The organism is Pseudarthrobacter sp. NPDC058362, assembly GCF_042723515.1.
Classification (GTDB): domain Bacteria; phylum Actinomycetota; class Actinomycetes; order Actinomycetales; family Micrococcaceae; genus Arthrobacter.
Genome location: NZ_JBHXIW010000003.1, coordinates 57,672 through 287,615, shown reverse-complemented (window position 1 = coordinate 287,615; position 229,944 = coordinate 57,672). Strand labels below are relative to the sequence as shown.

Annotated in this window: 207 protein-coding genes, 7 tRNA genes, 3 pseudogenes and 1 riboswitch (2 of these 218 running past the window's edge); of the genes and pseudogenes, 87 read left to right on the top strand and 130 right to left on the bottom strand. The window is 63.4% G+C overall.

Annotation, left to right across the window (positions count from 1 at the left end; all coding sequences use genetic code 11):
• From ACFWIX_RS08910 to ACFWIX_RS08895, 4 genes are all read right to left on the bottom strand, one after another.
• Positions 1-1,514 carry the 5' portion of a bifunctional polysaccharide deacetylase/glycosyltransferase family 2 protein gene (locus ACFWIX_RS08910; RefSeq protein WP_377215907.1) on the bottom strand. It extends 664 nt beyond the left edge of the window, so 1,514 of the gene's 2,178 nt are visible here — the first part of the coding sequence; the start codon lies at positions 1,512-1,514; its stop codon lies beyond the left edge, outside the window.
• Complete coding sequence (locus ACFWIX_RS08905) at positions 1,514-1,999, bottom strand: hypothetical protein (RefSeq protein WP_377215763.1); 486 nt, start codon at positions 1,997-1,999, stop codon at positions 1,514-1,516. The genes ACFWIX_RS08910 and ACFWIX_RS08905 overlap by 1 nt, the downstream gene beginning before the upstream one ends.
• A gap of 80 nt (positions 2,000-2,079) precedes the next feature.
• On the bottom strand, positions 2,080-2,865 hold the full coding sequence (locus ACFWIX_RS08900; protein ID WP_377215906.1) for a TIM barrel protein: 786 nt from the start codon (positions 2,863-2,865) through the stop codon (positions 2,080-2,082).
• 2 nt (positions 2,866-2,867) lie between these two features.
• Positions 2,868-3,989, bottom strand: a complete 1,122-nt coding sequence (locus ACFWIX_RS08895) for a Gfo/Idh/MocA family oxidoreductase (protein WP_377215762.1) — start codon at positions 3,987-3,989, stop codon at positions 2,868-2,870.
• 109 nt (positions 3,990-4,098) lie between these two features.
• Here ACFWIX_RS08895 and ACFWIX_RS08890 point away from each other — a divergent pair, with 109 nt between their 5' ends.
• Positions 4,099-5,118 carry a LacI family DNA-binding transcriptional regulator gene (locus ACFWIX_RS08890; protein WP_377215761.1) on the top strand — a complete coding sequence of 340 codons (1,020 nt, stop codon included), beginning with the start codon at positions 4,099-4,101 and terminating at the stop codon, positions 5,116-5,118.
• Here ACFWIX_RS08890 and ACFWIX_RS08885 read toward each other — a convergent pair.
• The 4 genes from ACFWIX_RS08885 to ACFWIX_RS08870 are packed head-to-tail and all read right to left on the bottom strand — an operon-like array spanning position 5,115 to position 8,515.
• On the bottom strand, positions 5,115-6,440 hold the full coding sequence (locus ACFWIX_RS08885) for an erythromycin esterase family protein (RefSeq protein ID WP_377215760.1): 1,326 nt from the start codon (positions 6,438-6,440) through the stop codon (positions 5,115-5,117). The two genes, ACFWIX_RS08890 and ACFWIX_RS08885, sit on opposite strands and share 4 nt — an antisense overlap.
• Complete coding sequence (locus ACFWIX_RS08880; RefSeq protein ID WP_377215759.1) at positions 6,437-7,792, bottom strand: phosphoribosyltransferase family protein; 1,356 nt, start codon at positions 7,790-7,792, stop codon at positions 6,437-6,439. Before ACFWIX_RS08880 ends, ACFWIX_RS08885 begins: the two co-directional genes overlap by 4 nt.
• Before the next feature lie 12 nt (positions 7,793-7,804).
• Positions 7,805-8,143 carry a CU044_2847 family protein gene (locus ACFWIX_RS08875; protein WP_377215758.1) on the bottom strand — a complete coding sequence of 113 codons (339 nt, stop codon included), beginning with the start codon at positions 8,141-8,143 and terminating at the stop codon, positions 7,805-7,807.
• A 15-nt stretch (positions 8,144-8,158) separates the two neighbouring features.
• Positions 8,159-8,515, bottom strand: coding sequence for an SPW repeat protein (locus ACFWIX_RS08870; RefSeq protein WP_377215757.1), 357 nt, complete (start codon positions 8,513-8,515; stop codon positions 8,159-8,161).
• 234 nt (positions 8,516-8,749) lie between these two features.
• Between ACFWIX_RS08870 and ACFWIX_RS08865 the strand changes: the two genes are divergently transcribed.
• The 10 genes from ACFWIX_RS08865 (at position 8,750) to ACFWIX_RS08820 (ending at position 19,853) form a co-directional block, all read left to right on the top strand.
• Positions 8,750-9,172, top strand: a complete 423-nt coding sequence (locus ACFWIX_RS08865; RefSeq protein ID WP_377215756.1) for an Hsp20/alpha crystallin family protein — start codon at positions 8,750-8,752, stop codon at positions 9,170-9,172.
• A 114-nt stretch (positions 9,173-9,286) separates the two neighbouring features.
• Positions 9,287-10,033 (top strand): glucose 1-dehydrogenase, encoded by a 747-nt coding sequence (locus tag ACFWIX_RS08860; RefSeq protein ID WP_377215755.1) that lies wholly within the window; start codon positions 9,287-9,289, stop codon positions 10,031-10,033.
• Between the two features lie 12 nt (positions 10,034-10,045).
• The gene (gene acsA, locus ACFWIX_RS08855) at positions 10,046-11,845 is read left to right on the top strand and encodes an acetate--CoA ligase (protein WP_377215754.1); all 1,800 of its coding nucleotides are present in this window, start codon (positions 10,046-10,048) and stop codon (positions 11,843-11,845) included.
• A complete protein-coding gene (pdhA, locus tag ACFWIX_RS08850; protein ID WP_377215753.1) occupies positions 11,842-12,852 on the top strand; it encodes a pyruvate dehydrogenase (acetyl-transferring) E1 component subunit alpha in 1,011 nt (336 codons plus the stop codon). The genes acsA and pdhA overlap by 4 nt, the downstream gene beginning before the upstream one ends.
• Positions 12,853-12,854: 2 nt before the next feature.
• The gene (locus tag ACFWIX_RS08845; RefSeq protein WP_377215752.1) at positions 12,855-13,835 is read left to right on the top strand and encodes an alpha-ketoacid dehydrogenase subunit beta; all 981 of its coding nucleotides are present in this window, start codon (positions 12,855-12,857) and stop codon (positions 13,833-13,835) included.
• Positions 13,828-15,159, top strand: coding sequence for a 2-oxo acid dehydrogenase subunit E2 (locus tag ACFWIX_RS08840; protein ID WP_377215751.1), 1,332 nt, complete (start codon positions 13,828-13,830; stop codon positions 15,157-15,159). The genes ACFWIX_RS08845 and ACFWIX_RS08840 overlap by 8 nt, the downstream gene beginning before the upstream one ends.
• Positions 15,156-15,398 carry an acyl carrier protein gene (locus ACFWIX_RS08835; protein WP_377215750.1) on the top strand — a complete coding sequence of 81 codons (243 nt, stop codon included), beginning with the start codon at positions 15,156-15,158 and terminating at the stop codon, positions 15,396-15,398. The genes ACFWIX_RS08840 and ACFWIX_RS08835 overlap by 4 nt, the downstream gene beginning before the upstream one ends.
• A 122-nt stretch (positions 15,399-15,520) precedes the next feature.
• A complete protein-coding gene (locus ACFWIX_RS08830; protein ID WP_377215749.1) occupies positions 15,521-17,056 on the top strand; it encodes an alkaline phosphatase D family protein in 1,536 nt (511 codons plus the stop codon).
• A 2-nt stretch (positions 17,057-17,058) separates the two neighbouring features.
• Positions 17,059-18,726 (top strand): phosphodiester glycosidase family protein, encoded by a 1,668-nt coding sequence (locus ACFWIX_RS08825; protein ID WP_377215748.1) that lies wholly within the window; start codon positions 17,059-17,061, stop codon positions 18,724-18,726.
• Between the two features lie 41 nt (positions 18,727-18,767).
• Complete coding sequence (locus tag ACFWIX_RS08820) at positions 18,768-19,853, top strand: glycerophosphodiester phosphodiesterase (protein ID WP_377215747.1); 1,086 nt, start codon at positions 18,768-18,770, stop codon at positions 19,851-19,853.
• A gap of 48 nt (positions 19,854-19,901) precedes the next feature.
• Here the strand turns inward: ACFWIX_RS08820 and ACFWIX_RS08815 are convergent, their stop codons facing one another.
• Complete coding sequence (locus tag ACFWIX_RS08815; protein WP_377215746.1) at positions 19,902-21,866, bottom strand: heavy metal translocating P-type ATPase; 1,965 nt, start codon at positions 21,864-21,866, stop codon at positions 19,902-19,904.
• A 461-nt stretch (positions 21,867-22,327) separates the two neighbouring features.
• On the opposite strand from ACFWIX_RS08815, the gene ACFWIX_RS08810 reads away from it, so the two are divergent.
• The 8 genes from ACFWIX_RS08810 to ACFWIX_RS08775 all read left to right on the top strand — a co-directional run bounded on the left by ACFWIX_RS08810 (position 22,328) and on the right by ACFWIX_RS08775 (position 28,328).
• Positions 22,328-22,636 carry a DUF2933 domain-containing protein gene (locus ACFWIX_RS08810; protein WP_377215745.1) on the top strand — a complete coding sequence of 103 codons (309 nt, stop codon included), beginning with the start codon at positions 22,328-22,330 and terminating at the stop codon, positions 22,634-22,636.
• Positions 22,626-23,300 (top strand): methyltransferase family protein, encoded by a 675-nt coding sequence (locus ACFWIX_RS08805; RefSeq protein WP_377215744.1) that lies wholly within the window; start codon positions 22,626-22,628, stop codon positions 23,298-23,300. Before ACFWIX_RS08810 ends, ACFWIX_RS08805 begins: the two co-directional genes overlap by 11 nt.
• 37 nt (positions 23,301-23,337) lie before the next feature.
• Positions 23,338-24,444, top strand: coding sequence for an ABC transporter permease (locus ACFWIX_RS08800; protein WP_377215743.1), 1,107 nt, complete (start codon positions 23,338-23,340; stop codon positions 24,442-24,444).
• Positions 24,441-25,169 (top strand): ABC transporter ATP-binding protein, encoded by a 729-nt coding sequence (locus tag ACFWIX_RS08795; RefSeq protein WP_377215742.1) that lies wholly within the window; start codon positions 24,441-24,443, stop codon positions 25,167-25,169. Before ACFWIX_RS08800 ends, ACFWIX_RS08795 begins: the two co-directional genes overlap by 4 nt.
• The gene (locus ACFWIX_RS08790; protein WP_377215741.1) at positions 25,166-25,843 is read left to right on the top strand and encodes a TIGR00730 family Rossman fold protein; all 678 of its coding nucleotides are present in this window, start codon (positions 25,166-25,168) and stop codon (positions 25,841-25,843) included. Before ACFWIX_RS08795 ends, ACFWIX_RS08790 begins: the two co-directional genes overlap by 4 nt.
• Before the next feature lie 280 nt (positions 25,844-26,123).
• On the top strand, positions 26,124-26,435 hold the full coding sequence (locus tag ACFWIX_RS08785; protein ID WP_377215740.1) for a 4a-hydroxytetrahydrobiopterin dehydratase: 312 nt from the start codon (positions 26,124-26,126) through the stop codon (positions 26,433-26,435).
• A gap of 299 nt (positions 26,436-26,734) precedes the next feature.
• Entirely contained in the window at positions 26,735-26,989 is a 255-nt protein-coding gene (locus ACFWIX_RS08780) for a hypothetical protein (protein ID WP_377215739.1), read from the top strand.
• 7 nt (positions 26,990-26,996) lie between these two features.
• Complete coding sequence (locus tag ACFWIX_RS08775) at positions 26,997-28,328, top strand: NAD(P)/FAD-dependent oxidoreductase (protein WP_377215738.1); 1,332 nt, start codon at positions 26,997-26,999, stop codon at positions 28,326-28,328.
• A gap of 194 nt (positions 28,329-28,522) precedes the next feature.
• Here the strand turns inward: ACFWIX_RS08775 and ACFWIX_RS08770 are convergent, their stop codons facing one another.
• The gene (locus tag ACFWIX_RS08770) at positions 28,523-29,893 is read right to left on the bottom strand and encodes a glycosyltransferase (RefSeq protein WP_377215737.1); all 1,371 of its coding nucleotides are present in this window, start codon (positions 29,891-29,893) and stop codon (positions 28,523-28,525) included.
• An 877-nt stretch (positions 29,894-30,770) separates the two neighbouring features.
• Between ACFWIX_RS08770 and ACFWIX_RS08765 the strand changes: the two genes are divergently transcribed.
• On the top strand, positions 30,771-31,055 hold the full coding sequence (locus ACFWIX_RS08765) for a DUF427 domain-containing protein (RefSeq protein WP_377215736.1): 285 nt from the start codon (positions 30,771-30,773) through the stop codon (positions 31,053-31,055).
• 12 nt (positions 31,056-31,067) lie between these two features.
• Here the strand turns inward: ACFWIX_RS08765 and ACFWIX_RS08760 are convergent, their stop codons facing one another.
• On the bottom strand, positions 31,068-31,457 hold the full coding sequence (locus ACFWIX_RS08760; protein ID WP_377215735.1) for a heavy metal-responsive transcriptional regulator: 390 nt from the start codon (positions 31,455-31,457) through the stop codon (positions 31,068-31,070).
• 208 nt (positions 31,458-31,665) lie between these two features.
• Between ACFWIX_RS08760 and merA the strand changes: the two genes are divergently transcribed.
• The 3 genes and pseudogenes from merA to ACFWIX_RS08745 all read left to right on the top strand — a co-directional run.
• Positions 31,666-33,111 carry a mercury(II) reductase gene (merA, locus tag ACFWIX_RS08755; protein ID WP_377215734.1) on the top strand — a complete coding sequence of 482 codons (1,446 nt, stop codon included), beginning with the start codon at positions 31,666-31,668 and terminating at the stop codon, positions 33,109-33,111.
• Positions 33,112-33,181: 70 nt separating this feature from the next.
• Positions 33,182-33,448: a hypothetical protein gene (locus ACFWIX_RS08750; RefSeq protein WP_377215733.1), complete on the top strand. Its 267-nt coding sequence runs from the start codon at positions 33,182-33,184 to the stop codon at positions 33,446-33,448.
• Positions 33,445-33,582: pseudogene (locus tag ACFWIX_RS08745) on the top strand (pyridine nucleotide-disulfide oxidoreductase); the annotation flags it as partial. The gene ACFWIX_RS08750 and the pseudogene ACFWIX_RS08745, both read left to right, overlap by 4 nt.
• A gap of 396 nt (positions 33,583-33,978) precedes the next feature.
• On the opposite strand, the gene ACFWIX_RS08740 reads toward ACFWIX_RS08745, so the two are convergent.
• The 10 genes from ACFWIX_RS08740 to ACFWIX_RS08695 form a co-directional block, all read right to left on the bottom strand.
• Positions 33,979-34,767: a Crp/Fnr family transcriptional regulator gene (locus ACFWIX_RS08740; protein WP_377215732.1), complete on the bottom strand. Its 789-nt coding sequence runs from the start codon at positions 34,765-34,767 to the stop codon at positions 33,979-33,981.
• The gene (locus ACFWIX_RS08735; RefSeq protein WP_377215731.1) at positions 34,757-35,200 is read right to left on the bottom strand and encodes a hypothetical protein; all 444 of its coding nucleotides are present in this window, start codon (positions 35,198-35,200) and stop codon (positions 34,757-34,759) included. The genes ACFWIX_RS08740 and ACFWIX_RS08735 overlap by 11 nt, the downstream gene beginning before the upstream one ends.
• A gap of 175 nt (positions 35,201-35,375) precedes the next feature.
• The gene (locus ACFWIX_RS08730; protein WP_377215730.1) at positions 35,376-35,522 is read right to left on the bottom strand and encodes a hypothetical protein; all 147 of its coding nucleotides are present in this window, start codon (positions 35,520-35,522) and stop codon (positions 35,376-35,378) included.
• A gap of 36 nt (positions 35,523-35,558) precedes the next feature.
• On the bottom strand, positions 35,559-36,008 hold the full coding sequence (locus tag ACFWIX_RS08725; RefSeq protein ID WP_377215729.1) for a hypothetical protein: 450 nt from the start codon (positions 36,006-36,008) through the stop codon (positions 35,559-35,561).
• Positions 36,009-36,839: 831 nt separating this feature from the next.
• Positions 36,840-38,693 (bottom strand): glycoside hydrolase family 15 protein, encoded by a 1,854-nt coding sequence (locus tag ACFWIX_RS08720; protein ID WP_377215905.1) that lies wholly within the window; start codon positions 38,691-38,693, stop codon positions 36,840-36,842.
• A gap of 75 nt (positions 38,694-38,768) precedes the next feature.
• The gene (locus tag ACFWIX_RS08715; protein ID WP_377215728.1) at positions 38,769-39,299 is read right to left on the bottom strand and encodes an isochorismatase family protein; all 531 of its coding nucleotides are present in this window, start codon (positions 39,297-39,299) and stop codon (positions 38,769-38,771) included.
• 316 nt (positions 39,300-39,615) lie between these two features.
• Positions 39,616-40,659: a zinc-binding dehydrogenase gene (locus ACFWIX_RS08710; protein WP_377215727.1), complete on the bottom strand. Its 1,044-nt coding sequence runs from the start codon at positions 40,657-40,659 to the stop codon at positions 39,616-39,618.
• A 53-nt stretch (positions 40,660-40,712) separates the two neighbouring features.
• Entirely contained in the window at positions 40,713-42,011 is a 1,299-nt protein-coding gene (locus ACFWIX_RS08705; RefSeq protein WP_377215726.1) for a four-carbon acid sugar kinase family protein, read from the bottom strand.
• Between the two features lies 1 nt (position 42,012).
• Complete coding sequence (locus ACFWIX_RS08700) at positions 42,013-43,278, bottom strand: RuBisCO large subunit C-terminal-like domain-containing protein (protein WP_377215725.1); 1,266 nt, start codon at positions 43,276-43,278, stop codon at positions 42,013-42,015.
• 41 nt (positions 43,279-43,319) lie between these two features.
• Positions 43,320-44,288 (bottom strand): 2-keto-3-deoxygluconate permease, encoded by a 969-nt coding sequence (locus ACFWIX_RS08695; protein WP_377215724.1) that lies wholly within the window; start codon positions 44,286-44,288, stop codon positions 43,320-43,322.
• Positions 44,289-44,480: 192 nt separating this feature from the next.
• Between ACFWIX_RS08695 and ACFWIX_RS08690 the strand changes: the two genes are divergently transcribed.
• Entirely contained in the window at positions 44,481-45,341 is an 861-nt protein-coding gene (locus ACFWIX_RS08690) for a GntR family transcriptional regulator (protein ID WP_377215723.1), read from the top strand.
• Positions 45,342-45,475: 134 nt separating this feature from the next.
• Here the strand turns inward: ACFWIX_RS08690 and ACFWIX_RS08685 are convergent, their stop codons facing one another.
• From ACFWIX_RS08685 to ACFWIX_RS08660, 6 genes are all read right to left on the bottom strand, one after another.
• Entirely contained in the window at positions 45,476-45,658 is a 183-nt protein-coding gene (locus tag ACFWIX_RS08685) for a Fic family protein (protein WP_377215722.1), read from the bottom strand.
• Between the two features lie 137 nt (positions 45,659-45,795).
• Positions 45,796-46,545: a DUF4386 family protein gene (locus ACFWIX_RS08680; RefSeq protein ID WP_377215721.1), complete on the bottom strand. Its 750-nt coding sequence runs from the start codon at positions 46,543-46,545 to the stop codon at positions 45,796-45,798.
• A gap of 175 nt (positions 46,546-46,720) precedes the next feature.
• Positions 46,721-48,307, bottom strand: coding sequence for a DUF4389 domain-containing protein (locus tag ACFWIX_RS08675; RefSeq protein WP_377215720.1), 1,587 nt, complete (start codon positions 48,305-48,307; stop codon positions 46,721-46,723).
• A 101-nt stretch (positions 48,308-48,408) separates the two neighbouring features.
• The gene (locus ACFWIX_RS08670; RefSeq protein WP_377215719.1) at positions 48,409-48,951 is read right to left on the bottom strand and encodes a flavodoxin family protein; all 543 of its coding nucleotides are present in this window, start codon (positions 48,949-48,951) and stop codon (positions 48,409-48,411) included.
• Between the two features lie 457 nt (positions 48,952-49,408).
• The gene (locus tag ACFWIX_RS08665) at positions 49,409-49,735 is read right to left on the bottom strand and encodes a Fic family protein (RefSeq protein ID WP_377215718.1); all 327 of its coding nucleotides are present in this window, start codon (positions 49,733-49,735) and stop codon (positions 49,409-49,411) included.
• A gap of 141 nt (positions 49,736-49,876) precedes the next feature.
• Positions 49,877-50,083 carry a ribbon-helix-helix protein, CopG family gene (locus ACFWIX_RS08660; RefSeq protein WP_377215717.1) on the bottom strand — a complete coding sequence of 69 codons (207 nt, stop codon included), beginning with the start codon at positions 50,081-50,083 and terminating at the stop codon, positions 49,877-49,879.
• Positions 50,084-50,211: 128 nt separating this feature from the next.
• Between ACFWIX_RS08660 and ACFWIX_RS08655 the strand changes: the two genes are divergently transcribed.
• From ACFWIX_RS08655 to ACFWIX_RS08645, 3 genes are all read left to right on the top strand, one after another.
• Positions 50,212-52,227 (top strand): hypothetical protein, encoded by a 2,016-nt coding sequence (locus ACFWIX_RS08655; protein WP_377215716.1) that lies wholly within the window; start codon positions 50,212-50,214, stop codon positions 52,225-52,227.
• Positions 52,228-52,826: 599 nt separating this feature from the next.
• Complete coding sequence (locus ACFWIX_RS08650; RefSeq protein WP_377215715.1) at positions 52,827-52,973, top strand: DUF4192 family protein; 147 nt, start codon at positions 52,827-52,829, stop codon at positions 52,971-52,973.
• A 928-nt stretch (positions 52,974-53,901) separates the two neighbouring features.
• Positions 53,902-54,327 carry a CHY zinc finger protein gene (locus ACFWIX_RS08645; RefSeq protein WP_377215714.1) on the top strand — a complete coding sequence of 142 codons (426 nt, stop codon included), beginning with the start codon at positions 53,902-53,904 and terminating at the stop codon, positions 54,325-54,327.
• On the opposite strand, the gene ACFWIX_RS08640 is transcribed toward ACFWIX_RS08645, so the two are convergent.
• The 7 genes from ACFWIX_RS08640 to ACFWIX_RS08610 all read right to left on the bottom strand — a co-directional run bounded on the left by ACFWIX_RS08640 (position 54,222) and on the right by ACFWIX_RS08610 (position 61,698).
• Positions 54,222-54,833, bottom strand: coding sequence for an energy-coupling factor transporter transmembrane component T family protein (locus ACFWIX_RS08640; protein WP_377215713.1), 612 nt, complete (start codon positions 54,831-54,833; stop codon positions 54,222-54,224). The genes ACFWIX_RS08645 and ACFWIX_RS08640 overlap by 106 nt on opposite strands.
• On the bottom strand, positions 54,830-55,531 hold the full coding sequence (locus ACFWIX_RS08635) for an energy-coupling factor ABC transporter ATP-binding protein (RefSeq protein WP_377215712.1): 702 nt from the start codon (positions 55,529-55,531) through the stop codon (positions 54,830-54,832). Before ACFWIX_RS08635 ends, ACFWIX_RS08640 begins: the two co-directional genes overlap by 4 nt.
• A 33-nt stretch (positions 55,532-55,564) precedes the next feature.
• The gene (locus tag ACFWIX_RS08630; protein ID WP_377215711.1) at positions 55,565-56,197 is read right to left on the bottom strand and encodes a biotin transporter BioY; all 633 of its coding nucleotides are present in this window, start codon (positions 56,195-56,197) and stop codon (positions 55,565-55,567) included.
• Positions 56,198-56,510: 313 nt separating this feature from the next.
• Complete coding sequence (locus ACFWIX_RS08625) at positions 56,511-57,818, bottom strand: MFS transporter (RefSeq protein ID WP_377215710.1); 1,308 nt, start codon at positions 57,816-57,818, stop codon at positions 56,511-56,513.
• 437 nt (positions 57,819-58,255) lie between these two features.
• A complete protein-coding gene (gene accC, locus ACFWIX_RS08620) occupies positions 58,256-59,644 on the bottom strand; it encodes an acetyl-CoA carboxylase biotin carboxylase subunit (RefSeq protein WP_377215709.1) in 1,389 nt (462 codons plus the stop codon).
• Positions 59,637-60,167, bottom strand: coding sequence for an acetyl-CoA carboxylase biotin carboxyl carrier protein (gene accB, locus ACFWIX_RS08615; protein WP_377215708.1), 531 nt, complete (start codon positions 60,165-60,167; stop codon positions 59,637-59,639). Before accB ends, accC begins: the two co-directional genes overlap by 8 nt.
• Entirely contained in the window at positions 60,157-61,698 is a 1,542-nt protein-coding gene (locus ACFWIX_RS08610; RefSeq protein ID WP_377215707.1) for a pyruvate carboxylase subunit B, read from the bottom strand. Before ACFWIX_RS08610 ends, accB begins: the two co-directional genes overlap by 11 nt.
• 111 nt (positions 61,699-61,809) lie before the next feature.
• Between ACFWIX_RS08610 and ACFWIX_RS08605 the strand changes: the two genes are divergently transcribed.
• The 5 genes and pseudogenes from ACFWIX_RS08605 to ACFWIX_RS08585 all read left to right on the top strand — a co-directional run bounded on the left by ACFWIX_RS08605 (position 61,810) and on the right by ACFWIX_RS08585 (position 67,200).
• The gene (locus ACFWIX_RS08605) at positions 61,810-62,586 is read left to right on the top strand and encodes an IclR family transcriptional regulator (protein ID WP_377215706.1); all 777 of its coding nucleotides are present in this window, start codon (positions 61,810-61,812) and stop codon (positions 62,584-62,586) included.
• A 436-nt stretch (positions 62,587-63,022) separates the two neighbouring features.
• The gene (locus tag ACFWIX_RS08600) at positions 63,023-64,267 is read left to right on the top strand and encodes an amidohydrolase (protein ID WP_377215705.1); all 1,245 of its coding nucleotides are present in this window, start codon (positions 63,023-63,025) and stop codon (positions 64,265-64,267) included.
• A 60-nt stretch (positions 64,268-64,327) separates the two neighbouring features.
• Positions 64,328-65,014 (top strand): annotated as a pseudogene (locus ACFWIX_RS08595) (amidase family protein).
• A 943-nt stretch (positions 65,015-65,957) separates the two neighbouring features.
• Positions 65,958-66,662, top strand: coding sequence for a hypothetical protein (locus ACFWIX_RS08590; RefSeq protein WP_377215704.1), 705 nt, complete (start codon positions 65,958-65,960; stop codon positions 66,660-66,662).
• A gap of 103 nt (positions 66,663-66,765) precedes the next feature.
• The gene (locus ACFWIX_RS08585; protein WP_377215703.1) at positions 66,766-67,200 is read left to right on the top strand and encodes a hypothetical protein; all 435 of its coding nucleotides are present in this window, start codon (positions 66,766-66,768) and stop codon (positions 67,198-67,200) included.
• A gap of 562 nt (positions 67,201-67,762) precedes the next feature.
• Here the strand turns inward: ACFWIX_RS08585 and ACFWIX_RS08580 are convergent.
• The 3 genes from ACFWIX_RS08580 to ACFWIX_RS08570 all read right to left on the bottom strand — a co-directional run bounded on the left by ACFWIX_RS08580 (position 67,763) and on the right by ACFWIX_RS08570 (position 73,845).
• Complete coding sequence (locus tag ACFWIX_RS08580) at positions 67,763-71,476, bottom strand: hypothetical protein (protein WP_377215702.1); 3,714 nt, start codon at positions 71,474-71,476, stop codon at positions 67,763-67,765.
• Between the two features lie 601 nt (positions 71,477-72,077).
• Positions 72,078-72,752, bottom strand: coding sequence for a GIY-YIG nuclease family protein (locus ACFWIX_RS08575; RefSeq protein ID WP_377215701.1), 675 nt, complete (start codon positions 72,750-72,752; stop codon positions 72,078-72,080).
• 316 nt (positions 72,753-73,068) lie between these two features.
• Positions 73,069-73,845 carry a hypothetical protein gene (locus ACFWIX_RS08570; RefSeq protein ID WP_377215700.1) on the bottom strand — a complete coding sequence of 259 codons (777 nt, stop codon included), beginning with the start codon at positions 73,843-73,845 and terminating at the stop codon, positions 73,069-73,071.
• A 441-nt stretch (positions 73,846-74,286) separates the two neighbouring features.
• On the opposite strand from ACFWIX_RS08570, the gene ACFWIX_RS08565 reads away from it, so the two are divergent.
• The gene (locus ACFWIX_RS08565) at positions 74,287-74,733 is read left to right on the top strand and encodes a hypothetical protein (RefSeq protein WP_377215699.1); all 447 of its coding nucleotides are present in this window, start codon (positions 74,287-74,289) and stop codon (positions 74,731-74,733) included.
• 52 nt (positions 74,734-74,785) lie between these two features.
• Here the strand turns inward: ACFWIX_RS08565 and ACFWIX_RS08560 are convergent, their stop codons facing one another.
• Positions 74,786-75,073 carry a hypothetical protein gene (locus ACFWIX_RS08560; RefSeq protein ID WP_377215698.1) on the bottom strand — a complete coding sequence of 96 codons (288 nt, stop codon included), beginning with the start codon at positions 75,071-75,073 and terminating at the stop codon, positions 74,786-74,788.
• Between the two features lie 402 nt (positions 75,074-75,475).
• On the opposite strand from ACFWIX_RS08560, the gene ACFWIX_RS08555 reads away from it, so the two are divergent.
• Positions 75,476-76,504 (top strand): DUF4192 domain-containing protein, encoded by a 1,029-nt coding sequence (locus tag ACFWIX_RS08555; RefSeq protein ID WP_377215697.1) that lies wholly within the window; start codon positions 75,476-75,478, stop codon positions 76,502-76,504.
• A gap of 730 nt (positions 76,505-77,234) precedes the next feature.
• On the opposite strand, the gene ACFWIX_RS08550 is transcribed toward ACFWIX_RS08555, so the two are convergent.
• The 10 genes from ACFWIX_RS08550 to ACFWIX_RS08505 form a co-directional block, all read right to left on the bottom strand.
• Positions 77,235-78,785: an MFS transporter gene (locus ACFWIX_RS08550; protein ID WP_377215696.1), complete on the bottom strand. Its 1,551-nt coding sequence runs from the start codon at positions 78,783-78,785 to the stop codon at positions 77,235-77,237.
• 174 nt (positions 78,786-78,959) lie between these two features.
• Complete coding sequence (locus tag ACFWIX_RS08545; protein WP_377215695.1) at positions 78,960-80,066, bottom strand: ABC transporter permease; 1,107 nt, start codon at positions 80,064-80,066, stop codon at positions 78,960-78,962.
• Positions 80,047-81,615 carry a sugar ABC transporter ATP-binding protein gene (locus ACFWIX_RS08540; RefSeq protein WP_377215694.1) on the bottom strand — a complete coding sequence of 523 codons (1,569 nt, stop codon included), beginning with the start codon at positions 81,613-81,615 and terminating at the stop codon, positions 80,047-80,049. The genes ACFWIX_RS08545 and ACFWIX_RS08540 overlap by 20 nt, the downstream gene beginning before the upstream one ends.
• Positions 81,612-82,811, bottom strand: a complete 1,200-nt coding sequence (locus ACFWIX_RS08535; protein WP_377215693.1) for a sugar ABC transporter substrate-binding protein — start codon at positions 82,809-82,811, stop codon at positions 81,612-81,614. The genes ACFWIX_RS08540 and ACFWIX_RS08535 overlap by 4 nt, the downstream gene beginning before the upstream one ends.
• Before the next feature lie 76 nt (positions 82,812-82,887).
• Positions 82,888-83,277 carry a hypothetical protein gene (locus ACFWIX_RS08530; RefSeq protein WP_377215692.1) on the bottom strand — a complete coding sequence of 130 codons (390 nt, stop codon included), beginning with the start codon at positions 83,275-83,277 and terminating at the stop codon, positions 82,888-82,890.
• A complete protein-coding gene (locus ACFWIX_RS08525) occupies positions 83,258-84,886 on the bottom strand; it encodes a GMC family oxidoreductase (RefSeq protein WP_377215691.1) in 1,629 nt (542 codons plus the stop codon). Before ACFWIX_RS08525 ends, ACFWIX_RS08530 begins: the two co-directional genes overlap by 20 nt.
• A gap of 25 nt (positions 84,887-84,911) precedes the next feature.
• The gene (locus ACFWIX_RS08520; protein ID WP_377215690.1) at positions 84,912-86,474 is read right to left on the bottom strand and encodes an aldehyde dehydrogenase family protein; all 1,563 of its coding nucleotides are present in this window, start codon (positions 86,472-86,474) and stop codon (positions 84,912-84,914) included.
• A gap of 32 nt (positions 86,475-86,506) precedes the next feature.
• On the bottom strand, positions 86,507-88,030 hold the full coding sequence (locus ACFWIX_RS08515; RefSeq protein WP_377215689.1) for a carboxyl transferase domain-containing protein: 1,524 nt from the start codon (positions 88,028-88,030) through the stop codon (positions 86,507-86,509).
• Positions 88,027-89,220: a CaiB/BaiF CoA transferase family protein gene (locus tag ACFWIX_RS08510; protein WP_377215688.1), complete on the bottom strand. Its 1,194-nt coding sequence runs from the start codon at positions 89,218-89,220 to the stop codon at positions 88,027-88,029. Before ACFWIX_RS08510 ends, ACFWIX_RS08515 begins: the two co-directional genes overlap by 4 nt.
• 86 nt (positions 89,221-89,306) lie before the next feature.
• Positions 89,307-90,083 carry an IclR family transcriptional regulator gene (locus ACFWIX_RS08505; RefSeq protein ID WP_377215687.1) on the bottom strand — a complete coding sequence of 259 codons (777 nt, stop codon included), beginning with the start codon at positions 90,081-90,083 and terminating at the stop codon, positions 89,307-89,309.
• 164 nt (positions 90,084-90,247) lie between these two features.
• Between ACFWIX_RS08505 and ACFWIX_RS08500 the strand changes: the two genes are divergently transcribed.
• From ACFWIX_RS08500 to ACFWIX_RS08485, 4 genes are all read left to right on the top strand, one after another.
• A complete protein-coding gene (locus ACFWIX_RS08500) occupies positions 90,248-91,144 on the top strand; it encodes a DUF6282 family protein (RefSeq protein WP_377215904.1) in 897 nt (298 codons plus the stop codon).
• Between the two features lie 36 nt (positions 91,145-91,180).
• Positions 91,181-92,131, top strand: a complete 951-nt coding sequence (locus tag ACFWIX_RS08495; protein ID WP_377215686.1) for a fumarylacetoacetate hydrolase family protein — start codon at positions 91,181-91,183, stop codon at positions 92,129-92,131.
• Between the two features lie 4 nt (positions 92,132-92,135).
• A complete protein-coding gene (locus ACFWIX_RS08490) occupies positions 92,136-93,170 on the top strand; it encodes an alpha/beta fold hydrolase (RefSeq protein ID WP_377215685.1) in 1,035 nt (344 codons plus the stop codon).
• Positions 93,171-94,012: 842 nt separating this feature from the next.
• Complete coding sequence (locus tag ACFWIX_RS08485) at positions 94,013-94,762, top strand: HutD family protein (RefSeq protein ID WP_377215684.1); 750 nt, start codon at positions 94,013-94,015, stop codon at positions 94,760-94,762.
• A gap of 26 nt (positions 94,763-94,788) precedes the next feature.
• Here ACFWIX_RS08485 and ACFWIX_RS08480 read toward each other — a convergent pair whose 3' ends face one another.
• Complete coding sequence (locus ACFWIX_RS08480; RefSeq protein WP_377215683.1) at positions 94,789-95,502, bottom strand: HAD family hydrolase; 714 nt, start codon at positions 95,500-95,502, stop codon at positions 94,789-94,791.
• A gap of 366 nt (positions 95,503-95,868) precedes the next feature.
• On the opposite strand from ACFWIX_RS08480, the gene ACFWIX_RS08475 reads away from it, so the two are divergent.
• Positions 95,869-96,063: a hypothetical protein gene (locus tag ACFWIX_RS08475; protein ID WP_377215682.1), complete on the top strand. Its 195-nt coding sequence runs from the start codon at positions 95,869-95,871 to the stop codon at positions 96,061-96,063.
• 647 nt (positions 96,064-96,710) lie between these two features.
• Positions 96,711-97,595 carry an SDR family NAD(P)-dependent oxidoreductase gene (locus tag ACFWIX_RS08470; protein WP_377215681.1) on the top strand — a complete coding sequence of 295 codons (885 nt, stop codon included), beginning with the start codon at positions 96,711-96,713 and terminating at the stop codon, positions 97,593-97,595.
• A 327-nt stretch (positions 97,596-97,922) separates the two neighbouring features.
• Here ACFWIX_RS08470 and ACFWIX_RS08465 read toward each other — a convergent pair whose 3' ends face one another.
• The 4 genes from ACFWIX_RS08465 to ACFWIX_RS08450 are packed head-to-tail and all read right to left on the bottom strand — an operon-like array spanning position 97,923 to position 103,274.
• Positions 97,923-99,416, bottom strand: coding sequence for an aldehyde dehydrogenase family protein (locus ACFWIX_RS08465; RefSeq protein WP_377215680.1), 1,494 nt, complete (start codon positions 99,414-99,416; stop codon positions 97,923-97,925).
• Entirely contained in the window at positions 99,413-100,942 is a 1,530-nt protein-coding gene (locus tag ACFWIX_RS08460) for an alanine/glycine:cation symporter family protein (protein WP_377215679.1), read from the bottom strand. The genes ACFWIX_RS08465 and ACFWIX_RS08460 overlap by 4 nt, the downstream gene beginning before the upstream one ends.
• Before the next feature lie 3 nt (positions 100,943-100,945).
• Positions 100,946-101,839 carry a 4-hydroxy-tetrahydrodipicolinate synthase gene (dapA, locus tag ACFWIX_RS08455; RefSeq protein ID WP_377215678.1) on the bottom strand — a complete coding sequence of 298 codons (894 nt, stop codon included), beginning with the start codon at positions 101,837-101,839 and terminating at the stop codon, positions 100,946-100,948.
• 49 nt (positions 101,840-101,888) lie between these two features.
• The gene (locus tag ACFWIX_RS08450; RefSeq protein ID WP_377215677.1) at positions 101,889-103,274 is read right to left on the bottom strand and encodes a protoporphyrinogen/coproporphyrinogen oxidase; all 1,386 of its coding nucleotides are present in this window, start codon (positions 103,272-103,274) and stop codon (positions 101,889-101,891) included.
• Between the two features lie 296 nt (positions 103,275-103,570).
• Here ACFWIX_RS08450 and ACFWIX_RS08445 point away from each other — a divergent pair, with 296 nt between their 5' ends.
• Together ACFWIX_RS08445 and ACFWIX_RS08440 are read left to right on the top strand one after the other, a co-directional pair.
• Positions 103,571-104,347: a FadR/GntR family transcriptional regulator gene (locus ACFWIX_RS08445; protein ID WP_377215676.1), complete on the top strand. Its 777-nt coding sequence runs from the start codon at positions 103,571-103,573 to the stop codon at positions 104,345-104,347.
• A 1-nt stretch (position 104,348) separates the two neighbouring features.
• Positions 104,349-105,068, top strand: coding sequence for a cache domain-containing protein (locus tag ACFWIX_RS08440; protein WP_377215675.1), 720 nt, complete (start codon positions 104,349-104,351; stop codon positions 105,066-105,068).
• Between the two features lie 181 nt (positions 105,069-105,249).
• Here the strand turns inward: ACFWIX_RS08440 and ACFWIX_RS08435 are convergent, their stop codons facing one another.
• The 4 genes from ACFWIX_RS08435 to ACFWIX_RS08420 all read right to left on the bottom strand — a co-directional run bounded on the left by ACFWIX_RS08435 (position 105,250) and on the right by ACFWIX_RS08420 (position 110,999).
• Positions 105,250-105,678, bottom strand: a complete 429-nt coding sequence (locus ACFWIX_RS08435) for a universal stress protein (RefSeq protein ID WP_377215674.1) — start codon at positions 105,676-105,678, stop codon at positions 105,250-105,252.
• 173 nt (positions 105,679-105,851) lie between these two features.
• On the bottom strand, positions 105,852-108,374 hold the full coding sequence (locus ACFWIX_RS08430; RefSeq protein ID WP_377215673.1) for an FAD-dependent oxidoreductase: 2,523 nt from the start codon (positions 108,372-108,374) through the stop codon (positions 105,852-105,854).
• Positions 108,375-108,658: 284 nt separating this feature from the next.
• A complete protein-coding gene (locus ACFWIX_RS08425; protein ID WP_377215672.1) occupies positions 108,659-110,017 on the bottom strand; it encodes a flavin monoamine oxidase family protein in 1,359 nt (452 codons plus the stop codon).
• A gap of 91 nt (positions 110,018-110,108) precedes the next feature.
• A complete protein-coding gene (locus tag ACFWIX_RS08420) occupies positions 110,109-110,999 on the bottom strand; it encodes a LysR family transcriptional regulator (RefSeq protein ID WP_377215671.1) in 891 nt (296 codons plus the stop codon).
• A 120-nt stretch (positions 111,000-111,119) separates the two neighbouring features.
• Between ACFWIX_RS08420 and ACFWIX_RS08415 the strand changes: the two genes are divergently transcribed.
• From ACFWIX_RS08415 to ACFWIX_RS08405, 3 genes are all read left to right on the top strand, one after another.
• On the top strand, positions 111,120-112,271 hold the full coding sequence (locus ACFWIX_RS08415) for an FAD-dependent oxidoreductase (RefSeq protein ID WP_377215670.1): 1,152 nt from the start codon (positions 111,120-111,122) through the stop codon (positions 112,269-112,271).
• Positions 112,271-113,515, top strand: coding sequence for an allantoate amidohydrolase (locus ACFWIX_RS08410; protein ID WP_377215669.1), 1,245 nt, complete (start codon positions 112,271-112,273; stop codon positions 113,513-113,515). The genes ACFWIX_RS08415 and ACFWIX_RS08410 overlap by 1 nt, the downstream gene beginning before the upstream one ends.
• A 181-nt stretch (positions 113,516-113,696) precedes the next feature.
• Positions 113,697-116,414 (top strand): aminotransferase class I/II-fold pyridoxal phosphate-dependent enzyme, encoded by a 2,718-nt coding sequence (locus tag ACFWIX_RS08405; RefSeq protein WP_377215668.1) that lies wholly within the window; start codon positions 113,697-113,699, stop codon positions 116,412-116,414.
• Between the two features lie 78 nt (positions 116,415-116,492).
• Here ACFWIX_RS08405 and ACFWIX_RS08400 read toward each other — a convergent pair whose 3' ends face one another.
• The 4 genes from ACFWIX_RS08400 to ACFWIX_RS08385 all read right to left on the bottom strand — a co-directional run bounded on the left by ACFWIX_RS08400 (position 116,493) and on the right by ACFWIX_RS08385 (position 119,553).
• Entirely contained in the window at positions 116,493-117,359 is an 867-nt protein-coding gene (locus tag ACFWIX_RS08400; protein WP_377215667.1) for a substrate-binding periplasmic protein, read from the bottom strand.
• 85 nt (positions 117,360-117,444) lie between these two features.
• On the bottom strand, positions 117,445-118,077 hold the full coding sequence (locus ACFWIX_RS08395) for an amino acid ABC transporter permease (RefSeq protein WP_377215666.1): 633 nt from the start codon (positions 118,075-118,077) through the stop codon (positions 117,445-117,447).
• A 29-nt stretch (positions 118,078-118,106) separates the two neighbouring features.
• Complete coding sequence (locus ACFWIX_RS08390) at positions 118,107-118,754, bottom strand: amino acid ABC transporter permease (RefSeq protein WP_377215665.1); 648 nt, start codon at positions 118,752-118,754, stop codon at positions 118,107-118,109.
• A gap of 7 nt (positions 118,755-118,761) precedes the next feature.
• Entirely contained in the window at positions 118,762-119,553 is a 792-nt protein-coding gene (locus ACFWIX_RS08385) for an amino acid ABC transporter ATP-binding protein (RefSeq protein WP_377215664.1), read from the bottom strand.
• A gap of 537 nt (positions 119,554-120,090) precedes the next feature.
• On the opposite strand from ACFWIX_RS08385, the gene ACFWIX_RS08380 reads away from it, so the two are divergent.
• The 5 genes from ACFWIX_RS08380 to ACFWIX_RS08360 all read left to right on the top strand — a co-directional run bounded on the left by ACFWIX_RS08380 (position 120,091) and on the right by ACFWIX_RS08360 (position 125,309).
• The gene (locus ACFWIX_RS08380; RefSeq protein WP_377215663.1) at positions 120,091-121,002 is read left to right on the top strand and encodes a proline dehydrogenase family protein; all 912 of its coding nucleotides are present in this window, start codon (positions 120,091-120,093) and stop codon (positions 121,000-121,002) included.
• Positions 121,003-121,074: 72 nt separating this feature from the next.
• Positions 121,075-121,749: a GntR family transcriptional regulator gene (locus tag ACFWIX_RS08375; protein ID WP_377215662.1), complete on the top strand. Its 675-nt coding sequence runs from the start codon at positions 121,075-121,077 to the stop codon at positions 121,747-121,749.
• A gap of 53 nt (positions 121,750-121,802) precedes the next feature.
• Complete coding sequence (gene pruA, locus ACFWIX_RS08370) at positions 121,803-123,449, top strand: L-glutamate gamma-semialdehyde dehydrogenase (RefSeq protein ID WP_377215661.1); 1,647 nt, start codon at positions 121,803-121,805, stop codon at positions 123,447-123,449.
• A 261-nt stretch (positions 123,450-123,710) separates the two neighbouring features.
• Positions 123,711-124,415 carry an IclR family transcriptional regulator gene (locus ACFWIX_RS08365; protein ID WP_377215660.1) on the top strand — a complete coding sequence of 235 codons (705 nt, stop codon included), beginning with the start codon at positions 123,711-123,713 and terminating at the stop codon, positions 124,413-124,415.
• 150 nt (positions 124,416-124,565) lie between these two features.
• Entirely contained in the window at positions 124,566-125,309 is a 744-nt protein-coding gene (locus tag ACFWIX_RS08360; protein WP_377215659.1) for a GntR family transcriptional regulator, read from the top strand.
• An 86-nt stretch (positions 125,310-125,395) separates the two neighbouring features.
• Here the strand turns inward: ACFWIX_RS08360 and ACFWIX_RS08355 are convergent, their stop codons facing one another.
• Positions 125,396-126,742: an MFS transporter gene (locus ACFWIX_RS08355; protein WP_377215658.1), complete on the bottom strand. Its 1,347-nt coding sequence runs from the start codon at positions 126,740-126,742 to the stop codon at positions 125,396-125,398.
• 291 nt (positions 126,743-127,033) lie between these two features.
• Here ACFWIX_RS08355 and ACFWIX_RS08350 point away from each other — a divergent pair, with 291 nt between their 5' ends.
• From ACFWIX_RS08350 to ACFWIX_RS08320, 7 genes are all read left to right on the top strand, one after another.
• Positions 127,034-128,179 (top strand): hypothetical protein, encoded by a 1,146-nt coding sequence (locus ACFWIX_RS08350; RefSeq protein WP_377215657.1) that lies wholly within the window; start codon positions 127,034-127,036, stop codon positions 128,177-128,179.
• A gap of 152 nt (positions 128,180-128,331) precedes the next feature.
• Positions 128,332-129,309, top strand: a complete 978-nt coding sequence (locus ACFWIX_RS08345; RefSeq protein ID WP_377215656.1) for an Ldh family oxidoreductase — start codon at positions 128,332-128,334, stop codon at positions 129,307-129,309.
• Between the two features lie 78 nt (positions 129,310-129,387).
• Positions 129,388-130,527, top strand: a complete 1,140-nt coding sequence (locus tag ACFWIX_RS08340; protein WP_377215655.1) for a proline racemase family protein — start codon at positions 129,388-129,390, stop codon at positions 130,525-130,527.
• Positions 130,528-131,104: 577 nt separating this feature from the next.
• Positions 131,105-131,611 (top strand): hypothetical protein, encoded by a 507-nt coding sequence (locus tag ACFWIX_RS08335; protein ID WP_377215654.1) that lies wholly within the window; start codon positions 131,105-131,107, stop codon positions 131,609-131,611.
• Entirely contained in the window at positions 131,569-135,174 is a 3,606-nt protein-coding gene (gene mobF, locus ACFWIX_RS08330) for a MobF family relaxase (protein ID WP_377215653.1), read from the top strand. Before ACFWIX_RS08335 ends, mobF begins: the two co-directional genes overlap by 43 nt.
• Positions 135,175-135,195: 21 nt before the next feature.
• On the top strand, positions 135,196-135,726 hold the full coding sequence (locus tag ACFWIX_RS08325) for a hypothetical protein (protein WP_377215652.1): 531 nt from the start codon (positions 135,196-135,198) through the stop codon (positions 135,724-135,726).
• Between the two features lie 64 nt (positions 135,727-135,790).
• Entirely contained in the window at positions 135,791-136,075 is a 285-nt protein-coding gene (locus ACFWIX_RS08320) for a hypothetical protein (protein WP_377215651.1), read from the top strand.
• Positions 136,076-136,459: 384 nt separating this feature from the next.
• Here the strand turns inward: ACFWIX_RS08320 and ACFWIX_RS08315 are convergent, their stop codons facing one another.
• The 9 genes from ACFWIX_RS08315 to ACFWIX_RS08275 all read right to left on the bottom strand — a co-directional run bounded on the left by ACFWIX_RS08315 (position 136,460) and on the right by ACFWIX_RS08275 (position 146,121).
• Positions 136,460-136,963: a single-stranded DNA-binding protein gene (locus ACFWIX_RS08315; RefSeq protein WP_377215650.1), complete on the bottom strand. Its 504-nt coding sequence runs from the start codon at positions 136,961-136,963 to the stop codon at positions 136,460-136,462.
• A 57-nt stretch (positions 136,964-137,020) separates the two neighbouring features.
• Positions 137,021-138,103, bottom strand: a complete 1,083-nt coding sequence (locus tag ACFWIX_RS08310; RefSeq protein ID WP_377215649.1) for an ArdC-like ssDNA-binding domain-containing protein — start codon at positions 138,101-138,103, stop codon at positions 137,021-137,023.
• 162 nt (positions 138,104-138,265) lie between these two features.
• Positions 138,266-138,778: a hypothetical protein gene (locus ACFWIX_RS08305; RefSeq protein WP_377215648.1), complete on the bottom strand. Its 513-nt coding sequence runs from the start codon at positions 138,776-138,778 to the stop codon at positions 138,266-138,268.
• A complete protein-coding gene (locus tag ACFWIX_RS08300; protein ID WP_377215903.1) occupies positions 138,765-140,393 on the bottom strand; it encodes a type IV secretory system conjugative DNA transfer family protein in 1,629 nt (542 codons plus the stop codon). The genes ACFWIX_RS08305 and ACFWIX_RS08300 overlap by 14 nt, the downstream gene beginning before the upstream one ends.
• A 191-nt stretch (positions 140,394-140,584) precedes the next feature.
• Positions 140,585-142,030, bottom strand: coding sequence for an ATP-binding protein (locus tag ACFWIX_RS08295; protein WP_377215647.1), 1,446 nt, complete (start codon positions 142,028-142,030; stop codon positions 140,585-140,587).
• On the bottom strand, positions 142,027-143,520 hold the full coding sequence (locus tag ACFWIX_RS08290; protein ID WP_377215646.1) for an SCO6880 family protein: 1,494 nt from the start codon (positions 143,518-143,520) through the stop codon (positions 142,027-142,029). Before ACFWIX_RS08290 ends, ACFWIX_RS08295 begins: the two co-directional genes overlap by 4 nt.
• Entirely contained in the window at positions 143,513-144,877 is a 1,365-nt protein-coding gene (locus ACFWIX_RS08285) for a type IV secretion system protein (protein ID WP_377215645.1), read from the bottom strand. The genes ACFWIX_RS08290 and ACFWIX_RS08285 overlap by 8 nt, the downstream gene beginning before the upstream one ends.
• 3 nt (positions 144,878-144,880) lie before the next feature.
• A complete protein-coding gene (locus tag ACFWIX_RS08280) occupies positions 144,881-145,192 on the bottom strand; it encodes a hypothetical protein (RefSeq protein WP_377215644.1) in 312 nt (103 codons plus the stop codon).
• A gap of 557 nt (positions 145,193-145,749) precedes the next feature.
• Complete coding sequence (locus tag ACFWIX_RS08275) at positions 145,750-146,121, bottom strand: hypothetical protein (RefSeq protein WP_377215643.1); 372 nt, start codon at positions 146,119-146,121, stop codon at positions 145,750-145,752.
• A gap of 202 nt (positions 146,122-146,323) precedes the next feature.
• On the opposite strand from ACFWIX_RS08275, the gene ACFWIX_RS08270 reads away from it, so the two are divergent.
• Complete coding sequence (locus ACFWIX_RS08270) at positions 146,324-147,199, top strand: abortive infection family protein (RefSeq protein ID WP_377215642.1); 876 nt, start codon at positions 146,324-146,326, stop codon at positions 147,197-147,199.
• 765 nt (positions 147,200-147,964) lie between these two features.
• On the opposite strand, the gene ACFWIX_RS08265 is transcribed toward ACFWIX_RS08270, so the two are convergent.
• From ACFWIX_RS08265 to ACFWIX_RS08255, 3 genes are all read right to left on the bottom strand, one after another.
• Positions 147,965-148,435, bottom strand: coding sequence for a hypothetical protein (locus tag ACFWIX_RS08265; protein WP_377215641.1), 471 nt, complete (start codon positions 148,433-148,435; stop codon positions 147,965-147,967).
• 76 nt (positions 148,436-148,511) lie between these two features.
• Positions 148,512-148,799, bottom strand: a complete 288-nt coding sequence (locus ACFWIX_RS08260) for a hypothetical protein (RefSeq protein WP_377215640.1) — start codon at positions 148,797-148,799, stop codon at positions 148,512-148,514.
• A 905-nt stretch (positions 148,800-149,704) separates the two neighbouring features.
• The gene (locus tag ACFWIX_RS08255) at positions 149,705-150,055 is read right to left on the bottom strand and encodes a helix-turn-helix domain-containing protein (RefSeq protein WP_377215639.1); all 351 of its coding nucleotides are present in this window, start codon (positions 150,053-150,055) and stop codon (positions 149,705-149,707) included.
• 28 nt (positions 150,056-150,083) lie between these two features.
• On the opposite strand from ACFWIX_RS08255, the pseudogene ACFWIX_RS08250 reads away from it, so the two are divergent.
• Positions 150,084-150,317, top strand: a pseudogene (locus tag ACFWIX_RS08250) (Lsr2 family protein); the annotation flags it as partial.
• Between the two features lie 229 nt (positions 150,318-150,546).
• Here the strand turns inward: ACFWIX_RS08250 and ACFWIX_RS08245 are convergent.
• Entirely contained in the window at positions 150,547-150,828 is a 282-nt protein-coding gene (locus ACFWIX_RS08245) for a hypothetical protein (RefSeq protein ID WP_377215638.1), read from the bottom strand.
• A gap of 47 nt (positions 150,829-150,875) precedes the next feature.
• On the opposite strand from ACFWIX_RS08245, the gene ACFWIX_RS08240 reads away from it, so the two are divergent.
• On the top strand, positions 150,876-151,070 hold the full coding sequence (locus ACFWIX_RS08240; RefSeq protein WP_377215637.1) for a recombinase family protein: 195 nt from the start codon (positions 150,876-150,878) through the stop codon (positions 151,068-151,070).
• 80 nt (positions 151,071-151,150) lie between these two features.
• Here the strand turns inward: ACFWIX_RS08240 and ACFWIX_RS08235 are convergent, their stop codons facing one another.
• The 4 genes from ACFWIX_RS08235 to ACFWIX_RS08220 all read right to left on the bottom strand — a co-directional run bounded on the left by ACFWIX_RS08235 (position 151,151) and on the right by ACFWIX_RS08220 (position 154,730).
• The gene (locus ACFWIX_RS08235) at positions 151,151-151,681 is read right to left on the bottom strand and encodes a hypothetical protein (protein ID WP_377215636.1); all 531 of its coding nucleotides are present in this window, start codon (positions 151,679-151,681) and stop codon (positions 151,151-151,153) included.
• A 191-nt stretch (positions 151,682-151,872) separates the two neighbouring features.
• The gene (locus tag ACFWIX_RS08230) at positions 151,873-152,388 is read right to left on the bottom strand and encodes a DUF1643 domain-containing protein (RefSeq protein WP_377215635.1); all 516 of its coding nucleotides are present in this window, start codon (positions 152,386-152,388) and stop codon (positions 151,873-151,875) included.
• Positions 152,389-153,145: 757 nt separating this feature from the next.
• On the bottom strand, positions 153,146-153,847 hold the full coding sequence (locus ACFWIX_RS08225) for a DUF6308 family protein (RefSeq protein WP_377215634.1): 702 nt from the start codon (positions 153,845-153,847) through the stop codon (positions 153,146-153,148).
• Between the two features lie 55 nt (positions 153,848-153,902).
• Positions 153,903-154,730: a DUF6994 family protein gene (locus ACFWIX_RS08220; RefSeq protein ID WP_377215633.1), complete on the bottom strand. Its 828-nt coding sequence runs from the start codon at positions 154,728-154,730 to the stop codon at positions 153,903-153,905.
• A 264-nt stretch (positions 154,731-154,994) separates the two neighbouring features.
• On the opposite strand from ACFWIX_RS08220, the gene ACFWIX_RS08215 reads away from it, so the two are divergent.
• Positions 154,995-156,887 carry a DUF262 domain-containing protein gene (locus tag ACFWIX_RS08215; RefSeq protein ID WP_377215632.1) on the top strand — a complete coding sequence of 631 codons (1,893 nt, stop codon included), beginning with the start codon at positions 154,995-154,997 and terminating at the stop codon, positions 156,885-156,887.
• A gap of 362 nt (positions 156,888-157,249) precedes the next feature.
• On the opposite strand, the gene ACFWIX_RS08210 is transcribed toward ACFWIX_RS08215, so the two are convergent.
• On the bottom strand, positions 157,250-158,098 hold the full coding sequence (locus tag ACFWIX_RS08210; RefSeq protein ID WP_377215631.1) for a GIY-YIG nuclease family protein: 849 nt from the start codon (positions 158,096-158,098) through the stop codon (positions 157,250-157,252).
• A 264-nt stretch (positions 158,099-158,362) separates the two neighbouring features.
• Between ACFWIX_RS08210 and ACFWIX_RS08205 the strand changes: the two genes are divergently transcribed.
• Positions 158,363-158,809: a hypothetical protein gene (locus ACFWIX_RS08205; RefSeq protein ID WP_377215630.1), complete on the top strand. Its 447-nt coding sequence runs from the start codon at positions 158,363-158,365 to the stop codon at positions 158,807-158,809.
• Positions 158,810-159,059: 250 nt separating this feature from the next.
• Here ACFWIX_RS08205 and ACFWIX_RS08200 read toward each other — a convergent pair whose 3' ends face one another.
• The 8 genes from ACFWIX_RS08200 to ACFWIX_RS08165 form a co-directional block, all read right to left on the bottom strand.
• Entirely contained in the window at positions 159,060-159,560 is a 501-nt protein-coding gene (locus ACFWIX_RS08200) for a DUF6998 domain-containing protein (RefSeq protein WP_377215629.1), read from the bottom strand.
• A gap of 721 nt (positions 159,561-160,281) precedes the next feature.
• Positions 160,282-161,208: a hypothetical protein gene (locus ACFWIX_RS08195; protein WP_377215628.1), complete on the bottom strand. Its 927-nt coding sequence runs from the start codon at positions 161,206-161,208 to the stop codon at positions 160,282-160,284.
• Positions 161,196-161,855 (bottom strand): hypothetical protein, encoded by a 660-nt coding sequence (locus ACFWIX_RS08190; protein WP_377215627.1) that lies wholly within the window; start codon positions 161,853-161,855, stop codon positions 161,196-161,198. Before ACFWIX_RS08190 ends, ACFWIX_RS08195 begins: the two co-directional genes overlap by 13 nt.
• A 506-nt stretch (positions 161,856-162,361) precedes the next feature.
• Positions 162,362-163,648, bottom strand: a complete 1,287-nt coding sequence (locus ACFWIX_RS08185) for an N-6 DNA methylase (RefSeq protein ID WP_377215626.1) — start codon at positions 163,646-163,648, stop codon at positions 162,362-162,364.
• Between the two features lie 120 nt (positions 163,649-163,768).
• Positions 163,769-163,984, bottom strand: a complete 216-nt coding sequence (locus ACFWIX_RS08180) for a helix-turn-helix domain-containing protein (RefSeq protein ID WP_377215625.1) — start codon at positions 163,982-163,984, stop codon at positions 163,769-163,771.
• Positions 163,981-167,094 carry a type I restriction endonuclease subunit R gene (locus ACFWIX_RS08175; RefSeq protein WP_377215624.1) on the bottom strand — a complete coding sequence of 1,038 codons (3,114 nt, stop codon included), beginning with the start codon at positions 167,092-167,094 and terminating at the stop codon, positions 163,981-163,983. The genes ACFWIX_RS08180 and ACFWIX_RS08175 overlap by 4 nt, the downstream gene beginning before the upstream one ends.
• Entirely contained in the window at positions 167,091-168,260 is a 1,170-nt protein-coding gene (locus ACFWIX_RS08170; RefSeq protein ID WP_377215623.1) for a restriction endonuclease subunit S, read from the bottom strand. Before ACFWIX_RS08170 ends, ACFWIX_RS08175 begins: the two co-directional genes overlap by 4 nt.
• Positions 168,261-168,283: 23 nt before the next feature.
• On the bottom strand, positions 168,284-170,230 hold the full coding sequence (locus ACFWIX_RS08165; protein WP_377215622.1) for an N-6 DNA methylase: 1,947 nt from the start codon (positions 170,228-170,230) through the stop codon (positions 168,284-168,286).
• A 376-nt stretch (positions 170,231-170,606) separates the two neighbouring features.
• On the opposite strand from ACFWIX_RS08165, the gene ACFWIX_RS08160 reads away from it, so the two are divergent.
• Together ACFWIX_RS08160 and ACFWIX_RS08155 are read left to right on the top strand one after the other, a co-directional pair.
• Positions 170,607-170,837 (top strand): helix-turn-helix transcriptional regulator, encoded by a 231-nt coding sequence (locus tag ACFWIX_RS08160; RefSeq protein WP_377215621.1) that lies wholly within the window; start codon positions 170,607-170,609, stop codon positions 170,835-170,837.
• A complete protein-coding gene (locus tag ACFWIX_RS08155; protein WP_377215620.1) occupies positions 170,837-171,976 on the top strand; it encodes a tyrosine-type recombinase/integrase in 1,140 nt (379 codons plus the stop codon). The genes ACFWIX_RS08160 and ACFWIX_RS08155 overlap by 1 nt, the downstream gene beginning before the upstream one ends.
• A 295-nt stretch (positions 171,977-172,271) precedes the next feature.
• Here ACFWIX_RS08155 and ACFWIX_RS08150 read toward each other — a convergent pair whose 3' ends face one another.
• Positions 172,272-172,439, bottom strand: coding sequence for a hypothetical protein (locus ACFWIX_RS08150; protein ID WP_377215619.1), 168 nt, complete (start codon positions 172,437-172,439; stop codon positions 172,272-172,274).
• Positions 172,436-172,705 carry a helix-turn-helix domain-containing protein gene (locus ACFWIX_RS08145; RefSeq protein WP_377215618.1) on the bottom strand — a complete coding sequence of 90 codons (270 nt, stop codon included), beginning with the start codon at positions 172,703-172,705 and terminating at the stop codon, positions 172,436-172,438. Before ACFWIX_RS08145 ends, ACFWIX_RS08150 begins: the two co-directional genes overlap by 4 nt.
• 532 nt (positions 172,706-173,237) lie before the next feature.
• Between ACFWIX_RS08145 and ACFWIX_RS08140 the strand changes: the two genes are divergently transcribed.
• On the top strand, positions 173,238-173,897 hold the full coding sequence (locus ACFWIX_RS08140; protein ID WP_377215617.1) for a helicase associated domain-containing protein: 660 nt from the start codon (positions 173,238-173,240) through the stop codon (positions 173,895-173,897).
• Positions 173,898-174,206: 309 nt separating this feature from the next.
• Here ACFWIX_RS08140 and ACFWIX_RS08135 read toward each other — a convergent pair whose 3' ends face one another.
• A complete protein-coding gene (locus ACFWIX_RS08135; RefSeq protein ID WP_377215616.1) occupies positions 174,207-175,328 on the bottom strand; it encodes a C40 family peptidase in 1,122 nt (373 codons plus the stop codon).
• Between the two features lie 745 nt (positions 175,329-176,073).
• A complete protein-coding gene (locus ACFWIX_RS08130) occupies positions 176,074-177,183 on the bottom strand; it encodes a hypothetical protein (RefSeq protein WP_377215615.1) in 1,110 nt (369 codons plus the stop codon).
• Here ACFWIX_RS08130 and ACFWIX_RS08125 point away from each other — a divergent pair.
• The gene (locus ACFWIX_RS08125; RefSeq protein WP_377215614.1) at positions 177,160-177,507 is read left to right on the top strand and encodes an ArsR/SmtB family transcription factor; all 348 of its coding nucleotides are present in this window, start codon (positions 177,160-177,162) and stop codon (positions 177,505-177,507) included. The two genes, ACFWIX_RS08130 and ACFWIX_RS08125, sit on opposite strands and share 24 nt — an antisense overlap.
• Here ACFWIX_RS08125 and ACFWIX_RS08120 read toward each other — a convergent pair.
• A complete protein-coding gene (locus ACFWIX_RS08120; protein ID WP_377215613.1) occupies positions 177,504-177,989 on the bottom strand; it encodes a hypothetical protein in 486 nt (161 codons plus the stop codon). The two genes, ACFWIX_RS08125 and ACFWIX_RS08120, sit on opposite strands and share 4 nt — an antisense overlap.
• Before the next feature lie 214 nt (positions 177,990-178,203).
• Between ACFWIX_RS08120 and ACFWIX_RS08115 the strand changes: the two genes are divergently transcribed.
• Positions 178,204-178,515, top strand: coding sequence for a winged helix-turn-helix domain-containing protein (locus ACFWIX_RS08115; RefSeq protein WP_377215612.1), 312 nt, complete (start codon positions 178,204-178,206; stop codon positions 178,513-178,515).
• Here the strand turns inward: ACFWIX_RS08115 and ACFWIX_RS08110 are convergent.
• The 9 genes from ACFWIX_RS08110 to ACFWIX_RS08070 all read right to left on the bottom strand — a co-directional run bounded on the left by ACFWIX_RS08110 (position 178,434) and on the right by ACFWIX_RS08070 (position 184,870).
• Positions 178,434-179,609: an alpha/beta hydrolase family protein gene (locus tag ACFWIX_RS08110; protein ID WP_377215611.1), complete on the bottom strand. Its 1,176-nt coding sequence runs from the start codon at positions 179,607-179,609 to the stop codon at positions 178,434-178,436. The genes ACFWIX_RS08115 and ACFWIX_RS08110 overlap by 82 nt on opposite strands.
• Positions 179,596-179,865: a hypothetical protein gene (locus ACFWIX_RS08105; protein WP_377215610.1), complete on the bottom strand. Its 270-nt coding sequence runs from the start codon at positions 179,863-179,865 to the stop codon at positions 179,596-179,598. The genes ACFWIX_RS08110 and ACFWIX_RS08105 overlap by 14 nt, the downstream gene beginning before the upstream one ends.
• Positions 179,866-180,028: 163 nt before the next feature.
• On the bottom strand, positions 180,029-181,066 hold the full coding sequence (locus ACFWIX_RS08100) for a hypothetical protein (protein WP_377215609.1): 1,038 nt from the start codon (positions 181,064-181,066) through the stop codon (positions 180,029-180,031).
• Positions 181,063-181,551: a hypothetical protein gene (locus tag ACFWIX_RS08095; RefSeq protein ID WP_377215608.1), complete on the bottom strand. Its 489-nt coding sequence runs from the start codon at positions 181,549-181,551 to the stop codon at positions 181,063-181,065. The genes ACFWIX_RS08100 and ACFWIX_RS08095 overlap by 4 nt, the downstream gene beginning before the upstream one ends.
• 518 nt (positions 181,552-182,069) lie before the next feature.
• A complete protein-coding gene (locus ACFWIX_RS08090) occupies positions 182,070-182,354 on the bottom strand; it encodes a hypothetical protein (protein ID WP_377215607.1) in 285 nt (94 codons plus the stop codon).
• Between the two features lie 3 nt (positions 182,355-182,357).
• Positions 182,358-183,119 (bottom strand): HNH endonuclease family protein, encoded by a 762-nt coding sequence (locus ACFWIX_RS08085; protein ID WP_377215606.1) that lies wholly within the window; start codon positions 183,117-183,119, stop codon positions 182,358-182,360.
• Positions 183,120-183,220: 101 nt separating this feature from the next.
• Positions 183,221-183,496: a hypothetical protein gene (locus ACFWIX_RS08080; protein ID WP_377215605.1), complete on the bottom strand. Its 276-nt coding sequence runs from the start codon at positions 183,494-183,496 to the stop codon at positions 183,221-183,223.
• Positions 183,497-183,571: 75 nt separating this feature from the next.
• Positions 183,572-184,702: a tyrosine-type recombinase/integrase gene (locus ACFWIX_RS08075; protein ID WP_377215604.1), complete on the bottom strand. Its 1,131-nt coding sequence runs from the start codon at positions 184,700-184,702 to the stop codon at positions 183,572-183,574.
• Between the two features lie 86 nt (positions 184,703-184,788).
• A tRNA-Leu gene (locus ACFWIX_RS08070) sits at positions 184,789-184,870 on the bottom strand.
• Positions 184,871-185,074: 204 nt separating this feature from the next.
• On the opposite strand from ACFWIX_RS08070, the gene ACFWIX_RS08065 reads away from it, so the two are divergent.
• On the top strand, positions 185,075-185,680 hold the full coding sequence (locus tag ACFWIX_RS08065) for an ANTAR domain-containing response regulator (RefSeq protein WP_377215603.1): 606 nt from the start codon (positions 185,075-185,077) through the stop codon (positions 185,678-185,680).
• A gap of 68 nt (positions 185,681-185,748) precedes the next feature.
• Here ACFWIX_RS08065 and pyk read toward each other — a convergent pair whose 3' ends face one another.
• The 11 genes from pyk to hisI all read right to left on the bottom strand — a co-directional run bounded on the left by pyk (position 185,749) and on the right by hisI (position 200,822).
• Positions 185,749-187,239 carry a pyruvate kinase gene (pyk, locus tag ACFWIX_RS08060; protein ID WP_377215602.1) on the bottom strand — a complete coding sequence of 497 codons (1,491 nt, stop codon included), beginning with the start codon at positions 187,237-187,239 and terminating at the stop codon, positions 185,749-185,751.
• Positions 187,240-187,303: 64 nt separating this feature from the next.
• The gene (locus tag ACFWIX_RS08055) at positions 187,304-188,761 is read right to left on the bottom strand and encodes a glutamate synthase subunit beta (RefSeq protein ID WP_377215601.1); all 1,458 of its coding nucleotides are present in this window, start codon (positions 188,759-188,761) and stop codon (positions 187,304-187,306) included.
• Positions 188,754-193,367 carry a glutamate synthase large subunit gene (gltB, locus tag ACFWIX_RS08050; protein WP_377215600.1) on the bottom strand — a complete coding sequence of 1,538 codons (4,614 nt, stop codon included), beginning with the start codon at positions 193,365-193,367 and terminating at the stop codon, positions 188,754-188,756. Before gltB ends, ACFWIX_RS08055 begins: the two co-directional genes overlap by 8 nt.
• A 257-nt stretch (positions 193,368-193,624) precedes the next feature.
• Positions 193,625-194,779 carry a prolipoprotein diacylglyceryl transferase gene (gene lgt / locus ACFWIX_RS08045; RefSeq protein ID WP_377215599.1) on the bottom strand — a complete coding sequence of 385 codons (1,155 nt, stop codon included), beginning with the start codon at positions 194,777-194,779 and terminating at the stop codon, positions 193,625-193,627.
• Between the two features lie 3 nt (positions 194,780-194,782).
• Entirely contained in the window at positions 194,783-195,580 is a 798-nt protein-coding gene (gene trpA / locus ACFWIX_RS08040) for a tryptophan synthase subunit alpha (protein WP_377215902.1), read from the bottom strand.
• 29 nt (positions 195,581-195,609) lie between these two features.
• A complete protein-coding gene (trpB, locus tag ACFWIX_RS08035; protein WP_377215598.1) occupies positions 195,610-196,941 on the bottom strand; it encodes a tryptophan synthase subunit beta in 1,332 nt (443 codons plus the stop codon).
• A 104-nt stretch (positions 196,942-197,045) separates the two neighbouring features.
• On the bottom strand, positions 197,046-197,867 hold the full coding sequence (trpC, locus tag ACFWIX_RS08030) for an indole-3-glycerol phosphate synthase TrpC (protein ID WP_377215597.1): 822 nt from the start codon (positions 197,865-197,867) through the stop codon (positions 197,046-197,048).
• On the bottom strand, positions 197,867-198,154 hold the full coding sequence (locus ACFWIX_RS08025) for an HGxxPAAW family protein (RefSeq protein ID WP_377215596.1): 288 nt from the start codon (positions 198,152-198,154) through the stop codon (positions 197,867-197,869). The genes trpC and ACFWIX_RS08025 overlap by 1 nt, the downstream gene beginning before the upstream one ends.
• Positions 198,155-198,259: 105 nt before the next feature.
• Positions 198,260-198,838: a Trp biosynthesis-associated membrane protein gene (locus tag ACFWIX_RS08020; RefSeq protein WP_377215595.1), complete on the bottom strand. Its 579-nt coding sequence runs from the start codon at positions 198,836-198,838 to the stop codon at positions 198,260-198,262.
• Positions 198,838-200,400: an anthranilate synthase component I gene (locus tag ACFWIX_RS08015; protein WP_377215594.1), complete on the bottom strand. Its 1,563-nt coding sequence runs from the start codon at positions 200,398-200,400 to the stop codon at positions 198,838-198,840. The genes ACFWIX_RS08020 and ACFWIX_RS08015 overlap by 1 nt, the downstream gene beginning before the upstream one ends.
• A 2-nt stretch (positions 200,401-200,402) precedes the next feature.
• A complete protein-coding gene (gene hisI / locus ACFWIX_RS08010) occupies positions 200,403-200,822 on the bottom strand; it encodes a phosphoribosyl-AMP cyclohydrolase (protein ID WP_377215593.1) in 420 nt (139 codons plus the stop codon).
• Positions 200,823-200,933: 111 nt separating this feature from the next.
• On the opposite strand from hisI, the gene ACFWIX_RS08005 reads away from it, so the two are divergent.
• Entirely contained in the window at positions 200,934-201,578 is a 645-nt protein-coding gene (locus tag ACFWIX_RS08005; protein WP_377215592.1) for a TIGR03085 family metal-binding protein, read from the top strand.
• A gap of 3 nt (positions 201,579-201,581) precedes the next feature.
• Here the strand turns inward: ACFWIX_RS08005 and hisF are convergent, their stop codons facing one another.
• From hisF to ACFWIX_RS07935, 14 genes are all read right to left on the bottom strand, one after another.
• Positions 201,582-202,358: an imidazole glycerol phosphate synthase subunit HisF gene (hisF, locus tag ACFWIX_RS08000; protein ID WP_377215591.1), complete on the bottom strand. Its 777-nt coding sequence runs from the start codon at positions 202,356-202,358 to the stop codon at positions 201,582-201,584.
• 40 nt (positions 202,359-202,398) lie between these two features.
• The gene (hisG, locus tag ACFWIX_RS07995) at positions 202,399-203,256 is read right to left on the bottom strand and encodes an ATP phosphoribosyltransferase (RefSeq protein ID WP_377215590.1); all 858 of its coding nucleotides are present in this window, start codon (positions 203,254-203,256) and stop codon (positions 202,399-202,401) included.
• Between the two features lie 88 nt (positions 203,257-203,344).
• On the bottom strand, positions 203,345-203,608 hold the full coding sequence (locus ACFWIX_RS07990) for a phosphoribosyl-ATP diphosphatase (RefSeq protein ID WP_015936881.1): 264 nt from the start codon (positions 203,606-203,608) through the stop codon (positions 203,345-203,347).
• Between the two features lie 122 nt (positions 203,609-203,730).
• Positions 203,731-204,213 (bottom strand): 6,7-dimethyl-8-ribityllumazine synthase, encoded by a 483-nt coding sequence (gene ribH, locus ACFWIX_RS07985; protein WP_377215589.1) that lies wholly within the window; start codon positions 204,211-204,213, stop codon positions 203,731-203,733.
• A gap of 15 nt (positions 204,214-204,228) precedes the next feature.
• On the bottom strand, positions 204,229-204,927 hold the full coding sequence (gene ribA / locus ACFWIX_RS07980) for a GTP cyclohydrolase II (protein WP_377215588.1): 699 nt from the start codon (positions 204,925-204,927) through the stop codon (positions 204,229-204,231).
• A complete protein-coding gene (ribB, locus tag ACFWIX_RS07975; protein WP_377215587.1) occupies positions 204,924-205,664 on the bottom strand; it encodes a 3,4-dihydroxy-2-butanone-4-phosphate synthase in 741 nt (246 codons plus the stop codon). Before ribB ends, ribA begins: the two co-directional genes overlap by 4 nt.
• Positions 205,661-206,290, bottom strand: coding sequence for a riboflavin synthase (locus ACFWIX_RS07970; RefSeq protein ID WP_377215586.1), 630 nt, complete (start codon positions 206,288-206,290; stop codon positions 205,661-205,663). Before ACFWIX_RS07970 ends, ribB begins: the two co-directional genes overlap by 4 nt.
• Entirely contained in the window at positions 206,290-207,441 is a 1,152-nt protein-coding gene (ribD, locus tag ACFWIX_RS07965) for a bifunctional diaminohydroxyphosphoribosylaminopyrimidine deaminase/5-amino-6-(5-phosphoribosylamino)uracil reductase RibD (protein WP_377215585.1), read from the bottom strand. Before ribD ends, ACFWIX_RS07970 begins: the two co-directional genes overlap by 1 nt.
• Positions 207,442-207,534: 93 nt before the next feature.
• Positions 207,535-207,684: riboswitch (FMN riboswitch) on the bottom strand.
• A 39-nt stretch (positions 207,685-207,723) separates the two neighbouring features.
• Complete coding sequence (rpe, locus tag ACFWIX_RS07960; RefSeq protein WP_377215584.1) at positions 207,724-208,404, bottom strand: ribulose-phosphate 3-epimerase; 681 nt, start codon at positions 208,402-208,404, stop codon at positions 207,724-207,726.
• Between the two features lie 41 nt (positions 208,405-208,445).
• Entirely contained in the window at positions 208,446-209,960 is a 1,515-nt protein-coding gene (locus ACFWIX_RS07955) for an RsmB/NOP family class I SAM-dependent RNA methyltransferase (protein WP_377215583.1), read from the bottom strand.
• Positions 209,957-210,877, bottom strand: coding sequence for a methionyl-tRNA formyltransferase (gene fmt, locus ACFWIX_RS07950; RefSeq protein ID WP_377215582.1), 921 nt, complete (start codon positions 210,875-210,877; stop codon positions 209,957-209,959). The genes ACFWIX_RS07955 and fmt overlap by 4 nt, the downstream gene beginning before the upstream one ends.
• Positions 210,874-211,458 (bottom strand): peptide deformylase, encoded by a 585-nt coding sequence (gene def / locus ACFWIX_RS07945; protein ID WP_377215581.1) that lies wholly within the window; start codon positions 211,456-211,458, stop codon positions 210,874-210,876. Before def ends, fmt begins: the two co-directional genes overlap by 4 nt.
• A 46-nt stretch (positions 211,459-211,504) precedes the next feature.
• On the bottom strand, positions 211,505-212,365 hold the full coding sequence (locus ACFWIX_RS07940) for a cytochrome (RefSeq protein WP_377215580.1): 861 nt from the start codon (positions 212,363-212,365) through the stop codon (positions 211,505-211,507).
• A 119-nt stretch (positions 212,366-212,484) separates the two neighbouring features.
• Positions 212,485-212,556: transfer RNA gene (locus ACFWIX_RS07935), tRNA-Val, on the bottom strand.
• A gap of 307 nt (positions 212,557-212,863) precedes the next feature.
• On the opposite strand from ACFWIX_RS07935, the gene ACFWIX_RS07930 reads away from it, so the two are divergent.
• The 6 genes from ACFWIX_RS07930 (at position 212,864) to ACFWIX_RS07905 (ending at position 213,834) form a co-directional block, all read left to right on the top strand.
• Positions 212,864-212,936 (top strand) — tRNA-Gly (locus ACFWIX_RS07930).
• Positions 212,937-212,983: 47 nt separating this feature from the next.
• Positions 212,984-213,054 (top strand) — tRNA-Cys (locus ACFWIX_RS07925).
• 42 nt (positions 213,055-213,096) lie between these two features.
• Positions 213,097-213,171 (top strand) — tRNA-Val (locus ACFWIX_RS07920).
• Positions 213,172-213,229: 58 nt separating this feature from the next.
• Positions 213,230-213,302, top strand: a tRNA-Gly gene (locus ACFWIX_RS07915).
• Between the two features lie 38 nt (positions 213,303-213,340).
• Positions 213,341-213,412 (top strand) — tRNA-Val (locus tag ACFWIX_RS07910).
• A gap of 158 nt (positions 213,413-213,570) precedes the next feature.
• Positions 213,571-213,834, top strand: a complete 264-nt coding sequence (locus tag ACFWIX_RS07905) for an antitoxin (protein WP_377215579.1) — start codon at positions 213,571-213,573, stop codon at positions 213,832-213,834.
• 148 nt (positions 213,835-213,982) lie between these two features.
• Here ACFWIX_RS07905 and zapE read toward each other — a convergent pair whose 3' ends face one another.
• Entirely contained in the window at positions 213,983-215,026 is a 1,044-nt protein-coding gene (gene zapE, locus ACFWIX_RS07900) for a cell division protein ZapE (protein ID WP_377215578.1), read from the bottom strand.
• A gap of 214 nt (positions 215,027-215,240) precedes the next feature.
• On the opposite strand from zapE, the gene ACFWIX_RS07895 reads away from it, so the two are divergent.
• The 3 genes from ACFWIX_RS07895 to ybaK are packed head-to-tail and all read left to right on the top strand — an operon-like array spanning position 215,241 to position 217,187.
• A complete protein-coding gene (locus ACFWIX_RS07895; RefSeq protein ID WP_377215577.1) occupies positions 215,241-216,158 on the top strand; it encodes a sulfurtransferase in 918 nt (305 codons plus the stop codon).
• A gap of 44 nt (positions 216,159-216,202) precedes the next feature.
• Entirely contained in the window at positions 216,203-216,664 is a 462-nt protein-coding gene (locus tag ACFWIX_RS07890; protein WP_377215576.1) for a SufE family protein, read from the top strand.
• 16 nt (positions 216,665-216,680) lie between these two features.
• Positions 216,681-217,187 (top strand): Cys-tRNA(Pro) deacylase, encoded by a 507-nt coding sequence (gene ybaK / locus ACFWIX_RS07885; protein ID WP_377215575.1) that lies wholly within the window; start codon positions 216,681-216,683, stop codon positions 217,185-217,187.
• Here the strand turns inward: ybaK and ACFWIX_RS07880 are convergent.
• Positions 217,174-218,475: an alpha/beta hydrolase family protein gene (locus ACFWIX_RS07880; protein ID WP_377215574.1), complete on the bottom strand. Its 1,302-nt coding sequence runs from the start codon at positions 218,473-218,475 to the stop codon at positions 217,174-217,176. The two genes, ybaK and ACFWIX_RS07880, sit on opposite strands and share 14 nt — an antisense overlap.
• 75 nt (positions 218,476-218,550) lie before the next feature.
• Between ACFWIX_RS07880 and ACFWIX_RS07875 the strand changes: the two genes are divergently transcribed.
• From ACFWIX_RS07875 to ACFWIX_RS07835, 9 genes are all read left to right on the top strand, one after another.
• Complete coding sequence (locus ACFWIX_RS07875; protein WP_377215573.1) at positions 218,551-219,042, top strand: hypothetical protein; 492 nt, start codon at positions 218,551-218,553, stop codon at positions 219,040-219,042.
• Positions 219,043-219,056: 14 nt separating this feature from the next.
• Positions 219,057-219,455: a peptide-methionine (R)-S-oxide reductase MsrB gene (msrB, locus tag ACFWIX_RS07870; RefSeq protein WP_377215572.1), complete on the top strand. Its 399-nt coding sequence runs from the start codon at positions 219,057-219,059 to the stop codon at positions 219,453-219,455.
• Positions 219,456-219,592: 137 nt separating this feature from the next.
• Positions 219,593-220,960, top strand: a complete 1,368-nt coding sequence (locus ACFWIX_RS07865) for a DUF6421 family protein (protein ID WP_377215571.1) — start codon at positions 219,593-219,595, stop codon at positions 220,958-220,960.
• Positions 220,957-221,676 (top strand): SDR family NAD(P)-dependent oxidoreductase, encoded by a 720-nt coding sequence (locus tag ACFWIX_RS07860; RefSeq protein WP_377215570.1) that lies wholly within the window; start codon positions 220,957-220,959, stop codon positions 221,674-221,676. The genes ACFWIX_RS07865 and ACFWIX_RS07860 overlap by 4 nt, the downstream gene beginning before the upstream one ends.
• Before the next feature lie 51 nt (positions 221,677-221,727).
• A complete protein-coding gene (locus ACFWIX_RS07855; protein ID WP_377215901.1) occupies positions 221,728-222,834 on the top strand; it encodes a threonine aldolase family protein in 1,107 nt (368 codons plus the stop codon).
• Positions 222,835-222,883: 49 nt separating this feature from the next.
• The gene (locus tag ACFWIX_RS07850; protein ID WP_377215569.1) at positions 222,884-223,555 is read left to right on the top strand and encodes a DUF3000 domain-containing protein; all 672 of its coding nucleotides are present in this window, start codon (positions 222,884-222,886) and stop codon (positions 223,553-223,555) included.
• Positions 223,556-223,605: 50 nt separating this feature from the next.
• Entirely contained in the window at positions 223,606-224,949 is a 1,344-nt protein-coding gene (locus ACFWIX_RS07845) for an HRDC domain-containing protein (RefSeq protein WP_377215568.1), read from the top strand.
• Positions 224,950-225,076: 127 nt separating this feature from the next.
• Positions 225,077-226,330 (top strand): thiolase family protein, encoded by a 1,254-nt coding sequence (locus ACFWIX_RS07840; protein WP_377215567.1) that lies wholly within the window; start codon positions 225,077-225,079, stop codon positions 226,328-226,330.
• Positions 226,327-228,480 (top strand): 3-hydroxyacyl-CoA dehydrogenase NAD-binding domain-containing protein, encoded by a 2,154-nt coding sequence (locus tag ACFWIX_RS07835; RefSeq protein WP_377215566.1) that lies wholly within the window; start codon positions 226,327-226,329, stop codon positions 228,478-228,480. Before ACFWIX_RS07840 ends, ACFWIX_RS07835 begins: the two co-directional genes overlap by 4 nt.
• A 45-nt stretch (positions 228,481-228,525) precedes the next feature.
• Here the strand turns inward: ACFWIX_RS07835 and ACFWIX_RS07830 are convergent, their stop codons facing one another.
• On the bottom strand, positions 228,526-229,944 hold the 3' portion of the coding sequence (locus ACFWIX_RS07830; RefSeq protein WP_377215565.1) for an ABC transporter ATP-binding protein. Its footprint extends 102 nt past the window's final position; only the last 1,419 of its 1,521 coding nucleotides appear in the window; the start codon falls outside the window, past its right edge; its stop codon occupies positions 228,526-228,528.

The following is a 229,944-nucleotide window of genomic DNA, read 5'->3' as shown; positions in this document are numbered from 1 at the left end:
ACGTCGAACAGCCGGCGGTCCAGGTTGAACCCGACCACGTACTCGATGTGCTGCCAGGCGCCGAGGATTCCGCCCCGGTTGGCCACCTTGGTGTTGCCGGAGACGGCACCCACCCGGGATTCCGCGAACGGCTGGATGAGTGCGCGGACGGTGTCCGGTTCGAACACCGTGTCGCCGTCCACCATCACCACGATGTTATGGCTTGCCGCGGCGATTCCGGCGTTCAGGGCGGAGGGCTTGCCGCCGTTGTCCTTGCGGATCACGCTGACGCCGGGCAGCGCCATGGCGTCCACCAGGCCGGCCGTCCCGTCGGTGGAGCCGTCGTCCACCACGATGATTTCCACCGGGTGGTTTGATGCCGCAATGGAGCGCACGGCGGCCTCGATGCCGGCAGACTCGTTGTAGGCGGGCACGATGACGGTGACCGGCTCGGTGACTTCCCGCCTGACCACGACGTCCGTCCGGCGCCTGCCGCGCGCGGCGGCACGCAGGCTGCGGGCCGCCCGGTTGTGCCGCGCGGCCACGCCCACCACCAGGGCCGCCCGGATGAACGTGACCACGCCGGCCGCCACCAGGCCCCACGACACCAGGGTGATGAGAATGTCGCTGAGCCGGATGCCCCAGGACAATGCAGTGCCGCTGGTCCGGTCCGCGGTGGAGGCCTCACGCATGCTGGTGATGCCGATGGCGTCGCCCACCGAGGTGACCCGGAAGCCCTGGTCCGCGAACTGCGCCAGGGACGAATCAAGTGCAGCGACCGTCTGGCTGCGGTCGCCGCCGCCGTCGTGCATGAGCAGTACGTCGCCGCCGCGGCTGGAGGGGGCGAGGTTGCGTCCGATGACGTCTGCGCCAGGTCGCTGCCAGTCCTTGCTGTCCCTGCTGGACAGGACGGTCAGGTAGCCCTGGTCCGCGGCAGCCTGGATGGCTTCCCAGGTTGCGTCGGACACCTCCGCGTTCCCGGAGCTGAAAGGCGGCCGCAGCAGGGTTGGGGTCCGCCCGGTAAGGGCCGCGATGGCCTGATGGTCCGCCTGGATTTCGAGCTGCTGCCGCCACTCCGGTGCACTGCCCAGATCGGCGTGGGTCAGGGTGTGGACACCGATCTCGTGCCCTTCGGCGACGATCCGGCGCACGAGGTCCGGGTGTTCGATCGCAGCGGATCCCACCACGAAGAAGGTGGCGCGGACGTTGTGTTTCCGGAGGACGTCCAGGATCCGGGGCGTCCAGGCGGGGTCCGGACCGTCATCGAAGGTCAGTGCGAGGGTCCCCTCCGGCGGGCTGACCGTGCGCACTGTTCCCCCGCGGGCGTCGATGACGGGTCCGCCCTGGGTCACGTCCTTTGGCACGGAGGATGACGGACCCGCAACGGGCGCGTCCGGCCGGCCGATGCCGCCGAGGTGGTGCATGTAGCCCTGGACGGTAAGAGCAAGTGCCAGCCCGCCCAGGAGAGCAAGCAGGATAAACCAGTGGGCCCTCAGCGGGCGCGGCGCATCGCGATTGTCCTGGCGTCGGAGCATCACGGGCGGGCGGGCTGGGTGGGTTTGGTGGCCTGCCCGGGCGCCGTTCCGCTCATTCCCGGATCCACCGCATCGGTGCCCCGGGGGGTGCCAGCCGATCCCGGCAGCTCAGGGGCCGGGCCTGTTGCCACAGGTGCGGACGGAGCCGGAGCAGGAGCGGACGACGGCGGCGCCTCAGCCGCCGGGCCAGGCGCCTGGACCGCGGGGACCGGAGCGCCGGCACTGCCCGGGGCGGCCTCACCCGCGGGCCTAACGGGTACGGGCTTGGGCTTGGGCGGGGAGGCCGGAACCTCGATGGCAGCCGATCCGCCCAGCCGCGGCAGGTAGGGCGCGCCCACGTTGGGCCCACCTGCCAGCGCGACCACCAGCAGGACAACGTAACCTGCTACAAGGGTCAGCGCAGCCAGGCCGAGGAGCTTGATCCTGCGCAGCCGCCGCCCCGAGGCGTCGACGAAGATCGGTCCGCTCGGGGCGGGACCTGGCATGAGGGGCGACTCTTTAGAGGCTGGCATCGAGCATCAATCTTAGTCGATTGGCCCCTTCCGCCGTTAAAGCGCTGCCCGGCTCAGCTTTCGAAGGCGGCCCTGAACGCAGCCAGGGCGGCGTCTCCGGCCGGCACTCCCGGGCCTCCGGCGGCTCCGGCTTCGAGGCCCACCACTCCGCCGTATCCGGCCCCGCGCAGGGCCTCCGCCACCGCGCGGTAGTTGATTTCGCCGGTGCCCGGCTCGAACCGGCCCGGGACGTCCGCCACCTGGATTTCACCGATGAACGGCAGGGCAGTGCGCACCAGCTCGATCAGGTTCCCCTCGCCGATCTGGGCGTGGTAGAGGTCCAGCATCATCCTGACGTTGGGGTGGTCCACAGCAGCCACGAGGGCATGGGTGTCTTTGGCCCGCGCCAGCGGAATGCCCGGGTGGTCCACGATCGTGTTGAGGTTCTCCAGCGCGAACGTGACCCCGTATTTTGCCCCGAGCTCAGCCAGCCGCTCCAGGGTCCGCAGTCCGGTGAGCCACATCTGACCGGTGGAGCGAAGGACCGGGTTGACTGCCGTGCCGCCCTCCCCGAGCTCAGCGGGGTGGACCACCATACGCTCAACGCCCAGCTCAAGGGCTACCGGCACCAGCTTCTCCGCGGAGGCCACCACTTCATCGGCGCTGGCCGGATCGGTGAGGCTGCCGCCGAAGTACCCGCTCATCGAGGAGAATCGGGCGCCGGTGGCGGCGAGGGCCGCGATGTCGCGTCCCCGCGTATCCCAGAGCTCGATGTCGAAACCCTGCTCATGGATACGGACGACGCGCTCGATCAGGGGAAGGTCGCCGTAGACCATCTCCGCGCACACTGCCAGGCGCATGCTCACGATTCCCCTCCAGCCGGCTGCAGTTCAGGTTCGGCGGCGCGGAGCCCGGCAATGGAGCCGACGTCCACCGGCAACCCGGACTCGGCTGACCGGGCGGCGGCCAGTGCCACCGCCAGGGCGTTGCGGGCATCTGCACCGCCCGGGCGTGCAGGGGCGCCGTCTGGCCTCCCGTCGCGGCGGGTCTTCACGCCTTCGACAAAGTGCGCCAGTTCGGCGGTGTAGGCGTCATGGAAGAGATCCACGTTGAGCCGGACCGTATCTGAGCCGATACCGGCGGCGGTGTAGGTGGTGGCACTGGATGCCTGGGGACCGCCGGCCGTGACCATGCCGGCGGAACCGAACACTTCGCCGCGAACGTCGTACCCGTAGAGGGCGTTGAAGTTGGCCTCCGCCACGGCGATTGCACCGTTGCTGTAGGTGATGGTCACAACGGCGGTGTCCAGCAGCCCCGTGCCCCTGTGCTCCGGGGCCACCAGGGCGTCGGCCACAGCGTGGACCCGAACGGGGACCGCCCCGGGATTCAGCCAGTTCAGGGTGTCGAAATCATGGATCAGGGTTTCCAGGAAGATGGTGCCCGGCGGAATCCGTTCAGGATTGGCGATACCTGCGGCGGTGCCGGGGTCGCGGGTCAGCGACCGGAGCAGTTGGGGCCGGCCCACGGCACCGTCGTCGATGAGTTTCCGCGCCGCTGCGAAATCCTTGGCGTAGCGGCGGTTGAAGCCGAACTGGACCATCACGCCGGATGCCTCGGCGGCGTCAAGGGCGGCATCCAGCTCCTCGATGGTCCGGCCGCCCGGCTTCTCACAGAAAACGTGCTTGCCGGCACGTGCCGCGTCCGCGATGAGCGCTGCATGGAACCGGGCGGGGGCGGCAATCATGATGGCATCCACCTCGGGGTCGGTAAGGACGTCCGCGGGGTCTGTGCTGATCTTCGCCACGCGCAGCCGGTCCGCGAGGGCCTGCACGGCAGGCAGCGCCGGGTCCGCAATGGCTTCAAGGCGGGCGCCCGGAATACGCTCGGCGACGGACTCGGCATGGAAGGTGCCAATCCAGCCGGCCCCGACCAGTCCGATGCGGACCGGCCTGTCGGCGCTGACAGGGTGCTGAAGATAGGGCATGAATACTCCTGCTGTGGGAAGACTAGATCGTTCTAGTGAAGATACTATGGCACGGCTCACGACCCGTGTCTAGATCGTTCTATAGACTGTTTCCCAACGAGGAGGAAAGATGACGGAGCAGCATCGCCGCGCCACCCTGATGGACGTGGCCCAGGCCGCCGGAGTGTCTCGGGCCCTGGTGTCCATCGTCATGCGCGGCGCCCCCGGCGCTTCGGAGGGTACTCGGCAGAAGGTACTGGCAGCGGCCCGGGAATTGGGATACCGGCCGGACTCCCGCGCGCGGCTGCTGCGCAGCAGCCGGACACGGCTACTGGGCCTGAGCTTCTCGAGCTCCCAGCCGTTCCACGCCGAGATCGTTGACGCCGCGTATGCGGCGGCTTCCGCCAAAGGCTACGAGATCGCGCTGGGCGCCGTTGCCAGCGGACGCACCGAAAGCCGCGCCGCTGAGGCACTGCTCGACGTCGGCGCGGAGGCACTCATCCTCGTCTCCCCCACCCTCGGCGACCAGGAGCTGACCCGGCTGGCCGCCCAGGTGCCCGTGGTCAGCCTGCTGCGTGACGACGTCGTGCCTTCCGTCGATTCGGTGAGCAGCGACGACCAGGCGGGAATCCGGGCGGCCGTTGACCACTTGGCAGGGCTGGGCCACCGCAATATCGTGCATGTGGACGGCGGATCGGCGGTATCCGCGGAGAAGCGGCGGGAGGCCTTCGGCGCGGAGATGCGGCGCCGCGGCCTCGATCCCGTCACCGTTCCCGGCGGGCCTACCGAGGAGGACGGCATCAGTGCGGGGCCTTTGTTGCCCACGGAAAGGATGACGGCGGTGATCGCCTTCAACGACCGGTGCGCGCTGGGCGTCATGGAGAGCTTACGGGCCGCCGGGCTGGGCGTCCCGTCCGACGTCTCAGTGCTGGGATACGACGACAGCCAGTTCGCCAGGCTGAGCTACGTGCAGCTGTCCTCCGTCAGCCAGGACGCCCCGCTGCTGGCTGCGGCGGCCGTGGACCGCGCCGTCGACCGGGTGGAGCGCGTGGTCCCGCCGGAGCGCCTGGTCCAAACGCCGCACCTGGTGGTACGGCGAACGACGGCGGCTCCGCGACTACCGGACAGGGCAGGCTTCCGCGGGACCTAGAAACCGGTCGGTTCAGTTTCCAGCTCAGGTTCGGTCGGCCGGTGCTCGTGGTGGAGCGGACGTAGCGCCATGGTCCGTGGAAACCAGACCACAGCGTCGTACCGCTTCCCCATGACTGTGGGGACGTAGTTCCCCCGCTCCCGGTCCGGGTTGTACACGACCCCGATGGCCCGGTGGCCGCGCCAACTGGACAACCATGGCCCGGACCGGTCGGAATCGAACACGAGCGCGGCGGGCCCGGCCAGCGCCTGGTTGAGGATCTGCTCGTGGCTGCCGGGCGCCGCCCGGGGGACGTCCATGGCCTGTTCCGGTGAACCCCAGGCCGGGGCCGCGGTGACCGAGCCGGTGAACGAGGAGAAGCCGACCAGGACTGAGGTTCCCGGATGCCGCTGGCGCACCAGCTGGCCAATGTTAACCATGCCGTCGTCGGCCATGTCAGTGGCGCGCGCGTCCCCAACGTGGGTGTTGTGTGCCCAGACAAGTCCCTTGGATCCGAAGCCGTGATGGCGGGCCAACCTGCCGATGGTGTCGCTCATGTGATGGTCGCGGATGTTCCACGACTGCTGGTCGCCGCGGATCATGGTGCGGTAGTAGCGTTCAGCGTTGGCAGCGACGATGGCATTCTGCACGGCGTCGAACGCCGAGGGATCCTCATGCGTCCGCCCAAGCGTGCGGCGGTGCACCTCGGCGAGCAGGGCCACCACATCTTCCTCACAGGACTGCGGAACCAGGCGGTTGCTCCAGGCGTACCGCTGCGGGTCCTCGCGGAAAGGCACAAAGCATTGCCACGCGCGCAATGCCGCGGGCAGCGCGTCCGCCGCGTTGGCGCCAAGCCAGTTGAAGATCTCCCGGAGGGAATCCCAAAGAGAGTAGACGTCAAGCCCGTAGAACCCGGTGCGCCGGTGTCCGGGCAGACCGAGATTCCATTCACGGAGCCAGGTCAGGAACGCGGCCACCTCGTGGTTGGCCCACATCCACGTGGGCCAACGTTCAAAGCCTGCCAGCAGCTGGCGGGCGTCGAGCTCCTGGTCCGCTTCCCCGCGGACCCAGCGGTTGATGCGCCAGCAGTCCGGCCAGTCGCCCTCCACTCCGATCCATGTGAAGCCATGTTCCTCAATGAGACGCCGGCTGAGCAGTGCCCGCCAGCGGTAGTACTCATGGGTACCGTGCGACGCTTCGCCCACGCACACGAACCGGGCGGACCCGGCCAGCCTGACCAGCCCGTCAAGATCGCGGGGGGTGTTCAGTGGCTTTGCCAGGGCACGGATTTCCGCCTGTTCGGGGCCCCAACCCGCATCCTCGTCGGCGACCGGGCCGCTCATTGCCGCACCTCCGTGTTTGGATTCGCTTCAGCGGACGGGAGAAGGTAATGGCTGAACCAGCCGGCAGCGAGTTCGGCCGCCCGGGCAAGCGTTCCCGGCTCCTCAAAGAGATGGGTGGCCCCGGGAACGATCTCCAGGCGCGTGGGGGCCCGCATCAGGGACTGGGCCTGCCGGTTGAGGGTGAGCACCTGCGGATCGGCGCCTCCGACGATCAGGAGCGTGGGGGCCCGCACGGCGGCAAGCCGTGCCCCCGCAAGGTCAGGCCGGCCGCCCCGGGATACGACCGCTGCGACGTTGGCCCCCGGCTCGGCTGCTGCCCAGAGCGCGGCACCGGCTCCGGTACTCGCCCCAAAATAGCCTATGCGCCCCTGCCAGCCGTCCTGCCTTGTATCCACCCAGCCCGTGGCCGACCCCAGTCGGCGCGCCAGCAGGGCGATATCGAACACGTTGCTGCGGTCCACTTCCTCCGCCGGGGTGAGCAGGTCAAGGAGCAGCGTTCCCAGGCCGGCATCATGAAGGACCGACGCCACAAACCTGTTCCGGGGGCTGTGCCGGCTGCTGCCGCTGCCGTGGGCGAAGATCACAATTCCCTGGCAGCCCGGAGGGCGGTAGAAGTTCCCGCTCAACCGGACTGCTCCCGCCGGAATTTCGACCTCTTCCTCAGCCCCTTCAGCCTGCAAGTTGGCTTCCTGCCTGCCGTCCCGGACGAGGCGAAGCCGGCGTTCGGCGTCGTCGAGCAACCGCACCACCTCGTCGTCCTCGGTTGCCGAGAAGTCGTGGTAGTAGTAGCCCACGGCCTGGAAGTTCCGGGGGGCAGCCAGGCAGACGACGTCATCCGCCTCCGTCAGTGAGGGGATGGTACGCGCCGGAGCCACCGGGACGGCCAGGACCACCCTGGCCGCACCGAGCTGCCGGGCAATGTGGCACGCAACCCGGGCGGTGGAACCTGTGGCGATGCCGTCGTCCACCACCACGGCGGTGCTGCCGCGCAGGTCCATGGGCGGGCGCCCCTGCCGGTAGCGGGCCGTGCGGTCCTCCAGCACCTGGCGTTCATTCTTTTCAACGGCGGCCAGGTCCTCTTCCGTGACGCGGGCCAGGGAAAGGACACGTTCATCCAGAACCCGGGCACCGCCCTCGCCGATGGCGCCCATGGCCACTTCCGGCTGGAACGGAACGCCCAGTTTCCGCACCATAATCACGTCCAGCGGGGCGTCTAGGGCTTTGGCCACCTCGAACGCCACCGGAACTCCGCCGCGGGGCAGGCCCAGCACCACCACGTCCCGGCCCCGCAGGCCGGCCAGCCGCTGTCCAAGCCGCCGGCCCGCGTCGGCCCTGTCCAGGAACTCGAACATCGCGTCGTCCTCTCAGGGGGTCTCTTCCCCGTGCGGTGAAGCCGCCTCGGGAGTCCACCACATGCGAAGGACGAAATGGGCGTCGGCAGTGCTTTTGGCAATCATCGCCCCGGCGTCCCCGACCAGTTTCACGCCGAATTCGATTTCCACCTGCTCAGGGGTGAGTTCCGCCATGGCCTCCAGCGCGGCATGGGCGGCGGGGCGGACACTGGCGAGGGCATCCTCCAGCCGCCTGCCCGTGTCCAGGATCCCCTGTTCGTTGCGGGCCGGATGGTCCACGCCGTAGCTGTTGTCCTCAGCCTCGACAAGGATGGTCCCGGAGCCCACTTCGTACCGCAACACCTCAGTCATGGCGGGCTGCCTCCTCTAGTGGGACATGCGCATGTTGTGGTGGGCCGCGGTGCTTGGCCGGATGGCGGCCGCTGTAACCGCCATGGCCACAGCCCCTGCGATCCATGACGTCCAGGCTGCCCCCGTTGCGGAGGCGTAAGACCCCAGCCATGGCGAAAGGACAAGGGCGGCGGCCAGGACGGCCTGCACATATTCCATCGCCGGCGTTCCGGGCATGGCCAGGTTTACGATGCCGCTGACGGCCAAGAGCCCGCCCAGGACAAGCATGAGCGTGGCGGACATGCCTTCCTGCCGGGTGAAAAGGACCGCGGCGGCCGTGAAGAGTCCGGCGGCGACGGCCACATAGTCCTGCCACCGATACCACTTTTTCATTGATAATCCCCTTCCTTGGGGCACGGGCACGCCCTGTGCGTTCCCGTGCGCGGGCGGTCGGGCCCGCGATTCAAGTCAACGCTTCGGCCGGTACGGTCAACAGGGCAGAAAGACCTGTTCCCGTCCCGGCCCGCGAAGGGGACTTTTGGCTCTGGATCCCATGGCCTGGACGGCGGATTGTGGAAGTGCCGGACGGTTACGCGCGTCCGGTCCAATCCTGACAGGAGGCATGACATGACTGACCTGATGAAGTGGTTCGACACCCGTCACTCTCCCCTGGACGTGCTCGAGCGGCTCTTTGACAGCGAACTGGGGAGTTCGGCAATCCGGGTGGAGGAGGTCATCGACGGAAACACGGTGGTGGTGCGGGCTGAACTGCCGGGCATCGACCCTGACAAGGACGTCGATGTGGCAGTGTCCCAGGGCACCCTGGTGATCAAGGCGAAGCGGGAAGAAAAAAAGGAACACAAGGACAAGGACACGTACCGTTCGGAATTCCGGTACGGCTCTTTCGTTCGCCGGATTCCGCTGCCTGACGGCGTAGACGACAGCCAGGTGACGGCTTCGTACAAGGACGGCGTCCTTGAGGTCCGCGCCCCCCTGCCGGAACAGGAAAAGCAGCCAGCGTCATCAAAGATTCCCATCAGCAGGAGCTAAGGCCGACTGGTCCGCCGGCCGCCGGCCATTCATAACCGGGCCGGAACCGGCGGTGGCGGCGGCCACCCCAGCCCGCCGGGTCCTGGCCAGCCCACGACAAAAAAGGAGTACGCCATGGAACGCGTCATCGACAAAGTAGCACTGGTCACCGGAGGAGCCCGCGGTATCGGAGCCGCTGTGGCGACTCGGCTGCACGGAGAAGGCGCCCGTGTGGTCATCGCCGATGTGCTGGACGAAGAGGGGAAGGAAGTTGCCGGGCGGCTGGGATCCGGGGCGCTCTACGTCCATTTGGACGTTACAAGCCCTCAGGACTGGGAAAACGCGGTCAAGGCAGCGGTGGGCACCTTTGGCGGCCTGAATACCTTGGTGAACAACGCCGGAATAGTGAATTTTGCGTCGATTGAGGACTACACGATCGAGCAGTGGAACGCCGTGATCGGAATTAACCTGACCGGCGTCTTTAACGGGATCAAGGCTGCCATACCGGCACTGAAGGAAGGGAAAGGCGCCTCCATCGTGAACGTCTCCTCGATAGCCGGTCTTCGCGGATACGAGCAGATCCCCGGGTACACCGCTTCCAAATTCGGAGTGCGGGGCCTGACCAAGAGCGCAGCCCTGGATCTGGGGCACTATGGGATCAGGGTCAATTCGATTCACCCGGGGGTGATTTCCACGCCGATGACTGCCGGCTTGGCCACCGACATGAGCCACGTGGCGCTGGGCCGGGTCGGCCATCCCGGCGAGGTAGCCGCCCTGGTGCTCTACCTGGCCTCCGACGAAGCCTCCTTCATCACCGGAGCCGAGTTCGTGATCGATGGCGGTGACACGGCAGGCACCGTCACACCCCGAACGGAGGGCTAGGAAGCCGTGGAGATGACCGGCCAGCAACACGACGATCGGCGAAAGAATGCCGGCGTCTTGAAGGTTCAGCCGTATCTTGCGGACTACGAGGCAACGCGCAAGACCTTCTCATGGGACCAGGCCAGGCGCGGACTGTCCGGCTTGCCCGGAGGCCGTGGCCTCAACATCGCGTACGAAGCGGCTGACCGCCATGCCATCGGGCCCCAGGGCAGGAAGGAAGCATTGCGCTTCATCCGGGCCGACGGCAGCACCTACTCACTGACGTACTCGGAACTGGCCTTCCAAAGCAGCAGGTTTGCTTCTGTCCTCCGCGGCCTTGGCGTACAGGCGGGAGCCCGGGTCTTCACGCTTCCAACCCGGTGCCCCGGGCTTTACATTGCCATGCTGGGCACCTTTAAGAACGCGGGCGTCGTCTGTCCGCTCTTCTCGGCATTCGGGCCGGACCCCATACGCCAGCGGCTGCAACTGGGGACCGGGCAGGTCCTGGTCACCACCAAGGCCCTGTACCGGAAAAAGGTGGCGCCGGTACGGGCGGACCTGCCGGACCTCCGCTACATACTGTTGACCGACGCCGATGGGGCGCCGGAGCCCGGCACCCTGGACCTCGAGGCGCTTATGGCATCGGCGGCCCCTGCGGCCGGGATCGCGCCGACGCAGCCTGAGGACGTGGCCCTGCTGCACTTCACGAGCGGAACCACCGGAACCCCCAAAGGCGCGATCCATGTCCACGAAGCTGTGGTGGCGCACTATGCCACCGGTCGGTTCGTGCTGGACCTCCACACCGATGATGTCTACTGGTGCACCGCCGACCCGGGATGGGTGACGGGCACCTCTTACGGCGTCATCGCCCCGTTGGTGCAGGGAGTCACCGTGGTCGTGGATGAAGAGGAAATGGACGTCGACCGCTGGTACCGGATTCTCGCCGACCAGAAAGTGACCATCTGGTACACGGCCCCCACGGCACTGCGAATGCTTATGAAAGCCGGTGCGGAGCGGGCAGCGGGGTACGGCTTCCCGGCACTGCGGCTCATCGCCAGCGTCGGCGAGCCGCTGAATCCTGAAGCCATCGTTTGGGCACAGAAGGTGTTGGGACTGCCGGTTCATGACAACTGGTGGCAAACGGAAACCGGCGGCATCATGATCGCAAACTACCCCTCAATGCCGATACGGCCCGGCTCCATGGGAAGACCGATGCCAGGCATCGAAGCCGCCCTGGTGGCGCGGGATTCCGAAGGCAAACCCGTCATCGAGGAGGGCGAAGTGAAACTCATTACCAGGCCGGACACCATGGGTGAACTCGCGCTCCGTCCGGGCTGGCCGTCCATGTTCCGCGGCTACCTCAATGACGAGGAGCGCTACCGCCGCTGCTTCGCCGGCGGCTGGTATCTCACCGGGGATTTGGCCAAGCGCGATAAGGACGGCTACTTCTGGTTCGTGGGCCGTGGAGATGACCTCATTAAGTCTTCAGGCCACTTAATCGGTCCCTTTGAAGTGGAGAGCTGCCTCCTGGAGCACCCGGCGGTCGCCGAAGCCGGGGTTATCGGAATTCCTGATCCGGTGGCAGGCGAAGTTGTGAAGGCCTTTATAGAACTGAAGGCAGGCAACCAGCCGTCGGATGACCTCCGCCTCGAAATCATCGGGTTCGCCCGGAAGCGGCTCGGCGCTGCTGTCGCTCCGCGGCTGCTCGACTTCACCACGGGCCTGCCCAGGACCCGCAGCGGAAAAATACTGCGCCGGCTCCTGAAGGCACGCGAGCTGGGGCTGCCGGAAGGAGACTTATCAACGTTGGAGCAAGGGAGCCGAAGGCCATGAACTCCCTTCGTGAGCCGGGCGTCCCGGACCCGCAGCACGCGCTCCATCTGCTGCGGCAGATGCTGCGGGTACGGCGCCTTGAGGAAAAGTGCATCGAGCTCTACAGCGCCGCCAAGATCCGCGGATTCCTGCATGTCTACATCGGCGAAGAGGCAGTGGCGGCCGGCGTCCTGGAAACGCTCGCAGCCGGGGACGCAGTGGTGGCCACGTACCGGGAACACGGGCATGCGCTGCTCCGGGGCGTATCCGCCGGCGCCATCCTCGCTGAAATGTACGGGCATGCGGAAGGTTGCTGCCGAGGTCGGGGCGGCTCCATGCACCTCTTCGACGCCGCCACCCGTTTCTACGGCGGAAATGCGATTGTGGCCGGAGGACTGCCGCTCGCCGTCGGGCTGGCACTCGCCGACAAGATGTCCGGGCGGCGACGGGTAACCGCCTGCTTCTTTGGTGAGGGTGCGGTAGCCGAAGGCGAGTTCCACGAAAGCCTGAACCTTGCAGCGCTGTGGCAGCTTCCCGTGCTGTTCTGCTGCGAGAACAATCTTTACGCCATGGGCACCGCGTTGGTTCGGTCTGAATCGCAAACGGACATGGCGCTTAAGGCTGCCGGCTACGAGGTCCCGGCCTGGTCGGTGGACGGCATGGACGTGTTGGCAGTCCAGGAAGCTGCCCGCCGTGCCGTGGATGCGGTGCGGTCAGGCGGCGGCCCGCATTTCCTGGAACTTCGCACGTATCGGTTCCGGGCGCACTCCATGTTCGATCCCGAGTTGTACCGGGAGAAGGCAGAGGTGGCGCGATGGATGGAGCGGGATCCCATCCAGCTGCTCAAGACTGCGATGGAGGCCGCTGGCCAGCTCCCCGAGGAGGAGTGGACGACGCTGCAGGCCGACGTCGATGCCGAGGTTGGTACCGCCGTCGAATTCGCCGAAGCGGGCACCCTTGAACCCGTGGAGGACCTGGAACGTTTCGTCTACAGCGAGCGCAGCGCAGCCGGGGAAAGCGGGGCCTGAGGATGAAGACCACCTACAGGGAAGCGGTCCGTGCAGCCTTACGTGAGGCGCTGCAGCGTGACGACCGGGTTTTCCTCATGGGCGAGGACGTGGGCCGCTACGGCGGCAGCTTTGCTGTCAGCCTGGGCCTGCTGGAAGAGTTCGGGCCCGAACGCATACGCGACACGCCGCTGTCAGAGTCCGGGTTCGTGGGCGCCGGCATCGGCGCGGCGCTGGGCGGAATGCGTCCCGTCGTCGAAATCATGACGGTCAACTTCAGTCTGCTGGCGCTGGACCAAATCATTAACAATGCCGCCACGCTGCTGCACATGTCCGGCGGACAGTTCAACGTCCCGCTGGTCGTTCGGATGACCACCGGCGCGGGAAGGCAACTGGGGGCGCAGCATTCGCACAGCCTGGAGGGCTGGTACGCACACATTCCAGGGCTGCGCATCCTGGCTCCGGCGACCCTCGAGGACGCCCGTGGAATGCTTTGGACGGCCCTCGAGGACCCGGACCCGGTCCTGATCTTCGAGCACGGCTCGCTGTATAACGTCGCCGGCGATTTGCCCGACGGCGCAGGGCCGGTAAACATCGGCAAGGCTGCGGTCCGGCGCCCGGGAACCGCAGTTACCCTCATCACCTACGGCGGCACCCTGCCCGCCGTCCTCGATGCTGCAGACCAACTGGCCCTGGAAGGAACGGACGCCGAGGTTATTGACCTGCGGACGTTGCGTCCGCTCGACGAGGTGACGATCCTCGGCAGCGTCGAGAAGACCCACCGCGCGGTGGTCGTCGACGAAGGCTGGCGCAGCGGCAGCCTCTCCGCGGAAATCAGTGCCAGGATCGGCGAGCACGCCTTCTATGCCCTCGATGCCCCCGTGGAACGGGTGTGTACCGTGGAAGCGCCTGTCCCGTATGCGAAGCATCTCGAGGTGGCTGCGCTGCCTGCCGTGGACCGGATCGCCGCTGCCGTCCGCAAGGTGGTGGGAACCCATGGCTGATTTCCGGATGCCGTCCCTTGGTGCAGACATGGAGCACGGCAAAGTGGTGGAGTGGCTGGTGCAACCCGGCGACTACATCCACAAGGGCGATCTGGTGGCCGTGGTGGACACCGACAAGACCGTGATGGACATCGAGTCCTTCGACGAGGGCGTGGTGGCCGAGTTCCTGGTGGATATCGGCGACACCGTGGAAGTGGGCACGCCGATCGCCCGGATAACCGCCACCCCGGCTGAAGTCCCGCCACCCCCGTCAGGGTTGCCCGCTCCCGGCGCCGGGAAGCCGGCCGCCCACCCCGTCCACGGGGACCGGCGTGGCGGAACGGGTGCCACGTTACCTCCGCCCATGCGCCATTTGGCTCATACGCTGGGGGTCGACGTCGGCCGCATCAGCGGCAGCGGCGAGAACGGCGAGGTGACGAGGGCCGACGTCGAACGCGCCGCGTCCGCCCACGTCACCGGGGCGCCGCACGGCGAAGCCCCCGGGCCTCTTCCGCCGGCAAGGGTCCCTGCTGCTGCAGGAGCACATCGCGTGCGTTCCTCGCCGCTGGCACGGCGGTTGGCGGAGCAGCTTGGCGTCAACCTGCAGGCACTGACGGGCACCGGGCCGGACGGCGCCGTGAAGGAAGCTGATGTCCGGCGCGCCGCCGGTGCCGGCGGGAAAGCGCAAACACTCCGGAACGCCATTGGCGCACTGATGTCCCGCTCAAAGACCGAAATTCCGCACTACTACCTCTCAACCACACTGGATCTGGCGGCGGCCATGGCGTGGATGCAGTCGGCCAACCGGCAGCGTGCGCTTACCTCGCGGCTGGTCCCGTCCGCCCTGCTGCTGAAAGCAGCAGCGCTGGCGGCCAGGGAGGTGCCGGAGATGAACGGCTTCTATACCGACGGCGCCTTCCGCCCCAGCAGCGATGTCCATCTCGGCGTCGCTGTTGCGCTCCGGAATGGCGGACTGGTTGCCCCCGCCCTGCGGAATGCGGACACGCTGGCGCTCGATGACTTGATGGAACAGTTGCGGAACCTCGTGGAACGGGCCCGGGCCGGACGGCTCCAGCGTGCGGAAATGGCCGACCCAACCATCACAGTTACGAACCTGGGCGATCTCGGCGTGGAAAGCGTATACGGCATCATCTATCCCCCGCAGGTGGCCATGGTCGGTTTCGGCAGGGTGGTGGAGCAGCCCTGGGCGAACGGGGGCATGCTCGGCATCCGCCACGCAGCCACCGCTACCCTTTCCGCCGATCACCGCGTGAGCAACGGGCTGCGCGGCGGCCGCTTTCTTGCCCGTATTGACGAATTGCTGCAGACCCCGGAGGAGCTATGACCCAGCAGGAAGCACGAACCGCAGTCCAGTCGGCTCTCAGCCAGGTAGCGCCCGACGTCGGGCCCGGCGACCTCGCAGCCGGTGCTCGGCTGCGACAGGACCTCGAATTGGATTCGCTCGATTTTCTCCGCCTGATCGAGACGGTGGCCCGGGACACAGGAGTCGACATACCGGAACAGGATTATCCTTCGGTCGCTACCGTCGGCGGGCTGGTGGATTACATCGCAGCGCACGGCTAGCACTGCGCCCCGGGGACTAACCCACCGGTAACGTTCCCACGGCGTTAACGGCGGATTCACGTTTTGCTTCACTCCGCTTGCCTGAATGAACGGGTCCAATCCCCGGCCCCTCAGGAGACACTGTGTCCCGTTCACTCACCACGTCACGGCGAGGCTTCCTCGCATCAACGGGCGGTGCCGTCGCGGCAGCGGCCATCTACGGCTTTTCGGCAGCCCCGGCCTGGGCTGATCCGCGCTTCCCGAGCAACCCGTTTACGCTCGGAGTCGCCTCCGGCGATCCCACTCCGGACGGCGTTGTGCTGTGGACGCGGCTGGCCCCTGAACCGCAGGCAGCGGACGGGATGGGTGGCATGCCCCCGTACAAGATCCAGGTGACGTGGCAGGTGGCCACGGACCCGGATTTCCGTACCGTGGTCAAGGCGGGCAGCGAGCAGGCAACACCGGAGCTTGCCCACTCGGTGCACGCAGAGGTCGGTGGTCTGCTGCCTTCGAGGGACTACTGGTACCGCTTCCTCGTGGGCACCGAAGAAAGCCCGGTGGGACACACGCGCACGGCACCGGCAGCGGGTACGGACCCCAGCCGGCTGACGTTCGCCCTGGCTTCCTGCCAGGCCTGGGCCGGAGGCCGCTACGCAGCGTACCGCACCATGGCCGAAGAGGATCTCGACCTCGTAGTCCACGTGGGCGACTACATCTACGAGGGCCGAAACCACGAGTCCCTGGCCGACTTCCGCAACAACCATGCCAAGTACAAGAGTTCAGTGGACCTGCAGGCGGCACACGCGGCCTTTCCCTTCGTGGTCACGTTCGATGACCACGAAGTGGAGAACAACTGGGCCAACGGCATCTCCCAGCCGGACAATGAGGCGTCCAACGACCCGGAACGTTTCCGTCAGTTGCGGGCCAACGCGTTCCAGGCCTACTACGAGCACCTCCCGCTGCGCCGGCCGCAGCGGCCCACCGGCCCGGACATGGTCCTTTACCGCGGCCTGGACTACGGCAACCTGGCCCGGTTCCACGTTCTGGACACCCGGCAGTACCGCTCCGACCAGCTGACGGAAAACTTTCCCGGCGGTCCGCAGCACCCTGACGTGTACGACCCGTCCCGGACCCTGATGGGTGACGCACAGGAACAGTGGCTGTTCCAGGGCCTGGCCTCCTCACCCGCCCGCTGGAACGTCATCGCCCAGCAGACCATGATGGCGCAGTACGACTACGACCCCGGGGAAACTCTCTCGGTCAACCATGACCAGTGGGACGGCTACGTGGTCTCGCGCAACCGCCTGACCAACTTCATTGCGCAGCAGCGCCCTGCAAACCCTGTTGTCCTCACCGGGGACTGGCATTCGGCATTTGTCAATGACGTCCTGCAGGATCACGCCGATCCGGCCTCGCAAGTGGTCGCCACGGAATTTGTCGGGACATCCATCAGTTCGGGATGCGGCTGGGCCCAGGCCATCAAGAACGGTCTGCCGGCAAACCCGCACACCCGCTACATCAACCCCGACAAGCGCGGCTGGACACGCTGCACGGTGACGCCGGAGGAGTTCCGCAGCGACTACCTCGTTGTGCCGTCCGCCGCGGACACGGCCGCCCCCGCCGCCGTCGATGCCTCTTTCACAGTCCGGAACGGCGTCGCGGGCGCGGAAAGGATCTGAGCATGCCCGCCTTCAAACTCTCATTCCGCCGGACAGCCGCCGCCGCGCTGGCCCTCGGACTTCCCGCTGCCTCCCTCGCCGTGTCAGCCGGTCCGTCCACCGCCGCACAGCAGGCCCCTGCGGCTGACACGGCAGTGCCAGTGGCGTCCCGGGCCCTTGACCTTGGGGCGGCGGACCTGCCGGAGCAACGCGCTGTCAGCACACTGGCGCCCGGCCTCACGCTGACGTCCATCACCCGCGGCGCGGCCGCGGAAAACCTGTACTGGACGGCGGAAGTGGCTATCCCGTCCGCGTCCCTCGATCCGGATGCGCCGCCGTCGGCCCTTTCCTCTGAAGCGCAGGCCCGTGCGGTGGCCGCGAGGCTCCTGGCAGCCGGGATTCCCGCGCGCGTAGAACACGTCCAGTCCCCACAGCTTGCCGATGCCGGCGGTGACCTCGGCTACCGCGTGCGCGCCGGGCAGTTCGCAGCCAAAGCCGACGGCTCCCCCACTGTCGCCCGGATCAAGGACGCGGGATTCGCCTCCTCCGTGATCTACACCGGCTGGGACGGAGATGAGGGCACCAGCGAAAATACGCGCGGACCCTGGAAGCTGAAAGTCCTCACCATCGATCCGAAGATTTTCCGGGGCGAGCTCACCTCTTCCTTCGGCCCCAATCTCCAGGACCGGGAAACCACAAGCCAACTGTCCTCCGCTGCGGGTGCGCTCGCGGCCGTCAACGGCGGCTACTTCGTACTGGACCCCGGGGCGGGCGCCCCCGGCGATCCTGCCGGCACCGCGGTCCGGGACGGCAAGGTGCTCAGCGAGCCTGTTGGTGACCGCCCTTCCCTGGTCATCGGGAACAGGAACGAGAGCTCCATCCAGCGCCTGCAGTGGGACGGCTCGGTTGCTGCTGCCGGAAAAGCGGCGAAGCTGGCCCTGGACGGCATCAACCGGGTGCCCGGGCTGATCCGCAACTGCGGCGGCGCCGATGACACCCCGACATCGCTGCCCCTACACGACGTCACCTGCACCGATACCGACGAAATCACTACCTTCACGCCCGAGTTCGGTCCCGCAACCCCGTCAGGGCCCGGTGTGGAGGTTGTCCTGGACGCGAAGGGAACCGTCACCGCCGTCAACAACGTTCGCGGTACGGCAGTCCCGGCCGGTGGACGCACCATCCAGGCCATCGGAGCGGACGCCCCACGGCTTGCCGGCCTGGCCGGGACAGGTTCCCGACTGACCGTGGAAACCGGCCTCGTCGGAAGCGACGGCAAGCCCCTCGAGCAGGGCGCCTCCGATGTGGTCAACGGCGGTCCGATGCTCGTCGAAAACGGCACCGCCCGGGTGACCGCTGCCCGGGACGGCATGGTCCGTGCCGGCGACAGCAACAGCTTCTACTACGGCTGGGTGCACAAGCGGAACCCCCGCACCATCGCCGGCATTGATGCCCAGGGCCGCACCCTGCTGGTGACCGCAGACGGACGGCAAACCGCATCCCTGGGCCTGAGCATTAAGGAAGCGGCGGACGTTGCCCGCTCGCTGGGCATGGTCGACGCCATCAACCTCGACGGCGGCGGGTCCACCACCATGGTCAGCGGCGGCAAGGTAGTGAACTCAACCTCCGACGCAGCCGGCGAACGCCCCGTGGGCGATGCGCTGCTCCTTCTCCCCGGCCGCAAGCCCTGAAGTTTTTCCATCCCCAACCAACAAACTGGAGAACACCAACCATGAAGTACACCAAGCTGCTGACCGCGGCTGCCATGACCGCCGGCCTGGCCCTGGGAACATCCCTCCCGGCCCAGGCGGCGGACACCAACCCCAACGGCACTGCCAACCACTTCGACCTGCAGGCCCACCGCGGCGGGCTGGGCCTTACCGTCGAATCCACCCTGGCGTCCTTTGCCAAGGGCCTCGAGACCGGGGTGAGCACCCTCGAGCTTGACCTGCAGATCACCAAGGATGGCCGCGAAGTCGTCACCCACGACCGCAAAATCAACGGCCTGAAGTGCCAGGACACGGCGCCGGTCACCCCCGGAGATCCGATGTACCCGTACGCGGGCAAGTACATCAAGGACCTGACCTTCGAGCAGGTCCGCAGCATGGACTGCGGCTCCCAGACCCTTGCCAACTACCCCGGGCAGCAGGCTTCCCCCGGGGCCAAAATGCCGACGCTCGCCGAAGTATTCGACCTCACCAAGCGCTACCGCGCCAGCCAGGTGAAGTTCAACATCGAAACCAAGGTCGAAGCCGGAGCGCCCGAGCAGACCGCGCCGCGCGAACAGTTCGTGGACATTGTCCTGCGCGAAATCAAGGCCGCCCACATGGAGGAGCGAGTCTCCATCCAAAGCTTCGACTGGGGTGCGCTGCGGCTCGTCCAGGAACGCGATCCCGGCATCCGGACCGTCGCCCTGACCAACAAGGACTTCCTGCAGGCCGGCCAGCCGGGCTCCTCCCCTTGGCTCGGCGGCATCGACTCCGACGACTTCGGCGGGGACCTGGTGGAAGCAGCAGCATTCCTCGGATTCGACGCCATCTCGCCTGTCCACGGCACGCCGCAGAACGGCAAGGTCACGGACGAGGGATACGTCCCCTATGTAACCGCGGACATGGTGGCGCGTGCGCACGCCAAGAGAATGCAGGTGGTTCCGTGGACCATCAATGACAAGCCGACGATGCGCGCCCTGATGGACGCCGGCGTGGACGGCCTGATCACGGACTACCCGGACCGCCTTCGTGAGGTCATGGCGGAGCGCTCGCTGAAGCTGCCCATGCAGTACACGCTGCAGCCCGGCGCAGCCCCCGCGGCGAACTGACCTGATTCGCGAGGCCCCCGTTCCGGTACTTCCGGGGCGGGGGTCTCTTCAGGCTCCGCGTCCTTCCGGACCAGGCTCGGTCCGGGGGCTGCGGAGCGCCCGCAGCCCGTTCAGGATCGTGGCGAGGTCCACCAGTTCCTGCAGCAATGCTCCCGTGACCGCCGGGATGAACCCCGTCATGGCCACGGCCATCAACCCCACGCTCAGCCCGATGCCGGTCCAGATACTCACGAGCGCCACGTTAACAGTGCGTTTCCCGATGGCGACAGCAAGTGCCACCTTGGACAGGTCGTCAAGCATGATGACGACGTCGGCGGACTCGCTCGCTGCCGTGGCGCCTTTGGCTCCCATGGCGATTCCGACGTCGGCAGCGGCAAGTACGGGGGCGTCATTGACGCCGTCGCCCACCATCATGACCGGACGCGCGCTCACCGTGGCGACGGTGCGCACCTTGTCCTCGGGGAGGCAGTCCGCCTGGACGCTCGTGATTCCTGCCTCCCGCGCGATGTGGGCGGCGGTCCCCGCGGCATCTCCGGTCAGGAGCATGGTGTTGCCAAGGCCCAGCCGGCGCAGCCTGGCGAGGGTCTGTTGCGCTTCGGCGCGCAGGGGATCCCTCATGATGAGCGCGCCTGCGTAGGTGCCGTTGATGGCGACGTAGATGGCGAGCTGGCCGCTTTCCAGGACCGGTTCCCGGAAGCCGGACGACGAACTGCGGACCAGGCCGGCCTTGCCCACGACCACCATGGTGCCGTCGCACACCGCTTCGACGCCCTGGGTGGCATGCTCTTTGGCCTGCGTCACGGGAAGAAGGGGAAGACCGGACGCTGCTGCCGCCCGGATCACCGACGATGCCAGCACGTGGGAGGAATATTGCTCCGCTGAGGCGGCCAGTTGGAGAATGCTGTCGGCATCCGGGGCGTCCTGCCCGACGGTCTCGATCTTGTCCAGTACAGGGCGGCCGGTGGTGAGCGTCCCGGTCTTGTCAAAGACCGCGGTCCGGGCCTTCGCCAGCTGTTCCAGGGTGCCGGTGTTCTTGATGATGATCCCACGGTGGGCCGCCTGGCTGGTGCCAGCGAGGAACGCGACCGGCGCCGCGATGAGGAGCGGGCAGGGTGTTGCCACCACCAGTACCTGGGCAAATCGGACGGGATCGCCTGACAGCCACCAGGCGGTTGCTGCCATGGCGATCGCGAGCACAGTGAACGGCACGGCGTAGCGGTCCGCCAGCCGGACAACGGGTGCGCGGCTGGATGAGGCATCCTTGACCAGGGCAATGATGCGGCTGTACTGGGAGTCCGCAGCGGCGGCGGTGGCCCGCATCCGGAGGGCCGATTCACCGTTGACTGAGCCGCTGAGCAGGAGGTCCCCGGCAGTGTGGTCCACGGGCAGGCTCTCCCCCGTCAACGATGATTCGTCCATGCTGGCCGCAGCGGACAGGAGCTCGCCGTCCACCGGGACCAGCTCCGAGGGGCGCACGACCAGGATGTCGCCCGGCACCACAGCTGCGACGGAAATGTCCTCCAGAGCGGTGCCGTCCGACTCGCGGTGCGCCGAACGCGGTGCGCGGTCCAGCAACGACCTGAGCTCGCGGACTGCGCGGCCCTGGGCGAAGCTTTCCAATGCCTCGCCGCCGGACAACATGAGGATCACCACCAGCGATGCCAGGTACTCCCCCACCCACACCGTGCTGGCCACAGCCATCAGTGCCAGCACGTCGATGCCCCACCTGCCGCCGTGCAGCGAGCGCACCATCGATATGGCACGCAGCAAGCCGACGACGGCGGCGTAAGCGGAGGCGCCCAGCCTCGCCTGCTGCTCCAGGCCAGTCAGCAGCAGGACGCCGGTGGCCGCGAGCACCACGCAGGTGAGTACCACCAGGGGGTACCGGCGGACCGGACCGGGCAGGCTGCGCAGCCACTCCGGAGTCCGCGTTGTGGCCTCCGGGCCGTGTCGTTCGAGATTGTCCGAGGTAGCCGGATCTTTCCCGGGGAGGACAGGGTTGCCGGGCGTCATCCCGCTGCCTCCGCGGCGCTCCGGCCAGACATGCGACCAGCCGGTGTTGTTAAAGGCTTGCGTTGGCGCATATGACTGAACATATGGTCGCCGCGGCGGCGGGGCTAGGGCATTTCGGCCCGAGCCTCTTCCCGGGCAGCGAAGCGCCGCCGTCTAAAACACAACTCCTCTGACGGGGGTGGCCCCGTGCCCGACGTGGGAATCGAACTGCATCCCGGCCTTTGCAGACATGGAGAACCCGCGGAAACATGTGGAATGAGGAGCAGTTCGGCGGGCTTTACGGGGCGGTCCCAGACAGGTTGCCCTGAGAGAGTGTGCCGCGTATCGGAGACGAAGGAAAGGCGCGTCCTGCTTCAGATGGTTGGCCGGCATTTGTCTCGCGAAAGGCTCCCGTAGTGTGCAGGCGGACCGAGGTCCTTGGGCCCTATACCGGTCCGGCACCGCAGACGGACAATCAGGGCATGAGCAGCTTTCCCGGTTCACGCCGCCCTGAACCACCCGTGCCTGAACGCGGACCTTTCCAGACCTGGACTCAGACCTTGCTGACCGTCCTGATCGCGGCGGCGGCGCTCTACCTGATCTCAAACCACTGGCTCCACATCCTGGACTCGCTGCCTTATGTGGGTGTGGTGCTGGTGATGAGCCTGTGCATGTTCGGCCATGGCGGCCACAGTGGTGATGGTGGTTCCCATCAAGGAGATGCAGGGCAGGAGAGCGGGAAGAGCTCCGGTCACCCCTGGCCCGGAAGAGGTGCCGACCATGTCCAGTGATTACGGGTATGACCTATGGTGGCTGGTGATCCTGAATTCGGCGGTCTTTGTCATTTTCGCGTTCAGCTTCATCAGGCCCCGGACCAGGCTGGACTGGCGGGCCCTGGGCGGATTCTCGGCATTCATCGTGGCGCTGTTCACCGAAATGTATGGGTTCCCGCTGACGATCTACCTGCTCTCAGGCTGGCTGGGAACCCGCATACCGGGCGTTGACCTCCTGAACCACAACTCCGGTCATTTGTGGCAGGATCTCATCGGCTGGCAGGGCGACCCTCATCTGAGCCCGCTGCACCTGCTCAGCAATGTACTGATCGGGGCGGGGTTCATTCTGCTCTACAGGTCATGGCAGATCCTCTTTGCGGCCCAGCGGGGCCACCGCCTGGCGGCCACAGGCCCCTACGGCAGGGTCCGGCATCCGCAGTACCTGGGGTTCCTGATCATCATGGCCGGATTCCTGCTGCAGTGGCCCACGCTGGTGACCCTGCTGATGTTCCCTATCTTGGTGTTGGTGTATTTTCGCTTGGCCCGGAATGAAGAACGACACTTGGAGGCCGAGTTCGGCGCCGAATACGCCGCCTACCAGCACCGGGTCCCTGGGTTCGTCCCCCGCGTGCGACGGCAGCCCGCCGGCAGCGGAGGGCGGATACCGCAGGAAGGACTGTAATGCCCCGGCGGCCGGATGCAGCCCGGGAGGTAGCACCATGCTGTTCCTGGCGATAAAGAACCTGGTCCAGGAAAGAGCCCGGCTCCTGATCAGTGTCGGTGGGGTGGCGTTCAGCGTGCTGCTGATCATGAGCATCCAGGGCTTGTATCAGGGATGGAGCAACAAAATCGGCGAGTACATCCGCACCGTCCCGGCCGATTACTGGATCACCCAGACAGGCGCGACGGATATGTTCCACACGCCGTCCGTGCTACCCCTGGCCGTCAGGGATAAACTCACCGGCATCGAGGGCGTGGCCTCGGCGAAACCGTTCAGCGGCCGCCGCGTCGCGTTCGCGCACAACGGCAGGGATATCAACCTCTACATCATTGCCGACGACACGGAGAACAACGTCGGAGCCCCTGCGCGGGTGGTCGAGGGCAAGACCGTCCCGGACAAGGGCGAAATCATCATCGACCGGGTGGTCGGACGCAGCGAGAACATCCGGATCGGAGACACGATCCCCGTGGCCGGCAAAGAACTGAAAGTCGTCGGGTATTCCGAGGGCGGCTACATCCTCAGCTTCTCCTTCGCATTCACCACCAAAGACGACGCCGAAAGCATCCTCCAGCTGCCCGGAGCCACCAACTTCTTCCTCGTCACAGTCAAGGAGGACGCGGACGCGCCCGGAGTCGCGTCCCGGATCGAAGCCGATCCGGCGGTCGATGCCATCACCAAGGACAGGTTCGTGGAGAACAACACGAACATCGTCCGGGACACCTTCCTGCCCATCATTCTCGTCCTGCTGCTGATCGGAGTCGCAGTGGGCATGACCGTGATCGGCCTGACGATCTTCACCTCGACCATCGAAAAAGCACGCGAGTACGGGGTACTGAAAGCCATCGGGGTAAGCAACCGCCAGCTCTACACTGTTGTGGTGGAGCAGGCCGTCACCGCGGCAGTGCTGGGATACCTCGTCGGGGCTGTCCTGGCCATGGCCGTCAGCGCCGCTGCGGGCAACTACGTCCCCGAATTCATCACCGAAATCCGGCCGCTCGACGCCGGATGGATCTTCGGCGTCACCCTGGTCATGGCCATAGTGTCCTCACTGCTGCCCGTACGCCGGCTGGCACGCATCGACCCTGCGGAAGTGTTCCGCGCATGAGCGTCGTCGAAGTCCAGGACGTGTCCAAAACCTTCGGGACCGGCCACACAGCGGTGACCGCCGTGGACCACGTATCCCTCACCGTCGACGCCGGAGACATCGTGCTGGTGATGGGGCCCTCCGGGTCCGGAAAGACAACCCTGTTGTCCATGATTGGCACGCTCATGACCCCCACGACCGGGCGGATCCTCATCTCCGGGCAGGATATCTCCACGCTGGGACCGGCCCAGCTCTCCCGACTGCGGCTGCAGGAGTTCGGGTTCGTCTTCCAGACCTTCAACCTGCTCTCAGCCCTGACTGCGGAGGAAAACGTCATGATGCCGTTGCTCACCGCAGGGGTGCCCCGGAGAAGGGCCCAGGCCAAAGCCCGGGCGGCATTGGAACAGCTCCAGCTCGTTCACCGGCTCCGGAACCTGCCCAAAGACCTCTCCGGCGGGGAGAAGCAACGCGTGGCCATCGCCCGGTCGCTGGCGAACGACCCCCAACTGATCCTGGCGGACGAGCCCACGGCGAACCTGGACGCCAAGGCCGGCCAGGACGTGACCCGGCTCTTGTGTGAAACGGCCTGTCGGGAAAGCCGGGCCGTCATCATTGTCAGCCATGACCACCGGCTCCGGACGGCCGCCAAACGGGTCATCACCATCGAGGACGGGCGACTCACCGCCGAACAAGCAGGCGACCACAACCTGCACTGTCGGATGCACCCGGAAGGGGCACCGGCATGAAGATGACCGATAAAGAGCTGCTCGCCGCACTGGCTGACCCGGCCGAGGACCCGGTGCGCATGCAACGGATCAGCGCCGAAATCGATGCCGGTTTCCGCCTGCTCTCGGGCCGGTTCGGTAAAGCAGTCGCGGTTTTCGGATCGGCACGGCCCGGACCGGAAGACCCCCGCTACACGGCAGCCCGGGAGCTGGGCGCACGGTTCGCCCGGGCAGGGTTCGCGGTCATCACCGGAGGAGGCCCGGGCCTGATGGAAGCGGCCAATCGCGGGGCCACGGACACCGGCGGCCTCTCAGTTGGCCTTGGCATCGAACTGCCGCGCGAGCAGACGCTGAATCCCTACCTGGATGTGTCCATGACTTTCCGGTACTTCTTCGCGAGGAAACTCATGTTCGTCCGGTACGCCTCGGCCTTCGTCGTCCTTCCCGGCGGGTTCGGCACCCTGGATGAACTCTTTGAAGCCCTGACCCTCGTCCAGACCGGAAAAATCCACGAATTCCCCGTCGTCCTGATCGGTCCCGGACACTGGGGCGGCCTCATGGTCTGGATCAGGGAGCACCTCCAGGAGGAGGGGTTTATCGCCCCAGACGACATCCACCTGCTGAGGTGCACCGACGACATTGATGAAGCCGTCGAACTGATCCAGCACTGCCACCTCCGCCAACACACGCTCTGACCCGGGACCGTGATGAACGGGAAGGCGCTGCCGGGACGGCCAGCGGAGGTGGCTCCGGAGCCTGGCTGTCACTGCAATCTTGAACCGATCTAGTGGCGAGTCAGAGGTCGGTCCGTCTCAGCTGGTTGGGCCATGCCCCTCTGGCCGCGGACAGAATCCCTATGAGCATGCCGAATGTGGCACGGCCGAGTGGTTGGAAGAAAGACGTGCCGGCCATGATCCTTGGAGGCTGGTACATCAGGGGTACCCCATGGTGACGCTCCCGAGCCATGATGGCACTATGACTGATCCCCAACGGAAGCTGTCCACCGCCGAGATCGCCGCGGCCGGGCTCACAGGCTGGCGCCTGACGGACCAGGCCCTCGCCGCCACCTTCAGGACCCGGAAGTTCTCCACCGGGCTGGAGCTCGTGAACCGCATCGGCGCCTCCGCCGAGGAGGCCAACCACCACCCCGACCTCACGCTCACCTACCCCGAGGTCGGCGTCACGATCTCGAGCCACGATGTCGGCGGGATCACCAGCCGCGACATCGACCTGGCCCGCACCATCAGCGGCCACGCCGCGGACCTCGGGATCGCAGCTGTGGAGTGATACCTCGCCGTCGGGGAGGGGCATCCGCCAGGCACTGGCTCTACCTACAAGAACCGGGGGTGCATCGAATGTACAGACGGGTCCACCTCGCCTCGTCCATCGAACTGGCGTGAAGTCCAGCCCCGACGACGGCAAACCCCGCCGAACCTTCAGTGGGCAGATCGGCCGTCTTGCTTCCGCAAGTGACGCCGCAATGCACACCCGACGGTGGCAAGCTTTCGGGAAAAAGCTCCGGGCACATGTGTCGTGGTGACCCTGGCCGACGATGGACTAAAGCCCCTAGTCCAAAGGCGCTACCCGTGACAGCCTCAGTGCTGATGGAAAAGGGGGTAGTAGTGTCGGCGGTGGAGCATGCGGCGCCCGGAGGTCCCGGTCCGGCTATGACGAGGACGCTTCCCTATGCGTGGTTTCTGCTCGTCACCAGTGTCCAAACCGGTGTGACGGCCGGTTTTGCCTTCATCGTGTGGCTGTGGACGCAGGCCCTTTACGACATCGGGATCCTCTGCCCATTCTTCTTCCGCTTCCTGCCCATGTTGATCCCGTCCACGATGTAGGAGAGCCATGCCTTCCGTAAATGATCCTGTCAACCGTCCCCGGATACTCGTCGCCGGCGGTGGTTATGTCGGCCTCTATGTCGCGCTCAGGCTGCAGAAGAAAGTCGCCGCGGCAGGCGGCATAGTCACTGTCGTCGATCCAATGCCTTACATGACCTACCGGCCGTTTCTCCCCGAGGTGGCGGGGGGAAACCTTGAAGGCCGCCACGTCACCGTCCCCTTGCACCGGACCCTGCGCAAGGCCGAGTTCATCCAAGGCTCGGTCGTTGCCGTCGATCATTCGGGCAGGAGGGCGACAGTCCAGCTGCCGGGCAACGAGGGCACCATCGAGGTCCGGTACGTTGACATCGTCATGGCGGCCGGGGCGACCACGCGCATTTTCCCGATCCCGGGCCTGGCCGAGAAGAGCGTCGGCATCAGGACACTCGAGGAGGCCGTCGCCCTACGCAGCCAGGTCCTCGAGCGCATCGAGTTCGCCTCGACCGCGGTGGACCCGGCCATGCGCGAGACGGCGCTCACATTCGTGGTTGTCGGAGGCGGAATCGGCGGGATCGAAACGCTGACAGAGATCGAGGACCTCGCCCGTTCGGCGATCGTGACAAGCGCCAGCGTAAAGCAGGAGGAAGCCCGGTTCGTCCTCGTCGAGGCCATGGCCCGGATCATGCCCGAGGTCACCGCCGAGCAGGCCAAATGGGTGGTCGAACACCTGCGCAGCCGCGGGATCGAGGTCCTCCTGAACACGTCCCTCGCGAGCGTCGAGGGCAGCACGCTCAAGCTCATCAGCCTGCCGGGCAGGACCCCCGCCCAGGAATTGGAAGCGGACACCCTCATCTGGACTGCCGGAGCCCAGCCCAACCCCGTGGTCCGTTCAACCGACCTCCCCTTTGAGCCGCGGGGCCGTGTCCGTGTCCTCCCGGACCTTCGCGTCGCCGGTGACGAGGGCATCGTGGAGAATGCCTGGGCTGCCGGCGACATCGCCGCCGTGCCGGACCTGACCGGCAACGGTCTTCCGGACGGCACCTGCGTCCCGAACGCCCAACATGCACTGCGCCAGGCCAAGCTCTTGGCCAGGAACCTGTGGGCCTCGCGGCGGGGATACCCGCTCCAGGACTACAAGCATAAGAACCTCGGGGTCGTGGCCGGTTTCGGCCGGTGGAAGGGCGTAGCGAACATCAACCTCGTGGGTCACATCGGCCTGACAGGCCCGCTCGCGTGGCTCACCCACCGCGGTTACCACGGTCTCGCGATACCCACCATGGAGAGCAAAGCCCTCGTCGGACTGAACTTGGTCTCTATCCTGCTCGCAGGCAGAGCCACCAATGCTCGAAGGCCGCGATAACCTCCCGCTTCGGCTGTCCGACCACGGGCATTCCCCGCTGGATCGATCCCGGAGGGTTCCTGACCCTGCGTCTGCGCCGCCATGGTCCAAACATAGCCCGGACGGCTGCCTATGGTGCGGTCTTGGCATTCGCCCAGGAGTAGATCAACAGGTCTACTGGCACGGCGTTCTGTTCCTCCGGCGACTGCAGCAATTCAGTCCTTAGGGGTCGTGTCCGGCCGGTCCCGCAGGAACGATGCGAGGGGGTGGCGAGGGCTCTCGACACGAACGGGCAGCTCGTCGTCCCCCCGAAGAATGGCGCGGAGCAACCTCCGCTCCTCTCCCCTGAGCGACATGAGCGCGTCGCCGCGGCGCAGTACCAGGCCCCCGCCCGGGGTGGCATACCGCTTCTGCAGATTTCCCAGCTCCTCGGCTCGCAGCAGCGCGAGCGTGCTGGCCCCAGCCAAGTCGACCACGCGGACCAGCGAGGAGGGTCCTGTCAGATCACTCGCAACGACGCGCTGCTCGCTCTCGGCGAGGATTGTCTTCTGCGCGTCGCGTGTCAGGACCAGGGGACGGGACGGCCCCACCAGCAGTCGGCTCAGCACGTCCGCCGCGGCGTTCGGGCGGCCCGTTCTCTGCGCAGCCTCCTGCATCCGCTGCAGGCGACCCGGCTCCCGCAGCAGCTCGTCGATCTTCCAGCCGATCGTCGCGGGAATATTGCAGCGGACCGCCGCCCCCTGTTCCATCAGGTAATCGCCGTTGCGGACCTCCTGCCCCGGGATGGTATTCACAAGCACCATGGGCAGCCCTGCAGCCATGCACTCCGACGCCGACAGCCCGCCCGGCTTCCCCACAAACAGGTCGGCGCGGCGCAGGAGCTGCGGCATCTCCGCCGTGAAGCCGAGCACCCGATAGCGGTCGCCAGCGGGCGCCACCAGCTGCTCGATGCGCTGCCGAAGCGCATCGTTGCGTCCGCACAGGACCGTGGCCGTAAAGGACGAGCGCATGTGCAGCGTCTGCCGCACGATCGAGAGGGCATAGTCGCCGCCGGTCGCGCCCGCCGAGATCAGCAGCATCGGGGGCTTGTTTGCATCGCGCGCAGGCGCTGGGTTGGGCGGGGTGGCGATAGGGATGCCCGTGACCGCGACGCGGTCGGGGGGCAAACCCAGCGCCATCAGTTGCACCCTCCCTTCCTCCCGGGCGAGGAAGAGCGTATGGAACGCACCCGTAAGCCACAGGCCCTGGAAGTCGTAGTCCGTTGTGACGACGGCGGTCCTCGCGTCAATCACGCCACGAAGGAGCAGCGACGCCAGCAGTTGGGCTGGCAGGAAGTGTGTGCATATGATCGCTGTCGGCCGGAATCGCTTGATCGCATCGATCACTGGAAGAGCGTTCACCCGCGTCCAGGGGTCAACTGGGCCCCGGTGCCGGAACGGACGGTCGTTGATGTTGTAGCCCCACTCGACCAGCCAGGGCAAGTCCTCGACCAGGACGAAGTAACCCTTGCCCAGCAGTGTGCGGTAGAGCAAGCTGCTCACCTGCAGCACGTCCAGCACCTGCACCTCATCGACGTCGGTGCGCACGGCACAGGCTTGCTGCAATGCCGCCGCGGCGCTGTTGTGCCCCGCTCCTACCCCTGCTGACAGGATAAGTACGCGTTCCCTTCCGGCGGCGTCGGGGCCTCGTGCCGACCTTCTGCGCATGAAGGGAGTCTAGCGGGCCGCGTCATCATCCCTGGACCCCAACTTGTACTCGATCAGCATGGCCAACGTGCAACACACGCCCCATAAGCTTCCGCGCCCATGACAATCGTCGCCGGCCTGGCCAATGCCGAAGCCAACAACCCGACATCACAAATATGGACGCCATACCGGTCAAATACCTGAAGAGCGTCCTCAATGTCCAGGTTCGCGGTCGCGCGTCGACGCTTCAACAGATCAGCATCAAGCCTTCTGGGAGACGCAGATTCACGGCTGAAGCAATTGTTTCGGGATGGTCTTCCGGTGTGAGGTGCTTGCCTTTTGGGATCCTGATGAGGTCGCAGCCCAGTTCAGCGGCAAACCTTTCCCCGTATTTGATCTTCTGGAATCGGTCGGCTTCGCCCCATACCACTTGAGCGGGAAGAGCCAAAGTGTGGAGCCGTTCGGAGACTTCCTCCGTGTCCCGCCAGAGAGCCGACCCATTCCAAAAGATATCCAGCCTGGGCTGAAAGGCTGAGATCGATGTTGGCGCCTTGAGGGATACTCGTCCCGTAGCCAGCATTTACCAGGCCAGGCAGCGGCCTTGGATCAGAGGCATGACGTGGCGCCAGAGACGTGGTGACGTCGGGATGCCGTGAACGAGGATTCAACAGCCTGCTGCGGGTGTTGTGTGTGTTTGAGATCGAAGAATCCCAGCCAGGTGCGACCTATCGTTAGCGATATTGGAACAGCCAGCAGAGAACGGGTGAGAGGTAAGAGAATGGTAAAGGCAGTCTGGAACGGGAAAATCATTGCCGAGTCGGAGGAGACCGTGGTGGTTGAGGGCAACCACTATTTTCCGCGCGAGGCGGTGAATCCGCTGTATCTGAAGGATAGTGACATGTATTCCGTCTGCCCTTGGAAGGGGGAGGCCGGCTATCACACACTGGAGGTTGAGGGGAAGATCAACGTGGACGCCGCCTGGTATTACAGGGATCCCAAAAAGCGGGCAGTGATGATCAAGGACCGTGTTGCCTTCTGGCGGGGCGTGCGGATCGAGGAATGACGTGCGGCGTGTTCAGAGGTAGCTGCAGACCCTCGATGGTTCGCAGGCAACCGGGTCTCCCGCGGCCACGGCCTGGTAGGAGGCGGCCACACTTGCCCGCAGCGCCGTCAGCTCTGCAATTTTCACGTCGAGCTCGGCGAGTTGGTCAGCGAGAATGTCCCTGACGTGGACACACGGAGCGCTGCCGGGCTCCCGGGCGGAAAGGATGCTGCGGATTTGGCTTATGGACAGGCCCGCGGCCCTGCCCCGGGCAATGAAGTCAAGCCGGTCCAAGCTGTCTTTACCGTATAGCCGGTATCCGTTGGCTTCCCTTTGTGCAGGCGGAAGCAGCTCCTGTTCTTCATAGAAGCGAAGTGTCTTGGGCGTCATCCCCACAGCTTCGGCGGCTTCACCAGTACGCAATTGTGGTCCTCGTTTCCACCGGTATGGGAGCGGTATCTCTACGTTCCAGTATAGGTAGGGGTTGCCGCCGCCCTCTGCAACCTGCCCTGCCCGGCACCCCCGTCTTCTTGACCTTCCCCGCGGGGGAAGGTGCAGGGTGGGATCAGGATGGCGCCAGCGCCCAGAGAACGCCGCATGGTGCCCGTTCAGTTTCGCAACCGGAGGTTTCATGTCTGCTGTACAACGCTTTGACTTCGACCTGGTAATTATCGGTTCCGGCGGAGGTGCGTTCGCCGCGGCAATCCGCGCCGCAAACCTGGGCAAGAGCGTCCTGATGGTGGAGCGGTCAACGATCGGCGGCACCTGCGTGAACACAGGGTGTGTGCCCTCCAAAGCCCTGCTCTCCGCAGCGGAGGCCCGCCACGTGTCCCTGGACGCCGGGAGCCGGTTTCCGGGAATCGCTGCAGGCGCCGGCCCCGTGGACATGCCCGCGTTGGTTGGTGGCAAGCGCGCCTTGGTGGAGAAGATGCGCTCGGACAAGTATGCGGACCTTATTGAAGACTATGGCTGGGAGCTTCGGAAGGGAACCGCGGCTTTTGCAGGCACGCCGGAGGAACCCGCTATCGAGATCACCTCAGCCGACGGCAGGCAGGAGTCGGTGACCGCCAAGCACTATATTGTGGCCACTGGCTCGGCGCCCTGGGCACCGCCGATCCCGGGGCTTCAAGACACTGACTATCTGACCTCCACCTCGGCTATGGAATTGGAAGAGGTCCCCGAATCCCTGCTAGTGGTTGGCGGGGGCTTTGTCGCCCTCGAGCAAGCCCAGCTGTTCGCACGGCTGGGGTCCAAGGTGACGATGCTGGTCCGGTCACGGCTCGCGTCGGCTGAAGAGCCGGAAGTCTCGTTGGCCCTAATGAGCGTCTTCACCGATGAGGGCATCCGTGTCATCCGGCGGGCCACGTTGGTTTCTGTTAGCCAGGATGCTGCGGCAGGAAGCGTGGCGGCGGTGGCAGACGTCTCGGGAAGCCGGGAGGAGTTCCGGGCGGCCCGCCTCTTGATGGCCACAGGTCGGCACCCCGTTACCGAAGCCTTGAACCTCGATAGGGTCGGCGTGAAGACCGGGAACAGGGGCGAAATCCTGGTGGAAAAAAGCCTGGTCAGCAGCAACCCGAGAATCTGGGCCGCCGGTGACGTCACAGGTCACCGGGAGTTTGTCTACGTCGCGTCGGCACACGGCGCCCTGGCAGTGGACAACGCGTTTAACGACGCCGGCCGGGAGGTTGACTACCACCACCTGCCCCGGGTGGCGTTCACCAGCCCGGCAATGGCCGCTGTAGGTCTGACCGACCACCAGGCGAACGGCGCCGGCGTCACCTGTGAATGCCGGGTTCTGCCACTGGAGTACGTTCCGCGCGCTTTGGTGAATCGGGACACCCGTGGGTTTATCAAGCTCGTAGCCGAAAACGGGACCGGGAAAATCCTGGGACTGACCGCCGTCGGCAAGGAGGCGGGCGACCTGGCCGCCGCCGGCGTCTACATCCTGGAAGCAGGCATGACCATTGAACAGGTAGCTAACCTGTGGAGCCCCTACCTCACGATGGCCGAGGGCATCAAAATTGCGGCACAGTCCTACACCACCGACATCTCCAGGCTCTCCTGCTGTGCAACGTGACCAACCCTGACCAGGCGGGGTCACCGGAGCCGGACTGAATTGGGCTGCGGCCAGCGATTACCGAGATTTCATGATCCGGAATCTCGATGACAAAGCGCAGGTCGACGACTATCAGGGCCAGGACGCCACGGTCATCAAGGCCGAAGCCCGCATCACCGGGCCGGGAACGCAGGGAGACGTTCACTGCAACAACTTTGCCGCGGCGGGCTGTGGTCGTCGGAGGCAGCGCAACGGGCACCGAGACAGCCACCTTCCTGAACCGTTTCGGGTGGATGTCACCCTGGTCCACAGGGGACCCCGCCTGATGGAACGCAACTCGACGATGGCACATCGGTGAGTACCGACGTCGTAATTTTCGCAACGGGACGCAAACCGCGTAGCAGCAACCTGGAGTTCGAGTCCGCGAAGGTACAGCTTGGACCCAAGGGGGCCGTGCTGATCGACGAACGGTGCCGGGCGGGCACGAACGTGTGGGCGATCGGGGACGTCACCGGTGTCATGCCCTTTACGCATGTGGCTAAGTACCAGGGCCGCATCGTTGCGGACGCCATCCTGGGCCACTCACGGCCGGCCAACTATGACGGCATCCCGAGGGTGGTGTTCCGGGATCCGGACCGCCGCCGCCGGCATCGCCCAAGGCGCAGACGAGCGAGCAGGGGCTGTCAACAGCCTTCGCCGAACTGGACCTGGCCGAATCGATCACCCGCCCCTCAACCTACGAGCAGGACCCCCGCGGGTACCTCGGACTGCTCACCGACACGGACAGGGGCACCCTCATCGGGGCTTGGGCGGTGTCCCACTGGCCGGAGAGTGGATCCGCCAGGCCTCCCTCGCAATCAGCACGGGGCGCCGGGCCTCCATCCACCATCACTGGCCGGCGCTGACCGCTGCCGACCGGAGGGCAGCCGCATCCTGGATGGTGATGCGTCCGCGGCCCTGACGTATGACTCCCTTGGCGGCGAAGTCGGCCAGGGCTTTGCTGGTGGCTTCGCGGGTCGCGCCGAGAAGACCGGCGATTTGTTCATGGGTGAGGCGGATGGCCTTGCCTTGGCCGAAGCGGCCGCTGGGCGCGGCAGCATCGAGACTGATTAATAGCGAGGCGGTGCGGGCCAGCAGGGGCCGCAGAGCCAGGTCCGTGAGGCGTTCTTCCAGGCGGACCACGCGTTCCCCAAGCAGCCGGGAAATGCGAAGGGCGATGCGGGAATCGGAGATCAGATACCGCTCCACATCCTCAACGCCAAGCTGGCAGATAGCCGCGTCCTCGATTGCCTCGGCGTAATTGTCATACATCCGCTGGCCCACAAGCATCATCTCCCCGAAGACGGCGCCCGGTTCCAGGATCGCCATGGTGAGGGCCTTGCCGTCTTCGGTGACGCGGAAAATCCGGATCCGGCCCGATTTGAGGATAAACAGGGCCGTGACGGGCTGGGACTGGCTAAAGACGAGTTCCCCCCGGCGGAACATCCGCGCCGGGGCCATCATGTCCATGGCGTGCATCTCTTCTGCGCTCAGGTCCGCAAAGAGATCCACCTCGTTGAGGCAGGTGAATGGATCATCTGGACCCGAGGTGAGGGGGTACGGCTCCCGTTGGCCGGGTGACCAGGGCCGGGGGCCGCCCACTGCGGCCTCTAGCCCTTCTTCCCATTTATCGCTCATGCGCGGGCTTCAGGACACGGACGGCAACAACTGCCAGGATGATGCCGTAGACCAGGTGGCCCATCAGGGACCATCCAGCGGTCGCGTCGATCATGAACACCGGCATGCCGAGCATTGTGGGCATGATCAGCAGGGGGCCGAGCACCCACCAGAGTGCTCCGTAGGCCAGTCCGATCAGCGCGCCGCGCCCGTAGGACTTCAGGAGCCCGGCGAATGGCACGGTCAGGCCCAGACCGATCAGGACAGAGATCACGAGGTGGATCCCGAAGCCCACCAGGGCGGAGTCCGAGCCGACCATCGAGGCGATCATGGGCAGCATGCCCATCATGGCCATGAGGACACCGAAGACCAGGCCGCCGGCGATGCCGCCGATGGTGCCAGCGCTGATGCGGCGGCCCAGGTGATGAGTGAAGGCGTGTGGCTGGTGTGCCACGGGAGATGTAGCGGACATCGTCGTGCTGCCTTTCGTTGAAACGGAACTGCTTACCTTCGAAAGATAGGCCTGCGGGAACTGCCGCTCTGTAATAGCGGACACACAACGCCGGAAGTTTCCGACGGCCCGCGGTGACGGCCCAACCCCGGCGGCGGGGATGCCGTTCGCGGATGTTTCAGTCCGTGCGTTCCATGACGTGACCGCAGCAGCAGGTGGGATTCTTGTCTCCGCCCTGCCCAGGGGCCGCGCCCTTGGTGACCGTAATTTCGCATCCGCAGTCCTCGTTCGGGCAACGATAGATCTCACCCTCCTGCAGAGCCATGACCAGCTCCTTCCTTAGTCTTGATTGCCGGTAGGTTCACGCTAAAACCTTCCAGTCTGGGGAAGTCAAGGGTGCAGTGCGGCGCTCGTTGTCCGGGCAGACTGCCGCCAAAGCTGCGGTCTGAAGCTGGACGCGGACGCTGTCTCCGATGGACAGGGTTGGGGAAGGAGTCGCTTCGGCGTGCAGTTCCACGCCGGCCGCCGAGACAGAGACCAAGTGCCGGGGTCCGCGGGAGCGGATGCCGGTCACCACAGCTGGAGTGCCTGGGCTGTGGTTGTGGAGGAGGACGATGCGTTCCTGGCGGATGACCAGCGTGGCAGGCCCGTCCGGCCAATGCTGGTCAGCGGGCAGCGCCTGGGCGCCCAGAACCGAGTAGTGCATCCAGTCCTTGACGGTTCCGGGGATTTCGCAGGCCGGAATCGGTGTGGAGTAGCCCCACCGACGCCGCCCCCACATTGCGGACACCGACATCGACAGTGTTCTCATCACCGTCACGAGCTTGCCGCACCAGCGGCCCTGCATGATGACCAACGCGGCCGTGAAACCGATGAGAGAGGCAAGGTCGGTAGAAATCCCGGCAATGGCCAGGGAGAGAACCAGGCCCCTGAGTAGGTCACCGGCGTGTGCGGTGCAGACCGTGGTGATCAGCTCAGGATTGCTTTGTCCGGGCGCGGGTCCTGACAGGCAGCGTGCATGTCATGGGGTCAATTACCGGCAAGGATTGTCTTTCCACCACACCCCATCCAGTGCCGGAACCCATTCGGCGGCAAGCTCCGGATTGGCATCCATGGACAGCACCTCATAGCCCGGGACCACGGGGGACGCGGGAAGCTGTTCGGACAGGGCTCGTTCCTCGGGACTGAGTGCACCCGGGTGCAGGACGGGGTACTGTCCCCGGATGTTGAGGGGATGATCAGGAAGCTGGCGTTTCCCACGGTTCCTTCCTCCAGGCTGAAAACCTTGGTACCGGCGGGGTAGGTCCCGTCCGCCACCAGCTTGGTCAGCGCGGCCGGGCCGTAAGTCATGGTGATATCGACCTGCCGGCCTACAGGGCGTCGAGTTCGGTCAAGGACTTCGGACAGGTTGATCCGTTCCGCCAGAGTCTTCAAGTTCGTTCACCAAGGCATGGATGAGCGTGGTGAAGGATTCTTCGTCGAAGACCAGCGGGACATTGGCGTAACCCCCGGAGACGCTGTAGAGCACTTGCCGGATGAAAACCGAACCGGTGAAGTCGGGTGGTGCGGGATAGGTGAGGCGCCCGGGCTTCGTTTTAGCCGAGTCCAGCAGCCCGGCCCGGGTGGCCGGTGGCTCCAGGAACTAGACCATTTCCTGGCCGCGGGTCTTGCGCTCGGAGCTGCGGACCTTTTCCTCGGCCTGGCTGATCGCCCAGGCCGCGTTAACCAGCCCTATATGGCTGAAAGCTTGGGGGAAATTCCCCAGCAGCTCGCCGCTGCCGGGGGCTACCTCCTCGGAAAGCAGGCCGAGCTCGGTCGCAAAACCTGCTGCGCTGTCGAAGACTTCCCGCGCCCGTTGAACGTAGCCCGCCAAGGCAAGGGCATGGGCGAGCCAGAACGTACACAGCAGGAAGGCCCCTTCCGTCCCTGGCAGACCGTCTTCGCCGCCGTATCGGTACACCAGGCCCCGTTCATCGCTCAGGCGACGCTCGATGGCGTCAATGGTAGCCAGCATTCGCGGATCATCCCCCGGAAGGAAGTCGACGATGGAGAGCATCAGCGCTGAAGCATCCAGCTCATCAGACCCGAACGCTTGCGTGTAAGCGTTCGCCTTTTCACTCCAGCCCTCCTTTTGTATTGCAGCGGCAATCTGGTCGCGCACATCCCTCCAAAGGGGAACCCTGTCCGTGGCGTCCAGGAGATCGGCGAGGCTGATGGCCCTGTCCACCGCAACCCAGCACATGAGCTTTGAATACAGGTAATGACGCGGGTCTCCGCGGACCTCCCAAATCCCCTGGTCCGGGGACTGCCACCGGGCAGCCGCCGCATCGGCGGCGTCTGCCAGGAACCTGCGGGTTTCCGGGTCCATTTCGGCCAAGTACTCCGGCAAGGTCGCTGCAGCGTCCAAGAGTTCCCCATACACATCAAGCTGGCTTTGCCGCCACGCCGCATTTCCTACCCGGACAGGAAGGCTCGAACGCCAACCCGCCAGGTGGGGCAGTTCACGTTTTGACAAGTCGCGTTCACCCCCAACCCCATACATGATCTGCAGCTCTTGCCCCTGGCCCAGCTGGCCCAAACCCGCCGTTGCCAGGAAGCGGAAAAACTTTCCGGCCTCATCCGGGCAGGCGGAAACCCAGAGCGCCTGCAAAGTCATGCTTGCATCACGCACCCACGTATAGCGGTAGTCCCAGTTACGCTGCCCACCGATAACCTCCGGCAAAGATGTGGTGGGAGCGGCGACGATCGCCCCGGTCGGAAAGAACGTCAACGCCTGCAGGACCCGGCCGCTCAGCTCGACTATGTCCCGCCACGGGCCGGCATAGCTCTGATGCATTTTGGACCAGCTGGTCCAGCCTTCCCAAGTATCAGCCAGTCGCCTGAAGATTTCCTCCTGGCTCCAAAAGGAAGGTTCGGCCTCCCAGCTGTTGGCATGTTCCAAGGCGAATCCCAGGACATCCCCAGCGTGTATCACGATGCGGGCGCGGGCGACATCGTCCTCCACGGCGAACGGGACGGAAGACGAAAGGGACAAGACAGTGGCGCCTCCTCTCACCAGGAGGCCCTCTGATCCGTCGCGGACGGCCGGGCGTATCAGCCCATACTCCGGCCTCGGAACAAAGACCACATCAAGCTCGACAATTCCCTCGTTACAGGTGACCTGCCGGAAAAGGGCCCCAGAGGCGCCTGCGCCAAGGTCATGTCCCCTGTTCCCATCACCGAGAGCCAATGCATCCGTTAAGGTGACCTCGCCTCCTTCCGTACGAAACGACGTCTCAAGAACCATCGTGGAACCGAGATAACGACGGGTAGAGCTGTAGGCAGCCACGGGTGCAATGGACCAGAACCCTGCCTGCTCCCCCAGAAGACGCCCAAAGACGGAAGGGCTGTCAAAACGCGGCAGGCACAGCCAGTCAACAGAGCCGGCTACACTCACCAAGGCAGCTGTCCGGCAATCAGAGAGCAGACCGTAGTCTGCGATGGTTCTACTGGTCATCACCACACCCTGACTGAACCGGTGAATGTCTACAAGACGAGCCCATCCGGGACCGTGACGCCCGGCCAGCTCCAATCAGGCTGCGAACTCCTGAAGAGTCTCTTTCGTGGACAGGACAGCCCCTGCGATGTAGTTGAAATTCACCAGAGCGGCCGCATACCCGTCGCCCAGATCGGGGTGCTGTGCGGCGGCGGTAGCGTCGGCAACTACGGCGACCTCGAACCCCTGCTCCAGCACTTCCCGCAGGTGGCTCTCAACACAAAGGTTGGCAGACATGCCCGCAAGAACAACCTTGCTGATCCCCCTCTTACGCAACTGAAGAACCAGATCGTTCTGCTCGGGACCATAAACCTTGTGCGGACTGCACACCACTGTTCTGCCATCTTCAAGATAGGGCTTGAACTGGTCCAGCCAATCCGCCCCCGAGTGCTTGAAGCCAGCCAGGTCCAACGGCCCCGGGCGGTCAAACATACCGATCTCATGCATCTTCTTCTCGAGCGTGCCACCGAACTCCCACTCGAGCTCCCAGGTCACACCGTCGGGACTAAGAAGATCATTTTGCGGATCAGTCAAAACAAGAGCCGTAGTAGAACTATCAAACTGCATTGAAAGCCTCCTCATCGATGACTGAAGGCGTAGACATGCCTTCCGGTTCAACGTAGGACCACCGAAAATGCCGGTCTGTAGTCTCCCGCACAAAAGGATGACTCAATCAGGTGTCCGACGCCGGGAAAGATCCAGGGTGCGGAACTGCCCCCGGTTTTGACTCCTCCGTTTCGGGCGGAGTGCCTGGAGAAGACTAGGCGGGGTGTGCATGTGATGTGCATACCCCGCCTTGTTTACCGTGGTTCTATCAATGTCCTCGCGTTGGTGAGGCGCGGGCCGGTCAATGGCGCTGCATATTGTGGACGAGGGACGTTTCTTAGCCGAGGCCCGGGACGAGCAGGACTTTGCAGGCGTCTGCGGTGAGCAGGTCTACTGCTTCGTCGATCTGGCTTAGTTTCATGCGGTGGGTGATGAGCCAGTCGAGTTCGAGCTTCCCGGAGTCCAGCAGCAGCAGGCTTTGTTCCCAGGTCTCCCAGAGCCGGCGACCGAAGATTCCGCGAAGGGTGATGCCTTTCTTGTTGATGTAGGCGGCGATGTCGACCTCGGCCGGGCGGCTGGGATGTCCGACGGTGATGACGGTGGCTTCACGGCGCACGGCTTCGAACAGGGTTGCCAAGGTGCCGGGGGCTCCGGAGCATTCGAAGGCGACGTCGAAGCCGCCGCGTCGGCCGGTGAGTTCGCGGCACGGCTCAACGATGCCGTCGTTGGGGTGCAGAGCGGTCGCGCCGAGCTTTTCGGCCTGGGCGCGCCGGTAGGGGTTGGGGTCGACGGCGATGACGTGGGAGGCACCCATGAGCAGTGCCAGGTTCACCACGACGAGGCCGACCGGTCCTGCGCCACTGACGAGCACGGCCCGTCCTGCAACGGAGTAGTCGGCCCGCTGGATAGCGTGGACGGCTACGCCGGCCGCTTCGAGCAGGGCGCCGGATTCGAGTGACAGGCCGGTGGGGAGCTTGACGCAGATGTCCTGGGGTACCGCTGCGTATTCAGCGAAGACACCGTCGATGTGCATGCCGAGGATGCCGGTCCGTTCGCAGGTGTGGGCATCTCCCGTGCGGCAGGGAAAGCACTGGCCGCAGGTCAGGTGGCTCTCAAGAGCGACCTGGTCGCCCACCTTGAGCCCCCTAACGCCCGCGCCGACTTCGACGACGGTGCCTGCGCCTTCGTGGCCGAGGATGACCGGGAGGTTGAGGTTGAAGGCCTGGGCGGAGGGGGTCCATTCGTAGAGTTCCCGGTCGGTGCCGCAGAGGGACGCGGCCCCCACCTGGATGACGACCGATCCTTCTGTGGCCTTGGGGTCGCCCGCGTCGGTGACGTACTTAACGCCTCGCTCGGCCGCGTTTTTTACTACTGCCCGCATTGGGGGCCGCCTTTCGTTCGTTCTGGTATGCGTGGAGCAATTGCTTGTGGGTGTTACCCGGCGGTTTGGCCGGCGAAGCGGCGCAGGATGTCGGTGGGGCCCACCTGGCCGCCCTTGAGGACGAGCCGGCAGCCGGCGACGGCGGAGGCACCGTCGGGTTGCAGGATTGGTCCTGCAGTGACGAACTGGTCGGAGACCCGGAGTTCGCGGACACCCATGGCGATGAGCGCGTGGCTGGAGGTATCCCCGCCACAGACGGCGATGTCGCGGGTGAGCCCTGCGCCGGCCATCCGTGCGGCGACGCCGCCGATCAGCGCGCCGACGTAGCCGGCGTCCAGGGGTGCGCCGGTTCCGTAGCGTCGGTCCGCAGCGCCGCGGGTGGTATGGACGACGACGTTGCGGCCCTTCCGGAGGGCTGCTGAAACGCGCTCGTCGAGGGCCGCCACGGCCGCGGGGTCGTGGCGTTGCAGCAGGCCTGCAGGGACGGGGACGTCTTCCCAGCCGTGGGTGAGGGCGTCGTTGATCTGCTCTGCTGTGGTGCTGGACGCTGAGGCGCTGACGGCCAGCACGGGTCCCGAAGGCCGCTGCGGTCCGGGGGTCCGCGGGGCGTGGTCCGAGACCATCCGCGCCAGGGCTGCCATGATGCCGCCGGATCCCACCACGATCGAGGGTCCGTGCCCGTGTTCTTCCCGTGTGAGTGCTTCTGCCACGGCGTCCATCTGGTGTTCGTCCACTGCGTCGACGACGAAGGCCTGCGCGCCGGGGTCCCGCCGCCGGTCGGCCCAGGCGTCCTTGAAGGTGCCGTCGTCGTAGGCGGGCAGGTGGATCGCTCCCGGTACCTGGCCGTCGTCGAGCTGTTCGGCCAGGACCTGGCGCAGGTCGGCTTCAGCCATCGGGGTTGAAGGGTGCCGGGACATGACGGGGTGGCGGTCGAGCCGGTAGGTCTTTCCGGCGTGGGTGGCGTAGTGGTTGCTGAAGGCGGTGTACCGCCCGAACCCCGGCTGGGCCGGCACCACGGGGATCGGGCCGTGGAGGGGGAACTGCTCGTGGAGAAGCTGGATGCCGCGGCCGATGCTGCCGACGGTGGTGGAGCTGTCGAAAGTGGAGCAGACCTTGTAGAGCAGTACCTCGAGGTTCAGTGGTGCGATGCCTGCCAGGTCCCTGCGGACCAGGGTGTCGAAGGCTTCCCCGGCCAGGGATCTGGAGGGCCCGGCGATTCCGACGACGTCAGCATCGGCGGGCAGTGGCGCGTCGCCGATAACGAGGACAGCTTCGAGGCCGTAGCGGTGGGACTGGGCCAGGACGTCGGCGGCTCCGGTGAGGTCGTCGGCGACGAAACCGAAAGCGGGCATGTCAGGCACCTTTCGCGAAGGCTTGGACTGCGTGCAGGAGCGCATCGTCCCCGGTTGAGGCGAGTTTGTCGGCGGCGGACTGCAGCGGCACACCGTCCACTGCAGCTTCCCATGCCTGGCGTAGGCTGCGCACCCCGGCCCCGGGACCGTCAGGGTGCGCGGCGACACCGCCGCCGGCGAGCATCATCAGGTCCGTGGAACCCACGGCCTCGAACGTGGGTCCGGGGGTGGTGACGTTCTGCCCGGAGGACAGCACGGGCAGCGGCGCGATGGTCTCACCCAACGGTTCGAGCAGGCGCCGGATGTTCGCGGCGACCTCTTCGTCGAGTTCGTAGAACTTGCTGCCCAGTCCGCTGGCGTGCAGGTGGTCGGCGCCGGCGAGGCGGGCCATCTGCTGCCAGACCCGGTAGTCCATGCCCAGGGCCTTGGACCGCATCGAAGCGGCGAGCCCGGCGCGGTGGCCGTGGATCGGGACTTCGGCGAAGCTGCGCAGCATGGCCAGCGCGGGCAGGCCCATGACCGGGATGTTCAGCATCACGCAGCGGCCGCCGGCTTCGACGACGAGGTCGTGGCGTTTGCGCAGGCCCGCGAGGTCGCCGGTGATGTTGAAGGCGTACATGGTGGCGTGGCCGGTGACCTGCTCGGCGGCGCGGATCTCTTCGGTGGCGACGGCGACCCGGCGTTCCAGGGGCAGGTACGCTGGGTCGGTCATCAGTTCGTCGTCTTTGATCAGGTCAATGGAGGCCATCGCCAGGTCGCGGACCACGAGCCGGAATTCCTCTTCGGAGAGTCCGACGTTGGGTTTGACGATGGTGCCGACCATGACGCCCTGGACGTCGCTGATGAGTTTGCGGGTCCCTTCGATGCCGAATGCCGGGCCGGGGTGGGCGGCGACGAAGTCTTCGGGCAGGGCCATGTCCTGCAGGCGGCAGGCGTAGAGATCGCCCAGTTCGAAGAGGTTGCCGGCGATGGCGGTTTGCAGGGTGGCCAGGTCCGTGCCGACGTTCTCCATGGGGAAATCGACGGTGACAAGGGCAGCCCGGACTTTTTCCGGGGTTGACCGGGATGGCAGGGAGGGCCGGCAAAAGCCGAGCTCCTGCACGTTGGAGATGCGTGCGGCGTGCCGCTCACGGATCCGGGCTGACTCACCGGGGACTGGCAGGAACGTGCCACTGGACTGCTCGCCGGCCATGATGGCTGCGGCCTTCTCGGGGTCGATTTCGGACTCAAGGTAGTAGGTGCAGCGCACCGAGCGCGGGTCGCGCATGGTTTCTCCGTCCAGGAAGAAGGGGGTGTGCAAGGAAAGGTTCAGACTGCGGCGGGGACCGGGTCGGCCGGCTGCAGGCCTCCGGCCCGTTTCAGGGCCCAGGACGCGACGATCGGGGCGAGCAGCGCTGTCACGAGGACGGCGGTGGCGGCTTGGGCTGAGGCGGAGGCGACGAAGGGTTCGAACCTCGGGTCCGCGACGGCGACTACTGCGGGGACGGCGACGGCGTTGCCGGCCGTGGTGCCGGCCGCGAACCCGATGCCGCTCTTAGAGCCGCGCCGAAGGATGAACCGGTACCCGAGATAGGTCAGGCCTCCGGTAAACACGACGACGATCAGGCCGAGGAAGATCCCGGCGAAACCGCCGGTAAGTACGGTCTTGAGGTTGATGCCGGTGCCAACTGCGAAGGACATGAACGGGATCACGATGTTCGGCACGTGGTCCAGGGCCTTCGTCCACTCCCGGTCCACGGCGCCGATGATCAGGCCGAAGATGAACGGGATCAGTGCCGCGGCAAAGGCGAGTACCGGGATGTCGCCCAGCCCGGATGCGCCGAGGAAGATCAGGGCCAGGAACGGTCCGTCATCAAAGGCGCTGGCGACGTAGGCGCCCTCGTCCCGCTCGTCGCCGTACTGGCCGGCGAACGCCAGCCACAGGGCGCCGTTGCTGTTGCCGAAGATTGCCAGCATCGCCAGGATCGATACGCCTGCGATGCCGTCGATGCCGACCATCAGGCCAAGGATCACGGCAATCGTGGCCGGGATCAGGGTCTTGCAGACCAGCACCACGGTGGTGGTGGAGGCGGCGGCCTTGCCGCTGTGGCTTCCGGTGATTTGTGCGCCGGTGGCGAGGATCAGCACGGCGATCAGCGTCAGGGCGCCCTCCTTGAACAGCGCGGTGGTGAAGCCGCCTATTTTCAGGGCTTCGGGCGCGAAGGTGTTCATTAGCACGCCCAGCACGAGCGGGATCAGCATCATGCCTGCGGGGACCCTTTGGAGGACGGCAAACATTGGGAAGCGTGAGCGCCCGGTCCTTAAGTGCATCTGTGTCATTTACTCGACCTTTCTACGTCATTGTATGTTCCAGTCGTCGGATCAAGTCCGTACAATTAGTACGTACATTACCTGTGCTTTGGATCACCCGTCAAGCGGGAGAATTCAAGCCTGCGGGCTAAGATGTGCTCGAACGGCAAAGGAGTCAGTGTGAGTGTGCAATCAGCCGGGGCAGAGCCCCGGGAGCGGGCCAACGGTCTGAACCGGGAGGAAGGGCCGCCCCTTCATGCGCAGATCCGGGACATCCTGCACCGGCAGATAGTGGAACGGCCCCTGCTGCCGGGGTCGCCCCTTCCCACTGAAGAGGAACTCCAGAAACAGTTCGGCGTCTCCCGCAGCGTTGTACGCCAGGCGTTGTCCGGACTGTCCGACCTTGGACTGATCCGCCGCCAGCGCGGCCGCGGCAGTGTCGTGGCCGCCGCCCCGGTCCTGCGCCGGCATCTGCAGCGGGCCGGCGGGCTGGATGAACAAGCCGCCGCGCACGGCCAGCGCTTGCGGACCCACGTCCTTTCTGTCGAACACGCCGCACCGCCGGAGCCGGCGGTAAACGCCCTGAACACCACGAACACATGGAAAATCGAACGCATCCGCTACTTGGAGGACGTCCCGGTGGCATTCATGAGGACCTGGGTTCCCCGCGACCTCTTTCCGCACTTCACCAAGGAACTGCTGGAGAACGCCTCACTGCTTGGCCTCATGCGCGAGCATGGCTACCATCCGGCGGGCGGGCCTAGGCAGGTCCAGGCGGTGGCCGCAGATGCCGACCTGGCTCACAAACTCAGCTCGAGCGTCCGCGAACCCCTACTCCTGCTTCAAGGCGTAACCCGTGACGCTCTCGGCAACGGTCTGGAATGGTTCAACGTCTGGCACAGCCCCAACACCGTCTTTGACGTCGACGCACAAGTGACATCGCAACCGACGCCTATCTCCCAGGAACACGTCCGGCGCCTTCGATCCCTGGCACAACAACTCGAATCAGAACTGGCAGCCCTGGAGCACAGCACTCGTTGAACAAGTGCGGGCGCGAAGCAACCGGAGACCGGGAAAAGGAGGTAGAAGCGCTGCGCCGGGCGCTCGACCTTGCTAATAGAGCGCCAGCAATCCCCGATATGCCCGCTGCGACACCGACGACGAGATCGAAGCCTTCATCCGTGGTGAAACCATGCCGCTAACCGGTTGATCCACAGCAACAGCACCACGAGCGTCCACGCCGTCCGTTTGTTCCCATCAATGAGTGCCTGGAACCGCGCGACGGACTCCAACAAGGCTGCCGCCTTCACCGCGAACTCCGGATAAGTCTCCGTATCCATGACAGCCGTAGCTGTCATGGCCAATGCCGAGGCCAACAAACCGACCTCACGGATGAATTTCTGTGTCCCTGAGACCTTGAACGTCGGCTGGAGAACTTCGTTGAAGGGCGAAGCTCAGAAAATCAACCACGGAAGGATCTGTTCCATTGCCTCTCCTAGCTGATCTTCTCCGGGACGGTGCCGGAAAGCACAGGAGCCTCAGGATGCAGACGTATGAGGCTGATGCCGATGCTGATAAACCAGGCCCAGAGCAGTACACCGTATCCCCAGTAAAACGTTGGTGCCACGAACCGCAGTGCCTCACTGAGCACACCAAGGGCTCCTGTCAGCAGGCCCAGCCAGGCGACCGACCGAGGCAATACGCCCTTGAGCATGACCAGTGAGATGAGAAAAATGCCCACGGGCGACAAGAGCCCCGCAATCGCCGGGGTGTTGTTTTCGGCAATGAGCGCTTCCGCCGCCGCTGCGAAGACACCGCGCTCACCCTCAGAACCTGCCACCGAGTATCGGTCGCTGAGGTAGACAAGGCTGAGCGACCCCCGGCTTGAAACGGGCACAGCCAGCAACAATGCCCACGGCAACCCGCCTACAACCGCGGCAAGGAGAGCCCAACTCCTGCTCAGCGGGGCCAACGCAATGTAGAGCGCGACGAACACAACCACCGGCAGGATACTGGGCAGTATCCAGAGGATCTGTTCGGCAATATAGAGAGTCTTGTTCTCTGCAATGAATTCCAGCGTTTCACGGCCCCCGTGAACCGGGGGCGGTGCGATGAAATCAATGATCAAGGCTGAGATTAACAGCACAACAAAAAGAATCCCGGCAACGCCGCCAGCCACATAGATACCACGCACGGACTGGCCAGCGTCTCCCCGCGTCCTCCGTGAAGGTTTTCGCTCATTCATGGTGCAACGCTACCCACCCAGTCCATGGAAATGTGAGGGCCGAAGGACCTCTTGTCCGAGATAACAGGAGGAGCAAGCTTGATCGCTTCGTCGAGTCCTTGCGCGTTCCCCATGCGTCAAATAGCGTTGCGGAATCGCCCAGGTCAAGGTGTAAACAAAACCGGGGAAAGCCCCGTCACGCTGGAGGCGGGCCGGGGTCTACTCCGTCTGCGCTGCGCCGCTCGTGTTCCGTTGGGCCCTGATCCAGGCGGAAGGGTGGGTACTCGTCACGCATCAGAGCGGTGTATGTGAGAGTCCGGTAGATCCAGCGGTTGAGGCCGAGAATGAGGTCAAACAAGGAGCGAACGTAATGGCCGGTGAACAGGAGGGTCACGGCGGCGATGAGCACCAGCAATCCTAATAGGGAAAGTCCCGTTCCGGTTTCATACCTTATTCCCTGGTTTTCCGGGTTGGTCCAACGGATGGTGCTTGAACCCGTGAACCCCGCCACGATGAGCAAGTGCGGAATTGACAGAAGCCACCATTTTACCAATACCAGCCCTCTGGAAAGCTGCTCGGGGTACTCTGCGTCGAAGTCGGCCGGATAGTCCGTCTTGGCCAGGGTAAAGGGCGGATACCGGTCCGTTCCCAGTGCTGCGTAGGCGTAAAACGCCACCCGCCAGTTCCAGCGCAGGACCCCGACGTTAAAGTGAAAAAGGGAGCTCGGGTAGCGGCCGGTGAACAAGATCGCGAACCCGGCGGTGATCGTGACAATGACGAACGCGAACCAAAGGAAGAACAGCACGATGAAATGCGGAATCGCCAGGAACCATTTGACCAACCACTTCCAGCGTGAAAGAGCAGGATCCAGTTCACCCCGCAACGTTGAAGGGTAGCCGTCCGTTTGCCGACGGTGCAGGCTGTAGCCAGACCGGGCAGGTGGTGGCCCGCCGTCGGCCCTGGCATCCAGCATCGACTCACTCCCGGCCGGGTCCGGCTCTGGGAGTGCTGGACCGAGGACCGCAGGCACCGCCACGCCAGGCCCTTGCGAAGGCAGTCCTTGTCCTGCAGATTGAGGTGGCAGCATCCTGGAAGGAGGCCCAATCGAGCGGGTAGCCTGATGCCGTCCCAGCCCTATTGCCCCGAAAATTAGCAGCGGAACCCCGATGACCAGGAGCAACGTTCCGCCGATCAGCAACCCGACAGCGACCGGACCCAGCAGTTCTGACCTGAATCCGGCCTGCAGATCCACCGCAAGTCCCGGGGTGGCGTCGCCGTTCATCAGCACCACTGACCAATTCCCGGGCTGAATGTTCCAGTCGATCTCCTGTGGACCGGCCCCTGATGCTGAAGCTACCCAAAAGCCTTGTTCCACGGGCAGTCCCGGTTGGGCAGATCCTTCCACTTCCTCATACTCGGCACGGAATGGCCCATAGTTCACTTTCAGAAGTTCGGAGTAGTCTGAGCCGGCCAGGTACCGCTCCACATCACCTCGGGGGGCTATACCTATGAATATTTCCTTCGCTTCTCTGACCGGTTCGGCGCGGATCCTGATGTTGCCGACATCGAAGGGCAAGGGTTCTGGCACGTCGTCGTTCCGCAGGCCTTCGGCCTTGCCGAATGTGATTGCGCGCGAATCGACAGCAAATCTTTCGACGGGTGAGTTGATGTATCCATCGCCGTTTTGTGCGGCGTACGCTCCAATTCCGCCAATGACCAAGCTGGCACCGATCAGTGAAAACAGAACGCCCACGATAAGCATGACAATGAAACGGGCCTTCACCGTAATCCTCCCGGCAGCACCGCAATGGTGAAGACGACGGCAGTAAGAACCTTCGTAGAGTACGTCATGTCCGTTCTCCTCGTTTACCGGGACTTGCTTCCTCAGCTGGAGGGCCGATGCTCATCCTTGAGAGTCGAGGCGAGCGTCTGGCCCCACGCCCGTGCCCGATCCAGTTCTCCGGGAAGGAGCCCGCTGTCCCCACTGACCAGGAAACTCTCTGGATCCGCCACTAGCTCAAAACCGTGTTCTTTCAGTTTCTTTCCAATACTTTTGGACGCATGCCCAGTCAATAGTGCCGGCATGTCCACCCGAGTATCGAAGGCTGCTGCCTTGCCAGCGCCCGGCCCGAGAGAGTCGAGCCAATCACGTAGGCCTAAACCTTTGGCCGAGGGATCCACGGTCAGCCCTTTGTTCCTGCTCATGGAGTCACTTACGGCTGCATGACGTGTTTGCGCCCGGGTCATGCCGTGCGCGTGTGTGGGGCCGCCGACAACCAGTAAGTCGAGGCCGGCGAGATCCATGCGGGTTGCCTCTTGTGCAGAGACCACATCCGCGGCTCCTGCCGATCCCAGTCCCTCTGCTATTGCCAGAGCGATGCTGTGGGTATTGCCGTACATCGATTCGTAAACGACTGTTGCTTTCACTTTCCCGCCTACAATCTAGAATTTGTCCGAATGTCAATCCCGGAGAGACACTGTGGGCCGGCCACCCCGACCTCCATATGCAAAGGAATACATGTGTCCGTATGCCCGCGCATAGGGTCCTCCGGCCCGCTTTGCCGTCGCCGGCGCCGGCGGCGCGGTACGAAGTGCGCCCGAATATCCATCAACGGGCTGCGCACCGGCTATTTGCCTCAGCGCATTTGCGTGGCCACTCTTGGATGACGGCTGACTTGTGCGTCCCGCCTAGCCCTATCTCACCGGTCTCGGGTACGCGGGAGACACGCCCTTCCTGGGTGGCGGCCGCGTTTCCTTTCCGAGACCGCCGCGGCCCACTAGATTGTCGGTAACGAGCGACTTACTGGCGGACGACGAACATCGGATGGTGAGAGGTCCGAAGATCTGGCGGAGGTTCGCTCGCTGCAGGGCAGACAGCTTGCTTTCATCGTGACAGTGTTTGCCAAGAGGGACGAAGGTGTCCGAAGCGTCCGCTCTGGGGGCTCGCCGGGCCTCGGCAAATAGCCGCCGTACCATCGGTTTGCGCCAGCTCGAAGGAGACACTGCTCCATTTGGCGGCTGATACTGCCAGGGTGATAGCCGACGGATATCGTGCGATAGCGACGAGGTCGAAGCCTTCGTCCGTGGTGAAGTCATGGCGATAACCGTTGATCCACAGCAACAGCACCATGAGGGTCCGGGCGGTCCATTTGTTCCCATCAATGAGTGGGTGGAAACGGGCTACCGATTCCAACAAGGCTGCCGCCTTCACCGCCAGTTCCCGGGTAGGCTTTCGGCGCCCATGACAGTCGCAGCTGGCCTGGCCAATGCCGAGGCCATCAACTCGACATCACGGATAGGAACCCGTGCCGATCGACTACCCGAAGCGCATTCTCAAGGTCCAGGTATGGTGTCACGCGTCCTCAAGGCGCTTCAGCAGATCAGCGTCATGACTCATAACAAAATCAAGACCGTCGCTGATTTCACGCCGGCGGGCGTAGCGCTGCAGAACCAACTCTGCGCCCTGCAACAGAAGCGCGGACTTCGATGTATGTTCCTCGGCAGCCAACTTCTCCAGCCGCCGGTCAAGGTCTTCAGGAACACGGAGATTCATAGCCATACGCTTATGGTACGAAAACGGTACTTACACTGGAGGGGCTGCACGCACCCTAAATCGATTGAAGCACGCCTGCATTAATACGAATCCCACTCTGGTCAAAGGGATTGGTGTTTGCGTACTGTGACGCCATGAAGCACGAGCTCCAGCGTGGCCCCAAAGAAGAGGTTGTTGACGCGCCGGCGTTGGAATTGCGTGTTCATGGAATTGGCGATCAGCATCTTTTGGACGCCCTCGGCCACCCGCCTGTGCTCTTTCTGGGGTACCCGACTCGCCCTGACACGTTGGCGCCCCCGAGACTTCCTAACCACGAACTTCGGCTCATCAATTGGTCCCGGACGTCCCGCAGGGCAGCTCGGTTCCTCTGGTATTTGGCTCTGCCCTTCACGTTAATCAACGTGGCAGCAAATATGGCGCCTCCTCCGAACGGCCCCGGAACCCGCGTAATTGGGTGGACGGTGCGATTCATAGCCGTCATCATCGGTCTCGTGATGACCGTATCGCTCCATCTCTGGGGAGTCGCCATCATCGAAACTGGATTCCGCTGGATTAGATTGCCATCCGCGCCGCAGCTGCCCGTCGTTCCATGGCTGGATCCGGGCAGCAGCCAATTCCCAAACCTGGTTGTTACAACAGTTATCGCCCTTGGGATTATTCTGCGGGTCATCTTTCTGGTCACTCGAAGGCTGTCTGCGAATCCTGTAGCGCTTGGACTAATCGGAGCCCTGCACCTCACTGCTGTGCTCGCGACATCCGCTGTTCTTTACTTCTCACCACCGACTCTCTGGCGGGCACCGACAGGGCTGGGTTGGCTAACAGTTCAAAGCCCGACTACGCAGGACCAGCTTGAACAACTCCGTTCTTGGCATGCAACGATGCCTTTGGCAGAGTACTGCACGAGATTGGCTGAAAACCCCCAACTGTTCACTACCCGCTGGGACACACTGACGGCCCTGGTTGCTTCATCCGTTGGGCTGACTCTCTTGTTAGGTGTCCTGCTCATCGCAAGTGGATATGTGACCAAGTCCCAGATGGTGCCGAACTGGCCCGAAAGCCCTCGTGTCAGCGACAAACGCGCACCAAGAAGCCCCAGTCTGGCAGGCGCCGCCTTGGTGCTGATCATCGCCGTCTCATTGTTCCAAGCAACCGGTTCCGCACTCCGCTTCGGGGTCGGCTGGATAGCAACCTACCTCGATGGCTTCGACGGCTTCACGATCTTCCAGGACGGAACCGGGCTCAGCCCGCTCGACCGCCTGGTCATGCCCGCCTATGGCGGAGCGTGCGAAGACGCGGGTGCAATCGTTGACCGTATCCCCCTCTATGGGCTCGTCTGCCTCTTAATTCTCGTTCTGTCGGCATTCCTGATAAACGCCGTATTGCCTCACGGTGCAAGATGGCCACGGGAATGGGAAAGGACCCAACGCGCCGAATACATCCACCGGTTCATAGGCGGTCTTCCGCACACCCTGCTTCCCTCATTACTGTTGGCCCTCGCAGCCTCCGCATACGCCGGCAACGCTCTACTCTTATCCAGCTGGATTCGCGGACCTCTAGGAGAATCCCTCAGTGCGCTTATCTCACAAGTCATCGCCGTGGCGATCGTTGTGTTCATGCTCTTGGCGGGGCACATGCACTCGGTCAGCAAGATCTACAACCAGATTGCCGATGTGGCCGGCTTCTGGCCTGTCGAATGGCACCCCTGGGCAGGGCGGTCATATCGAGAAACTGTGATCCAGGGAGTGACAAATGAACTCAACCGGCAGGGCCTGGAACGCATCGCCCTAGTAGGGCATTCGCAAGGATCAGTAATCTGCGCCTGGCTCCTCGTCCACACGGAGCTCGACAATGATCGGCGGGTTCATCTGATCACCTGCGGCTCCCCCCTTTATTCCCTTTATGCAGCCTTCTTCCCCGCCCACTTCTCCGAGAACTTCTTCGCCAGACTCAGCAACAAATCAATCTCCCTCGCAAATTTTTGGCGCAAGACAGATCCTATTGCGACCCCAATCCCCAGCGCCAACCGCCTAGACAACGTACTGCTGGATGATCCACTCGAACCCGAAAAGGATCCAGAACCCCGAGTTCACAGCGACTACTGGATCGACCCCGATCAAATTGAACACATCAGACAGAAACTTAAGCCCTAACGCCCTGCTGCCGGCGCCTCGGAGGTAGTAAGGCGGCAGCCCGCCTATCCGGCCGATTGCCCAAAATCTACGGCCAATTTGACAGGCGTAAATGCCCCATCGTCCATTGCCGAGATGAACGGCTGACCTGCCGGCCCGGGTCAAGACCATCCGGACCGATCACCACGGCGACAGGTCAAATCGTCTGCTGGGTGTCGGCTCACAGGCCGTGTTCGGATTTCATAGCCTGACCCAAGAATCATTCCCCGGCTCTTTCCGACCGGCAAGACAGCGATACCGTCCGCACTCATCCCGCGCCGGCCATGCCGCCTGATCTCCGCGCGCCAATGAATGCGCGGCTGCTTGTCATTCTGATACGTCCCATGATCGCTGGGCGGGCCCTCCGCGCAACCAAGGCGCTACCGCGCCGGCCCCGGAACCGAAAACTTCCCCACACCCGCAGTAGAAGCAGTGCCTGCGGATGAAGTTTTCGGCCCCGTTGCCGATCCCCCAAGTTGCACCCAGGCTCAACCCAGCGGATGGTCCCCTACGAGAACTACGCCCACCACCGACAACCGCAGAACAATGTCGACGCAAGGGGGTCTAGGAGAACAGTGATCATGGAAAAGCTCGCCATCAAGACACCGCCGGATGTGCTCAGCTTCATCGGGCACACCCTCGGCTTCTGGCCGAAGGAAAGCTTGGTCTGCATTACCCTGAACGAGAACAGCATCAGTGCCACCCTTCGGATCGACATGCCCCGCTAGGCCGGCCTGGAGCTCCCCTACGCGCGCACCGTCGCCCACTACCTCACGGCCGACACCACCGCCACATCCATCCTCTTCCCCCTCTACACCCGCGAACCCTGCCAACCCGGACATCCCAAACCCCACGCCGGCACCATCACCGCCCTCACCGGAGTCCTCGCCGAACAAGGCATGACCATCCGCGACGGGCTCTTCGTCGGAGACGACACCATCTCCCCCTACGACGACGAACCCGGCCACGAACTCGCCTGCCCGTCAGCTCCACCCAGGCCAGCGCCATCAACGCCGAATTCATCTACCGCGGCAGCGCCATCCAACCCAACAACCAAATCACCCTCCCGACCAGCCGAGAGGCAACTGCTAACGCGGCCGCCGTCGAACGCCACTTTGACGCGAAGCCTTGGTCCGCCGCCAAATCGGACGCCGCCTATTCGACGAAGCCAGATACCGCGAAGCAGCCCAGGAATTCGAATGGGCACGCGACCTCTACCGTCGGCCACCGCGAACACCAGGCCCAAGCCTGCCAACAGGCCATGGCCCGCGCCCTGCAGCTGATAGCCTCCCCCACTGAAGTCCCTGAGTGAAGGTCGCCCGACATCTGCTGCCACTGCGAGAGCACGGTTATCAAGCAGGTATTACAGCCTGAGGCGGCGGGACCCAATGAATCTGAAGCCTGACAGGATCCTGGCCCGAACTTCACCGCCTTCAAGGTTCACGCGCAAACGGTCCTCGAACCGCGGGATACGCCATCTAAGAGGGGCCAAGATAACCGTTGGGATGTCGGGAGCGTTCCTTCACTGGCGCTGTAGCCCCCAGTGCTGGCAGTGAAAAAGTAAGATGGGTATGGTTGGCACTCCAGAGCTCGGCGTTCGGCGGGATTGGTGTGCACGCAAGAACTTGTGCACCGTAACAGGACCGGAAGGACTCCATGGAGGTTTACGGGAAACCCATCGATGAGCAGACGCGCTGTGTTCACTACCGGACTTACAAGGACGTCGTCGCCATCAAGTTCCGCTGCTGCGGAAAGTACTATCCGTGCTTCCGGTGCCATGAAGAATCCTCCGGCCATCCCGCCCAGGTGTGGCCGGAGGATCAATGGCAAGAGCGCGCCATTCTCTGCGGCGTCTGCCGGGCAGAGCTGACCATTGCTGATTACCGTGCAAGCACCCGCTGCCTATCATGCGAGGCGGAGTTCAACGAAGCATGCAGGAATCACGCCCACCTCTATTTTGATGTCCTGCCTGAGGATCAGGCCTCAGAAACGTCGAATTCGAGGCCTCGGGCTGAGATGGCATCACCGATGGCTTCGGCAGACTGGATCAGCCCGACGATAACGGGAACCACAATTTCATAGCCGGCGGCCTTTTGACCGCGGGCCACAAATGCTTCCCGCGCCGTGGTGATAGACGCTGACAGCATCGGAACCGCGCGTACCGTAAGCGACAGCACCAGGCCGGCCCGCCAGGGGCTGACGCCGACATGATGCAACGGTCCAAGAACTTTACCGAATAAGTCCAGCATGTCGCTGCTGCGGGTGGTGTATGTCAGCAGGCTCGCCAGAAGAACGGCCACGCATATCCGGACCCCGAACACTGCCCCACCGTGCAGACTGCTGAACACCATCTGGGCTGCGACCGTCAGCACTATGAAAGGAATCACGGGTAGGACCGCCGCCCAAGCGAACGGCAACCGGATGCCGGCGACTGGGTAGAGCAGCACGCTGAACAGCAGAATGCCGCCCAGCGCATACAGATTCTCTACGAGAAAAACACCTGCAAGAATCAGGGACAGCAGCAGGAATTTCACGGACGTTGGCGTCCGGTGCAGGACCGAAGCACTATCGACATAGAGACCGGTCATAGGTGAATGTTCTTCTTTTGACGGGAGCCGATCAGGCGCCGATAAGCGGCAACAGTCTCCTGTGGCGATCCGTCGAAGTGAACCTGCCCCCGATCCATGACAATGACCCGATCGAAATCCTCAATGATTTCCAAATGGTGAGTCATCAGGATGATCTGCTGGCTCAAGGCGCCGATGGTATCGAGGAAGATATGGACGTTGTGCAAATCAAGGAGGGTAGTTGGTTCGTCGCAGATCAGAATCTCCGGATCGGTGACCAGGACGGAGGCCAGGGCGAGCATTTGCTTTTGCCCTCCGGAAAGAAGGTGGGGTGAGTGGGCGGCAAGTCCCGATAGCCCGTAACGGTCCAGGGCCTCGGCCACGATGTCGGCCTTTTTCAGCTTGGACAGTTTTCGTCCCCGTAGCCCCAGACCGATGTCCTCGGCAACAGAGGGCATGATGATCTGGTGATTTGCATCTGAAAACATGAAACCGACCCTGCGACGAACCCGGGCAGCGTCCTTGCGCGTATCAACACCATCCACTGAAATGGATCCGCGCCGCGGGACCAACAACCCATTTAGCGTCCGGGCCAAGGTGGATTTGCCACTGCCATTGGCGCCAATGAAGGCGATCCGGTGCTCGTGAAGTTCGAGGTTTACTTCCCGGAGCACCTGGAATCCGTCGAAGTCATGGCTGACATTTTGCAGAGAAATCATGCACACACGTCCTTCCTGCTGCCACGAGCGACCCTAGACCGCCCTTTCGCCTCGCCGGACACCTGCAGGCGGAACCGGATAGGCGCGATGCACTGCAGCTGCTACCAACGCGGCCAGTACTGCCTTAAGGATGTCTCCGGGAAGGAATACCGCCGAACCGACCAAGGTGACGCCCAGATCCAAACCGGTGAACAGGGGCGACACCAGCGCTCCGAGCAGGTCAATGACCAGCACTCCACCGAGCAGAACGGCGGTCAGCACCTTTGGAAAATAGCGCTTTCCAGAACGGATCCTGTCCGTAATAAAACCTATAACGAAGGCGCCGGCGACCCACCCGAGCAGATAACCCAATGACGGGGTCATGAACACGCCGATACCTCCCCGGCCTCCGGACAACAGCGGGAGACCTGCTGCAACCAGAGCCAAAAAGGTCACGATGGTCAGCGTTCCCCGCCGAGCACCGAGAACGGCGCCAGCCAGGAACACGCCGAGGTTCTGCAGGATGATCGGCACTGCAAGACCTGCAACTGGAACCGCTACAAATCCCAGGGCTGCTATGAGCGCCGCGAATAGGGCAATAAGTCCCAGGTCTCGCGGCAACAGCAAGGGGCGTCGACCGGGGGAACACAGCTCGGCCCGTTGCTTGGCAATGGAATTACGTGACATGGATATCCTTTCAGCCACGACTCCGGCGTCACGGCGAGTATGGTTTTTTTCGAGGAGACTTCAACGCGGGACTAACTGCCTATGTTTTGTCCAGATGTTTGATGGAAAGGCGGCACCCGACCCCCAGTGACGTCGTCGCCTTCGAGGATCCCTTTCGGTAACGGCGACGTGGGGGCTACGGCCGTGTCAAGGCGTGAAAGCTTCCCTGTTGTACGCGCTCACTATGTGCGAATCGACACCGCACCGTACCGTTGCAAAGGCATCTGCCCCTTTAGCTGGAAGCCAAAGGGGCAGGTGCCATCGAACTGAGCTGCTAGGCGTCTTTCAAGTCGATACCTTTGGTCTCGCGCAGTTTGTAGACCACGAAGCCCGTCATTGCACAAAGGATCATTATGTAGACATTCGACATCCAGCCCAGAGACCAGCTGTTGAAAAGTGCGTTGAGATAAGGTGCTGTGCCGCCGAAAATTGCAACCGAGAATGAGTACGCGAAACCAATGCCCTGCGTCCGGATCCTGGTTGGGAATGCTTCGGAAAGAACGGACGCGAGCAGGGCGCCGGAAGCGCCCACGATGAGGAGAGCCGTTGTGGAAGCAACGAACAGCGTCCAGGGCTGGGAGTTGATCATGCTCATCAGTGGGATTTGGGCGATGATCATCGCGAGTGCAAAGCCGATGAGGACAGGGCGGCGTCCGATCTTGTCTGACAACCTGCCCCAAAGAGGGAGCGAAACCAGTGCAATCAATTGCGCGAGAACAGTAACCCAGTAGGCTCCTTCGGCATCCATGCCCTGCCTGGTGATCGCGTAGGTGGACGCGTACGACGTCCACGTATAGTGAGCTGCTGTGATTCCGGATGTCATGCCGATCATCATCAGAATGGACCGCACGACCTTTTTGCGGTCCACGGGCGGCACCGTGTAGACAGCCCGCGTTTCCTGCTGTCCGTCGAAGACTTCGCTTTCACTCATGCCCCGGCGCATGTACAGTGCGGCAAGAGCGAGTACGGCGCCGAAGAGGAACGGAATACGCCATCCCCACTCCGCAACTTCCGTGTTGGAGAGCACATTTGTGACCCCGCCACCGATTGAAAAGGCAAGGACAGATCCGCCGAAGATCGCCACGAACACAATTGAGCCCCATTGACCTCGCTTATTGTGGGGTGCAATCTCGGCAATGTATGTGTTGGCAGTCGCAGATTCACCGCCATGCGCAAATCCCTGGGCAACGCGGGCGAGAAGCAACAGAACGGAAGCTGCAACGCCAATCTGACCGTAGGTGGGCATCAGACCAATCAGCAACGACCCGCCTGCCATCATGAGCATCGTTGTTATCAGCACGAACTTACGGCCCTTCACATCGGAGATGCGTCCGAAGATGATGCCGCCGAGTGGTCGCATGAGAAAACCAACCGCGAATACCGCCAAGGTTGACAGCAATGCAGAGACGGGATCGGTTGAGTTAAACATTGCCTTCGCAATGAAGGGCGCGAACACCGCATAGGCGCTCCATTCGTACCATTCCAAGATGTTGCCGACCGTACTGGCCATCATGGAACGTCGTCTGATAGCGGCTGCTCCCGCCGCCGTTGGTGGCTGCTCGACATTGAGGTTAAGTGCCATGAAAGAGATTCCTTTGTAGTCGTGCGACGTCATTTGTTGTCGTTGATTCCCGGTCCGGTCCCCCGGCCCATACCCCTCCTAACCAGACGGCAAAGGTTAGTCAGGACGATATTTAAGGCATCGCATGGTTCGGTGTGCATCGCCTCGGCGACTCGGGATACACGCCGTCCGAAGACGTCTTAGTAGCCGGGTCAGCGCTGCGGTCCGTTGTCGTGTGGTGAAAAGTTGTGGTACCGATCGATCGGGCACTAGCTAGTCCGAATCCAGGTCATACTGAGCGTCAGGCAAACTTTGAGGGCTGCTCATAGTGCCTGCAAAAGAGTTCTGGCCCAAAGACACCCAAGACTCCACAACTGGGCGGCAGGCCGAGATGCTTGCCTCGTGCTGCCCAGTGAGCAGTCTGCGGCCCCTGTCACTGTCCGCGGTTATCCGCCAGTTTATGTTTGGAGCAGTGCGAACTCTCCTCCTGCTCGTTCTGTCTCCAGGAACTGGGCGACGAATGCGGTGTTGAAGTCTCCGCTTACGAACTTCTCCGTCTCCAGGATTTTTTTGTGGAAGGGTGCTGTGGTGGTGATGCCTTCGATGACGAGTTCGTCCAGGGCGCGGATGGTTCGGGCGATGGCCTCGTCGCGGTCCTTGCCCCAGCAGATGAGTTTGCCGATCATGGAGTCGTAGTAGGGCGGGATGGTGTACCCGGTTTCGATGTGGGTGTCCATCCTGATCCCGAAGCCACCAGGGGCACGGAAGCTTGTGATTGTTCCTGGGCGTGGGACGAAATTATTCTCCGGGTCTTCGGCATTGATGCGGCACTCGATGGCGTGGCCAGTGATGACGATGTCGTCTTGGGTCAGGTTCAGCAGCGTTCCGCCGGCGATCTGCAGCTGGAGCTTGATGAGGTCAATGCCGGAGACCATTTCGGAGACAGGGTGTTCAACCTGGATCCGGGTGTTCATCTCTATGAAGTAGAACTTGCGCTCGACGTTATCGAAAACGAACTCCACGGTCCCGGCGTTTTTGTACCCGACCTCGTGGCAGAGCGCGACCGCGGCGTCGGCCATCTCCTGCCTGAGCTCAGCAGTCAAGACCGGGGAGGGTGATTCCTCGATGAGCTTTTGATTGCGTCGCTGCGCCGTGCAGTCACGCTCCCCTAGGTGAAGCACGGTCTGGCCGTCGGAGATCACTTGAATTTCTATGTGCCGGATGTCGGTGAGGTAACGCTCGATGTAGACCGACGGGTCACCGAACGCGACCTCGGCCTCCGACATGATCTCCGTGAGATCCTTTTCCAGCGTCTGGGCGGTTTCGACGACGCGCATGCCGCGCCCGCCGCCGCCGGCTGCTGCCTTGATCAGGAGGGGGTAGCCGACCTCGCTGGCCACGGCGAGGGCTTCGCTGTATTCAGCAATCGCGCCCAGTGAACCGGGAACGGTGGGCACCCCTGCCCGGCGGGCGATTTTCTTGGCTTCGATTTTGTCTCCCATGCGGCGGATGATGCCGGCAGCGGGACCGATGAAACCGATCTGCTCTTCTTCACACAGTGCGGCGAAGTCCGCGTTCTCGGAGAGGAAACCGTAGCCAGGATGGATGGCGTCCACTTTGTAGGCAAGTGCTGCGCTGATGACCGCGCGCCGGTTCCGGTAACTGGCCGTCGCTTGCGCTGGCCCGATGCAGACGGCCTGGTCCGCCAGTTTTACGGGCAGGGAGTTGGCGTCTCCTTCGGAGTAGGCAAGGACACTGCGGATGCCCAATTCCTTGCACGCCCTGATAACTCGCAGGGCTATCTCACCGCGGTTGGCGATGAGCACGCTTTTCAGTGGTTCACCCATCGCGCTTGATCACCATCAGGGGCTGACCGAACTCGACCGCCTGCTCGTTCTCGACCAGGATCCTCACGACAGTGCCCTCGACCTGCGCCTCGATGTTGCTCATCAGTTTCATGACCTCCACAATGCACAGCACCGACTCGGGAGTGACACTGTCACCAACCGAAACGAAGTTAGGGGCACCGGGTTTCGGGGCCGCATAGAAGATTCCGACCATCGGTGCCTTGATCAGCACTTCATCGGAGGCGAGTGCGTCGGCGGAGAAGGGAACAGTCCGGGAGTTTGCCAGCGGTGCCGTCTCGACCGGTGCAGGCACGGCGACCGGGGCGGGTGCCGGAGTTGCAACGACCGGAGCAACCGCAGATACGGGAGCGGGTGCCGAAGCCGAGGCTGGCTGTTGCTGGTCGCGGGAGACGAACAACTCCACGTCGCCGAACTTGAGGGACAATTCGCGGACGTCCTGGGTGAGGTTCGCCCAGTCAACGATGGCCTTGAGTTCCGCGATATCGGGCGGGTTAAGCGACATTTTCGTTTTCTCCTTTTTTGATGCTGATTTGCAGATTTCCTGCGCGCAGCGATTGGCTGCCGGTCTGACTCTTCTGATGGATCGCCTTGATCAGGTCCAGAAGCGGCCGGGGGATTTCATCGGCGTTTCCGCCGTTTGCAACGGTTTTCTTCATTTCGTCGACCTGCGTGCCGGCGAACATCGCGCGCAGGAGCAGCAGGTCGATGCTCTCGTCGGGATAGCGCTTCCGCAGGTCGGGGAGCATCGGCGCGACCGGGGCGGGTTCGAGTGCGATGTTCGATGCGCCGTTGGCCACGATTTTGGCTTGCAGTTCCGGGTCAATCGGCGCCAGCAGCGTGCCGTAGTAACCCAGGGCATACTTCTTGATTTCGTTCGGCACTATTGAGTAACGCTCACCTGAGATCACGTTCATCACCGCCTGGGTCCCCACGAACTGGGCGAAGGGGGTGATCATGATCGGGAAGGCCAGCTCGGACCGCACCCGGGCCACTTCGTGGAGCAGCTCATCGAAGCGATGTGAAAGGCCTGCGGTTGCCAGCTGGGAGTGAAAGTTGGACAGCATGCCCCCGGGAAGCTGATGCATGAAGTGCAGGCCGCTGTACGCGACGGGATGGCCGACCGGCTTGTCCTCCGCCTCAGCAATGGCTGAAAGCTTCCCGCTGATCGTATCGATGATGTCGTCGTCGACATTGACCATATACCCGAGAGCCCGCAGATCACGCACAATATCCTGCGTCGCCGGCTGCGCGGCACCGTTGGCCATGGGACCGACAGAGGTATGCAGCGCGTCGCAGCCTAGTTCCACCGCCTCCAGATAAACCAGCGGCGCCAGCCCCGTCAGACAATGGCTGTGCAGCTCCAGAGTCCGGTCGCCAATAGCTTCTTTGAGCGCAGGAACCAGAGTGCGGACCCGGTCGGGCGTCAAAAGGCCAGCGGCGTCTTTGAGCATGATCGCATCGACATCAGCCTTCTCAATCAGCTCCAGGGCCTTGGCGACGAAGAGCTCGTCAGTGTGCACCGGGCTCTCCGAGAACGAAACCGCCCCGAACGTGGACGCTCCCAGCTCCTTGGCCCGGATCAGGCCCGGAGCGATATTGTCGATGTCGTTGAGTCCATCGAACGAGCCGATCACCCTGAACCCATTGGCGTACAAGTTCTCGACCCAGGCTTCGATGACATCGTCGGCTAGGAAATCAAACGCAGCAATGTTCTTGGAACGGATCAACGCCCTGAACCTGGTGTTGGGAGCATGCTCATGCGCCAGGCGCACCCGCTCCCACGGGTCTTCCTTCAGATAGCGCACCGCCACATCAAACTGAATCGGCGCCATCAGATCGACCTGGTCAAAACCTACCTTGTCGAATTCACCGGCCATCGAAACGATGTGATCACTCCGCATCCGCGTCGCCCACAGGCTTTGATGCGCATCACGCAACGTCGTATCAATAATCTTGATCTCCCGACGGCTGCCCGCCGGACGCCCACCAAGACTCATTACCGACGTAATCGACGGTGTGGTGCTAGTCGACATGGCTCTCCTCATATCAATATAGTGAAAGTTAGTTTCAGGATCTGCCATACTATGGGGTGACCCGGCTAACAAAGTCAACTATTTTTCGAGGCAAGCGGAATGGATGAAGCAATGACTGCAGCGTCAACGAGCGAAGGTGAACCCCTAAAACAACGCCAAGTGATCCAATCCGTCGCGCGGGCTTCGCGCATCCTGCTCGCGGTCGCTCGATCAGCACAAGGACTCACCGCAACTGAGGTCGCGACGGGCCTCGGCCTCGCCATGCCCACGGCCTACCATCTGCTCACGACACTTGAGGAAGAAAAACTACTGAGCAAGGAGTCGGGCAAGCGCTACACCCTCGGCCTGGGCGCCATCGATATCGCGAACTCACCCGGCCTGCGCGTACGCGTCGACGCCAAACACAGACAGGCCCTCAGGCAACTCGCCGAGACCACACGTGAAACGGCATATCTCACCGGCTGGTTCCGCGGGGAGATCCGCATCCTCGCCACGGTTGAAGGATCACAGGCCGTGCGGGTCGCCGGCCTCGAAGTGGGATTCACGGGTGATGTGCACGCACGAGCAAGCGCCAAGGTCCTCCTCGCCTTCGCCGACGAGGAACAGCGCTCATCGATCCTGGACAACCATGAATACACCCGATTCACCCCGATGACGGTGAGCGACCGCGCCGGTCTCGAAGCCCAACTGGCCGAGATACGACGCACCGGAATCCTCTACGACCGTGGCGAATACCGTGAGGATGTTCGGTCCTTGAGCGCCCCGATCCGTAGTGACGGACGCGTCGCCGCTGCCTTGGCGGTCACGGTTCCATCCAGCCGTTACGAGCGTACTGAGGCAGCGCTGGTCGCGGCTCTCCTCTCAGCAGTCTCCTTGGCGCAGCAGTAGGTACGGCGCCACGATATCAGGCCGGTCGCCGTACATCTCTCAGCGGGTTGTCGAAATATTCTTCGCAGATGCCGGGATCAGGGACAGCTTTGATCTACTGCTCACCCTGGCGACCCACGGTCCTGGAAATTTGGATGAGCCCGCCTAGGAGTACGAAGCATCCGCGGGCGGAACAGCGCCCGGTGAATGCTGCTGGTGGCCGGTATCCCTAGGATATTCATGGAGCGGCCAGGGCCGGCCTGGGCACGGCGTGGATCAACCGGTCCGGCGGGCACTACCCTGGATATTTTCAGGCTCCGGACTACACCGTTCCCGGCCTGGACCACCTGGCCTGAGGGCCAAGGAACAGCAATGACGAATCTGGCAGCGCTTAGCCCGCCAGTGGCGACATACCCGAATCCGCAACTAGTCACCGCCCGCCATCGGAAGGAACTCCATGACCACCGCCACCACATACTTCGAGCTGAGCGACACCCGCCAGGCCGAAATGCACGATCTGTACCGCCACCTGCACGCACATCCGGAACTGTCCATGCAGGAAACCAGGACGGCCGAGTTCATCCTGCAGAAGCTTCAAGCACTCGGCCTAGAGGCGTTTCTGTGCGGTGGCACCGGCGTAGTAGGCGTCCTCCGGAACGGTGACGGGCCAGTGGTCGGTTACCGCGCAGACACTGACGGTCTTCCCATGCAGGAGGATACAGGGCTCGATCACGCCAGCACCGAAACAGGCACGTTGGCGGACGGGACGGCGGTCCCCGTCATGCACGGATGCGGCCATGACACCCACATCACCGTCGCTCTGACGGCAGCGCAGCTTCTCAGCGAGAACCAGGACACTTGGTCCGGCACCGCTGTCTTCATCTTCCAACCGGGGGAAGAAACGGCCGCCGGTGCAAAGGCAATGGTTGAAGACGGACTCTGGGACAAGGCGCCCACACCGGAGATCATCTACGGCCAGCACGTATGGCCCGGTCTGGCAGGAAGCGTCAACATCAGCAGCGGCACAGCGATGGCCATGGCAGATTCATGGAAGATCACCGTCAGGGGTCGCCAAGCACACGGCTCCCAGCCCGAACAGTCCATTGACCCGATTGTGCTCGGAGCCCACATGGTGGTGCGGATCCAAACCATCGTCGCGCGCGAGATCCACCCCATGAAAAACGCAGTCGTGACCATCGGCACTTTCCATGCCGGCCTGAAGGAGAACATCATCCCGGCCACGGCGGAGTTCTCCGTGAACGTCCGGACCTTCGACATCGACGTCCGCACCCGCGTGCTCGAATCCCTGCGGCGCATCATCCGCGCCGAAGCCGACGCTTCCGGCGCGCCCGCACCGCTCATTGAAGAGATTTCCAGCTTTCCCCAGTGCTACAACGATCCCGCCTCAGCAGATGCCCTCATCACCGAGCTCCAGGCAACACTGGGCGAAGACCGTGTAAACGTCGTGCCCCCGGTGATGGGCAGTGAGGACTTCGGGCTGCTCGCCGAGGTGCTCGGGGCACCATCGGTCTACTGGATGTTCGGCGCCTTCTCCCAAGAAAGGCTCGACGCCGAAGGCGACCTGCCGGGCAACCATTCACCGCATTTCGCCCCCGATGTTGAGCCGACGCTGAGCACCGGAGTCCGGGCAGCCTTGACTGCCCTGCTGTCCCGGATGGGGACGTCCCGGGTCCGCCTGTAACGGCGGACGCTGGTTCGCTTTCGGCCACCGATCTGACCTTCGCTATCCGACGTCGGGACAATTCTGCTCGGAGGCCCTGGTGCGCACTTCGCCCGCATCGATGAAGTCGACGGCCGGGCCAACGCAGTCGTGACCGAAGACCGTGAGGACGCATCGGCGCTCGCCGCGGCCGCGGACAGTCTCACCATGTCCGGATCAGAACTCCCGCGGCTGCGCGGCCTGCCCATGGCCCATAAGGACACCAAAAACACTCAGGGGGCGCCAACCACCTACGGGTCCGTCATTTTTCGGGATTTCGTCCCTGACGTCGAGGACCTGGTCATCGCACGGCTCAACGCATCAGGCGTCGTAACGACAAGGAAGGCCAACGTGCCCCGTCTGAGGCAGGACCACTCACGTTCGCTGAAGTGTTAGGCACGACGGTCAACCTGTACAACCCGGACGTGAGCGCGCGGGGCAGCAGCGGGGGCGCGGCTGCCCCGTTGCCCCCGCATCGAACCCCCCGGCGACGGCAGCGATATGGGAGGGTCCCCGCGCATCCCGGCCTCATTCTGCAACATCTCCGGATTCCGGCCGTCGCTGGGAGTGAGCCCCTTGGCGCTGACCCACAACTCATGCCCCTGGCTGGCCCGGACGGGAATGATGTGGGGGCATGCGCTGGCCATGGCTTCCGTACCGGACCGGATTCTCTGCGCCCTATTCCTTGTCGGTTACAAGCGGAAGATTCGGGGAACCATTGCAGAGTGACCTGGCTGGTCTGCGGATCGCTTGGTCGGCCGTTTTCGGCTGGACATCCTGGTCGGAAAGGATGTACTGCGCGTCCAAACCAGTTGCAGCGATTCGACGATCTGGGCGCAATCTCGAGGACGCCGCCGCTACGCTGTCACGCGCCTTCAGGGCGCTTGAGCAGATCAGCGTCATGATTCACAACAAAATGAGGGCCCTCGCTGCTTTCACGCCGCGCGCGTGGCGCTTCAGAACCAATTCTGCCCCCTGCGACAGAAGCGCGGAGTTGGAGGTGTATTCATCGGCAGCAAGGTCTCCAGCCATCGACCGGTCTTCAGGCAGGCGGAGATTTCATAGCCATGTCTTCGCGCTATACATCATGCCGTCGCTGGCTTAGATGCCCATGTGGCCCCAGTTGTTCGGACCTGCACGTTCTTGGACTATAAAGTTTGGATTGGGATCAGCCGTTTGCAGCTACTACTCATTCTTGCAAAGGTCAAGCATTGATGTGAAAAAGCCCCTGGCCTGCGGAAACACTGTGCCCGAGGTGGGACTCGAACCGCATTCGAGGCCTTGCTAACACTGGGAACCCGCGAGGACACGCCGCATCCGAAGCAGTCCGAAGCCTGTACGAAGTAGTTCGAGCTGGAAAGTGTTGACATTGTCAACACGTAAACTCCATCGCTTCAGAACCCCAGACAACGACCACTCTTTCCAACCTAGTGGTGCGGTCGTTGTCTGTTTCTGACAGGCCGTAGCCACAAAGGCCATGAACGCCACAACCGCTTGTGACCAGACAATAGCTTGCCCATGACGATCCAATCGACATCTTTGCCGTGCTCGGGGCCGGGTCGCCTTCGGACTTAACCTGTTGATGCGTCCATTGATAACTCCGCAGAATATGGTGGAAAATCTGAACCTGACTCATAAGGAGGCTGCCATGCGGTGGGGCGTGGGATGGTGCATGACATGGACCATCCTTGAGTTGGGCCTCCGCTACAACGTTCTGGGCTATTTCGTGGCTCATGCCCTTAGCTGGGGAGATGAACTGATTCTGAGGGCCGTCGGCGTCGCACTCGCGCTCCTAGGAGCAGTGCTCACTTCGCCGCACGGATGGAAACGAATGCTCTTCCTGTCTAGGTTCTGGTCGAAGGCACTCTTCATAAGAGTTCAGATGTGGCTTAGCAAATACTTCAAGTTCATACCTCGGCCGTCGACTACTGTTTATCCCGGCTCAGCCCTTAGCGGGGGAGGTATCTTTACCGCCAGGGTCATGGCACGGATCAACATACCGGCCGACGCAACCCCTGAGAGGAAAATTGAACTACTAGAAGTCGCACTCAAGAACCTTCACGCTGTTGTGAACGGTGATTACGAAAACTTGGATAAGAAGATTTCGGACGTACAGGCGCTCGTGAGCGAGGTGAACGATAAGACCGCCGAACTGCAAGCCAAAATGGTCAAGGCTCAGGAGGAAGCCGCCTCAATCGATGCAGCAGGCATCCCCGTGATCGCTGCCGGTGTCCTCCTCAGCGGCATACCAAAGGAACTAGCCATGCTCCCAAGCGTAGGTTGGGCCATTCTCGCCGGCTCGATGTACCTCGCAATCGCCATGACGCGCAAGACGATCAAAGACGGCGCTTGGGGCAAGAAAGGTAGTGAGGCGTAAGTAGGATTACGGGATGGACTTCAACCCTGACACCTAGGGAACCGTCGCGGATTGGGTCGGCGGCCTTGGTACTACCGCCGCCTTCGTCGCCGCCGTCGTCGTCGTGATCGCCAAGGACGCCAAAGTACGTAAGCTGGCGCAGGCGCGCCAAGTCGCCTATGTTTCGGAAAACAGAATCGTTTACAGAAACGCCGATGTGAATGGAGTTACTCACCCCGAAGAGGTCAGGGACTACATCCTGAAGAATCTAAGCGATGAGCCGATCTACAAGATCTACTTTTACTACCACGATCGTGCGACACGGCTGCGATATCTTTCGCGATGCAATGTGTTCTTCCCTGGAGCAGACTTTATCTACCAAGGCGATGACGAGCATTTACCGCTTGTGGCATTCCGCGACAATTCTGGTAACGGGTGGGTTCGTAGCCTCGCAGGCAGTATATTTGTAGCCGCGAATGTGCATGGAAGAAGGCATGCACATCTGGAGAATCATTTGTTCAAGGAAATGGCCAAAATGTCGGGAGTAAAATCAGGATAAGTCCCTCTCCGCCCCCTCGTTTCTGGCCCACGCAACTCCACACTCTTTATGAGCCATCGCCACGGCGAAATCGTGATCGGTGGTGAACTTACCGCTTTTGCTGACCTTCCCGCTGGCACGGCTAATCCTGGTATAGAGGCTTTCCTGTCCGTTACTGCCGTCGCCACAGCGATTGCGATTGGTTGCGGCGGCCTTCAATCCGCCGGCACGAATTCCTGAGATCTATTTGTTTCTCTGTGGCAGTGGAAGCTTGGGCTGGTTGAGAACCCCGCAAATTGGCCCTAAAGAAGATGCATGAAGCTCGATCTTCCGGTTGGCGCCGTCCGCGTCGTTCACTACCTCGCGCTTGGACTTTTCCCGGAGCAGATGAAGTTCAGGCTGAGCTGATGCTTGAGATCTTGGTGCGGCAGACGGTATCAGCTCGTTCTTTATCCAGGCGTCGATTCTTCTCAAACTTTCATTTCGCGGCTTGTGAAACATCTGACCCCGAACTTTAAACTCTCGAGGTGGTGGCGCTTGAAAGGTGTCCGTCGGCGGGCAGCGTGCTGTGGAGTAGGAACAGCTAGGAGTGCCGCTTGCTGACCTCGAACACATGTTTCTCCGCATTCTCCTCGAACTTGTTGACGATGCCATCATTTTTAAGGCGAGCCAAAACGGCTGCAACACCTTCGAAGACGTCAATCTGGGGACGCTCCCATCCTGGCGTCGTCAGCTTGCTGTAAGGCTTCCCCAGGCCATTCAGCGTAGACTTCAGCGCTTCGAGTTCGATCGTAGCGGCCTCAACACCGAGCAGCTTAAGGATCGGTTCACTGCTTTCCCAGCCTCCCTTGGTGGCCATTGTGACAATTGCATCAGCGGTCGGCCTGCGACCTTCAGCAGCAGCCCATGTGGCGAGTGCGGCAGCACCCTTGCGGCCAAGTTTCGGAGCGAACACATCAAGCTCGTTGAGTAGGACTTCCTTAACCGGGTCGGGCACCGGCCCCGAAGCGATTCTGAACAGTTCGTCCCCGCTCAGCGGCAACTGGGTCATGTATGTCGGGAAGGCTTTGGAGACAGAGATCAACTCCCTCTTAATCTCCCACTCATCGTCTCCCAAGATTCTGTACGCGTCAGCGTCATCCAGAACTAAGCCCTTTTGCACCAGGGCGGGCAGGACGGTGTGTGCGTCGTCCTCGAGCTTCGCCGCAGCAATGGACCCCGGTGCTAGCCGCAGCACATCGACAAGCTGTAGCTTGACGCAGTTGCCGAGCGCCACGGCGTTCACAATATTCACTGCCAATGGTCCGAGGGGCGTAGCGTCATCCTCAGCTACTGTGATGGTCCCAGCAGTCCTGAGCCAGTTCGCCAGGTCCGAATCGACGTCGTGGTGGTCGATGTAGGCCGCGACATTGCGTGCGGTGAGAGGTATCCGGTGCGCGCCGGCGATGGCTGGCCAGAGTGGTGCGTCGAGCTGGTCGAGGTCGCTGAGCATGCAATCGGCACTGGCTCGACGGGCGACGTCTTCTAGGGCGTCAACGTCTGCTTCGGCTACATCCGTGAGTATGTCTGCAAATTGGTCCGGGTCCGCAACGGTGGGTACGTTCGTGGCCTGGTCGATCGCGCTGATGTAGTCACGCAGATGAGCGAGAACATGACTGTAAACATCCGACTCCCGAACCTCTTTGATGCCGTCCAGCGAGAGGTCAGTCGTGTCTCGTAAGACCGCCACCAGATTCGTCAGGGTGATCGGGTAAACGCTCCGCTTCGAAAGTTCAGTGCGTAGCGGTTCGGCAGCCCCGCTCATGTCCTCGATCCGAATACCCATTCGCAGAGCCGTCTCCGCTATCGCAACCGCTTTTTCAGCGCTCAGCGGTGCTTTGACCGTCAGAAGATCGGGGAGGGCCGTGGCGAGCACAGTGCGCTGCTCCGCGCTTAACGAATAGGACAGTTCTGGGCGGACACCAGTCAAGGCGGCGTCCAGCAGCTCATGATTGCTAGCTTCAGGGTCCAGCGCGATAAGGAAGTCAAAGATATCGGGCCACATCCTGCTCAGGCGCTCGATCAGCATTGGAGCGGACTTGCCAGAAGTGATGTAAGCCTCGATGAAGCTGCGGTCGTTGACGGCGTTGTCGGCTAGCCGCCGGATCGGCTTATCGAGCTTGCCTGGGTCCTCCTCGAAAAGGTAGTCGAAGACCTCGATGTTGTAGACGCTCTGCCCACCGAGCAGGCGATCCGCTTCGGCATCGAGGACTGCCTTTATATCTTCGGTGTTGACCTCTTCACCAGTGCCGAAGTGGTACTCGACGTCCATCTCGTCCGGTTGGACGGCCTTGATAATAAAGTTCATTGCAGAAGCGCTAATCGCTTGGCCAGGGAACTGAGTGATATAAAGCGTGAAGTTTTCGTCGATGAGCCCGGCCCGCAGCAGGTCTAGCACGAGGCCTGCCCCTTCGAACAGTTCCTCCGCTACATCAGCAAACGAGCGCTCGGCGCCGTCATACCAAAAGAGCCTTTTAGTCTCCGCAAGAGCATCGGTCATCGTCGCGTGTTGTGCAACCCGGTGATCGGCGACCGCTTGGATTATCTCGTCGTCAATTTTCGCCTTGGCCTCATCAGCCCACTCGTCTTGGGTTAGGGGGTACCCCATGAGGGTCTGTACCTTATCGAACGATAGAGTTTCCCCTGAGTAGCCCGCCCGGTAGTAGACGCCCAGGTTTCCCCTGTCCTCCAGGTACGAACGCCAAAAACCCACGCTGGAGATGTCGCTCCACGAGTAGGTGGCTCCGGCAGCAACTACTTGCGCGTTTCTTGTGTCTATGTTTTGAGTATGTCGGGCCAGCAAGACGTCCTGCAGTCTATTCCCGAGATTGGCGCTACGGGACTTGATCGCATCGATCCGACGCAACCGTGCTCTAGCGCTGCGCTCGGCATGTCGGGCAGAGGCTGTCTGCTGCGCTACCCACTCGCGGTATGCACGGTAGAGCGTGTCGAGGAGGCTAGTGCCGTCGCGGATTCTTTCGTAGTCGGCGAGATAGATGTTCTTATAAACAATCGAAGAGAACAGTCGATCCGCAGTCAGCTCTTGAAGGCCATCGGCGGTCAGAATGCGGCGCCCGAACACGTCGTACTCGTTGCAGACGTTCTTTATGAGGCGCATGTCCGTGAGATGAGCACCCACAATGTCTACTACCGCGTTGTCGGGCCTCTGCTCCGGAACGATGACTTGCAGCTCTTGGCGTATCAAATCTCGTGACGTCCTGTGCGAGATAAACGGCACCATCGGTACGACCAGGTCAAAAAACTTGGTCCTGTTGGTGGACATCAATCGCCGCGTTTCACGACGGTCAGTCGATGTTGGGGGTTCCCGACCTTCTGCCTCATCTTTGTCGTCTCCAGCCTCAACATCCAGTTGCTCAAAGATGCTGTCCCGTATCGCGTAGACGAACCGGATCGGCGCCGCGCCAGTCTGCTCCGCATTGTTGAGCAGCATATTGAGCTCGCGAAGAGTCTCGAAGATGTGCGGATCCTTGAAGCGGTCGAGGTCCTCGAAGATCACCACCGCCGTCTTGGACGTCTGGAAGAAGTAGACGATCTCATCGAGGTACTCGTCGAAGTAGGAGGAGGACGAATCAGATAGCGTCACTTTGGTCGGTCCGGCAGCCAACTCACTAACTCGGAAGCGTTGCTGGAGCAGGCGCTGGACCGCCAGCGCGGCCCATACAGCGAGCCCGAATACCATAAGTAAGCTCAGCCACTGGATCGTTCCTGCAAGGCTGCTCCACAATCTTTCGTTGACCCAAGACCAAGCCTCCGGAGGCAGGGCATCCTTGACCTTGTCCGGAAACCTTGCTAGCAAAGCGAACGCAGCCGCCACGAGACCAACTCCAACGGCGGCTGGCAGGGCGCGGCCCCTGTGGAACGTGTCGAGCCGGCTATAGCGGGAGGCTGGCATGGCCGAAGGCTTTCGCCGGTACAGGAGTTGTTTGACGATCTCCTTTTGGATCAGGTTTGTCTTGTCGAGAGCTTTTTCACCATCCCTCCGGACGCGACCGTCACCAATGCCCAAACTCGGAATCGACAGGTTAACAACCTTGACGCCATCCTTCTCGAGCACTCGTTGCGTTTCCTCGAGAACGCTGCTCTTGCCGCTGCCATAGTGACCTGTGAGAGCGATGTTGCGTGGCGCGGCCGGTCCCGACCTGACGAGTTCCGTCTCTAAGATCTTGACGTAGTCGTGGTGCTGGTCGTGAACATAGGCCGGACTCAGAGACCGAAGATTAGCTGGTGCTTCAATCATTCGTGCTGCTTCCTTGCCAGCAGGCCGCCAGCGAACATGCTGCCACAGTGGCGCCAATCGTGCGGAAAGGAAGCGAAAGACAAAGCCCCCAGTCTTTGGCATTTCCTGTTGACGTTCGGTCCCCATCGAGCATCCCTGTTTTCAGGCGACGGACCTAGGTACTGCGCCAATCTAGTGCTTGCTATCGTTCCTATGCTCCTGCATGTTTTCGGCGCACGGACGCTTCGACACGGACTATTTCATTGCCAATAACCAGTGGTCACCGAGTCCACGTCTTAACTGTGACATCGGAGCAACTCGATGAACTGCCTAGGATTTTTCGAAAAATGGCTGAACGCCAACCCCATAAGTCAGATCATCAGCCGCACCCCAACCTTTTGACGGGCCGCCTCTCGAACGGAGCCTGGTCTCAAACCATGTCCCTCAGGGTAACTTCCGTTCGGTTCCCGATTGAGGCACGGTTCGAAAGCCAGCTTCCGATGCTTTGGCGGGAACTTCGCACCACTGCTGCGCAGGGCACGTACCACTGATGGAAGGACTCCTGGCTGGGTTTCCAAAGTCCGTGCTGTTTCCTGTCTTACTGAGGATTAGCCGCCCTAATTCATGCGATAGGAAGCGCACGCGCTGTTGCCTTGTGTTTTGCACGGAGGGCTTTAAGTGTCAGGTAGTAGGGATGCTGGCTGTTGCCCTGTAGGTTGAGCGGCACATTCAGCTGCTCAATCGCCCTTGTTTCGAGCAGCCAGGGCGCATCCGCCTGGACCCACGTCACGCGGGCGTGCTGGCTCATCCATTCGCTAATCCGTTGTTCCCCATAGGGCGTGAAGGTCAGCCGATTTCCGCTGCCGACTCTGCGGAGCGTGATGCCTAGCCCGTCTGCAAGATGGCAGCCCAGGGTTAGCCTTAGTGTGGAACCGTAGGCGTTGCCGCGGTAGTGGTATCGGATCCGGTTCCAAAGCGTTTGGGGGCTCGGCGGCGCTCCATTTCGGGGCGGCTCCTTCGGCGCGATGCCGACGTAGAGCATCACTCCTTCAGGGATGACGTGGCAGTCGTGGACGTCTACACCAGGCGGAACTTCGTCGAAATACCACGCGTACATGCCGGACGCCCTAGGCACAGGTGAGGGCCGCTGGAGCACTTCTTCCCTAGTGAAGAGGCGTGATGGCTTCAGCAACTGTGCCAGCTCTTCGGTGTAGTCGTCAGATGAGTCCCGTTCCGCACTCGCCAGCGACGCTAACCCAGCGCCCGCCTCGTCCGGGAAGTCTTGTTCTGTCGTCACAGGTCAACAATGACCGCTAGCATCCCGAGAAACGTTCAACAACACGCATTGACCCACCAAGTATTCGTTCGCCAGCGCCAACTCCCGCATCAGCGATCGTTGCTTCGCCGAGCGCCCAGTTGGCGGCCTAGTCGGGGCGCTCAACGGGAGCTGTGCTTGCGCCCCCTTGCCGTCGTTGCAGGCACATGAACCCCGTCATTGCTTCAGCGTCGAGCGCCGGAACGAGGGAAGCAGCCGCAGGAATCGAGGTTGCCAAACTTTGTCAACAGTAAAGGACAAAAGCTTAGAACCGCGAACATGGCCAGCACGACGAAGGTTACCTGTTTGGCAACGTAATTGCCTGAAGTTCGCTACTTCCCGTCCAAATCTCCACGTCTTGCTCCTTGAAGACATCCCGGCCCGACACATACCGCCAGATCACGTGGTCCAGTCTTCTGGCCTCGGTAGGGTACAGTTCGGCGACCTGCCTTATCAGGTCGGCAGCCTCAGAAGTGCTCAAGTCGCGCTCCCCCAGTTCCGCGTGCTCCTTGATAAACCTGATCACCATGCGATCAGGCTTCACTGACTGGAAACCGGCCAGGATGAGCAGGTAGTTGCAGGTCACTCCGGAGCGCTGACTGGGCAGGTGTATCCAAGCGTCCTTCAGCGCCTTCACTTCCTTGTCTTCTACGTATGCGCGGTGCAAGTGCTCCCGCGTGGTGTAGCCCAGTTCCTTGAGCTTCTCAGCTGCCTGGCGGATGACCTCGGCCTTTAGCGGGGCGTTCTTTTTAGTGTGTGCGGGCTTGCGGTTATTGACTACCTTGTCTGCCCAGGCAGCCGCACTCTCTCCGACGTCCGCAAAGGTAGCTAGGAGCTCCGCTGTCCCGTCATAATCCGCGTTGCCGCCCCGGGCTCGCCGATAGGCCCGGTACTCGTTCACGACGTTGATGACGCTGTTGTAGTGAGATCCCGTGGAGAAGATCGAGTCGATGATGCAGAGCGCCTGGCTGTGGGGGTAGCCATCGGCTGCGATCCACTGGATCTCATCACCGAAGATTCCCCGGCATACCCCGGTCAGCTTTTCCGCTTCGGCGGTGAACTCAGTCGTCACCACTCAGTCGTCACCCTCGGACTCTAGCAAGTCTGAGGCGAAGCCTGGGGATGCAGCTGGCTGTGCCAGCAAAAGCTTGTCTAGAGGCGCCGGATTCAGCAGCAAGCCAAGCGCAACTCAAATGTGGAAATTGTCAAGCTTTGTCAACAGTAGTAGGACAAAAAGCCCTTGACCTGCCAAAACACTGTGCCCGAGGTGGGACTCGAACCGCATTCCCGGCCTTGAAAAGACTGGGAACCCGCGAAAACATGCGCAATCCGGGGCAGTCCGAAGGCAGTTCGACCCAATCCGATACCAAAAGGTGTGTACAAAGTGCACACCCACCCAACACGATCTTTCCGGACATGGAAGGCGCAGAAGCCCACCGGCTTCGATACTTCCCAGTGGGTGGCAGTCCAGCGCAAGAAGAGTACAAAATTGCGGAGGACGATTGAAGGAGATCGGATGGGTTACACCCACTACTATCGCGGCCTGACCGCTACGCCGGTAGTCGTCGCAGACGCCAGAAAGATCATTGCCGCATCCGGCGTGACAATCTGCGGACCCCGCGGGGAAGGCCTGCCCGACATCAGCGAAACCAACGGCATCAGGTTGAAAGGCTTCGCCGCAGCCGGCGAAGCCTACGCGACCTTCTCCCTATCGAGCACGACTGGTCCCGACCGTCCATACCGTGCCTGGTTCTGCACAACCGACCGGAAGCCATATGACGTCGTCGTCACAGCGATTCTCACCGCCGCAGCAATACACAACCCCGGGACACTGCGCAGCGATGGACACTGGAGCAACTGGACAACCGGCGTCGCCCTCTACGAGACCGCCGTACGACACCTGACCTCGGACCAGAAGATCGCCCTCGAACTCGACATCGAGGCCATGCGCCCAGAAAGCTGACAACAGGTCACAGTTCGGCTCGAGCCGCTCGTGATCGACTCCCACACTCCGGCTACACCCCAGGGAGAGCGAAGAAGCACTTCGGATCGTCGGCTCCCAGTAAGTCATGGTGGAACACAATGGCGTCCACCGGCCGCGTGTCAATGAACAGGACCGCGATCTTCCGGGAGTGGACAACCGTGTACCGGTTGGGCCCGTCGAGCCAAGAGTGGATGCCGGTGAACTCCTCGACGAACAACCCGTCGCCGAGCAGTCCCCGCTCCACGAGCAGGTCATAGACAACATTCCAGGCGAGATCCATCAGTTCATGGATGGCCGCCTCCACGGTTGGAGCCGTCATACCCTCATGATCCTCCCGGGCACGCACAGCAACCTGAACATCCACCGCGTGTCGTGCCGCCATTCGAAAAGTCATGCCGCCCGGCCGCCTGGCTCCGATGAACAGATGGAACTCCGATGAACAGATGGAAGCTGTATCGCTGCTTGTCATTCTGGTATGTCCCATGATCGCTGGGCGGGTCCTCCGCGCAACCAGGGCGCTACCGCGCCGGCCCCGAAACCGAAAACTTCACCAGCCCCACAGTTGATGCGTTGGTTTGGGATGAAGTTTTCGGCCCCGACGCCGGTCCCCCAAATTGCACTCCGACCCCTCGGCCCAGCGGATGGTCCCCTACCAGAACGACGCCCACAACCAATAACCGCAGCAAACAACAGGAAAAATCAAGGTGAAGGAAACGGGATCATGGAAAAGCTCACCATCAAGACACCACCGGATGTCCTCAGCTTCATCGGGCACACCCTTGGCTTCTGGCCCAAGGAAAGCCTGGTCTGCATCACCCTGAACGAGAACAGCGTCGGCGCGACCCTGCGCATCGATCTCCCCCGTCAACCCGGCCAAGAGCTTTCGTATGCGCGTACGGTCGCCCATTACCTCGCGTCCGACACGAGCGCGACGTCACTTCTTTTCGCCGTCTATACCAGCGAACCCACCCGGTCCGGACAGCCCAAACCGCACGCCGGCGCCATCGCAGCCCTGACCGGCGTCCTCGCCGAACAAGGCATCACCATCCGCGACGGACTCCTCGTCGGAGACGAAACCTTCTCCCCCTACGACGGCGAACCCGGCCACGAACTCGCCCTCCCAGTCAGCTCGACCCAGACCAGCGCCATCAACGCCGAATTCATCTACCGCGGCAGCGCCGTCCAACCCACCAACCACATCACCCTCCCCACCACGGGCCATGACATGACCAAAGCAACGGCCGTCGAAAACCACATGAACGCGATCCGAAACAAAGCGGACGGCGAAGCAGTCCGGCACGGCCGGAAGCTGTGGGCAGACATGCTCGACTCCAAGTCATTTCCGAGTGACGAGGAGTGTCATGCCCTCGTCGCAAACCTACAATTTCCAGGCATCCGCGACCGGCTCATCGCAGACATCCCCGGACTGGACGAACCCATGCAACACATCCTGTTCGCCAAGACCGACGGCGCCCCTAAATGGTCACGCATCGAATGGGCGCAGCAGCTCCTCCTCCATGCCTACACCCGCACCAGCCCCCAACACGCAGCACCAGTCCTCACCACCATCGGCTACATCAACTGGTGGGAAGGACGAGGCAGCAAAGCACACCAATTCCTCCAACTCGCCCTCGACACCGACCCCGCCTACCGCCTCGCACGCCTCAGCGACCAAATGATCGGCGCAGGCCTCGTCGCCGGCTGGAACATGAACAAGAACACCGCTTACAAGGCCCTGCCCTTCGACTAGCCGTCTCGGAACCTTAGAAACCCATTAGCTCCGGCAGCGTGCCCTGCATTATGCGCGTGCGAGAGGCTCGCCGCAACGCGTCCTGAAAGGCACCCCAGTAGTCCAACAGGCTGTTGGACAATTGCGGTTGAAAAGCATCGGCTTCGCGCGGTTGGACTGCATGACCATACGCCCTTCCTGGCGCCCCTCGGCCACGCTACTTCCGACTCAAGGTGCGGCCGGCAACTCCACCGGCTGAGCACAGCTTTACGGAACGCCGGTTATCGGCCAGTTGAAATGGCCGGGGGAGAGGCCCGTAAAAGGACTTTTCGTCGGGCGCCGGGCCGTGCCCGATATTCTCTAAAAACAGTGTCCGTTCTCATTGCAGGTGTCAGTTTTCGCATTCAACGTGTCAGTCGACGGATTCTGAACGTTTTCGCAGTCAAGTTGTCAGCTGGCATTTGCCCGCCGTTACAGGCCACATGGCCTCGCTAGGCGTGTTGCGGCACCTTCGCTGAGTTACGGAACTGACAAGATGACTGCGAAACAATTCGCGAGATTTGTCGCATCCAACCTGTCAGTTCCCACGTCGCCACTGACTACTTCATTGAGAACGGACAATCAGGAAGCCTGTCAGCAAATGCTGGCAGGCTTCCTAACTGTTTCAGTCGTTGGGCCGGTTCTCGTACCTGTGGTTCAATCGTTCCCGGTGATGATTCAGGTCCTCTATTTCCGGCATCCGGCGCGCTTTTTATCCTTCTTTACTTACAACATGGTCCCGGTACGTTGCTGCCTCGCCGCCGTTCTTACGCTCCTCAGAGGTTTTGGTAAGGTCCAGGCCACGGGTTTCGGGCAAAGTTTTAAGTGTGATGATCGTGGCCACGGCCAGAAGAGCCACCATTCCTGCGACCAGCCATGGCGCACCGCCGAGCATGCCCGCCAGGCCGAGGGCGATGAGGGGTCCAGGGGCGGCAAGCAGAGAACCGCTTAGCTCTCGGGCCAAGGCGACGCCCGAAAGTCGGATGTCCGAGGGGAAAAGCTCGCTGAGATATGACGCTTGGGCCCCAGTCATGGCCCATGCCATGGGGGCGGCAAGGGCATGGGCCAGAAGAACCAGCCCGGCAATGTTCGTGCTGAGCAGCCCAAAGAAGAGGAACGGGAAGACGGCGAGCATGATTGCCAGGACGTAATACACGGGTTTGCGGCCGTACTTATCTGTCAGTTGACCGGCGGATGGCACCACGAGGACGGCCAGGAGGGCTCCGATAAGGGTGCCGACGAGTGGGATTGCCCTGTCTGTGCCCTGTTGTTCACTGTAGACAAGGGAGTATGTCAGCACGATGGGCGCGGTCAAGACGACGCCGCTGCTGAGCAGGATGGCTTGGATTAGCCGTAGCTTGGATGTCCGCAGCACCTGAACAATCGGGGTTTTGCGGGCTGCTTTCTCCTCTTCCACAGCAGCAAAAACCGGGGATTCAGAGATGCCGCGGCGGACGTAGATGCCGATTACGACGAGCACGGCACTGATAAGGAAGGGTACGCGCCAGCCCCAGGAGTAGAGATCCTCTTCCGGAAGCAGGAAGATGGCACTAACGGCTGCGGAAGAAAGGATGATTCCCAGGTAGATTCCGATGCCCGGGATGGAAGAAAAGAACCCGCGGCGCTCCCGTGGCGCAGCTTCCGACAGCATAACCAAAGCCCCGGCGTACTCAGCGCCGGCCGCCATTCCTTGCAGCAGGCGCAGGATGACGAGCAGTAGAGGAGCGACAAAGCCGATGGCCGCGTAGGTGGGCAGAAGGCCCATCAGTGTCGTGGCACCGCCCATCAGAATCAGCGTGGCCACCAGCGTAGCCTTTCGGCCGAGGCGGTCGCCGATGTGCCCGAAGACAACAGCGCCGAGTGGACGGGCGGCATAGCCCACACCGAAAACTGCGAAGGCCAGGGCAACACCTGTGACAGGGTCCCCTGCGGGGAAGAATAGTTTGCCAAACAGTAGGGCCGATGCAGAGCCGTATAGGAACATGTCGTACCACTCCAGGGTGGTTCCCAGCACCATAGCTGGTATCAGACGACGTTTTGCTTCGTTCCACGACGTTGGTGAAGAAGTCACAAGGGTATCGCTTTCTTTAAGAGAGGAAATGAGTGCAAAGGACAGATTCTGATCTGTCTGATTGCGTGCCAGGGTTTGAGTCAGGCCACGATGTTGGTTGTTCCGGTGAGGGAGGATTTTGCCCAGCTTCCGCCTCTCGGGCGGGCCTGGCAGCGCTGCTCGCAGCGTCCTCGGCTGTCGATCTCCTGACATCTTGCATGTTTCTTGTTCTTGAGATGGAAGGCATGGTTGGTTCCGGCGCCGGCCCCCGTCCATCGGGGTGCATTGTTGCGAGTTAAGTGCCGCCGGCGCCGGAGCTGGGGGCGGGCAAAGGGATGGCCATTGCTGCTTCGGTTTTGCCAGTACGCGACCTATTCGATGGCTGCGTTATTTTCTATTGGCGGCTGCCTTTGCTCGGCGGGATAGGACGCTGGAAAGGGCGACAGCCAGGACCAGGGCACCGCCGTTGAAGACGGGCTGTACCCAGTCAGCAGCTCCGGCCAGGGTGAGCCCGTTGACTGCGATTCCGACAAAGAAGACGCCGACAAGGGTGCCAAGGATGTTGAACGTGCCGGGACGGATGGTCGTTGACCCCAGGAATGCTGCCGCTAAGGCCGGAAGGGTGTAGCCGGAGCCAACCTGAGGGTTGGCTGCTCCTGTTTGGGCGAAGAGGAGCACGCCGGCAAGTCCTGCGAGGCCTCCGGAGGCGACGAAGGCCAGCAGCGTCGTCCGTGGAACGTGCACGCCGACGATCCGTGCGGCCCGGGGGTTTGACCCGACCTGGGTAAGGTGTCGTCCAAAGAGTGTGTTTCGGAGGCACCATGCGACGATGACTGCGACGGCGACGAGGATCCAGCCCAGGTATGGGATTCCCAGCCAGGACTGTGTCCCAACTTTCACCAGTGCTTCCGGTGCCCCGGTAATGATGCGGTTGTCGGTGATCAGCGAGACGCCTCCGCCGAGAAGTGTGCCGACACCCAGGGTGATGATGAAGGAATTGGTCTTCAGATAGGCCACCACGTAGCCGGAAACGAGTCCGACCAGGGCACCTGCTATGGGTCCTGCCAGGATGCCTAACCACAGGGGCATGCCGAACTTAACAGTGACGAGGCCAGTCAGGATTGAGCTCATGCCCAGGATGGGTCCGACTGAGACATCGAATTGTCCGGCGACAAGTGGGATCGTCACGGCGATGGCTGCAATCGCGATGACCGATTGTGTCAAGGCAAGGCTCTGCAGGTTGGGCTGGCTGGTGAATGCAAGTTGGGTGACCGGCGAAACCGAGAAGGCTATCACCATCGCCAGGATGAGGGCCGGCAGGGCAAATCTTTCCGCATAGGTCCCGATGCTCAGGGAGGGTTTCCGGTTCCGGTCGCCTGTACGGTCAGGTTGTATTTCCTCGCTGCCTTTCGGGACGGTGTCGGTGCTGTGATTGGTCGTTGCTGCACGTGACCCTACTGATTCAGCGCGCTGCTCAATGTTCTGATTGGACATCTGAGTCTCCGGTTTGATTTACGGTTATGCCATGTACTTCGTGGGAGAGCCAGGTGGCGTTGGCTTCCTGCCAGTTACGGACCGCTGCCACTCGCCCACGTCGTAGGACGACGATGGTGTCTGATAGACCGAGCAACTCTTCCTCGTCAGAGCTGACCAGGATTATGCCCAGGCCTTCCTCGCGGAGACGGCCAATTTCCTGGTAGATGTCTGACCGGGCGCCCACATCCACTCCCTGGGTCGGTTCGTCGAGAAGCAGGACCCGTGTTGAGGGGCGTAGCCAGCGTCCGATCATGACCTTTTGTTGATTTCCCCCGGAAAGGCTCCCTACCGGTGCCTCCGGCCCGGCCGTCCTGACGGCAAGTCTCTGGATGATCGCGGAAGCGAAGGATCGCTCGCTCCTGTGTCGGTAGGATCCGGTGAAATATTCGCTGTCGTGTCCTGCCGCCGCGTTCACTGAAACGGAAAGATTGCCGAAGGCGCCATCAAGTGACCTGTCTTCGGGGACATAGGCCAGGCCTTGTTTTATGGAAGAGGAGATGGCTGGTTGGATAATCTTCCCGCTGAGTTTGATTGACCCGCTGGTGCCGGGGTGCAGGCCAAAGAGCATCTGCAGCAGGCTTGTGCGGCCAGAACCGACCAGGCCTGCGATGCCGAGAACTTCACCAGGGGCAACTTTGATGGATACGTCCACCAGGGGCCCGCCAGTAAGGCCGTCGACGGTCAGGAGCTCTCCCGATTTCCGTGGTGGATGGTCAGGGAAGACAGAGCTGATCTTCCTGCCGGCGATTAGCTGGATCAGGTCGGCCTTTGTGAGGCCTTCCGTGGGCCGGTCGGCCATGACCCGGCCGTCCCTAAGAACTGTGAGTGTGTCGGAGATATCCAGGATTTCGTCGAGCCGATGGCTCACGTAAATGATTGCTTGGCCTTGGTCCCTCAGCTGCCGGAGAGACTGCAGGAGGCTGTCAGCCTCGGCCGCAGGGAGGCTGGCCGTTGGCTCGTCCAATACAAGGAACCCCGAGTGAGTGTTCCGTCGTCCGCGCAGTGCACGGGCGACGGCCACCAGGGTCTTTTGGGCGGGCCTGAGATCCGCGACCGTGTCTTGGGGAGTGGCCTTGATGCCGAACTCGTCGATGAGTTCTTGAGCGACGCGTGCGATGTCCCGCCAGTTAACCACTCCGTTCTGGTGAGGAAATGCCGCACCGACGAGAAGGTTTTCGGCCACGGTGAGGTTCTCGAATAGGCCGAGGTCCTGGTGTACGAATCTGATGTGGTTATCGCGGGCCCATTCCGGGCTCGTTTTGGCGTCGCTGACGGTGCTCTCACCGACGCTGATCTGTCCGTGACCCTCGCCCGCTTCGACTCCGGCGAGGATCTTAATCAGCGTTGATTTGCCCGAACCGTTGCCGCCCAGCAGCGCATGGATTTGACCTGGGCGGACGTCGAACCCGACACTGTCCAGTGCTTGGGTGCTGCCGTAAATCTTGCTGACACCGCTGAAGGAAAGGGTTGTACCAGCCGGTGCTGCAATGGCGGGCGAGGGGGTCATGAGACCCCCCAGATCTTCAGGTAGCTTTCGCGCCACTGGCTGCGCTGGTTGCCGTCATAGTAGGAGGTGCTGGTGGGCAGGTTGTGGTTCTTGTCGATGGACTGGACTCCAATGCCCTGATCAACCTGTGGCTCACCGGCGAAAACACGGACCATTGTGTCCACAGCCGCCCAGCCCCACCACGCGGTCGGAGCGCCGGCGGCAAAACTCTGACCCTGGCCCGACTTGATCTGGTCGATGGCGCCGGACAGGCCTTCTGCTCCGATCATGATCAGATCCCTCCCCTGCGCCTGGGCAGTCTTGACTGCCGCGCTGACGCCAAGAAAACCTGCAGCGTCATAGGGGATCATGACAGCGTTTGCCGTTGGGTACTGTGCCAGTGCTGCAGAGACCTTGGTCTGAAGGGAACCGCTAATCAGGTCCTGGCCTGTGAACGGAACGACCCGGACGGTGCAGCCGCCACAGCGTTTCATGTGCTCCTGGTATGCGTTTCCTACGATCCGCGGTTCCAACGTGTCGTCTTCCTGCATGACGATAACGTCGGCTTTGCCGTCGCGCGTTGAGATGGTGTAATCCGCCATGCTGCCTGCATACTCGTCCTTGAGGAACTTCTCATAGCAGCTGTTCAATTCGGCGGGGTCCGAGGTCGGATTGGCGCAGTAGCTGACCTGAGCTGTGAATTCGGCTTTGCCGCCGACGTATTCGTTGCTGCAGTCGAGGGCAACGGTGCCGACGACCTTAACCCCCGCCTGGGTGGCCTGCTTGATCGCTTCGGCTGCAGGTGCGCAGTCAACTACTGCCAGGATGAGACCGTCGACCTGAGCTGCGACGGCTTGGCGAATGAGCTGATTGTAAGTATTTGGATCGAGTCGGCCGTCTTGGACGGTCATGTTCCATCCGAGTTTTCGGCCGGCTTCGGCGGCAGCGTTGGCCGGGGTTGCACATCCTTCGGCGGCCATGCTGCAGGCGATGACCCAGATTTTTTTGCCCGGTTCCGGTTTCGGGGCCGAAGCTGGGAGTTCGCGGTCCGTTCCCGCGAGGTACTTTTCGGTGTTGGCTTCCGCTGTCGGAAGGTAACTGTTATCGCCGGTGGCTTGGTTCGCCTGGGGGGAAGCAGCGCAACCGGTGAGTCCAATTACGGCCGCGGTGACAAGGGTGGTGATTAGTGTGGACGCCTTTGTCCGTAGTTTTTTCAAGGCGGGCTCCTTTTGAGCATTTGTGTCGCTGCGAGCCAGTAATGGTGCAGCGGTGGAGGGTGTCAGAGGCAGTTCGCTATGCGGGCGTGTAGCAGGCGCCGCGGGAGATGACCTGGGTGAGCCGGGTGCGGACACTTTCCAGTTGTTCGCCTTCCAGGGGTTTGGTTCTGACTTGCCCGGTCGGATAACCGATTGCGTTAGCGACTCCTGGATTGGTGTAGTGGGCACCAGCGACGACAAAGACCAGCGTCGCTTCCTTTGGGGAGGTCTTGACGTCCTCCACCGATGGTTGCGTGGGAAGGAGGGCGAGGGCTTCCTGGAAGGGAGTCTGGATGTCGGGGCGGACTTGGAGTACGCGCTCGATATCAGTCAGGAAGTCGTCGGCCGAAGGCCTGCCTGGGCCGGCAGGGATGAGTGCGTCCCTCAGGGCGAGGACCACGTCTTGTTCAGATGGCGACAGCTTCATGATGTTCCTCCTTCTGTGCATGCAGTCGTTCGACGATGTGGTCGGCCGTGCGAAGGGCGAGTGCGACGATGGTGTTTGTGGGGTTGACCGCCCCGGCGGTAACGAAAACGCTGCCGTCCGCGATGAAGAGGTTTTCGACGTCGTGGGTCTCCCCCCAGGGGTTCACCACGGACCGGTCGGGGTCGGTTCCCATGCGGGCGGTGCCCAGTAGATGCCATCCCGCGTCCCGGACAAACAGGAACTGTTGAACGTCCGAGGCCCCGGCCTCTGCCAGAGACTGGGCGGCCTTTTCGGCGGAGTACTCGATGAGGCGGCGGGAGTTCTCGGAGAACTTATAAGTCACCTTCACCCCGGGTATTCCGCTTGAGTCCCGTGCTGTGGGGTCAAGGGTGACGTGGTTGGATTCCTCGGGAAGATCTTCGCCGAAAATGGCCCAGAAAGCTCCATGCCCGAAGGTGTTTGAGAATGTCGGACTGTGCTCTGGGCCCCACGTGTTTAGGGCCAGTGCAGTGCGGAGAGGCCCTCCGGCGGAACACAATGCCCAATTCGAGCCACGCACGAAGCCCCGGCTGATGTCCGTCTCGTAAAACTCGTGCGAGTTGATGGCGTTTTCGTAGTTGGTCTCAATACCGTCGACCCGCTCAGGGAACGTGCCGGAAACGACCGCAAAGGGGTGGAACATGAGGTTCTTACCGACAAGCCCGCTTGAGTTCGCCAATCCTTCCGGTTGCGCAGAGCCGCCTGACAGCAGCAAAAGCCTTGCCGTGCCGAGGCCGTTCGCCGCGATCACCACAGTTTTGGCGTAGGCCGTGTGCAGGTTTCCAAAGGCGTCCAGGTATTCTGCTCCCACCGCTTTCCCCGACTCGGTCAGGATGCGGCATACGCGAGCGTTGTCGGTGACCTCGGCGCCGGCCGCGCGCGCCCGCTGAAGTATGCCATGACATGACTGTTTGTCCGTGCGTTCCGGGCAGCTGTTGGGGCATTCGGCGTGGACCGTGCAGTTGGCGATCCCGTCGAAGGCCCTGCCCAGGGTTGCACTCGTGCTGGGCCACCAATGCCAACCCAAGCGGTCATGAGCTTCAGAGATCCGCTCGCCAATTTTGCGGATAGGCAGGGGATTGCGCGGGAACTCCTCACGGGGAGGGTAAGCGGGGTTTCCGCTAAGGCCAGCTACCCCGAAGAGTCGTTCCGATTCTGTGTAATGGGGGGCAAGCTCCTCATAATCAAGTGGCCAGTCGTCCGCGACGCCGTCCAGGCTTCGGACCCGGAAATCTGATGGTTTCAGTCGCGGGTACGCGCCGGCGTAGAGCGCGGCACTGCCTCCAAGGCCATTCCACATCAGCGGGCGCATGTCAGAGTCCGTGTCGTCAACGGGATAATCAGCGGCTGCCTGGCGCAGCTTCTCGGTGGGGGCGAAGTCAGCTGCGGCGAGCAATTCATGGCTCTGCTGGCTCCTTTCCCGGAGAGTTGCGTCAATGCTTCCGCCCTGTTCGAGGATCCGTACGCGCAAGCCGGACAGAGCTGTCTTCAGCGCCAGTGCTGCTCCGGCAGGTCCGGCTCCGATGACCAGAACATCGGTCTGGGCAACATTTTCCTGGGTACTCTTCACTGCTGTTTCGTCTCCTTTCGGGCGTTCATACTGCCGTGTTGACCCACACGGTCTTGGAGTGGGTGTAGAGGTCGATCGAGGCGCTGCCAAGCTCCCGGCCTGTGCCGCTGAGCTTGTAGCCGCTGATCGGGGCGGCGGCGTCAAACATGTTGTAGGTGTTGATCCATACCGTGCCGGACTCGAGGCGGGCGGCGGCGCGGTGGGCCCGGGAGAGGTCCTTGGTCCAAATTCCGTTGGCCAGGCCGAAGGTGGTTGCGTTGGCCCTGTCGATGACTTCGTCGTCGGTCGTGAAAGTGTCTACGGCCAGGACGGGTCCAAAGACTTCCTCTGTGGCCAGGACGCTTTGGCGGTTCTTCACTGACAGAAGGGTTGGAGTCACGAAATACCCGGCGGCGAGCTCGTCCGGAAGGTCACCTTCCTGGGCGTCAATGATGGTGTCGCCGCCTTCGCGGCCAATGCGCACGAAGTTGTCCACGCGGCGTTTTTGCTCGAGCGAGACCAGGGGGCCCATGGTGGTCGCTGGGTCCAGGGAGTGTCCGATGTGGAAACCGCGCATGTGATCGCCGACGCGTGAGAGGAGGTCGTCACGTATTTCCTCTGCGACGAAAAGGCGCGACCCCGCCGTGCAGACCTGGCCCTGGCTGAAGAAGATGCCACCGGCAACTCCACCGACTGCGGCGTCAAGGGGGGCGTCTGCGAAAACGATGTTGGCGGATTTTCCGCCGAGTTCGAGCGAGACGTTCTTGATGGTGTCGGCGGCGCTTCGGGCAACTCGGCGCCCGGTTTCGACTGACCCTGTGAAGGCGACCTTGCCCACTTGGGGGTGGGCAACGAGAGCCGCGCCGGTTTCGCCCTTGCCCAGAACGACGTTGACGACCCCGGCGGGTACACCCGCCTCGGCGGCGATGCGGGCCAGGTGGACAACGGAGAGCGAGGCCTGTTCTGCTGGCTTGACCACGACAGTGTTGCCGAAGGCCAAGGGCGCCGCGATCCGGTATGCAGCAAAAACCATGGGGAAGTTCCATGGGATGATTCCGGCGACCACTCCGATGGGTTCCCGGATGGTGTAGGTGAACATGTTGGGGTCATCCAGGGGGATGGTTGTTCCTTCCGCATGCATCGCCCAGCCGGCGAAGTAACGGAAGTGGGCGGCCATCAAAGGCACGTCAACGGCCCGGGTCTCCCACAACGGGCGACCGGTATCGAGCGCTTCGGTGACGGCAAGGTACTCGGCATCGCGGTCGATGAGGTCCGCGATCCTGTTCAGCAGCCGGGCACGCTCGGACCTCGGAACGGCGCGCCAGGAGCGAAAAGCCATGTCGGCGGCGTGCACTGCGGCGTTGACGTCGCCCGCGTTGGCTTGAGCGCCGCTGCCCAGATACGCCCCTGTGGACGGGTCAAGGATGTCGAAGGACGCGCTGGAGGAGTATTCCTTGCCATCGATCCAGGACGCCACAGGGCCCCTGTCAAGGAGTTCAAGGAGGCGGTCCAGTGCCCCTTCGGAGGGGCCGTTGGGAAGCTTGGACAGCTGGCGCAGGACGGTGGCTTCCTCTTCCCCAATGTGCTTCTGCTCATCGGTTACAGACATGATGGTCTCTTTTCACTGGTTTGTTTATTTGTTCAGGAGTGAAATGGTTTGATGCTGGCGTATTTCCGCTGCCGTCCCGAGAGCAGCGCGGCTGTGGGAATTCCTGCTAACTGCTCCATGGCGCGTCCCAGAGCAGCTGAGATACCAGCAGTGAGCTCATGAGGGTTGCGGATGGGGTCGTGCGGTTCCGGGACGATGGTGTCGACGATCCCCGCTTTGAGCAGGGACGCGGCTCCCACATGCTGCCGCTCGGCCATCTCGGCAGCCCTTTCAGTAGTGCGATAGCGGATGGTGCTGGCCCCCTCAGGGGGAAGGGGAGCCAGCCAGGCCCTTCCGGCGGCTATTGTTCGGTCGCCGGGCAGCAAGGCTAGAGCTCCACCTCCGGTTCCCTGCCCGAGCAATACTGAAACGGTGGGGGTGCGCAGCCCGATCAAGTCCGAGATCGACCTGGCAATTTCACCGGCAAGGCCCCCGTTCTCTGCCTCCGGAGACAGCGCGGCGCCCTCGGTATCGATCACTGTGACCAGGGGGAGTCCGAGTTCTTCAGCGATCCTCATCCCCCGGCGAGCCTCTCTGAGGAACGCCGGCCCCAGCGGCGCGGGCGACCCGCTCGGGTGCCGGTCTTGCCCGATCACTACACAGCTGCTGCCGTGGAACCGGGCGAGAGCCAGGAACATCCGGCCGTCACGTTCGCCCTGGCCCGTTCCGTTGAGTTGCAGGACCTCGCTGGCACCGTACTTGAGCAGGTGCCGCACTCCAGGCCGTCTCGGCTGACGGGTAGCTTGAACGGCGTCCCAAGCTGCGGGTGCCCGGTCGGATTGATCATCGGATGGTGCCGCCGGCGCTTCACCAGTGACACGCTTATCCAGGAGCCCGAGGGTTCGGAAGACCAAGTTACGAAGTTGTGTAACTGGGACCACCGCATCGATGAGTCCTTGGGCGTATAAATTCTCAGCTTGTTGGATGCCGTCCGGAAACGGTTGACCGTAGAGAGCCTGATAAACCCGGGGACCGAGGAACCCCAACAGCGCACCCGGCTCGGCTGCGGTGATATGCCCCAACGAACCCCAGGAGGCGAACGCCCCACCGGTAGTGGGATGACGCAGATAGACCAGATACGGCAGCCCGCTCTGCTTATGGCGCCGCGCTGCTGCGGTGATGCTGACCATGGCAACAAAGGCTGGAGTACCCTCCTGCATTCTGGTGCCCCCGGAGGAAGGACTGGCCAAAACGGGTAAGCCCTCCGCCGTCGCCCGCTCGAAAAGACGCACAAGCCGGTCTGCAGTGGCGTGGCCAATGGAGCCGCCAAGGAAGCCAAACTCACTCAAGGCCACAGCGACCCGCCGTCCGCCTATAAGTCCCTCACCAGTAATGACGGACTCATCCACCCCGGTACTCCTGGCTGCTTCCTCCAGCTCGAGGCGGTACGTCTCCTCAGCCGCGGAGTAGTCCACAGGCGTATCCCATGTGACGAAGCTGCCTGGGTCCAAGGTCGCCTCGAGCATCGATCGGGCCGACGTATAGCGGGAACGGCGTTGGGCTGTAAGCGTGCTCATTGTTGGCTCCTGGCTGAGATCCATGCGTGAATCCCCTCGCCGTCCTGGTCAAGGAGCGGCGGCGCAGAGTGCTCGCGGCGGGTGCTTTCAGTGCCGTCCTTTTCAAAAAACCGCAGCGGAGATCCGGGAAGGGCTACGACGCCGAGGAGCGGATGGTCGACTTCAACGAGGAGGTGTTGCGACCGTAGCTGTTCCCATTCGTAAACTTCCGTGAGATTCCGGACGCGGCCGGCTGGAATACCTGCGACGTCCAGGATGCCCAGGAGGTCGTCTACTTCATGCTGTGCGAAGGCAGCTTCAATTTGTGCCTGCAGCTCAGTGCGGTGACGGACACGGTCTGCGTTGGTGGCGAAGCGAGGAGCCGCGGTGTCCAATTCGAAACGGTTGGCGAACGCCTTCCAGAGCTTTTCGCTGCCCACGCTGATCTGCACGTGGCCGTTGCGGCAGGCGAAGAGCCCATATGGGGCGATCGAAGGGTGATGGTTGCCCTGGGCTTGGGGGGTCTCGTGGGCAACTGTCACCCGAGTACCTTGAAAGGCGTGCACACCAACCACCGCGGCCAGGAGTGAAGTACGAACAATCTTTCCCCGGCCACTTACCTCGCGTTCCAACAGGGCCGCAAGAATGCCCGAGACGCCGTAAATGCCGGCAAGCAAGTCAGCTATCGGGACTCCTGTTCGCTGGGGATCATCCGGACCGGAGCCGGTGAGTGACATCAGCCCTGCTTCACCCTGAAGGATCTGGTCGTACCCACTGCGGTGGGATTCGGGGCCGTCGTGACCGAATCCTGTAATCGACAGGACCACGAGTCGGGGATTTAGTTCCAAGAGGCGGTTCGTGCTGAAACCAAGCCGGTCCAGCACGCCTGGACGGAAATTCTCAATCAGCACGTCCGCTTCGGAAACGAGTGAAGCCAGTGCCGAGGTCCCCTTCTCCGTCTTTAGGTCCACGACGACGGATTCCTTGTTGCGGTTGCAGGAGAGGAAGTAGGTGGACTGCAGGTCATCCACAGGACCGGTGAAAGGCGGCCCCCATGAACGTGTGTCGTCGCCGGCAGGAGTTTCGACCTTAATAACCCGGGCGCCGAGGTCGCCCAGCATCATTCCGGCATGGGGGCCTGCGAGAGCGCGGCTGAGGTCCAGGACAAGGGTCCCTCTAAGAGGTCCGGTCGGGGTCGGTGAATGTGTCATGTTCGCTTCCTTGCGGGCAGGACGGATCGCACGGGCGCCTGGGCACGCCGTGGGAGTTGCTATTTTGCGGGTGTGTTGTGGAACGTCTAGACGGCTCTAAGGGCCTCTTCTTCGAGGAAAGACTTTCCGGGGTGTTTGCCGGCGAAGCCGAGTCTGGTGCTGAGCAGTGCGGCTGTATCGACGAGGGCCCTGGCTTCCCTGCTGAAGGGGGAATCAGGGATATCAAGGGTTGTTCCAATGAGGGCCAAAGACATCACTGTCTTGCCCTCAGCATCAAGTACTGGAGCGGCGAGGGCGCGGACCCCGGAGGAGACGCGGCCTCCAATGGCGACGCCCTGAGCGGCTGCAGCTTCAATCTCCTGCTTCAGTTCCTGCTTTTGGCTCTCCGGCAGGAGCGACATCAGCGGGGAGGTGCGCTCTTCTCCCCCGCTGAAGGCAAGAAAGACGTACATCTGGGCGGAGGTAATGGGGAGCCTGGTGCCGACTTTGACGCTGACATGGGTTGGAGTGTCCGGTGTCTGGGTCTGTACGACCACCGGGGCGAGCTCGTTCCATACGCTGCGCACTACCGTTAGGCGGGTCGCGGTGCAGAGCTCGGACACGGCCTGGGCCAGTACCTCGTGTCCCAGACCAACATCCAAAGCCAACGCCCCGATCCGCTGGGCGAGAGGCCCCAACGTGAACGCCCCGTCAGGGGCCCTTCCCAACATGCCGGCGTTCGCCATTGAGTTCAGGTACCGGTGAAGCGTGGAGCGCTGCACGTCCAGTTCCTTCGCGAGCGGCCCAAGCCGCACTGAGGACGTGTCCTCGTTGAAGGCGCCGAGAATATCGGCAACGCGCTGGATGACTTGGATGTCTGTCATGATCAAATCCCTCTTAGTGAGACAGTAATCACACGATAGAACCATTTACGGCACAGAGTCAACACTCACGTCCAAAAAACGTCCTGTTGACTAGGACACTGTCCTGCGTGGTAAAACAGAATGCAGTCCAAAGACGTACAAGCAAGGAGCTGACAGTGGCGACCATGGAACAACTCGACGAGAACGCCCAGATTGCAGAGATTCTCAAGGGCGGTGTGGACCTCCACGTTCACCCGGGACCCTCACCCTTTCCGAGGCGCCTGACAATGGTCCAGGCGGCGGTAGACGCCGCAGAAGCTGGCTTCCGCGCAATTGTCGTGAAGTCGCATCACCATTCGATGGTGACCGACGCCTTGGCTGTTGATGCCGCGATCGGCGGATTTCCGTTGCCGGTGTTTTCGGGAATTCCGCTCAACAGTGTCACCGGAGGCCTTAACCCCGATGCTGTCGACCTCGCACTGTCATTGGGTGGCAAGGCAGTCTGGTTCCCCACTATCTCCGCGAAAAAGCATGCTTGCCTGCATGAGGAGCTCAACTTCCCTGACCCTGCTATCAAGCTCCGGTCTCCCGGGCTGGTGCCTGTGCTTGGGGAAGACGGAAAACTTCTTCCTGCCGCGATGGAAATCCTGGAAATAATCCTCGAAAAGGAAGCCATCCTGATGACAGGGCATTCGGACGCAGCCGTCGTGGACAGGCTGATTGATGCAGCCCGTGGACTGGGCATCGAGCGAATTGTCGTCAACCACCCCAACTTCGTGGTTGGGGCGGATCTGGAAACATGCCGCCGATGGGCCCAGGCCGGGGTGACGATGGAGCACTCGCTGTGCATGTATGACCCGAGCTCTCACCTCTATCAGGCCGAGATTCCCACCCTCTTGGCCTACTTGGAAGCCTGCGGACCTTCCCAGACGATTCTCGGATCCGACCTGGGGCAGGCCGGCAACCCCAGCCCTATCGAGTCCTACCGCTACATTTTGTCAGTCCTGCTCCGGGCCGGCGTCTCGCCAGAAGTTCTGCATCAGATTTCAGCACTCAATGGCCAGCGCCTTCTCGGCGTTTGAACACCATCGTGCACCAATTCCAGGAAAGGCCCAATCTTGAAACTCGCTACCGTCACCTCTGACGGACGGAAAGTCCTCGCAGCACTGCTCCCAGACGGCAAACTGGTCGATATCTCCGGCGCTTTGCAGATGAATGAAGCAGCGTCGGCTGCAGCATCCGCGGGGGATATGCTGGCCCTGATCCGTTCAGGCGCGCTACCTGCCATTTCCGCCCAAACCCTTGCAGAACAACCCGAAATCCCGGCTGCCGCCGTCCAATGGCTTCCTCCCATCGAACAGCCCGGGAAAATTTGCTGCGTTGCCATCAACAACCGCGCATTCGACAAGGCACGTATAAGTGGACCCGAGCACCCTGCGTTCTTCCTCAAGTCCCCCACGTCCCTGATAGGCCACGAGGGAGACATCCTCTTGAAGGAGGAATACGGACTGACCCACCCTGAACCCGAACTTGCCGTCGTGATCGGTGACAGGCTTACCGAAGCTACGGCGCTTGAGTCAATGTCCGCAATTTTCGGATACACCATCCTGAACGACATCACCTCGATCAGAATGAGGAACGAAGACCACTTCCACTTCAACTTCGACATCCCGGACGGCGATGGCGGGTTCAAGGTGATCGAACAACACACAAGCTACGCTGGCCGATACAAGAGCGCTGACACATTCGGTCCCCTCGGCCCCGTCATTTCCACGCCCGACGAAATCGGTGATCCGAACTCCCTCGCCATGCGCTGCTGGCTCGACGACGAACTGGTGATGTCGGATAACTCCGCCAGTTACCGCTATGGCGTTGCAGACGTCCTTTCGTTCATTTCGCACTACGAGACACTCCTACCGGGAGATATCGTCACCCTTGGCACAGCAGTAAGCGGAGGTTCACGGGACAGGCCCCTCGCATCGCTTGATCTGCGCGAAGGAGTCCGTAACGTCAGGCTCGAGATAGAAGGCATCGGCATCCTCAGCAACAGCGTCAGGATAAGGGCCTAGGCAAATGCACGAGGTCTTCTACAGCGGAGGCCGCGAGATGCTTACCGAGGACGGCACTTTCATAACCGGCCAAATGTACGCAGAACGCTATCGGCCAAAGCACCCGCCAACACTGCCGCCGGTAGTCATGGTCCACGGCACAGGTCAAAGTGGATCCGGATTTATTACCAACCTCGCGGGCACCCCGGGATGGGCACAAGATTTTGTGACCGCCGGCCACGAAACAGTGGTTGTCGACCAGGTAGGACGGGGACGGTCCGGCACGGACCCCCGTCAATACGGGCGAGCCGATCCGATGCCCCTGTACGACGTGGATTCACTCTTCGCCCGGACCAAGCGCTACCAGCGCTTCCCGGATGCCAACAGACATACACGATGGCCCGACGACGACCCCACGTTCAACCGCTTCAGCGCATCCCAGCTGCCAAGCCTCGTGGACAGGCGCCTAGCCGAGGAACTCAACGTACTGGCCCTGGAACAACTCCTGCTCGACATCGGGCCCGCAATCTTGCTCACGCACTCGCAAGCCAGCACTTTCGGTTTTGGCGTCACCGACCGCAGGCCTGAACTCGTACTGGCTCATGTGACTGTAGAACCCAACGGGCCCCCGTTCTTTGACCTCTCCTACAATCCCGGGGAGTGGGACGCCCCGCTCCCCGGGCCTGAACGACCCTTCGGCATATCGAGAATGCCCTTAACGTTCGACCCCCCTCTCCCCTCCGGAAAGACACTCCAGCCAGTCCGGAATGAGAACACAGTTCGCGGCGAGATACAGGGCTGGCTTCAAGAAGAACCAGCAAGAACACTTACCCGCCTCGCCTCTACTCCAACAGCCATCGTTACCGCCGAGGCCTCGTTTCGCACCAGGGTGGACGCCGCCACCTCACGTTTTCTCACCCAAGCCGGTGTGAACCATGAACACATCCAGCTGTCCCACCACGGGATCACCGGGAACGGACACATGATGATGCTCGAACCCAACAGCAGCGAGATCGCGCAAATAATCATTCGTTGGATACACCGCGCTCTTACCCAGTGAAAACCCACCCACACCACCCCCGGCGTGGCCGCAGGAGAAGGCAATCACCATGACGTCCCAACGTATCGATGACTGGACCTCTCTGGCACGAGTCCAAGTCGAGGTCCGGCTCAATGGACAAGTTATCTGCTCAGGCACGGTCGACGAGGTCACAACGGACGGATCCATCCTTTGGATCCTGCCCACCAACGATCACAGGAGACTCTATGAGAAGAGAGCCGGCTACCAAGTCTGGGCTACCGATGAAACCCTTGGATTCCTATACCGGGTTTGGCAAAGCGCGTCCGACCCCTGCTGAATGACGCCAGCGTCTTTCGAAATTTTCGATTGGAACGAGATCAGAGCCGGTAATGAAATTGAGGTGTTAGATGACGACCTAGTCATTGCACGTGGAGTAATCGAAGACCTGGCTTCGGATCAAAGCATGATTCGGCTAAAGCTCTCCTATGGACGAGGTAGTCAAATTTTCCGCCGTGCGGACGGTTGGAAGCTCCGTACTATCCGCTGAGAACATTGAACCCAGGCGTGCGACAGTCAGTCACTCCCCACCTACAGTTTCAGGGCCCTACGGCCCTTCACAGTGGGGTACACCCCAACCTGACAAGAGCAGGGAAACCGTCTACCAGTACCTGCGCCACGCCAAGCTGGAGTGACCCGCTCCCCTATCGATGCCCAAACTGTGCCTTGCCCCTCGCCGTAGCTTTACTAAAGGCAGGTTATCGGCGTATAAAAATGGGCGGGGGAGTGGCAGTAAAAGGGCTGCATTCATCGGCCGATGAGGCTCCTGTCGAAAGGCGGCGAGACGCCTTGGGGTCTGCATAGTTGCTGTAGATGGTTCCAGAATGGTCGGTGAGCCGTGTGATGTCGTCCAAGGTCTTGGCGGAGCCGCCCGTCGGGTGATTCTTTCGGCTGACGCTAGTGACTTATGGCCAAATGATATTGGACGGGGATCTTCTCCGGGTGTGTCATTGGGTGGGAAGGAACGCAACTATCTACCGACCAGGATGCCAATGATTCCCACGTTCACTGACACAGTGATACTCCCGTCTCAGCTGCCTCGGATCGCATGGTTAAACGGTGCGGGCTATACGCGACAAATTGCGACCGACACAGCGGGGGGTTCTAAGTCATCTCCGGACTACAGGTGGCGGTTGAGTCTGGCGGACCTGACACAACCGGCAGCTTTTTCGTTGCTGTCGGGAATCGATCGCGTGTTTACACTCGCCAGTGATGGCCCCATTACGATGACCTCGGACCGCGGCAGTTGCACGTTGCGGCTCGGCCAGACAATCGAGTTTGAGGGGGAAGCGCCCATGGCTTTTGAGGGCAGCACGGGCGAGCCGCAACTGGGATTAAACCTCATGACACGGCGTGGCATTTGTGCTGGCTCCGTGGCGGTTATGCGGCTAGCTGGTCAGATGTTGCTCGACCCCGCTGCCGGAGTCGTAGCGGCCACCGTTCTTCACGGGATAGGTGCCCTCTCTAGCGGCCAGAGGCTGGATAGCCTGGCAACGCTGGTGCTCGATGCTGAAGCCGTTGCATTAGAGAGCGAGGGTTGCTTGGTGGCCATCACAACGGTGCAGGAACCGTAGAGCTGCCGTTCAGACAACGAATCAATTCAGGACGAACGAACGGTCCGGGCTGCCGTTCTGCCGGATAGCAGAGGCGGCAAGTCACTAAGGCTTTGTATAGACCCCGGATGCCTGGGACCCTCTCGATCAAGGAAGATCGCGTGTAGGCCAGCGTTTTGCGCTCCTTCGACGTCCACTCGATAGTTGTCGCCTACATATAGCCCTTGCGCAGGCGAGACCTGCATACTCATGCACGGCTTCAAAAAAGCTTCGGGCGCAGGCTTGGCGTAGCCGGTCGCATCTGAACTAAAGACCTGATTGACGAACGGCCCAAGCCCTATTTTCCGAACCTTGGCTGATTGCTGGTCCAGTACTCCGTTGGTGACAACGGCGACGGGTACTCCAGCGGCATTTAGTGTCCGCAGGGCAAGGGCAGCATCCGGGAACGCAGTCCAGGCATCCTCATAGTTCTCAAGGAAGAGTACGAACAACTCGTCAAGTTGGCGGGCTTTTTTGGGTATGGACATCGTTGTCAGGGGAAGGAACTGACGAAGCCGTTCACGGCGGTGCTCCTGAAGTGAAAGCTGTTTCGCCAGGAAGCGGTCGAAAACGCGGTTCTCAATGTCGAACCATGCCCGCGTCAGTTCCTCCGAGCGGTTCAATCCCAACTGGCCGAGAAATGTATGAACTGCAGCACGGCTGGACGCTTGATGGTCAAACAAAGTGTCGTCCAAATCGAAAAGCACGGCCCGGATTTCCACTTGCCCAGCGTAGCCGTTCTGTCCAGTCCGAATTGACTCTTCGAAGATTTGGAGTTCGGCACAGATGTACGGTTCAGGCCGTTCTGCACATGCTTCCAAGGCATGAGACATCCAGTGACATCTTTAACGACTCCAGCCATCGGCCATGGGGATCTGTGACGGGATTTAGTTGCTGCCGGCGGAGATCGTCGTATCAGACGGCTTCTGCTCAGCGGGCCATAGCATTTTGGTTAGACCCCTTGCGTGATTTGTGATCACATATTAAAGTTGTCTTATCAAAAGGTTTACCCAAGGCAGACGCTTTGGGCCACCCGCCGTTGATTCGGTGGAGCCAATATTCGCTCAATAATCTAAGGAAGATCTGCCATGAAAAAGATGGCATCATCAAACGCCAAGCGCAGCACGGCTCTCCTGGAAAAAGCCGCGGGAGTGACGGAACGCAGCGTCTCTCCCGTACAGCAGATCGGTTGCTGTGGAGCGTTTGCCCTTGACTGCCCATTTTGCTGGAGCTCTGACTGGGAGTCCCCGGCCCAGGACACCAAGTACTTCAACCTTTACTAAGTTTCGGTCTCACCAGCCTCCACCCGGATGATGGGAACGCTTCTCAAGGCGTGCCGGTTAGGGGCGGCTGTAGACGCATATTTCCGCCTCTTACCTCGAAAGACTTAGGGCCCATGATCAACCTACCCCCGTTGAACCTGCGAGAACTTGAGCAGCAGAAGTGGCAGCAGGCCAGGTGGAGCACCATTGAACCTAAGGACGTCATTGCAGTAGCTCTCGAAGATGGCGTCGTGGCGGTGGGGACCGTGGATGAGTTCACAGCGGACCGCTCCGTGTTCTGGCTGAGGCTTTCTGCCTCTAATGAGCGCCGGTGCTTTCTCACATCTGAAATGTACGGGGCTTGGTTTCCACCCCCTGCCCGGCACACGGCCGACTTGGACATTCCCGGGTCCGGCGTCCGTGGAGCTGGAAAGCTACTCAGCCCCTAAGGAAAGCACTTCGTCAGTCCTTTGTGTGTAGAAGCGGGTAGTAACAGCAAGACCATGCCGTCGTCCATCGCGGCGGGGACGTGAAATGAGCCGACCGGGGCCCAGATCCCAGCGTTGGAATCGTCCTTCATACGGATCAAAGAGCGCCGACATTATTTACGCGTCGAGCCAGTTACCCTGTGGCATAACCGCCAGACCTAAGATCCTTGAAGAGAAGGCATGAACCGTAACCAAGTCACGACTCCCTGGCTATCTCCCTCAGTTACGACAGGCCATGGGGCTCTCAAAGACCGCACCGTGCTGGTCACCGGGGCCGGCCGGAACATCGGACGAGCCATTGCGCTCCGCTGTGGAGCGGAGGGTGCCCGCGTTGCGGTCAACGACATCGATGCAGAGGCGGCGGCAGCTGTTGTCACTGAGTTGCGTGCAGCCGGTGTGGCCGCGTACCTTGCGGGCGGCGACATGTCGGACTTTGCCGAAGTGGACCGGGCTTTTGACGAGACGGAGAATGCGCTCGGCATTGTCGAAGTGCTGGTCAACAACGCCTACGCCCGCTCCGGTGAGACGGTCTGGCGAAACTTCCTTTCAGTAGGGCCGTCCGATTGGGAACTCTTCGTGGGCAAGAACATGAATATGTTCTACGGTTGCACCCAACGGGCAGCGAGGAGGCTGGCCGCGAACGGGCAGAAGGGATCCATCGTCAATATCAGCTCCATCGGAGCCGAACGTGCCCACCGGAGGAGCATCCCCTACGACTCCGTCAAAGGTGCGATGGAATCATTTACGCGGGCCGTAGCCATAGATCTCGCCCCCTGGAACATCCGAATCAATGCCATACGTCCCGGAGCCATTGCCGTCGACGGGGAACCGGCACATACAGAGGATCCCCGCGCTGCCCAAATTCCGCTAGGACGCCGCGGCGCTCCCGAGGACGTCGCTGCTGCCGTTGTCTTCCTGGCATCTGCAGAATCTGCATATGTCACCGGGCAGATCTTCAACATCGACGGTGGCATGATGGCCCAGGCTAGGGCTCCCCAAGTTGAAGCCCAGCCGGTGATACATCCGGGAAATGCGTCTCCGATTCATCCAACTCTGCTCCACTGAGGGGCCGGCTCCCCCGGCCGCTCGAGGGGAGAGGAAACGTTTTTGTTCCTGCTCATCATGCATCCGCTGCCCAGGCCTCGTAGAGTTCGGTCATTTCGAACAGCCTCCGGCCTTGCGCTAGGGTCTGTAGCCACAGGATCTTTCCGTCGTCCGTCACGGCGTCCAGGTGTCCGCTGCAAAGGTGCGACCCCGGGTGCCGATTTCAACGCTGGCGCCGGGCAGGATGGTCCAATCGGTGACGCGGCGCAGGCTCATGCTTGTGGTCCTTTCACGAAAGGGGCCATGCACCCTGGGGGTCCAAGGTGCATGGCTGGAGGTAACACGGGGCTAACCGCGGTTGTACATGACGTGCTTGGTGCGGGAGAAGTCGTCCAGGGCGTAGCTGGACAGATCGCGGCCGTATCCGGATCCCTTGAAACCGCCCCAGGGCATTTCCGTGGCGATGACTAGGTGCGAGTTGACCCACACCGTGCCGAAGTCCAGCTTCCGCGGAACGGTGAGCGACCGGGCGGAGTCCTTTGTCCAGACGGAGGCTGCCAGGCCGTAGATGGTTTCGTTCGCCCGGGCCACAGCCTCCTCGTCGCTGCCGAAGGTCTCCACCGACACCACGGGCCCGAAGATCTCGTTACTGGTGATGGGTGCACCGGCGGGCACGCCGGTAACCACGGTGGGTTCGATGAAGTAACCTTGGCCATCGATCGCGTTGCCGCCGACAGCGATAGTGTGGCCGTCCTTGCGGACATCGTCGAGGGCTGCGAGGACCCGTTCGTAGTGTGCCTTGGAGATCATGGAGCCGATCTCGACGTCGTCGCCGGCACCGGGGGTGCCCACGGAAATTTCGCTGATTTCCTTGACCAGCAGTTCCGTGAACTTTTCCGCCACTGACTCGTGGACCAGGACACGGCAGGCAGCGCCGCATTCCTGCCCGCCGTTCCAGAACCCCGCACTGCGGACACCTTTGGCTGCCGCTTCCAGGTCGGCGTCGTCAAACACGACCACAGGAGCCTTGCCGCCCAACTCCAGGTGGACACGCTTGACCGAGGCGGCTGCGCTGGCGGCGACTTTCTGCCCGCTCCCCACGCTCCCGGTGATAGCCACCAGGTCCACGCCGGGGTGTTCGGAGAGGCGGTTGCCCACTATCCGGCCGGGGCCGGTGACGATATTGACGACGCCGGCCGGAACTTCGCCTGCGATGAGTTCGGCCAGCTTGAGCGTGGTCAGCGGCGTCTGCTCGGAAGGCTTGAGCACCAGGGTGTTGCCCGCGCCAAGGACGGGGGCGATCTTCCACGCGGCCATCAGCAACGGGTAGTTCCACGGCGTGATCACGCCGACGACGCCAACGGGTTCACGGTGGATCACGGAGGTGTGGTTCTCGGCGTAGTCATCCGCACCCAGGGTGCTGAAGGCACGGGCGGCACCGGCGGAGAACCGGAACGTGTCGATGGCGCTGGAAATATCGTCCTCGGCAACGGCTGCCGGCTTGCCGGTGTTGGCCGCTTCCAGGGTTTCGAACAGTTCCCGATTGGCCTCGATGATGTCCGCGATCTTCAGCAGGACGGCGGACCGGTCCCGCGGCGTGGTGGCGGCCCAGCCCGCCTTTGCAGCAACCGCGGCCTCGACGGCTGCATCAACGTCCTGCACGGTGCCCGCGGGGACCTGCATGAGGACTTCCTCGGTGGCGGGGTCAACTATGTCGGCGGTTTCGGTGGACGTGGAGGGGACGAACGCCCCGCCGATGAACTGCCCGAAGGGAGGGAGGGAAGGTACCAGCGGGCTCGCGGCCCGGCGGACGGTGAACAGTGTCTTTTCTGCGGTTGTCATGGCGTGTCCGATGTCCTTTCGACGGAATGGCTGGCGTGACGAAGGTGGTGGTGATGGTGCTCGACAGGAACCTTTTCTTCCCAGAAATCGGCTCCCTCGATGCCCAGGGCCTTCGGGTTGAAGGTGGGGTCCAGGCCCAGCTTCCGCTGGCGTTCGTAGTCCTTGTAGATCTTGCGGACCAGCGGGAACAGGAAGACCAGACAGATGAGGTTGACCCACGCGATCAGGCCGAGCCCGATGTCGCCCGCGGCCCATACCACTTGGGCGTTCACCACGGATCCGATGAAGACAATGGCCATGGTTCCCACCTTGAGAATGTTCTTCCAGGCATGCCCGGGCCTTCCGTCCAGAAGGTAGAGGAGGTTCGAGTTCGCGACGTAGAAGTAGGCAAGGAGGCAGGTGAATCCGAAGAGGAGCACGGCGATGGCCACAAACGCGGCGCCCCATCCGGGGATCAGGGTGTCGATGGCTTCCTGGACCCAGTTTGCACCGACCGGGACCCCTGGGAGGTTGTTGACCAGGTAGCCGCCTGAACCGTCGGAGACGTTGTACTTGCCGGATACCACCATCATGAGGCCGGTGGCCATGCAGATCAGCAGCACATCGATGTAGATGCTGAACGTCTGGACCAGGCCCTGCTTGCCCGGGTGGGAGGTGCGGGCTGCGGCAGCCGCGAATGTTGCTTCACCCAGGCCGTTGGAGGATGCAAAGACTGCACGGCGCACGCCCCAGGCCACGGCAGCGCCGGCGATGCCGCCCAGGACGGGGTGGATACCGAGCGCAGATTGGAAGATGAGGGCCACGGCGGCAGGGACGCTGCCGATGTTGATGCCGATGACGGCGAGGGCCAGGAGCAGGTAGCCGATCGCAAGGACCGGGACCAGGGCTTGGGTGACCTTCACCAGGCGGGTGGTTCCACCGAAAATGACCAGGGCGATCAGGATGGTGACAAAGACGGCGGGGATCCAGCTGTCCAGTCCGAATGCCAGCTTGGCGCTGGCTGCGATGGTGTTGACCTGCAGGCCGGGGAAGACGAACCCGTAACCAATGACACCGAGTATGGCAACGAGGGCACCCACCTTGGGCAGCTTCAGGCCGTACTTGATGTAGTAGGGCATGCCGCCGATATCCTCATTCGCGCTGCGCCGGTCCTCGTCCTGGACCTGGCGCTTGAACGTCTGGGACAGGGCAGCTTCGGCATAGCCCACGGTGCATCCCACCAGACCGGTGACGGCCATCCAGACCAGGGCGCCCGGTCCGCCGGCACCGACGGCCGTCGCAACGCCGGCAATGCTGCCCACTCCCACGCGGCTGGCCAGCGCCAGCACCAGGGCCTGGAAGGATGACAGGCCGCCTTCGCCGCCTTCGCTGTCCTTCAGCTGCCGGAACATGTCCGGAACGCGGCGGAACTGGATGCCCTTGGTAGCGATGGAGTAGGCAACCCCGAGACCCAGGACCACGTAAGCCATGGGCGCCCAGATAATGTCCGAGACGTGGGACAGGAAGGCTCCGAAATCGGTACCCATGCTTTAGCCGATCGTCTGGTAAAGGGCGGCCAGGGCCTGCTCAACGCGGGCCCGTTCCTCGGCACCCAGGTCTGCCGTGGGGCGCCGCGGCGATCCGGCCGGGAGTCCCTGCAGTCCAAGGCCCGTCTTGACGGCGGGAATGAACGGCACAGAGAGGAGAGCGTCGATGACCGGGTAGACCTTCTTCCACAGCTCCAGCGCACCGGCCAGGTCACCGTCGGAGATCTTGCGGCTGACGGCAACGATCTCGTTCGGGACCACGTTCGCCGTGCCCGCCATGACGCCGGCTGCACCTTCAACTAGGGCGCTGTAGAGGTAGACGTCCCAGCCGATGAACGTGCCGATAACGTCCGAGTGGTGGTGGATGAGCTGCAGGGCCTGTTCCCAGTTGGCGCTGGAGTCCTTGATATAGCGGATGTTCTCCACTTCCTCGGCCAGTGCCCGCACTGTGACCGGGTCAAGGTTCACGCCGGTGACGGCCGGGATGTTGTAGAGCATCACCGGGATCTTGACAGAGTTGGCAACATCCTTGATGTAGGTGACCGTCTCCTCCAGGGAAAGCGGCTCGTAGTAGGGGGTGATAAGCATCAGCACGTCCGCGCCCAGCTTCTCGGCAGCCTGGGACAGCCGGATGGCCTCAGCCGTGGACGTGGCGCCGGTGTTGGCGATGACCGGGACCCGGCCGTTGGCCTGCGTGATGACCGTTTCGATCAGGAGCAGTCGCTCCTCGGAGGACAGGGCTCCCACTTCACCGGTCGAACCGGCGGCGACAACGCCGTCCACGCCGGCTTCGATGGAGCGGTCGACGATCCGGCGCAGGGTCTCAACGTCGATGGTCTCGTCCTGGTTGAACGGGGTGGACAGTGCGGTCAGGACGCCGCGGAGGTTGTTCGACATGGATTGTTCCTCTTCTGAGTACTGGGGGCGGTGGTTCAGGGTTGGTTGGTCAGGCGACGATGGAGAGGCCGGAGGCCGGCGGTGCCTGGCGCTGGGTGGCGAGCCGGCTGGCGGCCTCCTGCGCAGCGGAGAACCCGGTGGTGATGGAGCTCTCGGTGTAGAGGGTGCCAAGGTAGTCGCCGGCCAGGAAGACGCGGTCGCTGCCGCGCATGAGCGTGGACTGAATCTTGGCCCGCCCGGGGAAGCAGTACGGGGAAGCATTCTTCCAGCGGTCGATCTTGGCCTCGACGACGCTGTCGGCAAAGCCGTGGCCGAGGATCTGGTCAAGGTCGGTGAGGTGGGTCTTGATGACTTCCTCCTCGCTCTTCTCCAGCAGGGCCCGGCCAAGGCTTGCGGGAGAGAAGGTCATGAAGCTGCCGCCGGGCTTCCGCATGGACTCGGTGCCCCGGACGATGCTGGCCTGGTTCAACGCAATCGCGAAGGAACGCTTGGGCGCCGCGATGGCGTAGATGTCGTCCCAGGGCCGGGCAGAGGTCTCATTGGTCAGGAACGCGGTGCTGACGTGGGGCCCGTACTTAATCTGGCTCAGGGCGCCGCGGAGTTCCTCCGGCAGGTCCACGCCCACCTTGTGCGAGACGTCGGCTGTGGTAGCCAGCACCACGGTGCGGGCCTCCACCTCGCGGTCCACGCCATCCTGGCGGTAACGGACCACGACGGAGTCCTTCTTGTGCACTACCTCGTGGACTGCGGCTTCGAGCTGGATACGGTCGCCCAGTGCAGCGGCGATTGATTCCGTGAGGGTGGACGGGCCGCCCACGATGCCCTGGCTGAGCCCCTGTCCGAAACCAAGAACCAGGCTGAAGTAGCCGATGCCTGCGCCTGCCGAGATTTCGTCCATATCTCCGGCGGACCGGGTGACAGTTGTCTTGAACAGCGCGGCCGCGTCCTCCGAGAGGTTTCCAATGAAGTCCTGGAAGGAGGTGTCGTTCGCGAAGTCGTAGATGCGCTGCTGCCGCATGGCACCGGACTCCCCCGGACGCTTGCGGACTACGCCGGTGTACTTGGCGACTCCACTGACCACCTTCATGCCGGCCTTGAGCGTATCGATGCGCGAAGAAATCGACATCGGGATCCGGAAAGGGTAGGTCGCGATGTGTCCCTTCTTGATGAACTTTCCGTTCATGGACAAGGCCTGCAGCGATCCTGGGATCTGGACGGCCATGACCCCCACCTCACTCAGCAAGGCATCCGTGGAGGAGCCGGCACCGGCGAAGACATGCCCGCCCCAGTTCAGCCAGTAATCACCCCGGCGTTCTGAACGGATTCGTCCACCAACCCGGCTGCCGGACTCCAGGACCACCGTGTCCCAGTGCCGTAACCGCCATGCTGCTGAAAGGCCGGCGAGTCCAGCACCGACGATGGCTACATCTTTCATGAGTTTGAACTTCCTTTTCAGGGACCAATGCCCCGGTCACTGCAGATCAGCAGCGGTAGAGGTGACGGATCAAAATGACGCGTTGGTGTCCGGCAAGGACATCAAGACCATCCGGAGGCCAAGTCCTGCAAGGAGCCTCATGTGCCTGGCGTCACAAATTAAAGATACATCATTGTATGATTAATGCAATAGGTAACCCCGTAGGGAGTCCAAGTAGAAATGTGTAAAGCTTTAAGGAAATAGTTGCGTTTCTGGTCGTCGGCAGGCTTGGTCCATGACATTTAGGGAAGGGTCCAATGGAGAGCGCGGCAGTTTCATCGCGGGCCCTGGATCTGCTGCTGCTGTTGCGGGGAAGTGAACCGGACGGCTTGGGCCGCGCTGATCAAGTGTCGTATCAGATCGAGACGGCGATCCTGATGGGAATCCTGACCGAAGGCGACAGGCTCCCCACCGAATCCGCCCTTGCCTCTGAGCTTGGTATCTCCCCCATCACCCTGCGCCAGTCCCTTGCCGCGCTCCGGACCAAGGGCTTGATCGAAACCAGCCGCGGCCGCAGCGGCGGCAGCGTCATCCGACGGCAGATCGAACTCACAGACTCGGAACTGCGGCACAAATTACGAGACACCAGCACCGAAGCCCTGCGGGATCTCGGAGACCTGAGAATAGCGGTCGCGTCGATGTCCGCCCGACTGGCCGCCGCCCGCGCCGACCGGCAGAACGTCCAGGATCTGGAGGATTTGGCGCGACGCCACCGCGAAACCACCGACGAAAGAGCACGTCGGCGGGTGGACAGCAGGTTCCACGTGGCCATCAGCGTTGGCGCACAATCCAGTCGGCTGACCTCAGTAACCCTGCAACTGGAGGCCGAACTGATGACACTCTGGTGGGGCGCTCCCGCCGACGCCGGCCGCGAGGACATCGCGGTGGACCAACACCGGGCGATCGTACAGGCAATCCGCGCCCGGGATGACGACGCGGCAGCCAGCGCCGCCGAACAGCACAGCCGCAGCGACATGGAATTTCTCATTGAGCAGCATCTGCGGTTAACGATGCAGCCCGACGAAGGAGCCTGACATGGAGCACCTCACAGAAATCCTTGAGCGGACCGCCGAGGCTCTTTCCACCAGCATCAACTCGGTTTTCACAGATCTGGAACAGATCGGTAGGGCCGTCTCGTCGGCCGCGGACGCGGCTGCCCAGACTCCCCGCCGCAGCGACTTTCTGTTCCTGAAGCAGGAACTCGCCAGCTTCATTAAGCTGCATTCCGAACTCATTGTCGGCGCCGGAATCGCCTACGCCCCGGGGAGCTTGCCGCAGGCACCGAACTGGCTGGAATGGTGGCGGGCGCAGCCCAAGGGAGAGCCAAAGTTCGTCACCCACGACCTCAACCCGGAATCACTGAATTACTACGACTACACAACACGGGAGTGGTTTACGCTCCCCTCCTCCACCGGGCAGCCGGTGGCGGTGGGACCCTATGTCGATTTTGGCGGAATTAACTCCAGCATCATCACGCTGTGCGTCCCTGCCCCCACTGCCCAGGGGACACACATCCTCGGATGCGATCTTCCACTGGCAACGCTTGAAGGCATCTTCCTGCGGGCGCTACAAATCCGTCATCCCGTGGTCGTCCTCATGGGACCTAACGGCAGAGTTATTTCCTCCAACCACGCCACCATTGCAACAGGCACACTGTTGCCGCCGCAGGACGCAGCGCGGGCCGCTGTCGCAGTCGACGTCGCTGCGGGCAATCCCCGCCGTCTCCCATGGAAGCTAATAGGCCTCGACCGGTAGGCATGCCTGTCCCCGAAGCCCATACGGCCGCAGAGCCGCCGGTTTGTTACGGCTGAATCGGACACCGTCAGCACGTAAAGAGCGACAAAGCCTTCGAGGACCACGGGTTCCCGAAGGCTTTGTCGCTCTTATTGCCAGCTCGAACCTGCCAAGGGCCATCTAAGCGGGCTATCTGAAGCTGCTAGTCAGCTTCGTAGGTGTTGGCTATGTAAACATCGCAGGGTGCATTATGCGCCACGCTGTTGGCTACGCTGCCCAGCACGCGTCCAATGCCTTGCATTCTGCGGTTGCCCACAACGATAACGCGGGCCTCCTTGCGGATAGCTTCCCGGATAAGGGCATCTGCCGGCCGCCCTGAAGCTGCGGAGTAGGTGATCTTGATGTCCCCGCCCAGGGTGTCTGCCACGGTTTTGGCAACGTGTTCGGCCTTGTCGGCGTCGGATACGAGCCATTTGTCGCTACCGGTTCCGAATAGCTCCGACCGGTCACCGTCAAACGCCGACACCACGTGGAGAGTTGCGCCAAGGGCGGCGGCAAGGTCCCTGGCTGACTCCGCTGCTTTTCTGGCCGTCGCACTGCCGTCAACACCTACAACAATGATTCCACTCATGTGTGTATGCTCCTTTGCTTTGGTTGAAGCAGGGTTCGGATATACGCTGCCTCGCGTCCTTCGTTGTATTGCTTTAGCCCTATATCCTCAGGGCTCCTGCGCGTTCGCGCAGTCATCGAGAGCTTGAAAATTCGGCAAAACGACGGGCCCGGGTCGCCTCCCGGCGGGGAAGTTTAGACGGCTGCGGGAAGGCGGTCACCCACCGTCGCAGCGCCACCCGCTGCCATGTCTGTAGCAACCATTGCCAGGGAAGGGGCTGCTGCGGGCGCGCGGTCGATAGTGGCGGCCCACCGCTCGCCCAGGTGGGAAATCTCGACGGCGGCGCCCGCCACTGCAATTTCAGGGTCTACCCATGCAAAAGCGAGGAAGTAGCCTGTGGCGGGTTCCTCCGCCGAGCTGCTCACGTAACCGGCTACTTTGCCGTCCTTTGACACCGGCTCGCCCGGCACGACGGCGTGAAGATTGCTGTCCATCCGAAGCCGCACCAGGATCCGATGGCCGGGCCGGGCAGCCTTACCGCCGGCAGCCGCGGAGAGCCCCGCCTCGGCAGCGTTGTCCTGCGGGCCGTAGTCGGTACCAAAAGCGGGGATGCCGTTGGCAATTGCAAGGGCAATAACGGCTTCATCACCCACCGGGGCGATCCCGTGGCCTGCCCCGGCTTCCAGGAGGAGGTCCCAAAGGTACAGGCCATGCTCGGTGGCGGCGTACAGTGTCCAGCCGCCAATACCGGTGGTTGTTTCCTCAACGGCACGGACCGGGACGCCGCCAATATCGAGCACCGGCGCCTGCGAGGATCCAACCGCGGGCAGGGCGCCGCGTGTCACTGAGGCAAGGACCGCAGCGGCCTTTGGCCCGATCAGCGCCAGGCCGGTAGTGGCAGAGGAGATATCGGAGACTGAGACAGAGTAGGGCGTTTCCCGCCGGAAGTGCCAGATGTCCTCGGGACTGCTGCCCACAATCAGGTAGGCGTCCTTCGCCGTCCGCACCAGAGTCACGTCCGCGGCAATACCTCCCGAGGGGCTCGCCACCAGCACGGGGGTCCACTCGTTGACCTGGAGGAAAGTGCCCGCGCCGGTGATGTCCTGCAGGTGCTGAGCCGCGCCGGCACCCCTTACCTCGAACACGCTGGCCGCTCCCCTGTCGGCCAGACCGACGCCGCCGGCGGCCTTGCGAGCCTCTGCCGAGATGCTGGGTGACCAGCCGTAGGTGCCCCAGGCGTCCCGGGCCACGGACGGCGCGGATCCGTCCGGGGAGCCATACCAACGTGGCCGCTCCCAGCCGCACTGGGCTGAGCCGAACTCAGCTTTCAATGCTTCCTGGCGGGCATAGTACGGGGTGGTTGCGAACTTGCGCAGGGTATTGCTCTGCTTTCGCGGATGGGCGATGTCGTAGACCTCGTCATAATTTTCGCCGGCTTTTGCAAGGCTGACGGTCCTGGTCAGGTGGGACTGGTCGAAACGGCGGAAGTCAAGACCGGTGGTGTCCACTCCGGGGTCGCCAGTAACAATCCAGTCGGCCAGGACGCCGGCGACGCCTGCGGATTGGGTCAGCCAGACAGACTCACCCAGCCACAGCCCGCGGATACCCGGGACCTCGCCCAGGAGAGGATTGCCGTCGGGGGTGAAGGAGAAGATGCCGTTGTAGCCGTCGTCGGGCTCGCACGCATTCGTGTCCGGGAACAGGTGCCGGAGCGCTTTCCAGCCGTCCTGCAGATCGGGCCAAGTGAGCGGGTGGATGGCCGGTTCTACGCGGGTCTGGGCGAACTCTTCGGGGGAGGCGATCTCCTCCTGTTCCACGGTGATGACGCGGTGTTCGTAGCTGCCCCACAGGAGCCGCTCGCCGTACTGGCGGAAGTAGGAGCCGGTTGCCTGGTGCCGCACCATGGGCAGGCTGACCTCCTCCTCCTCACTGGAGCCGACAAGCGACGGGACAGCACTCGTTGAGGAGGAGCAGTGCTCCATCGGCACCATGGGCAGTTCCAGACCAAGCATTTTGCCAAGACCCGGGCCCCACAGGCCGGCGCATACGACAACGACATCGGCCTCGAGCACGGTCGTCCCCTCGGGCAACCGCTCACCCTTGGAAGGGTTGCCTCGCACGGGCGGCGTGGCGCGGACGTCGACGCCGGTGACCTGGCCGGCCTCGATCCGGAAGCCCGTCACCTGCGTGTGGCCGTAGAACTTTGCGCCGTTTGAGATGGCGCGGCGCGCCTGCCACTCGACGGCGCGGACGGCCTTAACGACGCCATCCGTCGGCGTGTGCAAACCGCCCAGCACAACGGACGCGTCCAAACCGGGGAAAAGTTCAGCGCACTCCTCCGGCGCGACCAGTCTCGCCGGGACGCCCCACGACTGGGCAAGGTTGTGCCGGCGGTGCAGGTACTCCAACCGTTCCTCATCGCAGGCCAGTTCCAGGCCACCCACCCGTTTGAGGATCCACTGCCCGTCCAGCGTCAGCCCGTCCAGCTTGTCCAACGTCCTTCGTGCGAGCTCCGTCATGACCGGAGAACCGGTGGTCTGGAAAGCGAAGCCGGGTGCATGGGAGCTGGAACCGCCAGTCCGGTACAGCGGCCCCTGGTCCACCACAGTCACCGACGTCATACCCTGGCGGGTAAGGTCATCGGCCAGAGCGGCACCGACCACCCCGGCGCCAATGATGAGGATGCGGGTGTCTGCGTCAATTCGGGCGGAGGCCACGTTATCTCCCTTGCGGTCAGAGACGTCCACGTCTCGTAATGGAAATTGTCAGGTCGGTTCCGGGGTCGCAGTGACACCCTTTCCGGCCAAGCAATGATGGGACATGCTGAGGCTGCAGCGTCCCGAAAGCTGTCGGCTGAATCACACTATAGATGAGATATGTGATCACGACCAGTCCCACGGGCCGCTTGTTGCGTCACACCTGGAAAGTTGCAGAAAGGCGGTAGGGCAGCCTCCTTTCGAAGACTGCCCTACAAGCGGGTGGTTGCTACGGACTCTGCCGGCTAGATCAAGGCCGGTTCTTCAGATGCTCCCGCCACAACTCCTCCTGCAAATTCTTTCCGCAGGAGCAGCGCCACCCTCCCGGCTTCTTGGTACGCGCCGTGGGAACCGGCTGTTTCTGAGGTGTAGTCTCCGGCGAAATGAAGGTTTCCAACGCTGCGCTGGAGTTCGGGCAACGCTTCATTGCGCTTGGGGGACAGTACGGAGAAGCAGTGCTGCCAGGTTTCAGCCACGGCTCCCACAATCCTGCCCCGAAGCTCGGGGGCAACGTGCAGGAAGTCCTCCACCCACTCCTGGATCTGTCGCTCGTCGGTTTCGATCCCGGGGAGGAAGCCTGCGGAGTTCCCGTAGCAGGTGAATCTGGCAATGCCATCGCCGGGAACGGCGCCCGGCTGCGGATTGATGATGCAGTCGAACTTTCGTCCCACGGTGGAGACGAAGGACCATTCTCCAAATTCCGGCAGGCCCCTGATGTTCGCGGCGATGCTCACTGTGGTGCTGCCCGGAGTCTCAGCTGTCTGCAGGGCATCACGTTTCCAGCCCGGCAGGCCGCTGCATAGGGCAGGAACCTGCGGCGCCGGAACTGTCATCACCACGTGCCGGGCGAGCAGCACGCGCTCCCGCCCGTGGTCGTCGACCGTTACCTGCAGAAGCCCGCCCTCCTGAACCACGGACCGGACACGCACCCCGGTTTGAACCGTCGTCGCGTGCCCCAAATTTCCTGCCAGCGCGTACGGGAGAGCCTGCATCCCGTGCACGGGGTACAGCCGGTTGTTTTGTTCGTGGGCAATGTAGCTGGCAAGGTACCGCAGGGCGTACTTGGCTGAGAGCTGGGCGGCATCGCCTACGGATCCGCCGCGGACGGCGGCTTCGATGACACTCCGGGCCGGCTGGGGAAGACCGTCGAGTCTGGCAGCGACCGTTTCCTGTTCCAGGCCGGCGGCCTTGTCCGTAATGGCGCCGTTCGACACTGTCTCCCGGTATTCGCCGACGAGCCCGTCCATAAAAGCCACCAGTGCAGTCTTCGACTCCTCGGGCAGCGGCAACTGGCTGACAACGCCGAGGGTAGACGGCGCAACGGATGTGACACCGTCAATATGCACGCCATACGTTGTCGGGTGAAACGGTGCGGTTTCCAGCCCAAGTTCCCGGGCAAGGGCCTCGGCGCGGGTCCCCTGATAGATAAACATTGCACCGGTGTTGACGGCTGCACCAGCAAGCTGAACGCTTCGCGTCCGGCCGCCGACCTCCTCTTCGGCTTCCAACACCCGGATCCTAAGGTCGAGGTCGCGGAGGTCGTATGCGACGGTCAGGCCGGCGGGACCTGCTCCAACCACAACAATGTCTGATATTTCGCTCATGCCTGGCGCAACTTTCTGCTGGTGCTTGCGGGCGCGCGGCACATTGGTACCGCGGAAGTAAGTCCGCTCAGGCTACGTCTGGGATGTGTGATCACACAATAGATCCGGGGGAAATTTCCCCTCGGAGGCAACGCACAAATTCACCAGCTGCCGGCGACACGGATAAGGGCCGCGCCACATGGAGTTCCGTCTGGGGCCGGCCGGCCAGACGGCGCGTGGTCACGCCGGGCATCTGGAACCGCTCCACGGATTCGGGCAGCACGGACATGCCCAGCCCGGCGGCCACCAGGCCAAGGACCGTTTCCTGGTGGATGGCCTGCTGCACGACGGCGGGGGGCACCGCGAGCGGCTCGAACAGCCGCAGGACCCGGGACACGAAGCCAGGCATCAGACGGTACGGGAAAAGGATCATGGGCTCGCCCTCGAGGTCCTCCGGCCGGACCTCTTCCTGCCCGGCAAGGAGGTGGTTTTCCGGAAGGACAACCACCAGGTCCTCGGTGCTGAGCAGTTCGAGGTGGAGGCCGGGCACATCGCCCGGGTCGCGGACCAGACCGACATCGAGCTCGCCGTCGAGCAGCTGTTCGATCTGTTCGCCGCTGGTGAGCGGGTGCAGCACCAGGTCCACCCGTGGCCGGTGCTGGCGGAAGGCGCGGATCGCCTCGGGGACGGCGGTGTAGCTCGCGGAGCTGACGAAGCCCACCTTGATCCTGCCGCTCTTGCCCGCCGCGACGTCGGCAACATCACCGGCGGCGCTGTCCAGATCGGTGACCGCGGCGGAGACGCGATCCCTGAACGCCTGGCCGGCCGGCGTCAGGGTGACGCGGCGGGTGGTGCGGTCGAAAAGCTGCACGTCGAGCTCGCGTTCCAGGCCCTTGATTGCGACGGTCAGGGGCGGCTGGGTGATGTGCAGGCGTTCGGCCGCCCTGCCGAAGTGCAGCTCGTCAGCGACGACGAGGAAGTACCGCAGCTGCCGGAGCTCCATGTGGATTCTTTCGTTTGACGCGAATAATTGCTAGTCAAATGATATTGGACCTAGGGCGTTTGTGGGTGCGTAACTGGATACAAGAAAGTCACTCACCACCAAGAAGCACAAGGAGCGATCATGGATTCGATCGAGTACGCCGTCGTCGGCGCCGGGCTGTCCGGAGCAGCCACCGCCTGGCACCTCGCCGCCCGCGGCCACGGCGTTGCCCTGCTGGAACGCACCACCCCCGCCAACGACGCCGGAAGTTCCCACGGCTCCGCCCGGATCTTCCGCTACGCCTACCCCGAGGAGTTCTACACCCGCCTGGTCCAGGAGGCCAAGGCCGGCTGGGACGAGCTGGCACGCCTCAGCGGCAAGCAGCTCATCACCCCCACCGGGGCCGTGGACTACGGCGCCATCCGCCAGCCCGAGCGCCTGGCGGCAGTGCTGGACGCCCGCGGCATCGACCACGAACTCCTCACCCCCGCCGAAGCAGGCCGCCGCTGGCCGCAGATCGCCTTCGACACCCCCGTGCTGTGGCACCCGGACGCCGGCGTGATCGACGCCCACGAGTCCGTCGCCGCCATGGTGGACCAGGCAGTCACTAATGGCGCGGCGCTGCACACCAACTGGGCCGTCGCCTCCATCACCGGCTCAGCCGGCGCCTACGTCCTGACCTCCGAGGACGGCCGGACCCTGCGCGCCGCGAACGTCATTGTCGCCGCCGGCGGCTGGCTGCCCCAGCTGCTCGGGTCGCTGGCGCTGCCGTCATCCTTCCTGGCTGGCATGCCGCCCATCGACGTCCGCCAGGAACAGGCCTACCACTTCCCCTATGTGGACGGTACAGACCCCTCAACGTGGCCCACGTTCATCCACAAGCGCGAGGGCTGGCAGGCCTACGGACTTCCCGGCGGCCGCGACGCCGGCTTCCGCGGTCAAAAGGTCGCCGAATACAATGGCGGCAAAATCCTGCCCTCCGCCGCCGACCAGGACGGCAGGATCAGTGCCGACAACCGCCGGCGGGTCATCGACTACGTCGCGCAATACCTCCCCGGGCTGGTGCCCGAACCCTACGCCGAAACCACCTGCCTGTTCACCAACACCCCCACGGAAGACTTCATCCTGGACAGGGCGGACGGCATCACCATCCTCTCCCCCTGCTCCGGCCACGGCGCCAAATTCGCCCCGCTGATCGGGCAACTTGCGGCAGACCTCGCCACAGGGGCAGGACCCGTCCCCGATCAGTTCCGGCTCGCAGCCCAGGCCCACGGTGCAGCGGCGGCCCACTGATGACCAGCACTAACACCACCCGTCCGGCCCCGGCTGCCACTGTTACGGGGCTGATGTCTGAAATCGCACAGGTGGGGACTGACTCGCTCCGAGGCGGGTACACCCGCCCGGTGTACTCCACCGCGGAACTGGACCTGCGCGCCTGGTTCGTCGAGCAGGCCGAAAAACGCGGCCTGTCCGTGGAAACCGACCGCAACGGCGCCATCTGGGCCTGGTGGGACATCCCCGGCGGGGACCGCAGCAACAGCCTGGTCACCGGCAGCCACCTCGACTCCGTCCCCGGCGGCGGGCCCTTCGACGGCCCGCTCGGCGTCGCTTCCGCCCTGGTCGCCGTCGACATCCTCAAAGCCCGGATGGCCACCCCGCCGCGCCCGCTCGCCCTCGTCGTGTTCCCGGAGGAGGAAGGCTCCCGCTTCGGCGTCGCCTGCCTCGGCTCCCGGCTCATGACCGGCGCCATCGACCCGGACAAAGCCCGGAACCTGCGCGACCCCGACGGCTCAACCTTCGCCGACGTCGCACGCGCCAACGGGCTGGACCCCCGCCACGTCGGCAAGGACGAACAACTCCTGGGCCAGATCGGCGCCTTCGTGGAACTGCACGTCGAACAGGGCCGCGGACTGATCGACCTGGACCAGCCTGTGGCCATCGGCTCGTCCATCCTCGGTCACGGACGCTGGCGCCTGAGCGTCCACGGCCAGGGCAACCACGCCGGCACCACCCTCATGGCCGACCGGCACGACCCCATGGTCGCAGCCTCCCGGATGGTCGTCGCCGTGCGGGACATTGCCCGGAAACAGTCTCACGCCCGTGCCACCGTCGGCAGGCTCCAGCCAGTCCCCGGCGGAACCAACGTCATCGCCTCCCGCGTGGACTTCTGGCTGGACGTCCGCCACCCCAACGACGCCGTCACCGCCGCCCTGGTGGAAAGCATCCACCTCCAGGCCCGGGTCATCGCCGCCGAGGAAGGCTGCCGCGTGGAACTCCGCGAAGAATCGCTCAGCCCCACCGTCCACTTCGACCCCGCACTCCAGAAGGACCTCCAGCTCGCACTGCCGGACGCGCCCGTCCTGGACACCGGGGCAGGGCACGACGCCGGAGTGCTGGCAGCCCACGTCCCCACCGCCATGGTCTTCGTCCGCAACCCCAGCGGGGTATCCCACTCCCCCGAAGAACACGTGGAGGACGAGGACGCCGAAACAGGCGCCCAAACCTTGACGGACGCCCTCCACGGGCTCATGGCCTAACGACATATATCCTGCACCCGCGCCGTTTGACGGCGCGGGTGCTTTCCTGTGGCCGGAAGGCTACCAACAACTCCCCTGCACGACAGAAAAATCACGGACTCCGAGCGCCGCACGGTCGACGGAGACACCGCTGTCAAAGACGACAGCGGCACAGGAGTTCTTCGAAGAAAAGGACAAACACGTGAATCCGGCCGCATCAGACCTTTACGCCGTGGATGGCGCCAGTGACGCTGCCACCTCCAATGTGTGGCGAACGCGCGAGGACCTCTGGGAGTACCTCACCCATACTGCGGAGAAGATTGGTAGTGACCTTTCTGCAGAGACGAACCTGCGGCTTACCAGGGACATCATCGATGTCCTTGACCGTTTGGCACTGGTGGAGGGCCACTGGGCACATCCCGGGCTCGCCGCCGTCGATGAACTTAGGGCCTTCGCCATTGCCGGCGATGTCGCAGGCCTAAGCGAGGCAGTGGAACGGATCAAGCACCGCCGTCGCCTGCCCGCGCCGGCGGCGGGAGTAGCGCTTTCCGAAGGGGAAGCCGGATCAAACGGCAGACCCCGGTTCGAAGTCCTGCTGGTGGACGACTGCACGGCGGCTGACGGAGCAGCATTCGTCCATGAGATGCTGCGGCAGCGCCGCCCTCAGGATCCTTTCGTGTACGAGATCAACATCGTCCCCAGCTACGAGGACGCCGTGGCCGCCCTGTTGCTCAATACGGACATCCAGGCCTGTGTCATCCGGCCGGGTTTCAAAACCCGCTCGCGCCGTCCGCTGGAGCAGGACATCCGCGATTTCCTTGCTGCCAGCGCCACACGGGACCTCCAAAATGGGCGGGTGCTCGACCCTGCGAGGCCTATTCAGCGGATTCTTCGGCTTGCCGAGAAGGCAGCCGAGTTGCGCCCAAGCCTTGACTTGTATTTGGTGGCAGGGGTGTCCATCGAAAAGCTGGGCGGCTCCCTCACCAGTCGTTTCAGCAGAATTTTTCTCCGGGCGGACAGCCTGGAACTTCACCTGTCCATCCTCCGCGGCATAGGTGAACGGTATGAGACTCCCTTCTTCACCGCGATCCAGAACCACAGCCGACGGCCGGGAGGGGTTTTTCACGCTTTACCGGTGTCCCGGGGCGGTTCGGTCTCCAACTCCAAGTGGATCAAGGACATGGAGGAGTTTTACGGACTGAATCTGCTGCTCGCTGAAACCTCTGCCACCTCCGGGGGGCTGGACTCGCTCCTGGATCCGCACGGCTCCATCCGGGAGGCCCAGCGCCTGGCGGCTCGGGCGTTTGGTGCACGACAAACGTTTTTCGTCACCAACGGCACGTCCACCGCCAACAAAATCGTCCATCAGGCCATGCTGGCTCCCGGCGATGTGGTCCTGGTTGACCGGAACTGCCACAAGTCCCATCATTATGCTCTGCTGTTGGCGGGGGCCAAAGTGGCCTACCTTGAGGCGTACCCGATGAACGAGTTCTCCTTGTACGGGGGCGTCCCCCTTTCATCCATCAAAAAGATGCTGCTGGACTACCGCGCGGCCGGGCGGCTTCATGAGGTCAAGATGTTGGCGTTGACCAACTGCACCTTCGACGGGATCGTCTACGACGTCGAGCGCGTGATGGAAGAATGTCTGGCCATCAAGCCGGACCTTATCTTCCTGTGGGATGAGGCCTGGTTTGCCTTTGCCGGATTTCACCCGATCTACCGGCGCCGCACGGCCATGGCGGCCACTCAGGCGCTGGAAGAACGCTTCCGCAGTTCGGCGGCCCAGGAGAAGTTCGCGGCGCAGGCCGTGGCACTCTTTGAAGCCGAAACCGGCAACCCGAAGGATGATGACGTCTGGCTCAGGACCCGGTTGGTCCCCGACCCCCAAAAGGCCAGGCTTCGGGTCTATGCCACACAGTCCACCCACAAGACCCTCACGTCGCTGCGCCAAGGTTCGATGATTCACGTCTACGACCAGGACTTTGCAGGGCTCAGCGAGGAGGCGTTCCGGGAGGCGTACATGACGCACACCTCCACCTCCCCCAACTACCAAATCCTCGCGTCGCTGGATGTCGGGCGGCGGCAGGCCGAGCTGGAAGGGTGCGAACTGGTGCAGAAGCAGGCGGATCTGGCCACCAGTGTGGCCAGTGCAATCGACCAGCATCCCTTGCTGCGGAAGTACTTCCGCATCCTGAACACCTCTGACCTGATTCCCCAGGAGTTCCGTTCAACCGTGTCGCCGATGCCGCTTATGGACGGGTTGGCGGCAATGGACGCGTCCTGGCACAACGACGAGTTCGTTGTGGACCCCAGCCGCCTGACAATGTATATCGGCGCCACCGGAGTAGATGGCGACACCTTCAGGCATCACTACCTGATGGATGGCCATGGGATCCAGGTTAATAAGACCTCTCGAAACAGCGTCCTGTTCATGACCAACATCGGCACTTCGAGAAGTTCCGTGGCATACCTGATCGAGGTGCTGGTCAAGCTGGCCGAGGCCTTCGAATCTGCGGCGGAAACCCGGAGCCCGCGGGCGAAAATGGCACACAGCCTGATGGTCTCCCGGCTCACCAAGGGGGCACCGCCGTTGCCGGACTTCAGCAGCTTCGCCACCCGGTTCCGGACCGACGACGTGCTGCCGGACGGCTGTATCAGGACCGCCTACTTCGAGACCTACAAGCCTGACGCCTGCGAGTACCTCACGGACCACGGCGTACGGCAACGGATAAAGGAAGGACAGGAAGTGGTCTCGGCAGCATTCGTTACGCCATACCCGCCAGGATTTCCTGTCCTCGTTCCCGGGCAGCTTATCTCGGCCAACGTTCTGGATTTCATGGCGGCGCTGGATACCCGGGAGATTCACGGCTACGACAAGGACCACGGCTACCGGGTGCTGCGGCCCGGGAAAACCGGCTAACAGGCAGGTAAAAACGAAGGGGCGGCTGGATCAAATCCAGCCGCCCCTTCATTTTATTTTATTCTGTCCGGCCGCGGGTCAAAGCATGCTCGGTGCGCCCGGCTCGCCGACGGCGGGATCCAGTCCGTACTTCTCGAGGATCTTCTTGATGGTTCCGTCTTCACGGAGCTTCTCGATGTCTTCATCCAAGGCCTTGCCAAGCGCCTCATTGTCGAGGCTGGAGGGCAGCATGACCTGGCCGACCGCGGCGAACTCGGGAACGTTCGGGTTCGGAGTCACGTCAATTACCTGGGCGCCTTCAATGGGGGCATCCTCGAACCGGCCCTTGGCGGACGCGGCTGAGGCAACAATGGCATCGATGCGCCCTGCCTTAAGGTCGCCGTAGATGGACTCGTCGTCCTGGTATATCTTGAAGTTGTCGCCCAGCCACTTCTGCAGGCTGTTGTTGTAAAGGTTGCCGGCCACCGAACCGACCACTTTGCCTTCCAGCTCGTCGCTCTTGATGCCCTTGGTGGAGATGATTGCCTGGGGATCGTTCCACAGCGGCGTGCTCATGTAGACGATCTTTGACCGTTCCTTGGTGCGCAGCCAGCTGCCCGATCCGATGTCGACGCGCTTGGACTGTACGTTCGGGATGACAGCTCCGGCGCCGCCGGAGGTGCTGACCGTGAGCTTGAGGCATTCCATCTTGGCGATCTCGTTGATCAGGTCGCCCTCCAGGCCGGTGACGTTATCGCCCTCCACTTTCGTGGCGGGGTAGTAGTCGTAGCTGGCCACTGTGAGCTCACCCTCGGTGACGGTCTGGAGGCCCTCGTGTGCCGGGGTACAGTCGGCGGCGGTGCCGGCGTTGTCGGTGCCGCCGCAGGCGGTAAGGGAGATGGCAAGCAGGCCGGCGGCGGTGCCGGCTGAAAGCGTGCGCATCAGGATGCGGGAATTCCTGGTCATGATTATTCCTTTGCTGTGATGGTAGGGCCGGCCGCCACAGAGTTAGTGGGACGGGCAGCCCGGGTGGGTGGAGTGAAGCGTAGGTTCAGTTGCGTTGCAGGTGGCGGCCGAGGCGCTGTTCAAGCACACGAACGGCGCCGAGGAAGATGAGAGTGAGGGTTCCGTAGATCACTGCGGTGAGGGTGTAGACGCTGAGGTATTCGAAGGTGATGGAGCCGATCTCGAAGGCTTTGGACATCAGTTCGGGGACGGCGATCACGAATGCCAGTGCGCTGCCCTGGAAGACGAGGACGGCGAGGCCTGCCAGGGGCGGGGTGGAGATCCGAAGGGCCTGGGGCAGGATGATGAGCCGGAACCCCGTCCAGCCGCGAAGCCCGGAGGTCAGGGCTGCTTCTTTCTGGCCCAGGGGGACGGCGGCGATCCCGGCGCGGAAGTATTCGGAGGCGTAGGCTCCGGTGTTCCAGGACAGGGCAATGATCGCAGTGGTCATCGATGTCAGGGTGATCCCGGCGTCGGGGAGGCTGAAATACAGCAGGTAGAGCAGCACCAGTGCCGGCAGGCCGCGGCCGATCTCAACGAAGAAGAATGAGATCCACTGCAGGGGGACGAGTTTCGAGGCTGCCATCACGGCGAACAGCAGGCCGAGCGGGAAGCCGAAGAACAGTGCCAGTCCTGTGAGCTGGAGGCTGATCATCAGGCCCGGGACCAGGTTTGGCATCCATCCGAGCCATTGGGTGAATACATCCATCACGCCACTCCGATCTTTTTGCGCAGCGTCAGGTCGATCCGTCTGGCGACGACGGCGACGATGAGGCTGATCACGATGTACAGGGCACCGGCAACCACGAACGAGAGCAGGCCCTCGTGCGTTTGCTTCGCAGCCTGCTGGGCGTAGTAGGTGATCTCACGGACGCCGATGGTGGAGGCCAGAGCAGAGTCCTTCAGCAGGCCGATGCCGTACGTGGCGATCGCAGGCAAGGCGACCCGGAAGGCCTGCGGGGTGATGATGTGCCCGACGGTGGTGAACGTGCTCAGGCCGAGGGCGTGGGCGGCTTCGCGCTGGCCCTCGGGGATGCTGAGCAGCCCGGAGCGGTAGATTTCGGCCATGAATGCCGAGGCGATGATGGAGAACCCGATGATCGCGGCCTGGATCGTGGTCAGGCGAAGCGAGTACTGGGGCAGGCCGAAGTAGATCAGGAACAGCCACGTGATGGGCGGAATGACCCGAATCACGTTGATGTACAAGGTGGCGGCGCCGCGGACGATCGCGAAGGGCGAGCGGGCAGCCCCGACGAGCACCAGGCCGATGATGCCTCCGAAGAGGAGAGAGGCGCCGGTGACGTAGAGCGTGAGGCCGACGCCCCGGGCTATAGCGGGCAGGAGTTCTGCAATCATCGGATGCTCACCTGTCCAGGACTGCTTTGAGGAACTGGCGGGTGCGTTCGTTCTGGGGGTCCGACATGACCTGTTCGCTCGGGCCGATTTCCAGGACGCCGCCGTTGCCCATCACCATGATGCGGTCCGAAACGTCCCGTGCGAAGTGCATTTCGTGGGTGACCACGAGCATGGTCATGCCCTCGTCGGCGAGATCGCGCATGACCGCGAGGACCTCCAGACCAATCTCGGGATCCAAAGCAGACGTGGGTTCGTCGAAGAGCATGACTTTCGGCGAAAGAGCCAGCGCACGGGCGATGGCGATGCGCTGCTGCTGCCCTCCCGAGAGGCGGGCGGGATAGGCCTTTGCCTTGTCAGGCAGCCCGACCCGCTTCAACAACTTTTCAGCAACTTCCTGCGCCTGCTCCTTGCTCGCACCCAGGACTTTGCGCTGCGGCAACGTGATGTTCTCCATCACGGTCAGGTGCGGGAAAAGGTTGAAGCTCTGGAAGACCATGCCGGTGACGCGCCGCAGGTGGTCAAGGCTGGCCTTGTCCGGGAGCTTGCCGCCGGCCACAACGCGGGCCCCACCGATTTCGATGGTGCCCTCTGTGGGGGTCTCAAGGTAGTTGAGGCATCGAAGGAACGTGCTCTTGCCCGCCCCCGACGGGCCGATGATCGAGACGACCTCGCCTTCGTTCATCGCCAGATTCACGTCCGACAACACACGGCTCGCGCCGTAACTCTTACCAAGCCCAGATACTACGACCTCACCCGAAAGGGCGGTCGCGGGAGCTTTCGTGCCAAAACTTAGGCCCATTTTCGTTTTCCTTCAGGTAGCGGACTCATAAAACCTGAAATGGGTCCGCGCAAGGGTGGATGATCTGCAAGGGCCGGGCTGAAGCCCGGCGCCTGAACAAGCTGAGGGATACTCCCTCAGAACGTTGCATCGGCCCTTGGAGGAGCCGGAGCGTTTGTGGCTGACGTCACAAGGCCACTGTAATGTGTGATCACATATCAGGTCAATGGGTTGGTGTAACACGGTCGTAAATTCATTCCGACCGCGCAGAATCCAGCCGAACGGCTAGTCCGTCTCAGGCCCGGTGCAGTAGAAGCAGCCGTCGGCGCACACATCATCCTCGTCGGCAGGGGCGATGGTCGTGGTCATCGTGCTCATGGGGCGATCCTTTCGATGGAAGGAAGAAATTTCTTCCTCTCCGCTTGTGTGATTTGTGATCACAATATAGTGTGGTGTACACAACACTCGCAAGGGGGTTGGGTAAAAAGATCGCCGGACCTAATCCAGGGGACGGCCGGGAACCGCGGTTAGCCCGCGGCGACTTTTAGGAAGTACACAATGCCGAACAGACTGCTCCTGCATGTTGCAGAGAACAAGAAGCTTGAAGCCATTGCCACGCGCAACCGGCTGACCCGCCCCATCGTGGACCGGTATGTAGCAGGCCGCGGGCTCGATGAAGCCTGGACCGCCACCAAGGCTCTCAATGCGGCCGGCATCGATGTGAGCCTTGACCTGCTGGGCGAATCCGTCCACCACCTGGCTCAGTCGAAGGCCGCCACCCAGGAGTACCAGGGGGCCATCGAAAAGATTCAGGAACATGCTCCCGGCTCCACCGTGTCGGTCAAGCTGTCCCAGCTCGGAATCATGATTGACCCCCAGGAGTGTGCCAATAACCTGAAAACCCTCCTCGATGCCGCCGATAAGCACGGGGCAACGGTGGAGGTGGACATGGAACACAGCTCCGTGGGCAGGGAGACCCTGGCCATCTTCAAGAGCATCCTGCCGGACCACCCCCAAACCCGCGTCGCTATCCAGGCGAACATGCGCCAGACCCCCGGAGACCTGCTGTCCTTTACGGACATCAAGCCCCGTATCCGGCTGGTCAAGGGTGCCTTCGACGAATCCTCCTCGGCGGCCCTCACGGATGTCGGCGAGGTGACGGAGCAGTACAAGTACCTGTCGCGCTGGGCGCTGCAGCACCTGCCGGACCCGGCGTTTGGAACCCACGATGACACTTGCATCGATGTCATCAAGGAAACCGCGGCGCAGCTTGGGCTGGGAAAGCGGGATTTTGAGTTCCAGATGCTTTACGGCGTCCGCAGGAAGCTTCAGGATGAACTGGTGCGCGACGGTTACCGCGTCCGTGTTTACCTTCCCTACGGAACGCAGTGGTATCCCTACCTCATGCGGCGCATGGCGGAGAAGCCGGCAAACCTCCTGCTCTTCCTCCGCTCCCTCATTGGCGGATGAGTCAGCTTCCGGGTTAGCCCAAAGTGTGATCAAATATCACCAACCATTGCAGTTTCCCGAAAGGCATACAGCATGAGCCAACAGGTCGCCAGCCCCGTGACGCCAACTCTCGTGGCCGACCAGGTCTACGAGGTCCTGGAAAAAGCGATTCTGACCGGCTCCCTGCAATCGGGATCACCACTGCGCGTCCGGGGACTGGCCGCCATGGTAGGCACGAGCGTCATGCCGGTCCGCGAGGCCATCCGCCGGCTGGAGGAAGCCGGCCTGGCAACCCGCATCCCCCACAAGGGTGCAATGGTCCGGACCTTCACGGTGACGGAACTAATCCACATCTACGACGTCAGGACGATTCTTGAGGTCCAGGCTGCCACCCAGGGAGCCCCCAAAATCACCGCACGGGACCTCCAGGACATGGCGACCGCCTGCAGCAAAATGCAGGAGGCGGTGGCGGACGGACGAATCGTCGACGCCCTTGACCTGGACGAGGAAGTTATCGGAACCCTATACCGGGCTTCGGGAAACCCCGTCCTGATCAGCACCATTGAACAGCTATGGCTCCAGTGCCGGCCCTACAAGGTCATCGGTGCGACGGAGGCACTGGCAAAGAATGACAACACTCTCTGGACCCCGCAGCCCGCACTGGTCCAGGCCCTTACAGACGGCGACACCGCCGCCGCAACCACCATCACCGCAGACTCACTGGCCAGCGCCCTGCGCAGGCTGGAACTTCGGCTGGAAACCCAATAACCACCCCCGGCGGGCCTCGGGCCCGGCAACAAACAACAGGAGACAACAGGACAATGTCACCCCAGACCGTCAGCCTCACTGGCAACTTCAGGGTCCCCACGCCCTTCAACGAACCGTCCCGCGAGTTCCGCCCCGGCTCCCCGGAAGCAGCCTCCGTCAAGAAAAAGATCGCCGAAGTCACCGCCACGGTGCGCGACCTTCCGCACGTCATCAACGGCGTACGGTCAATGACCGGCGAACTGCGCGACGTCACCGCCCCCCACCGCCACGCCCAGGTGCTGGCCCGCATCCCCACCGCCGATGAAGCAGTTGTGCAGTCAGCGATCGACGCCGCCCTGGCTGCTCAGCACGACTGGTCCCGGACACCTTGGTGGGAACGGGCTGCCATCTTCCTGCGCGCGGGCGAGCTCGCCGCTGGAAAGTACCGTGATGAACTGGTTGCAACCACCATCCTTGGCCAGTCCAAGACCTTCCATCAGGCCGAGATCGACGCCGCCAGCGAGGTAGCTGATTTCTTCCGCTACAACGCTCACCTGGCCCAGCAGATCTATGCCGACCAGCCTGCCTCCCTGCAGGGTGAAGGCAACTCGCTGGACCAGCGCGGGCTCGAAGGCTTCGTCCTGGCCATCACACCCTTCAACTTCACCGCCATCGGCAGCAACCTGCCCACCACCCCGGCCCTGATGGGCAACACAGTGGTGTGGAAGTGCTCCGAAAAGTCGGCACTGAGCAACGACGTTCTGATGCGGATGTTCGAGGAAGCCGGGCTTCCGCCAGGTGTTATCAACCTGGTGCACGGCTCGGGCCGCGCCATTTCGGACCAGGCGATGAGCCATCCGGACTTCGCAGGCCTGAACTTCACCGGCTCCACCGAGGTCTTCCGCAGCCTCTGGAAGAAGGCCGGGGATAACATCGAGAACTACCGCTCCTTCCCCCGCCTGGTCGGCGAAACCGGCGGCAAGAACGCTGTGGTGGCCCACCCGTCCGCCGATCCGGATGCCCTGCGCGCCGCCCTGATCCGGAGTTCCTTCGAATACGCCGGTCAGAAGTGCTCTGCGTCCTCACGCTCCTACATCCCGCGCAGCATCTGGACACAGATCAAGGACGAACTGGTCGAAACCACCAAATCGCTCCGCCTGGGCGATCCCGCCGAGCACGAGACCTTCACCGGCGCCGTCATCGATGAAGTCTCTTTCCGCAAGCTCGAAGAGGCCATCGGGCAGGCCAAGGCCCTCCCCAGCCATACCCTCCTGGCCGGCGGTAACGTCCATGGTGAAGAGGGCTGGTTCGTCGAGCCCACGATCTTCGAGACGACCGATCCCCACGCCTTCACCATGAGCGAGGAATTTTTCGGTCCCATCCTGACCGTCTACGTCTACGAGGACAGCGAATGGGATACCGTGCTTGACCTGGTTGACCAGACGAGCAAGTACGCGCTTACCCAGTCGATCTTTGCCAACGACCGACGCGCCGTCTCGCACGCATTGGATAAGCTGCGCAACTCCTCGGGCATGACCTACATCAACGACAAGCCCACCGGCGCCCTCATGGGGCAGGTCTCCTTCGGCGGCGGCCGGGCCTCGGGCACCAACGACAAGACGGGCTCCCGTCTGGCCCTGCAGCGGTGGTTGAGCGGCCGGTTCATCCACGAGAACTTCTCCCCCTCCACCGAATGGCGTCAGCCCTACATGGCGCAGTAATAAGACGCCGGTAACCCGGTTTTCATTGACCGGCCGGGTGCGCACCCGCGCACTTGGCCTTCCAACCGCCGTCGGACTCCTCGCAACGTACCGAACGGCACCCAACAGCCGCCGCCTGGACCTCCCAGGCGGCGGCTGTTGCCCTCCCCGGCCTGACACGATGGAAGTTTTCCGATGAAGAAGCGAAATTTGTCCCGGACGGCATCCGGGCCTGCAACAGCAGCAAAACCGCAAAAGAAGCGGGACGAACGAGGGACCGCGATGTCGATCCTGCTCCTGTTCGCCCGCCACCGTAGCCTCAGCAGCTCCCAAATCTGCGGCCTTCTCCGGCTGCCGGCATCAACGGTCCATCGGCATCTGCAGACCCTGCTGCAGTCCGGGTTCCTTGTCGAAAGCCAGATCATGGGACGCTACTCAGCGGGACCGGAGGTAGTCCGGCTGGCTGACAACTACCGCAAGGAAGCCCTCGCCCAAGGTGCAGTGGCCCAGCGGCTGGAACAACTTTCCAGGGAAACCGGGGAGCTCGCCGCATTCCTGGTGCAGAGTGGCGATGAAGCCCTCTGCGTGGAATCGGTTGAAAGCGAGCACATTCTCAGCTGCAGCTACGCCGCCGGACGGTCGCGCCCACTCCTGCACGGCGCCAGCGCGCGTGCCATCCTCGCCTCCCTTCCGCAAGAGGAGGCAGAGGCGATCCTCGCGAGCCATTTCCTTCTCCGGGAAGAAGAGGCCGCCATCCGCGCCGACCTTGCAGCCATCAGGGAACGCGGCTATGCCACCAGTTCCGGCGCCCTGGCACCGGGAATCTGGGGCGTCAGCGCCCCCGTCTTAACCGCAGACAAGAACCTGGCCGGCGTGGTCACGACCATGGTCCCCCTCGAACGGGCACCAGAAGATGCCAGGGATGGATTCATTGAACACACCTGCCGGGCCGCTGCAGAGCTTGGGCAGGTGGCAGTACCGGCTTAGCCAATAGTTGCGCAGCAAGTAGGAGTTGCCCCGGATCGTCAATGACGGAGCCGGGACAACTCCTCTTGCGTATCCGGGAATTGCCTGCACCCGAAATCCTGCCCCGGCGCATTAGGGCAAACCGAGTGCGCAACCCATAGGATCGTTTCCATGCCAGGAAAAAAAGTTGAAGCTGCTCAACAACCGGAAACGCTAAAGACCACGCTGGAGACGGCCCCGGCAGCCGCTTCGGCTTTCTCCATCACTCCCACGCTCGTCGCAGACCAGGTCTACGAAGCACTCCGCACCGCGATCCTGACGGGCGAACTGGCCGGCGGGTCCCCGCTGCGGGTACGGGACGTCGCAGCGATGGTTGGCACAAGTGTGATGCCGGTGCGAGAGGCCATCCGACGGCTCGAAGAGACAGGCCTCGCCACCCGCCTGGCCGCCCACCGGGGCGCGGTGGTCCGGGAGTTTACCGTGGGCGAACTGATCCATATCTATGAGGTCCGCGCTATCCTCGAGATCGAAGCAGCAGCCCGGGGAGCTGTCAATGTCACGGTCGCTGACGTCGCACGTATGGATGCTGCCTGCGTCCGGATGCAGAAAGCCGTTGCGGACGGCAGGGTGTGGGATGCGCTGGATGACGACGAGGACCTGCTTCGGACCCTTTACTCTGCCAGCGGGAATCCTGTTCTCGTGGAAAACATTGAACAGTTGTGGCTGCAGTGCCGCCCCTACAAGGTTATCGGTGCCACCGAAGCCATTGAGCACCAGGATGCCAGTCTCTGGACACCCCAGCCAGCCATCCTGGCGGCGGCACGGGCCCGCGACGCGAAAACCGCGGCCAAACTTACCAAGCAGTCCCTAGCAAGTGCACGCAGGCGACTGGAGAAGCGGCTCGAGGCCCAATAAACGCCACAGCCCCTTGAACAACCGGTTTAAGCCAAAGGAACGGGCGCCGCAGCTGCGGCGCCCGTTCCTTCGCTTCAACTGGACCGTCAGTGCGAGTATCCTGCCGCCGTTTCCGTCAGGCTCTTGCCCTTGGTCTCTGGCGCCAGCCACTGCGAGAGGGCGGCACCGACGAGGGTGAGGCCGGCGGCCATCAGCATGGTGACCTGCGCACCGTAAGCCTCCATCGACCAAGGCAACAAAAAGGTGCCGGCACCGGCTCCCACACGGCTGACGGCGGTGGCAAAACCGGTTCCAATGCCGCGGATTTCGGTGGGGAAGACTTCACCCGGGTAGACGCCGGTGAGCGTGTTGTACCCGGCGTTGAAGAAGGAGAACGCAAGGAAGCAGGCCAATACCACCCACCCCGGTGCGCCGGCCCACAAGCCGATGACCAGCAGAAGCACGAAACACAGCCACTGCGGCGGGACGGTCAGAGCACGGCGTCCCAGCCGGTCGATCAGGACCACAGTAAGGACAACCCCGGCGGTGGCCACAGCCGACAGCCCCACGCCGCCGGCCAGCCCCTGGCTAAGCCCATAGCCTTCCAGGACACTTTCAGCAAACGTAGCGATGGCGAAATAGGGGGTCACTGCACAGAGCCAGAACATGGAGCAGAACAGGGTGGCACGCCAATACTGGCGGGAGAACAGCATGCTGAACCTGCCCTGAGGCCGGTCGTGCTCATGCTCCACGTCGTCCAGGTCGCCCCCGTTCTCCATGTACTTGTGTGCCACGGCCCGGGCTTCGTCACGGCGGCCCTTGCTCCACAGCCACCGTGGAGATTCCGGCAGGCCAAAGCGGGCGAAGAAAAGGATGACCGCCGGAATGGTGCTGGAGCCGAGGATAATCCGCCAGTCCATCGAAGTGGTTGTGGTGAGCAGATACCCAACGATGAAAGCAAACATGAAGCCGACATAGAAGGCGATCAGGGTCAACCCCATCAGCCGCCCGCGGAGCCGTGCCGGAGAAAATTCAGACATCAGCGGCCAACCCACGGAATACTCGACACCAACCGCAACGCCCATCAGCAAGCGGACCAGGAACAGTTGCCACGGTTCCTGGACGAAGAACTGAAGGACCGAAGCGAGGACGAAAATCCCCATGTCGATCATGAACAGCGGCTTGCGCCCGAATTTATCGCCGAGCCACCCGCCAACCGGCGACCCGACCAGGATGCCCAGCAGCGAAGACGCCACAATCAAGCCCTCCCACAATGGGGTGAAGCTCAGCTCGATGGTGATGACGCCGATCACCGTGCCGATGATTCCGAGAATGTAGCCGTCGAGGAACATACCCCCCACCAGAACGGCGGTCAGCTTGGTCAGGAAACGGCGTTTAAAGGCCGCGGTTGGGGCGTCGTCTGTTGCAGGTCTTGCATTTGTCAGGGAAGGCACCGGTGGCTCCTTGTGCTTTGGGATGGTGTCATGGGCCCCCTTCATCCTTGAGGGAGGTTCGCCCGGAGGGGTCCGGGCTTGCGAAGTTTCGCGGGCCTTCAGCTTGCAGCTTCTCTCATGTGGCTCCGATCACCTTCAAATGTAATCTGTGATCACAGCATGGTCAATGTTCGGGTGTAACGCTCATGTAAATTATCCCTAGCATCCCACCACTGAGAGTCCGCGTCTGCCCCTGGGGCGCGCCTTTTTCGGGTGCGGCCCTACCCCACTGAAAGGCGGTATTGCAACGGTATGAGCGCAATGGGATATCTCGCCGCCTCGATTTTGCCCAGGACGGCGTCAGCCGGTTCGGCGGTGGCCCTTCCTATTCTTGCCGTCCAGCAACTCGACAATGTGGGCATTGGTGGAGCCCTGGTGGCCGCCTCACTGGGACCAAGCGTCTTGTCCGCTCCGGCAGCGGGTGCTGCGCTGGACAGGGCGCGGCGTCCCGGGATTCTGGTTGCCGCAGCCGGCCTGATGACCGCAGCAGCACTTGCGGTCACAGCATTTTTGGGGCAGGTTCCGCTGCCGCTGATCCTGGTATCACTGGCGCTTGCTGGAGCCGTGTCCCCCTTTTACATGGGCGGCCTGTCCAGTTTCGTATCCGGATCCATTCCGGACGTGCGCAGGGCCTTTGCCTATGATTCCCTCTCGTACAATTTTTCCGCGGTCGCGGGGCCGGCTCTCGTCGCAGTGATGGCAACCTTTCTTCCGGCGGCGGCGGCAGTGGGAGTCTTGTCCACCGCGGCAGTAGCTGGGGCGCTTATCGTCGGCGGGATTGGCCTCAAGCCGCATCCGGCAACCGAAGTGCCGGCTTGGCACGCGGTCAAGGCCGGACTGCACTGGATCTTCCGCCACCGCCCGCTGGCTGTCGTTACTGTTTCATCCACTCTCACCCAACTCGGCCAGGGCGGTCTGGCGATTGCCGCTGTCGCCCTTTCGATCGAAAGGACAGGCACGGCAGGCGAGGGGGCTTTCATCGTGACCGCATTTGCCATCGGCAGCCTGCTCGGCGCACTAATCGAGACCATCCGGCCAAGCCGGCGGTCACCACATAGGGTCATGATGGTCGGGTTTTTCATCACCGGCCTGTTCACTGTGACTGCCGCACTCAACTTCGGCATAGCCTGGACTGTCCTTGCCATCGGCGCTTCCGGTGCTTGCACGGCAGCCAGCGCCGCGGCAATGCTGACGTTGCGCAGCCGCCTCAGCCAGCCTCACCTCCGATCCCAGATCTTCACCGTAGGAGCCGGACTCAGGACGAGCGCCTCCGCGGCAGGCGCTGGCCTCGCCGCGTCGGTCACTGGACTAGGAGGCGCGGTGGCGGTGGCGTCGATCGGAGTCATCTGGATCCTGTCCGCGGCCGCAATGAAGACTTATCCGGAAGAAATTTCTTGACCTCTAATGTGATCACAAATTACAGTGCTTGTGAGGGTGACCACATCTTCCACCAATGCCGGCTTTCAATGCACCTGTGAATGTGGTCGGGAGGCGCCCGGACCGGAGCGGCACCCTAGACGGGGAGCTCCCATGAGAGGAACGTAAGACCAATGAGCACCATAGAACGTGAAGAACTCCTTGCCCTGTGCGACCGGGCGCTGCTGACATCAGGTGCGGGACAGGAGAACGCCAGGATCCTGGCCGAAGCAACCGTCGAGGCGGAACAAGTGGGCAACCGCGCGGTAGGCGTGGCCCATCTTTTCGACTACCTCGACGGCTACCGGAAGGGCCGCATCGCAGCCGATGCCCAGCCGCGTGTCGGTCGCCCGGCACCTGCCGTCATCGATGTCGACGCCGGCAACGGACTCGCCCAGGCAGCCTACGAAGCTGCTTTCCAGGAATTTACGGACGCGATCAGCCAGGCCGGTGTAGCGGCGCTCTGGATCCGCCGGTCCTACACATGCGGAGAGCTCGGATACTATCCACGCCGGCTGGCGCAACGGGGCTTCGTCGCTGTTGCCTCCGCGAACAGCCCAGCCCTGATGTCCATTGGTGGATCCCCTAAGCGCGTTCTGGGAACAAACCCTCTGGCTTATGGAATCCCCCGCCCCGGCAACTTGCCTCTTGTCATTGACCAGGCTTCGTCTTCCACGGCCTTCGTCAACATCCGGCGCGCAGCCGAGGCCGGTGACCCGATCCCGGAAGGCTGGGCACTTAACAACGAAGGCAAGCCAACAACGGACCCCAATGAAGCCGTCCAGGGAACGTTGTTGCCCTTCGGCAGCCACCGCGGCGGCAACGTTGCCCTGCTCATCGAAATATTGGCAACCCTATCCGGAGCATCCTTCTCCGTGGACGCTGCCCCCTTCGACAGCGGAACTGAATCCCCGGATATCGGAGTGTTCGTGCTGGGCATCGATCCAGGCAACTTCACCGGTTCAATCGAACGCCTCGCCAAACAGTTCGGAACCTTGCAGGACGAACACCAGGTGCGGCTCCCCGCACTGGAACTCACCGAACTTCCAGACCACGTCAAGGTGGACCCGGCCGTTCTCCGCCGCCTGCGCGAAGCCGCAGCCGCCTCCTGACAACAGACCTACAAACACATACCGGCGCGGCCTCATGACGCAGCGCATGGCCACGACACAGACAGGAAGGTTTTCAAAATGTCCTTTAAACGGATGATCCAGGCCGTGGAGACCCACTCCGGGGAACCAATGCGCGTGATCACGGGCGGAGTACCGCACATCCCCGGCAACACCGTCTATGAGCAGATGAAGTGGCTCGAGCAGAACGATGACCAGATCCGGATGCTCATGCTCCGTGAGCCGCGCGGCTATCCCCCGCTGTGCTGCAACCTGATCGTTCCGCCCAAGCACCCCGAGGCGGCTGCCGGCTTCATCATCATGGAACAGGTGGAATACCCGGTTATGAGCGGCGGGAATACCATCGCCGTGGCCACCGTCCTGTTGGAAACCGGCATGATCCCCATGCAGGAACCGTACACTGAGTTCAAGCTCGAGGCCCCCGCCGGCCTCATCGATATCAAGGCGCGGTGCGAAAACGGCAAGGTGAAGGAAGTGACCTTCCAGAACGTGCCCTCCTTCGCGGTCTACCTGGACGCTGAGATCGACGTGCCGGAACTGGGCAAAGTGACGGTCGACGTAGCCTGGGGCGGCATGTTCTACGTCATCGCCGACGCAGCACAGTTCCCGTCCCTGGAACTGGTCCCGGACCGCGGCCGCGACATCACCCGCATCTCCTCCCTGATCCTTCGCGCCGCGCAGGACCAACTGCCCGTAGAGCACCCGGACTACCCCGGCATCGGGATTACCATCTCCCAGCTCTCGGGCGTGACGGACAACCCGAACGCCGACCGCAGGAACGCCGTCACCGTGGCCAGCGGACCGGTGGACTTCAACAACCCGGCAACATGGACCGGCGGCGTGGACCGCTGCCCCTGCGGAACAGGCACCTGCGCAAAAATGGCCTCCCTGCACGCCAAGGGCGAGCTTCCCCTCAACCAGCCGTTCCGGCACGAAGGCGTCCTGGGCACCGTCTACACCGGGGAACTGGTCGAAGAAGTCGAAATTGCGGGTCGCATTGGCGTGGTTCCGAAAATTAGCGGCCAGGCCTGGATCACCGGATTCAGCAACTGGGTCCTTGATCCCGAGGATCCCTTCCCGAACGGTTACACCCTCGGCGATATCTGGGCACCCGCTGCCAAAGAGAACGCTGCTGCTGCCGATGGCGAACCCTTCAGCGCACCCCAAACCGACCGGACCCAGGTGGAAGCACCAGTTTAGGTAACTGCTCATCCTTAGGAAGGCGCGGCGGCGGCACCTACGCAAGTGCCGCCGTGGCGCCTTCCCTATTGCGGCCTCGACGACGAGGGCAGCAGGCTGAGCCCTGCCCTCGTCCGCGAGTGGGCTGCACGCGGCTCGTGGCCGCGAGTATTCGAAGAATGTCCTGCAAGCCAACCTGCAGCCGGAGCTGGTCAAAGCTTATCGGCGGAGCAAGTGCTGGTAACAGCCGTGGTAGAGACTATGATTTCGGACCGTTTCCTGGTCCCGCTTCGCCGTCCTGTCGCATGAGCTGGGACAGCCTCAGGCAGTCAAAACGTGAATCTTGTATCGAACGATGCAGCAGATTCACGCGGTGAGGCGTGCAACGCCTCACCCCGACGCATCTGGCCCTCGGTACATGCATCACGCCTTCCCCAGGTTTCCCCAGGTTTTCAAGTTCCCGAGTCAAAGCTTCGAAGCGTCACAGCAGGCGTCAGGCCGCATCTCGTCCTTCACACCTCTGGCATCCAAAGTCATCAGCGTGAGGATAGCTCACGTCTCGTCATGTCGAAACCGGTTCCCGATCCTATGAACGTTCGTGATCAAGAATTGCGAAGAGTGCACGATAGGATTCGAACCTTCCCGCAAGGGTCAACGCTTCTGTTCGATCCGCTGCGGCAACAGGAAGCGGGACCGGATGCGTCGCGCTGCCCGCCGTCCCGCCGTACCGGTAAGGAATGACGCAGGAGCCGTAGTTCTCAAGGACGAGCTGAAGGCTTTGAAGCGCAAGCTGGCAACTAGAACCAGGATCTGCCAGCGTCGTGTCGAGATTCTCCAGTCCAAGCTCCGTTCGCAATCCTGCGAGGTGGATCTGCTCGAGGCTGAGAACTCAGAGCTGCGCCAGAGCAATAACGTCCTGCAGGCAGAGGTAGTCCGGATGAAGCGCGCTCAAAGAACTAACGTGCAGGACCTCGCGCATCTCGCAGCTTGGCTTGTCTCGCTTTCGAACGCAAAAGGCGTCGCTCTCGACGCCAGGACGCTGAACATTCTCGACCGCCGCGGATGGCATCCATCCAAGCGCCAAGCAAGAGCGGCGCAGCCATGACCATGTCCATCGCTCGGCTATCCGCGCAGTCAGGCCTCCGCTACCTGTTCAAGACCACGATGATGGACGATCTCATCACCACTCCCACGGACGCCACCACCTACTACATGAAAGCCGGGACCCCCGAGGGGCGCTGGATCGGCAGCGGACTGCCAGGCATCAACAGAGCTGCCGGCGATGTCGTCACAGAAACGGATGCAAAGGCCGTCTTCGATGCAGCCGTACATCCCGATACCAACGCCCTACTGGGCCGACCGCACAGCCAACCTACCGCCGTCGAAAACAAAACAGGCCCACCCACCGTCAGGCACGCCGTCGTAGGCTTCGACCTGACCTTCAGCGTGCCAAAGTCCGTCTCGGTCCTTTGGGCTCTCAGCCCTCGAAGCCTGCAAGACCAAATTCTCCGCACCCACCACGAGGCAGTCAAAGCGACGCTCGCATGGTTGGAAGAGCAAGTCATCCACACGCGCGCCGGCCGAAACGGCGTCGCACACGTCGGCACCAGGGGCGCCATCGCCGCCGCCTTCGACCACTGGGAATCACGCACCGGCGACCCGCAACTTCACACCCACCTTGTCATCGCCAACCGCATCCAGCGCAACACCGACGGAGCCTGGGTGACCCTAGACTCCCGCACCCTATACAAGGCTGCCGTCGCCGCCAGCGAGCACTACAACGGCCTCTTGTTTGACGCCCTTCACCGTGAACTTGGAACCGCCACCGACATCCGCGTTCCAGTCATCAACACCCACAACCCCAGCCAGCAGCTCACCGGGATCGATGAGGACCTCATCCGCGAGTTCTCCAACCGGTCCCGGCTGATCAACGTGGAAACAGACCGCCTCGTCGCGGAGTGGACAAAGGAACACGGCCATCCGCCAACCTCAGCAACGGTCATCAAGCTGCGGCAGCAAGCGACCCTGGCCACGCGTGTCCCCAAGGCCGAGCTCCCCACTCCCCTGCATGAGCTATCCGGAGAATGGAAGGCACGCGCCACCGCCAAAGGATTCCCACAGGACGACGTCATCGCGGCAACGATCAACCGCTATAGAATTGCCCCGTTTGGCCTCACTGACTTCACCTCTGACTGGATCTACGCCGTCGCAGCCCTGACACGTCAGCGGGTGGCCCACAAACGCTCCACTTGGAATCGCTGGAATCTCCTTGCGGAAGCCGAACGCGTCTGCGCTCAGGTGCGGTGCTGTACGGCGGCGGACCGGAACACGCTCATGGACGCCATCGCCACCGCAGCCGAGCAGCAGTCCGTGCCGCTGAATGCTTACCGCTACACGGTCCCTGCCCACACCGAGGCAGACCTGAGGCTCGGACCACGAAGCGTCTTCGACTTCCACGGATCGCGCCTCTACACCGATACGTCCACGCTCGCCTGTGAGGACGCGGTCATGGCAGCAAGAAACGACGACGGCGGCCCGACAGTCCGCGCCGACGTCATCATGGGCCTCCTTGACCAAGTCCAAGAGCCGGAGAGCCGAGTGCTTCACTCCGACCAGCGTGCCGCGGTTGCCGAGGTGGTCCTGAGCGGCAACCGGCTCGACGCCATCGTGGGGCCAGCGGGCACGGGAAAGACGACAACGTTGGGCGCGGTGAAGGCCGTGTGGGAAGCGGAGTACGGCGCCGGCAGCGTTGTCGGGCTGGCCCCGGCTGCGGCCAGCGCGGAGGTTCTGGGTCGCGAACTCGCCATGGCCACGGAGAACGTCAGCAAGTGGCTGCACGAGTCGGCCGGCCAGGGGGCTAGTTCGAGGGCCGGGCGCTTCTTCAGTGTCCAGACGCAACTGACCAGGACTCCTTTCGGCGAGCGCCGGAGCATCGCATTAGCGCAGGAGGCTGCACGGCTTGCTGCCACGCAGCAACGATGGTGTTTCCATTCGAATCAGCTAGTGATTATCGATGAGGCTTCGATGGTTTCGACCTTCCAACTGGCGGCTCTCGTACAGCAGGCACAGGACGCAGGCGCGAAGATCCTGCTGGTGGGTGACCCGGGACAGCTGGATGCGATCGACGCCGGCGGCGTTCTTGGTTGGCTGGACCGGCAAGGTAAGGCAACACGCCTCAGCACCATTTGGAGATTCCATGAAGAGTGGGAACGTGCATCCTCCCTCAAGCTCCGGAAGGGTGACTACTCAGCCATCGACGACTATGCACACCATGGGCGGATCCGGCACGGCAGCTACCTGACTATGGCTGACCAGGCCTACCTCGCATGGCACGCAGATACACGAACAGGAAAGTCGTCGATCCTCATTGCGGCCGACAATGAAACGGTCGGCATGCTGAACGAGCGCGCCCAGGCGGACCGAGTTGCGCAGGGTGAAGTGGACCCTGAACAAACGATGCTTCTCAGCGACGGCCTCCATGCAGGTCTTGGTGACACGATCATCGCCCGCGGGAATGACCGGAAGCTTGTTGACAGCAACGGTGACTTCGTCCGGAATGGAACGCTGTTCGACGTTGAAGGCACTAGTCAGCGTCGTGGCTCCTTGCTTGCGCGCCGCCGGGACACAGGCGCGAACGTCCTACTCCCCCGGGGATACCTCGAGTCATCGGTCGAGCTTGGCTATGCAACAACGGCACACCGTTCCCAGGGCATCACGGTGGATACCGGCCACACCGTAGTCATTCAGGGCCGGCTCACTCGCGAGCTGCTGTACGTCAGCATGACACGTGGCCGCGCCGGCAACTTTGCCTACGTCAGCGAAGGTGACGACACCGACCATCCTGCCGTCGACCCGTCCCAGGAGCTGTCGTGGCAGGGAATTCTTGGCGAGGTACTCGCTGCGGAAGGCGCTGAGCGTACCGCGCACGAGGTGAGTGACACGGAGCGCAGGAAGTCGGACAGCCTTGAGCGGCTCTGCGCGGAGTATGACTATCTCGCGCAGATCGCGGCTGGACTGGACCTTAGGCAGCAGTTGGACGATCTTACTCCTGGCGCCTCCCAGGAATTCGAAGAGTCTCCGTCGTGGGGCGCAGCTGTCGCGGCATGGCGAAAAGCCACAGCCACCAGCCGGCAGGGTACCGAGCGCATACTGAGCCAGTTCTGCCAGGAAACCAGCAGTGCCAATGATCGCTGCGCTGTCTTGAGCATGCGCTTACGCCGGGTCAGCAAAGGGAGAACGACCGCGGCCCCGGAACCTCTGGCTGAAAAGCTCACCATTTCGCGTCCCGACTTGGCGCAGATGATTGAGCAGGTCAGGGCACGAATATCCCGAAGAACGGAGACCGTGAGCGTGACAGCGCTGAGGGATGATCCTGAATGGAAACGCGCTTTGCTCGATGCCGTCGGAGGCACCACCAGCGCCGCAATGTGGCAGCTCATTCGGGACGTTGCCGTCTACAGGGATCGGTGGGCGCTGCCCGATTCTCCCCTGCCGTTAGGCCGGGCACCAGCAGACTACGAGTGGGAACAAGCGGCTCAGCGAGCCCGTCTCAACGAAACAATCGAAAACGCCCGATCCAGATCTACGACACCAGAGTCGCGTTTCGCTTCCGAAGATTTGTCCCTGCCACCGCAAGTCGTCCTTACAAGTGCCGGCTGGCAGCTTTAAGCTGGTGAAAGAGGCAAACGAATGGTCGTAAACCCGGCAGTAAAACCCAGGGTCGCGACAACCGGACTGGTGTTGACCAGCGCGGTTGTTCTTATTCTCCTTGCCTTCGTTCCGCTCAGCCTTGATGCTTCTGAACTACCCGCCGTGATCGAGATCCTTGTGGCGAGCGTGCTGCTCGCCATGGCGCTGCTGCTCTCATGGCTCTGGTGGAAGCGACAGGCACAACGACGGGCTTGGGCAGCTAACGCCGAGGCCAGATGGCGGTCCTTCAACGATGCCAGAATAAACAACGGAACCACCACCGAGGTGACCCTCCTCAGCGTCGATGCGGTGCAACCCACCGGCTCATGGGTCACCATCATGTGGAACCGCTTCAACCACGTTCAGCATGCCTGGATAGAAGCCCTACCCGAACCACTATGGCCAGGATCCGTCCTGCTCATCGCCCCCGACCTCACTCAAGTAATGCCCGGCACGCCATGGCCAGAGACGTACTTCATTCGAGCCGCCGACTGCTTAGCCTGGGCTCCCGCTGAAGGCCGGCAGCCCTAAGCGCGCCCCCCGTCACGACGCTGGGTCGATTCAAACATTCGAATATATGTTCTAATATTACTTCATGATCAAGTCCGGCTCCCCCGAAGATGTCGAGCGAATGATGATGCGCCTGGACGCCGAAGCAACCCGGCCAATAGATGACCCAGCACCCATCCGAGATTTCCCAAAGTATGGGCGGCCGCTCGTTTACGTCAGCGGAATTTACGGCAAAGCCGTCGGTTGGACCCATAAGTACGGCCTCATCGAATGGCTGGACTCTTCCGGCAAGTACCACATGGGGTGGGCTCATTCCTCAAGCATCAGACGGGTAAAGCCCGAAGAATGGAAGGGCAGTAGTGCGCTGTAGTTCGCAGACTTTGCGGTGGTGTTCTTGTGAGTATCAGGTAACGCCGCGCGTGTCTAAGAAAACCACGCCACCCGGACATGCCTAGGGTCATGGGCATGGAAAGGGACAGCTCAGGGGAGCTGAAAGGGCAGACGTCGGTCAACGACCTGCTCGACGAACCTGTCGGTGCCGCACCCGTCCAACTTGCTCTGCCGACGATGGTGCAAGTCAAACCTGGACAATTCCGCCGACTGTCGTAGAGCGCCGGCCGAAAGATGCCCAGTGACGGCTGCACGTTGGGAGCTCGGGGCGAACGGTCAACGTCTTCGTATTCAGGCGAATCGTTCACAAAGTGATGGCCTGGTCCCACAGAGGATCAGGCCATCAGATTCCAGCAGCGGTCAGCTACATACTCATGTCAGCCCGCGCCGGCCCGCCTAAAGGGGGCACTGCCACCGGGCCTTTCGTCGCGATGCTGTAAGCAGGTTGAGCCGCTTCAGGCGTCGCTTGCAGACTCGCGTCGACCGCGGCCTCTGGTCCGGCTGCCGCGCGCGGGGAGCGCTGATAGGCGGCCGTGCCGAACCGGAGGTCAGGGCCGATGGTTTCGGCCACAATCCGGCGGGCTTCCCGCTTCTCGCCATCCTTTTCGAAGGCGCGGAACTCGAGTTCACCCGACACCGTGACCGGGTCCCCCTTCTTGAGGGAGTTTGATGCATTCTCTGCGAGCGCCCGGAATGCGGAGACGTTGTGAAAAACAGGTTCTCCGTCGTGCCAGTTTCCGTCTGCGCCTTGGATGCGCTGGTTGACAGCGACGCGTAGCTTCGCATGGGCGACGCCGGACTCACCGTAGGTGAGTTCAGGGTCCGCGACGAGGTTTCCGGCGATGTTGACCGGGATCTTGGTACTCATATCTTCTGCCCTCTCTTTCGCGAACGGGGCTCTCCCGTCCAACACTTCGCGGTCGCCCTACGGGCCGGAAATCTCCAACCCCCGAGAAGGCCCGCCCGGCTGATGCAGGACACCATACGAATCCTGGCCTTGCACCCGGGGCGGGGCTTCAGCAGTGGGAACTTTCCCGCCAAAACCCGGAGGATTCGTGACTTCGAGGATGTCCTTACTTGCCGCCGTGACCCTGCCCAGGACTGACTTCGCTATGTCCACCCGAGACGCGGGTTGCTTCGCAGAAGAGCTGCGCACAGCGGCTGAATGCTCCGCTTCAATAACGGCATCAGCCCAGCCGGACAGGTAGCTTGCCGACTGAGGGCCCCGGTCGATGCCATGAGCCTTAAGGATCGTGTAGGCCACAGACTCAGCCTCGACTTCAGCAAGACCTCGGTGGTCCAAACTGCTTCCATACAGCTTTCCCACCTTGTCGTCGGGCCCGTGCAGCAAAACATGACCCAGCTCATGCGCCAGCACGGCCACGCGCTCCTCCGCATTCAGCCAGCCTCCCACCTGTACTTGGCGCTGGGCGAAATCCGTAAAGCCGCTCGTCAGACCAAACTGGGCATCGGTGACCTGGATAGAGAAGCCGCGCGTGCGGGCAACACGAGCCAGCGGCTCCCATAAGTGCGGCGCGTCGACGTTCGGGGCATCACTCGGCCTGGGAACCAGCAGCGGAGCCCCCTGGGTCTGCGAAACATCGAAGACGGCCTGGCCACGCCAACCCGTGATGAGGGTCTTCTTCCCTTCGTCTACAGCACCCTCGGGAAGCTTGTCACTCAGAGGAATGCGCTGGCGCGTACCGTCGGGCAGCAGCATCTGCTGCACACGGGCAGTCCGAGGTGCAATGACCCACAGGGCACGCTCGCCCCGAAGGACAGTGCGGCCATGTCGTTCCCATTCCTTGTACCCTGCGACGAGCGTCGGCTCGTCCGTACCCCGCTGCGCCATCTGCATCATGAGTACGGCGACGTTGCCACCGGAGTACCGCCACAAATTGGCTGACGCATCCAGCAGGACCTGCCAATGTGAAGGTGACTCGACTGCCTCCTCCAGGATCGAGTGCAGGCCATCCATCAGTGAGGCGATTCGCTCCTCGGGCGCCATGCGGCGAGCGCCGACGCTGGCTTCCGGAAGGCCCTGGGCAGGCAACGTGCTAGGTGGAACTTCAGGTATAGCGGCCACGACAGCCACCCTTCATGCTTCTTGGACCGCAGCATCGCTGCGTAGACACCCATTCATGGTTAGACACCCCAACAGCGACATGATTCAGAAGTCCGCAACCAGTTGATGGGCAGCCTTCCGCCACTCGACAAAGTCTGGGTCATCACCAGAAAGGATCCGTGGCGCCGGCTCCTTGTGCGCCTGCAACCCGACGCACCCGGCGGTGCGGGTGTGCGTCCTGAGACGTTCGACGGCGTGCGGGAGCCTTTCGTGGAAAGCGAGCGGACCAAAGCCCGGGTCGTCCTGCGTGTACGAGGCGAGCTCCGCGCGGTGCAGCGCGTACAACTCAGCCACAATCTCAGGGTGACGCCACCAGCAATCGGGAACTACCGACGTCGTCAGCTGATATGTCGCGACGAGCCATCGCACCCAAGAGAAAAGGGTTCCCCAGGCTTCCTGGGACTGCTCCGTCGTCATCTCCCGCCACCGGCGGGTCACGCTCTTGGTAACCGCCGAACCACCAAAAGCGGATCGAAAGAGCTGCGCGGTGATCTCGTCGTCCCCAAAGGAGCCCGCGGATGGGACATCGAACTCCTCAGTCTCGTCATGGCTGCGCATCCGGCGGCCCTTCTGTCTTTTGCTGACGCTCCCTGTGCCCGTCGGCCAAGATGCGCTCCATTTCTGCCTTCAAGCGGCGCAGCTCCCCTGCGTCCTTACGCTTGTGCCACTCAAGTAGGTCGAGCAGGATCGGTCGAGTCCGGCGCCCGAGCATCAACGCCGTTCCGGCAGGCAGGCGCCGGATCTCGTCCAGAGCGATCACCGGGAATTCGCGTATCTGCTCCCCGTCCTGCCTGCCCGCAGAAGACCAGGACCGCGTGGTGAGGGTGAGGCTCCGCTCCCCAAGCAATCCGGCAAGGGAGCGAAGATCGCGTTCGTCGGATCCACCGCCAAAGATCACCTTGATGATCGCGGAGTCCCAAATTGTTGATGCCTCATCGATCGACCACCCTGAGCGGGCCTGGGACAAGGACTGCAAAACGACGAGTGTCGAGATCCCGATGCCGCCGCCGTCGGACAGCGCCACAGGCAGCCCGGGCCAGGGGGCGAGATTGGCGATCTCGTCCAGAATCAAGGAAAGCGGTGGCTCAAGCCGCCCGCCTGGTGACACGAAGGCCATCTCACGGGCTGCATTGTCGATGTCGTCAATCAGAGCCGATAGATAAGGCCCTGCAGCAGCTGCCCCCGCCCGAGTGCCGATGAGATACAGAGTCCCCCGTTCCCGGATGAAGGCTTTCGGATCGAACTCTTCGGATGCGTCCTGGGGATTCAGCGCGGCCCGCACCTTGGGCGATGAGAGAGGTGCCACCGCCGCCGAAACGCCGATCCACGAGTTAGAAGTATTCCGCGGATCGTCCTCCAGGATGCCCATCAGGTCGGCCTGCCAACCCAGCGCCGCGCCCGGCTGGCCCAGCACCTCGAGCGCCTCCCGCGCCAGGACCGGGCTGGATGACCAGCGCCGGAATGCCGCCACTCCCTCGCCGCACAGCGCCGCAGCGTGAAGAAGACATTGAAGGACGATCAGCGAGCGCTTCTGCCACGCAGCGTTCTCGCCCTTCATCTCGGTGTCCGCGGTAATGACCAATGCCCGCCGGGTCGCAATGTCCGGGTCTTCGCAGCCGCGCACAGGCGACCAACGAAGCGACGTCGGAATCCCCGACATACCTTGAGGGTCAAAGACTGTCACGGGTCGACCACCGGAGGCCCGGGCCTTCATCGTCACCACCAGGTTGTCCGCTCGCGTCGATGTCGTGACAACTGCCCCCGGCGCATCAAGAATGGCGTTGATGACCACATATAGGCCCTTCCCGGATCGCGGCGCCCCCTGGATCACCATCGACTCCTCCGTGGAAACATGAACGGTGACGCCGCGGGAGCGGCCCAGCGTCCACGACACGTCCTGCACAGTAGGGTTCACAAGTCCGGGCCGGGTGAACTTCCCCCGTTTCCGCACAGCCCTTGCCCCGAAATCGTGGAGGATCTCGGCGCGGCGGGCAACGCCGTCGCGGTTCAGGATGTCTTGTCGCAGCCACCCTCCGGATTGCTTCCACCGCCGCAAGGCAACAATGGCACCAACGGTAAGCGCAGCCGGCAGAAGCAGCGTCGGGGCCAAGGCCCACCAAACAGCGCCTGTGCCGACTACACAGCCGGAGCGCGGCGCCACTATCCAGTCCATCCGGTTGGCGAGAAGTCCGACGGCGGCCGCTGGGTTGAAGGGCGACGACGGTGTAGTGCCGCATCGCCACGACACGACCACGTGACCGGCAGCCTGGACGGCCGCGCAAAGGCACACGTAGGCCGCCGCGCCAATGAGCCCAGCTGTGACCAGCGGATTGTCGCTTGCAGCCCGCGCGCTGCCCGGCCTCCTCACAGCATCCTGTCGTCTGTCCCAAAGACAGCAAGCTCATCGGTGGTCACGCGGTTCGCGACGATGAAGGAGCGGTTCCCCACCTTCCAGAGTCCAACGCCCTTAGGGAGATTCTCCACGTGTTCACACTCAGCTTCAGTCAGGCCGAGAGCTTCCTTGGTCAGGCGCATTGCGTCGTGTTTCTGGCGGTAGATGATCCTGGTATCAGCCTCAGTCAGCAGGCCGAGTGCCTTCTGCCGGTGTCCGCTGGTGCTGTCACCGATCTCATTGAGGTCCGCCACCTTGTGCATGATCAGCAGGTTCGCGATCCCATACGTTCTGGCGAGCCGCCACTGCTCGCTCATCTTCGCCAACATGTACGGGTCCGCGAGCATCCGCCACCCCTCGTCGTACACCACAAGCCGCTTCCCGCCGTCGGGGTTCGTGATGGCCGCTTCCAGCCAGGTGGCACCGCAGGCGGCGGCCAGTGAAAGCGCCTGCTCCGATGCCCCGATCAGTGCCGAAGTGTCCATCACCATCATCGGGGCGTCAGCATCGAAGGCGACCGTGGACGGCGCATCGAACATGCCTTCAAGGTCGCCCGATACGGTCCGCCGCAGGGAATGGCTGACAGCAGTCCCGCCCTCTACGCCGACCAGGGCGGTCATCTCCCTGGACGGTTTGAGCAGGTGGTCCAGCACCATGGGCAGCGTGGGGTTCGAGTTCTCAGACATCGTCTCCATGAGGGCGATGTCCAAGGCTGTGTGCTCCACAGGGCGCAGGGGCGTGCCCTGCCGCATGAGGGAGACCAGTGCCACCAGGAGATAACGACGGCGTTGCCTCACCACTGCTTGCCACTGCGCCTCGGTGAGGGCGCTGGGACGGGGACCGGCGTCGAGCGGATTGACCCGTGCGGGCCGCCCTGGACCAACGGATATGACCTTGCCGCCCACTGCTTTGGCGACCGCGACCCATTCCCCCTTCGGGTCGGATGCGACGGCTGCCTTTCGGCCGAGGGTGATGGACCGCGTCACCAGGGACTTGCCACACATCGACTTGCCAGTGCCCACAGTCCCGATCACTACAATGGATGGGCCGCTGATAATGCCCTTGTCGTAAAGGATCCAGGGGTCATAGGAGAAGGCCCCGGAGCCGAAGACGTCCGTGCCAATATAGGTCCCTTCGTGCCCCAGACCGGACTCGGTGAGGAAGGGGTAGGCGGCGGCGAACGTCATGGTGGAGGCACGGTGCGGCGCGGGTCGCAGCCGGTGTGGGCCACGCAGGGAGTTCGCCTCTTTGCTGCCCCAGTCGCCCGGGAGTCGAAGAGCCGCAAGGTCAATCCGTTTGTCGGCGAGCGCTGTGTTAGCCGAGGTCCCAGCGGCTGGCGCGGTCCGCCGTCGTACTTTCCGCTCCCGGCGGTCCTTCCCGGACGGAAGGTACTCGAAGCTTTTCGTTCCCTTGTTCACCGCAGTCCCCTTCCGAGAGGGAGCCCACCGGCGACAAACGCGGCCCATTGCTGCCCGTAGAGAAGACGGAGCTCGACGAACGCTCCCGCGGCTGCGGACTCCAGTTCCTGGCGGTGCCGCGCGAGGTCCTCCAATGAGGACGCGGTGACGGTGATGTAAGCCGCTGGCCTCACGTCGCCATGGCCAGCGACGATCTCTTCCTCCCGCTGAATCACTTCCTCTTCCTCGGCCTTTTGCTCGCGGGTGAGTGGTCTGTCGAAGCGGGCGTTGATGCGCCGGCGGGTCTCATGCGCTTCCTGCGCCGAGCGGATGTCGCGCAGCGCCTCCGCCGTGGGCACCGCCCGGATGACTTCCGTGAAGGTGTGGCGGAACTCGCCGACGTAGATCAGGGGATGAAGGAACCCGGGAAAGACTTTCTGCCGCGGCCACTCGGCGACCCAGAAGGTCTGGTGGAACCCGCTGTCGGTGCGCAGGTAGGTCCAGTGTTCCTCCACGGCCATGGGCCCGTGGCGATGGAGGTGGTCTGCCTCCCTGTTTGCCGGGAGGTCCGACGGCGGGGCTGCCGCCACCGCGGTGTTGGCCGGCGGCACAGTGGCGGGATCGAAGGCACCACGAATGACGCCGAGCAAGCCCGGCTCGCTAACCCATTCCTCCACGTTCACGTTGTGTGTTCCCAGCGACGTCTTCATTGCCTCAACTTCCAGGCGTAAGACGCGCTCCAGGCCGGTGAGCCCGCCGCCCGACTCTTTGATCCGGCGTCGAGACTTGCTCGTGTCCAGAACGATCGCCACCAGGAGCTCATGGCTCATGGTCGACCCGGCGGCACCCAGTAGGTCCTCGTAGGCGCGTTGTCCCCAGCTTGGCTTCGTGTCCTGAGGCTGCTGCGCGTTGTCGCGGTAGAAATCCCAGAGCGCAGACGACGGGTACGGCACGGTGTAATCCTGAACGGCAACCCGGGCTACTCCGGGCCGTTGGGCTATGCCGGCCTGCACACGCGACCAGGCTTGGACAGCCCACGCCTTGTCATCCGAGTCGAGCAGGGCAAAGGACCGGGTACTGCAGCGCAAGACCGCGATCGCTTCCCTGCCGTGACGGTCAACGATAAAGCATTCGCCATTGGCCGTCGTTCGGATTTCCAAGCTACCCACCCCGCCAGGGAGAGCGAGCCTCCCGGCCAGTTGGGGTGCTGCCGGCCTGGCGAGGAAACGTGTCTGTCCTGACGCCGCGCGATAGAAGTACAGGGCGATCTGCTTTGCCCAGACTGGATAAGGGATGCGCGAATACTGGAGGAGCCCGAGCAGCATCAGCCCAAGCCACATGGGCCCGGAGGTAAACAGGCCAGCCGGGCCGCCACTGGCAGATGCCACGATGGCGACCGCTCCTCCCATGGCAACGATCAGCAACTGGTACCACTTGAGCCCGAGGAAGAACCCTCGGCGCTCGTACCTGGGGAACTTGACAGCCTCAAGGGCGCGTGCGTCTTCAGACATGCGGATTGCCTCCGTTCGGAGGGTCGATTCTTGGTGGGTTTGGTTTCAGCGGCCGGATGCGTGATCGCCCTGGTGCGCTTGGGTTCGGATGCGCTCGCGGTTGGGCTTCTCCGGGTGGGAATTGCCGCGCAGTCCCTGGAGCAACGCTGCTTTGTCCCTGAGGAGCCGCACGTCCGAAGCTGGAGGACTCGGATTGGTGCAGGACATTGGGCGCTGCAATGGAGGGTCCGGTGCTAAGAGTCAGTTGGCCCTCACCCTGGCCCGCAGTTACTCCGGCTGGGGCGGGTGCCACCACTTGTGTCGGTAAGATGTTGCGGTTTGAACTGATCGGCCGTGTCATCGCCGAGCGACTGACCATGTTCGCGAGCGTGAGCCTTCCTCCGGTCTGCCTGCTGAACTGACGGGCTGCCACACTGCTGCTACGGGACAGGATGTGACCACCCCCTGCAGTTTGGGCTGCTGCAGCCAGTTCCCCTCCCGCAAAGCTCACCAATCGCATGGCCATCAAAGGTGCACCGCAGGCAAGGGCCATACCCACCGCGCCGGCCGCCAGACCTGCAAAGGACTTGGACTCAGCGAACAGCTTCACCGCAACTGCCAAGACTGTCGCGGCGAGCGGTTTGGCAATCACCAGGGCGATGACAACCTCGCTCCAGCGCCGCGCCCAGGACTTCGTCTTATCCCAGGGCAGCAGCATGAGAGCGACAGGAGCGACGGCTGCCAACACGACGAGCGCAAAGGAGCGGAAGATCATCGAGCACATCAGAATGAAGGCCAAGATCCACACGACAATGACGGCCATCACGGTCACAACGACAGCACCCGGCGCGCCACTGATAGTCCCGGGCGCCAGAGAGACCAGGTTCCATTCCCGGCCTGCTCCTTCTGGTGCCCGATCAAAGCCAAAGAGCCTCATGAATACCAAGTAGGGGTCAGAGCCGATGGAGTCGAGCAGCGCGGCTGAGGCTAAGTCGCTGACGCGCGTCAGTTGCCGGACAAGATAGACCGCGGCACCGACGAGAGGAATTGCGGCGGCTCCGCCGAGCACTGCGCGGCCAATGCGTCTCGGTTGCTGACTGACCAGCCCAGACAGGATTTGAAGAATCATCACGACCACGAGTGGCGTCATCATGACGACGACCCACCAGTTGGTCAGCCCTCTGATGGAGAGCCACTGGGAGTCGTCCACGTCTGACACGGTGAAGGCGCCAGTGATGAAGGCCCACAGCCAGGAGGCCAAGTTCTCGAGGATGTTCGCGAAGAGGGACGTGACTGCGCCTAGCGCGTTATCGTTCGCTTGTGAGACAAGGCCGCAGCCGGGCGGCCACCATCCGTTGAGGTCGCACTCAACAGGCATGGGTCAGAATCCTAGCGGGAATGCAGTCTGGGACCAGAGGATATAGCCGTTAATACCGCCCAAAATGGCAGCCACCGGCCCTGTCCACAGGAGGATCACCCCGCCGCCGGAGGCAAGGCGCGACGACTGGCTAAGCTTGCCGGCAAGCAGCATCGCGGCACCGATGATGGCCACGATGGCGATGATGATGAAGGCGCCGACGAGGATACCGCCGCCAATCTGCTTGAGCGATTCCAGGAAGGGAAAGCTCGCGTTCGGGGTGATCCCAGGGTCCACCGCTGCAAAGTACATGGTGCTCCGTCCGTCTTGTTCCATGGAGTGAGCAGATGAGCTCACGGGTTCATGGAAATTGCGGGACGAAGCGACATGACTCCACCAGCGATCACCCTACAAATGACAGAAGCACCGGACTTGCAATGACTCCAGACAAGATTCAGGAAGGGCTGGGTTAGTGAGTGGGTCGGCACATGGGGCTGGCCGGATTGAGCGGTCCGCCGAAAAGCCATCCTTACATCTTGGACCTAGGATGATCGTTTGCCGGTCCAACGAGCTGACCGCAGCACTGCCGGACGCGGCCAGCGCGGCTTACCACTTGCAGGCGGCGGTCACTGATCTCGATGTCTGGCTCGACGACCAGTTGGTCGATGCCGCTACCGGCGGTGACTGCCGATGAGCAGCGCTGTCTTAACCCACATGCAGTCGCTGTGCAGAGGGCTCCTGCTTGTGTTCGGCTTGGCAGTCCTGGCGGCGCTGGCACTCGATACGATGTCATCGGGGGCCGGCGGACAGATCGTTGCGCTCATGGGCGGCGGGATCATATGGACGCCTTACTTGTTCGTTCTGGCCGTAGGCACCGTGTTCTGGCTGGTGATTCAGTTGCTGAAGGCGTTAACCCTTTCATATGGTTCCACCAGGCCGTCGCCGGCGTAACCGTAGACCGGTGCACCCAGCGGCCACCAGCAGGAGATGGCTGACGGCATGACCGGTGACGACGCCGGCGGCAGTGCGCTGAGTGGATCGCCGGCTGGTACGGCCTGCTCCAGTCCATCGCCTGGGAGGCGCTGGTCCCGCTCTTTATCGACTTGCTGATCATCGGCCTGGTCCTCTTCACGAAGATGGACCGCGGTTCGGCGATCAAGAAACTCATGGTGCGCGACGTCTTCATCGGCATCGGTCGGCCGCTCATCGGATCGATGTACACCGGTGTCCTCGACAAATTCGATGATTCCCTGATCGGTCAGCATGCGGGCCCGACCCGGGTCGTGCTCTCGACTGACGTCGACTTCAACCCTTGGATGATGAACGACCGGCTGGGCATTCGGCGAGGACGACGAGACTCGCCTCGAGCGGTCCTGAGCTCTGACCGAGAATACACTGGTCAGACGACCCGCGACGAAATCTAAGCACGCGCTGAACTACTGCTCACAGAGGAGGAAGTAAACGGACATGGGATGGTTCACCCCGCGATTGATGCGCTTGCTCTCGGATGAACTGACCGCTATGCCAGTGCGCCAGATCGACGCTTTGTTCGATGATCGGGGTATCGTGCTCGGTCCGCCGCAGCCCCGCGAAAATGACGAGAGCGTTCGGCGGGAGCGAATGCGCCGGTACCTCGCGACGCTTGACCTGAACGGCAGCGCCGACGTGCAGCGGCTGACAACTGTATTCAGCGACGTGCTGCAGAAGATTTTCAACGACACCGGGGCTGGTTGGGGCAACGACGACGGGTTACGGGACAAGTGGTGCAGGATCCTGCGCGAGGACGGCTTCCAGGTCGACGAGGCCACCGGCGTGGTGCGACTTGGCCGGGTCGGGGCGCAGCTAACCGAGCACGCGCTCAACGCTCTTCCCGATCCGCAGTCCATCCATGACCACCTCCGCAGGCTGGGTGACAGCGTCGACACGGATCCTCGGCTCGCCGTGAGCACGGCCAAGGCACTGATCGAGTCAACCGCCAAATGCGTGCTCACTTCCCGGGGGAGGAGTTACACCCGCGCAGCAAAGGTACCTGCCCTGGTCACCGCGGCACAGGAATCACTCGGCTTGGCAGCCAAGTCCGTCAGCGACGAAGACCGAGCCCTCCGCCAGGCCCTGCAATCGCTCGTCACCCTCACCCAGAGCGTTACCGAAGTCAGGAACAACGTCGGCATCGACCACGGAGCGGAGGAAGTGCCCCGATGGGTACGCCCAAGACACGCCCGTCTGGTCGTTGGAGCGGCGCAGGTCTGGTGCCAGTTCATGCTGGAGACCTTGGCGGATCCGGATGCGCCCTGGCGTCGCTCGGCATCCCGATCCCGGAGATCGAATGGGACGCTTATCTAGCGTTTGCGACAAACCACTTCTGAGAGACCGACAATATCGGCGTGTCCTGCGTTACGACAGGGGTACAGACCCGCCGCCAGAGCTGAGTTGCAGACGCTCGTTTGTGAAGACCCATTCGTCAAGGCTTCGGCAGGAAAACATGACTACGTAATACTGCCCATGCCATAAAGTGCTGGCATAGCAAGGCTCGTAAGCGGTACGTACTCAGGTGGTGTTCATGCCTTCTCGCAGTCATAAGAATCCCAACGTAAGCGCTGGCGGGCAAGAGCCCTTGGCCCGACCCACCGAGGAAGAGTGCTGGGCCAAGTTCTGGGCAGGCATCGCAGCTATCTGGGTGAGCCTCCCTCTGGAAGTGCAGCAAGACTATGCCCGCCGGTATCCGCCCCGTAACTAGGTCTCAGGCTGAAGGTTCGCGGTCCCGCCTACCTTGTCTCATGGCTCCGGCGTAACTGTCCGAAGCCCGGCGCATGGTTCTCACCATGACAAGCAATGGCGACGGTTCGGACTTTGGCGGAATCCAGGAGACGATCCTCCAGAAAGAGGAGGAAGCTGATTGAACGGATGCCAGAGGCCTCTATATTTCCGCCAGCATCGATCGGCCCCGGGCACATATAGGGGACGGTTTTCCCGGACCGGTCTTACGAGAGTCCGGCACCCCGGAACTCTGGCGATTCTGATCAGCGCTATCCAAGCCTGGAAGGCGGTGTCGGTGGACCGGCTTGCGAGCGACTAAGGCGTCTCGTAACTTGCAATGAGGCGAGGCGTCTACCCTAGGTTGATGTAAACACGGATAATTCGGCCGTCGTGCATCTCGCCGTAGACAGGGTAGACGCCATCTCCCCAGGCAGTGAGGAAAGCAACTCCGGCACCAGAATGACCCAACCTGTAAGCCAGTTCTCCGTACCCGTTAGACAGCGTTGCTTCCATAACCCCTCTGTAGGAGTACGACGGGAGCTTCTGACTATCACCGGGGGCATCATCAGCAGCCTCAACTTGACTTGACTGCCGTCTGCCCACGATTTCCGCGACCGTATGCTCATCCAGGGCAAGATCGTGTTGCCACTCTTGGTCGATGTAGCAGGGGTCAGTGATCATAAGTTGTCCGCTATCGACGCCCACCTCGCCCATTCGAACGACCTGAATCTCGTTGACCTCCGGCAGAAGTGAGTCTACGGATTCGGGTTCCTCTACATCTCGCTCGTCTTCTGCGTCCTCTTCTTCCTCGAGAGCGAGCATTAGCCTGAATCCACGTGATCTTGATAGGTCAGCTTCCAACTTGGCTTTGTCGCGTTCGAGGAGCTTGAGGGCTTCTTCATGCCGACCTTTGTCCTCGGCGAGACGTGAGATCTCCTTCGCGAGTTTGGATACGATCGCTCAATATGCGCTCCATAACTTCCGGCGATCGCTTTTCCAGCTCCTGCGCCTTATCGCTCCACATGTCGCGGTTCTTCTCGACGCTTGAAATTGCGGCGTCCTTCGACGTGAGAGCGGCCTTAAAGTTGTTGACGTAGAGCTTCCATATAATTGCGCCGCCGACCAGCGCTCCGACGTTGACTAGAAGCTGCAGAACGTCGACTGCTGGCGTGATCCATGATGGCATTTCTCCCCCTCTTCCCTGTGCAACAGTCAACCAGCGAAAAGTCGTCACTACCAACGACGCGGCGTCACTATCCTGTCCCTCTTAGCCGCCGATGTGCACCGGCGGAGACAAGTAAGGCGACCGGCTAACGGGCACCACATTTTGCATCCGCAACGGATGGCACTACCGGGTGGCCACAGGAGCAGATCATTCAAGTCGGGGTAAGTCTTCTACGAGTGCATCGAGAAGCCCTAGATCGTACCGCCCGGCGAGAGGCACGGTTTCGAGGATTGAAGCGACACCATTTTGGGGGAGCTGCCACACAACATGGTTCGGTTTGAGCCGGTCCAGGCTCTCGTACCACTCAATAAGGGGCTCCCGTAGTTTCGCGTGGAGCTCGAATGATCGCCGGGAGCGAGTCGAGTCGCTCTCTTTCTGGAGCCGAAGCGTCCTCTGATCGGGCACGGTCATCAGCACGATGTCGGCAAATCCGATTCTTTGTTGGCTCATGGCCTCACGTACACATGCCAACTCGTAAGTGAATCGTGATATTGGAGCTGCGCCGACTCGCGCCAGGCACCAGGAGTAATGGAGTTTTAACGGGTCGCTGTCGCAGATCGCCAGCCCCTCACGTTTCTCGAGGCCCAGAGCCTGCGACCAGCGGACTGCATTTACACCAGTCCAGTATCGGGCCTGGTGCCCGGCATCACTTCCGTCCGGTTCAGTGCCCGTTGGAGTGTATTCAGCCACAAACTCCCTTGCCGCAGACCTGCACCATGTCGTTTTCCCGGCCGCGCTTGGACCCTCAACTGAAACAATCACCAAGCGATGCTATATCGCAGGAAACCTCGTCGCGTTGAACCATCCGGTATCGGGCGTTCGTACCGTCTCCCCTGGTCATTCGAGTCTGGTAGGTGGCCGAATAGCTACTCTTGATCCTCGGATTCAGCCCCGTCGTCGAAATCACCGGCCGCGATGCGCTCGGCGGTGCGCTGGTAGGCCTGGGTGATGTAGTCTTCAACGTCCTGGCGACCAATGCGCCACATGCCCCTTCCACCGACCTGAAAAGCACGCAACTCCACCGTCCTGATGAGACGTTGAACGAGGCTTTGCTTCACGTTCAACTCGTCGGCGACCTGGGCCAAGGTCAAGAAACGGGGCTGGTTTGCTTCATCAGGCACCGGGCCATCATATGTGTTGCCTCGCTGCGGGGCTTTCCCCGCCAGAGGGAGATCGGAAAGGATATGGATAAGATGCCATTTCTTAACTGTCTGCATCAGAAAATACAACTGATAGCCTTAATTCATTGCCCAGAAAACAGTAGTAATTCTTTCCGATGACCTTGACGGCTCGGAAGCCAATGAAACCATCACGTTCGGCTTGGATGGGTCGGAATACGAAATTGACCTGAATGAGGCTCATGCCAGTGAGCTGCGTTCAGCCTTAGAACGCTTTGCCACTGCGGGACGCAGGATATCCGGAGGCCGTGGACGCCCGGCCGGACGCAAAGCCGGCGGTTCCGGGGTGGATACCAAAGCCGTCCGGATGTGGGCCTTGGATGACGGGCTCAAGGTGAACACCCGCGGTCGTATCCACAGCAGGAGATTCTCGAAAAATACCAGGCCGCGCACTAAGAAGTCAGTACGAGCCGGATATGGGGGCCGTCGGCTGGTACTGACTATTTCCAACGTAAACTGCCCGGCCGGAGTGAGCCAACCAGGAAAACGGCAGGAAGTACCTGGTGTTCCTGTAGTTGATTTATTCGTGCTTACGGAATCAGGTTCCACGCCAGTAGTCGATGTTGCCTGTGTGCTTGATGGTACTCGTGGTGCTGCAGGAATCTGTCGAAGCTCCTTTCCGCTTTCGCCACGGCAAACAGCGACCGGAACTCGTCGTAGCGGACGGCCATCAGGCCGTGTCCTTTGCCGTTGAAGGTAGCGAAGCCGCCGGGCAGTTGGCACACGAGTTGGGCGTGAGTTTCCGGGGTACGTGTGTCAGTGATCCTGTCCAGACACTCCAAATAACTGGCTTCGGTGGGCTGGTGTGCCATTGAAGTTGGCAAGTCGCCCCACCGCTCCACGTCGATAGGCGGTTTCGGTGAAGCTCCGCAGGCCACCGCCGACGACCCTCGGCGCAGACCTCCGGGAACGCGGTATGGGACTGCGTGTCCTGGAGCAGGGCATCGACACCGCGACCGCGGAAGGTCGGGCAATGTTTGGGATGCTCTCCGTCCCGGCCAAATTCCAGCGGGAACTCCGGTACATTCCATGCAACTTGATCCCGTTAGTGTGAATTTCCGTACGGATCATCCTCCGACCCCCGGGGCGAGAGGCGCAGCTCGCCCGGTAGCCCGGCTGGGGACTCGCGGGCGCTCAGTCCGGCTTGTTCGCCTCGTATGTCTCCCAGTCGCCGTAGCCGGTGTCTTGAAGCCACTGCGCCATCGCAGGCCCGCCGCGGGCCATATAGAGGCTGGGGTTGTACTCGCCGGTGACGGGGTAATGCGGCACTGGGTCTTCGTAATCGTATGACCGACGAACTCCGGGGCTCTTCAACTCCACCGCGCGGGCCAAAGCATCTCTTTCCGCCAGCGCCCTCTCGCGGGCCACACGGGTCTCCCGGAAGACCGTGAATAGCGGCACGAGAAGTGTCAGAAAGAGCATGACGATAAAGGCGACCACCCACGGCACGGCACTGCTACCGCCGTCCGTGCTGTTCCCGATGGCGATACCGATAGGCACGAGCAGGAAAGCCGTCAGGACGCCCCCAGTGATGTAGAGCGCCCGAGTCGCGGGAACCTCCGACCACGGCGGGTTATTAGCAACAACGGTCAGACGCTTGTACTCCGCCCAGGTTTCCTCGGACATGCGGCACCGCAGATTGTAGTCCAGCTCGTACTTGGCCACGTCGCACTGCCTTCCGGTTGATTTCGCCAGCGTAGCACTCGACTTCCACGTCCTACCCAGGCGGCTAGGCTCCGCCTGCTGCGACGCAGTGTGCGACCGGAGGGCATCCCCATACGAAACGGTCAGACCCGGTCGGGTGGGCGCAAGCATTACACCTCTGTGCGTGTGCGATGCACCCAGCATCTCTCTGGCTACAGACCGCGCAGATAGGCCCCGACATCGAAGCTCTCAAATGGGAGGTAGGTGCCTCGCGACGGATGGCGCGGATGTCCCTTAGTTGTGAGCCCGCCGAGCGATATCCAGTCGCAGGCAGAGGCGTCCGTGATTCTCACGATCCCCTCGAGCGTCTGACGAAGGTACCCCCTGGTCTTGATTGGCTCGCCCCAGGCTGCCAGTAGCGTGAGCTTGTGACCATCGACGAACTCGGCGATGTGTCGCTCGTTCTCGGCCTTCAGCTCCGGAACGAGGGTGACGTGCAGGCCCTTGGGATCGGTCGACCGCTGCGGGTAGAGGTTCAGCATTACCCAGCTATCGTGCTTGTTCCTCTCCGCGTAGCCCCGGACCCTGCGCAGGGTGGGATCCAGATCTCCCGGGCTCGCGGTGCTGGGGTTCACGCCGACGCAGATCAGTGGGTTCACGCCCACCGTGCCCAGTAAGAAACGTGCGGAGTTGTCGGCGTTGCGCTCGTAGATCCACTGCTCGGTCACGGTGCGTCTGTCTCCTCTGGGGTTCAGCTCAATGTACAGTGCATGCCACGTGATCCCCTAAGCGTGAATATCCGTAGGATCATCCTCAGACCCCGAGTTGTCCGGTCTGCTCGGGGCGAACAGGCTCGTCCTTAGAAGACCGCGTTGCGGGGTGTCGGGCCGTGCTTCTGGACGTGGGCGTGGATCGCTTCATCCAACTGCGTCAACCTGCTCCGGCGGGACCGGATCAGCGCCTCCGCGAATGCCTCTAAGAGCACCCACTTGTCGCCGGCCATCCGGAAAGCGACACCCTGGCCTGCGCCGGACCATGACGCGACGCCGGTCCGGCCATCACCTGCTCACGCGACGCCGGGCGTGCTCCATGCGCTGATAAGCGCAGTTATCAGGGACCCGACGGCAAATGGCACTTTCCCGTCTTACTCAGAGTCGGATAGTGGGAAGGGCAGTCCCCACAAGCGACCCGAGGCCGGCCCACCCAGTCCTTCTGGCAGTCATAAGAATTTGAACGTAAGCGCTGGCGGCCAAGATCCCATGGCCGACCCACCAAAGAAGAGTGCTGGGCCAACTTCTGCGCAGGCATTGCAGCTATCTGGTTGACCCTCCCCTTGGAAGTGCCGGTCGCGTCGGGGGCTCGTTTCCGTACTCATACGAAGCTCCGAACTCGTAGCTATTCCTTCATCGGACGACATCGGCCGGCTGCGAAGCTGGCGTGGGCGGTTGCGGGATTCGACCAAGTTTGTCGTGGCTTCGCTGTGCTTCAGCCAGCGATTCCGAGTTTGCCGGCTCGCCCGCCCTTGATGCCATGGTCCTTGCCGTAGCGCCACAGGATGGCGTCCATGATTCGCAGTTCGGAAATGGGTGTCTGGACCGTAGAAAGCTTGTGAATGCGCCCCAATCGTCCAGCAAGGTCGGAGTCTTCCATGAAGAGGTTGTGCCAATTCAGCCATTGGCCTTCAGAGGTGTCTTTGCCCACGACTGCCCCAATTACTTTGTCCCAGATGGGGATGAGATGCGGTCGCTTCCTCGCCATGATCTTGCTGGCTGTGGTGGCCCCGACATCCCAGCGCGTTTTGGGTGTGCGTCTCAGCTCCTGCCAGAGCTGCCATGAGGGGCTGCCCTCCCCGAGAGTGGCTTCTGCTTCCGCGACCGTGAGGTCGCTCATCTTCACGTCGGTGGGTATATCAGCCAGGAGACCCTGTATTTTCCCCGCCAACAGCTCCTCTTGCAGTCCGATGATGGCCTGGGCCGGCACTTTGACGCTGAGCATGGACACGGCGACAGCGTCGCTGTCCGTGATCCTGTCCCTCACCTGCGGGTTGTCGCCGCGGTTTGCCCATTCATCAAAGTAACTGCCGGTACTCAGCAGCCCCGTCTTTCTGGACGGTTCAAGGTAGTAGCGCCGGAGCAGTTCGGCTGCGGCTTCGACGTTCTCTTCTTTCAGGATGGCTGGTAGTTCCATGGATCCCCCTATGGCTTCAACGCGCGGACTATGACCCTGCGACGTCGCTGGGTAGTCAGACTGTATGGCGAACCTCCATCCCGGGGTGGTTTTCCTTGACCCACTTGGCCATCCGCCCGCTCCGCTTTTTGATGAACGTCAGCACGTTCTCCCTGTATTCGATGTACTCCAGGGTTGTGGCCGGTGTTCCGGAACGCTTGAAGTTGTTCGGCTCCAGGAAGTACTCGATCTTCTCGTAGTCGGAGCCGGGTGCTATGAGGTCTTGAAAGTGGAAGAACTCCACGAACCCTTTGAACCCTTGCTCCCGCTGCCCGAAGAGCTCGAAAAAGTCCTTGTAGGCGGTGGTGACATCGGCAAGGGGGCTGTCTGGTTCTCCTGTGTAGTGCCGCCGGATGCATTCGAGAGTGAGGTCTATGCGATCCGCGATGAGCAGCCGGCTCCCTCGGGCCGTGTTCATGGTCGGGAGATCCTTCGACCGGAGTGGCCAGATCATTGCGCTGCCGATCGTGTAGGGCGGGTTGAGGTACTTGATCTTCTGTTCCGGAGTCAACTCTTCGATGGCGTTGACTAGGGCCCTTGATCTGGGCCTCTTCGCCTTTATCCAGGTGGTGTAAGAGGCGGTGATGGCGTCGCTGCCGTAGCAATGCCGATCTGAGTTTGCGTCCGTGAAGATGAGGTACTCGCTCTTTCTGGTTGTCACCTTCGGAGCGAAATCACCTTCGGACGGCAGCTCTTTGCTCCAGAGCAGCTCATGGTCCCACCGGAGCAATTGGCTGTCACTATCAGCGTCGGGTTTGGTCCTTGAAGGTGTGTCGGTCTTGTAGTTGAACGAAGTGTCGAAGACGCGCGGCAGATGCTGCTGCGGATATTTCGGATACCTCAAGTTTCCCCCAAAGACCAGAGTGATCAGACGCTCAAATCCGATGGTTGGTTCCGCAAATTTCGCGATCGTCGGCTTTGCCCCACATTAGGTGCCACTTCCTGATATTGACACCCCAGGTGCCCCATTGACCGTCGACAAGGCAGCATTCGCCGGTGTCGTGCCAAAGCGAATGACTCGAAGATCGACGGCACAGGAATTGCCGCTGCCACCCTAAGTTGACCGATAGCGTGTGATGAAAAGGTCCCGTATTGAAAGGTACATGCAGTGGATACTCATCCTCGTAGTCCGCGAGACCTGTTCGAGGGTCGTCGCCATTTTGAGATTCCCGCATTTCAACGCCCCTATGTCTGGGATGAGGAGAGTCAATGGGCCCCTCTGTGGGACGACGTGGTCCGGGTTACGGAAAGTCATCTTCTTGATGGGGGCAAGCCCCCCATTCCGAATCACTTCCTGGGTGCGGTCGTCTACGAGTCGAAGCCGCCGTCTGCCGGCGATGTGACACGACACGAGGTCATTGACGGCCAACAACGCATGACGACGCTTCAGCTGTTGCTTGATGCCGCCCATGAAGTCATCGCCGGGCGCGGACACCAGACGGAAGCGGATCAGCTTGAAGAACTCATCCTGAACAAGGCGTTGACCTTCAAGGGGCGCATCGAGCGCTTCAAACTGTGGCCATCCCAGGCGGATCGATGCGCCTTCGCCCATGCCATGGGTCCGGAGGAACCGCGGGTCGAGGAGCATCGCGTCATCGAGGCTCACGACTTTTTCCGACGCGAAGTGGAGCGGTGGCTATTGGGTACGCCTGATGAGGAAGGGATCGTCCCGCCCGGCACTGAAGAACTCCGCGCTGCGGAACTCTGCTCAACGCTTGAACATCGACTGGTCGTCGTCGCCATTGATTTGTCCGGTCATGAGGACTCACAGCTGATCTTCGAAACGCTGAACGACCGGGGCACGCCACTGCTGAAAGCGGACCTCATCAAGAACTGGGCCTTCCGCAAGGGCGAACAGATTGGTGCGGATGTGGACAAGTGGTCCAGGACGCACTGGGCCGACTTCGATACCGTATGGTGGCGGGCTGAGATCTCCCAAGGCCGTCAAATCCGGTCCCGCGTGGACATCTTCCTGCAGTACTGGCTCACGATGCGCTTACAGGAAGAAGTCAAAGCGGAATTGGTGTTCAGGGTTTTCGCAGACTATGCAGGGTCGCGACTAAATACGCCCGATGGCGCGGAAGCATTGTTGACGGAACTGCGGAAGGACGCCGACACCTACCGGGGTCTCAGCGAACTCGACGTAGCAACGCCCGAAGGAAGGTTCCGCTCCCGTGTTATCGAAACGATGGAGCTGGCCGCCACCACCCCCGTCTTCCTCTGGCTCCTCTCCGAGAATCATTCGGTTCCCCGTGACCAGTTGCGGATAGCACTGGATGCCATCGAGAGCTGGGTTATCCGCCGCACGCTCCTGCGGAAGACCGCCAAGGATGTAAACCGCTTCATGGTCGCTATCCTGAAGTCGCTCGGAGGCGTTGAAGCTCACGAGGCGGGAAGCGCCATCCGGGACTTTCTTTCGGAGCAGACCGCGGAGACCCGTTACTGGCCTTCCGATCAGGAGATGCTGACGACCCTTCCTGATGTGAAGCTCTACGGGAACATCCGCCAGTGGCGGCTCCAGGTCGTCCTCCGTGCCGTCGAACAACAACTTCGTAGCCAGAGCACGAAATACGAAGCAGTCGAGCTTCCATGGGGATTGGAAATCGAGCACGTTATGCCGCAAGGTTGGCGAACTCACTGGGATCCGCAGCCAAGACTCACGCCTGAAGAGGCAGCTGTGCGTGACCGGGTCGTAAATACGATCGGTAATCTCACGCTCGTGACCAAGTCACTGAATAGTTCGCTATCCAACCGCCCTTGGACAGACAGAGACGCCACGGGACTCATCGACGGCGGTGAGTCAGGCAAGGGCAAGCGAACGCTGCTCGACGCCTTCAGCCTTCTGGTGCTCAACAAGGAAATCATCCAGGGCCACATCGATCTCTGGACTGAAGCCGACATCAAGGAGCGCTCTGTGGCGCTGACCAAGGCAATCACTGAGATTTGGTCCGGTCCCTCAATGGAGATCCAGGAAGCAGCCTATGAAGCGGCAAGAGCTTAGTGTTCCGGCAGCTTGATCTCGTTTGGTCCGCCTGGCTAGTCCTCGCCGCTATCGTACAAAATCAGGCTTGCAAGGGCTCGTCGCAGGCTTTGCAGGCCTTCCGGCCGCCGACGCTAGTTTCTTCTATCACCAGCAGCCGTTTGGGGTTTTCGTCCCAGACATTGCCCACTGAGTTACACCAGGCCGGGTGGCAGACCTTTCCCGAGCACACCGCGTAAACCTGGCCCGGGCCTACCCTGGGCGAACCATCGCTGCGACGTAACGCTGGTTCAACCGCGCGCAGCTCCCCCAATTCCTTGGACTCCTGCTTGGCTTTTGCTGCCGCCTGCCAGGCACGGCGTGGACCTGGTGTCATCGATTGATCAGTTTCTGTTGAGGCCGAATTGTCGTGTCATCAGCGCGTCCTTGTAGTGCGACTCCGCTGAATCCACTTCCGTGGAAGGTGTGCTGGGTCCGAACACGCGCAGAAGGCTGAAGACAAAATGCCGGGCGTGGTCTGTCTTTGTAGTCTCTCCGGCTGCGCTGTCGTAGGCAAGCTCGCGCAGCGCAACGTTCCCGCCGTGGCCGTCGCGAGCGTAGCTCGTCCACCGTCCGAGAATGCGCTCAGCACCATCGGCCTTTCCGACATACTGCTTGCCGTTGGTGGAGTCCGTGATGAGGTAGATGCCCTGCACTTCCTTCAAGGCAGTGCGCCAATCGGCGTAGCGGGGGCTCTCTACCATCTCGCAAAGTCGGTGGTAGGTGAGCAACACCCCGTCGAATCCTGGGAACGGTTCCTTGTCCCGGTCAGCGATCTCCAACACCGGCAGGTTCGCGGCGCTGGCGGCGCGCCTGTGCCAGTTCCGCGGGTTGTCCCATTCGATCACCAGCCGGTCATTGAGGGGCGCAAGGAAAGCCGACATGCGCAGGTCGAAGAAGCGGTTCTCATGGCTGCGCTCCGCGGCTATCTCGCCATGGTTCTCCAAGGTGCCCCACAGCCGGGACCGGCGTTTTCCGTCGGCGATGAGGATGACCCAGATTCGGGGAGGGTCCGTGGGGAATTGCCGGGGAGAGAGACCCTGCTCCCTGGTGTAAGCGAGGACCCGTTCCTCGGTCAGGTCTTCGGGACCACGCAGCGCACTGGGGTCCCCGCGCCTGAAGGCATGGCGGATCAACAATACATCCTCCAGCCGGACTCCGGGGTCAAAGTCTGCGCCAATGCCAGACAGCACATGGCCGAGTGTGAGAGATTCGTGCGAAGCCGGCACCGGCGAAACTGTTGTCTCCGCAGCTAAGTCGAGAGGAAGATCAGACACTGCAACACCTTACGTCACGAGCCAGGCGCGGCATTTAGTCGTAGGTGTTCAGTAATGCCCTGCTGGGACTACAACATCCGCAATTTTCGGGGGCGACAGTTGGCTATGCCGCACTCCCATGTCTTCTGAGCGCATGGCAGGGATCCTAGAGATCAGTAGATCCCCTTGTATCTTGTGACCATGACCTTGGACCAAGTGCTTCTCATATTTGTGCCGATCCTGGCGGGCGGGTTCGCCTTGGCCGGCAGTTGGTTCGGGTCGTGGCTGGGGAGGAAAAACGAGCATGGGCAATGGTTGAGGAATCAAAGGCAGGCAGCCTACTCCGAGTTTCTGGGAACATTTGATGTTCTCTACCTAGAGACAGGACGGCCCGAAGTTGTTGACGCCACCGTCCAAAAGGTCCTATTCGACCTGGTGGTGAAGCAAGGCAGGATGACCGTGGTCGGGCCATCCGAAGTCAGGGTGCTTGGCGATCGCTTGGTCGATGATGCTTGGGGGATGGTTCAAGCAGCCCGAGGCGTGGGTCCTGATGCAGGGCAGCGGTATCTACTCCGGGACAAAGCCAAAGTGGCGGCTCAGGAACTCATTGAAGCACTCCGGAACGACTTGAATGTCGTCAAGCGCTAATCCGCGGCCGGCGGTTATGACGACGCATTCGATCTTGCAACAAGCCCTGGTATCGACTTGTGCGGCTTTGACAGTTTCGATTGATCCTAACCAGCTCCACGTGCCGGGGCCGCCTTGTGCCGGACGCTCAACAACTCAAAGCATTGATCCCCTCGAAAGCGATTCCCGATGTGAGCTTGGTGACCTCTGACCGTAAGCAAGGGGCCATTCCGTGTGCGCGCGCAGCATGCTGAACGCCGGGGTGCGAGGTTCAACCCTTTGTGCCAGAGAGTGCCTCGTAAGCCAGCCGGAACTTCGCCGTCACGTCCGTTCCGTGCTGGAGTGCTCGACCTGTCGGAAGCCGAGGTCCCTCTTTGTGTGGGCTCACCAGCCCTAAGAGCTCTTCCCGGGGGTACTCCCGCGCCCAATCCAGCACATTCGTTTCGCGGTCGAATCGGATGCACAGCGCGAGATCGAAATCGATCGAGTCAACGAGCGCAGAGTCAAACTGGAATATGCGGTGCACCCCCTTCGGCAGGGTGCGCGTTTTCACCTGGATCTTGCGGCCCTGCACGTCAGTCAGGTCGTATCCCTTCGTCCCAGGGGGCGCGAGTACACCACCGTAGACCGCCAGCGCCAGCGCTTCGCCGACCTCTCCCTCAATACTGCCGGATGTGCGGGAGACACCGCGACGAATAATCTCCTGTCCGATGCGCGATTGCAGTTGGAGCAGCTCAGAAAGAGTAAGTGCGCTCAGGTTAGGAATCGTCACAGGAGCATCATAGAGTCATGGGCAGGACGGTTCTAGGGCGTCCAGAACAGTCCGTGGCACGGGTGACGAAAGACTTCGGCAGCCTGATCTTCTCGTGTGGGAGGGACCACGTACGCTAAGGCCATGAACCAACGTCCTAGTTCTTGGAGCGTGACCGGAATTGAGCCTCACTAACTGTTTGAAGGATTTCGGCTCACCGGTGCGGGCCTACCTTGAGCGGGTTTCGCCTCGTTAGGAAGCTTCGGCCGGCAACACCTCTGGCGCGCGGATTGCTGCTGGTGAGCTTGGCCTTACCACCCTCGTTGACAGTGAGGTCGTCATTCCACGGATTACAGGTGTTGATGGCACCGTGTCAGGAACGGCCTTCGATTTCCGGGCACGCATCGAACTCGGTGATTTCAATCCGCAGGAATCTGTCGCTGCGGCAGGTATAGCCCGGGCGGCCGACTACGCGAACGATGCCGAGCCGTTGGTTCGGTTCGTGGCAACAGGCATGAGAACGAGCCGGCGTGCGTCGATTTCTGCGGGCACAACACGAGTATCGCGCGGCGGCAGCAGGAGAGGCTCTGAGTCTCGCGAGACCTGATCCGTTGACCTCACGCATTCATTATGTTGGTATCGTCGAAAAAATGAATGAGAGGCAACTGCGAGGTCTGGCAGGTGAGCCACGGGAAAACCGGCTGAAGTTCCTGCACGGATCGGGGGGCAACTGCCCGGCTCGTCAGCTCCAGACGTGGATTTCTCGTTCCATCGCCTCCCACGCCCCCTGACGGACGACGGCCGGAGGGTGTTCCCGGGCGGCGCGCGCCACATCATGAAACACGAACTGCGTCATAGCGCGCATCGTGAGTTCGATGCCGGATGACTGACGCACCTCATCAATCACTTCGACAAACCGGGGGCGGCTTTGATCATCCGTGATATGCGAGAGCGCGTTGCGTCGAGCGTTGAAGTTGTCGAGGTGCTTCCCGACTTCGACACGCTCGGCGTAAGCCATAGTTGAGAGCGTTTCAAGCCGAAGCTGTTTTAGCGCAGGCCCTCCTGAACCCAATTCGGGGCGAAGTGCTTCAGCCAGGCCGTAGCCGCGCCAGTACATCGCAGTCTGCATCATTTCAGGCCAAGGCTGCCCCATCCCCTGAATCGTGATTACGTGCTCGATGAGACCTTCAAACGCTGCACGAACGTTCTCATCGGATGGCGACAATGCAGGCGCAACCGGCAGGTCATCCCCCCTTCGGCCGATCACACTGCCCAGCGTCCATCCGATGATCGTCGGACTGAGGACCGGCGGAAGCGGCGTCTGCATCTTTTCAACTTCGTCCAATGCCCGCGCCATGACCATGGCTTCGAGTTTCGAGGACAGCTCGCCGCAGGCTCCCCCCGCATGCAGGCCGGCGAGCAACCAGGTCGCGAACTGCGAATGTTGTTCCGTCAATGCGAATTGGTCAACGTTGTCTGATATGAGGTAGTCAAGGTCAGAATTCCATTTCCTGTTGTACGCGTCCCCGGCTTCGGCGAGCCACTCGAGCGGCAGGTGAATCGAAGCAAGTTGGTCCTCCAAGGCGTTTTCGTATTTCTTTTCGCCTGAGAGGAGCTTGTAAAGCTCTGCGAACACCAGTGGCACAAATACGCAATTCATTTGTTCCACAGCAGGCGCTCCAACCATTCAGCCAGCGGTTCGAGTGGGCCGCCCCATGCGTCTCCGCGCAGCACCGACTCCGGGATACGTATCAGCCCGAGGTCTTTCAAACTAACCCGCGGAATGACGCCGGACAGGAGAATTTTGCGTAGCCCGTAACCGGCCTGCCCGTTGAGGAAGGCGGCAGCTACTTCGGCCATACGCGGCTCGGCGAGGCGCACCCGGTAGACTCCGGAATCGATGATCGAGCGGTTTTTTGCGACAGTGGCGTTCGCGCGCTCTCCGACCGCCGCTACGAGCAGATCTCCGGCTTCGGCCACAGAAGAGGTAGGCGTCTCGATCATCCATCGAGTGATTGGACGGCCGGCAAGCGCCGACCCGGTCATGACCGGAAGCGCGCCGTCGGCAGGCGCAGTGAGTGTCGCGTTTCGGTCGAACGATTTCCCTGACCTGATCTCGATGGCCAGGTCAGCGAGAGCGACTCCGTCGAAGAGCCGCTCTGGTTCCGGCGTTGCCAACGCGATCTTCCAATCTATCCGTCGTAGATCTGCTGTGGTCCACCACGTTGCAACGGCGTCTTCCTCTTGGCCACGGGATGACGATTCGACCGCGGCCAAGGGGCTGACCATTCGTGCACGGGTTTCGTCATCGGGCATGGGAAGCGGCGCATCACCGATACGCGCCCGTCTTGCCGACAGGGAGTCCGTCAGGAACGCTCGACGGAAGGCCCGTCCAGCAACCGAACTCAGCACTCCCCAGACCCAGTAGGCATCCGTTGGGCCCGTGAACCGGTACGCTGAGAAGCCATCCGACACGGTCGACCCGGACAAGTCTGCGTGCACCATTAGCGCTGGGACGTCGGCCCGTCTCGGGACAAGGACGTCACCGGGCTGCAGGTTCGAGGGATCTCCGCCGACGAGATATCCCGCACCTTGATACTTCGTCGTTCGACGGCGAACACCGCCGTGTACGCGGTCAAGGCCCTCCGGGGTTATCACCTGTGAGCCCTGCTCAACGAAGAGTCGGGGTTCGATCCGGATCCCTATCTCATCCAAGCGAAGCAATGAGCACCCTAACGGCCATTGGAAGGCCCTGGCTACGAGCCGCCCCGGATCCCAGTCGGGCTCATTGCGAAGATCAACGGTCGTCGTTCGGCCCGCGCTCAACGGGCACCGGTTCCGGGATCGTCGATATGAGAGAGCGCCGCCACCATTGCAGGTCCGCCAGGAGCGAGCTGTGTCCTCCAGTCCTCCGAGAGCTGCGCGACGAACGTCTCCCCGGCAGGCAGTTTGTCGACGACCATCAGAACAGTCTGGATCGGCGTGCCGTACGCGGACCCGGAAGGGCATGCAATCAAAGCAGCTACCCGGTACTCATTTGCAAGGTATTCCCGGTATCCCTCAGCGGCAGCCAGGAAGGTCATGCCCGGCGGCAGCTGGAACACTGCGCGGCCTCCCGCCTTCAGGGCACGAAGGCTCACGTCCACGGCCGCAACATCTGCCAGCCGGGTCGAGGAACCGTTCTGCAGTTTGTATGGCGCGCCCAGCCGCAGACCCAAGGGTGGCGCGGTCACGATGACATCAGCTGTCGGCAATGGATCACTGAACGCATCACCGGTTTCGAAGGTGATCTTGGTCGGTGCCGTCTGCCCGATAAGGGAAGCAGCGCGGATCACATTCAGATCGATGTCGCGACCAATCGCCTCGATCATGCGGCCCTCGCGTGCGGCGCGTTCCTGCAACATCCAGAGAAAAGATCCGGAACCACAAAAAGGGTCCATTACTATTCCGTTGAGCTGTTCCCCTACAAGCGAACCTATAGCGGTTGAGATAGCGGGCGGGCTCACGTAGAAGCTCGCGGACCGGTCACGCTCCGCCAGGTCTGCGAGAACGGCTCGCCGGGCCCTCCACAACACGCTCGGATCAACAGCGACCACGTCACCGCTCACCGTCTCGATGCTTGACTGATGCGAGTCGTCCGACGCGGTCTCAACAAAGGCACGCAGGACGGAGCCGCTCAGCTGGCCGTTCCTGCCTCGATTGGCACGCCACCAGACCTGCTGCAGCAGAAGTTCGGTGACCAGTTCAACCGACTTCAGCTCGCCATCCGGACGTCCGCTGTGCGCCGGAGGGCCTTCTGCAGGTTGAAGCGTGCGCAGCCCGTGACCCGCCTGGAACCATCCCTCGTCGGTCAGGACGTAGTGCTCGACCGTTCCAAGCCCGGCCCGAACCTGTGCCAGCTGCGGGAGCGCGCCTTCAGGGCGCAGCCCGTGTTTCATCTCGATGGCCAAGCGCGGGACGATCCCTCTCGTCTCGTCGGCTCCCCAGGCAAGAACATCGGTTTCAAGCCGCACCGCGCCTGGCACCCGCACTTCTGTCTGCACGATGGGATAGCCAAGCCCGCGCAGCTGGTCCACGATCTCTCGGATACGTGCCTGCTCGCTCCGCATGAATTCTCCTATCGTCATTGGGCAACCGGATAAACTAGCACGTCAACTGTGATCGGAGCAAGACCAAGGCTCCGACATGGATTCTCAAGCGCCGGCGGTGGAGACGAAGACCCCACGAACTTATGCGCTGCCCTTCAATTCCAGGGTGAGCCCCAGCGCCTGCGCGATTTTCGCGATGGTCGCGGTCGACACGTCGTGGTTCGTCTCGACGCGCGCTATTGTCGGGCGCGACAGCCCGGACTTCTCCCCGAGCTCCGCCTGCGACCACCCCTGCTTCTTCCGGGCCTCGCGGATGACGTCGCCGAAGCCTTGCTGCTCCGCCTCGCCCATGCTCATCCCGCTGCCGGGTCGGAGCCCGCGTCTGCGTCGGGGCGGTGCTGGGCATGGAGCGCGTCCGCCGCTATGTCGGTGACCTGCCCGATAAAGGCCGGATCCGTCATGTACGACTGGATCTCCTTCGATTCGTTCACTGTCTTCAGCACCGCGAGCCCTACGGCACCGCTGAAGCCTTCGGACGCTTTGAGCTGGGAGAGCGTATTGTTCTTCGCCATCGCCACGGCCTCCTCGTTGACGTCAAGGAAACCCCAGAAGGTCGTGATGAACCCGGCGACGCTCTCGGGGCTGACGTCGACGCCCTTGGCCTTGAACATCTCGTTGACCTTGTCGATGGCCTCGTCAAGGGGTCCTTTCTTCGGCGTGGCGCTGCCAGAGTGCTCGCCGTCGAAGATCGGGAGCCGGATGCCGTCGCGGCTGCCTTCGCTGAGAGAGTGATCCTCCTCGATGGCGGACGGGACGAGCTTGACGCCGGAGAGCTGCACGCCCTCGAGGAAGCTGTCGTCCCGGTCGTCGCCGTCAGCGTGGAGGTTGCGTCCCAGCAGGGTCGCGAGGATGGCGCGGCGGTGCAGCTCCGGGTCCTGGTAGTCGACGATCTGGCTGAGGAACTGCCAGGCGTTGCGGTAGCCAAGGACGTCGGCGCGGAACGACTGCAGCACCTCCTTCTGCTTCTTGTCCTTCGAGAGCACGGCTTGACGCCATTGGCCGCTCCAGCGGTTCTTGATCGGGGCCAGCGCCTTGGCAATCGCCTCACCGCCGGCGTCAGTCAGGAACGCGTCGGCGACGGCGTCCATTTCCTCGTGGGTGTAGAGCCCTGCCGTGTCGAGCCGCTCGCCGAGTGTGATCAGGGCGTTCGGGTCCACGTCACCGTCGACGTGCGCGTCGGAGTAGTAGAGCTTGAAGTCGGCTTGGACGCTCGCCGGGGTGTTGCGGAAGTCGACGACCATGGGCGCGGTCTTGCCAGGGTAGATCCGGTTCAGCCGCGAGAGGGTCTGCACGGTTGCAACGCCGGAGAGCTTCTTGTCGACGTACATGCCCATCAGGCGCGGCTCGTCGAAGCCAGTCTGGAACTTGTTCGCGACGATGAGGACGCGGTAGACGCCCTGCTCGCGGAACGCCCGGCCGACGTCGCTGACGCCGTTCACCGACACCTCTGTGACGCTCTCGCCGTCCTCGTCGGTGAGCGAGCCCGAGAACGCTGCGAGCGTGCGAAGTTCGTACCCCTTCTCGGCGATGTAGGCGTCCATCTTCCGTGACCAGCTCAGCGCTTCCATACGTGAGCTGGTCACGACCATGGCCCGCGCCTGGCCGCCGAGGAGCGGTTGCACGTTCCGCCGGAAGTGCTCGACCACGACCCGGACCTTCTGTGCGATCGCCGTTGGGTGGAGTCTCGCGTAACGGACGATGCTCGAGACCGCCTCGCCGGTATTCACCTGAATCTCGCTCTCCGACTCCTCCCCCTCGAGGGTGTTCTTCACGCGGAGGAACATGTCGTAGGTCGAGTAGTTGGTGAGAACATCGAGGATGAAGCCTTCCTCGATCGCCTGCGCCGTCGTGTACGTGTCGAAGGCCTCCCAGCGCTCTCCGACCTGGGTACCGAACAGACGCAGGGTCTTTCCCTTCGGCGTCGCGGTCAGGGCGACAAAGGTGATGTTGGCCGAGGCCGCGATGGCCGAATCCTTCGCCGCTAGGAGATCCTCAGCGCTGAACTCCTCGTCCGGGTCGAGGTCGACATCGACGAGGAGCTCCTTGAGCTGATTGGCCGCGGAGCCCGACTGGGACGAGTGCGCCTCGTCGGCGACGACGGCCCAGCGCCGGCCCCGCAGCTCCTCGGTGTCCTCGATCAGCTTCATGACCTCAGGAAAGGTCTGCAGGGTGCACGTGATGATGTGGTCGCCCTCGATGAGAGCCTTCTTGAGCTGCGGAGACTTCGCCCCGGACTTCTCGCCCACGGCGACGACGAGGCCCGTGCTCGACTGCACCAGGTTCATGTCGTCGCGGATGTTCTCGTCGAGGACGGTGCGGTCGGTGACGACGATGACCGAGTCGAATGTCGACTTAGAATCGGCGCTCATGTGGCGGATCAGTCGGTGGCTGAGCCAGGCGATGGTCTTCGTCTTGCCTGAGCCGGCCGAGTGCCAGATCAAGTAGCGCTTGCCCGGGCCGTTCGCCTCGACGTCGGCGACCACGCGCTCGACCGCCCGCAACTGGTGGAACCGCGGGAAGACCAGTCGGCCATCGTCCTTGTTGCCGGGCTTGCCCGGCTCGAAGAGCGCGAAGTCCTTGAGGATGCGCATGAAGGTCGGACGAGCAAGGATTTCGCGCCACAGGTAGTTGGTCGATGACCCCGTGGTCGAGGGAGGGTTGCCCTCGTGCCCCTCATTGCCCTGGTTGAAGGGCAGGAAGACGGTGTCAACGCCCTGAAGCTTGGTCGTCATGTAGACGAGGTCGTTGGAGACCGCGAAGTGCACGAGGGCGCGACCGGGGGCGAGGAGCGGGCGGTTCCTGCCGGGCTTGCGGTCTTCCTTGTATTGGCGAATCGCGTGGTTGACGGTCTGCGTGTTGTCGGTTTTGAGCTCAAGCGTAACGACCGGCAGGCCGTTGGCGAGGAGCACGACGTCAATGCTCTCGTTGGTCTTCGTGTCGAAGCGCACCTGGCGAAGGATGCGCAGTCGCACCGAGTCTGCCGCCTCGACAACCTCGGTCAGGTTTGGGTTCGCTGGCGGGAAGGCCATCATCGGGCCAAACTTCGCGGCGGGGCGGCCGATCTGGGCGTAGGAGAAGCCCTTGCGCAGCACGCCAAGCAGGCCGCCGACCGGGTGCCCTGTCGTCGGGTCCATGCGCGTCGTTTTGGCGAGCTCTTTGGTGATGTGCTCGAGGAGCTTCCGCTCAGCGGTGGCCTGCTGCTCGCCGACCAGATCCTCGGGGACGGCCTTCTCGTACTCGTCCGGATACTGGGTGCTAAGCCAATTCAGCACGTCGGCGGGCAGCATCGCCAGGCCTACGTCCCAGCCGATCGGCTTTCCGTCGTCCTCGTACAGCCAGCCCCGGTCGGCCAGCTCGGAACAGAGATTCTCCTCGAACTCGCGCTCCATCAGCTGCGCGTTGCTCATGCGACTTCTTTCTTCTCGATCAGAATGTTCGTAATCAGCGCACCTCGTCGTTCGACCAGAAGCCCTCGAAGCGCCGCAACCTTGTTCTGCATGCGATCGATGCTGGCTGCTACCTCGTCGAGGCGATCTCCGATCCGCTTCTGTTCCTCCATCGGCGGCAGCGGAACTGGAGTCATGTCGAGTGCCGTCTTCGTGACTCGCTGCGCGTTCGGCCGAACACCCGTCCCAATCGTTTCGAAGTAGTCGACATAGCGCGGGCTTCGCAGCAAGTGATGGACATAGCGTGGATAGAACCGTGGCGAGATATTGAAGGCTTTGTAGTCCGGGCTGATGTAGCCAGTCAGAGAGGAGACCCCAAGGCCGCCGTGGTTCAGCCACATCATATTTGCCGCAAGCTGGTCGGGGCGGACCACTCGATACTGCGACACATCCTGCGAAGCTTGCTGCCCGTCGGTTCGAGTGTTCAGTTCGACGCCGCGGTACTCCGAGATCGAGAGAAGTGGACCTGGCGGGTCGTCGCCGTTTCGCTCTGCGCTCTCGGAGAAGTCGTAACCGAACTTCGTGCGCCCCCAGTGCTCCGGGATTCCGTCCAACGGTGAGTGTGCGTCCTCGATGTGCTCGTGGTCGTCCGCGAGCCCAAACACTGCTGCGGTATCCGTGGTCCTCTGCCGAAGAGCGTCCGACAGCTCCTCGAGCTTCGCGATCATGCGGTCAACCTTCACAAGGTTGCTCGCGATTTCGCGCTGGGTATCAAGGTCGGGCAGAAAGACACGCATCGAATCGAGCATCTCCGGCTGCAGGTCCCATTGATTCGGGCGAATACCCTTCGAAATGCTGGCGTAATACCCGACGTGGTGCATCGATCGAAGCGTGTAGTGAAGGAAGCGTGGATCGTCATCTGTCTGCGGCTTATAGACGAAGTACGCCGGGGAAACAATCCCTCGGAGCGAGGACACGCCCAGAGACCCCTGCCAGGTCTTCATCTTGTTCAGGACCAAGTCACCGGGTTCGACGAGCTGGTACGCGGACATGTCCTCGCCGGCGCGGTTCCAGTTGTCGCTGCGGTCCGACTTTCGTATGACGCCGTAGTCGCGATAAACCGAAAGGAGCTCCTCGTTCGGGAATCCAGTCTTCTTGTCGCGCCTGTAAAGCGACCAGAATGGCACTGATCTCCACCCTGCTGCAGACCTCATGACTCGTGCACCTGGGCAAACATGGCGGCAAGGTCGCCCATGATGCGCGACACGTCAGCGTCAATGGCATCCAGTGCCCGCGGCTGGGTCGGCATGTAGAAGAATCGTTTGAACGGGATCTCGTTGCCGTGCTTGGCCTTGCTTGAGTTCCAACGTGCGTTCGGAGCGAAAGGCAGGACTTCACGCTCCATGTGCTCATCCACGTCTTCGGTCATTGGAATGCGTTCTGTAAGCTTCCAGCCATCAGCGACAATCGGCGCTCCGTTCCGTGCAACCGCAAGAGGTGCCGATTCGTCGGGCGTCGCCAGCGCGGACATGGCGGCATCAACCAAGCCCAACGGGGCTTTCAGACCCGCCCGCTTGGCAGCGGCAGGAAATGTCTGCGGCAGGTCATTCCACGGAGTGCCATCGAGTGACTTGAGAACCTCCACGTGGCCCTCCGCGAAGTCCTTGCGGCTTCGCAGCGCTTCGACGACGTCGTCACTGTATTTGGTAGCGAACCGGGCCTGCAGGAAGACCGGAACGTCGCGGAACATGAAGTCTTCACGCGTCAGGACACGAGAGATCGCCGGGTCCGCGTGTTCGAATGCCTCGTACGCCTTGACCAGGATCTCGCGCTGCTGCTGCTGCATCTCCCGGCGCTTTTCACCCATGGGCCTGCGGAGCTGTGACCACTGGCCCGAGCCATCGATGAGCTGAATCTTACCCTTGCGCTCAGGAGCCTTGTTGGTATCCAGGAACCAGACGTAAGTCGCGATGCCAGTGCCGTAGAACATATCAGCGGGCAGCGCGATGACCGCGTCTATCAGGTCCTCCTCGAGCAGCCACTGCCGGATCGCGCTGGGCCCCTTGTCCGCGGCGAACAGAGGCGAGGCGTTCGAGACCACCGCAGCGCGTCCGCCCTGGCCGTTCTTGCCGGCCGGGGTCAGTTTCGAGGCGCAGTGCGCCAGGAAGAGCATCTGCCCGTCGGACGTGCCTGGCAGACCGTGGCTGAAGCGCGAGCCTTCGGTCTTGGCCTGATCTCGCACCGACTTCCCATCAGCCGACCAGTCCATACCGAAAGGCGGATTCGAGAGCACGTAGTCGAAGGTCTGCCCCTTGTAGAGGTCCTCGAGGAGAGTGTTTCCATGCTTAATCGCGTCGGGGCGGCCGCCCTGGATGAGGAGATCAGCCTTACCGAGGGCGAAGGCAGAAGCCATGAGCTCCTGGCCGTAGAGCGTGACGTCAACTTTCTCATTGGTGCGCTTCAGCGCCTCCTGCGCGATGAGCAGCATGCCGCCGGAGCCGGCCGTCGGGTCATAGACCGAGCGCGCGGCGTGGTCAGCCGCGATCATGTCATCATCGCCGCCGACCAGCACGTCGACCATCAGGCGGATCGCATCGCGCGGCGTGTAGAAGTTGCCCGCCGCCTTGCCCTTCTTGTTGAACGCGCGGTACATGACGTCCTCGAACACGTCGCCCATACCCGTGTTGCTGAGGTTCTTCGGGCTGAGATCGAGCGTAGAGAAGTGCTTGACGACGGCATGCAGGCGGTTGGCGTCGGCGAGTACTTTCGCGCGCCGATTGAACTCGAACGAGACCCAGATGTCCGCAATGTTGTTCGAGAACCCGTCGATGTAGCTCTTGAGAGACTTGTCCACGTTGTCGTCGACCGATGCGATCGTCGCCAGGTCCAGCCGGGACACGTTGTAGAAGCCCAAGCCGAACCTGTCCTTGACCGCGATGTCGATCAGGTGCTGGGGCATGTCGGCGAATGAGTCGACATACTTGATGACGTCCTCTTTGCTGTCGGCGAGCATGCACTCTAGGCGACGGAGCACCGTGAACGGAAGGATGTAGTCGCCGTAGTCCTCCTCGTCGACGATGTTGCGCAGGTACTTGTCAGCTGTGTCCCAGACGACCCGCGCGGTCGTTTTCCTGGATGCCTCTGCCAACTCGGCCATACTGCTTGCTCCTGCTGTCGCTGTTATCTCTGTATCAGAGACTTTACACGGAACGATGTATCAGAAACATGACATCTCGCACTGCGTCGAAACGCTTACGGGCCGCTACTGAGGACTGCGTTTGTCAGCGGTCGGAGAAGGCACAGTGACAGTAATCAGCAGCCACCGGCCGCAAGTGTGAGATAAACTGCTACAAGCGCGAAGATCGGCCGCGGGGCCAAGACACAAAGCGCAGGGGCGAGCGGCCCGACATGACAGCCACCCAGACGCTCGCTCCGAGAAGGAGCACGCGGCAACCGGCCGCAGCTCGCCAACGGAACGGCTTTACGACCACGGCGGGCAGGGGCTCCGGATGAAAGATCCGGAGAGGACCGTCATGTCTACCCCCGCATCCGTCATCAGCACACCGTTGCTCGACTCGCTCATCACCTCCGACACGCTCGCCGAGAAGCTCGGTGTCAGCCGCCGAGTCATCGACGAGTGGAGGATCACCGGCCAGGGCCCGGCCTTCATCCGTGTCGGCCGCACGCCCCGGTACCGGCCCGAGGCCGTCGACGCCTGGCTGCTCAGCCAGGAGCACCTCAGCACCGCTGAGGAAGCGCGCTGATGGGCAGCGTGCACCGCGACACCCGTACGAAGAAGCCCAGCTGGCGAGTGGCCTACACGAAGCCCGACGGCCGGGACACGACCAAGAGCGGCTTCCGCACCAGGCGCGAGGCCGAAGCGTTCCTCGCGACGACGGAGGTGTCCAAGCTGCAGGGCAGCTACATCGCGCCCAGTGATGCCCGCGTGACGATCGCGACCCTCGGCGAGGCCTGGCTGGCCGCGCACCGTGCAGCGGTGAAGGACTCGACCTACCGCTCGGACGAGAGCGCCTGGCGAGTCCATGTGAAGCCGCAGTGGGGCACCCGCGCCGTCGGCAGCATCCGGCACACCGAGGTCGCGACCTGGGTCGCGGAGCTCAGCAAGACCAAGTCTGCGACGACCGTCAAGCGCGTGCACGGCGTGCTCGCCGCGATCCTCGACAGCGCCGTACGCGACCGGCGGATCCCGTCGAATCCTGCTCGCGACGTGAGGACGCCGAGGAAAGTCAGGAAGCCCCGGGCCTACTTGACGCTCGAGCAGGTCGAACGGCTTGCTGAACTGTCCAAGTACCCCGGGCTGATCAGATTTCTGGCGTTCACGGGCCTGAGGTGGGGAGAAGCTACCGGCCTGACGGTCAAGCGGGTGGACACGGCCCGTCGCCGGGTCGAGATCATGGAGAACGCGGTCATGGTCGGCGGACAGGTGAAGGTTGGTACTCCGAAGTCTCATCACCGGCGCTCGGTACCGTATCCGGACTTCCTGGACGATACGGTGGCCGCGGCGTGCGCCGGGAAGGATCGAGACGCGCTGCTCTTCCCTTCTGAGCTCGGCGGTTTCCTGCGACCGGGCAACGGGAAGGGCGGATGGTTCCGGGGAGCCGTAAAGCGGGCGCAGGCCGGCGAAGCGCACTTCCCGCACGTCACTCCGCACGACCTGCGCTATACGACGGCGTCACTCGCGATCAGCACTGGCGCAAATGTCAAGGCCGTGCAGGGGATGCTCGGACACGCCAGTGCGGCCATGACCTTGGACGTGTACGCTGACCTCTTCGACGACGATCTGGACACCGTCGCGGAGGCGCTGAGCCAGATGCGCGCGGGGCACCTGATCCGACAAGAATCTGACAAGGGTTTAACTGCGAATCGGGGTGATCAGCCGTGAGCAGTCCGCAGTCGGACGCAGCAACTTTGGCTCCATGACTGGGAAGGCGACCGTTTCCTGCGCTACCGGACCCCGTGACTATTGGTTCAAATCCCACCGTCACCGCCAGCGAAAACCCTCGGGAATTGAACTGCTTCCGGAAAGTTGGACTGAGAAATTCAGTTCTGACTTCCGGGGACCAGTTCAGATGCGGGGGTTTCTGCATTCTGAGGACTGTCGTGCTGCATTTTGGTGCTTGTTTCGAGGAATTGCGGCCGCGACGGGGTGCACGCATGGGCCGCTTATCTGAGCCAGCCTAGTCACGGCTTCCGGAGTCACCCGGCCCCCGTTCCTTGTCCAGGGCTATCCTCCACTGCGCGGCGAGAATGTTGCGTGCCTGTATGACCACCACGTCTTCCGGTGCCAAGCCGACAACCTGGAACAGACGCCCAAGCTTCAGCGCCCCAGAAACGTCAGCATTCATCTAGTCGACTCCTGCAATCCGTGGGTCGACTCCTCGTCCTTCAGCTCCCCGGCAGCGATCCGCTCGGCGGTGCGCCGGTAGGCCTCGGCAATGTAGTCCTCGACGTCGGCGAGGCCGATGCGCCAGACACCGCGCCCCCCGACCTGAATTCCGCGAAGCTCTCCGGTCCTGAGCAGCGCCCGGATCTGGTTTGGGTTCACGTTCAACTCTTCGGCCGCCTGCTCAATAGTCAGGAAGCGACGGGGCTTTGCGGTTTCTTCGGTCACCGGACCATCTTATGAGGCGGCTCAAATTTCGGGTGGTCCGGCGTGCCGCCTGAAACGCCCGCTGGAGGTCCTCGAAATCCCGTCGTGTGTCCACGCATCAGGGTAGTCTGCCGGCCATGATTACTTTCGAACAAGCCCGGCAGATAGCCCTCCACCGGCTCGGGCCAGGCTGGGTTGCTGGCGAGTGCGGGGACTATAAGGTCGCCGGTTACGGCTATGAGGACTATGATGCGTGGATGCTCATCGACGGTGGCCGCCGGCGGCGACCCCGACTGTGTGCTTGTCGGCAAGCCGTGCACGCTCGTAGACAAGCGGACTGGGGAGGTCTCTTTTCCGTCGTACTTGGAAGACCTGAAACGGTTTGACGCCATGACACCTGTCGGCAAACACCCTACAGGCTAGGACCTGTCCGCCAGGCACGGCCGAGGCCGAATTATTTCTCTGTGCTCACGGAAAACCGACCCATGATGCCCCCGGACGCTGACAGCAAACAGCACCTCACCGACGGAAGTCAGGAGCAGATTCAGACACCATGACCACGCACCGAACCGCCCCTCACCCGGAATGGGTGCTTATGTACCGGAAGGGCCTGCCCTCGGCGAAGATCTCCGGACTGTGCGGCGTGCCGTCCAGCACCGTCCGGTTCCATCTGCAGAAAGCAACCGACCAAGAGCCGGGCCTTCGGGAGGAGCACCGCCGTGCCATGGCCGGGGCGAAGCCTGGGCCCAGCCGTGCTGCGCTGAGGAACCTCTCCGACCTGATCGCCTTGCACCAGGCTGAAGAGCGGCTGCCGGCCACCAGCGGGGCGACGGCGCGGGAACGGACCCTAGCCGGTTGGCTGGCCAGATGCCGGCGCGAGGCAACCGCAGGCACCCTCTCCTCCGGCCTCCGTGAGGGCCTCTCGGTCATCCCCGGGTGGGACGGGCCCTCCGCACGGGAGCTCCGGGATGAAGCCCGCTGGCGGCAGCGGTTCCAGGAGCTCACCCAGCTCCGAGCCGGCGGCGGCGACTGGCCCCGGCACCAGAAAACCGCTGACGAGCAGGAGCGGGCCCTCGGTCTCTGGCTTCACGGCCAGCGCATCAGCGCCCGGCACGGCCGGATGGATCCGGCGAAGGTGAAGCTCCTGGACAGCAGCGTTCCCGGGTGGCGGGAAGGACGGGGCCACCGCGGCGGCCAACGCTCGAACCACTGACGTCCCCTCAACTACCGTACTTCTGCGGAGTTCCAGGAGCTTCTATCAAGTTCTACGAACTTATTTGTTTTTTCGAATAACCCCGGAGAACTGCCTATAACTGCTGGATGCTACGTCCGCCCGGCGCGTGCGGAGATGTATCCGGCGTGCACAGCGGCCGTCCACAATGCCCCCAGCCACTGCACACGGAAGGATTCGAACGAATGTTCCAGTCGCCCCGGTGCGAAGCCGGATGTCTTCCTTGTTCGCTGAACACTCCCCAGGCCCGGGCACGGGCGCTGCGTCTGACCATCGAACCGACGTGCACGCTCAACGCGACAATAGGTCGAAATAGGCCGCGCCGGGATTCCAGCTAACCGGATGCAACAGCGTCCCTACTGATGGGTTCAATGCGCTCCACATCATGCCGTCGCCGGCATAGATGCCGACGTGGCCCCAATTGTAGGGCCCCTGAGGATTCTGGACTACAAGATCCCCTGGTTGAGGATCTTCTGTCCGCACTCCAACGCGCCACTGCTCGACCCGCGGCAACTCAATTCCGGCCTGCCTATAGATCCATTGCACGTATCCGGAGCAGTCCCAGGCTTTGAAAGCAGTACCGCCCCAGACGTATCGCCCGCCGAGCCCTTCCTGCGTGAAAGCCAGGATGTCCTGACGCAGCTGGCTAAGGTTGCGTGTCGATACGACATATTGCCTCCCTGAATGCAAATTCGAACAAGGAGCAGGCGCAGTACCACCTTCCAGCGCGGCAACAACGGCCGTGGCCACCGGCTCCCAGCGCTCATAGAGCTCGGGAAAGGCAGAAACCTGAACCGCCTGCGCAGCCATTCCTTTATCCAATGTCTCCCAACCGGGTATGTCCAACAGCCCTCGCGGATTTCCTCGGTTTGGCCCTGTCGGTCCGCCATAGAACGCGCGGGCGTTGTAGGAGGTGTCCATCAGCTCGGCAACAGTCCCCCAGCCTGCCGCCGGTCGTTGTTGGGCGGACCCGACTGAGTCATGGTCCTGTCCGATGCCGTCGTTGGGAAAGTTGAGGGACTCCGGCACAGCTGGGTTGGCGAGCATGCGAAGGCTCGATTCCTGAAGCGCCATCATAATCGCGATAATTTGCCCGGAGCGAGGTAAAGCGAGTTGTTTGCCCACCGCGATGTATGTCCTCGCGACGCTCTCCTGCCGAGGCGTTAGCACGTAAAGCAACTGCCCGGCATTGCGGATCTCCAGGCCAGCGCGAGACCCATTCACCACAGTGCTCGCGCCAACGCCAGATGGCACGCAAGCAATAGCGCGGTGCCCGGTCATACCGGTTAGCACCGCCACCCCTCCCACGAAAGCCATCAGCCCAGCGAGTAGGGCGGCGGTAAAAGCCGCGCAAACGACCTTCAGCAATGCACGTCGCCGCGTGAACATAGCGACGGCGGCCAGCGCAGCCATCAGTAAACGATCCGCTCTGCAGTCGCATAGAACCCGACCGTTGCGCAGCGTGCGGTCGGGGCAGTTACTGCCGGCGGACAGTTGATTATCACCGTAACGGGTGCTACATAGGCGCTTCGGCCGTTGTTGGACTCATCCACGACCTGAACGGTCACCGTGCACACGTGTAGGCCATCCCAAGGAGCTGGGTACTCCTGGACTTTGGCCAGCTCAAGGTCACAGCGCACAGCCTGTGCAGTGCCGCTTCGCCGTGCGGACTGTTCAGCCAGCACCGCGAAGCTTCCCGCTGTAACCCCAGTCGCTTCAAACTCTTGAACCAAGACCGACAACGGGTTTGACCCATCCGGAAGCAGCTCCCACCAGGACCGCACCCGGGCATAGATGTCGGAGTAGGCCGACGAACGGCTGTCCCACGTATAGATCCCTTGAGCTGCCGCCACGGCAAGCGCCCTGTAATCCTGAGTACGAGGCAGTGCGTTATCAGTAGGCTGAGCCGCTACCTTGACTTCGGTAGAGGCAGCGGAGGGGCTGCTCCGACCTGACGAAGTAAGGGACGGCCGGGGTGTCGCGGCCGCCTCGGTTGCAGACGGTGGCGGCGCAGCATCCCCCCCGACATTGGCGGCCGGCCAAAGCAGGAAGACGGCGCTGACCATCAAAAGGACAGATAGCCCCGCTGCCAGCCAGCGTTGGCGGCCGATTCCACGAATCAAAGTCATTGCCCAGTCCCGATTCCGAAATCCACGCTCTACACAGCCGGAACGTTTGCTTCATGCTGGATCACGCGCCAGGCTGCCCGGTACAACTGCCGGGCAAAACCAATATTCACGGCTATATACCTTTCCGAAACACCCAACTCATCCGCCAGGGAAGCCATCTGCGCGGACCTGTCCGGTCCCCGCAAGCCGGGGCGGACTATCGACTCGGCAACCCGCCGAAGCACTTTGGTGGGGAGGCAACTGGCAGCCAATCGGCAAAGTCCGTCAAGCCCTACCCCTGGTTCAGGGTGGCAGTTTAGCGCCGTGTTGATTGTCTTCGCGGTCTGCCGCACGACAGTCACCGCGTGCCAGCGGCGCCGGTCCTGAGGGGACGGCGGCCCGTAGCGACGTGGACCCACAAGGCTGGAGATCGCCAGCTTCCAGGTCTCCTCCGTGACGTTCCGGTGGACCAGGTCCAACATTGAGTGCGCCCATGCCTGGTCAATGCAGTCATCCGCGCTGCCTGATCTGGCTGGAAAGCCGATGACTGCGAGAACCTCCGGCGAGCCCTCCGTCGTCGTGAAGTCCACGAGTAACGGCAGGGTTTGATGACTAAGCTCGCGCCGGATATGAGCAGCACAGATGTTGTTGCAGACCCCCTGCACCCAGGCTTCGAAAGGGATGCCTGGAAGCTCCCTGTAACGACCCTTGGCGACTCCGTCCCAGACGGCGACGCGGATCTCCTGCATGACATCGTCAACGTCGCAAGATCGTCCGATCCGCCCGAGGCGGGAAACAACGTAGCGCTGCACGCCCTCGACCGCCACCAGGATCCGGTCGATGGGGATAAGCGAATCCCCCGGCGGGGGCGACCCGCGCAATGAGACATCCACCCCAACAGGAGTTGTTGACTGGTTCTTGGTTTGAAACGCCTCGGATTCGATTTCCATGGCTTCACCGGCTTTGACTGTTCGGATCAGTAATTCGCAGAGCCGCGCGAAGGCCGCTCCGGTGCGTGGATCTGGAGACCCAACAACGATCAGGCAGAAGCTATACAAGTTATTGTCGAAGATACTTAAAGTATAGTCAAGGCTGCTGTTCTTACTTTTTCTGTTTAGTTCGGGAAGAATGGCGTTATGCCGAGAATTACGCAGCCCCATGACGAGGCCTGGTCGGCCGATGTCGAGGCTGCCGTCGCCACCTTCGGCAACAGGTCGCGCAACGAAATTCTCCGATTCTTGACCGCTAATGGGCCGGCAACGCGGGGCGATATCGTTGCGATGGTCAGCGCTGGTGAGCCCAGCGTTGCCAAACACCTCACCGCACTGGAGGAGGCTGGCGTAGTGATGGTCGACGTCGAGCCTGGACGCAGGCACGGACGGTCACCCCGATATTCCGCGAACCCCCTCCGAATCAAGGAGCTGCTCGACGCTCACCTGAAGTACCTGCTGGAGGAACAGCACCAGCAGTCACCGGCGGGTTAGTCTGCCGGCTCCTGCGGCTCCGGTGATTCAGCCTGTGAACTGGCCGCCGCCCGCTCCCCTTCGGGCCGCCGACTAATGTCCTTGTTCAGGTACTCCGTAATCGCCCGAAGAGTCTCCGGCGATACGTCACCAAGCGTGCGGGCCGCAAAAGTCTTTACCCTCGCAGCCCGAAGCGACTTTACGAACTCGAGCTGCGAATCGATGCGCTGGGGCAGGTCCGCGGAACCGGCATCCAGAAGGTAGGCAGGGTCCACATTGAAAATTTCGCATAAAGCCGTCAGAAGAGCGGGGTCACTGACCAGCCTTCCCGTGCCGTCTTTCATGTAAAACCAGCGGGCACGGGACAGGTTAATCCCTCTGTCCGCAAGCTTCTCCTGAACCTCACGGAAGGTGATCGGTTGCCCCCGCTCCGCCACAACGACGTCGAGCAGTAAGTTCAGGCGACGGGCCAGCTCAGCTCGAGGAGACGAGCCTGCGCTCATGAGTCGTTTCTCGTCTCCTGGCATCGCTCACCTCCTGCCTGCTCGGGCACCGAATGTCAAGTCTCTGTGAAGCTCAGTATTCCGGTGGTTCATGCGGCACGCAATGAGTTGCATCAAGTGGCTTCCATCAGCTTTTCGATGAGCGTATCGTTTTGGTGTAGACCCGTCTACAGCGGGCCTCAAAGGGTCTCCCCATCCCCTGGTTGTGGTCTCCATGGCGAACATCTTGATGAATCGGACGCGAAGCAAGATCATCCGCTTCTTGATCGGCCACGGCCCGGCAACATGTCACGAAGTAGCTGCTGCCTTGGACAGGACTGCACCGTCCCTTGGAAGGCACCTGAACCTGCTATGCCAGGCCGGAATTCTTATCCTTGAGGCCGGGCGATACAGCGCGCAGCCGGATGAGATCGAGAGACAGTCAGCCGAGCTTTCAGCCGCGTTTCAGTCCGCGGATAGCGACTTCAAGAAATTGGACACAGCGGCATCCCACTTCTCGGTATCGCCATTCCACTCCAACGAGTGACCCGGAACGTCGAAGCGCTCCAACTGAATCAGATCGGGGCGCAGCTCGGCCAACCGTTCCGATACGGCCATCGGCGTCGACTTGTCCCTAGCGCCGTGCAGGATGAGCGTCGGCTTCTTGAGGTCCCCGGCGCGGGCCACCCAGTCAAGCGCAGATAGATCTATCGGCTGCTCAAGACCTGTCACCCAACGGCCTGCCGCGACGCCCAGCATTTTTAGACCCAGCCTTGACGCTGGTCCCGGTAACCCACTGGAGCTGCCATTCGACGTCAGCGTTTCAGTCCAGTTCAGGACAGGAGCTATGAGCACCAACCCGACGATCCGATCCGAGTGGACCGAAAGATCGGACGCGCGCAAAGCCATGGAGCCACCCAGGGACCAGCCAAACAGCACCAGGCGCTCCGCGCCGTGATCCATTGCGAATTGGATCGCTGCCTCGAGGTCAAGCCATTCGTTTTGGCCCAGGGAGTAACGGGCGTCGAACGACGGCGGCGCGTCACCATCGTTGCGGAATGACACCACAAGGGACGTGAGGCCGAGTTTGTGGGCGACAGGAACACCACGAAGGGCCCCCGCCCGCTTTCCCCCCATCCCGTGGACGTGGATTGCCCACGTCGAGGCTGCCTGGCCATCGGTTGTCGCCGGGAATTTCCAAGCCGGTGCAATGCCGCCACCGACCTGGACCATCACATGTTCGAACGGAAGGCCCAGTTGCTCGGGTTTGGAGTATGCATAGCCACTCCAAATGCCTGCCCTGGCGTCATGCAAATCGCCCGAATCGACTCGCTCCACAAGCCGCGTTACCGTGCCCGCCCTTGTGTCTTCATCCACGACGCCGCCTATGCGGGCGTGGCCCTTGCCGCTGGAGAACCAAAGGCTGTATCGGCCCGGCGCCGTCGTCAGGGGCGTACTCGGCAATTCAATGTGCAAGGCACCTTCTTCTGTACTTAAGACCCTTTTGACCTCCAGATCCTCTCGGCGGCTGGTCGACGGAACCACCACGCGCCGCGCGAAGTAGGCGGCAGCTAAGAATGTTGCGGAAGCTGTGCCGAGGGCAGTGAAGAAAAGCAGCCCCGGCAGCTTACTCGTTCTCATCATCTCCCCTGGCATGCTTGTCGATAACTTCCCTGAGCCGGGCCAGCGTCTCGGGAGACAATTCCTGCAATTGCCTGGCAGCAAAGTTCTTGACGCGCGCTTCCCTCATCGACTTCAAGAGAGCAAGCTGGGCCTCCACCAATTCAGGCACCTCTGCCGAGTCATCGAGAAGGTACCGGCGGTCCACGCCGAAAAATTCAGCGAGGTTCTGCAGCAGCTTCTGGTCCATGGCCAGCGAACTATCACCGCTGCGCATATAGGCCCACCGCGACCGAGATAGCGGCGTGCCACGCTCGGCCATGCTTTCCCTGATTTCCCGGTACGAGAGAGGCCCTCGCCCTTGAGACTCATACAGGTCGAGCAGAAGGCTAAGTTTTCTAGCAAGTTTGGTCTGGGGAGACTCGCGAGGCTCCGCAGCGTCATCTGTCATTTACGCCGTGCCTCCTCCCCCAAATTGCGGGGCTGACTCGACGTTCCTGCACGCCATGGTGGGTGGCGAGAAAACTTTCTGTCCGGGTCACGATTTGCCGGTCAGCCTCACTCAGCAACTTAGCAGCAGATGGGTCCATCAAGAGCGCGTCCTGAATCTCAACGAGCATCCTGTGAAGTTTTCGAGTGGAAACATCCCCGCTTTCGATGCCTTCAGCAGGTGCCGCTAAGCGAATGTCTTTGCGGGCGGCGGTCGCTTTTTCCCAGATCTCGGTGAGACTCTTCAGCAAGCCCTCTCGAGTCCTCAGCTCGATGCGGCGAGAAATCCGACGTGCGACCGGCGGCAAAGCCAGGCCGGCACACAGAAACAGCATCGCCCCAACGAAGCTCAGGTCGTAGACAACGGCTAGCTTCCCCATTGTGGACAGGTCCCCAAGCAGGTGCGTGATGTCCATCCCCAAGACTGTGAACACAACTATCAGAGCCAGGAGGCAGCCAATGCCAATGAGGGTGAAGGCGAGCCGAAAGTGAAAGCTGGCCATCCGCCGTCGGAATCTAAAGCAGACGTAACCCGTCACGCTGACAACCATGCCGATGTAGACAAACTGGATGGCCGAGTAGAGGGCGGCGGCAGGCTGATCGCCGTAGTCGACCATAAACCGCGTCGACGAGACCGGCGCTTGGATGCTGAAGAACGCAATAACCAGGCTCCCGGTGACACACCCGAGTATCGTCAGGCCGAGACGGTCCCTGCGGAAGGATCCATCGTTGAATTCTGCCGCCCGGAGGATCGCCTGGGACAGGAAGTAGATTCCAACGACCATCAGGATGTTCGCGCACAGGTCCAGAAGGTTGCGGCCACCCAGCGCTGCATCACCGGTGAGGTATATCGGATCAATATTCAGCGCAAGCGCGGTTGCGATCGCCACTGCAGCGATGAGGATGCTGTGGTCCTTTCTGGTGCGCACACCAGGCAGAAGGCACAGGACGAGAACCCAGATGACCGCAGCCGCGATGGCCTGGATCATCCGAAAACCTGCTCGAACGACTTCGGTTCCACGGCGCTCTCACGAATGGCTGCGGCGAGAAGATCTGCGAGGGTTTCAGCCGCGGCCTCCATATCGTCCACGAAGCTGCTCCGCGCCAGCGCTCGGGCGACCATCTCACCGTCAAGGTTTGGGAAGAGACTCGCCGCGTAGTTTTGGGAGATGACCAACTCATCGTGGCGCAGGATCATATGCCCAAGCTCGTGAAGGATGAACTGCTGCCTGTGGAGCACCGAGTCGGTGACCGCGTGCAGAATGATTTCTCGGGACTCGGTGGATAACCACAAGCCGCATATCGATGCGCCGTTGAGGATCCCCGTGGCTTCGATCTCAATTCGACGTCGCCGCCGGGCCGCCACGATTGCGATCAACCCAGACAGAGTCAGATGGCTGGGTAACCGCAGCGCTTGGAAAGCTTCCGCCGCAACCTCTGCTGGTTCAGTTCTCTTCGTTGTTTGCTTGTCCATACCGCCCCCTCTTTGCAGCGGACAGCAAAGGTGGCTATGCAACCACCAGGGCGCGTTGAGCCCCTCTCCGTCAATTGAACGCCTCCACTCTGGACATGTCCAGAGCCGGTTACGGAAGAGCCCCACTTGGAGAACTGGACGCGCTGTCCTTGGTCAACTGGCCTAACCAAGGCGCAGGTCATCCTCCTCCCACGCCCCACGCGCTGAAGTTGCCGCCTCCCCTGGTGCGTTCATCGAGATGCCATTCATGCCGGATGTTGAGCTTGCATAGCAGGGCCTGGATCATGGCAGCCTCCGATTCAAATCGCAGCGCTCTGTACCCCTAATCATGGACCTGCTCATCTGCCGGGGGAACTGGCCACTCCTCAGTGCCAACCCCTGTGAGGAAAGTCCTCCTGCCGGGAGCTTCCACCACCGTCTCAGCGCCGCGCTGGCCACTGCGCTATAAGGCCAATCTTGGCCCTCTAAAAGGCCAGAGAGAACAGACAGAAAGATCGAACTCAAGGAGATTTCGTCACTCAGCCAGGAATGCTGAAGAAGCTCGTCGGATCGTCTGCGCCGAGCAGGTCGTGATGGAATGCGATAGCGTCCACGGGGCGGGTGTCCACGAACAGGACCGCAACCTCTCTGGAGTGGACCACGGTGTACCGCACGGACCCCTCCAGCCAGGAGTGGATACCGGAGTACTCCTCGACGAACAAGCCGTCGCCGAGCAGTCCTCGCTCCGCGAGCAGGTCGTAGACAACATTCCAGGCGAAATCCATGAGTTCATGGATGGCCGCCTCCACCGTTGGAGCCGTCATAGCTCAATGGTCCTCCCGGGCGCCGACAATCGTGGGGAGGGAGAAAGGTGTGTCAGAGTCCCAGAACACTGACGCCGTCGACCCTCTCCCCAGCTGGGGCCGAACACCAGAATCCATGGCTGTGCATGTGCAGCCCTCGAGAATGTCGAGGATTGCCTCATGCTCGGCCCGGGTGACCCAGAGACTGTACTTGGCTTTGATCACCACCTGCTTTGACACGTAATCGCAACGGAAGGCGGTGTTTGGCGGCAGCCATGCAGCGGCGTCCTTGTCGCCCTTCGCGCTGTTGGTGTGCCCGCCCACAGCCATGAGGTTCAGGGGGTCGTTGGCCAGTTCCTCGCGCTGATCAGTGCTGAGTTGCTGTCCGCCCTTCTGCCAGGCGTCACCGAGTGCAACGATGTGATCGATCTGCACGGCGGCGCTGGTGTTGTGGCCGCGGACGAAGTTGATGGTGGTCCCGGTGTACTTGTCGGCAAGGGTGCCGGTGGTGACCACGCAGTTGTTGGTGCCCAACTTGAAAGTTTCGTCGGTCAGATCCCTGGCGAGGATGTCATTACGCGTGTCGCAGCCGTTGTGGTCCGTGTCGGCCCAGGCCGGACCGAACTCGTCGCGCGAGTAGCCGGTCCTTGGCCCAAGACCCTTCACCGGGAGGGTCTCTAACTGGGCCATCGCCTTGACCGCCTCACTGGCGAGGTACTGCCCACGGACCGCAGGCGTGGACTCACTTGCATCAGGGTCATCGCCCACGGTTCCGCGTCCACTCACGAAGACAACCAGAAGAACGGCGACTGCGGCGCCAACGGATCTAACGCCAAAGCGGGCTTTCTTCATCGTTCTGCTGTGGTCAGCGGTCATAGCGCACGAGCTCAAGTAGCCGCGGCAAGTCGGACTTTGGCCCGAGTACCGACTAGCCTCTCCTGGGCTCCCTGCCTCCTCACCGGGAGCGTCGGCCGTGGACTACTGCCGGGAAGAATCTCGCTCAGCTTCGCGATCTCCAGGATGTGCTCCGAAGTGAAGATGATCTTTCCCTTCCCCCAGCAGGCATGGGGAAAACGTCCGCTGGTGGCCCCGTCACGCAGCCACGACTCCGTGCAGCGCATGAGGGCGGCAGCTTCGGCGGGCTCGAAGAACTCGATGTCCATGGAAACCTCCAAACGGAAGGAGCTGGTTTCCACTTTCATGCCGGGATGGAAGTTTGCCGACATGACTCGAACCCATCAGCGCATGAATCCAGTCACCGAGCGCTCGGTAGCGTCAGCACCTACCTGCAGCGCCTCGGGCATCAGGTGCCCATAGACCTGCTCCGTCGTCTTTGTAGAGGCGTGTCCCAGCCGGCGCGAGATAGTGAAGAGAGGCACGCCATCCTGGATCAGCCAGGAGGCATGGGTGTGCCGCAGGTCGTGGATCCGTGGATTCTTGGTCAGTCCGATGGCCTGCGCCGTGCGAACAGCTGGGACCCAATAGTGGTGCCAGTAGAGCTTGTGGATGATCCGGCCGCCTGTAGGCGTTGTGAACACCAATTCCTTCCCCTGCCTGCTGGCGACCAAAGGAATCAAGAGCTCGACGAGTGCGGGGTTAAGCCCGATGGTGCGTTTGCCGGCACCGGTCTTTGTGGGGCCAAGGTAGAACTGGGATTGCCCGTCCCGTTTCCAGGCCTTGTTGATCCGGGCAGTTGGAGGCCTGGAGAGCAGGTCCACATCCGCCACCGTCAGGGCGGTGGCCTCTCCAAACCGCGTCCCGGTCATGACCAGGAAGTTCGTGAAAGCCTTGTACCGCTCCCCCATGCCTTCCATGATCAAGCTGAACTCGGCATGGGTGAGGAACATTGCCTCGTCCTCCGCCTTTTCGATGGGCGGCAGCTGCACACCACGGCAGGGATTGCGTGTGATGTACCCGAGCATCTCCGCGGTGTTCATAGCGGCCGAAATCAGGCCATGGATATTGTGGATGGTTTTCGGCGCCAAGCCCTTCGCAGCCATCGCCTTCACCCAGTGTGCGATAAGGCGGTAATCCAGCTTGTCCACCGGGACGTGCCCTATGACGTTCCGTATGTGCCGGTCCAGCATTACCTGGTAGGTCTTGGTGGTTCCGCTCGATGGCCGGACCAAGAGGTCGATGTGTTCCTGGATGACGTCCGCTACGCTGGGGGTGCGCTTCTCGTTGGTGAGCATCGCGTGTTGCGCGACTTCGAAGGACTGGCCGTTGGCGTCCAGGAGCCGCTTGAGGGTCTCAGCTTCCACGAGGGTGAGGACAGTCAGGCCCTGCTGCTCGCGGCTCTTCGGATCCCGCCACAGCACCATGTAGGACGTTGTGCCGTCCTTCTTGGTGCGTTTACGGATACTAGCCACATAAAAACGGTACGCCGCTGTCAACACTTTGGACGCTTTTGTCAACACTCAAAGTGCAAACTGGCCTCTGGCCTGCGGAAACACTGTGCCCGAGGTGGGACTCGAACCCACACACCTTTCGATACCGCATTTTGAGTGCGGCGCGTCTGCCAATTCCGCCACTCGGGCGCGGATTACGTGACCAACCAAGCTACGCCCACAGCTTACTGTGAGCAACGCGATCGCTTCACGTACGCGGAATTACTCTACATGCAGATAGGCTGAATTCCAGAATCGCGCCGCTGATGCCGCAACTGACCATGCAGGCCAAGTACAGCCCGGGACGGCACCTAAAATGGAGTTGTCCCGCCGTACCTTTTTCAAGGAGATCCCGTGACTGAACAGACGGAGTCAACACCCACGTCCCAGCCGGCGCGCCGCGTCGTCGTCGCCGAGGACGAAACCCTCATCCGCCTCGACATCATCGAGATCCTGCGCGGTGAAGGCTACGAGGTCGTCGGCGAAGCGGACAACGGCGAGAAGGCCGTCCAGCTCGCCGAAGAGCTGAAGCCGGACCTGGTGCTGATGGACGTCAAGATGCCGGTGATGGACGGGATCTCCGCCGCGGAAAAGATCGTCAAGGCCCGCATCGCCCCCGTCGTCCTGCTTACTGCCTTCAGCCAGAAAGAACTCGTCGAGCGCGCCCGGGACGCCGGCGCCATGGCATACGTCGTCAAGCCGTTCACCCCGGCAGACCTCATCCCCGCCTTAGAAATTGCTCTGTCCCGCCATGAGGAAATCAAGGCACTCGAAAGCGAAGTGACGGACCTGCAGGAACAGTTCGCCACCCGTAAGCTCGTCGAGCGGGCCAAGAGCCTGCTCACCACCAAGATGGGCCTCACCGAGCCCGAGGCCTTCCGCTGGATCCAGAAGACCTCCATGGACCGCCGCCTGAGCATGCGCGAAGTCGCGGAAACCATCATCAACCAGGTCAACTAGGCAAGAGCCGAAACTAAAAGGGAGGTTTCCCGCCAACCGGCGGGAAACCTCCCTTTTTAGTTTGAGGCCTAAGCCTGCTTCTTTTTCTTCTCGGGCCAGGGGCCGAGCTTTTCGCGCGCCGCAGCGGACTCGCCGCGGGTCGAATCGGCGAGGTCGCCCACCTTGTGGACCTTCAGCGAGTTCGTGGAACCGGCCTTGCCGGGAGGTGAGCCTGCGGCGATAACCACCAGGTCGCCGTCGTCCACCAATCCCATTTCCTCGAGGCTGCGGTCTACCTGCGCGGTCATCTCGTCGGTGTGGTCCACCATCTGTACCAGCACGGGCTGGATGCCCCAGGTCAGCGCCAGCTGGTTCCAGACCTGCTCCACCGGGGTAAACGCGAAGACCGGCTTCACCGGCCGCAGGCGGGACAGGCGGCGTGCCGAGTCGCCGGACTGCGTGAACGCACAGATGTACTTGGCGTCCAGCTGGTCGGCGATTTCGACGGCGGCACGGGTGATCGCGCCACCACGGGTCTTGGGCTTCGTCCCCAGCGGGGGAACGCGCTCAAGGCCATGCTCTTCCGTGGATTCGATGATCCGCGCCATCGTCTTGACCGTCTCGATGGGGTACTTGCCAACGCTGGTCTCGCCCGAGAGCATGACTGCGTCCGCACCGTCCAGCACCGCATTGGCGCAGTCCGAAGCTTCAGCACGCGTGGGGCGCGGGTTATCGATCATGGATTCCAGGACCTGCGTCGCCACGATGACCGGCTTGGCCCAGCGGCGGGCCAGCTCGATGGCGCGCTTCTGCACGATCGGCACTTCCTCCAGCGGAAGCTCCACGCCCAGGTCGCCACGGGCCACCATGATTGCGTCGAACGCGTCCACGATCTCGTGGAGTTGGTCCACGGCCTGCGGCTTCTCGATCTTGGCGATCACCGGAACCCGGCGGCCTTCCTCATCCATGATCTCGTGCACGCGGACAATGTCCGAGGCGTCACGCACGAACGACAGCGCGACCAGGTCAACCCCGCGGCGCATGGCCCAGCGGAGGTCGTCCTCATCCTTCTCACTCAGCGCGGGAACGTTGACGGCCACACCCGGGAGGTTGATGCCCTTGTTGTTGGACACCATGCCGCCGACTGTCACCTCGGCAACAACCTTGACGTCGTCCACGGCGGTGGCCCGCAGGGCCACCTTGCCGTCGTCGATCAGCAGGGCATCGCCCACATTGACGTCCTCGGTGAGGCTCTTCAGCGTGGTGGAGCAAATGTCCTTGGTGCCTGGAACATCCTCGGTGGTGATGGTGAACGTGTCACCAACAGCGAGGGCGTGCGGGCCGTCAACGAAACGGCCCAGGCGGATCTTGGGGCCCTGCAGGTCGGCCATGATGGCCACGGCCTTGCCCAGGTCAGCTGCCGCCTTGCGGACGTTCTCATACGTGTTGTCGTGCACGGAGTAATCGCCGTGGCTCATGTTCATCCGCGCGACGTCAACACCCGCTTCCAACACTGCGAGGGTGTTTTCATAGCTGGCAATTGCCGGGCCGAATGTGGCCACAATTTTTGCGCGTCTCATATACCTACCCTATTGGTCTCTTGCATTGGTTAAGTTGTCGTGCAGGTGAACCCCCGGTGCACCCTTACAGGACGGCGATGGCGCGGTCCGTCGGAGCGACCGGCGCCGGCAGGATCGTGGTACCCATCAGGTACTGATCCACGGCAGCGGCAGCGGCACGCCCCTCAGCGATGGCCCACACGATGAGCGACTGGCCGCGGCCGGCATCGCCCGCCACGAACACGCCCTCAGTGTTGGTCATGTAGTACCCATCGCGGGACACGTTGCCCCGGCCGTCGAATTCCGCGTGCACCTGTTCGGTGATGCCGGCCGGCTCGGCTCCGGTGAAGCCCAGGGACAGGAACACCAGGTCCGCCGGGATGATCCGCTCGGTACCGGCCTTGGGCAGGCGCTTGCCGTCCACGAACTCGGTCTCGGCCACTTTCACGCCGGTGAGCGTGCCGTTCTCGCCCACGAACTCAACGGTGGATGCAAGGTACGTACGCTCGCCGCCTTCCTCGTGTGCGCTGGCCACCTCGAACAAGGTGGGGAACGTCGGCCACGGCTGGTGGCTGGCACGCTCGGCCGGCGGCTGCTTGCCGATGGCCAGCGTAGTCACCGAAGCCGCGCCGTGGCGGTGTGCGGTGCCCAGGCAGTCCGCGCCGGTGTCGCCGCCGCCCAGGATCACAACGTGCTTGCCCTGCGCATGGATCTGGTTCTCCATGGTCTCCCCCGCCACCGCGCGGTTGGCCGGTACCAGGTAGTCCATAGCGAAATGGACGCCCTCGAGGTCACGCCCCGGGATGGGCAGGTCGCGGGGCACGGTGGCGCCGGTGCAGATCACGACGGCGTCATAGCGCCTCCGCAGCTGCTCCCACGTCACGTCGGTGCCCACGTTAACGCCGGTCCGGAAGCGGGTGCCTTCCGCCTTCATCTGCTCGATGCGGCGGTCCACCTGCTCCTTCTCCATCTTGAAGTCGGGGATGCCATAGCGGAGCAGGCCGCCGATCTTGTCATCGCGCTCGTACACGGCAACGGTGTGGCCCACCCGGGTCAGCTGCTGTGCGACGGCCAGGCCGGCAGGGCCGGAGCCGACGACGGCGACAGTCTTGCCGGTCAGGCGTGCAGGCGGCAGCGGGTGGACCCAGTTGTGGTCCCACGCTTCGTCGATGATCGAGACCTCAACCTGCTTGATGGTCACCGCAGGCTGGTTGATCCCCAGCACGCAGGACGCTTCACAGGGTGCCGGGCACAGCCGGCCGGTGAACTCGGGGAAGTTGTTCGTTGCGTGGAGCCGCTCGATCGCTTCCTCGCCCTTGTCCCGCCATGTGAGGTCGTTCCACTCGGGAATGAGGTTACCCAGCGGGCAGCCCTGGTGGCAGAACGGTATGCCGCAGTCCATGCAGCGCCCGGCCTGGGCCTTGAGGGTGCCCTTCTCCTGCGCCTCGTACACTTCCTTCCAGTCCATGATGCGGACGGGAACGGGACGGCGCGGCTGGGTTTCACGCTGGCGTACTTTCAGAAATCCGCGTGGATCAGCCACCGGTCACCTCCAGGATTCGAGACCATACTTCTTCGCCGTCGGGGTCCAGGCCCTCTTCGATGGCGTCGAGACGGGTTTGCAGTACGGCCGCGTAGTCGCGCGGCAGCACCTTGGTAAGGCGGGCAGCGGTGTCATCGAAGTTCTCGAGGAGCCGCGCTGCCAGCTGGGAATCGGTTTCTTCAACGTGCTTGACCAGCAGGCCGTGCACGATGTCGCGGTCCTCGGCGTCCAGCTCCAGGAGCTGGAGCTCCCCGGACTGCAGCGCTTCCTTGTTGACGCGGGTGGTCCGCAGGTCCAGGACATATGCGGTTCCACCGGACATGCCGGCGCCGAAGTTCCGGCCCGTGCGGCCCAGGATCAGCGTCTGGCCGCCGGTCATGTACTCGCAGCCGTGGTCGCCAATGCCTTCGACGACGGCCGTGGCACCGGAGTTGCGGACCAGGAAGCGTTCGCCCACGTGGCCGCGAAGGAACAGTTCCCCGCTGGTGGCGCCGTAGCCGATCACGTTGCCGGCAATGACATTGTCCTCCGCCTTGAACACATTGGTCCGGTCCGGGCGCACCACGATGCGGCCGCCGGAGAGGCCCTTGCCCACGTAGTCGTTGGAGTCGCCGTAGAGCCGCAGGGTGATGCCGGCTGGCAGGAACGCGCCCAGCGACTGCCCGGCTGTGCCGTTCAGCGTGATGTCGATGGTGTCCGTCGCCAACACGTCCGTGCCAAAGGTCTTGGTGACCACGTGCCCCAGCATGGTGCCCACGGACCGGTCCGTGTTAATCACGTCGACGGTGATCTTCACCGGGCTGCGGTCCGTCAGCGCCTCGGCGGCCATGGTGATCAGCCGCTGGTCGAAGTGCTTGTCCAGCTCGTGGTTCTGGCCGGTCATGTTCCGCAGCGGCGCATCGTCGTCGAACTCCAGGCCGTGCAGGATCGGGTCCAGGTCCAGCCCTTCGGCCTTCCAGTGGTCGATCGCCTCACGGGCATCCAGCACCTCTGCGTGGCCGATCGCCTCTTCGAGGCTGCGGAAGCCAAGCTCAGCCAGGATTTCCCGGACTTCCTCGGCCAGGAACTCGAAGAAGTTGACCACGAATTCCGGCTTGCCGGTGAAGCGTGCGCGGAGTTCCGGGTTCTGCGTCGCGACGCCCACCGGGCAGGTGTCCAGGTGGCAGACGCGCATCATGATGCAGCCTTCAACCACGAGCGGAGCGGTGGCGAAGCCGAATTCCTCCCCGCCCAGCAGGGCGGCAATGACCACGTCGCGGCCGGTCTTCAGCTGTCCGTCCACCTGCACGACCACGCGGTCGCGCAGGCCGTTGAGCATCAGCGTCTGCTGGGTCTCGGCCAGGCCGAGCTCCCACGGAACGCCGGCGTGCTTGAGCGAATTCAGCGGGGAAGCGCCGGTGCCGCCGTCGTGCCCGGAGACAAGTACGACGTCGGCCTTCGCCTTGGTCACGCCGGACGCCACAGTGCCGATCCCCACTTCGGACACGAGCTTCACGTGGACGCGCGCCGAGGGATTGGCCCGCTTGGCGTCGTAGATCAGCTGCGCCAGGTCCTCGATGGAGTAGATGTCGTGGTGCGGGGGCGGGGAAATGAGTCCGACGCCGGGCGTCGAGTGCCGCGTCCGGGCCACCCACGGGTAGACCTTCTGCGCCATCAGCTGGCCGCCTTCGCCGGGCTTGGCGCCCTGGGCCATCTTGATCTGGATGTCATCGGCGTTGGTCAGGTACAGGCTGGTTACGCCGAACCGGCCCGACGCGATCTGCTTGACCGCGGAGCGGCGCTCCGGATCGAGCAGGCGCTCAACGTCCTCCCCGCCTTCGCCGGTGTTGGACTTGCCGCCCAGCCGGTTCATCGCGATGGCGAGCGTCTCGTGGGCTTCCTTGGAGATGGACCCGTAGCTCATGGCACCGGTGGAGAAGCGCTTGACGATGCTGGAGACTGGCTCCACTTCCTCCAGGGGAACGGGCGGCCGCTCGTTCTTGAACTTGAGCAGCCCGCGGAGGGTCATCAGGTTCGTGGACTGGTCGTCCACGCCCTTGGTGTACGCCTTGAAGATGTCGTAGCGGCGTTCACGGGTGGCGTGCTGCAGCCGGAAAACGGTCTCCGGGTTGAACAGGTGCGGCTCGCCGTCGCGGCGCCACTGGTACTCGCCGCCGCCCAGCAGGGGTCGGTGCGGCTGCTCGATGCCACCCTCCGGGTAGGCCATCTGGTGGCGCGCGGACACTTCGGCCGCGATGACGTCCAGGCCCACGCCGCCCAGCTGGGAGTGCGTGCCGGCGAAGAACTCGTCCACCAGTTCCTGGCCCAGGCCGAGCGCTTCAAACGTCTGGGCGCCGGTGTAGGAGGCCACCGTGGAGATGCCCATCTTGGACATGATCTTCAGGACGCCCTTGCCCAGGCCCTTGATGAGGTTGTACACGCCGTCCTGCGGGGTCACGCCCGTGACGTCGCCGGCAGCGATCAGCTGCTCCACCGATTCCATGGCCAGGTACGGGTTCACTGCGGACGCGCCGTAACCGATCAGTACGGCGACATGGTGGGTCTCCCGGACGTCACCGGCCTCCACGACGAGTGCGGTCTTGGTGCGGTTGGCGCTGCGCAGCAGGTGGTGGTGCACGGCGCTGACGAGCAACAGGGACGGGATGGGGGCCCACTGCGCGTTGGAGTCACGGTCGGAGAGCACCACGTACTGCACGCCGCGGTTGATGGCGCCGGAAACCTGCTCGCAGATTTCGGTCAGGCGGGCACGCAGGGCGTTCTCGCCGCCTTCGGGCCGGTACAGGCCGCGGACCTTCATGGCCACACGGTTGCCGTCGGCATCCTCGATGTTGGCGATTTTGGCCAGCTGGTCGTTGTTGATCACCGGGAAGGGCAGCTGGACCTGCGGCTGGCGAACCTGCTTAGTGTCCAACAGGTTGCCGTTGGGGCCGATGGCGCAGGTCAGCGAGGTGACCAGTTCTTCACGGATGGCGTCCAGCGGCGGGTTGGTGACCTGCGCAAAGGACTGCACGAAGTAGTCGAAAAGCAGGCGGGGGCGCTTGGAGAGGACAGCCACCGGGGTGTCGGAACCCATGGCGCCCAGCGGCTCGGCGCCGGTCCGGGCCATCGGGCCCAGGAGGATCTTCAGTTCCTCGGTGGTGTAGCCGAACGTGCGCTGGCGGATGTTCACGGACGCCGCAGTGTGCACCACGTGCTCGCGCTCGGGCAGCTCGTTCAGGTCGATCAGGTTGTCCTTGACCCACTCGGCCCACGGGTTGGCCGCGGCAACTTCGGCCTTGACCTCTTCGTCGTCGATGATCCGGCCTTCGCCCGTGTCCACCAGGAACATCTTGCCGGGGGAAACGCGGCCCTTCTTGACCACCTTGGCAGGTTCGACGTCGATCACGCCAACCTCGGAGGCGAAGACGACCAGGCCGTCCTCGGTGATCCAGTAACGGCCCGGGCGCAGTCCGTTGCGGTCCAGGGTGGCGCCCACGACGTTTCCGTCGGTGAAGGATACGGCGGCAGGACCGTCCCACGGCTCCATGAGCAGGGAGTGGTATTCGTAGAACGCCCGGCGGGCAGGATCCATCGTGGCGTGGTTTTCCCACGCCTCGGGGATCATCATCATGATCGAGTGCGTGATGGGACGCCCGGAGAGCCACAAAAGCTCGGCCACCTCGTCGAAGGACGCGGAGTCGGAGGCACCCGGGGTACAGATCGGGTACAGCTCTTCCGGGGAATCGCCCAGGAGCGGGTTGGCCAGCTGGGACTGCCTGGCACGCATCCAGTTCCGGTTGCCCTTAACGGTATTGATTTCACCGTTGTGTGCGATGGTGCGGAACGGTTGCGCCAGGGGCCAGGACGGGAAAGTGTTCGTGGAGAACCGGGAGTGCACGATGGCCAGCTTGGTCTTGAACCGCTTGTCCGAAAGGTCCGGATAGAACGGCTCCAGCTGTGCCGTGGTGAGCATGCCCTTGTAGACGATGGTGCGCGAGGACAGCGAGGGGAAGTAGACCCCGAACTTGTTCTGGGCACGCTTGCGGATCCGCCAGGCGCGGGAGTCCAGTTCGTTCCGGTCCAGCTCCTCGCCCGTGGCCGAGGCCAGGAAGGGCTGGGAGAAGTACGGCATGCAGGCGCGGGCCATGGCACCCACCAGGTCTGCTACAACCGGGACTTCGCGCCAGCCAAGGACTTTCAGTCCCTCGTCGGCAGCGAGGCCCTCAATGCCGGCGCGGGCGGCCTCGGCCTCGCGCTGCTCCGCGGGGAGGAACGCAGTGCCAGCCACGTACTGGCCGGATGCCGGCAGTTCGAACTCGGTGACGGCGCGAAAGAATTCGTCCGGGATCTGCATGAGGAGGCCGGCGCCGTCGCCCGTCCCCTCATCAGCACCCACAGCGCCGCGGTGTTCGAGGTTGCGCAGGGCGGTCAGGGCGGCATCGACGATGTCGTAGCCAGGTTCGCCGCGCAGGGTGGCGATGATGGCCAGGCCGCACGCGTCCTTTTCCTGCTCGGGGTTGTACAGTCCGCCCGCGTCAGGGAGGGCCGCGAAGCGCTTGAACGGCGACATGGCAGCCTCAGGCTGATCCGGTTCGGACCAGCTGGGAGTGTGAAGAGTTTGGGTCATGGGAGACGTCCTTCCTCCTGATCGTGCGTATGGAAGGGACACCGTTGGCCCCACTCGTCGGCGCCGGTGTGATGGGCACAACAAAGTGTTATTTACAGGAAATTGTAGGTCAGCTCGGCCTGCTGAACGAAGAGTTACGCAGGCCCCTGCCCCGGGCTACACCGAAGGCCAGCTGTACGCTGATCCGGCGGATCCCATGCCACGACGCTGTGGTTTGCGGGCTGTTCGAGCGGTGGCTCGCCTGCCCTTCGAGCCGGCTACTTGCTGTCGCCGGCCTCTGGCGCGGATCCCGTGGCTGTGCTGCCGGAAGATCCGGCGGCCGGTGCATCCGTGCCGGGCCTGGGGCCGGACGGTGCCGCCGCGGCTTCTTCCGTGGGGTCGGAAGCAGGCCGGGAACCGCTGTGGTTATCACGGAGATTATCACGCGATTCACTATCTGAGACAACGGAGTCCGGATCACGGACGTCATTTGCGGCAGCACCGGTTGCCGCGCCTGCGGCCACCGGTGCGGGCTCCTTGCCCGGCAGGTATGGCGTATCCGGCTGCGGGCGGCCTTTGAGGCCCAGGAGCACGAAGGCGGCCAGCGCCACCAGGAAAACGAAGATGCTGGTCCACACGTTGAGGCGGGTAGTTATGCCGAACAGGGAGATCTGTTCCGCGTCGTCGATACGCATGGCCTCGATCCAGACGCGGCCCAGGGTGTAGTACATGGCGTACAGCCAGAACAGACGGCTGCGGCGGAAGTTGAACCGGCGGTCCAGTGCGAGCAGGATGATGACGCCGGCAACGTTCCACAGGGACTCATACAGGAACGTGGGGTGGAACAGCGTGCCCTCGGCCATGCCGGCCGGGAAATTGGGGTTGTCGGCGTCCACTTCGAGGCCCCAGGGTACGGTGGTGGGGCCGCCGAAGAGTTCCTGGTTGAAGTAGTTGCCCCAGCGCCCGATGGCCTGGGCCAGGAGCAGTCCGGGGGCGGCCGCATCGAGGAACGCGGTGAGCTTGACGCCACTGCGGCGGCAGCCGATCCAGGCGCCGACGACGCCCAGGAGGACGGCGCCCCAGATGCCCAGACCGCCGCGCTGGATCTGCGGGATCAGCGACAGGTCCCCGGTCCCGTCAAAGCCGGGTCCGAAGTACGCGTCAGGGGACGAAAAGACGTGGTAGAGCCGCCCGCCGATGATGCCGAAGGGGATGGCCCAGATGACGATGTCCCACACGCTCCCTTCCGGCGCCCCGCGCTTCGCCCAGCGGACCGAGGTCAGCCACAGTCCGGCCACGATTCCCGCAAGGATGCACAGCGCGTAGGCGTGGATGCGCAGGGCACCCCACGGCAGGGGAATGTCGAAGCCGGACCAGTCCGGGCTGGGGATACTGGCCGGCACCAGGGCGGCAGCCTGCAGGAGTGTTTGCATTGCTTAGGCTTCTTCTTTCCTGGCCAGGCCGGTGCTGAGGTCTCGGGTGAGGGCACCGACTGCGTCCACGCCGCCGTCACCCAGGGTCTTGACCAGGGCCGTGCCGACGATGACGCCTTCTGCGTAGGCGGCGATCTCGCGGACCTGGTCGGCGTTGGACACGCCCAGGCCGACGCACACACGTTCCGCTCCGGCAGCGTGTGCGGCAGCCACGACGTCCTTTGCAGCCGTACTCACGGACGTCCGGGCTCCGGTGACGCCCATGATGGACACGGCGTACACGAAGCCGCGGCTGGCGTCCACCGTGCGCTGCATGCGCCCGGGGGTGGAAGATGGCGCCACCAGGAACACCCGATCCAGCCCGTACTTGTCAGAAGCCTCGATCCATTCGGCTGCCTCATCGGGAATGAGGTCCGGGGTAATGAGTCCCGCTCCCCCGGCTTCCGCGAGGCGGCGGGAAAACTCGTCCACGCCCATCCGCACCACCGGGTTCCAGTAGGTCATGACCAGGACGGCAGCATCGGTCTGGCTGGTGATTCCGGCGACGACGTCGAACACCTGGCCCACCTTGAAGCCGTTCGCCAGGGCCTGGGTGGTGGCGGCCTGGATAACCTGGCCGTCCATCACGGGGTCTGAGTAGGGGATGCCCACCTCAATGAGGTCTGCGCCGTTGCGGGCCGCAGCAACGCCGGCGGCAATGGATTCCTCGACGCTGGGGTAGCCCGCGGGCAGGTATGCGACGAGGGCGGCACGGCCCTCGCCACGGGCCCGGTCGATCGCCGCTGCCGCCTTGCTGGTCATCTGTACCCCGCTTGCCGTCTCTGCGCCGCTCACAGCTGCTCACCCTCTTTACCGATTTCCGACTCGGCCGAACCCTTGTCCAGCAGGTTGAACCATTCAGCCGCGGTGGCCACGTCCTTGTCGCCGCGGCCGGACAGGTTCACGATCACGATCTTCCCGGCAGCGGCGGCGGGATCCTCTTGGGCGAGCCGCTGGCCCACCTTGATGGCTCCGGCCAGCGCGTGGGCTGACTCGATGGCGGGAATGATGCCCTCGGTCCGGCACAGGAGGCGGAAGGCATCCATGGCCTCGCTGTCCGTGATGGGCTCGTAGCTGACGCGGCCGATGTCCGCCAGGTACGAGTGCTCCGGACCAACGCCCGGGTAGTCAAGCCCCGCCGAAATGGAGTGCGACTCGATGGTCTGGCCATCATCGTCCTGCATGAGGTACGAGCGGGCGCCGTGCAGCACACCAGGCTTGCCCAGGGTGATGGTGGCAGCGTGCCGGCCGGTGTCCACGCCGTCACCGCCTGCCTCGAAGCCGTAGATCTTCACGGACGGATCGTCGAGGAAGCCGTGGAAGATGCCGATGGCGTTGGAGCCGCCCCCGATGCAGGCACAGACAGCGTCCGGCAGCCGGCCTTCCTGCTCCAGGATCTGGGCCCGGGCTTCTTCGCCGATAACCTCGTGGAAGTAACGCACCATGGCCGGGAACGGGTGCGCCCCCGCCGCGGTGCCCAGCAGGTAGTGGGTGTGGTCCACGTTGGCCACCCAGTCGCGGAGCGCATCGTTGATGGCGTCCTTGAGTGTCTGGGATCCGCTGGTCACGGGGATAACGGTGGCGCCGAGCAGCTCCATCCGGGCAACGTTCAGCGCCTGCCGGCGGCAGTCCTCGGCACCCATGTACACCACGCACTCGAGGCCCATCAGGGCTGCGGCGGTGGCGCTGGCCACGCCGTGCTGGCCTGCACCGGTCTCGGCAATGACGCGGGTCTTGCCCATGCGCTTGGCCAGGAGCGCCTGGCCCAGGACGTTGTTGATCTTGTGCGAGCCGGTGTGGTTCAGGTCCTCGCGCTTGAGGAAGATCCGGACTCCGCCGGCGTGGCCGGAGAACCGCTTGGCTTCGGTCAGCAGTGACGGGCGGCCCGAGTAGTTCTTGTTGAGGTCCGCGATCTGGGCGCGGAAGTCAGGATCGTCCTTTGCCTGGTTGAACGTCTCTTCGAGTTCGTCCAGGGCGGCGATGAGGGATTCCGGCATCCAGCGTCCGCCATAGTTGCCGAAGTACGGCCCCGGCGCGTGGCGGAGGGAGCCGCCCTGCAGGAAGGCTTCCGTGGCGTTGTGATCGGCATCGTTGTGGGCTGCGCCGGAGGGTGCGTGGGCCATCAGTCCGTCCTGTTCCAGTTGTTCGGGCAAAATCGGGTGCCCCGGCAGTGGCTCCGGGGTGGCAGGCATTCCCGGCCCCCGCTCCGGGGACCGGACCGCTGCCGTCAGCCGCGGGCGGCGATGGCGGCGGCCCCTGCGGCGGTGAATTCGGCGATGCGATCCGCCGGCGTGGAGTGGCTGACCAGGGCCTCGCCCACCAGCACGGCGTTGGCGCCGCTGGCGGCGTAGTGGGTGACGTCGGCAGCGTCCCTGACGCCGGATTCAGCGACTACCAGCGCACCGGCCGGCACGCCGCCTGCCAGCGCGGCAAAAACCGAACGGTCGACGTCGAGCGTCTTCAGGTTCCGCACGTTGACGCCGATGATGCGCGCCTTGGCGGCAGCGGCCCGCTCGACTTCCTCTTCCGTGTGCGTCTCCACCAGCACGTTCATGCCGAGCTCGTGGCTCAGGGCGCTGAAGTCCTCAAGCTGGGCATCGGATAGGGCCGCAACGATGAGCAGGATGAGGTCGGCGCCGTGGGCGCGGGCCTCCCAGATCTGGTACTCGTCCAGCGTGAAGTCCTTGCGCAGCAAGGGTACGTCGACGGCGGCACGCACGGCGTCGAGGTCCGCCAGGGACCCGCTGAACCGGCGCTGTTCGGTGAGGACGCTAATGACGGAAGCACCGCCGTCGGCGTACTGCCGGGCAAGGGACGCCGGATCGGCGATGCCGGCCAGGTCGCCTTTGGAGGGGCTGCGGCGCTTGATCTCCGCAATGACCCTGAGCTGGTCCCGGACAGGCGCAGTGCCACCGAGGGCTGCCCAGGCGTCCCGGGCGGCCGGCGCCGCCTGGGCGCGGTCTTTCAGTTCAGCGAGGGAAACGAGCCGTTTCCGGGCTTCCATATCCTCCCTGACACCAGCGTTGATGTCATCGAGAACAGTTGCCATCAGTGGCCGGAGTTCTTCAGCTTGCTGCCTTCGACGCCGTAACCTGCCTTGCGCATGACGTAACCGAGGATCAGGCCGAGGACCATGATGGCGCCGCCCACGATGAAGATGGGGGTGCTGGCGATAACGAAGGCAATGGAGGCAATGAGCGCGCCGACCAGCATCACGATGACGCAGGTCCAGGCAGCGGGGCTGTTGCCGTGGCCGAGTTCCTGGCTGTGGTCAATGGCGCCGGGGGCCACAACGCGGGTGCCGGAGTCGGAAACGGACGCGGGTGCTTTGCTCATGGAAATCTCCTCAGGGGTAAATGCTGCTTACATTCTGCCATTTTTTGGGCACCGTCCGCGTATCCGGGAACCGGCGGCGGTGAACGGTTACCGTCACGCTGCCGGTCAGGTGGGGTCGTCGCCGCGGGAAAGCCGGTCCCAGCTGTCGATCTCGTCCACGGGCCCAGCTGTTGCCGCCGCCGTTCCACGGCCCGCCACGTCATACTTGGTCCGGGCCTTCCAGTGCCGGCCTGCGGGAACCACCAGCAGCCCCGCCAGGGCGAGCAGGATGCCGCAGGCCACGGCGAGGAACGGAAAGGCGGTGGCTTCCACCTGCGCCTGGCCGCCCGAAACGCCGGTAGCGGCGGCGATGGAGCCTTGGGCGGCGGCCAGCGGGTCGGCCAGCACAGTGGCTGCGGCCGCGACAATGCCCGCCGCAGCCAGCACGATGATCACGGTGATGACCCAGCGTGCGATCCTGCCGGCGATCGATGCGGCAAGCCCGCCCGCAAGGGCGACCAGGGCGAGGGCCGTCACCGCCGTCGCGGCCTTGCTGCCCTGCACGTCCAGGACGTCTCCCCCGGCGCCAGCCTGCGCCGGATCCAGCGAGACGGACAGCCAGGTCTGGGTGGTGGTTCCGAAAACCGCCAGCGCAAGGACGGCGATGAGCAGGACCACCGTGGACTTGCGGGCCCACGCGGGCATCAGGACTCTTTCCCGCCGGGAAGGGACTCGGCGGAGATGTTGTGCAGCGAGCCCGCGGTGTGCACGGCGCGGAGCGGGGCCGCAGCTTTGTTGACGGTTTCCAGCGCTTCGGTGGGATTGACCGAGTCCGCCACAATGCCGCCGCCTGCCTGCACATACGCGCGGCCTTCGCGGAGCAGGGCGGAGCGGATCGCAATGGCCATGTCCATGTCCCCGGCAAAGTCCAGGTAGCCCACCACGCCGCCGTAGATGCCGCGGCGGTGCGGTTCCAGTTCGTCCAGGAGCCGCAGTGCACGGGGCTTGGGCGCGCCCGAGAGCGTGCCGGCCGGGAACGTCGCCTTGAGCACGTCGTAGGCTGTGGCTTCCGGGGCGAGCCGGCCCACCACGGTGGAGACCAGGTGCATGATGTGGCTGAAGCGTTCCACCTCCATGAACTGGGTGACGTCTACTGTCCCGGCCACGCACACCTTGGAGAGGTCGTTGCGGGACAGGTCCACCAGCATGAGGTGCTCCGCGCGTTCCTTCTGGTCCGCCAGAAGTTCCTCGGCCAGGGCCTTGTCCGCCTCGACGGTCTTGCCGCGGGGACGGGAGCCGGCGATCGGATGGGTGATGACCTCTTCACCCGTGACCGTTACCAGGGCCTCGGGCGACGATCCGACGATCGAGTACTCCCGTCCGTCGGCGTCGGCGAGGCTGAAGATGTACATGTACGGGCTGGGATTGGTGTTCCGCAGGACCCGGTAGACGTCCAGCGGTGACGCGCCGCAGTCCATCTCGAAGCGGCGCGAGATGACCACCTGGAACACTTCGCCGTCCACGATGGCTTCCTTGCCGCGGTCCAGCGCTGCGAGGTACTCGTTTTCGTCCCAGCGCTCCTGCACGCTGGAGGCGAAGTCCAGGGCTGCCGGCTCCAGGACCGAGACCGGCTGGGCGACGGGCGTGCTGATCCGGGTGAGCAGGGCCTTGACCCGGGACACCGCGTCTTCCCACGCCTCATCGACGCGCTCGGAGCTGTCGTCGAAGTTGATGGCGTTGGCGATGAGCAGCACGGTGCCGTCCACATTGTCGTGCACAGCCATGTCCGTGACCAGGTTAAGGGCCATCTCGGGCAGGTGCAGGTCGTCCTCCGGCGGGCTGACCAGGCGTTCCCAGTGCCGGACGGTCTCCCAGCCGAGGAACCCGACCAGGCCCGAGGTGAAGGGCGGGAGCCCTTCAAAGCGGTCCGTGCGGAGGGCTTCGACCGTGTCCCGGATGGCATCCACCGGGCTGCCGTCAACCGGCACGCCGGCGGGCGGTTCACCCAACCAGTGCGCCTGGCCGTCCTTGGTGGTCAGGGTGGCGCGTGATTTCGCGCCGATGAACGAGTACCTGGACCAGGCACCGCCCACAGCGGCGGATTCCATCAGAAAGGTTCCGGGCTGGCCCTGCGCGAGCTTCCGGTACAGGCCGATGGGCGTTTCAGCGTCCGCCAGCACCTTGAGCGTGACGGGGATGACCCGGCGGTGCCGTGCCAGCTCGCGGAACTCGTCCAGTCCGGGGCTGATGATTCCAAGGTCCTGCATGGTTAAGCTGTTCCGCCTGTCCTTGTTCCTGTGGTGACGCTGAGTTCCCGGCCGTCAAAGCAGGTCCGGGTGCCCGTGTGGCACGCGGCGCCTACCTGGTCCACCCGCACCAGGAGGGCATCGCCGTCGCAGTCCAGCGCCACGGACTTGACCCACTGCACGTGCCCGGAGGTGTCACCCTTGCGCCAGTACTCCTGCCGGGACCGCGAATAGAAGGTCACGCGGCCAGTGGTCAGCGTGCGGTGCAGCGCTTCGTCGTCCATCCACCCAAGCATCAGCACCTCGTTGGTGTCGAACTGCTGCACGACGGCGGCCACCAGGCCTGCGCTGTCACGCTTCAGGGCGGCGGAAAGGTCCGCCGGAAGGGGGCCCGCGGGCACAGTCGGCCCGGGCGTGGACGTGGGGATGGGCTGCTCAGACATCGGGTCCAGTCTAGTGCCTTCGGCCATGCCGGAGCCGATGTGAACAGCGGCACGCGGACGGCCGTGGTCATGCTGCCCAACTGCGCGCGTGTCGTGCTAGTTTCACAAGTGATGCATTTCGTCGAACCGTCCCGAGAAGTCCTGGCCGAAACCCTGCTGGCGGCCGGTCCTGATGCGCCCACGCTTTGCAAGGGCTGGCGTACCAGGGACCTCGCCGCGCACCTTTACCTCCGGGAGCGGAAGGCCGCCGTCGGACTCGGACTGATCATCAAGCGCCTGGCCAAGGCCTCGGACCAGGCTACGGCCCGCCTCGCCGCCCGGCTCAAGACGGCCGACGACTACGCGGACCTGGTCAACGCCTTCCGCGCCGGACCGCCGGCGCTCTCCCCCATGAACATCAAGGCGCTGGACGAAAGCTCCAACCTCATCGAATACTTCGTGCACACTGAGGACGTCCGCCGCGCCGTGGACCGCTGGGCACCCCGGGCCCTGGACGAGGAGTACTCGGACGCCTTGTGGGATGAACTCGTCAAACGTGCCGCGATCCTTTACCGGGGCGTGGACCTCGGCATCGTGCTGGTCCGGCCTTCGGGTCCCCGCCACGTCGCCAAGCGCGCTCCCGTGTCGGTTGCCATCGTGGGCGAGCCGGGAGAACTGCTGATGCACGCGCACGGACGCACCCGCCACGCCCTGGTCACCTTCGAAGGCCAGCCCGACGCCGTCGCCCTCCTCCAGTCAGCAGAAGTAGGCCTCTAACCCCTAGCGGACCTCGAAGCCGGCGGCGCGGATCTCGTCCTTGACCCGGCTGATCATGTCATCGGGACCCCAGTGGAAGATCGATGCTGCCAGTACGGCATCCGCCCCTGCCGCCACAGCCGGCGGGAAGTGCGCCGGCTCGCCGGCGCCGCCCGAGGCGATCAGCGGAACCTTGACCGCCGCGCGCACCAGCCGGATCAGTTCGAGGTCGAAGCCGTCCTTGGTGCCGTCAGCGTCGATCGAGTTCAGCAGGATCTCCCCCACGCCGCGGTTGGCCGCTTCCCGCGCCCACTCGATGGCGTCGATGCCCGTTCCGGTCCGTCCTCCGTGGGTGGTCACTTCAAAGCCCGACGGCGTGGGCTGCGATCCGGGGCGGGTGCGCCGCGCGTCCACGGACAGGACAAGGACCTGCGAACCGAAGTGCCGGGTGATTTCGTCGATAACCTCGGGCCGGGTCACCGCAGCAGTGTTGATGGCAGCCTTGTCCGCGCCGTACCTGAGGAGCTTGTCCACCTCCGCCACGCCGCGGACGCCGCCGCCTACACACAGCGGAATGAAGACCTCTTCGGCGGTGCGCCGGACGACGTCGAAGGTGGTTTCGCGGTTGCCCGAGGACGCCGTGACGTCGAGGAAGGTCAGTTCGTCTGCGCCGGCGTTGTCGTAGCGGTGCGCCAGTTCCACGGGGTCGCCGGCGTCGCGGAGGCCCTCGAAGTTGACGCCCTTGACGACGCGTCCGGCGTCGACATCAAGGCAGGGGATGACGCGGACTGCTACGGCCATGGATAACTCCTGGAATGCTTTGCGGTGCGAAGGGTGCGGGTCAGATGCGGCAGGCGTGGATGCTGCTGACCAGAATGGCGCGGGCGCCGAGGTCGTAGAGTTCGTCCATGATGCGGTTCGTTTCCCTCTTGGGCACCATGGACCGCACCGCTACCCAGTCGGAGTCGCGCAGCGGCGAGACCGTGGGCGACTCGAGCCCCGGAGTCAGGCCGGCAGCCTGCTCCACGAGTTCCTTGCGGATGTCGTAATCCATGAGGACGTACTGTCGTGCCACCAGGACACCCTGCAGCCGCCGGATGAGGACCTCGATCTCCTTGGCCGTGCCGTTGGCGGAACCGTTGCCCGTGCGGCGGATCAGCACCGCCTCGGACTTCAGGATGGGCTCGCCAAAGATTTCCATGCCGGCGGCTTTGAGGGTGTTGCCGGTTTCCACCACGTCCGCGATGGCATCGGCCACGCCCAGGCGCACGGAAGACTCCACGGCGCCGTCCAGGCGGACCACCTTGGCGTTGATGCCGCGCTCCGCCAGGTAGCCGCGCAGGAGGCCGTCGTAGCTGGTGGCCAGGCGCTTGCCTTCCAGCTGCTCGGCCGCGGAGAAGTCACCCACGGGCCCGGCGAAGCGGAAGGTGGATGCCGCGAAGCCCAGCGGAAGCAGCTCCTCTGCCTCAACCTCGGCGTCCAGGAGGAGGTCGCGGCCGGTGATGCCGACGTCGAGAGTTCCCTGCCCCACGTACACCGCGATGTCCCGCGGCCGGAGGAAGAAGAACTCGATGTCGTTGTCCGGGTCCACCATGACCAGCTCGCGCGAGTCGCGGCGCTGGCGGTAGCCGGCTTCGGACAGCATTGCGGAGGCGGCTTCGGACAGGGATCCCTTGTTGGGGACGGCTACTCGCAGCATGGAAAATCTTTCTGGTTCAAGAGGTCTTGGGGGTCATGCAAATGCAGGCCACGGCGGGTCCGGCGGCAAAACGCGCGCCGGCCGGTGGCTACAGATGCTTGTAGACGTCTTCCAGGGTCAGGCCCTTGGCCAGCATGAGGACCTGCAGGTGGTACAGCAGCTGGGAGATTTCCTCGGCCGCGGCTTCATCGGACTCGTACTCGGCAGCCATCCAGACTTCGGCTGCTTCCTCCACGACTTTCTTGCCTATGCCATGGACGCCGGAGTCCAATTCGGCGACGGTGCGGGAGCCTTCCGGTCGGGTGGCTGCCTTCTCGCTGAGCTCAGCGAACAGCGTCTCGAAATTCTTCACGCCTTCCAGACTACTTGGTGCGGCCCGCGGGGCGCTCACCGGGTCCGGGCATGACGGACGCGATGTGAGGGAATACACACCGCGCCCGTCCGGGTTTGCCCTGCGCCGCGCCCTGGCGCGGGTCAGTACTGCTTGAGGACGACGGCGGCAGCCAGGGCCGCGGTCACGGCCTCGTGGCCTTTGTCCTCCTTGGAACCTGGCAGGCCTGCCCGGTCCAGTCCCTGCTGTTCGTCGTCGCACGTCAGCACGCCGAAGCCGACCGGCACGCCGGTGGCCACGCTGACGTCGGTGAGTCCCGCCGTCGCGGCCTGGCAGACGTAGTCAAAGTGCGGCGTGCCGCCACGGATAACGACGCCGAGCGCCACCACCGCGTCGAAGTGCGGAGCCAGGCGGGCGGCGGCAACGGGCAGTTCAAAGCTGCCGGGAACCCGCAGCACGGTGGGATCGCTGATGCCGGCATCCTTGGCGGCGCGGAGGGCACCGTCCAGCAGGCCGTCCATGATCTGCGTATGCCAGCTGGCGGCGACGATCGCCAGCTTGAGCCGCGACGTCTCGTCCGGGTTGAGGGTGGTCAGGTCGATGGTGGGGGCGCCGTGTCCGCTCATGGGTGGTTGTTCCGTTCAGTCTTGTTCGTGGCTAAAGGTATCGGGGGCAGTGACCGGCAGCGCGGCCACGCGGTTATCCAGCTGCAGCCGGTGCTCCATACGGTCCTTCTTGGTCTGCAGGTACCGGATGTTCTGTTCCCGGGACGGTACTTCGGTGGGAACCATTTCCACTACCGTCACGCCGGCACTGGCCAGCCTGTTCTGCTTGTCCGGATTGTTGCTCAGGAGGCGGACCTCGTGCAGCCCCATCTCGGCGAGGACCTGAGCGGCGGCCTTGTAGCAGCGGGCGTCTACGGGAAGGCCCAGCTGTTCATTGGCCTCCACAGTGTCGAAGCCGGCTTCCTGCAGGGCGTAGGCCTTGATCTTGTTGGCCAGGCCGATGCCTCGGCCTTCCTGCCCGCGCAGGTACAGCAGGGTGCCGCCGTGTTCGTGGATCAGTTCCAGCGCATAGGCCAGCTGTTCGCCGCAGTCGCAGCGGTAGGAGCCAAACACGTCTCCCGTGAGGCATTCCGAGTGCAGCCGCACCAACGGCGCCTTGCCGTCCTTGGGCGGGTTCGGTGAGCTGACGGCGAGGTGTTCCACGCCCGTAACCAAGTCCGTCCAGGCCTGGGCCACGAAATCGCCGAAAGCGGTGGGCAGCTGCACCACCGGGCCTCCGCTGACGGGATGGACACCCTCCTGGTGCCTTCCGTTGCCGGATACAGATGCCGTCATGAATTCTCCTTCGTTCCACCCGCAGCCGCTCGGCTGCCGACCGGGTGCTCCCCCGCGGCGAGATAGGCTGCCAGGTCCTCGATGGACACCAGGGGGCAGCCGTGCTCATCGGCGAAGGCCCGGAGTCCGTCGAGGCGCATCATCTCGCCGTCGTCGTACACTACCTCTGCAATCACGCCCACGGGCTCCAGACCCGCCAGGCGGCACAGGTCCACCGCGGCCTCGGTATGGCCGGGGCGCTCCCGCACACCTCCGTCAACTGCGCGCAGCGGAAAAATATGCCCAGGGCGGGTCACAGCGGCGGGACCTGCCCCCGGATCGGCCAGCACCCGCGCCGTCACGGCCCGGTCCGTGGCCGAAATTCCGGTGCTGACCCCCACGGCCGCATCGCAGGACACCGTGTAGGCGGTGCCCTTGGAATCCTGGTTGACGGCGGTCATAGGCGGCAGGTCCAGCGCGTCAGCCCGGCTGGCGGGCAGGGGTACGCAGACCACGCCCGAGCTGTACCGTATGGTCCAGCCCATCAGGGCAGGCGTGGCGAACTGCGCGGCGAAGATGATGTCCCCTTCGTTTTCGCGGTCCTCGTTGTCCACCACCAGGACAGGCCGACCGGCGGCAATTGCGCGCACGGCGTCCTCGACCGGATCCAGGAGCTTCACAACGGCCGGCCCGGCAGCGGAACCCGGGGCCGCAGGCACAGTCCCGGCGCCGGTTTCAAGGCGTACTGCGGCGCTCATCGTGCTTCTCCTTCGGTGCCGCGGAATGCCAGCAGCCGTTCCGTGTACTTGGCCAGGACGTCCACTTCCAGGTTCACCCGGGCGCCGGTGGCCTTGGCTCCCAGCCCGGTCTCCGCCAGCGTGGTGGGGATAAGGCCCACTTCGAACCATGGATCCTGGACGGCGGCGTCGCTGACGGCGGTGACCGTGAGGGAGACGCCGTCGATGGCGATGGAGCCCTTCTCCGCGATGTACCGGGCAAGCCTGGCGGGGACGCCGAAGCGGAGCCTTTCCCAGTTCCCCTGGTGCTCACGCTCCTGCAGGGTGCCCACGCCGTCTACGTGGCCCTGGACCACATGGCCATCCAGCCGGCCACCGGCGGGAACGCAGCGCTCCAGGTTGACGGCGTCCCCCGGCGCCAGCTCGCCAATGGTGCTGCGGATCAGCGTCTCCCCCATGACGTCCACGCTGAAATCGCGGCCGTCGATGGCGGTGGCCGTCAGGCACACCCCGTTGACGGCGATGGAGCCTCCCAGCGGGAGCCCGTCGGTGCTGCCGGGTGCGTGGAGTCGGACGGTGGCGCTGGCGTCTCCGTCGCGCTCGACGGAGAGCACCCGCCCCTGTTCGGCAATAATTCCGGTAAACATCAGTAGCCTTCCTGGGCTTGCTCCGCGGTGGTGCGGGATGGTTGTGGATCAAGGGCAACAATGCGTTGCGGCCTGAGGTGGAGTCGGAGGTCCCGGCCCAGCGTGCACACGGCACCGCCATCGGACCCGTCCCATTCCCAGTGCTGGGCGTCGGCGAGCGTGGTGATGCCCAGTCCGTCCAGTGCGGGCGTACCGGATCCGAGCAGCGTGGGGGCCAGGTAGATGATCAGTTCGTCCACCAGTCCGGCCGTGAGGAACGTGCTGAGGATCCGCGAGCCGCCCTCCACCATGAGGTGGCGTACGCCTTGGCCGTACAGGAGGGAAAGCGCTTCGTGGGGATCGCGGGTGGGCAGGTGCACCATGAGCCCGTCGTCGCCCCGGACGGCGGCGTCTTCCGGGATATCCCGGAGGCCCATCACGGCCCGTACCGGCTGCTTCCCGGCGGGGTTGCCCTCGGCGTCCCGGGCGGTGAGCCGCGGATTGTCCACCAGCACGGTCTGGGTTCCCACCAGGATCGCGTCAATGCGGTTCCGCAGCCCGTGGTTGTCTGCCAGCGATTCGGGGCTGGAGATCCACTGGCTGGTTCCGTCCTCGGCGGCTATCCGGCTGTCCAGCGTCTGCGCGATGTGAAGCGTGACGAAGGGACGCCGTGCCGTGACGGCCTCGAACCACTGGCGGTTGAGGTCCAGCGCTTCGTCGGCGCCGAGGCCGCTCCGGACGCTGACGCCGGCGGCGCGCAGCGTTGCTGCCCCGCCCGCGGCGGGGTCGTGGGGATCGTCCACCGCGTACACCACGTCAGTGATGCCGGCAGCGATGATCGCCTGGGCGCACGGTCCGGTGCGGCCAACATGGTTGCAGGGTTCCAGCGTCACCAGCATGGTGCATCCGGTGAGGTCCAGCCCCGCCGCCGAGGCCTGGGCAATGGCATCCGCTTCGGCATGCGCGGTTCCGGCCCCGCGGTGGTAGCCGGTGACAAGGTGGCGGCCCTCGGAATCGACGACGACGGCGCCCACCAGGGGGTTCGCTCCCCGGGGCCCGCGCCGGGCTGTTTCGAGGGCGGCGTCCATGGCGCGCACCTCACCGGCGCTGAAGGCAGTAACTGCCCTCTGGGCGGGATTTTCGGCTGCCGCCGGCCACCGCGTGGGGTTCATTCCCGTGTCGTTCCTTCCCTCTAGGGCCGCGACGGCTCCGGGGGTATACGACAGCAGAAGGCTGCGGCACCCTCAGGCGCCACAGGTACAGCTGTACGTGCTTCTCTCATCCAGACTTTAACTGTCGGTACCGGAATTCCACCGGTTCAACCGTCTGCCGGAAACTTCCTGGAAAGCTTGCCGGCTCGCGGGTCGCGGACTGTCACCGCCGGTTCGGACTTACACCGACCCCGGAGCACGTATGTGTGTTGTTATTGTGCCACAACCTACGGCAGCCTCCGGCTATTCCGCCGACGCCGTGCGTAACGTCCGGCTGCCGGCGTCGCGGAGCCGCCCGATGGCCGCGGCAGGATCGTCGGCCCCGTAAACCGCGGAGCCCGCCACAAAGACGTTGGCACCGGCTTCCGCCGCCCGAATAATGGTTTCCTCCGTGATCCCGCCGTCCACCTGCAGCGCCACACCGATGCCCGAACCGTCGATCGCCGCACGGGCCCGCCGGATCTTGGGCAGCGTGATATCCAGGAACGCCTGGCCGCCGAAGCCGGGCTCCACGGTCATCACCAGCAGCATGTCCAGTTCCGGCAGCATGTCCAGGTAGGGCTCAACCGGAGTGGCCGGGCGCAGCGCCATGCCTGCCTTCGCGCCGCGGGCGCGCAACTCCCGCGCCAGCTTGACCGGGGCGATCGAGGCTTCCGCGTGGAAGGTGACGGATGCGAGGCCGGCAGAGGCGAAGTCCGGGGCCCAGCGGTCCGCATCCGAAATCATCAGGTGCGCGTCCAGCGGCACCGGACTGACCTCCTGGATCCGCTTGACCACCGGGAGGCCGATGGTCAGGTTGGGTACGAAGTGGTTGTCCATGACGTCGACATGCACGGCGTCGGCCGAGGCGATGCGGTGCAGTTCCGCCTCAAGATTGACGAAGTCGGCGGACAGGATGCTCGGGTTGATGCAGCACTGCGTCACAGGGCGCGCCTTTCACTGGTACTGGCAGGATTCGGGGATTGTCAGGCCTTTTTCCGGATGAGCGCGAGGAACATGGCGTCCGTTCCGTGGATGTGCGGCCATAGCTGGGCGGTGGAGTCGTGTCCGGCCCCGAGGTTCCCGGTGAGGCTCACGGCGTCCAGCGCGGCACCGGCATCAAGGAGCTCCAGGTCGTCACGCTTACGCAGCGCGTCCGTCACCACCGCAGTGGTTTCTGCGGGGTGCGGCGAGCACGTCACGTAGGCCACAACTCCCCCGGGCCGTACGGCGGCGATGGCGGAGGCCAGAAGTTCACGCTGCAGGGGGCCAAGGTCCGCCAGGTCCTTGGGCGTGCGGCGCCAGCGGGATTCGGGGCGGCGCCGGAGGGCACCGAGTCCGCTGCAGGGCACATCCGCCAGTACGCGGTCGAACTGCGCCGGCTGTTCTGTCCCCAGGTCCCGGCCGTCGCCGGTACGGACCTGCCAGGTGCCTTGCGGCACGGCCGCCAGGGCCTGGCCCACCAGCTTGGCACGGTGGGGGGCGGGCTCGTTGGCCAGCAGGGTGGCGCCGCGCTCGTTGGCCAGTGCCGCCAGCAGCGCCGCCTTGCCGCCGGGCCCCGCGCAAAGGTCCAGCCAAGATTCGGCGCTGTCCGGCTCACCGGCGCCGTCCAGTTCAATCCCGGCCATGGCCCGGGCGACCAGCTGCGAACCCACGTCCTGGACCCTGGTGGTGCCCTCGCGGACCGATGCGAGCCTGCCCAGGTCTCCGCCGCTGGACAGCGCGGATCCTGTTACGAGCTCGCCGGGGGTTGCCCCGTTTTCCAAGGCCTCGTCCAGGTTACCCAGGCCGGGCAGGGCCACGAGGTTGACCACCGGCGCCGCGTTGTCCGCTTCGAGCAGGCTGTCTATTTCCGTGGCCGGGCGGCCGTGCGCCACCAGGGACTGGCGCATGGCGCGCACGATCCATTCCGGGTGCGCATGGCGCAGCGCGGCGATGCGGGTCTGATCTGTTTCGCCTGCCACCAGGGCGCCCAGCCATTCGTCGAGGCTGTGCGCGGAGACTTTCCGGAGCACGGCATTGATCAGGGCAGAGGGACCCGCGCCGATGACGGCCCGCGCCAGGCCTACCGTCTGGTCCAGGGCCGCGTGGGCGGGAACGCGCATGGCAAGCAGCTGGTGGGCGCCGATGCGCAGGGCGTCCAGGATGGCAGGGTCAAGCTGGTCCAGCGGACGGTCCACGCAGCGGGCCAGGATGGCATCGTACGTTCCCTGGCCGCGCAGGGCGCCGTAGGTGAGTTCGGTGGCAAACCCTGCGTCGCGCCTGTCGAGGCCGTGGTGGCGGATCCGCACCGGCAGCACCAGGTTGGCATAGGCGTCCTCGGAGGCTACGGCGCGCAGCACTTCGAAGGCCACGAGTCGTGCCGGGTCGGCCCGCCTGGTGCGCTGGGAGGGTGCCTGGCCGGTGTAGGTGCGCGGTCCGCGGTTGCGTTCCCTGCCCTGGGCATTGCGCCGGCTGCTGTCCTTGGGGCCGCCCTTGCCGCGTCCGCCGGAACTGCTCATTCGAATACCACGCCTTCCAGTGAAGCTATGCCGCGCGCCCAGTCGGCTGCGGCCATCATTTTCTTTCCGGCGGGCTGGATCCTGGTCAGCTCCACCGCGTGGGAGGCCGTTCCCACCAGGACGCTCTTGCCGCGGAGCTCCACCGCCCCTGGTGCCAGGCCCGTCACGTCAGGCCGGAGCCGGACGGGTTCAAGCTTGACCCGCTGCCCTGCCAGCATGGTCCAGGCACCAGGTTCCGGGGTAGCGCCGCGGGCCTGCCGTCCGACGGCCAACGCCGGGTGGCTCCAGTTAAGGTGCCCGTCCTCGAGGGTCAGCTTGGGCGCCAGCGTGATGTCCCCGGATTGGGGCACTGCCACGGCCCTGCCTGACTCGACGGCGGAAAGCGTCTGGGCCAGGAGCACGGCGCCGCTGCGGGAGAGCCGCTCCAGCAGCCCGCCGGCGGTGTCCTCCGGGCCCACAGTTTCAGTGAGCGTCCCGAAGACAGGTCCGGTGTCCAGGCCTTCTTCCAACTGGAAGGTGACAGCGCCGGTCACGTCATCGCCGGCCATCACAGCGCGCTGCACGGGGGCAGCGCCGCGCCAGGCAGGCAGGAGGGAGAAATGCAGGTTGATCCAGCCGTGCCGGGGCACGGCCAGGGCAGCGGGCGGCACGAGCCCGCCGTAGGCAACGATGGCAGCCACGTCAGGTTCGGCGGCGGCAATGGCGGCCGTGGCTTCGGCATCTACCTTCGCGGCACGGATCACCGGGAGGCCCAGCTCGGCAGCACGGGCGGCAACGGGCGACGGCGTGAGCACCCGTTTGCGCCCCAGCGGCGCGTCGGGCCGGGTCAGGACGGCGACGACGTTAAAGCCGGCCTCAACCAGCGCGTCCAGGGAGGGTACGGCGACAGCGGGAGTCCCCGCAAAGAGAACCCTCACCCGGCGGCGCCCGCACCAAAAGCTGAGCCGGAACCGCCAAAACTGGAACCAACGGATTTGGCGCGGGCCGACGTCGTGCGTTCAGTCACCGCATCGTAGTTCGCGGCGCGGATGGCACGGAGGGCCGCCCTCCGGTCCTCACCCTCGAGCCGGTCCGTATAGAGGATGCCGTCCAAGTGGTCGTTTTCATGCTGGAAGCAGCGCGCCAGCATCCCTTCGCCTTCGATGGTGACCGGGTTGCCGTGCACGTCCACACCGGTGACGCGGGTGGACCGGAAGCGCCGGACCGGGAACGCCAGCCCGGGAATGGAGAGGCAGCCTTCGGACTGGTCCGGCTGGTGGTCCTCCGAGTTTTCCAGGACGGGGTTGATGATGTGTCCTTCGACGCCATCGATCCGATAGGTAAACACACGCAGGCTCACGCCCACCTGCGGGGCGGCCAGGCCTGCCCCTTCCACGTCCTCCATGGTCTCCGTCATGTCGGCGACCAGCTTGGCCAGCTCGGGCCCGAACTCCGTCACGGGGTCGGCGACCGTGCGCAGCACGGGGTCTCCGATAATGCGGATATTCAGAATTGCCATGCGGGTTTTGTCCTCACGGTTGGCGGCAACAGGGGATGGCTCCAGTTTAGGCGGTACGTACCTGTGGCAGCGGCGGCGGTGCAATGGGCAGCAGCGCCGGACCGGCGCTGAGGGTATCGGCGGAGAGCTCCCAGACGCGCCGCAGGGCGCAGAACTTCCACCAGTGGTGCTTCAGAACTTCAGGGTTGGCCCGCACAGGGCGCACCTCCGTTTCCCCAATGGCGACCGCGAGGAGAACGGGGTCGTCGCCGTGCTTCCACGCCTCCCAGGTCCCTTCCTGCGGATCCACCAGGCTTTCCTCGGCCTTCATGCCGGCTACCAACTGCATGACCACCTTGTCATCCAGCGGCTTCACCTGGCCGTCGCGGGTGGTCCCCTTGGTCTTGTAGTCGATCAGGCAGATCCGGCCGTTGATCCGGGCCACCAGGTCCAGCGTGCCGGCATAGCCCACGGCGTTGTTCCACACCGTAATCTCCGGAGCGATGGGCTCCACCCGGTAGAGCTCCCACCACTCATCGAACCTGACGGCAAAGGCTTCTTCACCGTTCGCAGCGAGGGCCTCGCGCGCTTCCTTCATGCCGTGCGGACGGCCCAGGGCACGCAAGGCCACCTGCTCGCAGTAGTTATGTACCCGGTCCCCGCGCTGCGCTGCCTCATCCCGGTAGGCCTCGGCAGCTTTGGCGGCACGGTTGACGGCCTGCCGGATCTTCGCAGGGCTGCCAAGGCAGTCTGCCAGCAGCGGGTCCTTCGCCAGGCTGCTGGCGCCCATGTAGCCGAACCAGCCGTCCAGCCCGTGCGGCTGCTGGCTGATCACTGTGGTGATGGAGGGTACGGAGAACGGTGCGGTGGTGGACCGCGCATACATCCGGCCGTATTCCGTGGCGTGGGCGAGCAGTGGATCGGTCATGGAAAAGACTCTTTCACAGGGGGCTGACAATCACAGGTCCGGATCTGTTCCCGGGGACGGCCGGACATGAAGAAAGGGTCCGTTTCCGCTGCTGATGAGCGGAAACGGACCCTTGTGCGTGGGCGATACTGGGTTCGAACCAGTGACCTCTTCGGTGTGAACGAAGCGCGCTACCACTGCGCCAATCGCCCCGATGCATTTGAATGCTAGCCCACGTTGCGGCCAATTCAAAAATCAGCCCCAGCGGCGTCCGCGCACCCGGGTGGCGCTATGCTTTGGCCGCCCCGCCCCAGTCGGCCCTGCATCCCCGCCCCTCCTGCCGGCGCCGTAAATTACAGGGCTGTAACTTGGAGAAACCCTTGCCATTACTGGGAAGCACGGCCATTAGGCCCGGTACCGAAGGCATCGATTTGGAGAATCCCCGAACCTCCTATATTGTTTTTACTCGTTGGAACGCGAGGAAATGCCGGGAACGGCAGGGAATCAAGCCTCAACAATGCGGACGTAGCTCAGCTGGTAGAGCACCACCTTGCCAAGGTGGATGTCGCGAGTTCGAATCTCGTCGTCCGCTCGCAGGACACTGTCACGGCATAGGTTTTTTGGAACCGACGCTTACACGGTGGGTTGGCCGAGAGGCGAGGCAGCGGCCTGCAAAGCCGTATACACGGGTTCGAATCCCGTACCCACCTCGGTGAAAACCATGGTTTTCCGGGCATCATCCGGAGAAGTATGGGCGATTGGCGCAGCGGTAGCGCGCTTCCCTGACACGGAAGAGGTCACTGGTTCGATCCCAGTATCGCCCACCAAGCAAGGAAACTTGCTTCATGCAGTACGCACCGGCTCCAGCCGGAACGCACTTCATACGCGGACGTAGCTCAGCTGGTAGAGCACCACCTTGCCAAGGTGGATGTCGCGAGTTCGAATCTCGTCGTCCGCTCTCTAACCCTAAATCCCATAAGCCGGACTTCCGGTTCCGGGCGATTGGCGCAGCGGTAGCGCGCTTCCCTGACACGGAAGAGGTCACTGGTTCGATCCCAGTATCGCCCACATGCAGCAGCTCCCCGGAGCTGCTTTTTTCTTGCCCGGAGCCTGCATCCGCTACGGGCGAACGGCCAATGACCCCGGTTTCCTTGTTGGGTGTTCACCGCGGGGCTAGGATCGAACGCGGAGGAGCGACCTGGCTCCGCGATTGAAGGGAGGTGCTCGTGGGACTGATTGACGATCTTAAGGGCAAGGCTCAGGGTCTCATCCGCGGCAACGAGCAGGCCATCAAGAACGGCATCAACAAGGCCGGTGATTTCGTCGACACCAAGACCGGAGGCAAGTACTCGGGCCACGTCGACAAGGTCCAGGATGGCGCTTCCAAGCTCATTGACAAGAACGGAACCCCGGGCCAGGCACCTGCCGCTGAGCAGGTTCCGCCGGTCACCCCCGTCAACCCGGTTCCGCCGGCTGACAGGACTCCGTAACAAGGATTTGGCCAGGGTCTTGCCCTAGCACGTCAAGGGGGTGCGGGTCCCGCCGGGAGGCGGCACCTGCACCTTTGGCGTTTAAGGCCTTAGGCATTTAAGGACGACGCCGGCCCAACGGGCTTCGGGGGCGCGGTTCAGTGCCCGGTCAGGACGGCTCGTGGTTCTGGCCCTCGCGGGCCAGCGCCGTGAGGCGGGAAACAGCGCGGAAGTACTTCTTCATGTAGCCGCCGGTCATCATCTCCTCGGTGAAGAGCTTGTCGAACGGAACTCCGCTGGCGAGGATTGGGACGTCCTTGTCGTACAGCCTGTCGGCGAGGACCACAAAGCGCAGTGCCACGGCCTGCTCGGTGATGGTTTCAACGTTGCGCCACACCACGGCGTCGACCCCGTCGATCAGCTGGCGATAGCGGCTGGGGTGCACACCGGCGAGATGGTGGATCAGCGTGCCGAACTCGTCCTGCGCCACGGTCTTGCCGTCAAACTCCGCCTTCATGCGGCCGGGGAGGTCGCTGTTCTTCAGCGGTGCCGGCGCCGCTGGCAGACCGCGGTGGCGGAAATCCTCGCCGTCGATCCGGATCACGTCGAACTGGTCCGCCAGGACCTGGATCTCACGCTGAAAGTCCACGGCGGCAAACCGGCCGTCGCCCAGGGAACCAGGCAGGGTGTTGGAAGTTGCAGCCAGCTTCACACCCGCATCGGCCAGTTCCCGCATCAGGCGGGACATGAGCACCGTGTCACCGGGATCGTCGAGCTCGAATTCGTCAATGCACACGAGCTTGTAGCTGCTCAGCGCCTCGACGGTCTTCCGGAACGACAGCGCACCCACGAGGTTGGTGTATTCAACAAAGGTGCCGAACGCCTTGGGGCCCGGGGCCGCGTGCCAAAGCGATGCCAGCAGGTGGGTCTTGCCGACGCCGAAGCCGCCGTCCAGGTAGATTCCGGCCCGGCCGGCGTCGTCCTTCTTGCCGAACAGCTTCTTGAAGAGGCCCCCGCCCCCATTGCCGGCACCCACTGCGCCGGCAAAATGCTCCAGCGCGCGGACCGCAGCGGCCTGGCTGGGCTGCTTGGGATCCGGGCGGTAGCTGGCGAAGGAGACCTGGCCAAACCGCGGCGACGGGTAGAAACCCTTCAGGAGCTCATCCACCGAGACTGCCGGAGTGCGGGCGGCGAGCTGTTCGATCTGTACCAAGGTGGTCCGTTCTGGTCGTGGTTGGTCCCCAGAAAGGATACCGGCAATGGAACGGAGGCCCGGCTTTCGCCAACGTCCGGGCAGCCCGGCGTGAGGAAGGCAACATTTCCTCCTGTTAACGGAATACGGACATCCTGCGGGGTGCTGGCTAGGGTGGGAACAGGTTTCCCTGCCCGCCCCGCGGCTGACCGCGCACCCAACGAAAGGCCATGACATGACCTACCCGGTTGAACAGAACGAGAAGTTCGCTGCCTACGCCCATCCGGAGCGCCTGGTGTCCACGGACTGGCTGGCTGCCGCACTGGATAGCGGAGCCGTGGAAAACGGCGAACTGGTCCTGGTGGAATCCGACGAGGATGTGCTGCTCTACGAAACCGGCCACATTCCCGGGGCCGTAAAGATCGACTGGCACACCGACCTCAATGACGAAGTGACCCGCGACTATGTGGACGGCACTGCCTTCGCCGAACTGGCGGCGTCGAAGGGCATCTCCCGGGACACCACCGTGGTTATCTACGGCGACAAGTCCAACTGGTGGGCCGCCTATGCCCTCTGGGTCTTCACCCTGTTCGGCCACGAGGACGTGCGCCTCCTGGACGGCGGCCGCGACAAGTGGATCGCCGAAGGCCGCAGCCTCGCCACGGAAAAGCCCTCCCCGGCCCGCGCCGACTACCCGGTGGTGGAGCGCAACGATGCCCCCATCCGGGCCTTCAAGGACGACGTCCTGGCGCACCTGGGCAAGCCGCTGATCGATGTCCGCTCCCCCGAGGAATACAGTGGCCAGCGCACCCACATGCCGGCCTATCCGGAGGAAGGCGCCCTCCGCGGCGGCCACATCCCCACCGCGGCCTCCATCCCCTGGGCCCGCGCCGCCGCCCCGGACGGTACTTACCGCAGCCGCGAAGAGCTTGAGGCGCTCTACCTGGGCAAGGCCGGACTGACGCCAGGAGACGACGTGGTGGCCTATTGCCGGATCGGTGAACGCTCCAGCCACACCTGGTTCGCGCTCAAGTACCTCCTGGGCTTCGACACCGTACGCAACTACGACGGCTCCTGGACCGAATGGGGCAACGCCGTCCGCGTGCCGATCGTCAAGGGCACCGAGCGCGGGGCCCTCCCCGTGACGGCCTGAGCGCCCCGGCCCGCCGCCAACCACTCCCGCGTAGAATTGGACCGATGAGTACCCAAGCCCTGCCTTCCGCCCTGGCGGCCATCGTGGACGACTTCCAGGCAGTCTCCGAACCCGAGCGCCTGCAGCTCCTGCTGGAATTTTCCCAGGGGCTCCCGGAGCTCCCCGAGCGGCTCCAGGACCACCCGGAACTGCTGGAGCAGGTGGTGGAGTGCCAGTCGCCGCTGTTCCTCACCATCGAGGCGGAGGAGAACGACGGCGGCGCCTCCCCGGCGGTCAGGCTCTACTTCAAGGCACCCGCCGAGGCGCCCACCACCCGCGGTTTCGCCGGCGTACTCCACGAAGGCCTCGACGGGCTTCCGGCGGAGGACATCCTCTCCGTTCCGGACGACATGCCCGAACTGCTGGGCCTCACCCGGGCCATCACTCCCCTGCGCATGCGCGGCATGACAGCGATGCTGGGCCGCATCAAGCGCAAGGTGGCTGCACTTCCGGCACCGCAGTCCTAGCCGGGAGCGGGCTGTGATGGCACGCAGGAACGCGGCGCGCAACGCATCAGCACAGGGAACCCCGGCCACGGCCGCACTCGCGGCCGCCGGGGTTTCCTTTGTGCTGCACCCTTACGACCACGACCCCGCGGCCGCCAGTTATGGTGCTGAAGCCGCAGCTCTCCTCGGCGTCGACCCCGCGAGGGTCTTCAAAACGCTCATGGTGGAGGTGGATGGCCGGCTCGCGGTGGGGATAGTCCCGGTCAGCGGCACCCTGGACCTCAAGGCCTTTGCAGCGGCCATGGGCACCAAGAAGGCGGCGATGGCCGACCCCGCTGCGGCCCAGCGCCGCACCGGTTACGTCCTGGGGGGCATCTCGCCGCTGGGCCAGCGGCTTCCCTCCCCCACCGTCCTGGACTCCAGCGCCCTGTCGCTGGAGTCAATGTTGGTATCCGGCGGCCGGCGAGGGCTGGACATTGAGCTTGCACCCGCCGACCTCGTCCGCCTCACCGACGCTGCCACAGCAGCGATCAGCTCCGCTTAGCCGGGATGTCCTGAAGCGATCCAACCGGTGCCATGGCACCGCCGGGGTTGGACCGTGGCGCCAGCCTGCCCCGCAGCCACGCCTTGACCAGGCTTTCCCACCGCTCCGGGTCGACATTCCATTCTTTGGTGTGCCGGGCACGGTCGAACGACTCGAACGTGACCATCTCCGGGTTGCGCTGCGCAAGCAGGGCCGACGGTCCGTACGGCACATACTCGTCATCCACGCTGTGCACGATCAGGGTGGGCGTGCGCAGCTCCACGGCACGGGACAGCCAGTCCATGGCCTTCAGGTCCACCGGGGCGGACAGCCCGGTGAGCCGCCGTCCCAGCGGATGCCCGAGCATCAGCTGCCCGTACCGCCCCACCAGCGACGGGATGCGGTTCAGCTGGGCGTGGTGGGCCAGGACGTTCACCCAGTCGATGACCGGAGCGTCAAGCACCATGGCCCTGATCAGGTGCCGGTACCGGGACTGGTCCGCCGTCTGCAGGCAGATCGCTCCGCCCATGGACCAGCCGAAAAGGATGATCTCCTCCGCCCCGTTCGCCAGCGCGTAGGCGATCGCCGCCTCGACATCGCGCCACTCCGTGGAACCCAACCCATAGCGCCCGTCGTCGGCTGACGGCGCCTGGCCGTCGTTGCGGTAGGACACCACCAGGCTGGTCAGCCCCAGCTCAAGCGCCGGCCCCACGGCGCGCAGCCCCTCCTGGCGCGTGGCGCCGCGGCCGTGCACCATGATGGCCCAGGTGCGCGCGGTCCCGCCGGCACGCACCAGCCACGCGGGGGCCTGCCCGCGTTCCACCTCGATCAGCACCTCTTCGGCGGGAAGCCCGACAGTGTCCGGATCGGGGTAGAGGGCGCCGCTCCACCAGCCCCAGCGGGCCGTGGAGAGGTCTCCGGCGTACACGGCTTCCACTTCGCGCTGGACTGTCCTGTCCGCCGGTGAGTACGACACGATGCGGCCGATGCGCGCATGCCCTTTGCCTCCGTCGAAAAAGAAGCCATACGTCCCGTCCACCGTGGTGTCATCGGTGGCGGCGAAAATGACCTGCAGGCTGCTGCCGTCCCGGATTACAGCAAGGACCTCCTGGTCCGAGGCGCGCTGGCGGGCCGGGGTAATCACGCGGCGGGCAAAATACACGGCCAGCGCGGACGAGCCTGTGGCCAGGAGACCGGCGATACTGCCACCCGCGATCGCGCCGCCGACGGCCCACTTGGTCCGAAGAGACATCCCGCCCGGTTCCGGGACGGGGGCGGGCGCTGTGCTGGATCGCTGCAGGAATGCCATGGCACTATTCTTACCGCCGCGCACGGGGAAGCCCGAATTGGTGCGGGCGGGCAGCCGCCGGACTAGGCTAAGGCCATGAGTGATCCCATCGTCATCCTGACCGAAGAACCGCTAGGGGCGGACGACCGCCTGAACATCGAACGGCTGGTGGACGGGACGGACACGCAGTTGCTGGTCCTGGTTCCCGCCAACACGGAGCGGCACCTCCTGGTGGACTTCCTCGAGAATCTTTCCATGCTGGAGATCGCCAAGGCCTTCCGCGACCTGACGTCCCACGCACCGGATCCCGGCACGGAGCGCGCCCATGCGGCCGAGGCCCTGGCGGCATCCCTCAGTGCCCTGGCTGGCCTGGGCTCGGGTGTGACCGGCGAGGTGCTGGAGGGCCGGGCCGTGGACGGGCTCGTGGCCAAGGTCCGGGAGACCGGCGCGTCCCAGGCTGTGGTGATCACCCGGCCGCATGCGGTGGCCGATACTTTCCACACGGACTGGGCCAACAAGGCCCAGGACCAGTTGGGGGTCCCGGTGCTTCACCTCTACGCCGGCTCGGGATTTATCGGCGACTCGTAGGCGTTATACAAGCCATGGAGACGAAGACAGATGCGCAGTGGCGTGAAGAACTGACCCCTGAGGAGTACCACGTCCTTCGGCAGGCCGGCACGGAACGGCCGTACACGGGCGAGTACTGGGATACCCATACCGCCGGGGTCTACCAGTGCCGCGCGTGCGGTGCAGAACTGTTCACCAGCAAGGAGAAGTTCGATTCGCACTGCGGCTGGCCGTCTTTCTGGGCACCGCTGACCGAGGGCACGGTCCGGTATATCCACGACCGCACGCTGGGCATGGACCGGATCGAAGTCCGCTGCACCAACTGCGACTCCCATTTGGGGCACGTTTTCGAGGGCGAGGGGTACGCCACCCCAACGGACCAGCGGTACTGCATCAACTCGGTATCGCTCCGTCTGGTCCCGCAGGAGGACTGATGTCCAGAGGTATTCCTCGATGCGTCGCGGACGACCCTTAGCGAAAGCGTTTCTTAGGCTGGGGCATTATTTGAGTTAGCCATGCTGACGGCTTGCTAGGCTCGCAACAGAGCACAGCAACAGAAAGGCAGCCGACGATGACCGCAACCCTGACCACCGCCGCTACCCGCATTTCCGCGGACAACAAGGACTGGCTCCGGCTCAAGTCCGCTGCGGCGGAACTGCAGCCGCTGCAGGCACAGGACGGGTCCGTTCCGGACGCCGCCACCCACGCCGACGCCGCAGCCCATGTGGATGTGATCATTGAGAGCGTCCACGCCCTGGCTCCGGCTTTCCCACATGATGCCGTCTACCTTGAGGCGGTCTGCACGGACTTCCGTACCTGGGCAGCCGGCGGTTTCGGCTCACCCGACTTCCTGTCGTCGCTGCTTGCCTTCCAGCCCCAGGAGCAGCGCGTGGACGGCCTGCAGCACCTGGTGGTCTTTCCCATGTACACCCAGAACGGCAGCAGCAACCGGTTGGTGGAAGCGGTCCTCATCGAAGTCATTTGGCCCGAATTCATCGCCGGGCTGGAAGCGGGCGATTACTCCAACAAGCTGTTCGTCCCTATCCGGTTCCTGGACTTCACGGCGGGCTACGACACCAACTCCGCCGTACTCTTCCCCGAAACAGTTGCCGTCTCCAGCACCCCCACCTTCACCTGGGGCGCCATCTTCGCCGACCGCGAGGCCGCCCGGTTCCGCCGGGTGCTCAAGGCCGCCGCGGCCACCACACAGCTGGAGCTTCCTGAGGACGCCGCAGAAATGCTGGCGGACCAGGACCTGACCGAGTCCGTCTTCGTCATGTGGGACCTCATCCATGACCGCACCCACATGCGCGGGGACCTGCCCTTCGATCCGTTCATGATCAAGCAGCGGATGCCCTACTTCCTGTATTCACTGGAAGAGCTGCGGTGCGACCTCACCGCCTTCCGCGAGTCGGTCCGGATCGAAAAGGACGAGGACGCTGATCCCGAAGCCCGGCGCCACGCCCGGCTGGTCCAGTACGCGATCATCTTCGACCGTATTTTCCGGTTTGCCATCACCGGCAGCCGGGTGCGCAACTACGACGGCCTGGGTGGGCAGCTGCTCTTCGCGTGGCTGCACCAGCACCACGTCCTGCACTGGACGGACACCCGGCTGGCCATCGACTGGGACCAGGTGGCCGACTCCGTCATCGCCCTGGGTGCCGAAATCGACGACCTCTACTGGCGCTCGATCGACCGGCCCAAGACCGCGCACTGGCTTGCCGCGTACCAGCTCATCGCTGCTACCGTCACGCCCAACCCGGCGTCACTCTGGGCCAAGGGTCCGGATGCGCTGCCGCTGGCCGGTCCCCCGCGCGGGCTGACGGACCAGGTCCTGGACGACGAGTTCCCGCTGTCCATGTTCTACGAGGCACTGGAGAAGAAAATGCGCCCCGTCATCGAATCCACTGCCGGCATCACGGGCAGGTCCGCCCTGTGACCGCTGACGCGGGCTTGAACATCCTGGTGACCGGCGGCAGCGGCGCCTCGGGCATCGCTGCCGCGCGGGCCCTCCGCGCCGCGGGTCACCGGGTGTTCGCGGTGGGATCGGACCGGGACCGGATTGACGCTGCTGCGTCTAAAGCGGGCGACGGCGTCACTCCCCTCGTGTGCGACCTCGCCGCTGCCGACGCCGTCAGGGAGCTTCACAGCGCCCTGGCGGCGGACGGCGTGCGGATGGGCGGGGTGGTCCATCTGGTGGGCGGCTGGCGGGGCGGGCACGGGATACCCGACCAGACCGACGAGGACTGGGATTTCCTGGAGCGCGGATCGGTGACCACCCTGCGGAACGTGTCCCGGACCTTCTTTGACGATCTCGCCGCTTCCCCCCGCGGCCGGTTCGCCATGGTCTCTTCCACCACGGTGGAAAAACCCACGGCCGCCCTGGCAAACTACGCCGCCGCCAAGGCCGCGGCCGAGGCCTGGACCATGGCCATGGCTGACGGATTCCGCCGCGCCGCCGAAGCCGGCAAAGGTGACGCGGCCGCCGTCATCCTCGTGGTCAAGGCCCTGGTGGACGATGAAATCCGCCGTAAGCACCCGGAACGGTCCTTCCCCGGGGCGACAGACGTCGCCGACCTGGCAGCCGCCGTCGTACGCCTGTTTGCCCAGCCCGCGGCGGCACTGAACGGGACGCGCATACGCCTGGCCCCGTGACTGCCGCAGATGACCGGCCGCAATACCTAGACTGAAAGTGTGAGCAAAGCCATGACAACCACTGCCGAAGCCGGAACCGCCGCGCGCCTCCACGACCCCTCGGTACGCGGGTTCGCCTCCGACAACTACTCGGGCGTGCATCCCGAAATCCTCGCGGCGCTGGCCGCCGCCAACGAGGGCCACCAGGTGGCCTACGGCGAGGACCAGTACACCGCCCGGCTCCAGGAGGTCATGGAGCAGCATTTCGGCCCGGGCATCGAATGCTTTCCTGTCTTCAACGGAACCGGGGCCAATGTCCTGTCGCTGCAGTCGCTGCTCCCCCGGTGGGGCGCGGTGGTGTGCGCCGCCACCGCGCACATCAACATGGATGAGAACGGCGCACCGGAGCGGATCGGCGGCATTAAGCTGCTGCAGGTTCCCACCCCCGACGGAAAGCTCACCCCCGAGCTGATCGACCGGGAAGCCTGGGGCTGGGGCGACGAACACCGCGCCCAGCCGCTGGCCGTATCCATCACGCAAACCACGGAGCTGGGCACCTGCTACACGCCGGAGGAAGTCAGGGCCATTTCCGACCACGTGCACGCCAAGGGCATGAAGCTGCACATGGACGGCGCCCGTCTTGCCAACGCGGCGGCCCACCTGGACATGCCGCTGCGGGCCTTCACCCGCGACGCCGGGGTGGACATCCTCTCCTTTGGCGGGACCAAGAACGGGCTGCTCTACGGCGAAGTGGTGGTGGCATTGAACCCCGACGCCGCACACGGCCTGGTCTACCTTCGCAAGATGAATATGCAGCTGGCCTCGAAGATGCGCTTCATGTCCGCCCAATTCATCGCGCTCCTCGAAGGCGACCTCTGGCTCCGCTCCGCGACGCACGCCAATGCCATGGCTACGAGACTGCGCGCCGCCGTCGAAGGCGTTCCGGGCGTCCGGCCCACGCAGAAGACCGAATCGAACGGCGTCTTCGCGGTCCTGCCCGCCGGTGTTGCCGACCGGCTGCGGGAATCGTTCCGGTTCTACGACTGGGACGAGGCAACCGGCGAAGTACGCTGGATGTGCTCCTTCGATACCACCGAGGAGGACATCGACGCCTTCGCCGCAGCGATCCGGCGGGAACTCCGGGGACACAATGCTGCCGAGGGCGGCGCCGCCGGCTGAGCCGACGGCGAGCCTTCCCCGCTTGCCAGGCGGATGTGCGTAATCTGCGATGGTGAACGCACTTGACCAGGTTCCCCCGGCGTTTCGGCACGCCTTGGGAACCCTCAGGAAAGCCAAGAGCCGCCGCGAACTCCGGCTTGCTGAAATTCCTGCGCCTGCGCGGCTGGCCCCCTTCGCAGTTGCGCTCGGCGCAGAAGTCCTGGCCCCGGGCGCGGGAACCCCCGCCGCGGCCGTCCACGGCCCGGCCCGCATGGCACTGGCGGCCTCGCCTGCCACAGGCGACGACTCGGAAACCGAACTGGCAACGGGCCGTTTCATCCTCCTGCACGATCCCGCGGGTCCGGACGTCTGGGACGGCGAATTCCGGATTGTCACCTATATCCGGGCCGAACTCGAGCCGGACATGGGCAACGACGAGATGCTCGGATCGGTGGCATGGACCTGGCTCATAGAAGCCCTGGAGAATCACCGCGCCGCCTACCGGGCCGCCGGCGGAACCGCCACCCGCGTGCTGTCCGAAAGCTTCGGGACGCTGGCCGGGCGCCCCGGAACCATCGACATCGAACTGCGCGCGTCGTGGACCCCGGCATCGTCCGACGTCACAGCGCACCTGGAAGCCTGGTGCGACATGGTGTGTACCTTCGCTGGCCTCCCGCCCCTGCCCGACGGTGTAACGGCACTGCCCCAGCGCCGCCGGAACCCGGGCACGCACCCCGGATGACGGGCGGGAACGGAGCCCGGACGCCGCCGCCGGGTAAACTGAAGGACACCATGACCCCTGACACTCCGGAAAACACCACGGCTGGCGCCCCGGCTGCTGATACCGCACCCCACATCACCGTAGAAGGCTTCGACAGCCCCATCCCCGCCGTCATCGACCTGGACGCACCCCGCGACGGCGTCCCGCTGGTAATCGAAACGCAGTCCGGCCTGGAGCGCTGTGCCGCCGCCATCGCGGCCGGCACCGGCCCTGCCGGGGTGGACGCCGAACGCGCCTCCGGATTCCGCTACGGCCAGAGAGCTTTCCTGGTCCAGATCCGCAGGGAAGGATCCGGTACCTGGCTGATCGATCCCGAGCCCTTTGAGAATCTGGACATCATCAATGATGCGCTCAGCGGCGTCGAATGGATCCTCCACGCTGCCAGCCAGGACCTGCCATGCCTCCTGGAACTGGGCATGTGGCCCGACCGCCTGTTCGATACGGAACTTGCTGCACGCCTGGCCGGCCTGCCCCGCGTCGGCCTGGCCGCAGTGATCGAACAACTCCTGGGCTTCGGCCTGGCCAAGGAACACTCCGCCGCAGACTGGTCAACGAGGCCCCTGCCCGAACCGTGGCTGCGCTATGCCGCCCTCGACGTCGAAGTGCTCACGGAGCTCCGCGAAGAACTCATCGACCTCCTCCAGGCGGACGGAAAGCTGGACTACGCCGAACAGGAATTTGCAGCCATCCTGGCCGCCGGCGTGGCGCCGCCCCGCGTGGACCCCTGGCGGAAAACGTCCGGACTGCACCAGATCCGGGACCGCCGTCAACTGGCCGCGGTGCGTGAACTCTGGCTCGAACGCGACTCCCTCGCCCAAAAGCGCGATGTGGCCCCGGGGCGGCTCATTCCGGACTCCGCACTGGTCGCGGCAGCTAAGGCGATGCCCACTACGGTGCCGCAGCTGCTCGGAACCAAGGGATTCCACGGCCGGGCAGCCCAACGTGAAGCGCCGCGGTGGCTGCGCTGCATTGCCGCAGCCAGGGACCTCGAAGACCTGCCTCCGCTGCACCTGCCCACCAATGCACCCCCGCCGCCCCGGGTCTGGGCCGAGCGGGATCCGGAAGCCGCGGCCCGCCTGGCCACCGCCCGCCCCCTGCTGCAGGAGAAGGCGGACCAGCTAAAGCTGCCATTGGAGAACCTCCTCACCCCGGACCACCTCCGCCGCGTGGCCTGGCGGCCGCCGACCGAACTGGACGAGGCCTCCATTGCGGCGGAACTGCGCAGCCTGGGCGCTCGGGAGTGGCAGGTGGAGCTCACCGCGCCGCTCATGACCAGAGCCTTCCTTGATCCCCAGCCCCTGCCGCCCAAGGAACCAAAAGAGGCGAAGACGCCGACAGCTGCCACCGGGGAGTAAACCCCGCAGCAACATTGGGACCGCCCTTGCAGGCTAAGTTACTCGCGAGTAACATCGTGGTTACTGCCGCCCTGCCTGCCCTACCGCGGCATGCGACGGGCGCCTACGTCTCAATGAGGAGTTACACGTGAGCCACCACGGAAGCGGCGCACCACTGCGCACCATCCGCGACGTCGTCTTTGTCGACGGCCTCCGCACCCCCTTCGGCCGGGCCGGTGAAAAAGGAATCTACGCCGGCACCCGCGCGGACGACCTAATCGTCAAGTGCCTGCGCGAACTGCTCCGCCGCAACCCCTCGCTGCCGCCCGAAAAGGTTGACGAGGTTGCGATCGCCGCCACCACCCAGACCGGCGACCAGGGCCTGACGCTCGGCCGCACCGCGGCACTGCTGGCGGGGCTACCCCGCACGGTGCCCGGATTCGCCGTCGACCGGATGTGTGCGGGCGCCCTGACAGCAGTGACGTCGACCGCCGGAGGCATTGGTTTCGGTGCCTACGACGTGGTCATTGCCGGCGGAGTTGAGCACATGGGCAACCACCCGATGGGCTCCGGCGCGGATCCCAACCCCCGGTTCATGTCCGAACGCCTGGTGGATCCGGCCGCCCTGAACATGGGCAACACCGCCGAAAACCTGCATGACCGGTTCCCGTCCATCACCAAGGAACGGGCTGACGCCTACGCCGTGGCGTCGCAGCGCAAGCTGGCCGCCGCCTATGGCGCCGGGCAGATCCAGCCGGACCTGGTGCCCGTCGCGGCCCGTAAGCCTGGCCAGGGCTGGACCGTCCACAGCGTGGACGAGCCTCCGAGGCCGGACACCACCATGGAGGACCTGGCGTCGCTCCGGACCCCGTTCCGTGCCCACGGCCGGGTTACCGCAGGCAACGCGGCCGGCCTCAACGATGGCGCAACGGCAGCACTGCTGGCCTCCGCGGAAACTGCCGAAGCCTTCGGCCTGCCGGTGCGGATGCGTTTGGTCAGCTACGCCTACGCCGGCGTCGCACCGGAAGTCATGGGCATCGGTCCCGTCCCCGCTACGGAAAAGGCGCTTCGGAACGCCGGACTGTCCATTGGGGACATTGGACTGTTCGAAATCAATGAGGCCTTCGCTGTCCAGGTGCTCAGCTTCCTGGAGCACTTCGGCATTGCCGACGACGACCCCCGGGTCAACCGGTACGGCGGCGCCATTGCCGTGGGCCACCCGCTGGCGTCCTCCGGCGTCCGGCTGATGATCCAGCTGGCGCGCCAGTTCGAGGAAGACCCCTCGGTCCGCTACGGCATCACCACGATGTGTGTTGGACTGGGCATGGGCGCCACCGTCATTTGGGAAAACCCGCACCACCCCGCCTACAGCGGAACCGTCACCGAAGGAGCCACGGCATGAGCGCAGCAGATTTCACCACTTTCGCCCACCTCTTTCCCGCCGAGACCGTCACCCACTCCTACGTCCAGGACATCCAGCTTTCCCCCGCTGCCGGCGGCACCTTCGCCCTGGTCACCCTGGACAACGGCCTGGACCACACCAAGCCGACCACCCTGGGACCGAACACCCTGGTGGAGCTGGGCTCAATCCTGGAGGGCCTGCGCGACCGGGCAGCCCGCGGCGAGATCGTTGGCGTCGGCATCACCGGCAAGCCGTACTACCTGGTGGCGGGCGCCGACCTCTCCGCCGTGAAGTCACTGGAGGAGCGTGAACATGGCCGCCTGATGGCTCAGCTGGGCCACGATGTCTACTCGACACTGGCCAACCTGGGCGTTCCCAGCTTTGCTTTCATCAATGGTGCGGCACTGGGCGGCGGCCTGGAGGTCGCGCTGCAGTCCACCTACCGGACAGTGTCCACCGGTGCCGGCGCCCTGGCCCTGCCCGAGGCCTTCATCGGGCTGGTTCCTGGCTGGGGCGGCGTGTATATCCTGCCGCGCCTGATCGGTCCGGAAAATGCGGTGCGGGTGATGATCGAAAACCCGCTCAGCAACAACCGCACGCTCACGGGCCCCCAGGCCTTCGAGCTGGGCATCGCGGACGCCCTTTTCGAGCCGGCGGACTTCCTGGAACAGTCCCTGGCGTGGGCCGCGAAAGTCATTTCCGGCGAGGTGGTTCCCGAACGGCCCCACGCCGTGGACCCGTCATCCCCGGAGACGGCCGCCCGCTGGTCCGACGCCGTTGCGGCCGGTCGCGCCTTCGTTGAGGCAAAGATCTCCAACGCCGCGCCGGCGCCGGCCAAGGTCCTGGATGTTATGGAAGCCAACCGCACCATGACCCAGGCCGAGTCAGCCGCGCTGGAATGCGAAACGCTCGCGGACCTGATGCAGACGGACGAGTTCAGGTCCACGGTCTACGCGTTCCTCGACCTGGTCCAGAAGCGCGCCAAACGGCCTGCCGGGGCCCCCGACCGGAAACTCGCCCGCCCGGTCACCAAGATCGGAGTCGTGGGCGCCGGGCTGATGGCAGGCCAGCTGGCCCTCCTGTTTGCCCGGCAGCTTAAGGTTCCCGTGGTCCTCACGGACATAGACCAGGAACGGGTGGACAAGGGAGTGGCCTACGTCCACGCCGAGGTGGACAAGCTCCTGGCCAGGAAGCGCCTCAGCCAGGACGCGGCCAACCGCACCCGGGCACTGGTGACAGGATCGATATCCAAGCAGGCCTTCGCGGACGCAGACTTCGTCATCGAGGCCGTCTTTGAGGAGCTGGCCGTCAAAAAGCAGGTCTTCGCGGAGCTGGAAGCCATCGTGGCCGAGGACTGCATCCTGGCCACCAACACGTCCTCGCTGTCCGTCACCGCGATGGCCGCCGACCTGCAGCATCCGGAACGGCTGGTGGGCTTCCACTTCTTCAACCCTGTGGCAGTGATGCCGCTCCTGGAAATCGTCCGCGCCCCCCGCACGGACGACACCGTCCTGGCCACGGCCTTCGAGCTGGCCAAGGCCCTGAAGAAGACCGGCGTACTGGTCAAGGACGCGCCGGCCTTCGTGGTCAACCGCATCCTGCTGCGGCTGATGGGTGAGGTCACGGCGGCCTTTGACGAGGGAACTCCGGCCCGGGTGGCGGACAACGCGCTGCGCCCCATGGGGCTGCCGATGACCCCTTTCACGCTGCTCGCCATGGTTGGCCTGCCCGTAGCGCAGCACGTGCAGGAATCCCTGCACGAAGCGTTCGGCGACCGTTTCCCGGTGAGCACCAACCTGCAGAAGCTCATCGACAACGGCGTGCGGACCCTGTGGGCGGATAACGGGGACGGAACGCGGTCCATCCCGGATTCCACCATGTCGCTGCTGTCCCAGGGCAGCTCGCCGTCGACGGCGGACCAGGTGCTGCGGCGGACCCAGGATGCCCTGGCGGAGGAAATCGGACTGATGCTCTCCGAAGGCGTGGTGGCCGGCCCCGAGGACATCGACCTTTGCATGATCCTGGGCGCCGGCTGGCCCATGTTCCTGGGCGGCATCACCCCGTACCTCGACCGGATGGGTGCCTCCGAACGCGTCAACGGCAGGCGTTTCCTCCCGCCGGGCACCGCATCCCGGCCGCGTCCGGCGTAACTGGACTGGTAGTCGGGGCTTGCGTTTCGGGGCTGGCAGGTGTGCTTAGTGCCCTGCCAGCCGGCCGCCGTCGAGCGCCACGACACGGTGCGCCGCCGTCCGTGCGTAGTCCAGGTCATGCGTGACCAGTACGACGGCGGCGCCCTCCGCCGCAGCGGACCGCACGGCCGCATCCAGGACGGCCAGGCCATCCGCGTCCAGAGCCACGGTGGGTTCGTCAAGGGCCAGCACGGCGGGCCGGCGGGCCAGGACGGTGGCGAGGGCCAGCAGGCGCTGGCGTGAGCCCGGAAGTTCCGCCGGGTGGGCCAGCGCCTCGGCTGCCAGGCCAACGGCCTCCAGCGCTGCGCGGGCGCGCCGCTCCGCTTCCACAGCCGGGAAAAGCCGGTCCAGGCCAAACCTGACCTCCCGCAGGACGGTACGTTCAAAGAGCTGGTGGCGCGGATGTTGGAACAGGAATCCCACGGCCGCCGCCACGTCCCCGACGGGTTTGCCGGCAATGCCGCACCCCTGCACCAGGACGGCGCCACGGTCCGGCTGCAGCAGCCCGTTCGCATGGCGCAGCAGCGTGGATTTTCCGGCGCCGTTGGCACCCGTGACAGCCACGACTTCCCCCGGCCGCACCGTGAGGTCAACGCCATGAAGGACAGGATGTGCCGGACTGTCGGCACGGACGGCGGCATAGCTGAACGCCACTGCCCGGAATTCCAGCGCTGCTCCGGACGGTTTGCCTGACTCGGCGGGACGGGCCGCAGGGGCGGCATCGGGCGGGGTTCCAGGCTTGCCGAAGAGGGGCCTGCGGACGGAGGCGGGCAACGGCGCGTCCCCGCGGAGGAATTCATCCCGGTGCCCGCGCGCCGTGGCCTTGCCGGCCGAAAGGACAACCCAGTCCGGGGCGGCCAGGACCAGGTCGTCCACGGCCTGGCTGAGGATAACGACGGCGGTGCCCGCCGCTGCGAGGTCTGTCACCAGCAGCGTGAGTTCTGCCAGGCCCCCGCCGTCCAGCGAGGCGGCCGGCTCGTCAAGCACCAGCACGGGCGGATCGGCGATGACGGCGCAGCCGATGGCCAGGCGGCGGAGCTGCCCGCCGGACAGCGTTGCAGGGTCCTGCTCCAGGAGCCTGGAGAGGCCCACCAGCCCGGCAGTGCGTTCCACGGCAGCCACCATGGCGGCCCGTTCCACGCCGGCGTTCTCGAGCCCGAACGCCAGTTCCTCGGCCACGGTGGCACGGACGGTGGACATGGCCGCAGCGGCGTCCTGCGGAACGAAGCCCACCAGCCTGCCCCACGCCGCGGGGTCGATCCGCGGGTCGTCGGGGCCGCCGTCGAACTCCAGGACGGTGCCCGCCGCGGCGAGGCGGCCATGGAATGTGCCGTGGCTCCCGGGCATCAGCCAGCCAGCCAGAATCCTGCCGAGAGTGGATTTGCCGCTGCCGGAAGCGCCGATGATGGCGGTACGGGACCCCGG

Coding starts and splice junctions, on each gene's coding strand:
- ACFWIX_RS08340 (WP_377215655.1), top strand. CDS start 129,388: ATGTCCTTTAAACGGATGATCCAGGCCGTGGAGACCCACTCCGGGGAA.
- ACFWIX_RS08510 (WP_377215688.1), bottom strand. CDS start 89,220: ATGACACATTCACCGACCCCGACCGGACCTCTTAGAGGGACCCTTGTC.
- ACFWIX_RS07940 (WP_377215580.1), bottom strand. CDS start 212,365: ATGACCGATCCACTGCTCGCCCACGCCACGGAATACGGCCGGATGTAT.
- ACFWIX_RS08265 (WP_377215641.1), bottom strand. CDS start 148,435: ATGCTCGCTCTCGAGGAAGAAGAGGACGCAGAAGACGAGCGAGATGTA.
- ACFWIX_RS08435 (WP_377215674.1), bottom strand. CDS start 105,678: ATGAGTGGAATCATTGTTGTAGGTGTTGACGGCAGTGCGACGGCCAGA.
- ACFWIX_RS08875 (WP_377215758.1), bottom strand. CDS start 8,143: ATGACTGAGGTGTTGCGGTACGAAGTGGGCTCCGGGACCATCCTTGTC.
- ACFWIX_RS08115 (WP_377215612.1), top strand. CDS start 178,204: ATGGCGAACATCTTGATGAATCGGACGCGAAGCAAGATCATCCGCTTC.
- ACFWIX_RS08205 (WP_377215630.1), top strand. CDS start 158,363: ATGACCTTGGACCAAGTGCTTCTCATATTTGTGCCGATCCTGGCGGGC.
- ACFWIX_RS08415 (WP_377215670.1), top strand. CDS start 111,120: ATGGATTCGATCGAGTACGCCGTCGTCGGCGCCGGGCTGTCCGGAGCA.
- ACFWIX_RS08135 (WP_377215616.1), bottom strand. CDS start 175,328: ATGGCTGCGCTGGCCGCCGTCGCTATGTTCACGCGGCGACGTGCATTG.
- ACFWIX_RS08180 (WP_377215625.1), bottom strand. CDS start 163,984: ATGAGCATGGGCGAGGCGGAGCAGCAAGGCTTCGGCGACGTCATCCGC.
- ACFWIX_RS08130 (WP_377215615.1), bottom strand. CDS start 177,183: ATGGGGCTGCGTAATTCTCGGCATAACGCCATTCTTCCCGAACTAAAC.
- ACFWIX_RS08450 (WP_377215677.1), bottom strand. CDS start 103,274: ATGAAAGATGTAGCCATCGTCGGTGCTGGACTCGCCGGCCTTTCAGCA.
- ACFWIX_RS08560 (WP_377215698.1), bottom strand. CDS start 75,073: ATGACGGCTCCAACCGTGGAGGCGGCCATCCATGAACTGATGGATCTC.
- ACFWIX_RS08470 (WP_377215681.1), top strand. CDS start 96,711: ATGAACCGTAACCAAGTCACGACTCCCTGGCTATCTCCCTCAGTTACG.
- ACFWIX_RS08900 (WP_377215906.1), bottom strand. CDS start 2,865: ATGCGCCTGGCAGTGTGCGCGGAGATGGTCTACGGCGACCTTCCCCTG.
- ACFWIX_RS08610 (WP_377215707.1), bottom strand. CDS start 61,698: ATGTCGACTAGCACCACACCGTCGATTACGTCGGTAATGAGTCTTGGT.
- ACFWIX_RS08465 (WP_377215680.1), bottom strand. CDS start 99,416: ATGACAACCGCAGAAAAGACACTGTTCACCGTCCGCCGGGCCGCGAGC.
- ACFWIX_RS08795 (WP_377215742.1), top strand. CDS start 24,441: ATGAGCGTCGTCGAAGTCCAGGACGTGTCCAAAACCTTCGGGACCGGC.
- ACFWIX_RS08820 (WP_377215747.1), top strand. CDS start 18,768: ATGAAGTACACCAAGCTGCTGACCGCGGCTGCCATGACCGCCGGCCTG.
- ACFWIX_RS08100 (WP_377215609.1), bottom strand. CDS start 181,066: ATGATCCAGGCCATCGCGGCTGCGGTCATCTGGGTTCTCGTCCTGTGC.
- ACFWIX_RS08515 (WP_377215689.1), bottom strand. CDS start 88,030: ATGAGCACGCTTACAGCCCAACGCCGTTCCCGCTATACGTCGGCCCGA.
- trpA (WP_377215902.1), bottom strand. CDS start 195,580: ATGACCAGCAAGGCGGCAGCGGCGATCGACCGGGCCCGTGGCGAGGGC.
- ACFWIX_RS08090 (WP_377215607.1), bottom strand. CDS start 182,354: ATGACGGCTCCAACGGTGGAGGCGGCCATCCATGAACTCATGGATTTC.
- ACFWIX_RS08530 (WP_377215692.1), bottom strand. CDS start 83,277: ATGAAGCTGTCGCCATCTGAACAAGACGTGGTCCTCGCCCTGAGGGAC.
- gltB (WP_377215600.1), bottom strand. CDS start 193,367: ATGACCCAAACTCTTCACACTCCCAGCTGGTCCGAACCGGATCAGCCT.
- ACFWIX_RS08375 (WP_377215662.1), top strand. CDS start 121,075: ATGAGCCAACAGGTCGCCAGCCCCGTGACGCCAACTCTCGTGGCCGAC.
- ACFWIX_RS08475 (WP_377215682.1), top strand. CDS start 95,869: ATGAAAAAGATGGCATCATCAAACGCCAAGCGCAGCACGGCTCTCCTG.
- ACFWIX_RS08275 (WP_377215643.1), bottom strand. CDS start 146,121: ATGCTGACCGATCAGGGAATCATCGAATTTGTCGAGGACACCGGTGTA.
- ACFWIX_RS08490 (WP_377215685.1), top strand. CDS start 92,136: ATGCACGAGGTCTTCTACAGCGGAGGCCGCGAGATGCTTACCGAGGAC.
- ACFWIX_RS08245 (WP_377215638.1), bottom strand. CDS start 150,828: ATGGCACACCAGCCCACCGAAGCCAGTTATTTGGAGTGTCTGGACAGG.
- ACFWIX_RS07890 (WP_377215576.1), top strand. CDS start 216,203: ATGAGTACCCAAGCCCTGCCTTCCGCCCTGGCGGCCATCGTGGACGAC.
- ACFWIX_RS08255 (WP_377215639.1), bottom strand. CDS start 150,055: ATGCAGACAGTTAAGAAATGGCATCTTATCCATATCCTTTCCGATCTC.
- ACFWIX_RS08840 (WP_377215751.1), top strand. CDS start 13,828: ATGGCTGATTTCCGGATGCCGTCCCTTGGTGCAGACATGGAGCACGGC.
- ACFWIX_RS07970 (WP_377215586.1), bottom strand. CDS start 206,290: ATGTTTACCGGAATTATTGCCGAACAGGGGCGGGTGCTCTCCGTCGAG.
- ACFWIX_RS08825 (WP_377215748.1), top strand. CDS start 17,059: ATGCCCGCCTTCAAACTCTCATTCCGCCGGACAGCCGCCGCCGCGCTG.
- ACFWIX_RS07955 (WP_377215583.1), bottom strand. CDS start 209,960: ATGAGCAGTTCCGGCGGACGCGGCAAGGGCGGCCCCAAGGACAGCAGC.
- ACFWIX_RS08505 (WP_377215687.1), bottom strand. CDS start 90,083: ATGACAGACATCCAAGTCATCCAGCGCGTTGCCGATATTCTCGGCGCC.
- ACFWIX_RS08710 (WP_377215727.1), bottom strand. CDS start 40,659: ATGCGGGCAGTAGTAAAAAACGCGGCCGAGCGAGGCGTTAAGTACGTC.
- ACFWIX_RS08725 (WP_377215729.1), bottom strand. CDS start 36,008: ATGAGAACACTGTCGATGTCGGTGTCCGCAATGTGGGGGCGGCGTCGG.
- ACFWIX_RS07875 (WP_377215573.1), top strand. CDS start 218,551: ATGAGTGATCCCATCGTCATCCTGACCGAAGAACCGCTAGGGGCGGAC.
- ACFWIX_RS08120 (WP_377215613.1), bottom strand. CDS start 177,989: ATGAGCGCAGGCTCGTCTCCTCGAGCTGAGCTGGCCCGTCGCCTGAAC.
- ACFWIX_RS08420 (WP_377215671.1), bottom strand. CDS start 110,999: ATGGAGCTCCGGCAGCTGCGGTACTTCCTCGTCGTCGCTGACGAGCTG.
- lgt (WP_377215599.1), bottom strand. CDS start 194,779: ATGCAAACACTCCTGCAGGCTGCCGCCCTGGTGCCGGCCAGTATCCCC.
- hisF (WP_377215591.1), bottom strand. CDS start 202,358: ATGGCCGTAGCAGTCCGCGTCATCCCCTGCCTTGATGTCGACGCCGGA.
- ACFWIX_RS08310 (WP_377215649.1), bottom strand. CDS start 138,103: ATGGCGCCCGAGGAGCGAATCGCCTCACTGATGGATGGCCTGCACTCG.
- ACFWIX_RS08225 (WP_377215634.1), bottom strand. CDS start 153,847: ATGGAACTACCAGCCATCCTGAAAGAAGAGAACGTCGAAGCCGCAGCC.
- ACFWIX_RS08290 (WP_377215646.1), bottom strand. CDS start 143,520: ATGTCTGAAGACGCACGCGCCCTTGAGGCTGTCAAGTTCCCCAGGTAC.
- ACFWIX_RS08750 (WP_377215733.1), top strand. CDS start 33,182: ATGATCCGGAATCTCGATGACAAAGCGCAGGTCGACGACTATCAGGGC.
- pdhA (WP_377215753.1), top strand. CDS start 11,842: ATGAACTCCCTTCGTGAGCCGGGCGTCCCGGACCCGCAGCACGCGCTC.
- ACFWIX_RS08015 (WP_377215594.1), bottom strand. CDS start 200,400: ATGCAGGACCTTGGAATCATCAGCCCCGGACTGGACGAGTTCCGCGAG.
- ACFWIX_RS08410 (WP_377215669.1), top strand. CDS start 112,271: ATGACCAGCACTAACACCACCCGTCCGGCCCCGGCTGCCACTGTTACG.
- ribA (WP_377215588.1), bottom strand. CDS start 204,927: ATGACGGCATCTGTATCCGGCAACGGAAGGCACCAGGAGGGTGTCCAT.
- ACFWIX_RS08775 (WP_377215738.1), top strand. CDS start 26,997: ATGCCTTCCGTAAATGATCCTGTCAACCGTCCCCGGATACTCGTCGCC.
- ACFWIX_RS08385 (WP_377215664.1), bottom strand. CDS start 119,553: ATGGGCCTAAGTTTTGGCACGAAAGCTCCCGCGACCGCCCTTTCGGGT.
- ACFWIX_RS08565 (WP_377215699.1), top strand. CDS start 74,287: ATGGGTTACACCCACTACTATCGCGGCCTGACCGCTACGCCGGTAGTC.
- ACFWIX_RS08715 (WP_377215728.1), bottom strand. CDS start 39,299: ATGCAGTTTGATAGTTCTACTACGGCTCTTGTTTTGACTGATCCGCAA.
- ACFWIX_RS08635 (WP_377215712.1), bottom strand. CDS start 55,531: ATGATTTCTCTGCAAAATGTCAGCCATGACTTCGACGGATTCCAGGTG.
- accC (WP_377215709.1), bottom strand. CDS start 59,644: ATGGGTGAACCACTGAAAAGCGTGCTCATCGCCAACCGCGGTGAGATA.
- ACFWIX_RS08895 (WP_377215762.1), bottom strand. CDS start 3,989: ATGCCCTATCTTCAGCACCCTGTCAGCGCCGACAGGCCGGTCCGCATC.
- ACFWIX_RS08805 (WP_377215744.1), top strand. CDS start 22,626: ATGTCCAGTGATTACGGGTATGACCTATGGTGGCTGGTGATCCTGAAT.
- ACFWIX_RS08425 (WP_377215672.1), bottom strand. CDS start 110,017: ATGAGCGAAATATCAGACATTGTTGTGGTTGGAGCAGGTCCCGCCGGC.
- ACFWIX_RS08350 (WP_377215657.1), top strand. CDS start 127,034: ATGAGCGCAATGGGATATCTCGCCGCCTCGATTTTGCCCAGGACGGCG.
- ACFWIX_RS08155 (WP_377215620.1), top strand. CDS start 170,837: ATGGGCAGCGTGCACCGCGACACCCGTACGAAGAAGCCCAGCTGGCGA.
- trpB (WP_377215598.1), bottom strand. CDS start 196,941: ATGGCCCACGCACCCTCCGGCGCAGCCCACAACGATGCCGATCACAAC.
- ACFWIX_RS08905 (WP_377215763.1), bottom strand. CDS start 1,999: ATGCCAGGTCCCGCCCCGAGCGGACCGATCTTCGTCGACGCCTCGGGG.
- ACFWIX_RS08700 (WP_377215725.1), bottom strand. CDS start 43,278: ATGCGCGACCCGCGCTCGGTGCGCTGCACCTACTACCTTGAGTCCGAA.
- ACFWIX_RS08720 (WP_377215905.1), bottom strand. CDS start 38,693: ATGACCAGTAGAACCATCGCAGACTACGGTCTGCTCTCTGATTGCCGG.
- ACFWIX_RS08285 (WP_377215645.1), bottom strand. CDS start 144,877: ATGCCTGTTGAGTGCGACCTCAACGGATGGTGGCCGCCCGGCTGCGGC.
- ribB (WP_377215587.1), bottom strand. CDS start 205,664: ATGAGCGCCGCAGTACGCCTTGAAACCGGCGCCGGGACTGTGCCTGCG.
- ACFWIX_RS08835 (WP_377215750.1), top strand. CDS start 15,156: ATGACCCAGCAGGAAGCACGAACCGCAGTCCAGTCGGCTCTCAGCCAG.
- ACFWIX_RS08705 (WP_377215726.1), bottom strand. CDS start 42,011: ATGCCCGCTTTCGGTTTCGTCGCCGACGACCTCACCGGAGCCGCCGAC.
- hisI (WP_377215593.1), bottom strand. CDS start 200,822: ATGTCTGAGCAGCCCATCCCCACGTCCACGCCCGGGCCGACTGTGCCC.
- ACFWIX_RS08165 (WP_377215622.1), bottom strand. CDS start 170,230: ATGGCCGAGTTGGCAGAGGCATCCAGGAAAACGACCGCGCGGGTCGTC.
- ACFWIX_RS08110 (WP_377215611.1), bottom strand. CDS start 179,609: ATGAGAACGAGTAAGCTGCCGGGGCTGCTTTTCTTCACTGCCCTCGGC.
- ACFWIX_RS08080 (WP_377215605.1), bottom strand. CDS start 183,496: ATGGACATCGAGTTCTTCGAGCCCGCCGAAGCTGCCGCCCTCATGCGC.
- ACFWIX_RS08280 (WP_377215644.1), bottom strand. CDS start 145,192: ATGGAACAAGACGGACGGAGCACCATGTACTTTGCAGCGGTGGACCCT.
- ACFWIX_RS07845 (WP_377215568.1), top strand. CDS start 223,606: ATGACCCCTGACACTCCGGAAAACACCACGGCTGGCGCCCCGGCTGCT.
- ACFWIX_RS08270 (WP_377215642.1), top strand. CDS start 146,324: ATGGGATGGTTCACCCCGCGATTGATGCGCTTGCTCTCGGATGAACTG.
- accB (WP_377215708.1), bottom strand. CDS start 60,167: ATGTCGCTTAACCCGCCCGATATCGCGGAACTCAAGGCCATCGTTGAC.
- msrB (WP_377215572.1), top strand. CDS start 219,057: ATGGAGACGAAGACAGATGCGCAGTGGCGTGAAGAACTGACCCCTGAG.
- ACFWIX_RS08460 (WP_377215679.1), bottom strand. CDS start 100,942: ATGGGTACCGATTTCGGAGCCTTCCTGTCCCACGTCTCGGACATTATC.
- ACFWIX_RS08870 (WP_377215757.1), bottom strand. CDS start 8,515: ATGAAAAAGTGGTATCGGTGGCAGGACTATGTGGCCGTCGCCGCCGGA.
- ACFWIX_RS08300 (WP_377215903.1), bottom strand. CDS start 140,393: ATGGACTGGATAGTGGCGCCGCGCTCCGGCTGTGTAGTCGGCACAGGC.
- ACFWIX_RS08600 (WP_377215705.1), top strand. CDS start 63,023: ATGACCACCGCCACCACATACTTCGAGCTGAGCGACACCCGCCAGGCC.
- ACFWIX_RS08025 (WP_377215596.1), bottom strand. CDS start 198,154: ATGAGCAAAGCACCCGCGTCCGTTTCCGACTCCGGCACCCGCGTTGTG.
- ACFWIX_RS08655 (WP_377215716.1), top strand. CDS start 50,212: ATGAAGCACGAGCTCCAGCGTGGCCCCAAAGAAGAGGTTGTTGACGCG.
- ACFWIX_RS08765 (WP_377215736.1), top strand. CDS start 30,771: ATGGTAAAGGCAGTCTGGAACGGGAAAATCATTGCCGAGTCGGAGGAG.
- ACFWIX_RS08005 (WP_377215592.1), top strand. CDS start 200,934: ATGCATTTCGTCGAACCGTCCCGAGAAGTCCTGGCCGAAACCCTGCTG.
- ACFWIX_RS08485 (WP_377215684.1), top strand. CDS start 94,013: ATGGTCGGTGAGCCGTGTGATGTCGTCCAAGGTCTTGGCGGAGCCGCC.
- ACFWIX_RS07895 (WP_377215577.1), top strand. CDS start 215,241: ATGACCTACCCGGTTGAACAGAACGAGAAGTTCGCTGCCTACGCCCAT.
- ACFWIX_RS08400 (WP_377215667.1), bottom strand. CDS start 117,359: ATGACCAGGAATTCCCGCATCCTGATGCGCACGCTTTCAGCCGGCACC.
- ACFWIX_RS07835 (WP_377215566.1), top strand. CDS start 226,327: ATGAGCGCAGCAGATTTCACCACTTTCGCCCACCTCTTTCCCGCCGAG.
- ACFWIX_RS08590 (WP_377215704.1), top strand. CDS start 65,958: ATGACATGGACCATCCTTGAGTTGGGCCTCCGCTACAACGTTCTGGGC.
- ACFWIX_RS08680 (WP_377215721.1), bottom strand. CDS start 46,545: ATGAATGAGCGAAAACCTTCACGGAGGACGCGGGGAGACGCTGGCCAG.
- pyk (WP_377215602.1), bottom strand. CDS start 187,239: ATGAGACGCGCAAAAATTGTGGCCACATTCGGCCCGGCAATTGCCAGC.
- ACFWIX_RS08160 (WP_377215621.1), top strand. CDS start 170,607: ATGTCTACCCCCGCATCCGTCATCAGCACACCGTTGCTCGACTCGCTC.
- ACFWIX_RS08785 (WP_377215740.1), top strand. CDS start 26,124: ATGACTGATCCCCAACGGAAGCTGTCCACCGCCGAGATCGCCGCGGCC.
- ACFWIX_RS08800 (WP_377215743.1), top strand. CDS start 23,338: ATGCTGTTCCTGGCGATAAAGAACCTGGTCCAGGAAAGAGCCCGGCTC.
- ACFWIX_RS08845 (WP_377215752.1), top strand. CDS start 12,855: ATGAAGACCACCTACAGGGAAGCGGTCCGTGCAGCCTTACGTGAGGCG.
- ACFWIX_RS08740 (WP_377215732.1), bottom strand. CDS start 34,767: ATGAGCGATAAATGGGAAGAAGGGCTAGAGGCCGCAGTGGGCGGCCCC.
- ACFWIX_RS08685 (WP_377215722.1), bottom strand. CDS start 45,658: ATGACAGCTACGGCTGTCATGGATACGGAGACTTATCCGGAGTTCGCG.
- ybaK (WP_377215575.1), top strand. CDS start 216,681: ATGGCACGCAGGAACGCGGCGCGCAACGCATCAGCACAGGGAACCCCG.
- ACFWIX_RS08865 (WP_377215756.1), top strand. CDS start 8,750: ATGACTGACCTGATGAAGTGGTTCGACACCCGTCACTCTCCCCTGGAC.
- ACFWIX_RS08555 (WP_377215697.1), top strand. CDS start 75,476: ATGGAAAAGCTCACCATCAAGACACCACCGGATGTCCTCAGCTTCATC.
- ACFWIX_RS08105 (WP_377215610.1), bottom strand. CDS start 179,865: ATGCGCAGCGGTGATAGTTCGCTGGCCATGGACCAGAAGCTGCTGCAG.
- ACFWIX_RS08880 (WP_377215759.1), bottom strand. CDS start 7,792: ATGTTCGAGTTCCTGGACAGGGCCGACGCGGGCCGGCGGCTTGGACAG.
- ACFWIX_RS07880 (WP_377215574.1), bottom strand. CDS start 218,475: ATGGCATTCCTGCAGCGATCCAGCACAGCGCCCGCCCCCGTCCCGGAA.
- ACFWIX_RS08440 (WP_377215675.1), top strand. CDS start 104,349: ATGGAGCACCTCACAGAAATCCTTGAGCGGACCGCCGAGGCTCTTTCC.
- ribD (WP_377215585.1), bottom strand. CDS start 207,441: ATGAACCCCACGCGGTGGCCGGCGGCAGCCGAAAATCCCGCCCAGAGG.
- ACFWIX_RS08890 (WP_377215761.1), top strand. CDS start 4,099: ATGACGGAGCAGCATCGCCGCGCCACCCTGATGGACGTGGCCCAGGCC.
- ACFWIX_RS08520 (WP_377215690.1), bottom strand. CDS start 86,474: ATGTCTGTAACCGATGAGCAGAAGCACATTGGGGAAGAGGAAGCCACC.
- trpC (WP_377215597.1), bottom strand. CDS start 197,867: ATGGCAACTGTTCTCGATGACATCAACGCTGGTGTCAGGGAGGATATG.
- ACFWIX_RS08630 (WP_377215711.1), bottom strand. CDS start 56,197: ATGTCACGTAATTCCATTGCCAAGCAACGGGCCGAGCTGTGTTCCCCC.
- hisG (WP_377215590.1), bottom strand. CDS start 203,256: ATGCTGCGAGTAGCCGTCCCCAACAAGGGATCCCTGTCCGAAGCCGCC.
- ACFWIX_RS08605 (WP_377215706.1), top strand. CDS start 61,810: ATGACTGCAGCGTCAACGAGCGAAGGTGAACCCCTAAAACAACGCCAA.
- def (WP_377215581.1), bottom strand. CDS start 211,458: ATGGCAATTCTGAATATCCGCATTATCGGAGACCCCGTGCTGCGCACG.
- ACFWIX_RS08500 (WP_377215904.1), top strand. CDS start 90,248: ATGGAACAACTCGACGAGAACGCCCAGATTGCAGAGATTCTCAAGGGC.
- ACFWIX_RS08390 (WP_377215665.1), bottom strand. CDS start 118,754: ATGATTGCAGAACTCCTGCCCGCTATAGCCCGGGGCGTCGGCCTCACG.
- ACFWIX_RS07850 (WP_377215569.1), top strand. CDS start 222,884: ATGGTGAACGCACTTGACCAGGTTCCCCCGGCGTTTCGGCACGCCTTG.
- pruA (WP_377215661.1), top strand. CDS start 121,803: ATGTCACCCCAGACCGTCAGCCTCACTGGCAACTTCAGGGTCCCCACG.
- ACFWIX_RS08095 (WP_377215608.1), bottom strand. CDS start 181,551: ATGGACAAGCAAACAACGAAGAGAACTGAACCAGCAGAGGTTGCGGCG.
- ACFWIX_RS08380 (WP_377215663.1), top strand. CDS start 120,091: ATGCCGAACAGACTGCTCCTGCATGTTGCAGAGAACAAGAAGCTTGAA.
- ACFWIX_RS08650 (WP_377215715.1), top strand. CDS start 52,827: ATGGAAAAGCTCGCCATCAAGACACCGCCGGATGTGCTCAGCTTCATC.
- ACFWIX_RS08580 (WP_377215702.1), bottom strand. CDS start 71,476: ATGATTGAAGCACCAGCTAATCTTCGGTCTCTGAGTCCGGCCTATGTT.
- ACFWIX_RS08190 (WP_377215627.1), bottom strand. CDS start 161,855: ATGCCCGATGACGAAACCCGTGCACGAATGGTCAGCCCCTTGGCCGCG.
- ACFWIX_RS07855 (WP_377215901.1), top strand. CDS start 221,728: ATGACAACCACTGCCGAAGCCGGAACCGCCGCGCGCCTCCACGACCCC.
- ACFWIX_RS08260 (WP_377215640.1), bottom strand. CDS start 148,799: ATGCCATCATGGATCACGCCAGCAGTCGACGTTCTGCAGCTTCTAGTC.
- ACFWIX_RS08550 (WP_377215696.1), bottom strand. CDS start 78,785: ATGTCAGGAGATCGACAGCCGAGGACGCTGCGAGCAGCGCTGCCAGGC.
- ACFWIX_RS08810 (WP_377215745.1), top strand. CDS start 22,328: ATGAGCAGCTTTCCCGGTTCACGCCGCCCTGAACCACCCGTGCCTGAA.
- ACFWIX_RS08175 (WP_377215624.1), bottom strand. CDS start 167,094: ATGAGCAACGCGCAGCTGATGGAGCGCGAGTTCGAGGAGAATCTCTGT.
- ACFWIX_RS08365 (WP_377215660.1), top strand. CDS start 123,711: ATGTCGATCCTGCTCCTGTTCGCCCGCCACCGTAGCCTCAGCAGCTCC.
- ACFWIX_RS08540 (WP_377215694.1), bottom strand. CDS start 81,615: ATGACCCCCTCGCCCGCCATTGCAGCACCGGCTGGTACAACCCTTTCC.
- merA (WP_377215734.1), top strand. CDS start 31,666: ATGTCTGCTGTACAACGCTTTGACTTCGACCTGGTAATTATCGGTTCC.
- ACFWIX_RS08320 (WP_377215651.1), top strand. CDS start 135,791: ATGATCAAGTCCGGCTCCCCCGAAGATGTCGAGCGAATGATGATGCGC.
- ACFWIX_RS07865 (WP_377215571.1), top strand. CDS start 219,593: ATGACCGCAACCCTGACCACCGCCGCTACCCGCATTTCCGCGGACAAC.
- ACFWIX_RS08885 (WP_377215760.1), bottom strand. CDS start 6,440: ATGAGCGGCCCGGTCGCCGACGAGGATGCGGGTTGGGGCCCCGAACAG.
- ACFWIX_RS08345 (WP_377215656.1), top strand. CDS start 128,332: ATGAGCACCATAGAACGTGAAGAACTCCTTGCCCTGTGCGACCGGGCG.
- ACFWIX_RS08660 (WP_377215717.1), bottom strand. CDS start 50,083: ATGGCTATGAATCTCCGTGTTCCTGAAGACCTTGACCGGCGGCTGGAG.
- dapA (WP_377215678.1), bottom strand. CDS start 101,839: ATGTCGAACAACCTCCGCGGCGTCCTGACCGCACTGTCCACCCCGTTC.
- ACFWIX_RS08640 (WP_377215713.1), bottom strand. CDS start 54,833: ATGACCGGTCTCTATGTCGATAGTGCTTCGGTCCTGCACCGGACGCCA.
- ACFWIX_RS08790 (WP_377215741.1), top strand. CDS start 25,166: ATGAAGATGACCGATAAAGAGCTGCTCGCCGCACTGGCTGACCCGGCC.
- ACFWIX_RS08140 (WP_377215617.1), top strand. CDS start 173,238: ATGACCACGCACCGAACCGCCCCTCACCCGGAATGGGTGCTTATGTAC.
- ACFWIX_RS08305 (WP_377215648.1), bottom strand. CDS start 138,778: ATGCGCAGCCATGACGAGACTGAGGAGTTCGATGTCCCATCCGCGGGC.
- mobF (WP_377215653.1), top strand. CDS start 131,569: ATGGCATCCATCCAAGCGCCAAGCAAGAGCGGCGCAGCCATGACCATG.
- ACFWIX_RS08125 (WP_377215614.1), top strand. CDS start 177,160: ATGCCGAGAATTACGCAGCCCCATGACGAGGCCTGGTCGGCCGATGTC.
- ACFWIX_RS08730 (WP_377215730.1), bottom strand. CDS start 35,522: ATGGCTCTGCAGGAGGGTGAGATCTATCGTTGCCCGAACGAGGACTGC.
- ACFWIX_RS08445 (WP_377215676.1), top strand. CDS start 103,571: ATGGAGAGCGCGGCAGTTTCATCGCGGGCCCTGGATCTGCTGCTGCTG.
- ACFWIX_RS08625 (WP_377215710.1), bottom strand. CDS start 57,818: ATGGCACTTAACCTCAATGTCGAGCAGCCACCAACGGCGGCGGGAGCA.
- ACFWIX_RS08815 (WP_377215746.1), bottom strand. CDS start 21,866: ATGACGCCCGGCAACCCTGTCCTCCCCGGGAAAGATCCGGCTACCTCG.
- ribH (WP_377215589.1), bottom strand. CDS start 204,213: ATGAGCGGACACGGCGCCCCCACCATCGACCTGACCACCCTCAACCCG.
- ACFWIX_RS08645 (WP_377215714.1), top strand. CDS start 53,902: ATGGAGGTTTACGGGAAACCCATCGATGAGCAGACGCGCTGTGTTCAC.
- acsA (WP_377215754.1), top strand. CDS start 10,046: ATGACCGGCCAGCAACACGACGATCGGCGAAAGAATGCCGGCGTCTTG.
- ACFWIX_RS08315 (WP_377215650.1), bottom strand. CDS start 136,963: ATGAGTACCAAGATCCCGGTCAACATCGCCGGAAACCTCGTCGCGGAC.
- ACFWIX_RS08695 (WP_377215724.1), bottom strand. CDS start 44,288: ATGTTTGCCGTCCTCCAAAGGGTCCCCGCAGGCATGATGCTGATCCCG.
- ACFWIX_RS08395 (WP_377215666.1), bottom strand. CDS start 118,077: ATGCCAAACCTGGTCCCGGGCCTGATGATCAGCCTCCAGCTCACAGGA.
- ACFWIX_RS08360 (WP_377215659.1), top strand. CDS start 124,566: ATGCCAGGAAAAAAAGTTGAAGCTGCTCAACAACCGGAAACGCTAAAG.
- ACFWIX_RS08185 (WP_377215626.1), bottom strand. CDS start 163,648: ATGCGGAGCGAGCAGGCACGTATCCGAGAGATCGTGGACCAGCTGCGC.
- ACFWIX_RS08020 (WP_377215595.1), bottom strand. CDS start 198,838: ATGCCCGCGTGGGCCCGCAAGTCCACGGTGGTCCTGCTCATCGCCGTC.
- ACFWIX_RS08860 (WP_377215755.1), top strand. CDS start 9,287: ATGGAACGCGTCATCGACAAAGTAGCACTGGTCACCGGAGGAGCCCGC.
- ACFWIX_RS08545 (WP_377215695.1), bottom strand. CDS start 80,066: ATGTCCAATCAGAACATTGAGCAGCGCGCTGAATCAGTAGGGTCACGT.
- ACFWIX_RS08150 (WP_377215619.1), bottom strand. CDS start 172,439: ATGAATGCTGACGTTTCTGGGGCGCTGAAGCTTGGGCGTCTGTTCCAG.
- ACFWIX_RS08325 (WP_377215652.1), top strand. CDS start 135,196: ATGGTCGTAAACCCGGCAGTAAAACCCAGGGTCGCGACAACCGGACTG.